167 protein-coding genes, 1 other RNA gene and 3 pseudogenes (1 of these 171 cut by a window edge) are annotated in these 198,896 nt (G+C 63.8%); 55 read left to right on the top strand and 116 right to left on the bottom strand.

The window, feature by feature from the left end:
- A partial coding sequence (locus AWB68_RS49205) for a hypothetical protein (protein WP_235028142.1) occupies positions 1–225 on the top strand: 225 nt, incomplete at its 5' end.
- 62 nt (positions 226–287) lie between these two features.
- Here the strand turns inward: AWB68_RS49205 and AWB68_RS01100 are convergent.
- Positions 288–1,034 carry a GntR family transcriptional regulator gene (locus AWB68_RS01100; RefSeq protein WP_087642502.1) on the bottom strand — a complete coding sequence of 249 codons (747 nt, stop codon included), beginning with the start codon at positions 1,032–1,034 and terminating at the stop codon, positions 288–290.
- A gap of 185 nt (positions 1,035–1,219) precedes the next feature.
- Between AWB68_RS01100 and AWB68_RS01095 the strand changes: the two genes are divergently transcribed.
- Complete coding sequence (locus tag AWB68_RS01095) at positions 1,220–2,245, top strand: NADP-dependent oxidoreductase (RefSeq protein ID WP_087642501.1); 1,026 nt, start codon at positions 1,220–1,222, stop codon at positions 2,243–2,245.
- Between the two features lie 81 nt (positions 2,246–2,326).
- On the top strand, positions 2,327–3,769 hold the full coding sequence (locus AWB68_RS01090) for an MATE family efflux transporter (RefSeq protein ID WP_087642500.1): 1,443 nt from the start codon (positions 2,327–2,329) through the stop codon (positions 3,767–3,769).
- Between the two features lie 23 nt (positions 3,770–3,792).
- Here the strand turns inward: AWB68_RS01090 and AWB68_RS01085 are convergent, their stop codons facing one another.
- Together AWB68_RS01085 and glgX are read right to left on the bottom strand one after the other, a co-directional pair.
- Complete coding sequence (locus tag AWB68_RS01085) at positions 3,793–4,206, bottom strand: hypothetical protein (protein ID WP_087642499.1); 414 nt, start codon at positions 4,204–4,206, stop codon at positions 3,793–3,795.
- An 819-nt stretch (positions 4,207–5,025) separates the two neighbouring features.
- A complete protein-coding gene (glgX, locus tag AWB68_RS01075; protein WP_087642497.1) occupies positions 5,026–7,221 on the bottom strand; it encodes a glycogen debranching protein GlgX in 2,196 nt (731 codons plus the stop codon).
- A gap of 383 nt (positions 7,222–7,604) precedes the next feature.
- On the opposite strand from glgX, the gene AWB68_RS01070 reads away from it, so the two are divergent.
- From AWB68_RS01070 to AWB68_RS01055, 4 genes are all read left to right on the top strand, one after another.
- The gene (locus tag AWB68_RS01070; RefSeq protein ID WP_235028141.1) at positions 7,605–9,011 is read left to right on the top strand and encodes a DUF2252 domain-containing protein; all 1,407 of its coding nucleotides are present in this window, start codon (positions 7,605–7,607) and stop codon (positions 9,009–9,011) included.
- A 187-nt stretch (positions 9,012–9,198) separates the two neighbouring features.
- Positions 9,199–9,639, top strand: a complete 441-nt coding sequence (gene mscL / locus AWB68_RS01065; protein ID WP_087642495.1) for a large conductance mechanosensitive channel protein MscL — start codon at positions 9,199–9,201, stop codon at positions 9,637–9,639.
- Positions 9,640–9,953: 314 nt separating this feature from the next.
- Positions 9,954–10,445: a hypothetical protein gene (locus AWB68_RS01060; protein ID WP_087642494.1), complete on the top strand. Its 492-nt coding sequence runs from the start codon at positions 9,954–9,956 to the stop codon at positions 10,443–10,445.
- Between the two features lie 268 nt (positions 10,446–10,713).
- Complete coding sequence (locus AWB68_RS01055; protein ID WP_087642493.1) at positions 10,714–10,923, top strand: dodecin; 210 nt, start codon at positions 10,714–10,716, stop codon at positions 10,921–10,923.
- Positions 10,924–11,023: 100 nt separating this feature from the next.
- Here the strand turns inward: AWB68_RS01055 and AWB68_RS01050 are convergent, their stop codons facing one another.
- From AWB68_RS01050 to AWB68_RS01035, 4 genes are all read right to left on the bottom strand, one after another.
- The gene (locus AWB68_RS01050; RefSeq protein WP_087642492.1) at positions 11,024–12,130 is read right to left on the bottom strand and encodes a BMP family ABC transporter substrate-binding protein; all 1,107 of its coding nucleotides are present in this window, start codon (positions 12,128–12,130) and stop codon (positions 11,024–11,026) included.
- 139 nt (positions 12,131–12,269) lie between these two features.
- A complete protein-coding gene (locus AWB68_RS01045) occupies positions 12,270–13,199 on the bottom strand; it encodes an ABC transporter permease (RefSeq protein ID WP_087642491.1) in 930 nt (309 codons plus the stop codon).
- 31 nt (positions 13,200–13,230) lie between these two features.
- Positions 13,231–14,343 carry an ABC transporter permease gene (locus AWB68_RS01040; protein ID WP_087642490.1) on the bottom strand — a complete coding sequence of 371 codons (1,113 nt, stop codon included), beginning with the start codon at positions 14,341–14,343 and terminating at the stop codon, positions 13,231–13,233.
- Positions 14,344–14,348: 5 nt separating this feature from the next.
- On the bottom strand, positions 14,349–15,920 hold the full coding sequence (locus AWB68_RS01035) for an ABC transporter ATP-binding protein (RefSeq protein ID WP_087642489.1): 1,572 nt from the start codon (positions 15,918–15,920) through the stop codon (positions 14,349–14,351).
- A 246-nt stretch (positions 15,921–16,166) separates the two neighbouring features.
- Between AWB68_RS01035 and AWB68_RS01030 the strand changes: the two genes are divergently transcribed.
- A complete protein-coding gene (locus AWB68_RS01030) occupies positions 16,167–17,099 on the top strand; it encodes a LysR substrate-binding domain-containing protein (RefSeq protein WP_087642488.1) in 933 nt (310 codons plus the stop codon).
- 44 nt (positions 17,100–17,143) lie between these two features.
- Here AWB68_RS01030 and AWB68_RS01025 read toward each other — a convergent pair whose 3' ends face one another.
- Entirely contained in the window at positions 17,144–18,520 is a 1,377-nt protein-coding gene (locus tag AWB68_RS01025; protein WP_087642487.1) for an 8-oxoguanine deaminase, read from the bottom strand.
- Between the two features lie 468 nt (positions 18,521–18,988).
- Between AWB68_RS01025 and uraH the strand changes: the two genes are divergently transcribed.
- Entirely contained in the window at positions 18,989–19,342 is a 354-nt protein-coding gene (gene uraH, locus AWB68_RS01020; protein ID WP_087642486.1) for a hydroxyisourate hydrolase, read from the top strand.
- 91 nt (positions 19,343–19,433) lie between these two features.
- Entirely contained in the window at positions 19,434–20,627 is a 1,194-nt protein-coding gene (locus tag AWB68_RS01015) for a urate hydroxylase PuuD (protein ID WP_087642485.1), read from the top strand.
- 81 nt (positions 20,628–20,708) lie between these two features.
- On the opposite strand, the gene AWB68_RS01010 is transcribed toward AWB68_RS01015, so the two are convergent.
- From AWB68_RS01010 to AWB68_RS00905, 22 genes are all read right to left on the bottom strand, one after another.
- Complete coding sequence (locus AWB68_RS01010) at positions 20,709–21,191, bottom strand: DUF1579 domain-containing protein (RefSeq protein WP_087642484.1); 483 nt, start codon at positions 21,189–21,191, stop codon at positions 20,709–20,711.
- 176 nt (positions 21,192–21,367) lie between these two features.
- Positions 21,368–21,868: an ureidoglycolate lyase gene (locus tag AWB68_RS01005; RefSeq protein WP_087642483.1), complete on the bottom strand. Its 501-nt coding sequence runs from the start codon at positions 21,866–21,868 to the stop codon at positions 21,368–21,370.
- A complete protein-coding gene (gene alc, locus AWB68_RS01000; RefSeq protein ID WP_087642482.1) occupies positions 21,865–22,878 on the bottom strand; it encodes an allantoicase in 1,014 nt (337 codons plus the stop codon). The genes AWB68_RS01005 and alc overlap by 4 nt, the downstream gene beginning before the upstream one ends.
- Positions 22,879–22,928: 50 nt before the next feature.
- Positions 22,929–23,450, bottom strand: a complete 522-nt coding sequence (gene uraD / locus AWB68_RS00995) for a 2-oxo-4-hydroxy-4-carboxy-5-ureidoimidazoline decarboxylase (protein ID WP_087642481.1) — start codon at positions 23,448–23,450, stop codon at positions 22,929–22,931.
- A complete protein-coding gene (gene puuE / locus AWB68_RS00990; RefSeq protein WP_087642480.1) occupies positions 23,447–24,403 on the bottom strand; it encodes an allantoinase PuuE in 957 nt (318 codons plus the stop codon). The genes uraD and puuE overlap by 4 nt, the downstream gene beginning before the upstream one ends.
- A 106-nt stretch (positions 24,404–24,509) precedes the next feature.
- The gene (locus AWB68_RS00985) at positions 24,510–25,265 is read right to left on the bottom strand and encodes an aspartate/glutamate racemase family protein (RefSeq protein ID WP_087642479.1); all 756 of its coding nucleotides are present in this window, start codon (positions 25,263–25,265) and stop codon (positions 24,510–24,512) included.
- 106 nt (positions 25,266–25,371) lie between these two features.
- Positions 25,372–26,868 (bottom strand): NCS1 family nucleobase:cation symporter-1, encoded by a 1,497-nt coding sequence (locus tag AWB68_RS00980; protein ID WP_087642478.1) that lies wholly within the window; start codon positions 26,866–26,868, stop codon positions 25,372–25,374.
- A 339-nt stretch (positions 26,869–27,207) separates the two neighbouring features.
- Positions 27,208–27,948: a GntR family transcriptional regulator gene (locus AWB68_RS00975; RefSeq protein ID WP_087642477.1), complete on the bottom strand. Its 741-nt coding sequence runs from the start codon at positions 27,946–27,948 to the stop codon at positions 27,208–27,210.
- Between the two features lie 297 nt (positions 27,949–28,245).
- A complete protein-coding gene (gene ldcA / locus AWB68_RS00970) occupies positions 28,246–29,175 on the bottom strand; it encodes a muramoyltetrapeptide carboxypeptidase (protein WP_087642476.1) in 930 nt (309 codons plus the stop codon).
- A complete protein-coding gene (tadA, locus tag AWB68_RS00965; protein WP_235028140.1) occupies positions 29,172–29,741 on the bottom strand; it encodes a tRNA adenosine(34) deaminase TadA in 570 nt (189 codons plus the stop codon). The genes ldcA and tadA overlap by 4 nt, the downstream gene beginning before the upstream one ends.
- The gene (locus AWB68_RS00960) at positions 29,738–30,130 is read right to left on the bottom strand and encodes a DnaJ family domain-containing protein (protein WP_087642474.1); all 393 of its coding nucleotides are present in this window, start codon (positions 30,128–30,130) and stop codon (positions 29,738–29,740) included. The genes tadA and AWB68_RS00960 overlap by 4 nt, the downstream gene beginning before the upstream one ends.
- 236 nt (positions 30,131–30,366) lie before the next feature.
- Positions 30,367–31,149, bottom strand: coding sequence for an ABC transporter ATP-binding protein (locus AWB68_RS00955; protein WP_087642473.1), 783 nt, complete (start codon positions 31,147–31,149; stop codon positions 30,367–30,369).
- Between the two features lie 37 nt (positions 31,150–31,186).
- The gene (locus AWB68_RS00950) at positions 31,187–32,062 is read right to left on the bottom strand and encodes an ABC transporter ATP-binding protein (protein ID WP_087642472.1); all 876 of its coding nucleotides are present in this window, start codon (positions 32,060–32,062) and stop codon (positions 31,187–31,189) included.
- 1 nt (position 32,063) lies between these two features.
- Positions 32,064–32,978, bottom strand: a complete 915-nt coding sequence (locus tag AWB68_RS00945; protein ID WP_087642471.1) for an ABC transporter permease — start codon at positions 32,976–32,978, stop codon at positions 32,064–32,066.
- A 70-nt stretch (positions 32,979–33,048) separates the two neighbouring features.
- On the bottom strand, positions 33,049–34,089 hold the full coding sequence (locus AWB68_RS00940; protein WP_374729542.1) for an ABC transporter permease: 1,041 nt from the start codon (positions 34,087–34,089) through the stop codon (positions 33,049–33,051).
- A gap of 30 nt (positions 34,090–34,119) precedes the next feature.
- Positions 34,120–35,721, bottom strand: coding sequence for an ABC transporter substrate-binding protein (locus AWB68_RS00935; protein WP_087642469.1), 1,602 nt, complete (start codon positions 35,719–35,721; stop codon positions 34,120–34,122).
- A gap of 59 nt (positions 35,722–35,780) precedes the next feature.
- Positions 35,781–36,344 carry a D-alanyl-D-alanine dipeptidase gene (ddpX, locus tag AWB68_RS00930; protein WP_087642468.1) on the bottom strand — a complete coding sequence of 188 codons (564 nt, stop codon included), beginning with the start codon at positions 36,342–36,344 and terminating at the stop codon, positions 35,781–35,783.
- Between the two features lie 356 nt (positions 36,345–36,700).
- Positions 36,701–38,983, bottom strand: coding sequence for a DUF2357 domain-containing protein (locus AWB68_RS00925; RefSeq protein WP_235028139.1), 2,283 nt, complete (start codon positions 38,981–38,983; stop codon positions 36,701–36,703).
- A 3-nt stretch (positions 38,984–38,986) separates the two neighbouring features.
- A complete protein-coding gene (locus tag AWB68_RS00920; RefSeq protein WP_087642467.1) occupies positions 38,987–41,734 on the bottom strand; it encodes an McrB family protein in 2,748 nt (915 codons plus the stop codon).
- A gap of 283 nt (positions 41,735–42,017) precedes the next feature.
- Complete coding sequence (thpR, locus tag AWB68_RS00915; protein ID WP_087642466.1) at positions 42,018–42,599, bottom strand: RNA 2',3'-cyclic phosphodiesterase; 582 nt, start codon at positions 42,597–42,599, stop codon at positions 42,018–42,020.
- Between the two features lie 134 nt (positions 42,600–42,733).
- Positions 42,734–44,014: a type II toxin-antitoxin system HipA family toxin gene (locus AWB68_RS00910; RefSeq protein WP_087642465.1), complete on the bottom strand. Its 1,281-nt coding sequence runs from the start codon at positions 44,012–44,014 to the stop codon at positions 42,734–42,736.
- Complete coding sequence (locus AWB68_RS00905; protein WP_087642464.1) at positions 44,011–44,487, bottom strand: helix-turn-helix domain-containing protein; 477 nt, start codon at positions 44,485–44,487, stop codon at positions 44,011–44,013. The genes AWB68_RS00910 and AWB68_RS00905 overlap by 4 nt, the downstream gene beginning before the upstream one ends.
- Before the next feature lie 590 nt (positions 44,488–45,077).
- Here AWB68_RS00905 and AWB68_RS00900 point away from each other — a divergent pair.
- The 6 genes and pseudogenes from AWB68_RS00900 (at position 45,078) to AWB68_RS00875 (ending at position 50,398) form a co-directional block, all read left to right on the top strand.
- On the top strand, positions 45,078–46,292 hold the full coding sequence (locus AWB68_RS00900) for a cyanate transporter (RefSeq protein WP_087642463.1): 1,215 nt from the start codon (positions 45,078–45,080) through the stop codon (positions 46,290–46,292).
- A gap of 194 nt (positions 46,293–46,486) precedes the next feature.
- Positions 46,487–46,924, top strand: a pseudogene (locus AWB68_RS00895) (transporter substrate-binding domain-containing protein); the annotation flags it as partial.
- 311 nt (positions 46,925–47,235) lie between these two features.
- Complete coding sequence (locus AWB68_RS00890; RefSeq protein ID WP_087642462.1) at positions 47,236–48,009, top strand: ABC transporter substrate-binding protein; 774 nt, start codon at positions 47,236–47,238, stop codon at positions 48,007–48,009.
- Positions 48,010–48,193: 184 nt separating this feature from the next.
- Complete coding sequence (locus AWB68_RS00885; protein WP_087642461.1) at positions 48,194–48,883, top strand: ABC transporter permease; 690 nt, start codon at positions 48,194–48,196, stop codon at positions 48,881–48,883.
- Complete coding sequence (locus tag AWB68_RS00880; protein ID WP_087642460.1) at positions 48,880–49,593, top strand: ABC transporter permease; 714 nt, start codon at positions 48,880–48,882, stop codon at positions 49,591–49,593. Before AWB68_RS00885 ends, AWB68_RS00880 begins: the two co-directional genes overlap by 4 nt.
- A 37-nt stretch (positions 49,594–49,630) precedes the next feature.
- Positions 49,631–50,398: an ABC transporter ATP-binding protein gene (locus AWB68_RS00875; RefSeq protein WP_087642459.1), complete on the top strand. Its 768-nt coding sequence runs from the start codon at positions 49,631–49,633 to the stop codon at positions 50,396–50,398.
- 93 nt (positions 50,399–50,491) lie between these two features.
- Here the strand turns inward: AWB68_RS00875 and AWB68_RS00870 are convergent, their stop codons facing one another.
- The 5 genes from AWB68_RS00870 to AWB68_RS00850 are packed head-to-tail and all read right to left on the bottom strand — an operon-like array spanning position 50,492 to position 55,997.
- A complete protein-coding gene (locus AWB68_RS00870) occupies positions 50,492–51,943 on the bottom strand; it encodes an amidohydrolase family protein (protein WP_087642458.1) in 1,452 nt (483 codons plus the stop codon).
- Between the two features lies 1 nt (position 51,944).
- Positions 51,945–53,162, bottom strand: a complete 1,218-nt coding sequence (locus AWB68_RS00865; protein ID WP_087642457.1) for an amidohydrolase family protein — start codon at positions 53,160–53,162, stop codon at positions 51,945–51,947.
- Positions 53,159–54,637, bottom strand: a complete 1,479-nt coding sequence (locus tag AWB68_RS00860; protein ID WP_087642456.1) for a sodium:solute symporter family protein — start codon at positions 54,635–54,637, stop codon at positions 53,159–53,161. Before AWB68_RS00860 ends, AWB68_RS00865 begins: the two co-directional genes overlap by 4 nt.
- Positions 54,634–54,852 (bottom strand): DUF3311 domain-containing protein, encoded by a 219-nt coding sequence (locus tag AWB68_RS00855; protein WP_087642455.1) that lies wholly within the window; start codon positions 54,850–54,852, stop codon positions 54,634–54,636. Before AWB68_RS00855 ends, AWB68_RS00860 begins: the two co-directional genes overlap by 4 nt.
- Positions 54,853–54,884: 32 nt before the next feature.
- Positions 54,885–55,997 carry a porin gene (locus AWB68_RS00850; RefSeq protein ID WP_087642454.1) on the bottom strand — a complete coding sequence of 371 codons (1,113 nt, stop codon included), beginning with the start codon at positions 55,995–55,997 and terminating at the stop codon, positions 54,885–54,887.
- Between the two features lie 361 nt (positions 55,998–56,358).
- Between AWB68_RS00850 and AWB68_RS00845 the strand changes: the two genes are divergently transcribed.
- Complete coding sequence (locus tag AWB68_RS00845; RefSeq protein WP_087642529.1) at positions 56,359–57,210, top strand: LysR family transcriptional regulator; 852 nt, start codon at positions 56,359–56,361, stop codon at positions 57,208–57,210.
- A 253-nt stretch (positions 57,211–57,463) separates the two neighbouring features.
- On the opposite strand, the gene AWB68_RS00840 is transcribed toward AWB68_RS00845, so the two are convergent.
- Complete coding sequence (locus tag AWB68_RS00840) at positions 57,464–57,859, bottom strand: avidin/streptavidin family protein (protein WP_087642453.1); 396 nt, start codon at positions 57,857–57,859, stop codon at positions 57,464–57,466.
- Between the two features lie 508 nt (positions 57,860–58,367).
- Here AWB68_RS00840 and AWB68_RS00835 point away from each other — a divergent pair.
- Positions 58,368–59,456, top strand: coding sequence for a Bd3614 family nucleic acid deaminase (locus AWB68_RS00835; protein WP_087642452.1), 1,089 nt, complete (start codon positions 58,368–58,370; stop codon positions 59,454–59,456).
- A 325-nt stretch (positions 59,457–59,781) separates the two neighbouring features.
- Here AWB68_RS00835 and AWB68_RS00830 read toward each other — a convergent pair whose 3' ends face one another.
- From AWB68_RS00830 to AWB68_RS46225, 5 genes and pseudogenes are all read right to left on the bottom strand, one after another.
- Positions 59,782–61,050: an RNA polymerase sigma factor gene (locus AWB68_RS00830; RefSeq protein WP_087642451.1), complete on the bottom strand. Its 1,269-nt coding sequence runs from the start codon at positions 61,048–61,050 to the stop codon at positions 59,782–59,784.
- A complete protein-coding gene (locus AWB68_RS00825; protein ID WP_087642450.1) occupies positions 61,047–61,418 on the bottom strand; it encodes a YciI family protein in 372 nt (123 codons plus the stop codon). The genes AWB68_RS00830 and AWB68_RS00825 overlap by 4 nt, the downstream gene beginning before the upstream one ends.
- Positions 61,419–61,747: 329 nt before the next feature.
- Positions 61,748–61,918 (bottom strand): annotated as a pseudogene (locus AWB68_RS00820) (DUF4148 domain-containing protein); the annotation flags it as partial.
- A gap of 101 nt (positions 61,919–62,019) precedes the next feature.
- Positions 62,020–62,682, bottom strand: a complete 663-nt coding sequence (locus AWB68_RS00815; protein ID WP_087642527.1) for a VIT1/CCC1 transporter family protein — start codon at positions 62,680–62,682, stop codon at positions 62,020–62,022.
- Between the two features lie 60 nt (positions 62,683–62,742).
- Positions 62,743–62,940: a hypothetical protein gene (locus tag AWB68_RS46225; RefSeq protein ID WP_125482840.1), complete on the bottom strand. Its 198-nt coding sequence runs from the start codon at positions 62,938–62,940 to the stop codon at positions 62,743–62,745.
- Positions 62,941–63,274: 334 nt separating this feature from the next.
- On the opposite strand from AWB68_RS46225, the gene AWB68_RS00810 reads away from it, so the two are divergent.
- On the top strand, positions 63,275–64,261 hold the full coding sequence (locus AWB68_RS00810; RefSeq protein WP_087642449.1) for a hypothetical protein: 987 nt from the start codon (positions 63,275–63,277) through the stop codon (positions 64,259–64,261).
- Between the two features lie 211 nt (positions 64,262–64,472).
- On the top strand, positions 64,473–65,573 hold the full coding sequence (locus AWB68_RS00805) for an AI-2E family transporter (RefSeq protein ID WP_087642448.1): 1,101 nt from the start codon (positions 64,473–64,475) through the stop codon (positions 65,571–65,573).
- A gap of 71 nt (positions 65,574–65,644) precedes the next feature.
- On the opposite strand, the gene AWB68_RS00800 is transcribed toward AWB68_RS00805, so the two are convergent.
- The 5 genes from AWB68_RS00800 to AWB68_RS00780 all read right to left on the bottom strand — a co-directional run bounded on the left by AWB68_RS00800 (position 65,645) and on the right by AWB68_RS00780 (position 73,466).
- Positions 65,645–67,390: a SulP family inorganic anion transporter gene (locus AWB68_RS00800; RefSeq protein ID WP_087642447.1), complete on the bottom strand. Its 1,746-nt coding sequence runs from the start codon at positions 67,388–67,390 to the stop codon at positions 65,645–65,647.
- Between the two features lie 38 nt (positions 67,391–67,428).
- On the bottom strand, positions 67,429–68,244 hold the full coding sequence (gene ppk2, locus AWB68_RS00795) for a polyphosphate kinase 2 (RefSeq protein WP_087642446.1): 816 nt from the start codon (positions 68,242–68,244) through the stop codon (positions 67,429–67,431).
- A gap of 226 nt (positions 68,245–68,470) precedes the next feature.
- Entirely contained in the window at positions 68,471–68,935 is a 465-nt protein-coding gene (locus tag AWB68_RS00790) for a MaoC family dehydratase (RefSeq protein WP_087642445.1), read from the bottom strand.
- A 23-nt stretch (positions 68,936–68,958) separates the two neighbouring features.
- Positions 68,959–70,608 (bottom strand): fatty acid--CoA ligase, encoded by a 1,650-nt coding sequence (locus AWB68_RS00785; protein ID WP_087642526.1) that lies wholly within the window; start codon positions 70,606–70,608, stop codon positions 68,959–68,961.
- Between the two features lie 164 nt (positions 70,609–70,772).
- Complete coding sequence (locus tag AWB68_RS00780; RefSeq protein WP_087642444.1) at positions 70,773–73,466, bottom strand: winged helix-turn-helix domain-containing protein; 2,694 nt, start codon at positions 73,464–73,466, stop codon at positions 70,773–70,775.
- Positions 73,467–73,655: 189 nt separating this feature from the next.
- On the opposite strand from AWB68_RS00780, the gene AWB68_RS00775 reads away from it, so the two are divergent.
- The 9 genes from AWB68_RS00775 (at position 73,656) to AWB68_RS00735 (ending at position 81,811) form a co-directional block, all read left to right on the top strand.
- Positions 73,656–74,633 carry a universal stress protein gene (locus tag AWB68_RS00775; RefSeq protein ID WP_087642443.1) on the top strand — a complete coding sequence of 326 codons (978 nt, stop codon included), beginning with the start codon at positions 73,656–73,658 and terminating at the stop codon, positions 74,631–74,633.
- Between the two features lie 12 nt (positions 74,634–74,645).
- Positions 74,646–75,626, top strand: coding sequence for a quinone oxidoreductase family protein (locus tag AWB68_RS00770; protein WP_087642442.1), 981 nt, complete (start codon positions 74,646–74,648; stop codon positions 75,624–75,626).
- 11 nt (positions 75,627–75,637) lie between these two features.
- Positions 75,638–76,486, top strand: a complete 849-nt coding sequence (locus tag AWB68_RS00765; protein ID WP_087642441.1) for a TauD/TfdA dioxygenase family protein — start codon at positions 75,638–75,640, stop codon at positions 76,484–76,486.
- A gap of 191 nt (positions 76,487–76,677) precedes the next feature.
- Entirely contained in the window at positions 76,678–78,003 is a 1,326-nt protein-coding gene (locus AWB68_RS00760; RefSeq protein ID WP_235028137.1) for an MFS transporter, read from the top strand.
- 150 nt (positions 78,004–78,153) lie between these two features.
- A complete protein-coding gene (locus tag AWB68_RS00755; RefSeq protein WP_087642439.1) occupies positions 78,154–78,363 on the top strand; it encodes a hypothetical protein in 210 nt (69 codons plus the stop codon).
- 45 nt (positions 78,364–78,408) lie between these two features.
- Entirely contained in the window at positions 78,409–78,720 is a 312-nt protein-coding gene (locus AWB68_RS00750; protein ID WP_087642438.1) for a Rieske (2Fe-2S) protein, read from the top strand.
- Positions 78,721–79,097: 377 nt separating this feature from the next.
- On the top strand, positions 79,098–80,546 hold the full coding sequence (locus AWB68_RS00745; protein WP_087642437.1) for a DUF3300 domain-containing protein: 1,449 nt from the start codon (positions 79,098–79,100) through the stop codon (positions 80,544–80,546).
- Positions 80,547–80,558: 12 nt separating this feature from the next.
- Complete coding sequence (locus AWB68_RS00740) at positions 80,559–81,476, top strand: DUF2950 domain-containing protein (RefSeq protein ID WP_087642524.1); 918 nt, start codon at positions 80,559–80,561, stop codon at positions 81,474–81,476.
- Complete coding sequence (locus AWB68_RS00735; protein WP_087642525.1) at positions 81,473–81,811, top strand: hypothetical protein; 339 nt, start codon at positions 81,473–81,475, stop codon at positions 81,809–81,811. The genes AWB68_RS00740 and AWB68_RS00735 overlap by 4 nt, the downstream gene beginning before the upstream one ends.
- Before the next feature lie 84 nt (positions 81,812–81,895).
- Here the strand turns inward: AWB68_RS00735 and AWB68_RS00730 are convergent, their stop codons facing one another.
- Positions 81,896–82,891: a 2-hydroxyacid dehydrogenase gene (locus AWB68_RS00730; protein ID WP_087642436.1), complete on the bottom strand. Its 996-nt coding sequence runs from the start codon at positions 82,889–82,891 to the stop codon at positions 81,896–81,898.
- A 46-nt stretch (positions 82,892–82,937) separates the two neighbouring features.
- Between AWB68_RS00730 and AWB68_RS46220 the strand changes: the two genes are divergently transcribed.
- Positions 82,938–83,192 carry a hypothetical protein gene (locus tag AWB68_RS46220; protein ID WP_125482839.1) on the top strand — a complete coding sequence of 85 codons (255 nt, stop codon included), beginning with the start codon at positions 82,938–82,940 and terminating at the stop codon, positions 83,190–83,192.
- A gap of 15 nt (positions 83,193–83,207) precedes the next feature.
- Here AWB68_RS46220 and fabI read toward each other — a convergent pair whose 3' ends face one another.
- From fabI to AWB68_RS00670, 12 genes are all read right to left on the bottom strand, one after another.
- Positions 83,208–84,002 carry an enoyl-ACP reductase FabI gene (gene fabI / locus AWB68_RS00725; protein WP_087642435.1) on the bottom strand — a complete coding sequence of 265 codons (795 nt, stop codon included), beginning with the start codon at positions 84,000–84,002 and terminating at the stop codon, positions 83,208–83,210.
- 22 nt (positions 84,003–84,024) lie between these two features.
- On the bottom strand, positions 84,025–85,212 hold the full coding sequence (locus AWB68_RS00720) for an acetate/propionate family kinase (RefSeq protein ID WP_087642434.1): 1,188 nt from the start codon (positions 85,210–85,212) through the stop codon (positions 84,025–84,027).
- A 4-nt stretch (positions 85,213–85,216) separates the two neighbouring features.
- Entirely contained in the window at positions 85,217–85,339 is a 123-nt protein-coding gene (locus AWB68_RS50730; RefSeq protein ID WP_268810903.1) for a hypothetical protein, read from the bottom strand.
- 180 nt (positions 85,340–85,519) lie between these two features.
- Complete coding sequence (locus tag AWB68_RS00710) at positions 85,520–87,889, bottom strand: DUF3141 domain-containing protein (protein ID WP_087642432.1); 2,370 nt, start codon at positions 87,887–87,889, stop codon at positions 85,520–85,522.
- 302 nt (positions 87,890–88,191) lie between these two features.
- The gene (locus AWB68_RS00705) at positions 88,192–88,545 is read right to left on the bottom strand and encodes an RNA-binding protein (protein WP_327381587.1); all 354 of its coding nucleotides are present in this window, start codon (positions 88,543–88,545) and stop codon (positions 88,192–88,194) included.
- The gene (locus AWB68_RS00700; RefSeq protein WP_087642431.1) at positions 88,524–88,922 is read right to left on the bottom strand and encodes an RT0821/Lpp0805 family surface protein; all 399 of its coding nucleotides are present in this window, start codon (positions 88,920–88,922) and stop codon (positions 88,524–88,526) included. Before AWB68_RS00700 ends, AWB68_RS00705 begins: the two co-directional genes overlap by 22 nt.
- A 194-nt stretch (positions 88,923–89,116) precedes the next feature.
- Positions 89,117–89,707, bottom strand: coding sequence for a PqiC family protein (locus AWB68_RS00695; protein WP_087642430.1), 591 nt, complete (start codon positions 89,705–89,707; stop codon positions 89,117–89,119).
- On the bottom strand, positions 89,707–91,335 hold the full coding sequence (locus AWB68_RS00690; RefSeq protein ID WP_087642429.1) for a PqiB family protein: 1,629 nt from the start codon (positions 91,333–91,335) through the stop codon (positions 89,707–89,709). The genes AWB68_RS00695 and AWB68_RS00690 overlap by 1 nt, the downstream gene beginning before the upstream one ends.
- Entirely contained in the window at positions 91,328–92,599 is a 1,272-nt protein-coding gene (locus AWB68_RS00685) for a paraquat-inducible protein A (protein WP_087642428.1), read from the bottom strand. Before AWB68_RS00685 ends, AWB68_RS00690 begins: the two co-directional genes overlap by 8 nt.
- Positions 92,596–94,131 carry an efflux transporter outer membrane subunit gene (locus tag AWB68_RS00680; protein WP_087642427.1) on the bottom strand — a complete coding sequence of 512 codons (1,536 nt, stop codon included), beginning with the start codon at positions 94,129–94,131 and terminating at the stop codon, positions 92,596–92,598. Before AWB68_RS00680 ends, AWB68_RS00685 begins: the two co-directional genes overlap by 4 nt.
- A gap of 1 nt (position 94,132) precedes the next feature.
- Positions 94,133–97,393, bottom strand: coding sequence for an efflux RND transporter permease subunit (locus tag AWB68_RS00675; RefSeq protein ID WP_087642426.1), 3,261 nt, complete (start codon positions 97,391–97,393; stop codon positions 94,133–94,135).
- A 13-nt stretch (positions 97,394–97,406) separates the two neighbouring features.
- Positions 97,407–98,600 (bottom strand): efflux RND transporter periplasmic adaptor subunit, encoded by a 1,194-nt coding sequence (locus AWB68_RS00670; RefSeq protein WP_235028145.1) that lies wholly within the window; start codon positions 98,598–98,600, stop codon positions 97,407–97,409.
- Between the two features lie 108 nt (positions 98,601–98,708).
- Here AWB68_RS00670 and AWB68_RS51285 point away from each other — a divergent pair, with 108 nt between their 5' ends.
- Positions 98,709–99,173, top strand: a complete 465-nt coding sequence (locus tag AWB68_RS51285) for a hypothetical protein (RefSeq protein WP_374729541.1) — start codon at positions 98,709–98,711, stop codon at positions 99,171–99,173.
- A gap of 67 nt (positions 99,174–99,240) precedes the next feature.
- On the opposite strand, the gene AWB68_RS00660 is transcribed toward AWB68_RS51285, so the two are convergent.
- The gene (locus tag AWB68_RS00660) at positions 99,241–99,714 is read right to left on the bottom strand and encodes a YMGG-like glycine zipper-containing protein (RefSeq protein ID WP_087642425.1); all 474 of its coding nucleotides are present in this window, start codon (positions 99,712–99,714) and stop codon (positions 99,241–99,243) included.
- Positions 99,715–100,002: 288 nt separating this feature from the next.
- Positions 100,003–100,389 carry a response regulator transcription factor gene (locus tag AWB68_RS00655; protein WP_087642424.1) on the bottom strand — a complete coding sequence of 129 codons (387 nt, stop codon included), beginning with the start codon at positions 100,387–100,389 and terminating at the stop codon, positions 100,003–100,005.
- Between the two features lie 581 nt (positions 100,390–100,970).
- On the opposite strand from AWB68_RS00655, the gene AWB68_RS00650 reads away from it, so the two are divergent.
- Positions 100,971–102,593 carry a DUF3300 domain-containing protein gene (locus AWB68_RS00650; protein ID WP_235028136.1) on the top strand — a complete coding sequence of 541 codons (1,623 nt, stop codon included), beginning with the start codon at positions 100,971–100,973 and terminating at the stop codon, positions 102,591–102,593.
- Positions 102,594–102,597: 4 nt separating this feature from the next.
- Here the strand turns inward: AWB68_RS00650 and AWB68_RS00645 are convergent, their stop codons facing one another.
- A complete protein-coding gene (locus AWB68_RS00645; protein WP_087642423.1) occupies positions 102,598–102,813 on the bottom strand; it encodes a hypothetical protein in 216 nt (71 codons plus the stop codon).
- A 514-nt stretch (positions 102,814–103,327) separates the two neighbouring features.
- Here AWB68_RS00645 and AWB68_RS00640 point away from each other — a divergent pair.
- Together AWB68_RS00640 and AWB68_RS00635 are read left to right on the top strand one after the other, a co-directional pair.
- Positions 103,328–105,100 carry a SulP family inorganic anion transporter gene (locus AWB68_RS00640; RefSeq protein ID WP_087642422.1) on the top strand — a complete coding sequence of 591 codons (1,773 nt, stop codon included), beginning with the start codon at positions 103,328–103,330 and terminating at the stop codon, positions 105,098–105,100.
- Between the two features lie 732 nt (positions 105,101–105,832).
- Positions 105,833–108,196, top strand: a complete 2,364-nt coding sequence (locus AWB68_RS00635; protein ID WP_445344356.1) for a mechanosensitive ion channel family protein — start codon at positions 105,833–105,835, stop codon at positions 108,194–108,196.
- 79 nt (positions 108,197–108,275) lie between these two features.
- Here the strand turns inward: AWB68_RS00635 and AWB68_RS00630 are convergent, their stop codons facing one another.
- From AWB68_RS00630 to AWB68_RS00620, 3 genes are all read right to left on the bottom strand, one after another.
- Positions 108,276–109,094 carry a hypothetical protein gene (locus AWB68_RS00630; RefSeq protein ID WP_087642421.1) on the bottom strand — a complete coding sequence of 273 codons (819 nt, stop codon included), beginning with the start codon at positions 109,092–109,094 and terminating at the stop codon, positions 108,276–108,278.
- 520 nt (positions 109,095–109,614) lie between these two features.
- Positions 109,615–110,793 carry a porin gene (locus tag AWB68_RS00625; RefSeq protein ID WP_087642420.1) on the bottom strand — a complete coding sequence of 393 codons (1,179 nt, stop codon included), beginning with the start codon at positions 110,791–110,793 and terminating at the stop codon, positions 109,615–109,617.
- Between the two features lie 294 nt (positions 110,794–111,087).
- Complete coding sequence (locus AWB68_RS00620) at positions 111,088–111,324, bottom strand: hypothetical protein (RefSeq protein WP_087642419.1); 237 nt, start codon at positions 111,322–111,324, stop codon at positions 111,088–111,090.
- A gap of 418 nt (positions 111,325–111,742) precedes the next feature.
- Here AWB68_RS00620 and ptsP point away from each other — a divergent pair, with 418 nt between their 5' ends.
- Positions 111,743–114,298, top strand: coding sequence for a phosphoenolpyruvate--protein phosphotransferase (gene ptsP / locus AWB68_RS00615; RefSeq protein WP_087642418.1), 2,556 nt, complete (start codon positions 111,743–111,745; stop codon positions 114,296–114,298).
- A gap of 26 nt (positions 114,299–114,324) precedes the next feature.
- The gene (gene ptsG, locus AWB68_RS00610) at positions 114,325–116,100 is read left to right on the top strand and encodes a PTS glucose transporter subunit IIBC (RefSeq protein WP_087642417.1); all 1,776 of its coding nucleotides are present in this window, start codon (positions 114,325–114,327) and stop codon (positions 116,098–116,100) included.
- Positions 116,101–116,275: 175 nt separating this feature from the next.
- Here the strand turns inward: ptsG and AWB68_RS00605 are convergent, their stop codons facing one another.
- Entirely contained in the window at positions 116,276–118,357 is a 2,082-nt protein-coding gene (locus AWB68_RS00605) for a glycogen debranching protein (RefSeq protein ID WP_087642416.1), read from the bottom strand.
- A 120-nt stretch (positions 118,358–118,477) separates the two neighbouring features.
- Positions 118,478–118,592: pseudogene (locus tag AWB68_RS51280) on the bottom strand (glycogen/starch/alpha-glucan phosphorylase); the annotation flags it as partial.
- A 273-nt stretch (positions 118,593–118,865) separates the two neighbouring features.
- Here AWB68_RS51280 and AWB68_RS00600 point away from each other — a divergent pair.
- The gene (locus AWB68_RS00600) at positions 118,866–119,372 is read left to right on the top strand and encodes a hypothetical protein (protein ID WP_087642415.1); all 507 of its coding nucleotides are present in this window, start codon (positions 118,866–118,868) and stop codon (positions 119,370–119,372) included.
- A 199-nt stretch (positions 119,373–119,571) separates the two neighbouring features.
- A complete protein-coding gene (locus tag AWB68_RS00595) occupies positions 119,572–120,276 on the top strand; it encodes a CBS domain-containing protein (RefSeq protein WP_087642414.1) in 705 nt (234 codons plus the stop codon).
- Between the two features lie 115 nt (positions 120,277–120,391).
- Here AWB68_RS00595 and AWB68_RS00590 read toward each other — a convergent pair whose 3' ends face one another.
- The 4 genes from AWB68_RS00590 to guaB form a co-directional block, all read right to left on the bottom strand.
- Positions 120,392–120,652, bottom strand: coding sequence for a hypothetical protein (locus AWB68_RS00590; RefSeq protein ID WP_087642518.1), 261 nt, complete (start codon positions 120,650–120,652; stop codon positions 120,392–120,394).
- Positions 120,653–121,467: 815 nt separating this feature from the next.
- Positions 121,468–123,051 carry a glutamine-hydrolyzing GMP synthase gene (gene guaA, locus AWB68_RS00585; RefSeq protein WP_087642413.1) on the bottom strand — a complete coding sequence of 528 codons (1,584 nt, stop codon included), beginning with the start codon at positions 123,049–123,051 and terminating at the stop codon, positions 121,468–121,470.
- Positions 123,052–123,227: 176 nt separating this feature from the next.
- A complete protein-coding gene (locus tag AWB68_RS00580; RefSeq protein ID WP_235028134.1) occupies positions 123,228–124,238 on the bottom strand; it encodes a hypothetical protein in 1,011 nt (336 codons plus the stop codon).
- 3 nt (positions 124,239–124,241) lie between these two features.
- Complete coding sequence (gene guaB / locus AWB68_RS00575; RefSeq protein WP_087642412.1) at positions 124,242–125,702, bottom strand: IMP dehydrogenase; 1,461 nt, start codon at positions 125,700–125,702, stop codon at positions 124,242–124,244.
- 285 nt (positions 125,703–125,987) lie between these two features.
- Here guaB and AWB68_RS00570 point away from each other — a divergent pair, with 285 nt between their 5' ends.
- A complete protein-coding gene (locus tag AWB68_RS00570) occupies positions 125,988–126,953 on the top strand; it encodes a DMT family transporter (protein ID WP_087642411.1) in 966 nt (321 codons plus the stop codon).
- A gap of 118 nt (positions 126,954–127,071) precedes the next feature.
- On the opposite strand, the gene AWB68_RS00565 is transcribed toward AWB68_RS00570, so the two are convergent.
- The 18 genes from AWB68_RS00565 to ndk all read right to left on the bottom strand — a co-directional run bounded on the left by AWB68_RS00565 (position 127,072) and on the right by ndk (position 146,454).
- Positions 127,072–128,967, bottom strand: coding sequence for a potassium transporter Kup (locus AWB68_RS00565; RefSeq protein ID WP_087642517.1), 1,896 nt, complete (start codon positions 128,965–128,967; stop codon positions 127,072–127,074).
- A 264-nt stretch (positions 128,968–129,231) separates the two neighbouring features.
- Complete coding sequence (locus AWB68_RS00560; protein WP_087642410.1) at positions 129,232–129,792, bottom strand: phosphoribosyltransferase; 561 nt, start codon at positions 129,790–129,792, stop codon at positions 129,232–129,234.
- 92 nt (positions 129,793–129,884) lie between these two features.
- Positions 129,885–131,231: an adenylosuccinate synthase gene (locus tag AWB68_RS00555; RefSeq protein WP_087642409.1), complete on the bottom strand. Its 1,347-nt coding sequence runs from the start codon at positions 131,229–131,231 to the stop codon at positions 129,885–129,887.
- Positions 131,232–131,370: 139 nt separating this feature from the next.
- Positions 131,371–132,522: an ATP phosphoribosyltransferase regulatory subunit gene (locus tag AWB68_RS00550; protein ID WP_087642408.1), complete on the bottom strand. Its 1,152-nt coding sequence runs from the start codon at positions 132,520–132,522 to the stop codon at positions 131,371–131,373.
- Between the two features lie 119 nt (positions 132,523–132,641).
- Positions 132,642–132,833 carry a DUF2065 domain-containing protein gene (locus AWB68_RS00545; protein ID WP_087642407.1) on the bottom strand — a complete coding sequence of 64 codons (192 nt, stop codon included), beginning with the start codon at positions 132,831–132,833 and terminating at the stop codon, positions 132,642–132,644.
- A gap of 39 nt (positions 132,834–132,872) precedes the next feature.
- Positions 132,873–133,766 (bottom strand): protease modulator HflC, encoded by an 894-nt coding sequence (gene hflC, locus AWB68_RS00540; protein WP_087642406.1) that lies wholly within the window; start codon positions 133,764–133,766, stop codon positions 132,873–132,875.
- An 11-nt stretch (positions 133,767–133,777) separates the two neighbouring features.
- Positions 133,778–135,154: an FtsH protease activity modulator HflK gene (gene hflK / locus AWB68_RS00535; RefSeq protein ID WP_087642516.1), complete on the bottom strand. Its 1,377-nt coding sequence runs from the start codon at positions 135,152–135,154 to the stop codon at positions 133,778–133,780.
- 47 nt (positions 135,155–135,201) lie between these two features.
- The gene (gene hflX, locus AWB68_RS00530; protein WP_087642405.1) at positions 135,202–136,446 is read right to left on the bottom strand and encodes a GTPase HflX; all 1,245 of its coding nucleotides are present in this window, start codon (positions 136,444–136,446) and stop codon (positions 135,202–135,204) included.
- A 72-nt stretch (positions 136,447–136,518) separates the two neighbouring features.
- Entirely contained in the window at positions 136,519–136,755 is a 237-nt protein-coding gene (gene hfq / locus AWB68_RS00525; protein ID WP_006999489.1) for an RNA chaperone Hfq, read from the bottom strand.
- A 141-nt stretch (positions 136,756–136,896) separates the two neighbouring features.
- On the bottom strand, positions 136,897–138,234 hold the full coding sequence (gene der, locus AWB68_RS00520; protein ID WP_087642403.1) for a ribosome biogenesis GTPase Der: 1,338 nt from the start codon (positions 138,232–138,234) through the stop codon (positions 136,897–136,899).
- Positions 138,234–138,482: a hypothetical protein gene (locus AWB68_RS46215; protein ID WP_125482838.1), complete on the bottom strand. Its 249-nt coding sequence runs from the start codon at positions 138,480–138,482 to the stop codon at positions 138,234–138,236. The genes der and AWB68_RS46215 overlap by 1 nt, the downstream gene beginning before the upstream one ends.
- Positions 138,483–138,648: 166 nt before the next feature.
- Positions 138,649–139,791, bottom strand: coding sequence for an outer membrane protein assembly factor BamB (bamB, locus tag AWB68_RS00510; RefSeq protein ID WP_087642401.1), 1,143 nt, complete (start codon positions 139,789–139,791; stop codon positions 138,649–138,651).
- 109 nt (positions 139,792–139,900) lie between these two features.
- Positions 139,901–140,530, bottom strand: a complete 630-nt coding sequence (locus tag AWB68_RS00505; RefSeq protein WP_087642400.1) for a tetratricopeptide repeat protein — start codon at positions 140,528–140,530, stop codon at positions 139,901–139,903.
- A 90-nt stretch (positions 140,531–140,620) separates the two neighbouring features.
- Positions 140,621–141,961, bottom strand: a complete 1,341-nt coding sequence (gene hisS, locus AWB68_RS00500) for a histidine--tRNA ligase (RefSeq protein ID WP_087642399.1) — start codon at positions 141,959–141,961, stop codon at positions 140,621–140,623.
- 6 nt (positions 141,962–141,967) lie between these two features.
- On the bottom strand, positions 141,968–143,284 hold the full coding sequence (gene ispG / locus AWB68_RS00495; RefSeq protein WP_087642398.1) for a flavodoxin-dependent (E)-4-hydroxy-3-methylbut-2-enyl-diphosphate synthase: 1,317 nt from the start codon (positions 143,282–143,284) through the stop codon (positions 141,968–141,970).
- 129 nt (positions 143,285–143,413) lie between these two features.
- The gene (locus tag AWB68_RS00490; RefSeq protein ID WP_087642397.1) at positions 143,414–144,517 is read right to left on the bottom strand and encodes a helix-turn-helix domain-containing protein; all 1,104 of its coding nucleotides are present in this window, start codon (positions 144,515–144,517) and stop codon (positions 143,414–143,416) included.
- A gap of 235 nt (positions 144,518–144,752) precedes the next feature.
- Positions 144,753–145,892, bottom strand: a complete 1,140-nt coding sequence (rlmN, locus tag AWB68_RS00485) for a dual-specificity RNA methyltransferase RlmN (protein WP_087642515.1) — start codon at positions 145,890–145,892, stop codon at positions 144,753–144,755.
- Positions 145,893–146,028: 136 nt separating this feature from the next.
- The gene (ndk, locus tag AWB68_RS00480) at positions 146,029–146,454 is read right to left on the bottom strand and encodes a nucleoside-diphosphate kinase (protein WP_087642396.1); all 426 of its coding nucleotides are present in this window, start codon (positions 146,452–146,454) and stop codon (positions 146,029–146,031) included.
- A gap of 276 nt (positions 146,455–146,730) precedes the next feature.
- Here ndk and AWB68_RS00475 point away from each other — a divergent pair, with 276 nt between their 5' ends.
- Positions 146,731–147,429 (top strand): Bax inhibitor-1/YccA family protein, encoded by a 699-nt coding sequence (locus AWB68_RS00475; protein ID WP_087642395.1) that lies wholly within the window; start codon positions 146,731–146,733, stop codon positions 147,427–147,429.
- A gap of 72 nt (positions 147,430–147,501) precedes the next feature.
- On the opposite strand, the gene rlmD is transcribed toward AWB68_RS00475, so the two are convergent.
- The 6 genes from rlmD to surE all read right to left on the bottom strand — a co-directional run bounded on the left by rlmD (position 147,502) and on the right by surE (position 153,648).
- Positions 147,502–148,806 carry a 23S rRNA (uracil(1939)-C(5))-methyltransferase RlmD gene (rlmD, locus tag AWB68_RS00470; RefSeq protein ID WP_235028143.1) on the bottom strand — a complete coding sequence of 435 codons (1,305 nt, stop codon included), beginning with the start codon at positions 148,804–148,806 and terminating at the stop codon, positions 147,502–147,504.
- A 167-nt stretch (positions 148,807–148,973) separates the two neighbouring features.
- Positions 148,974–149,750, bottom strand: a complete 777-nt coding sequence (locus AWB68_RS00465) for a 3'-5' exonuclease (RefSeq protein ID WP_087642393.1) — start codon at positions 149,748–149,750, stop codon at positions 148,974–148,976.
- A gap of 6 nt (positions 149,751–149,756) precedes the next feature.
- Positions 149,757–150,863 carry an RNA polymerase sigma factor RpoS gene (gene rpoS / locus AWB68_RS00460; protein WP_087642392.1) on the bottom strand — a complete coding sequence of 369 codons (1,107 nt, stop codon included), beginning with the start codon at positions 150,861–150,863 and terminating at the stop codon, positions 149,757–149,759.
- 15 nt (positions 150,864–150,878) lie between these two features.
- Positions 150,879–151,847, bottom strand: coding sequence for a peptidoglycan DD-metalloendopeptidase family protein (locus AWB68_RS00455; RefSeq protein ID WP_087642391.1), 969 nt, complete (start codon positions 151,845–151,847; stop codon positions 150,879–150,881).
- A 5-nt stretch (positions 151,848–151,852) separates the two neighbouring features.
- On the bottom strand, positions 151,853–152,893 hold the full coding sequence (locus AWB68_RS00450; protein ID WP_087642514.1) for a protein-L-isoaspartate(D-aspartate) O-methyltransferase: 1,041 nt from the start codon (positions 152,891–152,893) through the stop codon (positions 151,853–151,855).
- Positions 152,890–153,648 carry a 5'/3'-nucleotidase SurE gene (gene surE / locus AWB68_RS00445; RefSeq protein WP_087642513.1) on the bottom strand — a complete coding sequence of 253 codons (759 nt, stop codon included), beginning with the start codon at positions 153,646–153,648 and terminating at the stop codon, positions 152,890–152,892. Before surE ends, AWB68_RS00450 begins: the two co-directional genes overlap by 4 nt.
- A gap of 120 nt (positions 153,649–153,768) precedes the next feature.
- Here surE and AWB68_RS00440 point away from each other — a divergent pair, with 120 nt between their 5' ends.
- Positions 153,769–154,743: an NADPH:quinone oxidoreductase family protein gene (locus AWB68_RS00440; protein WP_087642390.1), complete on the top strand. Its 975-nt coding sequence runs from the start codon at positions 153,769–153,771 to the stop codon at positions 154,741–154,743.
- Between the two features lie 65 nt (positions 154,744–154,808).
- Here AWB68_RS00440 and AWB68_RS00435 read toward each other — a convergent pair whose 3' ends face one another.
- From AWB68_RS00435 to ffs, 9 genes are all read right to left on the bottom strand, one after another.
- The gene (locus tag AWB68_RS00435; protein WP_087642389.1) at positions 154,809–155,633 is read right to left on the bottom strand and encodes an ABC transporter permease; all 825 of its coding nucleotides are present in this window, start codon (positions 155,631–155,633) and stop codon (positions 154,809–154,811) included.
- 22 nt (positions 155,634–155,655) lie between these two features.
- Positions 155,656–156,480, bottom strand: coding sequence for an ABC transporter ATP-binding protein (locus AWB68_RS00430; RefSeq protein ID WP_087642388.1), 825 nt, complete (start codon positions 156,478–156,480; stop codon positions 155,656–155,658).
- 3 nt (positions 156,481–156,483) lie between these two features.
- Entirely contained in the window at positions 156,484–157,524 is a 1,041-nt protein-coding gene (locus tag AWB68_RS00425; protein WP_087642387.1) for an ABC transporter substrate-binding protein, read from the bottom strand.
- 53 nt (positions 157,525–157,577) lie between these two features.
- Positions 157,578–158,783, bottom strand: coding sequence for a CaiB/BaiF CoA transferase family protein (locus AWB68_RS00420; protein ID WP_087642386.1), 1,206 nt, complete (start codon positions 158,781–158,783; stop codon positions 157,578–157,580).
- A 32-nt stretch (positions 158,784–158,815) separates the two neighbouring features.
- Positions 158,816–159,040, bottom strand: coding sequence for a DUF1653 domain-containing protein (locus AWB68_RS00415; protein ID WP_087642512.1), 225 nt, complete (start codon positions 159,038–159,040; stop codon positions 158,816–158,818).
- A gap of 20 nt (positions 159,041–159,060) precedes the next feature.
- Positions 159,061–159,657, bottom strand: a complete 597-nt coding sequence (recR, locus tag AWB68_RS00410) for a recombination mediator RecR (protein WP_087642385.1) — start codon at positions 159,655–159,657, stop codon at positions 159,061–159,063.
- Positions 159,658–159,700: 43 nt separating this feature from the next.
- Positions 159,701–160,027, bottom strand: a complete 327-nt coding sequence (locus AWB68_RS00405) for a YbaB/EbfC family nucleoid-associated protein (protein ID WP_062636957.1) — start codon at positions 160,025–160,027, stop codon at positions 159,701–159,703.
- Positions 160,028–160,161: 134 nt separating this feature from the next.
- Positions 160,162–162,714 (bottom strand): DNA polymerase III subunit gamma/tau, encoded by a 2,553-nt coding sequence (locus AWB68_RS00400; protein ID WP_087642384.1) that lies wholly within the window; start codon positions 162,712–162,714, stop codon positions 160,162–160,164.
- A 161-nt stretch (positions 162,715–162,875) separates the two neighbouring features.
- Positions 162,876–162,974, bottom strand: an RNA gene (gene ffs / locus AWB68_RS00395) — signal recognition particle sRNA small type.
- A gap of 353 nt (positions 162,975–163,327) precedes the next feature.
- On the opposite strand from ffs, the gene trxA reads away from it, so the two are divergent.
- The 12 genes from trxA to AWB68_RS00335 all read left to right on the top strand — a co-directional run bounded on the left by trxA (position 163,328) and on the right by AWB68_RS00335 (position 181,955).
- A complete protein-coding gene (gene trxA / locus AWB68_RS00390) occupies positions 163,328–163,654 on the top strand; it encodes a thioredoxin TrxA (RefSeq protein WP_008349330.1) in 327 nt (108 codons plus the stop codon).
- Between the two features lie 270 nt (positions 163,655–163,924).
- The gene (rho, locus tag AWB68_RS00385; protein ID WP_087642383.1) at positions 163,925–165,190 is read left to right on the top strand and encodes a transcription termination factor Rho; all 1,266 of its coding nucleotides are present in this window, start codon (positions 163,925–163,927) and stop codon (positions 165,188–165,190) included.
- A gap of 146 nt (positions 165,191–165,336) precedes the next feature.
- Positions 165,337–165,861: a MerR family transcriptional regulator gene (locus tag AWB68_RS00380; RefSeq protein WP_374729540.1), complete on the top strand. Its 525-nt coding sequence runs from the start codon at positions 165,337–165,339 to the stop codon at positions 165,859–165,861.
- Positions 165,858–167,399, top strand: a complete 1,542-nt coding sequence (locus AWB68_RS00375) for an MFS transporter (RefSeq protein WP_087642381.1) — start codon at positions 165,858–165,860, stop codon at positions 167,397–167,399. The genes AWB68_RS00380 and AWB68_RS00375 overlap by 4 nt, the downstream gene beginning before the upstream one ends.
- A 3-nt stretch (positions 167,400–167,402) precedes the next feature.
- On the top strand, positions 167,403–168,230 hold the full coding sequence (locus tag AWB68_RS00370; protein ID WP_087642380.1) for a M90 family metallopeptidase: 828 nt from the start codon (positions 167,403–167,405) through the stop codon (positions 168,228–168,230).
- Between the two features lie 153 nt (positions 168,231–168,383).
- Positions 168,384–168,638, top strand: a complete 255-nt coding sequence (locus tag AWB68_RS00365; RefSeq protein ID WP_087642379.1) for a type B 50S ribosomal protein L31 — start codon at positions 168,384–168,386, stop codon at positions 168,636–168,638.
- Positions 168,639–168,937: 299 nt separating this feature from the next.
- Positions 168,938–170,695: an ArnT family glycosyltransferase gene (locus AWB68_RS00360; protein ID WP_087642378.1), complete on the top strand. Its 1,758-nt coding sequence runs from the start codon at positions 168,938–168,940 to the stop codon at positions 170,693–170,695.
- A 25-nt stretch (positions 170,696–170,720) separates the two neighbouring features.
- Complete coding sequence (locus tag AWB68_RS00355; RefSeq protein ID WP_087642511.1) at positions 170,721–172,097, top strand: MATE family efflux transporter; 1,377 nt, start codon at positions 170,721–170,723, stop codon at positions 172,095–172,097.
- Positions 172,098–172,209: 112 nt separating this feature from the next.
- Entirely contained in the window at positions 172,210–178,122 is a 5,913-nt protein-coding gene (locus tag AWB68_RS00350; RefSeq protein WP_087642377.1) for an alpha-2-macroglobulin family protein, read from the top strand.
- 4 nt (positions 178,123–178,126) lie between these two features.
- A complete protein-coding gene (pbpC, locus tag AWB68_RS00345; protein ID WP_087642376.1) occupies positions 178,127–180,376 on the top strand; it encodes a penicillin-binding protein 1C in 2,250 nt (749 codons plus the stop codon).
- Positions 180,377–180,616: 240 nt separating this feature from the next.
- A complete protein-coding gene (locus AWB68_RS00340; protein WP_087642375.1) occupies positions 180,617–181,279 on the top strand; it encodes a ComEA family DNA-binding protein in 663 nt (220 codons plus the stop codon).
- 229 nt (positions 181,280–181,508) lie between these two features.
- Positions 181,509–181,955 (top strand): YidB family protein, encoded by a 447-nt coding sequence (locus AWB68_RS00335; protein ID WP_087642374.1) that lies wholly within the window; start codon positions 181,509–181,511, stop codon positions 181,953–181,955.
- A 49-nt stretch (positions 181,956–182,004) separates the two neighbouring features.
- On the opposite strand, the gene AWB68_RS00330 is transcribed toward AWB68_RS00335, so the two are convergent.
- The 4 genes from AWB68_RS00330 to AWB68_RS00315 form a co-directional block, all read right to left on the bottom strand.
- Complete coding sequence (locus AWB68_RS00330) at positions 182,005–183,417, bottom strand: HipA domain-containing protein (RefSeq protein ID WP_087642373.1); 1,413 nt, start codon at positions 183,415–183,417, stop codon at positions 182,005–182,007.
- Entirely contained in the window at positions 183,410–183,724 is a 315-nt protein-coding gene (locus AWB68_RS00325) for a helix-turn-helix domain-containing protein (protein ID WP_087642372.1), read from the bottom strand. The genes AWB68_RS00330 and AWB68_RS00325 overlap by 8 nt, the downstream gene beginning before the upstream one ends.
- Positions 183,725–183,955: 231 nt before the next feature.
- Positions 183,956–186,553 carry an ATP-dependent chaperone ClpB gene (clpB, locus tag AWB68_RS00320; protein ID WP_087642371.1) on the bottom strand — a complete coding sequence of 866 codons (2,598 nt, stop codon included), beginning with the start codon at positions 186,551–186,553 and terminating at the stop codon, positions 183,956–183,958.
- Positions 186,554–186,672: 119 nt separating this feature from the next.
- A complete protein-coding gene (locus AWB68_RS00315; protein WP_087642510.1) occupies positions 186,673–187,179 on the bottom strand; it encodes an Rrf2 family transcriptional regulator in 507 nt (168 codons plus the stop codon).
- Positions 187,180–187,513: 334 nt separating this feature from the next.
- Between AWB68_RS00315 and AWB68_RS00310 the strand changes: the two genes are divergently transcribed.
- Complete coding sequence (locus AWB68_RS00310; protein WP_087642370.1) at positions 187,514–188,056, top strand: group III truncated hemoglobin; 543 nt, start codon at positions 187,514–187,516, stop codon at positions 188,054–188,056.
- 54 nt (positions 188,057–188,110) lie between these two features.
- Here the strand turns inward: AWB68_RS00310 and moaE are convergent, their stop codons facing one another.
- Genes moaE through AWB68_RS00295 form a run of 3 tightly spaced genes read right to left on the bottom strand, consistent with a single transcriptional unit; the run spans position 188,111 to position 190,116 of the window.
- The gene (gene moaE / locus AWB68_RS00305; RefSeq protein ID WP_087642369.1) at positions 188,111–188,572 is read right to left on the bottom strand and encodes a molybdopterin synthase catalytic subunit MoaE; all 462 of its coding nucleotides are present in this window, start codon (positions 188,570–188,572) and stop codon (positions 188,111–188,113) included.
- 1 nt (position 188,573) lies between these two features.
- A complete protein-coding gene (moaD, locus tag AWB68_RS00300; RefSeq protein ID WP_087642509.1) occupies positions 188,574–188,831 on the bottom strand; it encodes a molybdopterin converting factor subunit 1 in 258 nt (85 codons plus the stop codon).
- Between the two features lie 34 nt (positions 188,832–188,865).
- Entirely contained in the window at positions 188,866–190,116 is a 1,251-nt protein-coding gene (locus AWB68_RS00295; RefSeq protein WP_374729539.1) for a molybdopterin molybdotransferase MoeA, read from the bottom strand.
- A gap of 345 nt (positions 190,117–190,461) precedes the next feature.
- Here AWB68_RS00295 and AWB68_RS00290 point away from each other — a divergent pair, with 345 nt between their 5' ends.
- Positions 190,462–191,103, top strand: a complete 642-nt coding sequence (locus AWB68_RS00290; protein WP_087642367.1) for a M35 family metallo-endopeptidase — start codon at positions 190,462–190,464, stop codon at positions 191,101–191,103.
- Between the two features lie 250 nt (positions 191,104–191,353).
- Here the strand turns inward: AWB68_RS00290 and AWB68_RS00285 are convergent, their stop codons facing one another.
- The 5 genes from AWB68_RS00285 to AWB68_RS00265 form a co-directional block, all read right to left on the bottom strand.
- A complete protein-coding gene (locus AWB68_RS00285; protein ID WP_235028133.1) occupies positions 191,354–192,670 on the bottom strand; it encodes an HlyD family type I secretion periplasmic adaptor subunit in 1,317 nt (438 codons plus the stop codon).
- A gap of 49 nt (positions 192,671–192,719) precedes the next feature.
- Positions 192,720–194,507, bottom strand: coding sequence for a type I secretion system permease/ATPase (locus AWB68_RS00280; RefSeq protein ID WP_087642365.1), 1,788 nt, complete (start codon positions 194,505–194,507; stop codon positions 192,720–192,722).
- On the bottom strand, positions 194,507–195,811 hold the full coding sequence (locus tag AWB68_RS00275; protein ID WP_235028132.1) for a TolC family outer membrane protein: 1,305 nt from the start codon (positions 195,809–195,811) through the stop codon (positions 194,507–194,509). Before AWB68_RS00275 ends, AWB68_RS00280 begins: the two co-directional genes overlap by 1 nt.
- Positions 195,812–196,066: 255 nt before the next feature.
- Positions 196,067–198,763 (bottom strand): hypothetical protein, encoded by a 2,697-nt coding sequence (locus tag AWB68_RS00270; protein WP_125482837.1) that lies wholly within the window; start codon positions 198,761–198,763, stop codon positions 196,067–196,069.
- Between the two features lie 12 nt (positions 198,764–198,775).
- Positions 198,776–198,896: the 3' portion of a hypothetical protein gene (locus AWB68_RS00265; RefSeq protein WP_087642362.1), read on the bottom strand. It continues 557 nt past the right edge of the window; the window shows 121 of its 678 coding nt (coding positions 558–678); the start codon falls outside the window, past its right edge; it ends in the stop codon at positions 198,776–198,778.

Here is a 198,896-nt window from a genome sequence, read left to right as displayed (position 1 = left end):
AGCGGTGCGATGCCCGTGCCTCTTCTACATGCCAACAACGATGAAACCCCGCTAACGACACTCCCCCGGTTGGACCACTCAGACATAACGGTCTGGCGACAACTGGCAAGAATTGGCGTTGAGAAGCTGCTTTCTTTGCTTACTTTCTTTGCAGCAGCAAAGAAAGTGAGTCCCGCCCCGGACAGGGGCAGAGCAAATAAACCACAAAGAAAACAAGTTCCATAGAAGCCCAAGCGCATCAAACGGTGTACACCCCCGCCCCCACCCCCCCAAGCGCCAGCGCCGGTCTACTTCCGAAGCTCCGCGACAAAGTCGTAGTAATCGTTGCGGCAGTAGGTATCGGTGAGTTCGATCGCCCGCTGGTCCGCCGTGTAGCCCACCCGCGTGATCAGCAGCAGCGCGTCGTGCGGCGCAATGCCCATCTGCTGCGCGATTTCATCGCTCGCATTCACCGCGCGGAAATGCTGCAGCGCGCGCACGATCGACAGGCCGCGCTGGTCGAGAAAGCTGTAGAGCGAATCGCCGACCGCTTGCGGGTCGGGAATCAGCGACGCGGGGAAGGTCGAATTCTCGACCGCCATCACGATGTTGTCCGCGAGCCGCAGGCGCCGCAGACGCGTGACCGCCGCCGCCGGCGACAGTCCAAGCTGGATCACTTCATCGCGATTGGCAGGTTCGATCACGCGCGAGAGCCATTTGGAACTCGGCGTGAAGCCGCGCCGGCGCAACATCTCGCTGAAGCTCGACAGGCGCGAGAGCGGATCTTCATAGCGCGGCGTGATGAAGCTGCCCGCGCCTTGCGTGCGCCGGATCAGGCCCTGCTCGACGAGCAGCGCGATCGCTTTCCTCGACGTGATCCGCGACACGCCGAGCGCCTCCGACAACACGCGCTCGGACGGCAGCGCTTCACCCGCATTCCAGCGGTTGTCGTGGATCGCGTTGGCGAGCTTGCGGGCGAGCTGCAGGTAGAGCGGGGTATCGCTGTCCGGGTCCGGGCGCAAGTCGCGCCAGCGGTCTTCCGATGTCGAGTTCATAAAGCGGACGCAAGAGGGACCAAGCGGCGATTCTAAGACAAACAGATGACGCGGCGGGCTTTAACCGCGAAGGAAAAGCAAGGTCGCGGGTATTTGCGCAGTTATTTGAGCAGGCTCGCGCACGCTCGTTGGCGATCCACGCGACTGCTACACTGTCCGCCTCGAAAATTCGCCGGTGCTCCGTCATGCAAAACAGTTATCCCAATCGCCAGTGGTTCTACGTCAAGCGCCCTGAAGGCCGCGTCGGCGCCGAGCACTACGCGTTGCGCGAGCAGGCGCTCGACGGCACGCTGGCCGCCAACGAAGTGATCGTGCGCGCAAGCATCATCAGCGTGGACCCGTATATCCGCATCCAGCAGCACGAGCGCAATACGTACGACGTGCCGCATCCGCTCGGCATCGTGCAGCGCGCGGGGGTCGTGGGGCAGGTGGTCGCGTCGGCGAGTCCGCTCTTCAAGGAAGGCGACTGGGTTTCCACCTACAGCGGCTGGCAGCTCTATGCGCGCTGCCATCAGAGCGAAGTGACGAAGCTCGATCCGTCGATGGCGCCCGTCTCCACCGCGCTCGGCGTGCTCGGCATGCCGGGGCGCACCGCGTGGTTCGGGCTGATGGAGGCGGGGCGGCCGCGTCCGGGTGACACGCTCGTCGTGTCGGGTGCAGCGGGCGCGGTCGGCTCGCTCGTCGCGCAGTTCGGCAAGCGCGCGGGGTGCCGCGTGGTCGGCATCGCGGGCGGGCCGGACAAGTGCCGCTTCCTCACCGACACGCTCAAGCTCGATGGCGCCGTCGACTATCGCGCGCACGCCACGCTCGAATCGCTGTCCGAGGCGATCCAGGCGGCGACCGGCGGCGTCGACGTGTATTTCGACAACGTCGGCGGCCGCGTGACCGATGCGGTGATTCCGCTCATCAAGCGTCGCGCGCGCATCGTCATCTGCGGGGCGATCGCGCAGTATGACGGCGGCCTCGATACGCCCGACCTCGGCCCGCGTTTCCTGCAGCACATGCTGTTCCAGCGCGCAACGATCCAGGGCATTCTCGCGCGCGACTTCGTGCACCGGATGGACGAGATGATCGCCACCGTCGCGCCCTGGGTGAAGAGCGGCGAACTGGTCTATCAGGAGACTTACGTCGACGGCTTCGAGCAGTTGCCGGCGGCGCTCAACAGTCTCTTCGATGGACGCAATGTCGGCAAACTGCTGGTCCGCGTCTGAGCCGGGACGGCCGTGCGATGCGAACGCATCGCACGGCCGTTCGTGCCATGATGCGCGGATCGCTCATTCGATGGCAGCGCAATGAACTCACGCACACCGTCCACGGCGGCCCGCTTCGTCACGGGTTCGACGATGCGTCATGTGATCGTCATGGCCGGCACCGGCGCGATCGGCCTGATGGCCGTCTTCGCGGTCGATCTCGCGAACCTGTTCTATGTGTCGATGCTCGGCGATACGTCGGTCGCGGCGGCGATCGGCTTTGCCGGCACCATCAACTTCTTCCACGTCGCCGTTTCGATCGGCATGTCGATCGGCGTGAGCGCGACGGTCGCGCGCCTCGTCGGCGCCGGGCAGCGCGCGACGGCGCGGCAGGTCGCGACCGCGAGCCTCATCTTCATGGTGCTCGTGACCGCCGTGCTCACGGCCGCGACCCTGGCTTTCCTCGAACCGATCCTCGATGCGCTTGGCGCCGCCGGCGAGACGCGCGTACTCACGCGCCTCTTTCTCCGCATCACCGCGCCGACCCTGCCGCTGCTCGCGATCGGCATGTGCACCGCCGCGCTGATGCGCTCGATCGGCGATGCGCGGCGCGCGATGACGGTCACGCTGACCGCCGCGATCGTCACCGCGATCCTCGACCCGTTGCTGATCTTCGGCTTGCATCTCGGCCTGACGGGTGCCGCGATATCGAACGTGATCGCGCGGATCGCGCTCGCGTTCGTCGGGCTGTATGGCGTGAGCCGCGTGAATCACCTGCTCGGCCGCCTTCAGGTGCGGCGCACGTGGGATGACGTCAGGCCCGTGCTGAAGGTGGCGCTGCCCGCCGTGCTCACCAACCTCGCGACGCCGGTCGCCAGCGCCTACGTCACGCATGCGATGGCGCGCTTCGGGTCGGCGGCGATCGCGGGGCAGGCGACCATCGACCGCATCACGCCCGTCGCCTTCGCGCTGATCTATGCGCTGACCGGCGCGGTCGGGCCTATCGTGGCGCAGAACCTGGGCGCGGGCCGCGCGGACCGCATCCGCGAGACGATCCTCAACAGCCTCGGCTTCGTGCTGGCGACGGTCGCGCTCGCATGGCTCGTGCTCGCGTTCGCGCAGCACGGGCTGATCCGCGCGTTCTCGGCGCACGGCGTCACGGCCGAGATCATCTCGACATTCTGCTCGTGGCTCGTCGCGAGCTATGCGTTCGTCGGCTGCCTGTTCGTGGCGAACGCGACCTTCAACAACCTGGACCGGCCGCTCCTCTCGACCCTCTTCAACTGGGGACGCACGACGCTCGGCACGGTGCCGTTCGTCGCCGTCGGCATTCGTCACGGGCCGATCGGCGTGCTCGTCGGGCAGGCGGTGGGCAGCGCGATCTTCGGCCTGATCGCGATGATCGTCGCGTGGATTGTGGTGAAGCGCCTGCCGATGGGCGACTGCGCGCGCCTCGCGCAGCGGCATGTGGAGGAGCCGTCGTCCGCGGTGGTCAGCGTGCCGGGGGCGGCGGCCGGCAATACGGTGGCGCCGGAGATGCAGTGAAACGGGTCGTCTGGGCGTGGGCGTTACATGCACGCGTGATGCGAATGCACCGAGCCCAGCACCGCGACTTCGGCGGGCGTGCGCTTGAGGTCGTCGTCCTTGACCTGCTTCGCGTCGGAGAGGAATTCGTCGACGATCGTCGACACCCGGATGTCGTTCAGGCACAGCGACACGCGCTGCGTTTCGTTGGCGGGCAGCGCGGCGCGCTGGCCGAGAAACAGCACGCCGTATTGATAGCCGCGCACGATGCCGCGCACCGCGCCGACGCATTGGCCTTGCGCGGCGTTGTCGGATTTTTGGGCGCATTGCTGCGCGAGGGAGTATGCCGAGAAGCTTGGATCGACGGGGGGAGCGGGGTTCTGCTGCGCGTGTGCGGTCGTTGTCGCCATGCCGAGGAGCGCGGCCGATGCCAGCGCGATCGAGACGTGTCGATTCATGGTGTTGTCCCTCGTTGTCGGGAGTGTGTCGGGTGAGAGGGTTTGCGTTCGGAATGGTTCCATTGTGGTGTGGCGTGGCGTGGTTTACACCGTTTGATGCGCTTGGGCTTCTATGGAACTTGTTTTCTTTGCGGTTTATTAGCTCTGCCCCTGTCCGGGGCGGGACTCACTTTCTTTGCTGCTGCAAAGAAAGTAAGCAAAGAAAGCAGCTTCACAACGCCAATCCTTGCCATGCATCGCTAGCCCGTTATGTCGGAGTGGTCCAACCGGGGGAGTGTCGTCAGCGGGATTTTAGCGTTGTTGGCACCTAGGACCGGCACGGGCGTCGCACCGCAAGACGAAGTGGACCAGCAGTCATTCATCCGGCCTCGCGCTACGCGCTTACCCGTCAGGCAAAACTAAAACCCATCACTAATTCTACATTCTATGTTCATGCTTGCCGCATGCTTCCAATCACCATCGCTAGCAGACCTGTCGTCGGGCACGAAGTGCCAGGACGGATGTATGACTGCTGATCCACTCCGTATGGCGGTGCGACGCGCGCGCCTCTTCTACACGCCAACAACGATGAAACCCCGCTAACGACACTCCCCCGGTTGAACCACTCCGTTTCAAGCGCGAGTGAACACGGGTTAGGGCTGGCGGTGGGAAGCTGCTTTCTTTGCTTACTTTCTTTGCAGCAGCAAAGAAAGTGAGTCCCGCCCCGGACAGGGGCAGAGCTAATAAACCACAAAGAATACAAGTTCCATAGGAGCACAAGCGCATCAAACGGTGTACACCACACCCCACCCCACCCCCACCCCACCCCACCCCCAGCAATCACTCCCCTTCCCCTTGCACTTCATCCGTCAACGCTTCTTCGAGCCGCTTGAAGATCCGCCGCGTCGCGCCCCTCGCGTGCAACGCGAACAGCAACAGCGAGCGCCCCGTCACCTGATACACCGCGCCCGAATCGAAGTCCTCCAGTTCCTCGCGGATCGGCGCATTCGTGTCGATGAGACAACTCCACTGATCGCTGCCAGGAATATCCGGCAGCGTGAAATCGACCACATCGTGATGCGCATTCACGACCAGCAGCAACGTCGCATCCGATGCCGGGCGTCGAATGCCCGTCGCCTGCGCGCGACCGTCGATGACGAGGCCGAAGCAGCGCATCGAGGGATCGTCCCATTGCTCGGCCGTAAGTTCATCGCCTGAAGGGCTCAGCCACTTCACGTCGGCAACCTGCAAGTCCTCGTGGTATTCGCCCGTCAGGAAGCGTCCGCGACGCAGTACCGGCAACGTATGACGCAGCGTCGTCAGCTTGCGCACGAACTCGTTCAGCGCGCGGCCGTCGTCGTCGATGCCCTCCCAGTCGACCCAACTGATGTCGTCGTCCTGGCAATACGCGTTGTTGTTCCCTTGCTGCGTGCGGCCGAACTCGTCGCCCGCGAGAACCATCGGCGTACCCTGCGAAAACAACAGCGTCGCGAGCATGTTGCGCTTCTGGCGCTCGCGCAGCGTGCGGATCTCGGGGTCGTCGGTCGGGCCCTCGGCACCGCAGTTCCACGACTTGTTGTCCGAGTGGCCGTCGTTGTTGTCCTCGCCATTCGCCTCGTTGTGCTTGTCGTTGTACGAGACCAGGTCGTTTAGCGTGAAGCCGTCGTGCGCGGTGATGAAGTTCACGCTCGCCCACGGACGGCGGCCGCGATGGTTGAACTTGTCCCCCGAACCGGTGATGCGTGTCGCGAGTTCGGCGGCGACGCCATCGTCGCCTTTCCAAAACGAGCGCACGGTGTCGCGGTACTTGTCGTTCCACTCGGCCCAGCCGGGGGGAAAGCCGCCGACCTGATAGCCGCCCGGGCCGCAATCCCACGGCTCCGCGATCAGCTTCACGCTCGACAGGATCGGGTCCTGGCGGCAACTGTCGAGGAAGCCACCGCCTTCGTCGAAGCCGTACGGCTCGCGGCCGAGGATCGTCGCCAAGTCGAAGCGGAAGCCGTCGACGTTCATCTCCGTCACCCAGTAGCGCAGGCTGTCGGTGACCATCTGCAGCACGCGCGGATGTGAGAGGTTCAGCGTGTTGCCCGTGCCGGTATCGTTGATGTAGTAGCGGTTCTCGTCGGGCATCAGCCGGTAGTACGACGCATTGTCGATGCCGCGAAACGACAGCGTCGGCCCGCGCTCGTTGCCTTCGGCCGTGTGGTTGTAGACCACGTCGAGGATCACTTCGAGCCCGGCTTCGTGCATCCGGTCGATCATCTCCTTGAACTCGGCGACCACGCCCGGGCCCCGCGCGAAGAAGCGCGGATCGGCGGCGAAGAAGCCGATCGTGTTGTAGCCCCAGTAGTTGGTAAGGCCACGGTCGGTGAGATGGCTATCGTTGACGAACGCGTGGATCGGCATCAGTTCGACGGAGGTCACGCCAAGGCTCTTGATATGTTCGATGACTTCCTTCTGTCCGAGTCCCTCGAACGTGCCGCGCATGTGCTCCGGCACGGCCGGATGGCGCTTCGTGTAGCCGCGCACGTGGGTTTCGTAGAAGATTGTGTGGTCCCACGGCACGCGTGCGCGCGTCGCGTGCGTCCAGGTGAAGCTCTGGTCGACGACCTGGCACTTCTGCATGAAAGGCGCGCTGTCGCGTTCGTCGAAGGTGAGGTCGTCGCCGTCGGCGTCGAGCGTGTAGCCGAATACGGCCGGGTCCCACTTCAACTCGCCGACATGCGCCTTCGCGTAAGGATCGAGCAGCAGCTTGTTCGGATTGAAGCGGTGGCCCGCTTCCGGTTCGTACGGGCCATGCACGCGGTAGCCGTAGACCGTGCCCGGTTTCAGGCCAAACACGTAGACGTGCCAGACTTCGTCGGTGTATTCCGGCAGTTCGATGCGTTCCAGTTCCTTCTCGCCTGATTCATCGAACAGGCACAGTTCGACCTTCGTCCCGTTCGCGGAAAACAGCGCGAAGTTGACGCCTTCGCCGTCCCAGGTTGCGCCGAGGGGAAACGGCGAGCCTTCGGCAATGCGGATATCGTTCGGCATGGGGTGATGGTTCTCGGTGTCGGTGATGCGCCGCGCCTTTCACGAAGTGCGACGGCAGGAACGGGTGTATGGGTACGCGGTGGCGTGCACATCGCGGGCGTACCCTGAGCCGGTGCTGTCAAGCACGTTGTATGCCCGAGCATGGTTCGATGCGTGTGGCCGTGGTGCACGTAGCGCGCCGATACGCGCCGTGCTGGTGCGTCGGCAATGCGCGCCGGCACGCTCGCGCCGCGATTGTTCCGGCGTCGAGAGATATGACATCGCTTCACGAGCGCCTGGCTTCCTCGCCAGCCGCTGCCGGTGTAAAACCTACCTGTAGGCGCGCCGACGCACACGTCGTGCAGCGTTCACCGCAACGATCCGCCCCCACCAGGAGAATGCGCTTGTCCACGCAGCCTGTGTCGACGAAAGACTCGTCGCAAAGCACGATTTCAACCGGCGGCACTGCCGCAGCAAGCCACGCAACCGGCCGCGCCCTGCGCGACGCCGTCCCCTTCGACACCCACGCCGCCTGGCAGCCCGCGCCGGACCGGCCCGATCCTGTCGAGCAAGTGCTTGCCAGCAACGCCGGCCGCCAGGAGCGGCTGGTCCCGCTGCGCATGGCGCGCATGGCGGCGTCGCCGTTCGCGTTCCTGCGCGGCGCCGCGAACGTGATGGCCTCGGACCTCGCGAAGACGCCATCGATCGGCCACACCGTGATGATCGACGGCGACGCGCACGTGAGCAACTTCGGCCTCTTCCGCACGCCGCGCCAGGACGTCGTGTTCGATCTCAACGATTTCGACGAGACCCTCGTCGCGCCGTGGGAGTGGGACCTCAAGCGGCTCACGGCGAGCATCAACGTCGCGGCGCGCGAAAACGGCGTCGATGCGGACGGCCGCGACAGAGCGGTACGCTCGGCGTCGGCCGCATATCGCACGACGATGGCGGAACTCGCGCAAGTGAACGCCTACGACCTCTGGCAGATTCGCGCGTACGACGCGCTCCACATCGACACGTCCACGCATCTGAACGCGGCCGACAAGGCGACGATCGAAAAGACGGTCGAGAGCGCGATGAAACGCTCCCACGCGACGATGCTCGAGAAAGTCGCCGAGCGTGCAGGCAACAGTTGGCGCTTCAAGGAAGATCCGCCGATCCTGACGAAGATCGATGCCGCCGAGCGCAATGACGTGATCGACGGGTTCAAGGCTTATCTGCAAACCATCGAGGGCGAGTGGCGCATGATGCTCGATCGCTACGACATCGCCGATGTGGCGCATCGGGTGGTCGGCGTGGGAAGCGTCGGCACGCGTGCGTATCTCGTGCTGATGCTCGGCCGCGCGCTCGGCGACCCGCTTTTCATGCAGGTGAAGGAAGGCATCGTGCCGGCGGCGGCGCCCTTCGTGCCGCCGCTCGACGAGCCGTTTCGCCACCAGGGGCGCCGCGTCGTGCACGGACAGCGGCTGCTGCAGAGTTCGTCGGATGCGCTGCTTGGCTGGACGACGATCTCGGGCCGCGACTTCTACGTGCGCCAGATGAAGCAGATGCGCGGCTCGATCCCGGTCGACTGGCTGCACGGCGCGACCTTCGATTTCTACGCGTGGTGTCTCGGCCTCCTGCTCGCGCGCGCCCACGCGCGCACCGGCGACGCCGCGCTCATCGCCGGCTATTGCGGCAGTTCCGACAAGCTCGATGCGGCCTATGCCGGATGGGCGGAGCGCTACGGCACGCGGACGGTCGATGACCACGCCGCGTTCGTCGGCGCGATCGCGAAGGGGCGCATCGTGGTGGCGGCGCCGGAAAAGTAGTCTTGTCCGTCCGGCCAACGCGGAAAAACTCCGCGCGCCGGGCGGATCGATTGGCTATCATTGCCCTGCTCCAAGCATCCGACGAGCGGGCAAAGAGCGGGCGACAAGCGAGCAAGAACGGCGCCCGTTCCCGATTGGCACATCCCTTGCTGCCCTTTTCGCGAACTTTTACTGGAGGAAGCCGCGCATGAGCATGATTCAGGAATTCAAGAACTTCGCCCTGAAGGGCAACGTCATGGACCTCGCCATCGGTGTGATCATCGGGGGCGCGTTCTCGACCATCGTGAACTCCATCGTCAAGGATCTGATCATGCCGGTCGTCGGACTCGCGACGGGCGGGCTCGACTTCTCGAATCTCTTTATCCGCCTCGGGCACGTGCCAGCGACCTTCAAGGGCAATCCCGACTCCTACAAGGACCTGCAGACAGCAGGCATCGCCGTGTTCGGCTATGGCGCGTTCATCACGGTGCTGATCAACTTCATCATCCTCGCGTTCATCATTTTCCTGATGGTCAAGTTCATCAACAATCTGCACAAGCCATCCCAGACGGCGCCCGCCGCCACGCCCGAAGACGTGCTGTTGCTGCGCGAAATCCGCGACTCGCTGAAGAATTCGCCGCGCGTCTGACGCGCCCTTTCACGCCGCGAAGAGCGTCCGAACCCGCGCCCGGCGCGGGCTTTTTTCGTGATCGCTACACACATTGGTACGCGAAACATCTTTTTTCTTCGAGATTTTTCGTCGCGCGCGAAATTGCGGGACTATTATTGAGACTGGTGCCAAGCGAGCCGCCGCAGGTCTTCGGCATGATTCGTGCGCGTGGGTGCATCTCCGGCGATACGTGTCGCCGGCGACGTGCAGCGCCCTTCCCGAATCGCCGTGAACCGACCACTTCGATGTGCTATAAAAGATCGACGAGCGGCGCGCAAGACGGGAGTGGCCGCATGAGGACGCTGCGTTTCTTGCAATTCTTTTTCAGGCGAATTTTTATGTCCTTCCCGAAAAAGCGTAAGCGCGTGAAGGCCGACGGAGACGAGTCGTTTCTCGCCGTCCTTCGGCATTTCAAGCCGTTCGGTCAGCTCGACACGAAGATCGCACGTGCCCGCGCGCAGGACGAGCCGGTGCTGTACGCGCACGTGCTGCCCGGTCTCGACGTTCTTCTGTGCAGCGTGCGCGGCGCGCAGCCGCCCTATCCCGCCACCGAGGAACTGCACCGGCGCTGCATCGAGTCGATCACCAATGCGCTCGAACAGCCGCTCGACGGGCTGGAAAACGGCGGCTACTGGTACGAGGCGAACGGCTTCGGCTTTCTCGTGTTCGCAAGCCGCGCCCGTTCGCAGATACTGAGCGAGTTCGGCGCGACAGTGTCGGCACGCACGCGTCGCGGCACGCGCCGGCAGGATGCGGGCGACGCGGCCTCGCGGCCGCTGCGCTGATCCCGATTCTGAATCGCGCGCATGGCCTCCCGCGCCCGGACCTCACCGTCCGGGCGTTTTTCAATGCTCCCGATACTTCGATCACCGCCAACAAATCATCGTCGGCGAGACTTTGCTCGCATCCCGCGAGCAGGTCGCGCGTCGCCGCAGGGCTTCAATCGCGCCATTCTCAAAGCACAAGCAGCAAGGCCGTGGTGCACGCCTTGCTGCAACATCGTTGCACATCTTCACGATGCAACGCCAATCTGCCTCACCCAAGGAGAACACCATGTCGGAACACGTATACAAGCTGATCGAACTTACCGGCTCGTCGCCGCAATCGAGCGACGACGCCGTGCGTGTCGCGCTCACCAAGGCGGCGAAGACGCTGCGCAACATGCACTGGTTCGAAGTGACGGAGACGCGCGGGCATATCGAGGACGGCAAGGTCCTGCACTGGCAGGTCACGCTGAAGGTGGGCTTGCGGCTGGAAGAATGAGGTCCACGCGCCACTGAGCGATTGCAAAAAAGGCCGCGCTTCCTGCGAAGCGCGGCCTTTTCATCACGAGGCGTGCGGCGTTACTTCGACGCCTGCGCGCTTACTTCGGCAGCGAGCCGTCCACCCCTTCCACATACCAGTTGATGCGCTGCAGTTCCGGGTCGGTCAGCGTCTTGCCGGCCGGAATCTTCTCCACGCCCGCCTGATCCTTGATCGGGCCGGTGAACACGTCCCACTTGCCGCCGTGCAGTTCGTCACGCTTCGCCGCGACCGCCTGCATCGCCTTCGCCGGAATCGCGCCGGTGTTCAGGTCTTCCAGGTCGACCGCCTTCTGCGGCATGCCGAGCCACACCGGATCGTTCTTCCACTTGCCATCCAGCACTTGCTGGATCACCTGGTTGTAGTACACGCCCCAGTGCGCGACGACCGAGCCGAGATGCGCGCTCGGCCCGAACTTCTTCATGTTCGAATCCCAGCCGAATGCGAACACCTTCTTCTCCGCAGCCGTGGCGAGCGTCGCGTTCGAATCGGTGTTCTGCAGCAGCACGTCGGCGCCCTGGCCGATCAGCGTTTCCGCCGCCTGCTTTTCCTTGCCCGGATCGAACCAGCTGTTGATCCAGATGACCTTCGTGTGGATCTTCGGGTTCACCGAACGCGCGCCCAACGTGTACGCGTTGATGTTGCGGACCACCTCGGGAATCGGCACCGAGGCCACGAAGCCGAGCGTGTTGGTCTTCGTGACGTAGCCCGCCGCGACGCCCGCCAGGTACGCGCCCTGGTACATGCGCACGTCGTACGTGCCGAAGTTCTTCGCCTTCTTGAAGCCGGTCGCCGTCAGGAAGATGGTGTCGGGAAAGTCCTTCGCCACCTTCAACTGGAAGTCCTGGTAGCCGAAGCTCGTGCCGAAGATGACCTTGTTGCCCTTGTTCGCGAGATCGCGAAACACGCGTTCCGAATCCGCCGACTCCGGCACGTTCTCGACGCGCGTGATCTTGACCTTGTTGCCGTACTGCGCCTCGGCTTCCTTGCTGCCGGCGTCGTGTGCGAAGGTCCAGCCCGCATCGCCCGGATTGCCCAGATAGACGAACGCGATGCCCGGCGCGTCGGCCGCCTGAGCGCCCGCCGCCGCCAGCGTGGCGGACAGCGCGATTGCGGTGCCGAGTTTGCCACCGGCCGCCGTCAGCGCGTTCAGCCATGTTTTATTCATTGTGCTTCTCCTGGTCGATGTTGTTGGTGAAACGCGAAATCGTCTGTCAGTTTGTTGCGTCAAAAATGGCAGCGGAACCGGCGGCGGCGATGTGCGGCTGATGTGCAACACCGCTGGCGGTCGCCCCCCGACTCGTGCTTCAGCTCGCCGCGAAGAATGGCTTCCCGAGCGACGCCGGCGCGTTCAGCTTGATCGTGTTCGGATTGCGCGAGATCAGCACGAGCACGACGATCGTCGCGATATACGGAAGCATCGCGAGGAACTGCGTCGGCACCGGCACGCCGATCGCCTGCGCGTAGAACTGCAGCGCCATCACTGCGCCGAACAGCAACGCGCCGATCATCAGTCGCCCCGGGCGCCAGGTCGCGAACACGACGAGCGCGAGCGCGATCCAGCCGCGTCCCGAGGTCAGTTGCTCCTGCCAGATGTGCAGGTAGACGATCGAGTAATAACCGCCCGCGATGCCCGCCATCGCGCCACCGAAGAGCGTCGCGCCGTAGCGCACGCCAACCACCGGAAAGCCCACCGAATGCGCGACCGCCGGCGATTCGCCGACCGAGCGCAGCACGAGCCCGGCACGCGTGCGGTACAGGAACCAGCCGATCACGCCGAACATGATGAACGCGAGATAGCCGAGCGGCGTGAGCGAAAAGACCGCGGGCCCGAGCACAGGAATCGACGCGAGGCCGGGGATCGGCATGACGTCGATCGACGCGCGCACCGCCGCCGACGTGTACGGCTTGCCGACATACGCCGAGAAGCCGATGCCGAAGATCGTGAGCGAAAGGCCCGTCGCGACCTGGTTGGCGAGCATCGTGATGGTGAGAAAGCCGAACAGCAGCGACATCGCGAGTCCGGCGAGGATCGATGCGCCGATCCCGAGCCACGGACTGCCGGTGATCGCGGTGACGGCGTAGCCGGTGACGGCGCCCATCAGCATCATTCCTTCGACGCCGAGATTGAGCACGCCCGACTTCTCGGCGACGAGTTCGCCCGCGCCCGCGTACATCAGCGGGATGGCCGCGACGACGGCGCTCGACGCAAGGTTGCTGGCCTGATTGACATCCATCTTGTGAGCCTCGGGAAAGAATCAGGAAAAGTCAGGATGACGCCGCGTGATGCGCGGAAACCCGGCGTCGCACGCGATAGTTGACGAAGAGATCGCAACCGAGCAGGCAGAACAGCAGCAACCCCTGGAACACGCCCGCGAGCGCCTGCGGCAGTTGCAGCGAGGTCTGCACCGCTTCGCCGCCGAGATAGAGCAGCGCCATCAGCAAACTGGCCAGCACGATGCCGATCGGATGCAGGCGCCCCACGAACACGACGATGATTGCCGTGAAGCCGTATCCCGGCGACCAGCCGGCCTGCAACTGGCCGATCGGACCGGCGACTTCACCCATGCCGGCGAGGCCCGCGAGGCCGCCCGAGAGCAGGAGCGAGGTCCAGATGGTCTTCTTGTCGGAGAAGCCGGCGTAGCGCGCGGCGAGCGGCGCGAGGCCGCCGACGTTCATCCGGTAGCCCGCGAAGCTCTTCCTCATGAAGACCCACACGAGCGGAATCGCGATCGCCGTCAGGAACACCGACGCGTTGATCCGCGTGCCCTTCAGCCACGCCCAGTGCCAGTCGCCATAAAGGCGCGGGAACAGCGCCTGGTCGACGAACATCGCCGAGATCGGGAAATTCATGCCTTCCGGGTCGCGCCACGGGCCGCTCACGAGGTAGATCAGCAACTGCGTCGCGACGTACGTGAGCATCAGGCTCGTGAGGATTTCGTTGGTGTTGAAGCGGCTCTTGAGCAGCGCGGGAATCGCCGCCCACGCCATGCCGCCCGCGACGCCGCCCAGCATCATCAGCGGCAGCGTCCACCAGCCGGATGCATCGCCGGCGTAGATCGCGATGCCGCCCGCCACGATCCCGCCGAGCAGCATCTGGCCTTCCGCGCCGATGTTCCACACGTTCGCGCGATAGCCCACCGCCAGCCCGAGGCCAATCAGGCACAGCGGCGACGCCTTCAGCACGAGCTCCGACCAGCCGTTCACGTTCGAGAGTGGATCGATGAAGAACGCGTGCATCGCGCGCAGCGGGTCCTGTCCGACGAGGCTGAAAATCAGGAAGCCGATGACGAGCGTCGCGACCGCCGCGACGGCCGGAACGGCAAGCTGCATCGCGCGGGACGGCGTCGGGCGCGCTTCGAGTCGGTAGGGAAAGATCATCGCGGTTACTTGTTGATTGAATCGATGGCGGCGGGTTGCGAGCGCTTGCCGTCGAAAAGGCCCGCCATGAAGAGGCCGATCTCTTCGGCGTTGGTGTCGCCGGTCGCGCGCACCGGCGAGAGCTTGCCGCGCGCGAGCACGGCGAGGCGGTCGCAGATGTCGAAGAGTTCTTCCAGTTCCTCCGAGATCACCAGGATCGCGACGCCGCGCGCCGCGAGGTCGAGCAACTGCTGGCGGATGAACGCGGCCGCGCCCACGTCGACACCCCAGGTCGGCTGCGCGACGACCAGCACCTTCGGCTCCTGGAGAATCTCGCGTCCGACGATGAACTTCTGCAAGTTGCCGCCCGAGAGGCTTTGCGCGAGCGCGGCGTTGCCGCCGCAGCGCACGTCGAACGACTGGATGCAGCGGTCGGCGAAGGCGCGCACGGTCTTCGCGTTGATCCAGCCGCCCTTCACCATGTTCTCGCGATGCGCGGTCAGGAGGCCGTTGTCGGCGAGCGACATCGCCGGCACGGCGCCCCGTCCGAGCCGTTCTTCCGGCACGAAGGCGAAGCCGAGCTTGCGGCGCGCGCCCGCGTTCAGGCGCGCGGCGGGCTTGCCGCAGATCGTGACGGCATCGGCGGCGACGTGCCGGTCGCGGATTTCGCCCGACAGCGAAGCCAGCAACTCGGCCTGACCGTTGCCGGACACGCCCGCGATCCCGAAAATCTCGCCGGCCTTGACCGCGAACGAGACATCGTCGAGCGACGTGCCGAACGGGTCCGGGCTCGCCACCGACAGGTGCTTCACGACGAGCAGCGCATCGCCGGGCGTATGGACGCGGCGCGTGTAGTCCGGCAGCGAATGGCCGACCATCAGTTGCGCGAGCGACGCGTGCGTTTCCTTCCTCGGATCGACGCTGCCCGTCACGCGGCCGCCGCGCATCACGGTCGCGTTTTCGCAGAGCGCCTGGATTTCGTCGAGCTTGTGGCTGATATAGAGAATGCTGCAGCCTTCCGATGCCAGCCGCCGCAGCACCGTGAAGAGCTTCTTGACCGCCTGCGGTGTGAGCACCGAGGTCGGCTCGTCCATGATGAGCAAGCGCGGATTTTGCAGCAGGCACCGCACGATCTCGACGCGCTGTCGCTCGCCGACCGTCAGGCTGTGCACATGCCGCTGCGGATCGACGTCGAGCCCGTAATCCGCCGACACCTCGCGGATGCGCTTCGAAAGCGTCTTGAGATCGAATTTGTCGTCGAGCGCGAGCGCGATGTTCTCGCCGACCGTCAGCGTCTCGAACAGCGAGAAGTGCTGGAACACCATGCCGATGCCGAGCTTGCGCGCAGCCGCCGGACTGCCGATCTCGACGGCCTCGCCTTCCCAGCGGATCTCGCCCTCGTCCGGCCGCACCGCGCCGTAGATGATCTTCATCAGCGTCGACTTGCCCGCGCCGTTTTCGCCGAGCACCGCGTGGATTTCGCCGGGCGCGACGACGAGCGTGACGTTGTCGTTCGCCTTGACGGCCGGGTATTGCTTGCTGATGCCGTTGAGCGACAGGCGCGGCGGCGGATTGGAGGTGAAGGTAGCGTCGCCCATGAGGTCAGAGAGTGCGCAATGCCGAGCTTGACTGGTTACGGAAGGCCGCCTCGCCCAAGGGGCAAGCCGGACCGCGGGCAGAAGATACCGAATTCGACGCGTTCCGTCGATAACTCAAAATAATGCGGGACACGGCGCCAAGCCAGTGTTTGCGGGTAAGCCCACCTTGACGCGATCTTTGTGTCATATTAAAAATGATATGGTCCACACATAAGTCGATCAGCCAGAACATATACCGGAGATAACATGAGTCAGCAGCGCGAGGCGATCGACACTTACTTATTACGCGTCTTGCATACCTTGCTGATGGAGCGCAGCGTCACCCGCGCGGCCGTCAAGCTCAACCAGTCCCAACCCGCCATCAGCGCAGCGCTCAGGCGTCTGCGCGACATCACGGGCGACCCCCTGCTCGTGCGCGGCAAGTCCGGCATGGTGCCCACCGAATACGGCCTGCGCCTGCTCGAACCGACGCAGAACGCGCTGCGCGAAATCGAGCGCATCAAGGTCCAGCAACACAACTTCGAGCCGTCGACGTCCGTGCGGTGCTATCGCATCGGCTGTCCCGACTATCTGAACGTGCTCTTCGTCCCGACGGTCGTCGAGCGTTTTCGCATCGCCGCGCCCAACGCCACGCTCGAATTCCATTCGCTCGGTCCCGCCTTCGACTATGAACTCGCGCTGGAGGACGGCAAGCTCGATATCGTCGTCGGCAACTGGCCGGAACCGCCCGAGCAACTGCACCTGTCGAACCTCTTCGTCGACAAGATCGTGTGCCTCGTGTCCAGCGCGCACCCGTTCGCCAAGCGCGGCGTGCTCACGCTCGACCAGTACCTGAACGCGCCGCATCTCGCGCCGACGCCGTATTCGGTCGGCCAGCGCGGCGCGATCGACGTGCATCTGGCGCGCGAGCGGTTGAAGCGCCATGTGGTCGTCACGCTGCCGTACTTCAATCTTGCGCCTTACGTGCTGATCAAGTCGGACCTGGTCTTCACGACGACGCGCCTCTTCGCCGATCACTACGCGCGTTTCCTGCCGCTCACCGTGATTCCCGCGCCGCTCGACTTCCCGCCGATGCAGTATTACCAGTTGTGGCACGAGCGCTGCCATTACTCCGACGAAGTGCGCTGGCTGCGCGGGCTGGTGGCGGAGGCGACCCGGTCGCTGATCGATCAGCCCTGACGGTGTGGACCGCCGGCGCCCGCGCGCCGGTCAACCTGGTCAACTCACCGCTGGTTCGCCAGTTCCCCCGCCAGCCGGTTGTGCCGCTCGACGAGCGCGCCCAGTTCGAGCGTCGTCAGCCGTCCGTCCCGCACGACCACCTTTCCGTCGATCACGCTCGTCGACACCTGCGACGGCGCGCAAAACACCAGCGCCGCGACCGGATCGTGCAGCGCGCCCGCGAACGCGTGCTGCGACAGGTCGAACGAGACGAAATCCGCCGCCATGCCGGGCGCGAGCGCGCCGATATCGTCGCGGCCGAGCACCTTCGCGCCACCGAGCGTCGCGATTTCGAGCGCTTCGCGCGCGGTCATCGCATCGGGACCGAAGCCGACGCGCTGGAGCAACAGCGCCTGACGCACTTCCGCGACCATCTGCGCGCCATCGTTCGACGCGGAGCCATCGACGCCCAATCCGACCGGCACGCCTGCGTCGCGCATCGCCCGGATCGGCGCGATGCCGGAGGCAAGCCGCATGTTCGAGCACGGGCAATGCGCGACGCCCGTCCCCGTCCGCGCGAACAGCTCGATGCCGGCGCGGTCGAGCTGCACGCAGTGCGCATGCCACACGTCGTGCCCGACCCAGCCGAGATCCTCGGCGTACTCGGCGGGCGTCATGCCGAATTTCTCGCGGCTGTAAGCGACATCGTTCACGTTTTCCGCCAGATGCGTATGCATCGACACGCCATATTGCCGCGCGAGCAGCGCCGAATCGCGCATCAGCTCGCGGCTCACCGAGAACGGCGAACAGGGCGCGACGACCACGCGCAGCATCGCGTAACGGCCTTCGTCGTTGTATGTCTCGATCAGGCGTTGCGTGTCCTTCAGGATCGCGTCTTCCTTTTCGACGACCGAATCCGGCGGCAGTCCGCCGTCCTTCTGCCCGACGCTCATGCTGCCGCGCGCCGCATGAAAGCGCATGCCGATCTCGCGCGCGGCCGCGATGCTGTCGTCGAGGCGGCTGCCGTTGGGGTAGATGTAGAGATGATCGCTCGACGTCGTGCAGCCCGAGAGCAGCAGTTCGGCCATCGCGGTCTGCGTCGACACGGCGATCATCTCCGGCGTCAGGTTCGCCCAGATCTTGTACAGGTTCGTGAGCCAGCCGAACAACTCGGCGTTCTGCGCGGCGGGAATCGCGCGCGTAAGGCTCTGGTACATGTGGTGATGCGTGTTGACGAGGCCGGGGATCACCAGATGCCCGCGCATGTCGAGCACTTCGTCGGCGGTCTCGGGCAGTTCGCTCGTCGCGCCAACCGCGACGATGCGGTTTCCTTCGATGAACAGGCCGCCGTCGCGAATCTCGCGGCGCGTGCCGTCCATCGTGACGAGCACCTGCGCGTTCCTGACCAGCAGCGTTCGTGAGCGTTGTTCCCGTTGTTGCATAAAGTCGATCTCCGGTTTTCGGGTAAGAGAGGGGTTGAGAAAAGCCCCGGTTACCCAGCGTCGATCGCCGTCTTCGGGACGCACAGCCAATCTGCGCGAGGCCTCAATGTCGGTAGCCAAAATCCCGCTGGCAATCCGAACGCCGCCATAGTCGCCTTCACGCCCCCAATATATTCGTGAATTTTGGCGCAGGTAGCATCGCCGGGTAACCGTGGACGTTTGAAACGCTCCATGAATGGATATCCATGGCTCAAGTCGTTCAAGCCTTACGCGCCGCTGTCATGCGCTGGGGATTATCTTTCCTATCGCGAGCGCACAGCGGCCGCCAAGTTTCTAAAATGCTGTACACGGCGCGCATCTGATCACGCCGACGGGTATGTAGCCACTCACGTGGAGCCTCGATCCGCCGCCGACGCACTGGTTGGATCGATGCGCAGCCGTTCATCGCACAACACAAGGAACCTGCGAATGGGCAAGCTCACAACCCATGTGCTCGACACCGCGCACGGCCGTCCCGGCGCCGGCATCAAGGTCGAACTCTTCGCGCTCTCGGGCGACACCCGCCGCGCGCTCAAAACCATCACCACCAACGACGACGGCCGCACCGATTCGCCGATGCTGGAAGGCGAAGCACTCGCCATCGGCGAATACGAACTCGTGTTCCATGCGGGCGACTACTTCGCGGCAATCGGCGTGAAGGTGCCCGAGCCGCGTTTCGTCGATCGCGTGGCGCTGCGCTTCGGCATCGCCGATCCGGCGTCGCACTATCACGTACCGCTGCTCGTTTCGCCCTGGGCCTACAGCACTTATCGCGGAAGCTGAGCGGCAGCATCGACACAACAGACCAGCACATCGCGCCCGTCCCCGACAACCGTGACGATGTGCGCATAACGAATCGGTAGTGGAGGAGTACATGGAAGGTTTTGTCACCGACTGGCTCAATCTCGTATTGCGCTGTCTGCACGTCATCGTCGCGATCGCGTGGATCGGCGAGTCGTTCTACTTCGTCGCGCTCGACAACAGTCTCAAACCGCCGCAGGACCCGAACGCCAGGAAACGCGGCGTGTTCGGCGATTTCTGGCACGTGCATGGCGGCGGCTTCTATCACATGCAGAAGTACTCGGTCGCGCCGCAGGACATGCCGGAGAGCCTGCACTGGTCGTTCTGGCCGTCCTACACCACGTGGATGTCGGGATTCGGCCTCTTCTTCGTCCTGTACCTGCTTTCGCCGAGCACGTATCTGATCGACAAGAACGTGCTGGACATGGGACCGGTCGTTGCTGTATCCGCCGCGCTCGGCTTTCTGATGGCGGGCTGGATCGTGTATGACTCGCTGTGCCGTCTGCTTGGCACCAAGGACAAGCTGCTCGGCATCTGCGTCGGCATCTATGTGCTGATTGCGGCGTTCATCGCGTGCCACGTGTTCTCGGGACGCGCCGCGTATCTGATCACCGGTGCAATGATCGCGACGATCATGTCGGCCAACGTGTTCTTCGTCATCATTCCGGGCCAGCGCAAGATGGTCGCGGCGATGCTGAAGGGCGAAACGCCCGACGCGATCTACGGCAAGCGCGGCAAGCAGCGCTCGGTGCACAACACGTATTTCACGCTGCCCGTGGTGTTCGCGATGCTGTCGAACCACTACGCCATGACTTACACGCACAAGTACAACTGGCTGATTCTCGTGCTCATCATGCTGGCGGGCGCGCTGATCCGGCAGTTCTTTGTGATGCGTCACCGCGGCCAGGTGCTGTGGTACATGCCGGTGGCGGGTCTCGTGCTGGTGGCGGGCGCGTTCGCGTGGACGATGCCGGCTCCCACGGTGGCAGTCGCGCAGGCAGCGGGTGCGCCGGCGATCAAGGTTGCCGATATCGCGCCGATCATCCAGCAGCGCTGCGCCGCGTGCCACTCGGCGCATCCGACGATGATGGGCAGTGCGCCGGCCGGCGTCCTGCTCGACACGCCGGACGAAATCTCGCAGAACGCGCAGCGCGTGCATCAGCAGGCCGTGACGCTCAAGGCGATGCCGCTTGGCAACGTCACGGAGATGACGGATGCGGAACGCCAGAAGATCGCCGCGTGGTTCGATGGCGGTGCTGTGAGGTAAGCGGTCTGGGGTACGTGTATCGCTGTGTTTGAAGCGACGAGGCCATGAATGCAGATTCATGGCCTCGTTTGCATGGGCCTGTCACTTCTTGCGCCAGTAGTCCGCGCGCACGACCTGATGCCATTGACCGTCGTCATTCTGCATGTAGGACGTGAGCGTGCGATGGTCGTCGCTTTCGATCGCGATGACGTCCTTGTACCTGGCGTATTTGCCCGGCGCGGAGAAATCGGGTCCTTCGGTGTTCAGCGTGAGCACTTTCTCGTCGGCATCGAGCGCGCCTTCGTAGATCCACATATGCGTCATCATCGACGCGACGAAATTGCCGACGAACTCTTTCGTCTGCGTGTCGTAGCCGAGCGTCATGATGGTCGTCGCGACGCTGCCATCCTTCATTTCGCCCTTCCCCTCGCACTGCACCCAGATGTCGCCGAGCGAACGCACCTGTTCGTTCGTTTCCCAGGTCTCGCCAGGTTGCCCGGGCTGCATCGTCATCTCGCCTTTGGACGTCCAGTCGCCGCACAGTTTCAAAAGCCACGCGTGCTCTTTTTGCGGTTCCGTCTTCATTGCCATCGCTCCTCTGTATGACGAAAAGATGAGCCGTGTTGATCGCACGGCCATTTCGAAAGCTTAGTGTAAGCCAAGAGCGAGGCGCCGTGGTTGACAAGTATTCAGGAACCGCTGCACAAAACAAAAAAGGACCATCACTGGTCCTTTTCTTGCCCTGCCCGCCGCGCTACCGCTTACCGCATCGCATCCTCGGTAAGCCACAGCGACTCGCGCAAATCCTGCTCGTTGAGATTGAGCCCGTCGCCGCCACGATCGACGACGATGAAATCGCTCACCTCATCCAGTGCGATCAGCGGATGATGCCAGACGCCCTTCGCGTAGTTCACACCCTGCCAGCCGCGCGTGACGAACGCGCGAACCGCGCTTTCGTCGAGATCGCCGGCCGGCGCCACCACGACCAGGTAAGCCTTGTCGTTCAACGGCAAGAATGCCTGGCTGCCCAGCGGATGCCGTTCGAGCATCTTCACTTCGAACGGCAGCACGCGGGGCTGCCCGCGAAACAGGTTCACGAGCGGCCTGCCATTTTCAGCTTCGACGTCGATGTTCGCGAGATCGTGAAAGCGGATCGTCGTGCCGAGGTTGATGGGAATCTGCTTCGCGCCATCGAGTTCGATGACGTCGCCGAAAGGCTTGAACGCAGCACGCGTCAACGGTTCGATAGCGAGCTTTTTCATGCGAGCGTTCCAAAGAGACGCAGACGCGATACACCGCCGTCCGGAATGATGTTGAAGCGCACGTGCGTCACGGGGCCGAGCGCCGCCAGTTCCGACTCGAAGAAATGCTGCTTGTCCATTTGCAGCTTCTGTTCGCCGAGCAATACCGGCCAGAACATCGCCTGCGTGACGAGCGAGCTGTCGGTGCCGCCCTTCACGTAAGCCGCCTGCAGCGAGCAGCGATCCGGATAGTTGCCCTTGAAGTGCGCGGTGTCGACTTCGATCTTCTTGATGATGCCCGGCTGCGCGAGCGCGACGATGCACCAGTCGTTGCCCGGCTCGCGACGGCGGCGCGTTTCCCAGCCGTCGCCCATGTTCACGCCGCGTCCCGGCATCAGCAGCGAGGACGCGAGCCCGAAGTGCTGGTTGTTGGCGTTGACGAGATAAGCGCCGTTTTCCATCGCGGCGAGGTCGAACAGTTCGCTGCGGCTCGCGTTGCTCCAGTCGAGCTGCGGCTGGCCGTACACACGCAGACGCGCGATGCCGCCATCCGGGTAGACGTTCACGCGCAGATGGGTGACCGGCTGGTCCGTCGTGACGTCGAGGTAATGATGGCTGTTGCCTTGCAGCGTCGTGGACGGGACGATCTCGGTCCACTGGGTCGACTGGTTCGGCGCGCCGCCGTCGGCGACATGCGCACCTTCAATCGATGCGGCCGGCGGGAAGTTGCCGGTGAAGTGGCTCGTGTCGAGATCGATGCCCTTGATGACGCCCGGGCGCGCGAGCTTCACGACGCACCAGTCGTATCCGGTCGAGCGCTTGCGGCGCGTTTCCCAGCCGTCCATCCACTTGCCGTGGTCGTCGAACTTGCCGGGGATGAACACCGCCGGCTCCGGGTTCAGCATGCGCTCTTTCGGCGCGAAGAAGTCGTCGCTCGCCTCCAGCGCCTGCGCGCCGAGACGCGGGTCCGCGAGATTCACATATCGGCGCGTGAATTCGGGCGCGTTGGGATCGAGTGTCGGGATTGCCATTGTCTTCGTCCTGGTTCGTGCTGCGGTATTAAGCGGATATAAGCACGGATTCAAGCGCTGATCAGGTCATCGAGCCTGAAGCGCGCGATCCGGTAAATCTGATCGAGACTCTCGCGAAGCTCCTCGGCGCGGCTGTGATTCACGCGCTTTTCGAAGTTCGCGATGATGCCGTGGCGGTCGTAACCGCGCACGGCGAGGATGAACGGGAAGCCGAACTTCTCGCGATACGAGGCATTCAGCGCCTGGAGACGGTCGAATTCTTCCTGCGTGCAGAGGTTCAGGCCCGCGCCGCTCTGCTCGCGGGTCGACTCCTCGGTGAGTTCGCCGCGCACCGCCGCCTTGCCCGCGAGTTCCGGGTGGGCGTTGATGAGCGCGAGTTGCGGCCCTTCGCCTGCCGCCTCCACCGCGCCCGACATCGTCGCGTGCAGCGCAGCGACGCTGGCGAACGGCCGTTGCGAGACGGCCGCTTCGGCCACCCACGGCGAGTGCTCGAAGATGCCCGACAGCACGGTGACGAACGTTTCCGCGGGCAGTGCGTTGAGTTGATCGAGTGTGTAGTGCATCGCCTTCATGCCGTCGTCCCGTTGGATTGTTTGCCGCCTTCATAGGGGTGATGTTCGCGCCAGTGCCGCGCGATGTCGACGCGACGCGTCACCCACACGCGGTCATGTTGTTCGATGTGATCGAGAAAACGCTGCAGGCCGCGGAAACGTCCCGGACGGCCGAGCAGACGGCAATGCATGCCGATCGAAAGCATCTTCGGCGCTTCGTCGCCTTCTTCGTAGAGGACGTCGAATGCATCGCGCAGGTACGTGAAGAAGTGCTCGCCGGTGTTGAAGCCCTGCGGCGTGGCGAAGCGCATGTCGTTGGTGTCGAGCGTGTACGGCACGATCAGTTGCGGACTCTTCGCTCCCCCCGTCACTTCGACGTCCATCCAGAACGGCAGGTCGTCGCCGTAGTTGTCGGAGTCGTACAGGAAGCCGCCGTGTTCCGCCACCAGCCGATGCGTGTTGGGGCTGTCGCGGCCGGTGTACCAGCCGAGCGGACGCACGCCCGTCACGCGTTCGATCGCCTCCATGCCGAGGCGCATGTGCTCCGCCTCGCGCTCCGGCGACATGTCCTGGTAATGGATCCATCGATAGCCATGGCACGCGATCTCGTGCCCGAGTTCAACGAACGCTCGTGCCAATTCCGGATGCCGCTCGATCGCCATACCGACGCCGAAGATCGTGAGCGGCATCTTGCGCTTCTCGAACTCGCGCAGGATGCGCCAGACGCCCGCGCGCGAGCCGTACTCGTAGATCGATTCCATGCTCATGTGACGCGACGGATACGACGCCGCGCCGACGATCTCCGACAGGAACTGCTCCGAGCCCGGATCGCCGTGCAGCACGCAATTCTCGCCGCCCTCTTCGTAGTTCAGGACGAACTGCACGGCGACGCGCGCGCGCCCCGGCCAGTTGGCGTAGACCGGGTTGCGGCCGTAGCCGATCAGGTCGCGAGGATAGTTCGGATCGTTGGACATGGCGTTGACGTTGATGACGGTAGTGACGAATGAAAGCGGGTGAGTCGATGGTCCAGTGTAGCGAAAACGTCCTCGTGCGCCCATACAGCAGCGCAGATAGTGCGGGTCACTTGCGGTGTATGTGCTTGTCTTGCGGGCTGTAGTCGGCCAGCACGCCGTCGTAGCGTTTCGCCAGCGGGCGCGCGAAGTCGCCGCGTTTCGAAGTGTGCAATTTCAGGGCGATCAGCGCCTCGGCCCATTTGACGGCCGCCGTCACGCCTTCCACGACCGGCGCGCCGATCGCGTCCTCCACTTCGTGGCAGAACTCCGCCATGCCCGCGCAGCCCAGCACGATCGCATCCGACCCGTCTTCGTCGAGCGCCCTGCGGCATTCGTCGATGATGATGTTGCGGGCCGCCGAGCCGGGGACGTCGAGATCCAGCACCGCGACGTCGGTGGCGCGCACGTTCTTGCAGAAACGCGTCATGCCGTAGCGCTCCGCGAGATGCCATGCCATGCCGCAGGTCCGGGCCAGCGTCGTCACGACCGAGAAGCCCGGCGCGATCACGCTTGCCGCATGCATCGCGGCTTCCGCGATGCCGATCACCGGACCGTGCGCGAGTTCTCGCGCCGCGTACAGCGCCGGGTCGCCGAAGCACGCGATCACGTAGCCGTCGAAGCCCTCGCGCTCACCCGATTCGACCTCCGCGAGCATGCCGAGCGAGGCGATCGCTTCGTCGTAGTAGCCTTCTATCGACGCCGGGCCCATCGTCGGGCTGACCGCGACGATTTCCGTGCCGGGGGACACAACCTCTCTCGCGCAACGCCCCATCGATTCAGTCATTCGCTGCGTCGTGTTCGGGTTGATCAGCTTGATTCGCATCTTCCTGCTCCTTCGGTTGCTTCGGTTCCAATTGCGTTGCTACGTTGTGCCGCCGGTTTCGTCGCGCGGTGCGCTCCCGGCCGGCGGCTCTCGTGACTCTTTCAGCTTAGTTCGCAGCCTTCTTGTCCGCCAGGAACCAGTAGAACACCGCGGCCAGTCCCGCACCGATGAACCACGAGAAGTTCGCAGCGCCTTCGAGCGACGGAATCATCACGCAGAGCACCGCGATCACCGCCGCCGGCAACAGCGCCGCCACCGCACGGCGATTCACACCCTTCGTGTACCAGTAGCGGCCCGTCTCCGAAGTCGTGTACAGATCGTCCACCACGAGCTTGCCGCGCTTGACCAGGAAGAAGTCGATGACCAGCACGCCATACAGCGGTCCTATGAAGCTGCCGAGCACGTCGAGCGTGTAGTGAATCACGGCCGGGTTGTTGAACAGGTTCCACGGCGTGATGAAGATCGATGCCACCGCCGCCATCATCCCACCCATGCGCCAGCTGATGTGACGCGGTGCGACGTTCGAAAAGTCGAAAGCCGGCGACACGAAGTTCGCCACGATGTTGATGCCGATCGTCGCGATCGTGAAGGTCAGCGCGCCGAGGATCACGGCCGTCGGATGGTCGATGCGGCCGACGGTTTCCACCGGATCGGTGATCAACTGGCCGAACACCGGCAAGGTGGCTGCGGTCGTGACGACGGTGACCAGCGAGAACGCCAGGAAGTTGACCGGCAAGCCCCAGAAATTGCCGCGCTTCACGCTGCGATAGCTCTTGCAGTAACGCGAGAAGTCGCCGAAGTTGAGCATCGGGCCGGAGAAGTACGACACCACCAGCGAGATCGCCGTGATCATCACCGGCACGACTTCCATGCCGTGGTACTTCACGCCGCCAAGGTTCAGGCCGATGTTCTTCAGGCCCGCGCGCCACACCATGTAGCCCGCGAGGAGGAACATCACCACGTAGACGGCCGGGCCCGCGAAGTCGATGAACTTCTTGATCATCTCCATGCCGCGCCAGAACACCACCGCCTGCAACACCCACAGGATCATGAAGCCCGCCCAGCCGAGCGCGGACAAGCCCACGAAGCCGTACTTGTGCACGTCCGCATAAGGCATCAGTTGCGGCACGAACTTGAGCACGACGATCACGAGTGCGCTCGATGCCAGGAACGTCTGGATTCCGTACCATGCAACCGCGATCAGCCCGCGCAGCACGGCGGGAATATTCGCGCCGAGCACGCCGAACGTCGCGCGGCACGCAACCGGATACGGCACGCCCGCCTGCTGGCTGGGCTTGGCGATCAGGTTGCACAGCGCATTCACGAGCCCGATACCGATCAAGAGCGACACCAGTACTTGCCAGCTCGTCAGGCCGAGCGCGAAGAGACTGCCGGCGAACACATAGCCGCCGACGCTATGCACGTCCGACATCCAGAACGCGAAGATGTTGTACGCGCTCCAGGTCTGATGCTTGAGCGGCGCGAGGTCTTCGTTATAGAGGCGGTCGCTGTAACCGGCCGGCATATGCGGCTCGTTCCCGGACGACTGATCTTCGTAGGGTGGCAGCGCGGACTCGCTGGACGTTGCACTGAACTGGGCCATGACTTCTCCTTCATGAGAAAGGCGACTGGGGTAATGAAAATTCGACAAATGCGCGGCCCGACGCGGAAAGCGTCGATTCGGATACCTTGGCTTCTTCGCGCGGTACGCTTCGGACTTGCGAGACTCACCCAGCGGTGCTTCGACGGGCCTTGTTGCTGACCCGCCCTCGAAGCGACTCCGGGACGGTTTTCATTCGCGCTCTGGCGAGCGCCTTTTCACGGGTGCCGCACGCAGCCGTTCTGGCGCATGCGGTCATACGTCCTGCTAATTACGTGCCCTCTGATGGGGCACGGTCTCCATCTCTTCTATCGGTGCCGGTCCTGGCCGGCTTCCGAACCATCACGTGCCGAGCGCTTTGTCCCGCTCGACAGGCTTTGCAAACACTTCTCGCAGATCGACCGCGCCACGCGCCGGCCGCTCCAGCATCTTCAATTCGACATCCCGCAGATGGCCCGCCATCAGTTCGGTGGCCTTGGCTGCGTCGCCGCTGTCGAGCGCCTCGATGATCGCTTCGTGATCCTCGAACGAGCACGAACTCTTGCCGAGCGATTCGTACAGCGCCGAGATCAGCGTCGAACGCGCGACCAGCCCCGACAGACATTCGCACAGCACCGTATTGCCCGTGAGCGCCGCAAGCTCGGTATGAAACTCGCCCGAGAGACGGATCCACGATGAAAAATCATGGCTCTCGAAGGCGCGGCGTTCACGTCCGATCGTCGCGCTGATTGATTTCAGGCGCCGCGAGCCGTGTCCGCTGCAAATTCTCTCGACCACCGCCATTTCGATGATCCGGCGCATCTCGAACACTTCATGCACTTCCTGCAGCGACGGACTCGCGACGAATGCGCCGCGGTTCGGCTCCAGGTCGACGAGTCGCTCGCCCGCCAGTTGCGCGAGCGCCTGGCGCACCGTGCCGCGCTTCACCTCGAACACTTCGCACAGTTGCGCTTCGGTCAGCTTGGCGCCCGGCGCAAGACGATGCTCGAGGATCGCGGCGCGGATGTTCTCGGCGATCGACTCGGCATTCGCGTTGCCATTACCGTTGGCGTTCATTGAACCGGTCAGTTTCGGGTCGGACATGATGTGCTCGCTCGCATGTTGTACATCTTAGAACCGACATAAATATTGTCAACAATTCAATTTTGGAATTGTCGCCAATCGCGGTTGGAATGGAATTGTCACCGGTCAGAAACTCAATGCTGACAAGCCTTCCCGGCGATATGGCAACTTTTTGTCATCATTGAGCGCACTTTTTTGTCGACAATACGGCGGTCGCGAACAGCGTCCGGGTTAACTCGGAGAATGGATAAATTGACGGTTAGTTGCGTCGTGAGCATTCAAAAAAGCGCCCTCGGCGGGCGCTTCTGCCTGGCTGCTTCAGACGAGATGCGGATAGTCGCTCAACTTCATCGTGAAGCCCTGCGGCCGCGCGACGAGGTGCGCCGTTGCGCCGAACGGCAACGTCAGCAGGTTCTCGACGTGCCCGAACTGAAGCCCCGTCACGACCGGAACGCCGATCACCGCCCTCACCTGCTCCAGCATCGTGTCGAACGAATAGCCGTTGTCGTAGTCGGCGAGCCGTGCGCCGGAGAATTCGCCCATCACGAGCGCCTGCTGCCGCCCCAGAATGCCCGACTGATGCAGCTGATAAATCATCCGTTCGACGCGAAACGGGTGCTCGTTCACGTCCTCGATGAAGAGAATGCCGCCCTCCACCGGCGGCATGTACGGCGTGCCGACGAGCGACGCCAGAATCGCGAGATTGCCGCCCCACAGCATGCCGGTTGCATCGACGGATTGCTGTTGCGGCGTGTTGCCCGTCACCGTGAAGTGCGAGTGCGTGATCGCGCTCCAGAAATTCTGCATCGTGAACGTGCTCAACTGCTCCGCGCCGAAATCGCCCGCGAACATCGGGCCGCCGAAGCTCTTCAGGCCGGCGCGCGCATAGAGCGCGCACTGGATCGCGGTGAAATCGCTGTGGCCGACGATCGCGACCGGCTGGTCCGCGAGGCGCCGTTGCAGACCGTCGAAATCGAGTCCGTGCAGGATGCGCGCCGCACCGTAGCCGCCGCGCACCGCCAGCACGATATCGGGTAGGCGGCGCGACGGATCGGCGAGACGGTTCAGGTCGGCGGCGCGCTCGCCGTCGGTGCCGCCGAAACGCTGGTAGCGCCGTTTCGTCGCGTGCAGGTTTTCCAGCCGATGTCCCTGCGCACGCAAGCGCTCGAGCCCCCGCTCGACCGCCGCGGGATCGTGCGGATATCCGGAAGGCGCGACGAAATCGATGGTGCGGGGCTTGACGATCATGGGATATCGGTTCGAGTGAGGATGCCGTTTTGCGCGGCCTCGCGCGCCTTGCGCGCGTCGCGTTCCGCGCGCGCCAGTTGCCGGCGCTCGGCAAAGAAATTGCGCAGCGCCTGGCCGCATTCGTCGGCGAGCACGCCGCCGACGACCGTCGTGTGATGATTCAACCGCTCGTTCGCGAAAACGTCGACAACGCTGCCGCACGCGCCCGTCTTCGGGTCCGGCGCGCCGAACACGACCCGCGCGATGCGCGCGTGCATGATCGCGCCGGCGCACATGAGGCACGGTTCGAGCGTCACATAGAGTTCGCAGCCCGGCAGGCGGTAGTTCTGGAGCACGCGCGACGCCGCGCGCAACGCGACCATCTCCGCATGCGCCGACGGATCGTGCCCGCCGATCGGATGATTGAAGCCGGTCGCGATGACTTCGTCGCCGCGCACGAGCACCGCGCCCACCGGCACTTCGCCTGCGGCGCGCGCCGTGTCGGCCGCCTGCTGCGCCAGCGCCATGAAACGGCGATCGCGCTCGGCGGCGGCGCTCAACGAGGCTTCGGGCGCGGGGAGACTCACTCCGGCTGCTCCCCGGCGCGGTTTTGCGCACGCTCGGAGAGCCGCTCGGCGATCCGCCGCCGATATTCATGCGGCACGGTGGAACCGCCACGCAGCGATTCGAGCGCCATGTCGAGCGCCAGCATCTTCGCTTGCAGGCGGCAGCGAGCGGCGGGATCGGTGACCTTGTCGAACTCGTCCTGCAGGTCGCGCAGCGCCCGCAATTGTTCGACGGCCGGCGGCACGAAGCCGGCGTTCTTCAGAATCCGGTTCGCGACGCGGACTTCCTCGGGAACGAGGGCGTCGTCGTCGAACTGGAGGGGCGCGCCCGCGCCGGGCAAATCGTCGAACTCGCCGCGCGCGGCGGCCGCGCTGATCCGCTGTTCGACCAAAGCATCTAGCAGTTTCATCGGGGATGTCGACCGGCTTGTCGGGCGCGAAACCCGGCCGGTCTTTTGCGATTTCGTTAAAGTGGCCCTCTGGGCCGGAACGCCGTCCGTGACGCTTTTCGGGTCACATCGGGAGACATCGAAAGCCTGAGAACCCATTCTATCAGCCGACGCGCAACGCGATTCCACCAATGGCACGAACGTTCGGCACGGGTCTTGTTTGTGCAACATCCCCATGGCAGACGCCGTCTTGCCAATCAAAGCGCCGCATCCACGCCGATGACTTCCGCCACCTTCCGCTTGTAACCCTGGGTTGCCAGCAGCAGGCTGCGCGTGTACTCGTGCTGCACGTCGTTCGAGCGCACCGCGTCGATCGAAAGCTGCTCCAGCACCTCGCCGTTGCGCATCACCGCGATCCTCTGGCAGAGGAACCCGACGACCGCCAGATTATGGCTCACGAGAATCATCGTCAGCTTGCGTTCGCGATGCAGACGCCGCAGCAGATTCAGAATTTCCGCCTGCACGGAGACGTCGAGCGCGGAGGTCGGTTCGTCGAGCAAGAGGACGCGCGGCTCGACGATCAGCGCACGCGCGATCGACACGCGCTGCCGTTGTCCGCCCGACAACTGGTGCGCGTAGCGAAAGCGAAACGCCGGTCCGAGCCCGACTTCGCGCAATGCGTTCAGGATGCGCTCGTCCTCGTCGCCGATGCGGTTGATCGCGAGTGGCTCGCGCAAGGTCTGGTCGACGGTGAAGCGCGGATGCAGCGAGCCGTACGGGTCCTGAAACACCATCTGCACGTCGCGGCGAAATGCGCGGTCGATCTTCTTGCCGAGCGAATGCGCGCCGATCTGCATCGCGCCGTTTGCCAGCGGCACAAGACCGGTGAGCGCGCGCAGGATCGTCGACTTGCCGGAACCCGATTCGCCGACCAGACCGAACACCTCGCCTTCATCGACATGAAACGATGCGTCGCGGACGGCGTCGGCGTAGCCGGTCTTCGTTTTGAAGCGGATGTGGGCGTTCTGAACTTCGATCATCGTGCGGGGCTCAAGTTGGGGGAGGCAGAGCGGTTGCTTACGGCTCGGCAAACCACGCCGGATCCCGCCGCAAGGTCGGCAATTCATCCGGCGGATCGACAAGCGGCGGATTGGCCGCAAGCAGGCCACGCGTATACGGATGCTGCGCGTTCGCAAGGTCGCGCGCCGCGCAAGTCTCGACCACACGCCCGCCCACCATCACCACGACGCGGTCGCAAAACGACATCACGAGCGGCAAATCGTGGCTGATGAAGATGAGGCCGGTGTCGTGCTTTTCGATCATCTCGTCGAGGACGGCGAGCACCTGGATCGACACGAGCACATCGAGCGCGCTCGTCGGTTCGTCGGCGATCAGGAGACGCGGCCCCGCCGACACCATCATCGCGATCATCACGCGCTGCCCCATGCCGCCCGACAATTCATGCGGATACGCATCCGCGACGCGCTCCGGATTGCGGATGTGCACCGCCGCCAGCGCCGCGACGATCTTCTCGCGCATCGCACGCGCGCCGAGCTTCGGCTCATGGCGCCTGAACGCCTCGCGCATCTGCTGCGCGACCGTCATCACCGGATTGAGCGAGTACTTCGGGTCCTGCAGGATCATGCTCATCTGCGTGCCGCAGAGGCGCCGCCGCTCCCCGGGACGCATCGCCAGAAGATCGACGCCCTCGAAGCGCAACGCATCCGCCGACCATTGCGCCCCGGACGGCAAGAGGCCGAGCAATGCGCGCCCCGTGAGCGACTTGCCCGACCCGGATTCGCCGACGATACCCAGCCGCTCGCCCCTTTGCACGGTCAGCGAAATGCCGCGCACGGCATCGGTGAGCGTGCCGTCGTGCGCCGGGAAGCCGATCCGCAGGTTCTCGATCTCGCACAGCGGCGCGGGTTCTTCGACTTGAGACGCGGTCTGCATGTCAGCCTCCGTGGCGCGGATCGAAGACGTCGCGCAGACCGTCGCCGAGCAGGTTGAACGCCAGGCTCACGAACAGGATCGCGAGACCGGGGATCGTCGCGACCCACCACGCGTCGAGCAGCACGTTGCGCCCCGACGCGACCATGTAGCCCCATTCCGGACTCGGCGGCTGCGCGCCAAGCCCGAGAAACCCGAGGCCCGCGACCGCGAGAATGATGCCGGCCATGTCGAGCGTCGCGCGCACGAGCACCGACGATGAACAGAGCGGCACGATGTAGCGCAACAGGATGCGCAACGGCGACGCCCCCTGCAAGCGCGCCACGTGGATGAAGTCGGCCTGCACGAGCCGCAGTGTTTCCGCACGCGCGAGCCGGGCGTACGGCGGCCACGCGGTGATCGAGATCGCGATGACCGCGTTGAACACACCCGGCCCGAGCGCCGCCGCGAAAGCGAGCGCGAGCACGATCTTCGGGAACGCGAGCGCGACGTCGGTAAGCCGCATCAGCACCGTATCGACGAAACCGCCGCAGAAACCCGAGGTCGTGCCGATCAGCAAGCCGATCGGCACCACCAGCACCACGACGAGGATCGCGATCGATAGCGTGAGCCGTGCGCCATGCACGAGCCGCGAGAGGATGTCGCGGCCCAACTGGTCCGTGCCGAACCAGTGCGCGGCGCTGCCCGGGCGCATCAGGCGATCGGAGAGCACTTGCTGCAGCGGGTCCTGCGTGACGAGCATCGGCCCGAGCGCCGCCACGACGATCAGGATGAGCAGGATCGCGAGACCGAACATGCTCAGCGGATTGCTCGCGAAGCGCCGCCAGCGACGGTACGCGCGGCCGAGCGCCGCCTGTCTGCGCGATGCGGGCGTGTCGGTGAGAAGCCACGTTTTCCATTGCCCGCGCTTGGGGGCCATAGACCAGTCCTGGGTCGAATCGTCGGAGGGCGGAAGCATGGGCATGGGCGAGCGATATGAACCGACGATATCAGCGCGCACGCGGATCGAACACGCGATACAGCGCATCGGTCAACAGGTTCAGCGTGATGAAGGTGGCACCGATCACGAGCGTGCTGCCGAGCACCGCGTTCATGTCGGCGTTGAGCAGCGCGCCCGTCAGATACGACCCGATGCCCGGCCACGCGAACACGATCTCCGTCAGCACCGACCCTTCGAGCAGGTAACTGTACGCCAGCGCGATCACCGTCAGGAGCGGCACCGCGATATTGCCGAACGCATGGCGCCAGATCACGCGGCGCTCGGTCAGGCCCTTCGCGCGCGCGGTCGTCACGTATTCCTGGCTCAACTGGTCGAGCATGAACGAGCGCGTCATCCGGCTCAGGTACGCGATCGAATAGAACGCGAGGATGCCCGCCGGCAGCACGATATGCGAGAACGCGTTGACGAACACGTCCCACTCGCCCGCGAGCAGCGAATCGATCAGGAGACTGCCGGTTTTCGTGTCGACCATGCCATCGTAGAGCGGATCGATGCGGCCCGGGCCCGACACCCAATGCAGCCGCGCGTAGAACAGCAGGAGCCCCATCAGCGCGAGCCAGAACACCGGCACCGAACTCCCGATCAGGCCGATGAAGCGGGCCACGTGATCGATCCATCGATTGTGGCGCACGGCCGCGATCACGCCGAGCGGCACGCCGACCATCACGCCGACGATGGTCGACAGCGTCGCGAGTTCGAGCGTCGCCGGGAAGACGCGCTTGATGTCGTCGATGACAGGGTTCGCCGTCAGCAGCGACACGCCGAGATGGCCGTGCAACACGTCGCGGGCGTAGATGATGAACTGCTCGATGAGCGGCTTGTCGAGGCCGAGTTCGAGGCGCGCGGCCGCATACGCCGTCGCCGACGCGCGATCGCCGAGAATTGCGAGCACGGGATCGATCGGAATCTTGCGGCCGATGAAGAACGTGATCGCGAGCAGCCCCGTGAACGTGACGGCGAGCATCGCGACCCAGCGCGCGAAGCGCAGCGTCATGCGCACGCCGGAACGGCGCGCGGCGAGCGCGCGCATGCGGTCGAGACTCGAAAGCCCGGTCGTCACTTATTGCTTCTTCAGGTCGCGATACGAAACGAGATCGTTGATCGGCCCGACTTCGAGCCCCGTCACGCCCGGCCGCGCCGCCACCTGCGACACCTTCTGGAACATGATGACGAACGGCGACTTCGCGAGCATCTCCTTCTGCATCGCCTGGTACATCTGCGCGCGCTTTTGCGTCGACGATTCCGCGAGCGCCGCCTGCGTCTCCTTCGTCAGCTCGGGAATGTCCCACGAGTTGCGCCATGCGAGCATCTTGAATCTCGACTTGTCGGAGTTGTCCGGGTTCCAGGCGAAGCCCTGCGCGTTGCTGTGCGGATCGATGTAATCGGCAGACCATTCACCGATATAGATGTCATGCTGACGCGCGCGGTAGCGGCCGAGCGTCTGCTTGTTGTCGCTCGGCATCAACTGCACCTTGATGTTGCCGAGCGAGAGATTCGCCTGCACCGCCTGGGCGATTTCACTGTACGGATAGTCGTTGCGCACGTCCATCTTCACCGCGAAGCCGTCGGCGAGACCGGCCTTCGCGAGCAGCGCCTTCGCCTTCGCGACATCCTGGTGATACGGATTCGAATTCAGCGCGCCGAGGAAGCCTTCCGGCAAAAACGTCTGATGCACCTTGTAGGTCGTGCGGATCACATTCTTCTGGATGCCCTCGTAGTCGATCAGCCACTTCATCGCCTCCTGCACTTCCGGCTTCGCGAGATTCGGGTTCTTGTTGTTGAGTCCGAGATACATCAGCGTCGCCTGCGGGACCGAGGTCACCTTGATCTTGCCCGCCTTCGACAGCGTGTCGAGATCGTCGGGGCTCAGGTCGCGCGCCACGTCGATATCGGCGTTCTCGATCATCAGGCGCTGGCTCGCCGCCTCGGTCACGTGGCGCAGCACGATGCGCTTCATCGCGAGCGGCAGGCGGTAGCCGTCGAAACGCTGCAGCACGATGGAATCGTTGGCGGTCCACTTCACGAGCTTGTAGGCACCCGAGCCGGCCTCGTTCGTCTTCAGCCACTCGTTGCCGAAATCGTTGCCCTTCTGGTGCGACTCCGCGAGCTTGCGATCGATCACCGAAGCCGGCCATGCGCCGAGCACGTTCAGCACGAAGGTCGGCGCGTACTTTTGATCGGTGGTGATCGAGACGGTCGTGTCGTCGATCTTCTTCACGTTTTGCAACGCGTTGTCTTTCGTCAGGCCGATGCCGGCGAGCACGGCCGCCGCGCCCTTGTCGAGGAGCGCGGTGCGCTGGATCGACCACGCGACGTCGTCGGCCGTCAGCGCGTTGCCGGAGTGGAACTTGAGGCCCGGGCGGATCTTGAAGGTGAACGTGAGGCCATCGGGGCTCACCGTCCACGATTGCGCGACGTCGCCATTGAACTTCGACGGGTCCTTCAGATCGACGCGCACGAGCCGGTCGTAGGTGTTCGCGACGTATTCCTCGGGCACCAGTTCGTAGATTTCGCCTGGGTCGAGCGTGGTGAACTCGTCGAGCAAGGTTGCCATCACGAACATGTCCTTCGGGGTTGCCGCCTGGGACGTGGTGATCGTCGTGAATGCCAGCGCTGAAGCTACTCCGAGTGCCGCCAGTGCGTTGCGCAAAACCAGTTTCATAGTCGCGTTCCGTGTGTGGTGAGTTGTTGTTCCGGGGCGAATGGGCGAATGGGCGATGGTTACATCAGGCGCAGCGGGCCGCTTTCGCTGTTGTCGATCACGGGGAGGTCGTGCGAGCCCGGCAATTCGTAATGCCACCACTCGCTCGCGATATGCGTGAAACCCGCGCCGTGCATCACGCCGAGCAGCAGCGTGCGGTTGCGCTGGACGTGTTCCGGCAAGCCCGGGTGGAAGTGCTCCGAGGCCGCGACCATCGCGTCGAAGCCGGTGCCCATGTCGAGCTCGGCGTCGCTCGCGTCGACGAGCGTCAGGTCGATCGCCGTGCCGCGGCTGTGGTTCGAGCCGCGGCCGAGTTCGGCGATGTAGGTCGGGTCGGGCAGGAAGTTCCAGAGCACCTGCTGGGCTTGCGGCGGGCGGTAGGCGTCGAAGATCTTCAGTGTCGTACCGATGGTCGCGGCGATAGCGACCGCGCGGCGCAAGGCGGCTTCGGCAGGTTCGAGCAGCAAGCAATGGGCGGTTTTGTAGATCGGCTTGCCGGTGAAGTTGCGATCGGTCGCGTAGGCGAGGTCGATCTGGACGCGGTGGGTCTCGGGGGTGATTGGTAGGAGACGGGGTTGGGTCATGTCTTGTGGCAGGAAATGGAAGCTCGTGAGTCGCAATCACGAGGCGCAATATTTGAAGTCACGCTGGACAGCACCGCGAAAGCGACCTGGAACGCGCCGAATCGTGACGGCGTGTGCTTGCTCGGCAGAAGTGGATCGGCAAAACGGGCTTCGACTGTCTTCGCGAGGGAAGTCGGCATTGGCGCACTGCGTTGTAGTTTAGCTTTTTTGAGAAAGCTATTAGACAGGGCCAAAAACAGCGGCGGCAAAATGACAAATTCTATGGCTTACCCGATCTTGATAGGAACCAGTCAAATTCACGCTCGACGGTGTCAGACCGAATCTAGCTCCGGACGTCGCCACACAACCTATGCATGTCATTCCTCGAATTCGGCAAGACGCCGGAGCTCAGCCCATGAGAGCACCGTCGGCTCACCACGCAAGCGCCCCGAACGTCGGACGAACGCGTCGAGCGCGGACGAAGAAAAGCCGATGAGCCAATCTGCTCGGTCGATCCAGGTCAGTTGAACGCACCAATAGTCTCCGCGCGGTTCAGGATAGCCTGTGGCCTTCATGCCCGCACACGCCACGCATTCCGGGTCCGAAACGATACGAGCCAAGGCGAGACGCACCATCGAAGGACAATAGAGCAACAGAAGTTGGGCCTGTAGAAGTCGGGCATCGGACCGAACTCCGCCGGCCCTCCCCTCCACGCGGACGTTGTATGACTTGTTCCGCTCGATCCAGGCCCAATGTTCCGGACCTTTCACAAAACCGATCAGGACGTTCGTTTCCGGCATCGGCGCTTCGAGCAAAACGGGGTTTCGTGAACGATCACCGTAAATTTCCTCCTGCCAGTACCGCCCTCGCTCGTGCCGGGTTAGACGCGTAGCGACGTGATCGAGCACCTCATCAAGAAATCGTTTGACTGCGCTGGCGCCGCTAGTCGTCCCGTCGCTTCCCGGGCGTAGCACGAACGCGCCCAGACCCGGCAGGAGTTCATGAAACTCGGTGAAGGGAAGGCCTTTGACTTCATCGTCGCCTCCCGGGTACAAGACGTAGGCTCCAGCGGTCCTGCGTATGGCATCGCGATAGGCATGCATCTTCAAGAGGTCGGCGCGCAGCGCGCCGCCACGACGGAGATCATCGTTGGGAGCATCCGTTGGCATCGAATCGACCGGATCGTCGGCCGCGCCCAGGAGATCTTCGATGAAATCGACTCGATATTTGGCATCAAAGTGAATGACCACGGGCTCGAAACCGGCCTGCTCGCTCTCTGCGGCGTGGATCAACAGTGAATAATCGGGACGCATAGGCCTTGTCCACGATGCGATTTGCTTGCTACTCACGCCGAAGGTCCGATTGAAACACAGCTCCACCACCATGTGCCGACCCAGGCGCTCCACCTCGCCCCTCAACACCGTTTCGACACCCGACTGAAGCACCACGCTGAGTCCATCCTTGCGTGTCTTCACGAGCGGACCGAGGTCAAACGAATGACCGATCAACTCCGCCACCATCTGCGCCAACTCGATGAACGCCCAGTGTTCATAGAGCGTCGCGACGTCACGAATTCCCGCCTGATGACTCCCCTCAGCGTCTTGCCATGACAGTCGCGACGCCAGTTCGAATTCCACGTAGGCTTTGAAGACGTCGCGATACCCCTCACGTTTCTGCAATACCTGATCGTCGGCGGGAAAACGCATCATCGGCCCTAGATCGGCAAATAATTCGTGATGCAGCATGTCGTCCAGGCGAATCACCACCTCGGCAATTTCGCGGCGGCCGCGCAACGTGGCCGGCGTGCTCGTTTCGGCCAAGCGACGATCCATGTCACCCATGACCTGACGCCAATGCTCGAGCGCGAACTTGATGAACCGGTTGGGTGTCGTGTCGTGCGTCGCCTCGGATCGCCTTCGTTCCAGGCGTGAAGGGACCGATGAGATCGGACCGTCGGTCCACTTCAATCGAGAGCCCGCCCGCATCAACTGACGCGCGACTTGTGAGCCGGCACGCAAACCAACGCCGGGATGAACCCACTCGACGTTACTGTCCCAAGCCGTATGCGGTCGGCGAAGTATCTCGCGGATCGCATTCTGAAACCGTTCGCTATCGATAAGCGCCCGCAAGAATGCAAAGCGCTGATAAAGCGTGACGGCGTCGCGCGTCTCGTCTTGCTCAAAGCGCGTTCCGCTCACAGCGAAACGATCCATGACGAGCTCGGTCATCCGCTCGGCGATGTCGCGCAACATCCATTGATATTCAGACGCATAGTTTAGCTTGCGCGAACGAACTTCGATTTCCAGTCGACCGAGCACACCCGATTCGGACGCTAACTCGATCTGAACGGTGCCGGTCGCCAATCCCGGGCGCAGCCGCCCGGACCGTCCGTCCATCGTGTCGGGCTGGAAAATCTCCTCGGGGTCGGCACGCAATCGACTTACAGACGGGTCGATGCCGATCCATTCGTAACGGTATTCGTTTCCCTCGACAACTTCGATGGCGCTGATGCCGCAACTCGGTTCTGACTGGTCGTCCGAGCACCACAGTGTGTCCTGACGCGAACCTTGTCTGCGGGGTAGCACCGCGACACGGAGACGCGCTCCGATTGCGTTCGTCGAGTCGTACAACGAGGCGATGGCGGTGAAAACCGGGCGCACGACTTACTCGGTAAAACTGGCGAACTGATTCAGGCGCAGATTCTGAAGCATGCGCACGACCTTGGCATGTGCAGAGGGAAGCCGCGCGCCTGATTCGGACACCGCTTCTACTTCGAGCGTGGGTAACTTCTGGTCGGACACCAGCGATTCCGGAAGATCGCGACAATACAAGGCCAATGCCAGCAAGGGCAATTCGAGCCGGCGTCGCGAGCCGTGCAATCGTGGCAAGACCTTTTGCATGACGATCCGATCGAGGACTGTTTCCAATTCCTGCAATCCGGCCTGCTCCGCGAGCGAAGCGAATCGCAGCGCTTCATAAAACACCCGGTGTCCGAATTCGAGGTTGTAACGGCAGAGCAACTGATGTAGCTGCCGCAAGCGCGGAATGAGGTCGTCCGCGAAACTGGACGGCCGCGTGAGTTGCCAGTCGTCATCGCGGGCGATGCTCAGAAGTCCTCTCACCAGTTCGTCATCGCCCGCCGCGCAATTCATGGGCTTTCGCGCGTCAGCCGACAAATCGCCCGTCTCGACGCGAAATTCGAACGTGTTTGCGCGATCGAGGACTTTGGGTGAAAACATATACGTCGTCTCGTCGACGTTGACCGTCCCGACGATCCAGACATTGCGCGGGAATGGCACTCGCTCCTTTTCACTTCGCCCCCGCGTCCGCCAGCAACCATCGGCGCCACGAACGAGATCCGGCAGACAACGCTGCCCCGATTCCATACCCGATAGAACGTCCGACAAGTAACGCTCGACGTGCGCCAGGTTCATCTCGTCGAGCAGAAGAAGATAAGGATGATGCGGATCCGCTGCCGCCTTCAACATGAATTCCAGTGGGCCCGGCACGGACCATGCCGCCTTCCCGTCGACGTGTGGCTTCAGACCGTCCTCGTAACCGAAAAGGGCTTCGGCCCCTGTCCAGTCCGGCCGAACCGCCGCAACGTGCAGACGGCCCGCACCCAGCCATTCACCAAAGCGCATGGCAATTTGCGTCTTCCCCGATCCGGACAATCCGGTGAGGATCACGAGAGGTTTCGTGACAAGGCCGGCAATGAACGATGCGACCAGCATGTCGTGTCGTTCGCCAAATCGGACCGCTGAGTCGCTCAGCGCTTCAGCGAACGCGCGAACGGCTTCTCCGATGTCTGCCCTGAACGGTAACAAGACCTCGTTGGACTGCGACTCATGTTCGTCTTCCTGCACGCCGACATTGTTTGATGACAACACCGTCTCGTACGAGTCAATCATTTCGTCGAGTTCCCGATGTATATCGGCGATCGGCAAGGGCTCGTCGACATTGTAAGAAGCGCGGACGTAGGAATCGCCGTAACGATCGGGCTTGCGCCCATACTTCGCCTGAAACCAATCTGCAACTGTCTCGGAACCAGCAAGGCTTCCCCAGGAAATCCTGGCCGGATTTTCCTCGCTCTCACCATAGCAAAGCAAAAGTTGGCGCTCTCTCCTAAAGTAGAGCAATACTGGATTTATGCCGCGCGAGACGGACTGCCCTTCAGCAAGGAACGCAATCCAGGTAATCCGCGCGAAGTTACCTTTTCCAAAACTAACGTTGACTTTTAGGCCTCGATATTCCCGAACATATCCCTGCACGCCCAAATCCTTTCCTGCTTGCGACTGAGCCACGAACCGACCAAGCAGTTCTTCGATTTCGCTGTTGTCCCTGGGCTTCGGCTCGATCGTGAAGCCCAAGCGGCGCAATAGTCGGAACGACGACGACTCTTCGCCCCCGCTGAAGTTCGCTCGGTCGAGTGGTTCCCCGGTCGCGTACTTTACAGCGAGCGACAAAACAAGCTTCGGCGGATAGCGGTTACCGCCTGCCGTTAGATCGTAGCTCGTCGAGTGCGCACCATCCGGGATGCCTTCTTTGTCGATCTCCGCCAGGGCGCTACGTACGTGTGCCTCGGTGACGTCCTCGGTTGCAGCCGCGAACGTCTCCGTTTTCCACTCGGCGCGTAAGGGCGGAACATAGAAGTCGATCTCACTCGTGCCTTTTTCCTCTTCGAGCCGCTGGCGAATCGTCTGGATCTCCCGGTCCAACTGCAGCGGATCAAGACCGTTCAGTTCCCGCGGCGTGCGTTGCGAATAGTGATGCGCGATCGCCTTTCGGTCGGTTTGGCCGAAAATTCGCTCGAATGTATCTGGGAAAAGCATGAACAGAAGCATGTGACGAAACTGCCGCTCCTTCCAGCCCGGAACGAAGGTTAGCCACTCGTCGAATGACCAGGCATCGGCCACCAATCGCTGCTGGTCGGAACTATCCAGCGCACGGAAGGCACGGATAAAGTCGATTAGAAAGACGAGTTCACGCCACTGATTTTGATTGAACCCTGGGCCTGCGCTGCCGACGCCGCCAAGCACCTCATCCTGGAGCCAGGGAGAATCCGAGGGAAAGGGTTCGCCCGACCAGGCCCACATGGTTTCAATGGTTCGCCGTTTGTGGCCGGGACTGAGGCTGCTCGGACACAAGTACATCAACCACATCATCTCGGCCGCCAATTGCTTCGCGGAAGAGTCCACGGGTTCCAACTGCGTTTCCAGCTTGGAGAGGAAATTACCCTCGCCGACATCGAGTCTTTGAACGAAATATCGGTGGAGTGCATCGACCGCGTCGTTCGTCCAGAGCTTTGTCGTAGTCAGCACAGAGCCCTCGCCGAGCAATGCGACGTCGCGCCAGTGCGCGGCGGCATCCAGGATGGGCTTGGGGTCAACTTCTCCACAGTAACGGCTCATGCGCGTGTCAGATATCCGGAAAGAGGTCTGAAGAATACCGCGGTCCGCAATCGTCTGAAAGCATGAATGTTGTGAGTGTCCATTTGCATCCTCGCGCTTGGGAAAAGGCGGCGGCGATTTGCCAGCGCCGCAAGAGCCGTCTCACGACTTTGCCGAAGATTAAGACGCCACGGGAAACTGACTCCTGCGATCCCCATGCACGAGATACTTGCCTGACGCAGACCCGGCGATCTTTAATAGGTCGAATACCGATGGACTACGCAATCGTGTAGCCCGGATTGCGCTAGATTCTCGCGCTTTCTTTTTGTCCGGCGCCTCTTGCCAGTAGCAGCCAACGCGCCAACTGCACATATTGCGACCGGCCCAGCAGACTGCGCACGAGCACAAATTCTCGCACGGCCCAACCGATCGGATCGACGGATCGTTCGGCAGGACGGTGTTCGTCGTAGAGCAAAGTCACATGTGGCGTATAACGCGAGTTGGCTTTGACCGCGAGTCCAGCAGCTTGCAATGCAAGTCCGAGTGTCGCTTGCAGTTCGAGCAGGCCGTTGTTCTCCGAGCCCGCGCGCAGAACGAACGGCCGCTTGCTCCGTCGCCCCGGGAAACTCGACGTGCGGTCGAACGTGACATCGAACGGCGCAAGCGCGACTTGGGATGCCGCGTCGCAGGCCATTGCAACGACATCCTCCGGCACGCCCGCAAAGGCGCCTAGATGATGCAGCGTCACATGAAAGCGCTCCATCGCGACGGGCTTGCTTTTGAGGCCGTGCTCGGCTTGCACGCGTTGCGCAAGCCGAGCAATGCGGCCGGCGGCCGCGGCGTCGGGGTAGATTGCGAAGAAGAGCGAGTCGGTCAGCGCGGGCATTTCGCAAGTGGCAGCATGGAAGCACTGCCAGTTGTCTCCATCGGGAGCGTCATATGTGGCACTCGAGTTGTGGAAGCGTTAGAGGCATTGCAAATGCCGGCAAATGAATTGATCAAGGTTGATCTAATTGGTATTCATGCACGCACGGCGAGACGAAAGGCAGTTTCCATCTGCCGCTGTTCTCTTGCAGAGATTGTCAGGGATTCCGCGATCGTCCGCCACTGCGAGACGACCTGAATCTGATTCGAAATGATCTCTTCAGCCTCGTCAACGGACACTCGGAAATAATGAGCGACCGATCTCGCCAATTCCAGATCCATCGCGTTGTCCGCTTCAGTGATATTGAGCTTGAGTCCACTCGCGTGCGCTACCGGGTTCATGTCGAATGCCGGGGAAAGCGCCCACCCCCTCTCCGGTTCCAGCAAAAAACCGTGGTTACGCAGATGATCGTCGGTATTGGAAACGAGCAGATTGAAGACAATGCGTGACCATAGCTCCCGCAGATCTGCGTCGGTACTTGTGCCATCGGTCATCAACACCCGCGCGATTTCCAGGTAGCCGGCACCCGTCGAGGCATCGTCACCATCTTGATGGCCGGTCAGGTTCATCGCTGAAGCAAAGTGTCTGCGCCGCCCTTGTGCCGTACGATCGAATCGCTTGACCAGGAAAGTGTGGTGGGCACCGCCGAATCGCCGGACCAGCGCATTGGGCACGTCAAGCCCGCAGGCTTTGGCAAGGGTGTACACGACCATTTCCCAGGCTCCAACGTCGTAGTCGTCACGCACACTGGGAAACTTGGCGATCCAAAGGTGCCCTGTCGGATCGACCACGCTAGCCTTGGGACGCGCGCCCCCCAATGAACCGCCCGGCGCAATTAGCATGCGCAGCCATTCGTCGGCCTCGCTTGCCATATTGTCTTTATCGCCTTCCAGGGCGAGGCTCGCAGCCTCCAGCGCACGCAATTGCACAAAGGGTGGCGCTGCCGTGTCGTGATGATCGTCCAGGAAAGGCCCTTCGTCGTTGCGCCGAAAACGCAACGCACCGACGCGATATGCGTCATGCACGCCCATCAGGTAATCCGATTCACGGAGCCGCGCCTTGGGGTCCGCCCGACCAGCGCGCTGCGCCCGCTCCAGCCGCCGACGCATCAAGAGGCGTCCCCACCGATCCGGGCTTGCGTCGCTGAATGCACCAAATGCCTGCTGCCCCTGCGGCGGATACTGACGGCCCGCGTACCAACCGAGCCGCGGGTCGAGCTTGAGGCCTCTGATCTCTCGCCGATTCAGCACTTCGTCGTCAAACTCGTATTCGAAGATTTCGTGAACGCCAGAAGGACGCGTGTAAAGCCTGCCGAGTCTCACCGGCTCGGCAAGGCCGTCCCAATCACCATAGACGGCGATCAAACCATTGCTCATCTCGCGGGCCTCTTCTTGCCAGGCGCGGGAATGTCGATCAGAGCGGTCAGGGTGTCGGTACTGACGAACGTGTCATCTGCGGTCCAATTGCCCGCAACGGTCGAATCTGTTTTCTCGGCATGCGCAGAAGTAGAGGCATCACGCGTTGGCGCCGGCAATGCAACTTGCCTGGTAACGCGTGATCTCTTGGGCAGCGCTGCGTCTTGTAGGCTACGGCCGAGGGGATCGTCCTTCAGCAGCAGATCAAGATCATTTTCGGCCCCCAATACCTGCATGACAGCCAAATACGCGCCTATGGTGACCCCCGAACTCCCCTTCTCCAGACTCCGCAATGTGACTGGCGTCATCCCCGCTCGTTCCGCGACCTGCTTGCCCGTCAAGCGTCGACGCAGGCGGCCCAGGCGCAATCGCTCTCCGAACTGCTGGAGACGCAGTTCAGTCCTGGGTAGCAACGGAGCGGTTTTCTTGGCCATAACGGCAATATTACTATCCTAAAGATCGAAAAAGAAAAGAATATTATCCATCTAGTTGACTCCGCCGCGTCTTCTTCAGCGAAATGTCATTGAATTTGCAGGCCTTTCGGCATCCAGTGAATTTGATACCGATTATGCGAGGCCAAACGATTTCGCTCGCCGGCTGCCCCACGACCTCCTCGACGCCTCGTCGCGCCGTTTTCGTAAATCGCTGGTTTGCCTGCTGGTTCGCCGCGGTACGGGCCAGCCAAGTCGTCAAAGCGCTGCTCGACGCAATCCATGGAACGCCGAAACCATCGCATTCCCCACTGGAAGTCAGTCGAATATTTAATTTCCACATGATGGCGCAGGCCCTTACCCTCTCGACAGGGTTGATTATCCAGCCGTTTTCAGACTCTCAGAGAGCATCCAAATGACCGATTCAAAAACGCTGACGCATTTCGCGCCGGGTTTCGCTGCCTCCGCGGCCAAGGAAGGCCGAATGTGGGCCGTCACCCGTGATATTGACGGCCGCCGCGACACAGTACGCAATGCCCCTCGCGCGCTCGTCCCGCCGGACAGTTGCGGTCGACAGGAACGGAGCGCGCGTCATGCCTGATTCCGGCACAGCAGGCGCCGCCCGCCTGTCGCGCACGATCGCGGCGACGTCCGGCGCGCTCGTCCTCCTGGTGCTCGTGGGCTTCAACCTGCGCCCCTTCCTGACCTCCGTCGGCCCCGTGCTGGACCTCGTGCGCAACGACACCGGCCTCGGCTTCCGGGCCGCCGCCATGCTGACCACGCTGCCCTTCATCCTGATGGGCGTCGTCGCCGGCGTGGGCGTCGGGCTGGCACGGCGTTTCGGCGAGAAGCCCACCCTGGCCGCCGCGCTGCTGTTGCTCGCTGCCGGTTGCGCGTCGCGCATCTGGGCGAGCGACAGCGCAAGCCTGATCATCGGTGCCGGCATCGCGGGCGCCGGGGTGGCGGTGATCCAGGCGCTGATGCCGGGCCTCACCAAGCGCTGGTTTCCCGATCGGGTGCCACTCGCGATGGGACTCTACTCAGCGGCGCTGGTCGGCGGCGGAGCGTTCGGCGCGGTCGCAAGCCCCTGGCTCGCCACGCATGGCGGCTGGCATCTCGCACTCGCCGTGTGGGCTGTGCCGGCACTTGGCACGTTCGCGCTTTGGCTCGCAAGTGCGCCGCGCGGCACAGCGCCGGTTGGCTCGGCGCGGATCCCGGTCATACGCTTTTTCGGCAACCTGCGCGCCTGGCAACTCGCCGCATATTTCGGTCTCGCCAACAGCGGCTATTCGAGCCTGGTCGCGTGGCTGCCATCGTTTTACCGGCAAATGGGAATGAGCCCCCAGGCGTGCGGCAACCTGCTCGCGTGGATGGCTGTGTTCCAGGCGGCCGGAGCACTGGTGATGCCGATGCTCGCCCGCCGCGCCGCGGACCGCCGCGGTGTCCTGTGGCTGACCCTGGCCCTTCAGGCCGCGGGCTTCACCGGCTTTGCACTGGTCCCGGCGCTCGCGCCGTGGTTGCTGGTGGCGTGCGCGGGGCTGGGTCTGGGCGGCTTCTTCTCGTTGAGCCTGATCGTCACCCTCGACCATCTGCCCGACGCCCAGCGCGCCGGCGCGCTGGCCGCGTTCGTGCAGGGCGTGGGGTTTCTGATCGTCGCAACCGGCCCCTGGCTGATCGGCTGGCTGCGCGACGCCGGTGGCGGCTTTGCCACTGCCTGGTCGATGCACCTGGCCGTGGTCATAGCGATGTGCGCGCTGACCGCCGTGTTCTCGCCGGGCAGCTATCGGCGCAGCATGGATCGAGTCTGACGCGCATCCCGTGAAATAAATCTGGCAGGGCTCGGGCCGACACGAATCTTTGACCTCGTGTCTGCTTCGAGCTCGATAGCCACCCATGCAGCGGGCCGGCTGCTGGGCGTAACCGGAACAAGGCCGCTAGACCCTACATAAAATCAGTCATGCTTATCATTGATCTGGAGACTTCATGAAAAAGCTTGTAGTTGCAGTTGCTCGCAAAACGAGGCTCGGGCCTCCTCCCGACCCCCGAATCGCTGAAGGGCAAGTCTGTCGGCGTCGAGCAGGGTTCGACACAGGAGACCTATGCACGGGCCTACTGGGAACCGAAAGGCGTCACCATCCGGACATACCAGACTCAGGATCTGGTCTATCAGGATCTGCTATCCGGCCGTCTGGATGCGGCGCTGCAATCGTCGGTACAGGCCGACCTGGGCTTCCTGAAGACGTCGAACGGCCGCGACTACGCGTTCGCCGGCCCGGCGCTGCATGATCCGAAAACGCTGGGCGTCGGGGCCGCCATCGGCGTGCGCAAGGAAGACAACGATCTGCGCCAGCAAATCAACAAGGCGCTGGCCGACATGATTCAGGACGGCACATACCAGCAGATCTCCCGCAAGTACTTCTCGTTCGACGTCTATAACTAACGGGCACTGGTCCGACGCGCGTCTGTCTATACAACATAAATAAAATCGACGGTCAATTTTATGTATATACAAGACGCGCGTTTCATATTTTGCCTTGACTAACCGAACGCCTGCATTCGGGCATTACATGCGCATTTCGAGTGAAATCCCTAACTAGTCCTCGCATCCTTATCGAGCTATCTTGTATGTACAAGTTGATCGGACGGTAGAAAAGCATGCGATCAATTCAGCTTGTACATACAAGGTCGATCGATAAATCCATAAGGTGTCCCGCACCAACCGACCTCACCCAGTCAATTCTCGGAGATTTGATGAAGAAGCTTGCCCTGAGCATTGCGCTCGCCCTCGTCGCAACCGGCGCCTGCGCAAAAGACTGGTCCGCCATTCGGTTCGGCGTCGACGCCAGCTATCCCCCGTTTGAATCGAAGAGCGCCGACGGCAAACTCGTCGGCTTCGACATCGACCTCGGCAACGAAATCTGCGCGCGTCTGAAGGCAAAGTGCGTGTGGGTCGAAAGCGAGTTCGACGGCATGATTCCGGCACTGAAAGCGAAAAAGTTCGATGGCGTGCTGTCGTCGATGTCGATGACGCCGCAACGCGCGGAACAGGTCGCCTTCTCGGCAAAGCTGTTCAACACGCCCACGCGCCTCATCGCAAAGAAGGGCTCGACGCTGCTGCCGACGCCGGAATCGCTCGCGGGCAAGACGGTCGGAGTCGAACAGGGCACGATCCAGGAAACGTATGCGAAGGCCCACTGGGAACGGAAGGGCGCGCGCATCGTGCCGTACCAGAACCAGGACCAGGTTTATGCCGACCTGATCTCGGGCCGACTGGATGCGGCGTTGCAGGACGGGGTTCAGGCTGACCTCGGATTCCTGAAGACGCCGCGTGGCGCGGGCTTCCAGTTTGTCGGCAAGGATCTGGACGACAAGAAGACCCTGGGCAATGGCGCGGGCATCGGCATGCGCAAGGAAGACGCCGATCTGACGGCGAAGGTCGACAAGGCAATCGCCGACATCATCAAGGACGGCACCTACAAGAAGCTCGAGAAGAAGTACTTCGACTTCGACGTGTACGGCAGCTAATCGTCCCCTGTCGGCCAGAGTTGGCGCTCTAGCGCTTACTCCGGCTCCATGCAAGATCGTTGCCTTCACGACGAACGATCCACCCATCGGCCGCGACGGCGCAGCGCGATCCATCGACCACGCCACAACCGGCGGTCGACTGACGCGCTGCATGGTCCAGCCGTGCATCCAAGGATATACAGACATGTTCCTTCACGGGTATGGCCCGCTCCTCCTTGCCGGTACCTGGGTCACCATCAAGCTCGCGGTGCTGTCGCTCTCCGCTTCGTTTGTGCTGGGACTGGCAGGCGCGGCGGCCAAGCTCTCGCCGAATCCGGTCTTCTCGCGCCTGGGCACGCTCTACACCACACTGATTCGCGCGGTTCCCGATCTCGTGCTGATGCTGCTGCTCTTCTACGGCATCCAGATCCTGCTGAACGACGCGACCGACCTCATGAACGTCGATCAGATCGACATCGACCCCTTCGTGGCAGGCGTGATTACGCTCGGCTTCATCTACGGGGCCTACTTCGCCGAGACCTTTCGCGGCGCTTTCCTCGCCGTGCCGCGCGGCCAGCTCGAAGCCGGCTTCGCTTATGGCATGAGTTCATGGCGGGTGTTCATCCGCATCATGTTCCCGCAGATGATGCGCTTCGCCCTGCCCGGTATCGGCAACAACTGGCAGGTGATGGTCAAGGCGACGGCGCTGGTATCGATCATCGGTCTCGCCGACGTGGTCAAGGCTTCGCAAGACGCCGGCCGCAGCTCGCTGCAGTTCTTCTTTTTCACGCTGACCGCCGGCGCCGTCTACCTCGGGATCACCACTCTGTCGAACCTCGGTTTGCTGTGGCTGGAAAAACGCTATTCGACGGGTGTACGGAGGGCCGTGCTGTGATCGACATCATCCGCGAGTACTGGCAGAACTATCTATTCAGCGACGGCTATCGCCTGAGCGGTCTTGCGATCACGCTGTGGCTGCTCGTCGTCTCGATCGGGCTGGGCTTCCTGCTCGCCGTGCCGATGGCCATAGCACGCGCATCGAGCAACCGGTTCATCTCCGGGCCGGTCTGGCTCTATACGTACGTCTTTCGCGGCACGCCGCTCTACGTGCAACTGCTGCTCTGCTACACGGGCATCTACAGCCTCCATGCCGTGCATTCCTACGCGATGCTCGACGCCTTCTTCCGTAACGCGATGAACTGCACCTTGCTCGCGTTCACGCTGAACGAATGCGCGTACGCAACGGAGATCCTGGCTGGATCGATCAAGGCGACCGCCTACGGCGAGATCGAGGCCGCGCAGGCTTACGGGATGTCGAAGTTCAAGATCTACACGCGCGTCATCCTGCCGTCGGCGCTAAGGCGGGCACTGCCGATGTACAGCAACGAAGTCATCCTGATGCTGCACGCAACGACGCTCGCCTTCACCGCCACCATCCCCGACATCCTGAAGGTGGCACGCGACGTCAATGCCGCCACCTACGCCTCCTTTCAGGCCTTTACGATTGCCGCCGTCCTGTACGCCGCGATCGTGTTTGCGCTGCTATGGGGGTTCCGCCGGATGGAGCGGCGTCTGCTGGCCTTCCTGAAACCGCAAGGACATTGAACGAGGCTGCCTGCAGCCCGGATGGAGAGTATTGAACATGTACAAGCTGATTGTCGACGACGTGCACAAGAAGTTCGGTGACAACGAGGTGCTGAACGGCGTATCGCTCAAGGCGAAGGCCGGCGATGTGATCAGCATCATCGGGTCGAGCGGTTCCGGAAAGAGCACCTTCCTGCGCTGCATCAACTTTCTCGAGCAGCCCTGCTCGGGGCGCATCACGCTCAACGCCGAAGAAATCCAGACCGCACGCGACCGCAGCGGCGCATTGCGGGTCAGCGATCACAAGCAACTGCAGAAGATGCGCACGCGGCTATCGATGGTGTTCCAGCATTTCAATCTGTGGGCGCACATGACGGTGCTCGAGAACATCATCGAGGCGCCGCTCAGCGTCCTCGGGTTGAGCCGCGCCGAAGCCGAGGCGCGGGCACGCCGGTATCTGACCAAGGTCGGGCTTACCGCCGGCATGGAATCCAAGTATCCGTCGCACCTGTCCGGTGGTCAGCAGCAGCGGGTGGCGATCGCACGAGCACTGGCGATGGAGCCCGACGTCATGCTGTTCGACGAACCCACGTCCGCACTCGACCCGGAGCTGGTAGGGGAAGTTCTGAAAGTCATGCAGGCGCTCGCCGAAGAAGGACGCACGATGATCGTGGTTACTCACGAGATGGGCTTTGCCCGCAACGTGTCGAACCATGTGGTGTTCCTGCACAAGGGGAAGATCGAGGAAGAAGGCGATCCGCAGGACATTCTCGTTAATCCGAAGAGCGAACGCCTGCAGCAGTTTCTTTCCGGGCGGCTCAAATGAAGCGGTCCTGCGGCGCAGCGTCTTCGATGCTGTGCCGTAGGACCGGAACGATGTTGATACACGAAAGGAACAGAACGGCCTGCCGACGTAACCTTAGTAGTGGCTTCGCCCCCAAAGCGTCGACGGCTCGTCGAGCAAATGATGCAAGCCACTGCGATCGAGCATCTGTTGCGCAGCCACGGTAACGCGTTCCAGCACCTCGCCCTCGTCGACCGTCAGCACGCGGCGATCCTCCATCAGGACCTTGCCGCCGACCATCGTCATGCACACGTCGCCGGCATTGGCGAAGCACGTGACACGATAGACCGGCATGTTCATCGGCATCATGTGCGGCTTGAACAGGTCGACGAGAATGATGTCCGCCAGCTTGCCTACTTCGAGCGACCCCAGTTGATCATCGAGTGACAGCGCCTTCGCGGCATCGATGGTGACCATCTCCAGGACCTTGCCATGCGGCAGAACGTCCGGATCGCGAAAATGCCGGCGATGGTAATGCATGCATTGCGACATGTGGCGGAACATGTCGTAGCCCCGATCGGGCGCCGCACCGTCCGATGCGATCGCCACGTTGACGCCCGCATCGATCAGTTCCGGCACCGGGCACCGTCCGATGATCGACATGATCGCGCTCGGGTTGTGCACGACCGAGGCGCCCGTCTCGACGCATGCTGCGATGTCGTCGTCGGTCAGATCGATCGAATGCGACATGAACGAGGACTTGTTCAAGAGGCCCAGTTCGCGATGTGCGAAGGCCAGCGTGCCGGCCCGATGCCCGTCCTGCGTGAAGGCGAGCCCCTGTTCGCGTGCGAGCGCCATGTATTGCCCGGCCTGCGAGCGGAACGCGTGTTCGTATTCCGCCTGCTCCGGGTAGTGAGCCGGCGCAAAGACGGGCAGCGTCAGCGCGATGCGGATCCGGCCATCCGCGTCGCCATGACATGCGTCGATGATGTCTTTGCAGACCTCGTACATCGTGGCGAAATCGACATTGCGCGTCGTGCTGCCGTGCGGTCCGTGGCGCGTGTAGGCGCGCGGCTCCGGCGGACGCGACGGACCCACCGCGACAATCGAGCGGGTGCCCGTCCGCACCACCGCATCGCAATGACGCCGTGCAAACACGGGATCGTCGACGCGTATGATGGAGTTCCCTCCGCCAAGCAGCGACACACCGGTCGTCACGCCTGCCTTCAAACGTTCGAGCGCTGCGAGATGGGATTCCACCTCCCAGAACGTCTCGTCCGACGCTCGCGTGTAAATCGCCTCGCATGCATCCGTCCAGGCGTCGCCGTCCGCGCCGCCGATGGTCTTGAGCATCGCGTGTCCAGCATGCGCGTGCGCATCGATGAACCCCGGCAGCACCGCCTTGCGCCGCGCATCGATCACCCGATGTGCGCGGTATCGCGACGAAAGCGCGGCCGTCTCGCCGACCGCAACGATCCGCTCGCCCTTCACCGCAACCGCGCCGTTATCGATTACACGACGCTGCGGATCGATGGTGATCACGCAGCCGTTTTCGATCAGTATGTCGACCTGTTCCCGACTATCCATATCAAGCCCCCTCCAACGCCGCCGCGACCAGTTCGCCGTTGCGCGCGACGATGCGTCCGTTGGCAAGGACCAGCTTGCGCTTCGGCCGCGCGACCACCGCATGCGCGACCGTTTCCGCATCGACCAGCACGAGATCGGCGCGCGCGCCGACCTGCAGCCCGTAGTCGGCGAACCCGCAACCGCGCGCCGCTGCCGCGCTGACGCAATCGAAAGCGATCGCCAGTTCGTCGTCGCGGCGCATGTCGTAGCGCATGCCGATCAGCATCGCGCGTTCGAGCATATCGGGCGAGCCATACGGCGACCATGTATCCCGGATGCCGTCGTTTCCGCCAAAAATGGTGATGCCCTTTTCCCTGCAAATCTTCAGCGGCGGAACCGGACGCGACGGCGGCGCCGTCGTCAGGAGCGCCACGTTCAGACGCGCGATCCGCTCGAGCAGCGCATCGCGTTCACGCTCCGGCAGCGCGCCCAGACAGAACGCGTGGCTCACCACGACCTGCCCTTGCATGCCCAGCGCCTCGACGCGATCGAGCAGCAGTCTGAAGGTGAACGCACCGACCTCGCCGGGCTCGTGCAGGTGGATATCGATCGGCTTGCGATGGCGCTCGGCGAGCGCGAACGTCGTGTTCAGCGACGCGACCGGGTCGCCATCGATCAACGCCGGATCGAGCGCGCCAAGCACGTCCGCGCCTTCGGCAAGCGCGCGCCCGAGCAGTTCGTCCGTGCCCGGACGCCCCAGCAAGCCCGACTGCGGAAACGCAACGATCTGCAGGTCGAGCACGTCGCGCATCGTCTGCCGCGTCTCCAGCACGCCTTCGATGTAGCGCAAGCCCGCGTCGGTATCGACGTCGACGTGCGTACGCAGGCGCGTCGTGCCTGCCTGCACGAACGCGCGTGCGAGCGCGAGCGACTGCGCGCCGGCGTCATGCCCCGATTCCTTGCGCCAGCGGCGTTCATTGTTGATCCGGTCGAGCAGCGTCGCGCCGACTTCGTTGCGATACCACGGCCGGCCCCAGTTGCTCTTGTCGATATGCGTGTGCCCTTCGACAAAACCGGGCAGCAGCAGCGCGCCGCCGCCGTTTTCTATCGCGGCGCCCGGTTGCGCCACGACGTCCGGGCCGAGCGCGTCGATGCGCCCATCGGTAATCGACACGGCCACAGCCTGCCCATCGGGCAAGCGGACGTTGGAGATGACGAGAGAAGAACGAGAGGATGTCATGTTGACTTGACCGAAGTTGCCATGCGGGCCCGCAGAGCGCGCTGCACGGCGCTGATCGCGATGAAGACCACCGCGTTTGCGAACAGCGCGACGAGGCCCGGGTTGATGGAAGTGAGCGTGGCCGGCGCGCCGGGGAACATCGAAGCCAGCGTCATCCCTCGCGAGTTGACGAGCGCGAGCACGATCGCACCGGCGAAGATCCCGCCGAACGCAGCCTCGCGGGTGCCGAACGGGCGTTTCAGGAAACTCGAGGCGAGCATCGGCAGCAGTTGCGTCAAAAGGCTCGACGAGAAGATCGCGAGCGTGACGAACGTCGCTCCGCCAAGCAGCGTGAAGTAGACCACGACCAGCGTGAAGAGCGGCAGCGCGATGCGCGCGACGCGAGCGACCTGCTGCTCGGTTGCGTGCGGCGCGAAGCCTTCACGATAGACGTTTCGCGCGATCGTCGTCGAGGCGTTGAGCATGATCAGCGAACCCGGCACGAGCGCGGTCAGAAGCCCTGCGCCGCCAACGATGCCGACGAACCACGGCGCGAACGTCTGCTTGACGAGCCGCAGGAGCGCCAGATCGGTCTCCGTTCCTTCGAGCCCGTGAACGGTCAGCGTGGCCGCGAACCCGACGAGAAACAGGAACGCGATCAGCACCTGGTAGATCGGCATCATCACCACGTTGCGACGCAGCGCCTTCGCGTCGCGGGCGACGTAGACGGCGGTGAAGCCGTGCGGGTACAGGTAGTAGCCGAGCGAGGTCAGCAGGATCGTCGAGTTGTACCAGCTCAGGTTGAAGCCATGCTCGGGCATGCGCAGCAGTTCGGGATGCACTTCGTTGATGCGCGTGAACATCGCGCCGATGCCGCCGTAATAATGCAGCGGCAAGTAGATGCCGAGGAAGATCGCGAGCGCGAGGATCAGCACGTCCTTGACGACCGCGATGCTCGCCGAGCCGTGAATGCCCGACACGGTCATGTAGAGCGCCATCAGGATCGCGCTGATCCAGATCGCGACGGCCGGTTGGATCGTGCCGTATGACATCTCCGAAACGATGATGCCGAGCCCGCGCAACTGGATGATCAGGAGCGACACCATCGCGAAGACCGCGACGATGGACACGAGCACACCGATGCTGCGGCTGTCGTAGCGCGAAGCAAAGTAATCGGCGAACGAGACGAGGTTGCGCTCTTTCGCGTAGCGCCAGATCGCGGGCAGCATCCAGTAGCCGATCACGTACGCAAGACAGCCGTACGACAGGATATAGAACGCCGGCACGCCCTTACTGTAGGTCCAGCCACTCGCGCCGAGGAACGTGAACGTCGAGAACGCTTCACCGGCCATCAGGAGGAAAGTGAGGAGCGAGCCGAAGCCGCGGCCGCCGACTGCCCACTGCTCGAAGCTCAGCTTTTTGCCGCGCCGCGCAAAGAGGCCGATGCCGAGCGCGAACGCTGCGAACAGGATGATGATGACGAGGGCCGCGTTCATCGCTGGCCTCCCGCCTGGCTGTTGGCGTCGATCGCTTCGTCGCGGGTGTCGAGATACAGGATGAAGGCCAGAACGGCCGCTGTGGCGGCCATCCAGATCAGGTTCCACGACAGCAGGAACGGCATCCCGAACAGCATCGGCAGATGCTCCGCGAGCGCGCCGCCCGAGTACATGCCGACGAACGGCAGCGCAGCGAGGAGAAGTCGGAGTTTCATAAGAACCTTGCGCGAGTGACGTAAACGCTCAATCAGAACTTGTGGCGAATGCCGGCGACGACCGCAACCTGCGCCGTCGTCGACGACGGTGCGGAAATGCTTTCGATCCACGCCTGACCGACGCTCGACGACACCTTCTGGTAGAGCACGTTCACGTAGAGGTCGGTACGCTTGGACAGCAGATACTTCCCGCCCGTGGACGTCTGATTGAAGTGGCCCGAGAGCGACCCTTGCGTGACGTGGGTATAGACCTGGGCGGCCGCGAGAACCACGGCCGGCGTAACGTAGTAGACCACGCTGCCTTCATAGTTGTCGAAACGAAGCGACGATGCGGCCGGCACGTCGAAGCGCGAACCGGTGTAAAGCAGCCCGAGGATCGCGGAGCCCAGCGTGTAGGTGCCGCCGGCGCCCCAGATCTTCTGGCGCGTCGCGCTGCCGAGCGGCGTGCCGAACATCGACTCGCTGCCGTAGTAGTTGTCCGACGCCACCGCCCCCACCGCGCTGCTGGCGGGATGGTTCATCTGGGCATAGGCGGCGCCCAGGTTGAGCGGGCCGTTCGTATAGTTGAGGCCAGCACTCCAGCTGTTGTTCGACGAGAAGCCGGTTGAGTTCGAAAAGCCGTACAGCAGGTTGGCCTGCAGGCCGGCAAAGCTCGGCGAAACATACTTGGCGGAATTGTTCGTACGGAAGGTGTTGTTGATATCGTCGTTGTCGTGCGGGTGAGCGGCATAGCCGGTCAGCGTGCCGCTGATCTGCATATTGCCAAGGATATCCTGGACGGCGTTGTATTGACGGCCGAGCGTCACCGTGCCGAGCCTGTCGCTCACGAGGCCCACGAACGCCTGACGGCCGAACAGCCGGCCGCCTTGGCCGAGTTGGCCGTTGTCGATGTTGAAGCCGTTTTCCAGGCGGAAGGTCGTCTTCAGTCCGCCGCCCAGATCTTCCGTACCCATCAGGCCCCAGCGCGGCGCCGATTCGTTGCCGCTCGTCGCCTCCCACGCCGAATGGCCTTGCTGGTTGTTCGTGTAGGTCACGCCGGTATCGACGACGCCATACAGCGTGACACTGGATTGCGCATTGGCCGTGGACGCGAGCATGACGCCCACGCTCAGGCCCGCAAGCGTCTTTCCCCTTGTCCTGTTCATTTGTCTCCGCACTTGCCTCATCTCCTCTTGTCTCGGGTCATTGCGCCCGTCGTTGTGTCAATCGCTGGATGTTATCGAGACTGCCTCACATTCAAAAATGAAATGTTCAAATGAAGACCAGTTGAAATTCGAATAGTGGCGACATGCGCTTTCGCTCGCCGTGCATCGGGCTCGCATCTGCAGGTAAAGGGCAGGCTTGCAGTTCATCCGGGTGGCACGCGATTGCCTGCCGGCCGCACGCGTGGTACAAGTCGGCCTGCACATTCGACCACCCGATAGTTCAATGACTAACAGTGAAAAAGCGAGTGAAAAAGCGAGTGCAAAAGCGACTGCAAAAGCGCGTCCAAAAGCGCGCAGACCGCTGTTCGATCTGGATCTGCTGAGAGCGATTGTCATGGTCGCCGATTGCGGCACGTTCACTGCCGCTTCTGCGCGGCTCCATTCGACCCAGTCCACGGTGAGTCAGAAGGTGCGGCGACTGGAGGAGATGGCCGGACACAAGCTTCTCGATCGCGGAAGTCGTGACGTGCGTCCGACCGATGCCGGCGAAACGCTGCTTGGATATGCGCGGCGGATGCTCGCGCTCAACGACGAAATGATTGAAGCGCTGTCGGGCGCGACGGTGGGTTTGACGGTCCGGCTGGGCGTACCGGAAGATTTCGTCGGCGGACCCACCACCCATATTCTCGCGTCGTTCAATCGCAAGCATCCGCAGGTGAAGCTCGAAGTGACGAGCGGATTGAGCCGCGATTTGAGCAGTAGCTACGATCGCGGCGACCTCGATCTGATCCTCGTGAAGCAGCGGCGCAACAGTCGCGAAACCGTCGCGTGCTGGCCCGAGCAGTTGAGGTGGATCGACAGCGCGAAGAACCCGTCGATCCAGCTCGATCCCATTCCGCTCGTCGCATTCCCGCCGCGCGGGTTATATCGCGACGACATGATCAACACGATCGAAGGACTCGGACGCCGCTGGCGGATCAGTTTCACCAGTTCGAGCCTGAGCGGCATCCAGGCTGCCGTTGCCGATGGCCTCGGCATCAGTCTCCTTCCCGCGCGCGCCGTCACGGCGGAACACCTCGTATTGACACCGAAAAGCGGACTGCCTTCCATCGAGACGATGGACATCGCCCTCATGCATCGTCCGACCGCCGATCCGGTCGTCAAGGAACTGGCACGCGCGCTCGCCCGGATGTTCGGGCCGCAGCGTCGCTGACTGGCCGGCACGGCTACGCGCTGCGGTCGAACAGTTCCAGCAAGCGGCCTATTAATGCAGCGTTGCGGCCGTCGCTCATGAGGGTGTCGAGGTGCTCGCACGTCGGGGCGGGAAGGCAGGGACGCACTGCGCGGACATAGCGACGTGGCGCCGCACACGCACGTTCGCCAGAAGCTGGCGGAGACCGGACAGGCACGACTGAAGGTCCTCCGCCAGTTGCTTCATCATGCGGGACTCATGCTGCGCTGATGGATCACGGCGTCCAATACCAGACGGCAGAGTTGCTGAGGAAGGTCTCCCACATCGCATGCGGCTTGCCGGGATCATCGTCGTCGTAGAGGCGCGCAAGTTGCCATTGGGCCTCGATCCGTTCCCTCGATGCGTCGCCGAGACCATCCTGCTCGCCTTGAGCCAGGTAGCGACCGGCAAAGGTTGTCAGCGAGGCGTGCTGCTCCGACTGATTCTTCCAAAGCACGGTAAATCCGATGAGCGCGCCGTCGGTCATTCCTTGCGCGTCGAACCACGCATTGGGGTCGGGCTTTCCCACCTTGGTCTGGTAGCGACCGGTGAAGTGGGCACCCGGCCCGATCGAAACGATCTCAAGGCCGCCCCCGTTGCTGCTGAGCCATCGTCCAACACGGATTGTCATGGTGTCTCCTTGCGTTGCGTCAGTTGGAAGTCGATGCCAAAGAGAATATGTCACCGACGCTAAGATCGCACGTTGGCATTCCGAACGCGCAAGCTGTCACCTTGCCTCGCACCTGATTTAACCCCACGATTTCTAACGAATAGTCTCGCGCCGGTCAAGCTGGGGACTATCACGGTTTTTCAAGGCCGGCGTTACGCTGACGGGGGTCGACAACGCCACCCTAGCGTAGGTCTCGCTGCGCAAGGCGTCGCCGCGATACTCGCACCTGCCTGTCTTGCGCGGCTTGCAAGAACTTTGGCCTCGTGATGCGTCGAGCGAGCGCCAAGCCACCCGCGGATGGCTTGGCGGAGTTCCTCGCTGAGTGGCTGGTGCGCCGGGGCCGGGAAGCGCAAAAAGGACCGCTGCGATGTTTGAAAGTCTTCAACGATGAGCTAGGCTTAACCGGGCTTGATCGTACCTTTGGTTGGCCCGCTGACCCTTCAGCCGGTTTGTTTCCAGGAGGTGTGCAATGCCTAAGGTCAGTGCGTTTTTTGCAACCAAAACCAAGAAAAAAGTCGCAGCGCGGATCAGCAATAAAGATAGCAGCCTTTACTACTACGAAGTCGACACATTGGGACCGGTGCCGCCGTCGGTTTTTCTGCACGCATCCATGGCGGCGTCCAAGACCCAGCCCAAGGGCAAGATAATGGTCAATTATCCGACGGATAGTTGGGTCAATCAAAATAATCAGCTGGAATTCGCCTACGATTCGCCCGACTACATCAACACCGAATACCGGGGTGAACCCAAGCGATGTATGCCTCCAGATATGAAGCATTGGGACCAGTTCGGTCTGACCAAGCTGGGGACGCCGCCCAATCTGCCTTCGATCTACGACGAAGAAGTTCCCGCTGCCCATAGCAAGGCCCGACGGATCTACATGCTGGCGACGTTCTGCTTGCTAAAGAAACTGGGGTTCGTGTACACCGACCGCACGCTCGGTCATAACATCGGGACGATGCTGGTTTCCAAGACCGGAAAAGTGCTTTCGTGGGGCGTGAACACCGGCGAATATCGACATGCGGAAGTCAACACCCTGATCGGCTACTTTCTCAGGAATCCCACCGAGACCAATTTGCCGGTGGAGTCGGTTCTGTTCTCCACCTTGAAACCGTGTCGCATGTGCTCGACCTTTATCAATCAGGCATGGAACGGCGGAAAGACGCGGGTCTTTTACGGCATGATGGACGAGGGGGAAAGCGGCGGGACACCGTTGCTTGGAACGCAGTCCACGAAGTTCACCGGCGGGGAACTGGAACTGGATGTGTGGGAACTGCTGAGCGAGTCCGGCACGCTGGATAGTGCCATCAAGGCCAAGGGCACCAAGCCCGTCCAGGTCACGCATAAAGGGGGCAAGGTCGATCTGTACGACAAGCTCAGCAAAAGCGGCGGTTCCACCCGGAAGATGAGCGCGGCGGATTGGGTAGACAAGAGCCCGGAGGTGGTTGAGCTGCTGAATGCCGCCGTCAACAAGTTTCAGGGCAAGGCCGGCAAAGCGCGTGACGATGGGCCGATCAAGAGTGTGCTGTCGTACCTGAAGGAGTTTGTGAAGGGATGAGTCGCATGAAATTCGCGTGGCGCCGCCATGCGAATTTCACGTCGTGTCCAGCACCTTTGCACCGTGACGAACGTGACGAAGGCATGGCGCGGCACGATGCCGGAGGTTGCCGGGTCCCATAAGTCTTCGAACGCCGGGCGCTCATGGCCGTTCATCGCTCGCCACCCTGTCGGGCCCAGGTGCTTTCGCTCGATATGTCCATGCGGCGGAGCCATCCGCGGCGGCGCGGTGCGCCCGGCGTCGCTTGCCCGCTCTACGAGTTCATGTCCCGGTGCGTCCCTTCTCGATGCCTTGCAACCTCGCATGGCGAACACAACGCGCCAATCTAACTTCTAACCGATACCAACTCGATGCGCTTGCGCTGCAGGAACCGGCGCACGGCCGGATCGCGCTCGAGTCCGATCGCGAGATCGTATGCGCCGAGCGCTTCGGCCGTGGCGCCGGCGCGCGCGAGCAGATCGGCACGCGCGGCCCAGTACGGCTGGTAGTCGGCCAGCCGCGGATCGTCCGCATACGGCACGAGCGCGTCGAGCGCCGCCTGCGGGCCGTCCCGCTCCGCCAGCGCGAGCGCGCGGTTCACCGCGACCACCGGCGACGCCGCAATCGCGAGCAGCGCATCGTAGAGTTGCACGACCTCGTCCCAGTTCGGGCGTCGCGTGCGGCAACGGTGCACGTGCGCCGACTGCAGCGCGGCCTCAAGCTGAAAGCGCCCGATTGCGTTCAACGTGTTCGCGCGCCGCAGCAGTGCGTCGGCTGCGTCGATCATCGGGGCGTTCCATGTCGCCGGGTCCTGGGCCGACAACGGCACGTAGTCGCCGGCTGCATCGCGTCGCGCGTCGCAACGCGCCTGCGCATACAGCATCAGCGCGAGCAGACCCAGCGTCTCCGGCTCCTCGGGCAGCAGTTCGACGAGCAGTTGTGCAAGAAACAGCGCCTCGCCGGTGAGATCGCGCCGCTCGGCATCGCCGCCGACCGGGTCCGTCCACCCTTCCGCATACACCGCATAGACCGCCTCCAGCACCGCAGCGAGCCGGCCGGGCAACTCCTCGCGCTCGGGCACGCTGAACGGAATGCCCGCTGCGCGGATCTTGTTCTTCGCCCGCACGAGGCGCTTGCTGATCGCGGCGGGCGACATCAGGAACGCGGAGGCAATCGTCTTCGCTTCGAGCCCCAGCACCACCTGCAGCATCAGCGGTGTGCGAATCGCGGCCTCGAGAGCAGGGTGTGTACACGCGAATAGCAGCGCAAGCCGCCGGTCGGGCAACGCGCCTGCTTCATGCTCGTCGATCTCGTCGGCGAGAATCGTGAGCTGGTTTGTCACTTCGTCGCCGACGTGGCGATGGCGCGCGCCGTCGATCGCCCGACGGCGCGCAACCGTCATCAGCCACGCTTCGGGATTCGCGGGGCAGCCACGCTCCGGCCAGTCGGCGAGCGCGGCCGCAAACGCGTCGGCCAGCGCGTCCTCGGCTGCGGCGACGTCGCGCGTGCGCATCGCCAGCAGCGCGACGAGCTTGCCGTAACTGCGGCGAGCGACCGCCTCGGCAATCGAACGCGCGGCGCCGTCAGCATCACGGTCGCCGCCGGACGGACTCATGCAGCAGATGGCGCGTCGTAGGGGGCAGTCCAGACCGGGCGCACTTCCATGATGCCGTGCGCCGCGCCGGGACAACGCGACGCCCACGCGATCGCCGCGTCCAGGTTGGGCACGTCGATCAGGTAGTAGCCGGCGAGTTGTTCCTTCGAATCGGAATACGGTCCGTCGAGCACCTGTGGCTTGCCGTCGACGAGCCGCACCGTGGTCGACGTATTCGTGTTCTGTAGCCGGTTGGCGCCCACCAGAGCCTCCGCTTTTTTCAACGATTCGGTGTACGCCTGATACGCCGCGACGCCTTGCTGCCGCTCGCTGTCGGTCATCTGGTTCCACCTGTTTTCTTGTGAATAGATCATCAGCAGGTATTGCATATGAGCCTCCGTCATGGGGTTGAGGCGGGTGATTGCATCGGGCCGCCATCACAATGACGCGCGGGCCGCATGCTGATGGACAGGCGGCCTCGAAAAATCGCGGACGGCGCACCCGCCTTGTTCAATCGCCGCCGTCGAAGACCCTGCGCCCGGTCATTTCGGGCAAGCGCCATCCCCTCCAGGCGACGATCGATTCACCGCACCATTGCAGCCATGTTATCCAGGTTCGTCTGTAGGCGCCGTGCTTCATCGCACCACCGCTTGGTGTGAAAACACCCTGTCAGCGCAAGCGGCAGATTCAATGCAATGCCGATGAACCAAGCGAACCCTCAACGCCTGCACTGCGATCGCGCGCCTACTGACGCAGCGCCGCTCACCCGTTGCGCGGCCGCCTGAATGTTCGCTGGACAGTCCGACCAGTCATTCGGATCGTAGCCCGTGCATCTCAGCTCGGCCAGTTCCGCGCGAACTTGTGCCGGCGAAGGAGCGCGGTCCGCCTGCTGTCCAGGCGCGACGGTCGTCGCTCACAGATTGGGATAGTTCGGGGGTAACGAACGGGAACCGCTTATGTCCGTTGCGACGGATCGGGTCGACCCGGGGTTCAACCACCCAGACTGATGATTGCCATCGTCAACAGCACGCCCAGTGTGACCATCGAAATCCCGGCTTTCCAACTGCCCCAGCCGGCATGGCGGCCGAGCGCCATGCCGCCGGCGAACAACATGGCGAGCGTGAGAATACGTGAAACCAGCAGGGCTGCCGAAACGTTATCCAGGATAACGAAAGGAATCGCAACCGGGAACGTGGACAATACGATGATGATGAAGATCCCTGCAGCACCGAAAAAATCGTCGCGGACGAACCTGGGTCGATCAGGGAGGTTGGCTTTGGCGGCAAGACGCGCCCGGATGGACTCGAGTTCCGAATCGGAAACCAGCGTCCTCATGGTCGGCGGCAACGCATCGCGGAGCGTGCGAACGCCGGCAACAGGATCCGGTTCGTTCCGGACGGCCAGCGCAAGCGTGAGCCGCCGGCCCCGGTTCGTCAACGTGCGTACGAGGTACATCACGGCGTCGGCAAGTCCCCATGCAAGATTGCAGCCCAGTGCGGTGTACAGCATTTTGCGGCCCGCATCTTCCCCGGCTGTCGCCGAAACGGTGCCGACGAAAGTCAATGCCATGAACAGCCCGAAACACAACTCCGAGACTCGATCAACCGTATCGAGGATCGGTTCGCGCGCTTCGGTATCGTCCTGTTGCGTCAAGCTGCTCACGGGGATATCTCCTTTGTCGTAGACGGTCGCTCCGTGCTCAATGCAGGCCGGCTACGCTGACTTGTCCAGCGGTGAACCCACATGGCGCCCGGAACAATATTCCTTCAAGGCCATGGCAGAGAGATGCCAGTGACGATGCCCCTGCGGCAGTGATCGATCGACCTGCACGACGCTTCCGTGACTACCGTTTCCGATCGGATTAAGCGCTACCACAAAAGTCGCCATGCCGACGGCGACCAGGTGACTCATGACTTTCTCCCTGCGTCGGGCAGCGCATCGAGCGAACCTCGACGCATTCGTGGTGCGCGTTCGCACTCGAATCATTCCGTCATGAACGAAACGCGTGCAGAGCGCCCTGAGCGATCGCACTGGCCCCGGAGAGCCCCTCCGCTCGATCTTGACCTTTTAATCTTCTTCGATTAACAAGAAGAATGCAACATTCCCGACCTGGCATCCTGGCTGTCGACGGCCGGGCTTGCCGCGACCCAAGGTATTTGCGACTTATGGTATAGATTGCTCATGCTCGCTTCGGCAGTCCTCGGAAATCGAAGGAACGATCAACCGATAACGACAGTCACTGGACATGCAAAAATCCAAACGTTCCCTGTCTTGTCGCAGTTCCTCATCCGCATGGGCCCTTCTTCCGTTCGTCATCTGTGGCGCAGCCCATGCGCAGGCGACGCCCAATCAATTGCCCAATCAAGCGCTGCTGGGGGCGAACGTCAAGAGCCACGCCGATGCCGTTCTGGCCATCATGACTTACACGACCGTCCCCGATGTGACGACGAGTTCCCTCTCGATCAATAGCGGCACCACCGGCAATCCCGGATTTGGCCAGACCCAACTGGGTGGCGGCTTTACGGTCAGCCGCTCCTTTCCGCTGTACCTCGAGGGTACGCTGGCATACAGCCGTTACGATCCTACCTTTGTCGCAAGCGACGGCTCCCAGCAGCGGCCGATTCCGGCCAAGTGGAATACCGCCAGTACGACAGTGGGAATTGGCTGGGACTTCCCGATTACCGATGAGTTGAAGTTCAGGCCGATACTCAACGGCACCATCGGCCGGGTGGCAAGCGACCTGAGGTTGGCGCAGACTTTCATCAATCGCATCAAGGACACGAACCTGCAATTCCTCGAAGATGGCGCGCTCAACGCATACGGCTATGGAGGTTCGCTCATGCTCGATTACGAGCATTACCGGGAAAACTACGAGATCGATGTCGAACTGCGTGCCACCGACATCTACCTGCGCAGTTTCGGCAGTACGTCTGACGCCGTGCAAGGATCGGCGACGTCACAGCAATTCAGCATGTGGGCGCGCTGGCGCGCCCCGACAGGCCTTCATGCCCTGGACAAGCCCGTACGCTACGTATTGGAAACGGCCTATTCCCATTATTTCGGCGACAGTGCCGGCGTGCTTGGCTTCAATGATCTCACCTCGCTGGGGGTTGGCCTCGAACTCGATAGCAGCAAGTATCCCGTCTTCGTCACGCGGACGCGCGCGATGGTTCGCTACGTCTTCGGACATAACGTACACGGTGTATCGTTTGGCTTCGCCATGAGTTTTTAGGCGCGTCCCGCCTTCGTCGAATCCGCGGACGGCGACAACCCAGTCGGGAAGGACCCGCCTCTCGCGAAACGGTCGATGTGGTTCGGGAACTGTACGGCAGAGCGCCCGGAAGCGCGGCCGGGCCTGCTTGCCTCCTGCAGCAAAGACGCCTCCGGAGCCAGGAGATTCGCTTACCGACCCAGTACGCGCTGTGCCCACCAGGAGGCAATCGATGCTGCCCACGCCTACATCCGACAAGGCACTGTCCCGCGGCCTGCTCGACGTCTATATTCGCGCCGGGCTGATCGCGGCCCTCGTGATCTTCTGCTTCGAGATCTTCAAGCCGTTCTTTGACCTCGTACTGTGGTCCCTGATTCTGGCGACGACGATCTATCCCCTGCAGGTCCGGCTCAGGCGAAGGCTGGGCAAGGACGGTCGCGCCGCCACGCTGATCGTCCTGATCGCGTTCGGCGTCATCCTGCTACCCACCTACCTGCTGGGTGCTGCAATCGTCGACTCGGTGGACAAGGCCATGGACATCTTCAGGAGCGGGAACTTCCACGCTCCGCCGCCGCCCGCGTCGGTGGCAAGCTGGCCGCTGGTGGGTCATCGCCTGTATGACTTGTGGAACCAGGCGGCCACCGACATGAGCGGTCTGGCGATGAGACTCGCCCCACAGATCAAGGTGGTCAGCCTGGCTTTGCTTGGCAAGCTCGCCGGCCTCGGCATGGCCCTGCTGATATTCGTTTTCGCGCTGATCGTCGCGGGATTCATCATGGCCCACGGCGAAGCGGGCCAAGGCAGCGCGGTCAGAATCGCCTCGCGCATCTTCGGCCCGGACAGGGGCCTGCAGATCACCGAGCTGTGCACCGCTACCATCCGTGCGGTGGCTCAGGGAGTGGTGGGCATCGCCTTCATACAGATGCTGCTGATTGGTGGCGGCTTCGTTGCCATGGACGTCCCGGGCGCCGGCCTGCTGGCCCTTGGGGTGCTGCTGCTCGGGATCATGCAGCTGCCGGCCACCCTGATCACCCTTCCCGTGATTATCTTTGTCTTTTCCGCCGGCGGCGTCAGCGCGGCTACGATTGCCTTTGCCGTCTATGTCTTCATCGCAGGACTCGTCGACAACGTCCTGAAGCCCCTGCTGCTGGGTCGCGGTGTCGACGTGCCGATGCCGGTCGTGCTGATCGGCGCGCTGGGCGGCATGGTCACCGGGGGCGTCATCGGCCTGTTCATTGGTCCGGTCGCGCTCGCGGTCGGCTATCGCCTGTTCTGGCTATGGGTCGAGGACCCGCCGGGCAGTGGCGGGTCAAATGACCGCAAGCCGACATGACACAGTGAAGGCCGGACGCATTTCCGCTCCTTATTTCACACTGACTTTCACACTGACACGCGCTTGCCGCGTCACTCGCGGGCCTGGTCCGCCAGATACCGGGCAACCGCCATGTCCATGTTGAAGAACATCCTGTCGTTTCCGAGCGTCGCTCCCAGCGGCGAGCGCCGCACCATCGCGAGAACGGCGGGGTTCAGCCCGACGAGCCAGAGCACGACGCCGTGCTCCTCGCGAAACTTCCTCTCCGCTTCCGTCAGCATCTTCAGCGCGGTGTATTCGAAATCGAATACACCTGCGAGATCGAGCGCCACGATTTTCGGCTCCGTCGACGCGATCAGCGGCCTCATCCTCTCGGCGACGCGCTTTGCATTCGCGAAGAAAATCCGTCCCTGCGGACTCAGCATCAGCAGACCGGGGAAGGTTTCGTCGTCCGGGTGCTCGGCCGATTGCGGACGGAACACATTCGTCCCCGGCTTTCTGCCGAGAACATAGACCGGCGGGTCCGACGACTGATGAGCGAGCGCGACCAGCGACACGATGATCGCGACGACGATCCCCTCAAGCGTGCCGACCACGGCCACGCCCACCAGCGCAATCAGGGCCCAGATGAATTCCGTCAAGCGTATCCGGAGGATGTCGCGGAACTCCGACGGCTGGATCAACCCGATCGAATAGACGATGACCACCGCCGCCAGCGTCGCTTCCGGCATCAGCTCGATGAGCGGCGCGAGAAAGAGCATCGTGCCGAGCGAGGCCAGCGCCGTGACCACGCCGGCGAGTTGCGTCCGGGCACCCGACAGCCGGTTCACGGCGGTCTGCGTCGTGCCTCCGCCGCCGGCCATCGCGCCGAACAACGCGCCCCCGAGGTTTGCCAACCCCGTCGCCAGCAGCTCGCGGTTCGGCTGCGGCGCCGGCTCGCCGCTTTGGCTGAACGCGCGGCCCGCCGCGATGGTTTCGGTGAAGCTCATCAGCGCGATGCCGAGCGCGGGCGGCAAGAGTGCCGTCAACATGGCGGGGTCCGGCCTTGTCAGGGGCGGCAGCCCCGTCGGCACATGGCCGACGGTCGCCACGCCGTAATCCGGCAGGCCGAGCAGCTTGACAGCGGCAATCCCGGCGGCCACTGCGATCAGGGGCGCGGGCGCACGCGGGAACCCATGCTCCAGGGCGACCAGGAGGCCGATCATGACCGCTCCGACGGCCACGGTCGCGAGCGAGGTCTGCGGCAGCCCCTGGACAATGGCAAGCAGGTTGTGAAACAGCGAGCCTTTGTGGAAATGAATGCCGAGCAGCTTCGGCAATTGATCCACGACGATCACGATGCCGACGCCAGCCTTGAAGCCGATCAACACCGGCTCCGAAATGAAATTTGCGACGAAGCCGAGCCGCAGCAGCCTCGCCAGGACGAGGATGGCACCTACCAGAAACGTCAGCGTCGCCGACGCCGTCACCAGGGCGGCCGGATCGTTCGCGCCCGCCTGTTGAAGTGCCGCCGCGACCAGGATCGCAAGCGTGGTCGTCGTGCTGACGCTGAGCGGACGCGACGTGCCCAGCAGGGCATAGATCAGCATCGGCAGAAAGGACGTATAGAGCCCGACCTGAACCGGCAGGCCGGCGATGGTCGCATAGGCGAGCGCCTTCGGAATGACGACCGCCGCCACGGTCAGCCCCGCGATGGCGTCGGGCCTCAGCCACTCCTTTCTGTAATCGGCAAGCCACTCCGGCAAGGGCACACGCACGCTGCCCGCCGAACGCCGACGGGGCCCGATATGAGATTGCCCGCGGCGCTTCTGCTGACGGGACAAATGTAATCGCTTCATGGCGACGCTTGAGCCTCGTCTGCGGCGGACCGTCGAGCTCAGAATCTCTCGGCTATGTATCTGAACGGATAGTGTGGATCCTCGTAACCCTCCGGTTTTTGCCGTTTGGGCAAGGTCACCTTCTGGCGCGGCATGGCTTCATAGGGAATCCTCGCGAGCAAGTCGCTGATGATGTTGAGCCGCGCCCGTCGCTTGTCATTGGAATTCGCGACGTACCAGGGAGCGAGATCCGTGTCGGACGCTTTGAACATCGCGTCGCGCGCACGCGAGTAGTCATACCATCGGCTGTACGATTTCAGGTCCATGCCGGACAGTTTCCATACCTTGCGCCCGTCGTGGATGCGCGACTCGAGGCGGCGGGTCTGCTCCTCCTCGCTGACTTCCAGCCAGTACTTCAGCAAAATGATGCCGGACCCGACGATCGCCTGTTCGACGAGCGGCACGGCTCGGTAGAAGGCCTCCACCTCCTCGCTGGAGCAGAAGCCCATCACCCGCTCGACGCCCGCGCGGTTGTACCAGCTGCGGTCGAAGATCACGACCTCCCCCGCGGCCGGCAAATGCGGCAGGTAGCGTTGCACGTACATCTGGCTCTTCTCGCGGTCGGTCGGCGCCGGAAGCGCGACGACGCGAAACACGCGCGGACTGACCCGCTCGGTGATCGCCTTGATGGTGCCGCCCTTGCCGGCGCCGTCGCGTCCTTCGAAGACGATGCAGACCTTCCTGCCGGTCTGCACCACCCACTCCTGGAGCTTGACGAGCTCGACGTGCAACTGGAACAAGGCCTTGCGGTACGCCTTGTTCGACAAGGTCGCGTCTTGTGCGGGCCGCTCTTTTTTCCCCTGTGTCTTCGCCATTCCCGTGCCTCCGTGCGTGCGCCGAGCCGAGCGGTTTCATTGGAAATACATTTCACAATGTAGGCGCCAGCACTGAGCAAGGCAATACGACGTTGGTCCAATAGACAGACGGAGCCGCGCCGCCGGGATGAAATCCCGAGCGTTCCCGGGGTATCAGCGGTTGCCGTGGACAAGCACTTCGCTATCGAACCCTACACCGCCTCTCGCCGCCCGTTCACCACGGTCGTCATACCATCAGCATCACGAGCGTCTGCGCAATCAGCGCCGGCTTTTCCTCGCCCTCGATCTGCAATTCGTTTTCGGTCTTGACGAGGATCCGGTCGTTGCCCTTCTTTGCCACCGAAGCGAGCACCACGCGGCACCGCACCCGGGAGCCCGCCTTGACGGGCGTGATGAAGCGCACCTTGTCGAGCCCGTAGTTGAGGCCCGCTTTTGCATCGGCGGGGATGAGGCCGATCTCGATCGAAAGCGACGCCAGCAAGGAGAGCGAGAGATAGCCGTGCGCGATCGTGCCGCCGTAGGGGCTCTCGCGCCTTGCGCGCTCGACGTTCACATGGATCCATTGCGTGTCGCCGGTGCACTCTGCAAACGCGTCGATGCGCGCCTGATCGACTACGACCCAATCCGATACACCCAGTTCACGGCCGACAAACTCACTGATCGTGGTCGTGGCGTATCCAGTCATGCTCATGTTGTTGTCTCTTGTTTGAATGATCAGGCGAATTGTTCGCGCAACCGCTTCTTGTTCAATTTACCGACGCTCGTCTTTTCAAGTTGATCGACGATCCTCACGATTTGCGGCACGGCGTACTTCGAAATCTGCCCGGTCTCGCTAAAAGCACGCACGTGATTTCTGATCTCATCTTCCGACACCAGCGGCACGAACTGCGGCTTCAGGACCACGAGCGCCACGGGCCGTTCGCCCCACTTTTCGTCCTTGATGCCGATCACCGCGACCTCGGAGACGCCCGGATGCTGCGAGATCAGACTCTCGATCTCGAGCGACGAAACCCACTCGCCACCCGACTTGATCACGTCCTTGATGCGGTCGGTGATTTGCAGATAGCCGTTCGGAGCGATGCTCGCGATATCCTGCGTGTGCAGATAGCCACCGTCCCACAGTTCGGCCGAAGCGCCGGGATTTTTCAGGTAGCCCTGCGTGAGCCACGGCGCACGCACGACGATCTCGCCGCTCGCCTTGCCGTCGTGAGGAACGTCTGCGCCCTCCTCGTTCACGATGCGCAGATCGACGAGAGGCACCGGAAGACCCGTCTTGCATCGCAGGTTCACCTGTTCGTCGATGTCGAGCGTCTCACTGCCCGGTTTCAGTTGCGCAAGACTCAAGAGCGGGCAGGTCTCCGACATGCCATAGCCAGCGAAGATATCGATACCGCGATCGAGCGCGGCACGCGCGAGACCCTGAGGCAGCGCGCCCCCGCCGATGACCACTTTCCACCGGCTCAGGTCGACGGTTTTCGCTTCACCGCAGTTGAGCAGCATGTGCAGGATGGTGCCGACGCAATGCGAGAACGTGACGCCTTCATCCCGCACGAGCTTGACGAGCTGATCCGGCACGTAGCGGCCCGGATAGACCTGCTTCACGCCCAGCACGGTGGCGATGTAAGGCATGCCCCACGCGTGGACATGGAACATCGGCGTGATTGGCATGTACACGTCGCCACGGTGAAAGCGCTGCCCCGATACGGGGCTCGCCAGCGCCGCCATGCCGGTGATCGTGTGCAGCACGAGCTGACGGTGCGAGAAATAAACGCCCTTGGGCAAGCCCGTCGTGCCCGTCGTATAGAACGTGGTGGCGCGCGTGTTCTCGTCGAAATCCGGGAAGTCGTAGCTGGGCTCGCTCGCGGCGAGCATGTGCTCGTACTCGCTTGCGAACGGGATCGAATGCGCGCTGGCTTCGCTGCCCTCGTCGTCGATCCAGATGAAGGTGTGCACCGTTTCGAGCTGGTCCTTCATCGCGTCGACCACAGGCAGGAAGTCCGTGTGGAGCATGAGGATCTGCGCGCCCGCATGGTTGATCGTGTAGGCGATCTCCGCAGGCGAAAGCCGCACATTGACCGTCTGAAGCACTGCGCCCATCATCGGAATCGCGAAATAGCATTCGAGATAGCGGTGGCTGTCCCAGTCCATCACCGCGACAGTGGTACCCTTTTCCGCACCGAGCCTTGTCAGGCCATTCGCGAGGCGCGCGATGCGCTCGCGCATCGTGCGGTAGGTGAGGCGCGTCTCGCCGCGATACACGATCTCCTGATCGGGCGCATGCGCGAGCGGTGTATGCAGAAGATGCTTGACGAGCAACGGGTAGGCATAAGCCGATTCATTTGAGTCAATGTCAACGTATTCCATCTGATTCTCCTTGATCGGGCTACCGATTGCCGGCTTGCCGGCGCCTTCAAGGGGCGCCATCAGGTCACGTCGCAATGGGTCGATGCACGCAGAATACGGAAAGACGTCGATTCGAACACCTCTCGCGGCGGGAGGGGAATCGAAAACGAAGGGGTGGTGTCGCGCTACTGCGTGCCTTCCAGGAGGCCGAGCACCAGCGCACGGCGCACCGCGTGCTTGCGTGAGCTCGCGTCGAGCTTGCCGAAGAGGTTCTTGAGATGCCACTTGACGGTTCCCTCGCCGATCATCGCCGCAAGCGCAATCTCCTTGTTCGAGAGGTTGCGTGCCAGCAATTCGAGGATTTCACGCTCTTTGGGTGTGAGCACCAGACTCGGCACTGCGCGAGGTCCGTTGGTTTCGCGTGCGGGTGGCCGCACGATCTGGAAGGCGGCAAGGGGCCGGCCGCCGTGCTCCGTGCCGGCTTCATCCTTGACGCGCCGCGCCCAGTCGGCGAGCGCGGGATGCGCATCGACCAGCGTGCGTGTCAGGTTGAAGGTTTGCGCGAGATTCTTCGCTTCGAGCAGCAAGGCTGTTCCGTCAGCGCCCATCTCGTGTTGTGCGAATGCGCGCAAGGCCAGGATTTCGATCCGGTAGCGGCCCATCTTCATCGCGTCGGCCTGGCCGTCCGCGAGCGCAAGTGCGTCGAGCGCCAGTTGCCAGTTCCGTGAGGCAATCGCCGCATCCGCCTTTGCGAGCGCCTGCAGCAGCGCCACTGACTGCCGCCACAGCGGCCCGTGACGGGCGTCGCGAGCGACGATCTCGTCGATGCGGCGCATCAGGGCCTCGCACGTGTGGGCGCGATACCGGCCAGCGTGCATGCGGACCTGATCTGCGAGGCTGGCGACACACAGGCGCGGCTGGCCACGGCTCAAGCCGAGCGCGTACATGGCCTCCAGCAGATCGAGCGCCCGGTTCTCGTTGCCGTTCACCGCCGCGATCCGCGCCGCCGTGCGATAACCGAGCATCACGGTTTCCGGCGTGGCAGAGCGCTCCAGGATGTCCAGCCGGTTGGCGAGCAGCGCCGTCGACTCGGCCACGCGATCGTCCTCATAGGCGATCGCCGCGCACGCCGCCGCGAACATGCAGCTAAGCGGGTGACGCCGGCCCAGGCCGGCCTCCGCGCTCGCCAGCGCGGGCTTCAGGACTTCCTCGGCGAGGCGCATCTGGCCTTCCCACAGATAGCTCAAGCCAATGATGTGATCGCCCCAGCGCTCCAGGTGGCCGAGCCCCTCGCCGACGTCACCGCGTGCCACGCGTCGCTGGCAACGCCGCGCCTGTGCCGGTTCGCCGAGCAGCATCGCGCGTGCTGCCAGCCGGTTCGCGTGGACCTGCGTGAGCCATGAGTCGCCGGCAGGCGCCGACTCGACCCACGGCTCGAACAAGGCGACGAAGCGGTCGGGTTCGTCCGCGAAGTAGGCCGCCGCGCTGAGGATCAGGGCGCACTCGTAGCGCAATTCGGTGCGCACGTTCTCGCTGGCGAGGATGCGTTCGACCTGGGATCGGGCCTCTTCATGTCGCTGCCCGAGGGCAAGCGCCCATGCAGCGGCGAGCCGCAGGCGGGGGCGCTGCTCCAGTTCGGACTCCGGGAGCAGGTCGAGCCAGTCGAGCACGACGCTCAGTTGTCCCTGTATCACGGCATCGTGCAGGCTGCGTTCGGCCAGTTCGTAGGCGGTCTGCCGCTGACCGGCCGCATGCGCATGGCGTGCGGCTTCCTCGATCATCCCTTGCCCGGCAAGCCAGACCGAGGCGCGCCCATGCAACGCTTCCTGCTCCGCGACAGGCAAGCGCGCGAAGCGCGCCCGCAGAACGTCGCGCACCAGTGTGTGCAGGCGGCACCATGCGCTGTCCTCCGCGGTGATGAATACGGGCGTCTCACGCACCAGACGGTCCAGTTGCCGGGGAGCATCGGCGTCGCCCGTCAGCGTGTGGCACAACGCCGGATGCAGCATGTCCACGGCGCTGATGCGGATGAGAAAAGCTTCGTCTTGCTTCGAGAGATTCGCAATCAACGCGCCGACCAGATGGTCGCGCAAACTGCCCGGACCCGAAACCATCGTCTCGACTGCCTTGCGCGGGTCCGCCGCATGCGCCATCGCGGCGAGCGCAAGCTGCAATCCGAGCGGCCAGCCGTCGGTGACCTCGAAGAGCCGTGCGCACGCATCGGCGTCCACGCGGGCCCCGAATCGGTTGCCCACCAATGCAATGGTCTCGTCGAGGCGAAAGCGCAACGTCTCCGGTCCGAACAGCGTGCCCTGCCCATACGCGAGCAGGCCGGCGATCGACGCTTCGAGTCCGCGCCGCGCCGCCACCACGACCCGAAGATTCTGCGGCGCATTGTGCAGCACATAGGCGAGCACCTCCGCGCCGGCGGCCGGCAGGCGCTCGGCTTCATCGACGATCAGCAGGACATCCAGCGAGAGTTGTGCGATTTCCGCCAGCCATCCCGTCGCGCCGTCCAGTTCACTCACCGACGCGAACGCGCTGTCGAGCAGCAGGTGGCCGAACGTGGGCCGTGCGCAGCCCGTGCGCACCGCCTGCACGAGGCCACGCAGGAACCGTTGCGCATCGTCGCGCTCGTCCGCCAGCAGCCAGGCTACGGCAATGCCGCGCGCCAGATGCTCGCGCCTCCATTGCGCCAGCAACGACGTCTTCCCATAGCCAGCCGGTGCCTGCACGAGCGCGATCTGCCGGTCGCGGAAGTCGGGGTCGTCCGCACTCAGGCGCGGCCGCGCGAGAAGGTTCAGCGGCATGCGCGGCGCAATCGTTTTCAGGACCAGCTCGGTGGTTGAACGTTCGGCGCCGGGAGACGTGGAGGCCATCGGGAGAGGTCGGTCGGAATCGCGCGGCGACTCCGGCGGAGTCGCTTCTGAAGCGGATCACACTCGCAGCATGGTTCTAATCACCTGCGTGCGTCAAGCCCCTCCCTCCGCGAGAGGGTTAAACGAAGCGCCGCTGCACTACGATGCAAGCATGTTCACTCAAACACCAAAGCCGGCGTAAAGGATGCCATGTACCGCCATCTACTCGTTCCTGTCGAGAGCACCGACGCCTGCATCGAAGCACTCGGTCACGCGACGGAGTTCGCTCAGGCAATCGGCGCGCGCATCACGTATTTGCACGTGCTGCCCGCCAGCGCGTCGCGAGTGACCTCCGGGCAGCCAGCCGCACTCGCCCGTCCGGTTCCGCGACGTGTGCACGAACTGCTGGCGAGAGCCGAAGCGGCCGCACGCGCTCAGGGCGTGCCCTGCTCGTCTGCGGTCGCCTTCGCCGTCGCCGGGTCCGTCGAAGAGGGATCGTTCGAGACGATCGCCAAGGCTGCGCGTCAGCACGATTGCGATCTGATTTGCATGGCAACAGGCGCACCCGGGGCGCAAGCGCTCGCATTCGGTACTCCGGACGCGGCCGGGCTTCCCGTGCTGATGTGCGCAGTCGACCGGCGGCCGGCCGTCGAAGCCGCGATCGGCTTTTTGCTCGGGGCGCATCGGGCGCTCGCCGACGAACTGCACGAGTGGCTGGACCTGTTCCAGGCCGCTGGCAGCCAGGGCAGCGTGCCCGGGGCAACGACGCTGCGCGAGATCGCCGCGTGGCTGCGCGGACGTCAGGCGCGACGGCTTCGTCCAGAGGCGGAGGCCTCGCTGTTTTCGAGGCTGCGCGAACGCACGTCGGTGGTCAGCGCGGAACTCGACGAACTCGAGCGCCTGCACCGCCGCGACGAAGAGCTCCTCGACGAGCTGGCTCAAATGGCTGGACAGAACACACAGTCCGGGACCACGGCGAAGCAACTCGAACGAGCGTTGAGCGCCTACGCGCAGTTCGCCTGGGAGTGGATGGGACGCGAACAAGGCGTGATCCTCCCAGCGGCACGACGTTATCTGAACGACGCGGACTGGATGGGGATCCACCTGGAATTCGACTGCGCGGCGACGCTGGGTCGCGCCGCGAAGCACACCGACACAATCAGCGAGCCGGACGGCTCGCGAGCATGACTGGAGAGACAAATGGCACATGCAATCCGCTTTCACGAAACGGGCGGTCCCGAAGTGTTGCGATGGGAAGAAGTCGAAGTCGGCATGCCCGGCCCCGAACAGGTCCGGCTGCGTCATGAAGCCGTGGGCCTGAACTTCGCCGATACGTATTTCCGCTCCGGCCTCTACCCGGTTCCGCTGCCCGCCGGCATGGGCGTTGAAGCGGCGGGCGTGGTCGAGGCCGTCGGCGCTGACGTCACCCATGTGAACGTGGGCGACCGGGTCACCTACACGGGCTTCATCAACACCCTTGGCGCGTACAGCACCGAGCGTCTCATCCCCGCCGCACCGCTCATCCGGCTGCCCGCCGGCATCAGTTGCGCGACGGCCGCCGCGATGACCATGCGCGGCCTGACCTCGTCCTATCTGATGCGCCGCATTCATGCGTTCAAGGCCGGCGATACGATTCTCCTGCATGCCGCCGCTGGCGGCGTCGGACTGATCGTGTCGCAATGGGCGCGCCTTCTGGGCGTGACGGTGATCGGCACCGTATCGAGCGACGCCAAGGCCGAGGTTGCGCGCGCCCACGGCTGCGAGCACATCATCAACTACAGCCATGAGGACGTCGCGAAGCGCGTACGCGAACTCACCGACGGCGCGGGCGTGAACGTCGTGTTCGACAGCGTGGGCAAGGACACCTTCGAATCCTCGCTCGATTCGCTGAAGCGCCGCGGCCTGATGGTCTGCGTCGGAACCGCGTCCGGTCCCATTCCGCCGTTCAATCCGCAGTTGCTGGCGATGAAGGGCTCGCTCTATCTGACGCGCCCGGCGCTGGCCGACTACATCGCCGATCCGGCCGAGAAGAACGCGCTCGCGAACGAACTGTTCGAGCACGTCGCGGCTGGCCGCATCCGCATCGAAATAAACCAGCGCTATGCGCTGCGGGACGCCGCCAAGGCCCATCGCGATCTCGAATCGCGCAAGACCACCGGCTCGTCCGTGTTCATCGTCTAAGGAGACCCGCAATGCGTGTCGAACAAATCACCTGCGCGATTGGCGCGGAACTCGTCGGGGTCAACCTCGCGGACGCAGTGCACGACGACGGCCTGTTCGCAGAGATCCGCGCCAGCCTGCTCCAGCATCGCGTGCTGTTCCTGCGCGATCAGGACATCACGCGCGCCGAGCATGTCGCCTTCGCGCGCCGCTTCGGCGAGCTGGAGGACCATCCGGTCGCCGGCAGCGATCCCGAGCATCCGGGGCTCGTGCGAATCTACAAGAATCCCGACCAGCCCAACGACCGCTACGAAAACTCATGGCATACGGATGCCACCTGGCGTCAGGCCCCGCCCTTCGGCTGCGTGCTGCGCTGCGTCGAGTCGCCTCCCGTCGGCGGCGACACCGTATGGGCCAATATGGTCCTGGCCTATGAAAACCTGCCCGCCCATGTCAAGGAACAGATTGCGGACCTGCGCGCGCGCCACAGCATCGAGGCAAGCTTCGGGGCCGCCATGCCGATCGACAAGCGTCTCGCGCTGAAGGCCCAGTTTCCGGATGCAGAACATCCGGTCGTGCGCACGCATCCCGAGACTGAGGAGCTCGTGCTTTTCGTGAACGCCTTCACTACCCACTTCTCGAACTATCACACGCCCGCGCGCGTGCGCTTCGGCCAGGACGCCAATCCGGGCGCGAGCCACCTGCTCAACTACCTGATCAGCCAGGCGTACATCCCCGAGCACCAGGTGCGCTGGCGCTGGAAGGCAAACAGCATCGCGATCTGGGACAACCGCAGCACCCAGCACTACGCGGTGATGGACTACCCGCCCTGCCATCGCAAGATGGAGCGCGCCGGAATTGTTGGCGACGTCCCGTACTGAGATCGGCGATCCACTCGCCTGACAGCGGGGGTGCTGGCGCGGCGTGAAAGCCGCCGCGCCAGCACGTAAATTCAATTCAAAGCTCCATGGCGCGGGCGGCAGACCGGTTCTGCCGCCCGGAAACTAAAAGCGGCACGCTGCGCGTTAGAGCGCAGGACAGACCCGCACGCCGATCATCGGAGGAGACAATTTTGGAACTTCATTGTGCAAAGCCGGCCGAGGGCGATTTCGCGGGCGCTCCCACCTTTTCGCGCACCTATGCGTGGATCATTTTCGCGCTGACCTTCGGTTTGCTGCTGTCGGACTATATGTCGCGGCAGGTACTGAATGCGGTCTTTCCCCTGCTGAAGAGCGCATGGGGTCTCTCCGACACCCAACTGGGTTCGCTCAGCAGCGTGGTAGCGCTGATGGTCGGCCTGCTGACCTTTCCGCTCTCGGTACTTGCCGACCGATGGGGCCGCGTGCGAAGCCTCATTCTGATGGCGGCGCTCTGGAGCCTCGCCACGCTCGGCTGCGCGTTCGCGACCAACTACGGTGAAATGCTCGTCGCGCGTGCGTTCGTGGGTCTCGGCGAGGCAGCCTATGGAAGCGTGGGCATCGCCCTCATCCTCAGCATTTTCCCGCCGCACCTGCGCTCCACGCTGACCGGCGCCTTCATGGCCGGTGGCGCGTTCGGCTCGGTGCTCGGCATGGCGCTCGGCGGATTCGTCGCCGTGCACTTCGGGTGGCGTTCGTCGTTTGGCGCGATGGCGTGCTTCGGCATCGTGCTGGTCGTCACGTATCGGATCGTCGTTTCGGAGAAGCGCATCGCATCGCGGCAACCGAATCGCGCCGGACAGGAAGCAAGCCGAAGCGACGTGGTCACGAGCCTGCGCACGCTCGTCGCGGGACTCTTCTCGACGGTCTCGGTCGTGTGCGCCTACGTCGGCAGCGGACTGCAACTCTTCATCATGGGCGCCGTGCTCGCCTGGATGCCCAGTTTCCTGAACCGCTCCTACGGACTGGCGCCGGACAAGGCAGCCGCAGGCGCGGCGGTGTTCGTGCTGTTGGGCGCGCTCGGCATGGTCGCCTGCGGCATCGTCACGGATCGAATCTGCAGGGCGAGCCCTCCACGCAAGTGGACGACGGCGGTCTTCTATTGCCTGACTTCATTCGCGCTGCTGGCGACCGGTTTTCATCTGGAGCCGGGTGCGCTGCAACTCGCCCTGCTGGGCGCGGGCATTTTCCTCGTTGCCGGCACTTCCGGACCCGCAGGGGCGATGGTCGCCAATCTCACCCCTTCGTCGATCCATGCGTCGGCGTTCGCCACCCTGACGCTCGCGAACAATCTGCTCGGCCTGGCCCCTGGCCCGCTCGTCACCGGGTTGATCGCAGACCGCATCGGTCTGGTGGGGGCGTTGCAGGTGATCCCTCTGGTGAGCCTCGCGGCTGCGCTTGCCTTCGCGATCGGCAGATCGAGATACACGCGCGATCTGCGCCAGATCGACGCACTGCGAGGCAAGGCAGTCAATCAATGAATTCGCATTCGGAGACACGACCATCATCTCCGCCCGCTCGCCGAGGCATTGCTGGCTGAATCGAGCGTCGAACGCAGGAACGATGGCAGCCTTGGACGCATTCCGAGGATGCCCGCAGCGCCCCCCTTCTTCTTTACAGGAACACGATAAATGTCTGACTATGTACAAAACGGCTCGCCGGTCAAAGGCGCCAATACCATTGAAGCGAAAGCGGATCTGAAGGCTGAATCGGTGTCGCGCAAGCGTGCCACGGAATCGACGGCATCGGGCGTGCGGACCTGGGCGTGGGGCAGAGTCCACGGACCCTACGACTGGATGGACGCGCATACCCCCAGCGGCGATCTCACTTCGTGGCGTTGACCGATTCACGCCGTGCATCCAGTCGATCGCACCGGGGGTAACGAAATGACGCGATACATACCGATTGCCCGCGCTGACGCTCTGGAGGTCGGCGCGCGATCGCTCGCGTTTATCGACGGACGCAGCGTGGTGTTGTTCAACATTGATGGTGTCGTCCACGCGATCGACAATTCATGCCCGCACAACGGTGCATCGCTCGCGAGTGGCCGCCTTGACGGCCATGTCTTGCAATGCCCGGCGCATGGCCTGCGCTTTGACCTGAGGTCAGGGTGTATGGTCGGCGCGCGGGGTATGTGCCTGACGAAGCTTGCCGTCGAGACTATCGACGGCGATCTGGTGGTCCGGGTCGACGAATGACGGATTGCACGACTGTCGGCGCGCGGGCCAGGGTCGCGTTGGAGTTGGCATCCGTTCGAGCGAATTCCTGAAGCCAGCACGACGCGTCGCGCGCGCCGACCCTCGACTGAAACCAGAACGAGGAGACGCCAGGTTGCAATGAATCTGAGACCTGGCGTTATCCGACGTTCCTCGGGAAGTAACGGTGCTGTGAATAGCCACAATTTCTGCGCACCATGGAAACCTCACCTCCCCATGACGCCAGCGATGCACTAACATCTGTTCAAGGCAACATCGCGCTCGGACAAACACATGCGCAGCCGTTTCATGGAACTCGCAACCGGCAACAAGAAAAACCGCGTGCCGTCAGGCATCGTAATCAGTTCGGAGGAGCAGCCATGACCCGGTGGATCGACCGACTCGCTCACGCGCTCTGCATGGGGTTCCTCGTTGCGCTGATGATCGAGTCGAGCGGTGCGCACGCCCAGAATCAACCGCCACAGCCGACCTTCAAGCCAGAGGAGATCGAGGCGCTGGTGGCGCCAATCGCGCTCTATCCGGACTCTGTCTTATCCCAGGTACTGATGGCCTCGACCTATCCGCTGGAGATCGTGCATGCCGCACGCTGGGTCAAGGCCAATCCGTCCATCAAGGGCGACGCAGCGGTCAAGGCGGTACAAGGGGAGCCCTGGGATGTCAGCGTGAAATCGCTGGTCGCGTTTCCGCAGGTGCTCGAGCCGATGAACGACAAGCTCGACTGGACCCAGAAGCTTGGCGACGCCTTCCTCGCGCAGGAAAAGGACGTGCTCGCCGCGGTGCAGCGACTGCGCGCACGGGCTCAGGAATCGGGCAATCTGAAATCCAGCGAACAACAGAATGTCATCACGGAACCGGCGCCGGCTGGCCAGCCAGCCACACAGACCATCGTGCGCATCGAACCGGCGAACCCCGAGGTGATCTACGTGCCGGCCTATAACCCGACCGTCGTGTACGGTGCGTGGAGCTATCCGGCGTATCCCCCGTACTACTGGCCGCCGTCCCCCGCGTATTATCCGGGCGCCGCGCTCGCCACCGGATTTGCGTGGGGCATCGGGCTTGCGGCGGCGGGAGCCATCTTCGGCAACTGCAACTGGGGCGGCGGGGACGTCAACATCAACGTCAACAAGGCCGCCAATATCGATCGCAACTTCGATCGCACCAAGGTCCAGGGCGGCAAGTGGCAGCATGACGCGGGCCATCGGCAGGGTGTCGCCTACCGGGACAACGCGTCCCGCGAGAAGTATTCGAAGAACGTCCCCGGCGCCGACGCGCGCGGCGACTTCCGTGGCCGGAACGGCGGCACGACGGACCGCGCTGCGGCCGACAGAGCCGGCGCGGGCAACCGCGCGGGCGGTGCGAACAACGCGGGTGTATCCGATCGGGCAGGTGCAGCGAACCGTGCCGACGCCGGCAACCGCGCGGGGGGTGCGAACAATGCCGGTGTATCCGATCGGGCAGGTACGGCGAACCGTGCCGACGCGGGCAACCGCGCGGGCGGTGCAAACAACGCGGGTGTATCCGACCGGGCGGGTGCAGCAAACCGTGCCGACGCGGGCAACCGCGGCGGCGGCGCCAATACCGCCGGTGTCGGCAATCGCGAGTCGGTGTCCGACCGGTCCGGTGCAGGCGGCAACCGCGGTGGCTACGGAGCCGGCGGCCGTGACAATGCCTTCCAGGGCGTGGGCGGCGGCGGTGCCTCTCAGCAGGACTTCAATCGGGGTCGATCCAGCGCGCAGGCTTCGAGCTTCAACAGATCGGGCGGCGGCGCGCGGGCGGGCGGCGGCGGCGGTGGCGGACGCAGGCGCTAGGGAGACATGAGCATGAAGGCACGACTACGATTTCTTGCGGCCCGCTGCAGCGCGATCTGCGGTTCAGCGGCCGTTACGCTGGCTATCTGCGTGGGATCACCCTCCGCGGCCTACGCGCAGAAGGATTTCAAATCGCCGGAGGAGGCCATGACTTCGTTCGGCAATGCTGTTGCCCACAACGACGAGGCAACGCTAAAAGCCTTGCTGGGCGATGATTTTCGGGAACTCATCCCGCCCGTGGGCGCCGAGGTCCGAAGCCGCTTCCTGACGGCCTGGGACACATCGCATGCACTTCAGACGAAGGACAGCGAACATGCCGACATCGCCGTAGGCAACGACGGCTGGACGCTGCCCATACCGCTCGTGAAGTCGGCCAAAGGCTGGCATTTCGACACGCGCGCCGGCGCCGAGGAGATGCGCTTGCGTCGCATCGGACGCAACGAGCTTGCCGTCATCCAGACGATGCTGGCGGTCTACGATGCGCAGCGCGAGTACGCCGAGACGGACCACGACGGCAGTGGCGTGCTCGCCTACGCGGCAAAGCTATCGAGTTCGCCTGGCAAGCAGGACGGCCTGTACTGGCCGACCGGCCCGGATGGCAAGCCAAGCCCGCTCGGGTCCGCCTTCATGACGGCCGGCGCGCGTAACGTCGGGCAGGCAGGCTATCACGGGTACCACTACAAGCTGCTCACCTCGCAAGGCCCTCATGCGCCGGGCGGCGCGTACGACTATGTCGCGCACGGCAAGCTATTCGGCGGCTTCGGCGTCATTGCCTGGCCCGTTCACTACGGAGACAGCGGCATCAAGAGCTTCATGGTCAGCCATGACGGGCAGGTCTACGAACGCGACCTGGGCCCCGAAGGCGCAACGAAGGCGGCAGCGATGACGTCGTTCGATCCCGGACCCGGGTGGGCGAAGGTGTCGCCATGAGGCGCCTCGTGCTCGCCGCTGCCTGCGGCGCCCTCTTCGGGTTGTCGTCCTGCTACTACCCCGTACCCGCCGGCACCGTGGTGATGACGCCCGCCAGCTACGACCGCTCGTTCGCCGCTGCGGCCGGCGCCATGCGCGACGAAGGGCTGGCCCTCATCGTCCAGGACCCGGCGAGCGGGAACGTCGTTGGAAGATCCGACAGCGGCACTGTGACCGCCAGCGTGCGCCAACAGGCCGATGGCAGCGTGGAGGTGAGATTCAACTCCAGTGACGCACGCGACCCGAGCTTGATTCAACGTGTCTCGCGCAGCTACGACCGTCGCATGGGACGATGAGCGAGGCCAGGCCCGGCTATCGACTCACGCAATGGGCAAGCGCGCGATTTTGCCGTGGCCGGGCAACTCGTCCTTGACCTCTATTCACGAAGCCTTGACTTCATTCGTGAGAGGCACGCCGCCCTCGAATTCAGAAAGGTTGCGCAAGGTGGTCTGGCATATCGTCGTGATCGCTTCCTGCGTGAAAAATGCCTGATGACCCGTCACGATGACGTTCGGGAACGAGACCAGGCGCTGAAGCACGTCGTCCGCGATGATGGTGCCGGAGAGATCGCGAAAGAAAACATCCGCCTCCTGCTCATAGACGTCGAGCGCCAGCCCGCCCAGTTGACCGCTCTTGAGCGCTTCGATGACCGCCTCCGTGTCGACCAGGCCGCCACGGCTGGTATTGACCAGCAACGCCCCGCGCTTTGCGCGAGCGAGGCTCGTCTCGTTGACGATGTGATACGTCTCCGGCGTGAGCGGGCAATGCAGCGAAATGATGTCCGCGCTTGATCCGATTTCGTTGGGCTTGGCGTAGCGGGCGCCCAGGGCTTCGAATTCGGGCGACGGGAACTTGTCGTAGCCGAGGACGGTGCACCCGAAACCGAGCATGATCTTCGCGAAGACCCGCCCGATCTTGCCGGTGCCGACCACGGCGACCGTCTTGCCGTAGAGGTCGAACCCCATCAGCCCGTCGAGGGCGAAATTGGAATCCCGGGTGCGGTTGTAGGCCCGATGGATCCGGCGATTGATCGCCAGCAGCATCGCAACGGCATGTTCGGCGACGGAATTGGGAGAGTAGTCGACGACTCGAACCACCTTGACGCCGAGACGTTCGGCGGCCGCCAGATCCACGTTGTTGAACCCGGTGCAGCGCAGCGCGACCAGCCGCGTTCCGCCGCGCGTGAGCGCCTCGAGAACGTCCGCATTCGCACAATCGTTGACGAAGATGCAGACGGCATCGTGCCCCGCGGCGAGTGCGACGGTCTCCGCGTCCAGCGGGTCATCGAAATATTTGAGCTGATGACCCTCGGCCGCATTGGCGGCATTGAGATACTCGCGGTCGTAAGGCTTGGCGCTGAATACGGCAACTTTCATGGCGTGTCTCCCGTCGTGTGGAGATGGGTTCATTCGACCGGAAACCGTGGCGGGCTATTCACCCCTCAATGCGACGGCAACCTGCACAAACAGTATTTTCACGATCGTCATCGAAGGGAAATCATGGCATACCCGAGGTTCGGCTCGTCCGGGAAAACCTGCTGCCGGCGAACCCCGTGTCGCTCAACGCGATTTCAGCGGCATCGATGAATCCATGACGGTCCCCGCGAACAGGTTACTCCCCATTACGCATTCCAGTGCCGGCGCCGTTGCAAAACACGGCCTGAACGTCAGGGTTTGATGTTGTCTGCAATGGCTACGCCATGATGTGCACGCCGCCGTCGACGTAGACGGTCTCGCCCGACAGCCGCCTCGCATACGGAGTCGCGAGGTAAGCGCAGGTGAACCCTACGTCCATGATGTCGACCAGTTCCCCGAGTGGCGCGCGCTCCGCCGCTGCGGAAAGGAGCAGATCGAAATCCTTCAGTCCCGACGCCGCGCGAGTCTTGAGCGGCCCCGGCGAGATCGGATGCACGCGAATGCCTCGTGGTCCGAGTTCATATGCAAGATACCGCGCCGATGCTTCGAGCGCCGCCTTCACGGGTCCCATCACGTTGTAGTTGGGAACGACCTTGTTGGCGCCGTAGTAGCTCATCGTGAACATCGTGCCGCCGTCTTTCATCAGCGGGGCTGCCAGGCGGGCCATTCGAATGAACGAGTGACAGGAGACATCGATTGCCTTGGCAAAGCCATCGGCCGAACAGTTCAGCAAGCCGCCCTGCAAATCCTCCAGGGGCGCCCACGCAATGGAGTGCACGAGCATGTCGAGCGTGCCCCACGTCTTTTCGATTCCCTCGAAGACGGCTTCGAGATCGCCCGGCCGCGATACGTCGAGCGGCATCAACAGCGGCGCCTCCAACTGGCGCGCGAGCGGTTCGACATAGGCCTTCGCCTTTTCGGTGGCGTAGGTTATGGCGACATCGGCGCCCAGTTCGCGAAACGCCTTCGCGCACCCGTACGCGATCGAGTACTCGTTGGCGATGCCGCACACCAGTGCTTTCCTGCCCTTCAAGACCTGGCTCGCAACCTGGCTCGAAATCGGCTCCGTCATGACGATGCTCCCTGGAATTCGGTTAGCGGTGCGCGCCACTCGCTGCGTCGATCGTGTGGCGCGCAATCATCAGTTCTTCATTGGTGGGAACCGCCCACACCGATACCTTGCTGGTCGCGGTGCTGATGCGCGGCCCGCCCGCCTCGTTCGCCGCCGGGTCGAGTTCGATACCTAGCCAGGCGGCATCGCGGCAGACCCGCTCACGGATCGCCGACGCGTGCTCGCCGATCCCAGCGGTGAAGACGAGCGCGTCGATGCCCTTCGCCGCGGCCGCAAGCGATCCCAGCTCACGCCCGAGCCGGTACGTGAAGAGATCGACGGCCCGATGCGCGCCCGGATCGTCGCTGGCAAGCAGCGCGCGCATGTCGCTCGATATGCCGGACACGCCGAGCAGGCCCGAACGCTTGTAGATCAGATCCTCGATCGCGCGCGCATCCATGCCGAGTTCGTCCATCAGATACAGGATCACGCCGGGATCGAGACTGCCGCAGCGCGTGCCCATCGGCAGGCCGTCGACCGCGGTGAAGCCCATCGTGCTCGCCACGCTCCGGCCAGCCACCATTGCGCACATGCTGCTGCCGTTGCCGAGGTGCGCCACGATCGTGCGCCCTGCCGCGGCTTTCGGATCGAACTGATCGAGCACGCTTGCGATGTATTCGTAGGAAAGGCCGTGAAACCCGTAGCGCCGTACGCCAAGTGCAGTGATGGAAGCAGGCAGCGCGAACGCCTGCGCCACCTCCGGCTGGACGCGGTGAAACGCCGTGTCGAAGCAGGCCACCTGAACCAGGTCCGGCCGCAACTGCGCCAGGATCTCGATCGGCTTGAGGTTGTGCGGCTGGTGCAGCGGCGCAAGCGGATTCAGCGTGGCAAGTGCGGTGACGACCTCGGGCGTGACCACCACCGCCTGGGTGAAATTCACGCCGCCATGCACCACGCGATGGCCGACCGCCACCAGCCGGTGATCCCCGCGATGACTGCGCAGGAAATCGATCAGAAAGGAGATCGCGCCGTCATGACCCAGTTCGACGCCCCGGTCCCAGACTTTGTCTTCGGCGCTCACGCCCTGCGCGTCTTCGGCGGTGAAGTGCGGCGCCGTATAGAGGCCCTCGATCTGGCCGCGCAGTTGCAACGCGTGGTCGTTCGCCGCGTCGAACACGCTGAACTTGATGCTGGACGAGCCGGCATTGAGCACGAGAATCACATCGGCCATGGTGTCACCCCATTATCTTCGCGCTCACGCGGCGGGCTTCGGCGGCCAGCGCCGCGACCGCACGCGACGCAAGCCGGGTCAGGACGATCGATGCCGCGAGAAGCCGCCACGGCCTGGATTCGCTCATGCGGCCCGACCAGGATCGGCACGATCGACGCACCTTCGAGAGACATCGGGTCGCATGGACGAACGACCGCGGTCGGCGTCGGCGCGATCGTCTTGCAGAGGTCGATCAGGCGCTGATATCTCGCGTGCCTGGCTTCCATCACACCTCCGTTGGCGTGGACGACGTCGCGTCGTGACGAGCTCAGGCGCGGCCAGCCGTTGCAGGGCGGCGCGCTTTTTTTGCCGGCTCCGCAGGCTCGGCTCCGACGGCGGTTCCGGACTTCGCCGCGCTGTCACCCAGCACCTCGCGGATACGCGCGAGCATTGCAAGCTGGTCCGTCGTCGGCGACGTATCCTGCACGCGCTTGTCGGCCATCAGCTTGTCGAGCAGCGTCAACAGGCGTTCGCGGTCCGCTTGTTCACGCAGCAGCACCGTAAGCGATTGCAAGGCGAGATCCGGCTCATATCGCGCGACGAGTTCCTGCTCACCGCGTAACCGGCGCCACTCATGCGGAGGCAGCGCGGGCAGGTACGCCGCATACTCCGACACGAGTTCCTGCCGCAATTCCAGCCGCGACAGCGGCAATGGCTCTCCCGCTCGCTTGAGCAGGAACGCAACGCGGGCGAGCGCCTCCACGTAACCGCCTTTCTCGATGTTGGCGAGGGCCTCGCGAACGACCGGCAACTCGCGCGGGTCGCTTTTGCTCCCGGCAGCGCTGGCCTCCTCGACTGCATCGTCGGCATGGGAGCGCGCATACAGGTTGCCATAGATCGTGAAGAAGGCCGCTTCCGTCAGCGCATCGCGCATGCCGCGATAGTAGTCGAGCGACGCGCTGATCAAGTCGGCGCCCAGATGCTCGGCCCGGCGCGCCGGATCGTTCTCGCCGACCGGCTGCCGGTTGGCCTTGACCACTTGCGCGGCGGGTTCGAGCCACGCAAGCCACGGATTGAAGCGCGACACCGACCAGTTCTGGAACCGCAGCGGATGAAACGCCCGCAACCATTGCGCCGAGGAGTCGTTCGACATCGCCTGCACGAACGGCCGCGCGAACAGTTCATAACCTCGCTGATTGAACTCCGACACCTCGGCCACCGCCTCGAATGCCTTTTCGTCGGCGCGCTGAAACCGGTTCAGGCGTGCCGCAATGTCTTCGAGGCGATGTTCGCGAAACTCGACTTCATATTCAGTCTCGCCGCCGGGTCCCGGCGCTTCCGTTATCTTCATTCCGTACAGGCCGGGCGCCAGACCTTCGATGGTCTTCAGCACCGAGACGATCTGCGAATGCTCCTTCTTCGCCACCTTGCCTGAGACGAATATGCCCAGGTGCCCGACGTTCTCATGCAGCAGGCCGACGATGACCTGCCCGCGCGCCTTGATTTCCTCGGTGCTGCCGTAGACATCGGCAACCCAGTTGAACGCCTGCTGCGGCGGCGTGATGTTGTCGCCCATCGAGGCGAACAGGACGATCGGCGAGCGAATCTCACGCAGATCGAAGCCTGTGCCGTCGGGCGACTTGACACCGCCGCCCCAGAGCTGGTTGCCGACGAAAAGATTGTGCGTGATCCATTCGATCTCTTCGCGGTTCATCAAGTAATAGCCGCCCCACCAGCGCTCGAATTCCAGAAAGCGCGGCGGCTCGGTGTCGGCCTTGTCGAACACGTGATAGAACTTGTCCCACAGGCTGTTCGCCGGATTCAGGTTCTCGAAGTTCTGCACGAGATGCGCGCCGTCGAACTTGCCATTGCCCATGTCCGCCGTGAGCGACGCAAGCCACGACCCGCCGAGCATGCCGCCCGCATAGCGCATCGGGTTGTCACCTTCGCCTTCGGTCCATGCCCCGCCCCAGTAGGACATCGGCGCGCCGTTGATCACGATCGGCCCGGTGTCGTCGGGGTCGGATGCCGCCAGCATCATGGCGGCCCATCCCCCCTGGCAGTTGCCGACGATGGCGGGCTTGGCACTATCGGGATGCAGTTCCCGCACCTTCCTGACGAAACGCTGCTCGGCGCGGCAAACGTCGAGAAGCGTCTGGCCGGGCTCGGGGTCGCGAAAGAAGATGACGAAATACACCGGGTGTCCGGCACGCAGCGCGACGCCTACCTGCGAGTCGTCCTTGAAGCCGCCGATGCCGGGCCCATGCCCCGCGCGAGGATCGATGATGAGGTAAGGACGCAGCAAGGGATCAACGACGACTCCCGCAGGCGGCGTGATGCGCAACAGCGTGTAATTCACGGGACGATCGAATGAACGCCCGTCGAGAATGGTCTCGTATTCGAAGTGAAGAACGGGCTTGAGCCCCTGCGCCGTGTTGTCGATGAAGTTGTTGCCGCGCTCCCAGAGGGTGTGCCAGAAGAGCACCGAGCGCTGTGTCGCATCGACGGCGTAACCGTACCAGCTTGCCGGATTCGCCAGCGCCGCCGTCGCGGAAAACGGATCGGTCGCGGGGTCCGACCTCGCTTCGTTCAGGCGCCGCACGAACTTCTCGTTCGTGGTCTGCATGCGCTTTTGCAGGACCTTGGCAACCTTGGATGCTGAGCGTTGGCTACGCGAAATTCGTTCCGCTGAGTCCATGGCGAAGACCTCTCAGATTCGTTGATTTGTCTGCCCCCGCCAGGATGGTGCGAATGCCGCGACGCCTCAATAGCCGGCATGCGTTGCGAGGTTCGACCACTCATACTATGCGAACACTTCCGGTGTCGCAATTGAAAGTGCTTCCGGCGCGTAACCCACGACGGCTATCGGCGACACGCATTTTTCACCATTCGGTCACGAAGAAATCATGTGTCGTCTGGAAGGTTTGGGTCGTCAGGCTCGAGTTTCGCGAATGCTGTCCGCCCTGCCCGAGCCTTGGCAGCGTCGCGCCGCCCGGCGCTTCATTCCGAGCGGTCCTTCATGACCTGCACGTTGATCTTGTGGTTCTTCCAGAACATGTCGTGCACCCTCGGCTGAAGGTGCCGAAGTGCTTCGGGACCCACCCCGGCAAAGGTCAGCAGGACGGCAGGACGTGATCCATCGCCTTCGATATGTTCAATGGCATCAAACGGGGGGAACCCGTACTTGATCAGGAACTCCTTGATCTCCTCATCCGTCGTACCGGGCTCGACGTTACCCATCCATAGATCCGCCATCATCGTTCTCCATATCATTGCCATTAAATCATTGCTTAATGCCACCCTGGACACTTCCGCGTCGAACGGTACGTCGATCAGCGCTTCTGCACCTGCCACTCACTCTTGCCGGTCTTGCAGGCAGTCGGTATCCATATTTCCTTCTGTCCTTTGGCGACCGCGGTGATCGTCAACGTCCGGCAGACGTGCTCCCCGTTCTTCACCGTGTCGCGCGGTGTAATGGTCCCCTTGATGGCGACGGGGTTCCCCGTACCTTCGTTGCTCCAGTTGACTGACTCGCCATCCTTCCTGGTATCGAGCGCCGCGCGTGCCGCGCTGTTGAGCGCCTGCCGGTCAGGCGGCTTCATATAGGCGATAGGCGTGTCGTTGAGAAAGCTGAGGTTCCCGGCGCACGCGGCCGATCCCCAGGCAAGGAGCGCGAAGCCAGAAATGAGTCCGACGAAGCCTCGCGTGGGTGTGAGAGATATCGTCGCCATGAGACGCCTCATGCTCAAGGTTGGATTCCTAAACGTACCGCGGCGCGCGCCGGTTTCAATCCGCCGCGCGGGTACACATCCTGAATCACAATAGTACGGCAAAACTGCCTGTCACAGGCTGTCCTGGCTTGCCACCCGGGCGCTCGCGCATCGGTCGCACGTGCACGCGAAAAGCGCATCCGATCCGGCCCTCGTCACGGCCTCAACGTCGAGCGAATTACCCCGGCAATATCATTGCTCACGGTCGCAAGAGCCCGGCCATGCGCATCGACCAGTGCGTCGTAACCCGGCGCGCGAGCCGGCTCATGGGCAATCGTGCGCCCCGTCACCGTTGCACCCTGCTTCGGTGGCCGCACCGACCACAGCACGACGATGCTCGCCCTCTCCCCCGGCACCGATTCGAAACTCTGCACGTCGACCCATACATGGTATGCCTGTGCATCACCCGGATTCCGCGCATAGCCCGACACCAGCGCGCCCGGCACCGCCTGTGCAAGGTCCGCCGCGAGCACGCGCGCAATCTGCCCTTTGAGCGGATCGGCCCAGCGGGCAAACTCGTCGATCGAGACTTGCGTCGCACCGGTCCTCAGCACGATCTGCGGACGATCGACCAGATCCGGAATCGTGACCGCGTCGACCGCGATGTAGATCGGCGGCGCCGTACTCGGCACGCTTTCCGGCGGCGCTGTCGGGCTCAGCGTGTAGAACGCCGCGCGCGGCGAAGTCGAACAGCCGTCGATGAACGGGGCCACGAGCAGCACGGCCGCCAACAGAAGGGAGCGCATCACTTTTGATCCTCCGGCTTGCCACGGATAAGCGCCTCGGGATGGCGTTCGAGATAGTCGGCGAGCGCGCGGAACGACGCCGCCGTGCGTGACAGCTCGCGCATGGTGTCAACCGTGCTCTGACTAATCTCGGAATCAGGCTGGAGGGTCTGGTTGGCCGCATCCAGTGCCTTGTGCGCGGCTACCAGGGTCGCACGCGCCTCGGGCGCCACGCCCGTGTCGAGCGTCCTGAGCAGCGTCTGCGCGGTTTGCAGCGTCTGGCGCAGGTCATTGCCGATGCCTTCGAACGGTATCTTGTTCAGCTTCGCGACGAGCGCCGTGATCGAGTCCTGCAGCGACTGCAGGCCACCCGGCACGGTCGGCATTTCAGGCGGGTTCTTGTCCCAGTCCATCTTCGCCTTCGGTGCAGTCGGGAAGAAGTCCACCGCGATGTAGAGCTGGCCCGTCAGCAGGCTCGCGGTTCGCAACTGCGCGCGCAGACCACGGTCGACCAGCACCTCCGCGAGCGAGCGGCGATCGTTGGCGACCCTTCCGCTCTTGTCGCCGTTCTCGTAGCGCGACGTGAAGCGCTCTGGATAGAACTGCACCTCGACCGGGATGCTGAACTCCTTCTTGACCGGATCGTAGCGGGTGTAGATCGCCGTCACTTCGCCCACCACGATGCCCCGGAAATCGACCGTCGCGCCCACCGTCAGCCCGCGCACCGACTCCTTGAAGTTGAACACGTAGGTATCGACGATGCGGTCATGACGCTTCATCGCCTCCGTGCGGTCGGCGAAGAGCTGGAACCGCGTGAGCGCATCGGCCTCGGCGATTTCGACCGAATCGGGCGCGCCCTGGAACGCAAGGCCGCCGATCAGGATCGACACCAGCGACTCGGTGTTGACCTTCACGCCGCTCGGGTCGAGCGAGACGTCGACGCCGCTCGCCTGCCAGAAGCGCGTGTCGCTCTTCACATACCTGTCGTAGGGTGCGTTGACGAATACGTGCATGGTCACGCCTGAGCCGTCCGCATCGAGTTCGTAGGAAGTCACCTGCCCCACCTGCAGGCGCCGGTAATACACCGGCGAGCCGACATCGAGCGACCCCATGCTGTCGCTCTTGAGCATGAACTCGCGTCCGGGCACGCCGCTCGCGAACACCGGCGGCGCCTCCAGGCCCACGAAGTCGCGCCGTATCTTCGTCTTCGTCCCGATGTCCATGCCGATGAACGAGCCGGACAGCAGCGTGCCGATACCCGACACGGTGCCGCCGGAAATACGCGGGCGCACGACCCAGAAGCGGGTGTCGTCGACCAGCATGCTCGACGCGTCCTTGGAGAGTTCCGCGGTCGCGACGACGCGCTTGTGATCCGACGACAACACGACGCTCTTGACCACGCCGATGTCGACGTCCTTGAACTTGATCTTGGTCTTGCCGGCCTCCAGCCCTTCGCCAGTGGCGAAGCTAATGGTGATGGTCGGCCCTTTCTCGAGGATCGCCTGCACCGCAAGCCAGCCGCCGATCAGGAGCGCGACGAGCGGCACCAGCCACACGAGCTGCACGCGAAAGCGCGAGCGCGGCTTGCCGACCGCGTCGGGGAAATCGGGTGAACCGGGCTCGTCGTGCTGGCCGGGCGGCTTAACCATGGTCTTTCTCCGCGGCATCCCAGATAAGGCGTGGGTCGAACGACATGGCGGCGAACATGGTCAGCACGACCACCGCTCCGAATGCGATCGCGGCCGGTCCGGCGTGGATCGTGGCGAGCGCGTTGAACTGGACCAGCGCGACCAGTACCGTGACGACGTAGATATCGAGCATCGACCAGCGCCCGACGAATTCCACCACCCGGTAGATGCGCGTGCGCTGCCTGGGTTGCCAGTCCGAACGGCGCTGTGCCGACACGACGAGAAAAATCAGCGCGATGATCTTGAGCATCGGCACGGCGATGCTGGCGATGAACACGACGACTGCGAGCGGCCACGCGCCCGAGGTCCACAGATACACGACGCCGGAAAGGATCGTGTCGCGCTGCGCGCCGAACAGGGAACTGGTGTCCATCATCGGCAGCATGTTGGCCGGGATGTAGAGGATCATGGCGGCGACGAGGAAGGCCCAGGTGCGGGCGATGCTGTCGGGTTTGCGAAAGTGCAGGTGCGAGCCGCAGCGCGGGCAGCGCGCTTCGTGGGCGTGCGCCGCCGCTTTCGACAGGAGACCGCATTCGTGGCAGGTGAACAGGCCGGCGCGGGCGGCGGTCAGCGCCGCGGCCGACGTGGGCGACGCCTCGGCCGGCGCTTCGCCACCGGCGCGGGCGGCGCTGATCCGCGCCCAGAATTCGCGAGGGTCGAAGGCCGCGGAGATCGCCGCGAGCAGGACCATCAGCACGCCGAACGCCCACAACGCGATGCCGGGCACCACGGCCGCGATGTGCGCGAGCTTGACGAGCGCGACCAGCAACCCGAGGATCAGGACTTCGGTCATGCCCCACGAGCCCGCCCACTGCACCAGCCGGAACGCGAGGTCGGGCCGCCCGGGCAGGCGTCCCAGCCGCAATGGCAACAGCAGGTACGCGATGCTCACCATTTGCAGCAGCGGCATCAGGATCGTGGTGAAGAACACGAGCCCGGCGATCGGCCACATGCCATCGCGATACAGGATGCGGGCCGCGCCGATCAACGTCGTCTGCACGAGGTCGCCATTCACCGACAAGCCCACGATCGGGTAGGCATTCGCTATCGCGAACAGGACCATCGCGGCGAGCGTGGAAGCGAGCGCGCGGTTCAGGCTGTCGGGCCGGTCGCGATACAGTTCGCCGCCGCAGCGCAGGCAACGCGCGGTGCCGCCGCCCGGCAGGACCGTCTCGCGCTGCAAGAGGTCGCATTCATGGCAGGCGATGAGCGGCGCGTGGTTCATGGTGGCGGCCCCTTGCCATCGGCGGGTGCGGATGCGGGTGCCGCTGCCGCCGCCGGCATCGCGCTGTCCGGCGCCATGGGCCCGCCATTCGCGCCATACATCGTGGCGGTCTTGCGTTCGGCGTCCGTGACCCAGCCGCCGCCCATCGCCTTGTAGAGATTGACCATCGACGTGAATACCGCGCTTTGCGCCTGCGTGTAGCTCAACTGCGCGTTGAAGAGACTGCGTTCGGCATCGAGCACTTCGATATAGCTCGTATAGCCGCCTTCATAGCGCAGCCGCGCGAGCCGCGAATAGGTGCGCAATGCGTCCACCTCGCGCCCCTGCACGGTGAGCGCCTCCTGCGTCTTTTGCAATCCAAGGAGCGAATCGTCGACTTCCTGGAATGCCACCTGAATCGCCTTCTGATACTCGAAGAGCGCCTGCTGCTGCTGCGCCTCGGCCTGCTTCACCTGGCCCGCGATATTGCCCGCCGTGAAGATCGGCATCGTGACCGCGCCGGCGTACGACCACACCCGCGCCGGCCCGGTGAAGAGATTGGAAACCTGTCCGCTCGCGGTGCCGAACAGGCCCGTCAGCGAGATCGACGGGAAATAGAGCGCGCGCGCCGCACCGATCAGCGCGTTGGCGGCGATCAGGTTCTGCTCGGCCTGCCGCAAGTCGGGCCGGCGCGTGAGCAGTTCCGACGGCAGACCGGCGGGCACCACGGGCAATGCGAGATCGTCGATTTCACGATCGCGGAGGATCGCCTGCGGGTTGCGCCCGAGCAGGACCGACAGCGCATCTTCCTGTTGCCCGATCTGCAGTTCGAGCTGCGGAATCGTCGCGAGCGAGGCTTCGTATTCGGACTGGCTTTGCGAAAGCTCCATCTGCGAGACCTGGCCGTACTTGAAGCGCAAGCCGAACACCTTCACCGAATCGGCGCGGCTCTCGGTGGTGGCCTTCGCAATCTCCAGTTGCCGGTCGAGCGACACGAGGTTGATATACGAGGTCGCCACCGATGCCACCAGCGTGAGGATCGTCGCACGCCGGCCCTCTTCGCTTGCCAGCAGGTTCGCGCGCGCGGATTCGGTCTGGCGCCGCACCTTGCCGAACACGTCGATTTCCCACGACGCCGAGAGCGTCCCCGAGAACTGGTTGAACACGGGACCGACGCCCGCCGGCAGCACGGTCGAGCCAAACGGCACGCGCTGGCGCTGGGCATCGAAACCGGCCGACGCCTGCGGGAACAACTGCGAGCGCGTCGTCTGGAACTGCCCGAGGAACTGGTCGACGCGCGCCGCCGCAATCTTGACGTCCTTGTTCTCCGCGAGCGCGATGCCGATCAGCTCATTCAACGCCGGGTCGTTGAACTGCTCCCACCAGACCGTATCGACGATCTCCTTCGCTTCGGGACCGGCGAAGCGGTACGAAGGAGGTGTTTCGACCGCGGGGTGCTCGTAGTTCGGACCGAGCAGGCATCCGCCGAGCGCGAGCAAGCCGGCGAGCGAAGCGGCGAACGATGCGATGGAAGAAGCAGCCGAGGCGCGCATGTCAGTCGTCCTCGCGTCTGGCGGACGGCGTGACCTTCGGGCCGCCCGAACCGGTACCGACCGGACCTGCCGGATCCGCGGGTCCCGCGGGTTTCTTATCGGGCGGCGTGCCGGTTGGACCCGCACCCGGTGTCTTCTTGCCGCCGCCCGATTTCTCCGACATCGTTTCGAGCACGTAGAAGAACATCGGGATGAAGAACACCGCGATCACCGTCGCGCCGAGCATCCCGCCAATCACGCCGGTGCCGATCGAATGCCGGCTGTTCGCCGAAGCCCCGGTCGCGATCGCGAGCGGCACGCAGCCGAGGATGAACGCGAGCGACGTCATCACGATCGGGCGCAGGCGCTCGCTCGCCGCCGTGACGGCGGAATCGTAGACCGATGCCCCCGTCTCGCGGTTGAGCACCGCGAACTCGAAGATCAGGATCGCGTTCTTGGCGGCGAGCGCCACCAGCATCGTCAGGCCGATCTGGAAGTACACGTCGTTCTCCAACCCGCGCAACAACACGGCGAGGAGTGCGCCGAAGAGCGCGAACGGCACGGCCATCAGCACGCCGAATGGCAGGCTCCACTTCTCATACTGGGCGGCAAGAATCAGGAACACCATGATCAGGCCGAACACGAACACCAGGCTCGACTTGCCGCCCGACTCTCTCGCTTCGTAGGCCTCGCCGCTCCAGCCGATGCCGTAGTCACTCGGCATCACTTCGTTGGCGACTTCCTCCAGCGTGGACAACACCTGCCCCGAGCTATAACCGGGTGCTGCATTGGCCGTGATCTTGACTGCCGGGAAATTGTTGAAACGCGTGACCAGGTCCGGGCCGGTAACGTACTTGGTGGTCACCACCGATTTGAGCGGGATCATGTCTCCGCCCTTGCCGCGCACAAAAATCTGATCGAGGTCGTCCGGCTTCATCCGGTATGACGGCTCCGCCTGCAGGATGACCTGCCACAGTCGGCTCGACCGGTTGAACTGCGAGACGTACAGCGAGCCGAACATGGTCTGCATCGCGCTGTACACCTCTTCGATCGGAACGCCCTGCGTTTCCGCCTTGTCGCGGTCCACGTTGACGAGCAACTGCTGGGACGACGCATTGAACGTGGAGGTGACCTGCGCGAGCTCGGGCCGCTGCTTCGCCTTGGCGAGGAAGTCATTTACCACGCCCGCGAGCTGGGGAATCGTCGCGTCGCCTTTACTCTGGATCCACATCTCCGTGCCGCCCGTCGTGCCGAGCCCCGGTATCGATGGTGGATTGACCGGCAGGATGATGCCCTCCTTGACCTGGGAAAGATGTTTGTACGCATCCACCAGTACCGCTCTGGCGTTCTGCGTCCTGATGTTGGCAGAGGAATATCGCTCGTCGAAACTCTTGAAGCCGACGAAGAACGTCGAAGCGTTGTTCTTGTTCTGGCTGTCGAGCAGGCTGAACCCGTCGACCACGGTGATGCTGCCGACGGCCGGCTGCTTCATGAAATAGTCGGTGACGTGCTGCGACACGTCGCCGGTGCGGTCGAGGCTCGCCGCATCCGGCATGATGACCGCGCCGAGCAGGTAGCCCTGGTCTTCAGGCGGGAGGAACGCCCCCGGGACCGACTTGAACAGGACGACCGAGAGCGCGATCATGCCCGCGAACAGCAGCAGCGCCACCACAAAGCGCTTGATGGCGAGCTTCACCAGCCGGGTGTAGCCGTGGGTCATCCGCTCGAACGAATTGTCGAACCACTTGAAGAAACCCTTCTTCTCATGGTGTCCGGGCTTGAGCAGCAAGGCGGCGAGCGCCGGTGACAGCGTCAGGGCGACGAGGCCCGAGATGACCACCGAGATCGCGATGGTGATGGCGAACTGCTTGTACAGTTGCCCGGTGATGCCGCTCAGGAAGGCCACCGGCACGAACACCGCGCACAGCACGAGGACGATCGCCACGACCGGGCCGGCGACCTCGTCCATCGCCCGTTTCGCTGCATCCTTTGGATTGAGCTTGTGGACCGTCATGTTGCGCTCGACGTTCTCGATCACGACGATCGCGTCGTCCACCACGATGCCGATGGCAAGCACCATCCCGAACAGCGTCAGCATGTTGATCGAGAAACCGAGCGCGAGCATGCCCATGAACGTGCCGACGATCGATACCGGCACCGCGAGCACCGGAATCAGCGTCGCGCGCAGGCTTTGCAGGAACACGAACACCACGATGACAACCAGGACGACTGCTTCGAAGAATGTGTGGACCACATCCGAGATCGACGCGCGCGTGAATTCGGTCGTATCCATCGCGATGCTGTAGTCGAGGCCCTCGGGAAAGGTCTTCTTCATCTCCGCCAGCGCCTTGCGTACCTGGTTGGATACGTCGAGCGCGTTGGCGCCCGGCTGCTGGTAGACCGCGAGGACCGTCGCCGGCTTGCCCTGGAATTTGCTGCGGATCGAATAGTCCTTGCGGCCCAGTTCGGCCCGGCCGATATCCTTCAGACGAACGATCGCCGCACTGCCGTTCGAGGCGCGGATGATGATGTTGTCGAATTCAGTCGGGTCAGCTAGGCGACCGGTGGTGGTCACGGCGAAGGACTGCTCGACCGGCGAGGACGTCGGCGACTGGCCGATGCTCCCGACCGCGAACTGCTGGTTCTGGTTGGCGACGGCTTTCTGCACGTCGCTGGCGGTGACCCCGAGTTGCGCCATGCGGTCGGGCTTGAGCCAGATGCGCATTGCATAGTCCGGGTTGCCGAAGATGCTCGACTGGTTCGCGCCGGGGATGCGCTTCAACGCATCCAGCACGTAGATGTTCGTGTAGTTGGCGATATAGGTCGAGTCGTAGCGGTCGGTGGGCGAATAGACCGCGATCACCATCATGAACGCCGATGACTTCTTTTGCACCTGAATGCCCTGGGCCTGTACCGATTGCGGCAGTTGGGGCAGCGCCAGGTTGACGCGGTTCTGCACGTCGACTTGCGCAAGTTCAGGGTTCGTGCCGATGTTGAAGTACGCGTTGAGCGTGTAGTTGCCCGTCGAGGAACTCGACGAGCTCATGTAGATCATGTTGTCCGCGCCGTTGACCTGCTGCTCGATCGGCGCACCGACGTTGTTCGCCACGACGTCGCCGGTGGCGCCGGGGTAAGTGGCGGAGATCGTGATCTGCGGCGGCGTGATGTCGGGGTACTGCGCAACCGGCAGCGCAAGCATCGCGAGCCCACCGCCAAGCGTAATGACGATGGATATGACCGACGCGAAGATGGGCCGGTCGATGCAGAAGTGCGAAATGTTCATGTTCGCTGCCGGGTCAGTTCAGTTCGCCCGACCCGGACTGGGTGCGGGCAAGGCTTTGTGTCTGGTCGGACCGCGCGCCTTGGGCCGCCGAAGCCGGCGCGGCCGGCGCGGCCGGGGAACCCGGTTTGGCGGGCGCCTGCACGATCTTGAGCTCTGCGTCACTGGAGACGCGGATCGCACCGTCCACCACGATGCGCTCGCCCGGCTTCAGACCGTCGTTCACGAACCAGTTGTCGCCGTGCCACGCGCCCACTTCGATCACGCGTTGATGCGCCTTCGAATCCTTGTCGACGACCCACACGAAATGGCTCTTCGATCCCTGCAGCACTGCGCGCTGGGGCACCAGGATCGCATTCGGGCGCACCGCGCCTGAAACGCGCGCACGAACGAACTGGCCGGGCCGCAGTACGCCTTTGGGATTGGGAAACGACGCACGCACGAGGAACGTGCCGGTTTGCGTGTTGAAGGCAGGATTCAGGAAATCGATGTGGCCGCGGGCAGGGAATTCCGATCCGTCTGCGAGGACCACCGTAACTTCGAAGTCCCTGTTCGGCGGGAACTTGATCAGGCCTTTGGTTTCCTGGTCGCGATAGGACAGGATTTCGTTCTCGGAGATGCTGAAGTTCACCCACATCGGATCGAGCTGGTACACGTAGGTGAGCAGGCCCGTCGAGGTCGCCGTCACATAGCTGCCGTCCTGCTGTCTCGCGAAGCTCGACAAGCCCGTGAGCGGCGATTTGATCGTGGTGTAGCTCAGGTTGAGCTCAGCCGTGCGGACCTGTCCGCGCGCCGCGATCACGGCGGCCTCGGCTTCCTTTTCGTTGCCGGTCGCGTCGTCGAGGTCCTTCTGGCTCAAGGCATTCTGGGCGACGAGCGGCACCACGCGAGCCAGGTTCGCCTTGGCGACGGCGAGCCTCGCCTGCTGCTGCGCCAGCTCACCCCGCGCCGACTGGAGCGTGGCTTCGAACGGCTTGGTGTCCATCAGAAAGAGGGTTTGCCCGGTATGCACCAGCGAACCCTCGGTATAGACGCGCTTTTCCAGAAAGCCATCGACGCGTGCGCGAATCTCGACCTCGCGGGAACTTTGCGTCTGCGCGGTGAACTCGACGTCGACCGGCGTGTCGCGCTGCTCGACCGTCATGGTCGTCACTTCGATCGCTTGCTTCGGAGGCTCGGGCTTCTCTTTGTGACACGCGGCGAGCAGCATCGCCACTGCGGCCACTGCGCCCGCAAGCGCGAACCGGGACCACGTGCCGGAACGGGCACGGCCCCCCGTTGGACCGGCGATCTCGATCCGCGAAGGTGACATCAGCATGTGACACTCCCATTGGGAAGTCGGACTTCCTGGAACCCGACGTGGGCACAACCGCATGGCCGGCGGCGACGCTGGCCGCTATGGCGGTGTGCAGTTGCCGAACACGACGAACACGTCATCACGATTGACCAGTGTCAAAGCCATCTCGCCGCTGGTCTTGTCGAGCGCAATGGACCACGCGTAGCCGAGTTCGGTCCCCTGCAACAGCAACTGGTCCGCGCCCTTGTCGATCTCGCGGATCGCGGTCGTGCGCTTCGGCCCCGCGATCGTCTTGTTCGCGAAGTCGATGCGCATGAACTGCGGCACGCCGAAGCTGTCCGGCAGGTCGCGCACGCACACCTCGCCGACGCCGCAGGCGTGCGCCTCCACCGTGGCGCAGATCAATGCCTTGCTGCCGTCGAAGTCCGCGGCGGATGCCCACGTCGTCAACGCAAGCAACGCCGTCGCCAACGCGATTCGCCATAGTCTCGTCACCATCGCTGCCCCTCGGTTCGTTGCGTTTTTCTTCGCGTTTTTCGTTGCGTTTGCGCCGCTATTGAACGGTGTATCCCCGGCCTGTCATGCACGCCCCTACCGCACGGTTGAACGTGGCCATCTGCTGGGAGGCCTGCTGCGCCCCTGCTTGCTGCTGCTCCGACTCGGCCCGGTTGGCACGGCGCTGGCGCGAGCCGCCCACCACCGTGCCCGTGACCGCGCCGACCGCCGCGCCCTTGCCGGCATCCCCCGCGACCGCGCCGATCACGGCGCCGCCCGCCGCTCCCCCCGCCGCGCCCCTGACTCGCCCGCCCTGCTGGGGCGGAGGCGCCGGTTGCCCGGCCTGCTGCGCAAGCACGACCGGGTCGACGCCCGTGTTCTGCTTGGCCCAGAGCTGACATTCGGACATATCGGAGTTTTGCTTCTGCGGACTCTGCCCCTTGGCGGGATAGATGATGGGCTGTTGCGCGGAGGCACCGAACGCCACTGCCCACACCATCAGTCCGATCATGATCTGCTGCATTCGTCGCATGGCTTCAAGCTCCCAATGTTGCGTATCGTCGCGTCACGTCACGTCTCGTCACCCGGCGCCATCTTCGCGATGCACGCGAAGCGTGGCGCGCGGCCAGGCCCCCACCGGCACCGGCATCCGGCTGCAACGTCATGATGGTCAGAGAGTCTTGACCCCCACTCGTGATCCATTCAGAAAGTGCGCAAGGGATCGTTGCCGAGCCGGCTTCAATGCGGAAGCTGAACGGGCGCAGCGCCATTGGACCTGCGTCCAACAGCCGCGCGGGGATGCGGAGGTCTGTCAGCTTCTTCATGGTCCAGGGTCCAGGTTGAGAGCCGTTCGCACCGCCTTGATCAGGACCTCGTCGTTGAAGGGCTTGCGCAAATAAGCCGCAGCGCCCGCCGACAGCGCGTGTTGTCGAACGCTGATCTCGTCGTGCGCCGTGATGAAAATGATCGGGATGCCGCTGCTTGCGAGCCGCTGCTGAACCTCAAGGCCGTTGAGGCCCGGCATCTGCACGTCAAGGACAATGCAAGCCGGCCGATAGGATGGAATGGAATCGAACATCTCCAGGAACTCGTCGCCCGATTTGAACGTCTCTGCCTTCAGTCCTGCGGAACTCAACAGTCGCTTGATGGCACGGCGCACCGATTCGTCGTCATCGACTACAGCAACGGACGGTGTGTCATTGCTCATAGCGAATAGTCTCCCTGCAGGCAACGCGGTACGCGACCAGGCTCGACGCTTGGGTCCAAGATAGGGCAGCGCGCGGCTATCGTATATTGGACTTTGGTCCTATATCCGCTGCGCCAAGCTTGCTTTTTGAGCCGCGGCCGTCTAAGAAACGCGCGTGGAATTCGGTGCGGAAGGCGAATTCGTTACCTGAATTGTTTCAGTAAGGATGATCGCGTGAACTTATGTGAGGCGGGAGACGCTGCGTCATACGCGCGATCTGTCGACTCGCTGCATTGCTCCTCTGCATCGCGACGACTCTGATTGAACGCCGCTCGCACCAGCACCCTGGGGATGCTTCATGCGTCCGGTCTTTTCTGGCCTGGCGGTATTCGATCACATAAGATCGAACTCTAGCGATCGGTTGGCGAGTACTGATCTAATATGGGTTCCATCATCTGCTCACCGTGCAGGGTGTCGCCGCGATCTACTCGTCACCGGAATCATCTGCACGATCATCCGGCCCTGTAAGTTTGAAGCCCAGGAAAATTTCGCTGCCTGAGTGAAGGAACGCGGATGGAACGCGGAACGAACGCGGAGCGACCATGGCGATAAGGATTGCACGACTCTTGAGCACCAGCCTCGTCGTCCTGTTGGCGGGCTGCCCATCGAAGCAGCAGGATCAGCAGGCTCAGACTCAGCCCGCTTCAGCACCGGCCCCGGCCTCTGCCGCGGCTTCTGCTGCGGCTGCGGCTTCCGTTGCGGCCGCGGCGTCCGCGCCAGCTCCGGCCTCAGCCCCCGGACCTCAGGCCCAGCAATTTCCACCGGAGGAAATCGAAGCGCTGGTCGCGCCGATCGCGCTCTATCCCGACTCGCTGTTATCGCAAATCCTGATGGCGTCGACCTATCCGCTCGAAATCGTGCATGCGGCCCGCTGGGTGAAAACGCATAAGGACCTGAAGGGCGAAGCTGCCGTTAAGGCCGTGCAGGACCAGCCGTGGGACGTCAGCGTGAAGTCACTGGTGGCATTTCCACAGGTGCTGGAACCCATGAACGACAAGCTCGACTGGACCCAGAGGCTCGGCGATGCTTTCCTTGCCAATGAAAAGGACGTGCTCGATGCCGTGCAGCGCTTGCGGGTGCGTGCGCAACAAGCCGGACATCTGAACTCCAACGCGCAACAGAAGGTGATCGTCGAAGCGCCGATCCCGAGCCAGGCGGGCCAGGGCGCGCAAGGTGGCCAGGCGGTCCAGGCGCCGCAAACCATCGTGCGTATCGAGCCATCCGATCCCCAGGTCGTCTACGTGCCCTCGTACAATCCGACCGTCGTCTACGGCGGCTGGAGCGCTCCAGCCTACCCGCCGACCTATTGGCCGCCGTATCCGGCCTACTACCCAGGAGCCGCCCTCGCGAGCGGCTTCGCCTGGGGGGTCGGTATCGCGGCAGCAGGCGCAATCTTCGGCAATTGCAACTGGAACAACAATGATGTCAACATCAACGTGAACAAGGCCGCCAACATCGACCGCAATTTCGACCGTACCAAGGTAGTGGGCGGCAAGTGGCAGCACGACGCGGGACATCGTCAGGGCGTCGCCTATCGCGACAACGCAACGCGCGACAGGTATTCCAAGGGCGTGCAGGGCGCAGACTCGCGACGCGACTATCGCGGTCGCACCGACGGCGGCGCCGAGCGCGCGAACGTCGCCAATCGCGCGGAAGCTGGAACCCGCACGGGCCGCCAGAACAACGCGACTGCGGCCAACCGCGCCGGCCAAACGAAAACAGCGGGTGTCAGCGACCGGTCCACCAAGTCCGCCCGAGATACTACAGCGAACAATCGGGCATCAACGTCCAACCGCACTGCCTCCGCCAACAATCGCGCGGAGACGTCCAACCGCAATACCGCAGCCAGTAATCGCGCACAGACATCCAATCGAAGCCCGGCAGCGGGTAATCGCGCGCAAACGCCCACTCGTGCCGGTGCGTCAAATGCGCAAACCGGCAACAGAAGCAGCGGCGGTTACTCGGGTGCCAGCGGGGACTCGGCGTTCCAGGGCGTCGGCGGAGGCGCCGCGACGCAGCGCAACTACAATCGCGGGCAAGCGAGCGCGCAATCTTCGAACGTTAGCCGTGGTAGCGGCGCAGCCCGTGGTGGTGGCGGCGGCGGTGGTGGCGGCGGTGGTGGCGGTGGTGGCGGCGGCGCAGGCGCACGCGGCGGCCGGCGCTAGGTCGTCATATGAAGGGAAGCGATCCCAGATGAATCAACATTCTTCGAAATGACCATTCCGCGCCCACCGCATGAGCGGCGTTCATGCGCATGACCTTCGGAGAATCGCCTTCCGCCAGCGAAGCGGGAACTGAAGCGCTGCGTGGCTCGAGAATGCTCGACGAATGGTAAAGACAGATCCACTCGTGGTTGCCCGCCTTCGACATGTCGGTTTCGAGCATCCAGTTCACTCCGCACTGAAGACAGCAATATTTGCAGACTTCGAGCGGGCGGCGACCCAGCGGACGCAGCCTCGTCGACCAGTGTGCGTTCCGTAGTTGTGGATGAGGCGCAGGGGTAGCGCTCTGCAGCATTCTCTCGCACGCGTCGCAAACCATGGGAGTCAGGATCGTAGAAGAATGACGGAACGACTATATCACCGGGCATTGCGGGGTTGAACAGGGTAGCGCGGCACTCGCCGCGCTTCGGATGACGAGCGGACCGTGGCGGACGACAGTGCATTGCATCGCAATGAGCACAATCAGGGTTTGTCAGCATGACGTTCCGCCGCGTACCGCAGACATGTGCCAGCATGCGCCACCAAAGCGGGCCGATGACCCGCCAGACGAAGCCGTCGCACCGGCTATTCGGTGAATCTGCGGCGGTATGATCGACAGCAGGCACGTCGCATTCTCCGGGAGTGTCAAGAGCATGCTTTCGTCACCTGTGCCTCTCAATTGCCTGAAGGTGCTAACCATGCGGACCGATGATCCCGTTCATTCGGAGCACACGAGAAGCGCACAGCGATGGCTTCGTTCATTGCCCGTCGTCCAGGTCGTCAAAGGCTATCAGACGAGCTGGCTGCCGAAGGATCTGGCTGCGGGCCTGGTGTTGACCACGATGCTGGTGCCGGTCGGCATCGCTTATGCGGAGGCGTCAGGCGTTCCGGGAGTATGCGGCCTGTATGCGACGATCGTTCCGCTGCTCGCCTATGCGATATTCGGACCCAGCCGAATCCTGGTGCTCGGACCGGACTCCGCGCTCGCCGCACCCATCCTGGCGGTGGTCGCGCCGCTCGCCGCCGGCGATCCCGCTCGTGCAATCGCGTTGGCCGGCATGATGGCGATCGTCTCCGGTGTGGTCTGCATCGTGATGGGCGTCTTGCGGCTGGGCTTTATCACTGAACTGCTATCCAAGCCGATCCGCTACGGTTACATGAACGGGATTGCGCTCGCGGTGCTGATCAGCCAGTTGCCCAAGCTCTTCGCCATCTCCATCGAGGATCAAGGACCGCTGCGCGATCTCGCCGCCCTTGCGCAGGCCATCGCCGCGGGCAAGGCCAATTGGACCAGCTTCGCAGTGGGCGCAGCAAGCCTCGTGCTCATCCTTTTCCTGAAGCGTTTTGAAAGGCTTCCGGGCATTCTCATCGCGGTCGTGCTGGCGACGCTGTGTGTCAGCCTGTTCGGCCTCGACAGCCTTGGCGTCAAGGTGCTCGGCAAGATTCCGCAGGGACTGCCGGCGTTCGCGCTGCCGTGGGCAAGCGGCGCTGACCTCGCGAAGATCGTCCTCGGTGGCAGTGCGGTCGCGCTCATCGCTTTCGCCGATACCAGCGTGCTGTCGCGGACCTTCGCTGCGCGCGCCAACAGCCGGGTCGATCCGAATCAGGAGATGATCGGCCTGGGTGCCGCCAACCTTGCGGCGGGGCTGTTCCACGGCTTCCCGATCAGCAGCAGTTCCTCCCGCACTCCCGTCGCGGAGGCCGCAGGCGCGAAGACCCAGTTGACAGGCGTCGTAGGCGCCGTGGCGGTCGCGGCGCTGCTGCTGGCGGCACCTAACCTGCTGCGTTATCTGCCCACCAGCACGCTCGCCGCGGTCGTCATTGCCGCAGCCATCGGGCTCTTCGAGATCAAGGATCTCCAGCGCATTTTCCGCATCCAGCAATGGGAATTCTGGCTCTCCATCGCGTGCCTCGCAGGCGTCGCTGTCTTCGGGGCCATCCCCGGCATCTGCCTTGCGGTGGGGATAGCGATCATCGAATTTCTGTGGGATGGCTGGCGACCGCATTCCGCGATTCTCGGGCGCGTCCCCGCCCTGCGCGGCTACCACGACATGGAGCGCTATCCGCACGCTGAGCGGATGTCCGGTCTCGTGCTGTTCCGCTGGGACGCACCGCTCTTCTTCGCCAACGCCGAGCTGTTCCAGGAGCGTCTGTTACAGGCCATCGCGGAATCGCCGACACGCGTGCGCAGAGTGGTCGTGGCGGCAGAGCCGGTGACGAGCGTGGACGTGACATCGGCCGATATGCTTCGCGAGTTGATCCGCAAGCTGAGCGTGCAAGGCATCGAGTTGCACTTCGCCGAGCTCAAGGATCCCGTGCGCGACAAGCTCAGGCGCTTTGAAATGATGGACCTTCTCGGGGATGCGCAATTCCATCCCACGATAGGCAGTGCGGTCGATGACCATCTCGGCAATCGTGGGGTCAAGGAGCCTGGTGGCTATCCTGGTCCTGGAACGTCGGGCGGGACGTGATTGGTTGTGGGTTCCATATCGGGATCATGGCCCGCGGGTAATGGACGCTCGTTCCGCATGGACGGGATGCGTCCTTCACATCCTGTGCATCGAAAGCCTGGTCGCGCGAAAAGCGTACTTACGCCTGAATGGCGAAAGCGTCAGCGCGTTGACAATAAAGTCGTCCGCGCATTCGGCTTACCGGCACATGCGTGATCCGGCTTGCAGTCATCAAATTTAATTCGGTATGCAAATATTCCGGCAATCAACTCGCAACACGTTCTCCTTCATGAGATCACCTTGCGCCCATCACATACGTCATCTCTTACTTGCCTTGCGAATCGCGTCGAATTCCCATCAATGACATGATCGGCCCAATGGCGCAAATCGGCCTGCCCGAGCATGGGTCTTTTCGATGCAGGTTGCAGATCGGTATTTGATGATGCAATCTTTGGCGAGAGCCGAATGGGCGTCGCATCCGCCGCGGGCGAGCCTCGTTCGAGCTTCCGGATATCGGATCGCCGCGCAAATGACGCGCACCAGCCCTCGTCATGCCTGAGCCACAGGCGACTGGCCCGTAATCCCGGTCAGGCAGGGCGACCTCATCTGCAAAGGATCGCCATGAACGCATCCACCGGACGTGAACCCGGCAACGCCCTGATGGGCGCTGGCCCACCGGCTTGCACCGCTTTTCGCGGTCGTTTCCGACCCGCGCGCCCCTTCAAGGGTCGTCGTGCGTGGCGCGCCATGTGGATGGCGTGCGTGTGGCTTGCCGTGTCGGGCTTGCTTCTGTCGACGCCGCGACTCGCGGCCGCAACGCCTCTGTCCGCAGGGCTGCAGCGCCTCGTCGAGGGCACCACAGGCGCGTCAGCACCGCATGCTTCGCCGGCGCAGGCGGCATCGGCGCCCGCCCCGGCCAGCAACGCCGACCTGGCGCGGACGCTGGACAATCTCATTGGCACGCTCGACAACGACACGCAGCGCACAGCGCTCGTGACGAAATTGAAGAAGTTGCGCGACGCCGCGCAGAGCCCCGAGCCCGAAGCACCGGCGGAGCCGAACCGCGATTTGCTTGGCACGATTGCCTCAGGCATCTCGTCGGTCGAGGCGAGTCTGAACGAGGGTCAAACGCCCTTGCATTACTGGTCGGGCCGTTCGAGCGCAGCCGCAAACGAGCTGAAGGCTATCGTCACCGGAGCGCGGGGCGAGTCGTTCGGCCAGGTGGTCCTCGGAATGTTCGTGACGCTCGCTGCCTGGAGCGTCTGCACAGCCACATTGTTCTACGGACAGCGGCGCATCCGTGCACGGAAAGGCTGGGATGCCTCGCTCGTGCCGAACCCGACCTCGCTCGAACTGTTGAGCTTCGGACTGCGGCAGACCGGGCCATGGATCGTCGCATTCCTCGCCGCCCTTCTCCTCGTGGGGACCAGGTCCGATAGGCTCGGCTACACGCTGGGGCTCGTGATCGCGTATTCGATCGTCGCGGGCGTGGTCTTCTCCGCCCTCTGCACGATTGTGTTCTCGGTATTCGGCACGGCACACCGGCGCGTCGCGGTACAACTGCTGCTCCCGCGCGCCCGTTCGCTCCTGTTCGTGATCGGCGCATGTGGCGCACTCGGAGACGCTGCTTCAAATCCCGACGTCACTCAACTGCTCGGCTCGAACCTCGCCGGACTCGTGTCGACTTTCGCCAACATGGGGGCTGCGATTTTGAGCGCGTACTTCGCACTCGCCTATCGCCGGCCGGTCGCACATCTGATCCGCAACCGGACGCAAAGCCAAAGGCGCTATCACAAACTGGCGACCGAGGCGCTCGACATCTTCGCATCGCTCTGGCACATTCCGATCCTGCTGATTGCAATCGCGTCGATCGTCGCGATGATCGACGGACGCGGCACGGAGCGAGGGGTGTTGCAACCCTCGCTGGTCAGCGCGCTGCTGCTCGTGCTCACGCTCTTCCTGTCGGCCCTCCTGCTTCATCTGACGCGTGGACGGAACAGCCGGGCACAACGCCGCAAGCCGCACGTGACGAGGCTGCTGCGCTTCGGCGGCATGCTTCTGATTTTCATGATATGGCTCGTCTATATCCGGTTCGAACTGGAACTGTGGAGCGGCCCGGTCGCGCGGCTCCTCAAGCACAGTGCGATGACGCCAGGTGTCAAGCACACGTTGATTGCGCTCACGACGACTGTTTTCGGCGCGTGGTTCGCATGGATTCTGATCGATACCATCATCCTCGAAGCGCTGAGCCCAAGCACCGCGCGCGCCCGAGCACTCGATCCGGGCGTGCGCGGGCGCACCATATTGCCGCTCGTGCGTAATGCACTGTTCGTGATGGTTGTCACGATCGCGGCCATCAGCGTTGCCGCGAGCCTTGGCATCAACCTGACGCCGCTGCTCGCGGGCGCGGGCATCATCGGTCTTGCCGCCGGCTTTGGTGCGAAATCGCTGGTGACAGATTTGATTACCGGCCTCTTCATCATTATCGAAGAGACGATCTCGGTCGGCGACTGGATCGACATCGACGGCGGCCATGCCGGCACTGTCATAGACCTGACGATCCGCACGGTCCGCCTGCGAGACGGGCAAGGCGCGATCCATACCATTCCCTTTTCGCAGATCAAGATCGTGAAGAATCTGTCGCGCGACTTCGCCTACGCGGTGTTCGAAGTGCGGGTATCGTTTTCCGTCGAGATGGATCTGGTCAGGCGTCTCATTGTCGAAGTGGGCGCCGAAATGATGGCCGATTCGCGCTTCCGCAACGAGATACTTGGGCCCGTCGAAGTGTGGGGGCTCGACCGGTTTGATGCCAACTGGATGCTGGTCAAAGGACAGTTCAAGACGCGGCCATTGCAGCAGTGGAGCGTGGCGCGCGCGTTCAATGAGCGGCTCAAGCGCAAGATGGACGACGCGGGCATCGAGATTCCCGTGCCGCAGATGGAAGTTCATACGCTGGAGAAGTCGAAGGGCCTCAAGCCAGACGCTGAGAACGGCGCAGATGACGAGCGTCGCGACGTCATCGACGCGGATGTCGCCGTCGGAGACCAGGCCGGTACCAGGATGCCTTCAGCACCGAACCTGCAAAAGCCGCCCCGCACACAGCCCGCTGCCGGTTGAACGTCTCGACTTGCGCGCCGTGTCGTGGGCCGCAGCGTGTTGAATCGCTCACCGATCCCTTGCGACGGGGAATCGGAAATCAGAACTTGAAGGTCACATTCACGCTTGGGCCGCTGAAGCGTAGCGTTTGTACGAGTTGATCACCCGAGCCGTAAAACGCGAGATATCGATAGAGCACGCCGAAGTCGACCCGCTTTGTCGCATAGGCCACACCTGTCAGCGCCTGCCAGGTGAACTTCGAGGTGCCGGTCCCCACGTCGAGATAGAACGGGATGTACCAGGCGCCGTCCGTCGTGAGGGTTGCACGCCCGCGCACGCCCGCAAAACCGTCGAAGATGTTCTGCATCTGCCCGACATGAAAGTTCGTGGTGGCTCCAGGTCTTGAGCCGGCTGTCGCACCGAGGGCGGCGTCGAGTGTTGCCTTCACACCCAGGTAGCGCAGCCCCGCGATCGCATCGATGTATCCCCATCCCTGCCGCACGACGGTGCGACCGCCGCCCAACTGGACCAGCGTTCCGGCGAAACTCGTCTGAACGTCCTTCTGGGTTTCGCGCGTGCCGAGGACGCCGCTCGTCGAATTGACAGAGCTATCGTGCCGGCCGAAGTTGAGGTAGATGGCGTCGGCGAAAACACTCCAGTCTCCCTTGCGGGCATCTCCTTGCAGCATCAAGGCAAATCTGAGGTTCTGCAGATAGTTGTACGGCCCGGAAGACGCGTCGGCGCCGCCGCCGGGCAATGAGAACCGGAGCGTCCCGCTCACGGTCGGCAACCACAGGTAGGGCCCCGCTGCGAACTGCCATTGCGCGCCGGCGTCGCCCGGAGGAGCGTCGGTCGCGAACGCCAAGCCGCTTATGGCAGCCGTCGTCAACGCGGCGATGCATTTCGACCGTCGAGTCATGATGTCTCCTTCTGCCGCTCCACGCGTTTCAGATGCGCGCGGCATCGCTTGCGTGGTCAAGCCGCAGTACGACGCGGGCCGGTTGCCGTCAGCACAGAGATTGCGCACAGCAGACACTGTGAAGGCTTATTGGATCAGAAGCAAGGATCGCGGGACGCTCGTCAATTCGGTTTCAGCCAGCGCATCCTGTCGCCCGAGGGGGTGTACAGGACAAAGAGAAGGAGAGCATGTGTCATACGGCGGTGAGCAGAAGCGGCAAGAGGATGGCATCGCGTCTTGCCTTGACGGCCCATGCGGCAGCGCAAGCGCGGCTTTCAACCATACACCGCTCTTGCGCAAGCAGGTGAGATTGCCGTCTCACGGCAATCTCGCGCACCAGTTGTCTTGTGCACGCGAATGCGCACGCGTGATTCCTGTGCCCCGGCAGATCCACGGCGAAGCGATTTCGATTTCTTCGTTGTCGAATCTCGCCCGAGCGAGCTCACAACCTCAAAATCCCATCTCCGATCCGACAGCGCATTCAGAATCGATGACGCACGCCGACCGTTGCTTCGACCTGGTTATTCGTCGACGACGGCGCGCTCACGCCGTTGATCCACGCCACGCCCAACGGCGAATTGCCGCCCGCACTCAAGCCCTGCCAGGTGCTTTGCAGATAAAGATCGGTGCGTTTTGAGAAGCTATAGTCAGCCATCGCGCTCACCTGGTTCCAGTGCGGACTGCCGCTCCCCCCGCTGCCACCCGCGCGCGAATACGTATAGGCGCCGGAGAGCTGGACAGCCGGTGTCAGCGCATAACGCACGTTGCCTTCGAAGTTCTGGAAGTGTGTGCTCAAACCGGTCTGGAACAGTTGCGTCAGGTTGGTCTGCGAGTACACAAAACCGGCAACCGCCGGGCCGATCGCATAACTCACGCCGCCACCCCACGTCTGTTGCCGGCTGGCCAGGGCGCCCAGCGGAACTGAGGTTGGCGACAGCAGCGCCTGAATCGAAGAGCCGGTCGTATCGGTCACCGCGCCACCCGTGTTGACCTGTCCCGGCGTCCCGGCGGCGCTATTCAGATGCAGATACCCAGCGCCGAAATTCAGTGGCCCCCATGCGTACGACATGCCCACACTGTAGGCGCGATTGTCCGCAAAGCCACCGGCCTCGTTCGAAAAGCCATACAGCGCACCGAACTTGAACCCGGCGTACACCGGACTTTCATATTTCACCGAATTGTTGATTTGGAACGAGTCGTTCAGGTTGTCAATGTCAAAGGGGTGGGCAAAGTGAGTGCCGCCATATTGCGTGCCGGTCATCGAGAGCGGCGCGACGAAGTCGACCATGTCATCGGTCTGGCGACCAAGCGTCAGCGTGCCAAAGTCGCGGCTGGACAATCCCACGTACGCCTCGCGATTGAATATCCGGTTGCTGGACGAAAACTGCCCGTTGTTCACGTTGAAACCATTTTCCAACGTGAAAATGGCCTTTATCCCGCCACCAAGGTCTTCCGCGCCACGCAGCCCCCAACGGCTGTACTGGACGGATCCGCTGGTCATCTGCCAGTTGCTGTGCCCGCCCGACCCGGTTCCGGTGATCTGGCTGTTCGTATACGTCAGGCCCGCGTCGATCAGGCCATACAGCGTCACACTGCTCTGCGCGTGCACCGATCCCGCCAGGACGATCAGTGATGCGCCAGCGATAAGGGATTTGTTCATTAGCTTGCTCCAGATGATCCGCTCGGCGGGATTGTTCTGAATTGCTTCACTCAGACACGTTCAGGTTGGCGTTGCCACAAGCGCGCTGAAAGGCCGGTGCATTGCTGAAAAGCGATGCACCGGCCGGTACCGTATGAAAGGATTCGACACCGGCGACTTCGGGATCGACGAAGCAGTCGTGCCAAACGTGCGTCACTGCCGAGTGCTCAAAGCCAGCCCGTTACCGCTTGGGAAGGTCGACATCGTCCCTGGTCTGAAACGCGACCTCCGCACCATTCCTAGGATAGTTGAGCGCTAAGAAAAGACAACCGCTGCGCCGCGACAAAAGGTGCTCATGTTCTGGCGCATCGCATCGCGGAGGAATCCGCCGAGCGGCCGCGCATTCTCGTAAAGCACCCTGCCCGCTTGAGCGACATCGACCGCACAGGAGCGGAAGTTCGTCAGCCGCATTGCTCTGCGCCATGCGCCACCATCGGCATGCGGTCGGATTCGTCGCACGGAAACGTTCTTCGCTGCGAGCCAATCGACCATCGCGCTCCAGATGACAATCCGGCGATCACCCTCGCGAACGCGGCGGGCGCATGCTCGAACTTCCAGATACCGACCTCTCCCAACGTGTCCGACCGATTCGCGATTCTTCGCAATCGCTGCGTTTGTTGCATGCAGTGATCAACTGGAGAATATTCGCCAGCGAGTTGGTATTGGCGGTTCTGAAATCGAAACACACCTGCAAGGCAACGCGCCTGACTTAATTCGTGCAGCGAATAACAAAGTCGTTGCCTATGATTGTCCTAGGCCGGTTCAGGTCCTTTGCTTCGCGGCGTCCGCCTCGCATCGGGTTTAACCTCATATCGGCAGTTCTTGAGCTTATTCCCGTCCGCGCCTGCGAAGACCGCGCCGCTCAAGTCAAATCGTTTCAGCCAGGCATCAAACAAAAGGAGTCGTGCAAATGAAAGCTCCTCCGCGACCAGTACGCTTCGAGTTGACGGCGCCGCTCTCGGGCGTGCTGGTGCCGCTCGAAGACGTGCCAGATCCGGTCTTCGCGCAGAAGATGGTCGGCGACGGCATTTCGATCGACCCGACCTCGGACGAATTGCTCGCCCCGCTTTCCGGCAAGGTCACGCAACTGCATCGCGCGAACCACGCCGTGACGATCACGGGCGATAACGGGCTCCAGGTACTGCTGCACATCGGGCTCGACACGGTGATGCTGCGCGGCGAGGGTTTCACCCCGCTGGTCAAGGAAGGCGACACCGTCACGACGGGCCAGCCGCTGATTCGGTTCGATCCGCTCGTGGTCGGCGCGAGGGCGGTGAGCCTGCTCACGCAGATGGTGATCGCCAACGGCGATCTCGTGACGCGCTACGTGCCAGCGAAGGGACTCGTCACCGCGGGCAAGGACGCGGCGCTGTCCGTCGACCTCGTCGGCGGTGCGCCGGAAGCCGAGGCGAGCGGCGCGGCGGGCGCGATCTCATCCGACGAAGTCACCCTGCCGAATCCCGCGGGCCTGCATGCGCGGCCCGCCGCCGTCTTCGCAGCCGAAGCCAAGAAATACAAGTCCGAAATCCGCCTGCTGCGCGGCAGCGACAGCGCGAACGCCAAGTCGGTCGTGTCGCTCATGGGGCTCGCGACGAATTTCGGCGACAAGGTACGCGTTCAGGCGACCGGTCCCGACGCGGGCGAAGCCGCGGGCGCGCTGGCGCGTCTGCTCGCAGAAGGTTCGGGCGAGAAGCCCGGCGACGCGCCCGCACCCGCACCCGCATCATCGCCCGCTGCCGCTGCCGCTGCCGCACCGTCCGCCGGCGCCGTGCGCGCAGCGGCCGCCTACGCCAACGAACTGACCGGCGTATCGGCCTCGCCCGGACTCGCAGTCGGCAAGATCGTGCAGTTCCGCCAGGAAGTCATCGACGTCAAGGAAGCGGGCGAATCGCCACAGCGCGAACGGGCGCGGCTCGAATCGGCCCGCCATGAAGCGCATCAGCAGATCGAAGGGCTCAAGGCCAGGCTTACGGATCCGTCGAAGGCGCAGATCCTCGACGCACACCTCGAACTGCTCGAAGACCCCGACCTCAACGACATGGCGATCGGTCGCATCAGCGAAGGCAAGAGCGCGGGCTTTGCATGGCGCGATGCTTTCCAGAAGCAGGCGAGCATACTGGAGAAGCTCGACAACCCGTTGCTGCGAGAGCGCGCAGGCGATGTCCGGGACGTCGGCCGCCGTGTGCTGGCGCTCCTCGCCGGCGTGGAGCAGGCGCAGATCGACGTGCCCGCCGACTCGATCCTGATCGCCGAGGAACTCTCGCCGTCCGACACCGCCGCGCTGGACCGCAGCAAGGTGCTCGGCTTCTGCACCACGACCGGCGGCGCCACGAGTCACGTCGCGATCCTCGCGCGCTCGCTCGGCATCCCGGCCATCTGCGGCATCGACGAGGGCGCGCTGCAGCTCGCCAACGGCACGCTCGTCGTGCTCGACGGCTCGCACGGCAGCTTGCGGCGCAATCCGAGCGACGAAGAACTCCAGAAGGCGCACGAGCGCATCAAGCGCCAGACGGCCAAGCGCGAAGAAGAGAAATTCATCGCGAGCAAGGTCGCGATGACGGCCGACGGTCACCGGGTCGAAGTCGTCGCGAACATCCGCAACGCGCAGGAAGCGCGCGAGGCGGTAGCGGCCGGCGCCGAAGGCGTGGGCCTCCTGCGTTCCGAGTTCCTGTTCGATGACCGCGACACCGCGCCGTCCGAGGACGAACAGGCCGCCGAATATTGCGCCGTGGCCGAAGCGCTCGGCCGCGAGCGTCCGCTCGTCGTCCGCACGCTCGACGTCGGCGGCGACAAGCCGCTCTCCTACATGCCGCTGCCCAAGGAAGACAACCCCTTCCTCGGCCTGCGTGGCGTGCGTGTAAGCCTCGACCGGCCGGACATGTTCCGCACGCAGCTGCGCGCGATCCTGCGCGCAGCTTCCATCGGCAACCTGCACGTGATGTTCCCGATGGTCGCCACGATCGAGGAAGTGCGCGCGGCGAAGAAGATGTTGCTCGAGGAGGCCGGCGATCGCGCGAACAGCGTCAAGATCGGCGTGATGATCGAAGTGCCGGCTGCCGCGCTGATTGCCGAGCCGCTCGCACGCGAAGTCGACTTCTTCTCGATCGGCACGAATGATCTGACGCAATACACGCTTGCGATGGACCGCGGCCATCCGAAGCTCGCCAAGCAGGCCGATGCGCTTCACCCGGCAGTGCTGCGTTTGATCGGCATGACGGTCGAAGGCGCGCACAAGCACGGCAAATGGGTCGGCGTCTGCGGCGGCATCGCCTCGGACGCGATGGCAGTTCCCGTGCTCGTGGGCCTCGGTGTCGACGAGCTTTCGGTCAGCATCCCCGCGGTCGGTTCGATCAAGGCCCAGCTTGCGCGGCTGACCATGGACGAAGCGCGCCAGCTCGCCGCCCGCGTGCTGCAGGTCGGTACCGCCGCTGAAGTCCGCGCCCTTCTCACCCCTTACGCCGAATAAGCCGGCCAGCCGGCGGGAGACCATCCATGTTCAAGAACGCGTTTGGCGTCGTGCAGAAGGTCGGCAAATCGTTGATGCTGCCCGTCGCCGTGCTGCCCGTGGCCGGACTGTTGCTCGGCCTCGGCGCGACCGACTTCCACGGCTACGTGCCGGCCATCGTGCTCGCGCTGATGAAGAACGCGGGCGACGTGATCTTCGGCAACCTGCCGCTGATCTTCGCGATCGGCGTCGCGCTCGGCTTCACCGAGAACGATGGCGTATCGGGCATCGCTGCCACGATCGGGTATCTCGTCATGACGGCGACGCTCGGCGTGATTGCCAAGGCGGAAGGCATCGTGCCCGACACGATCATGGGCATTCCGTCGATCCAGACCGGCGTGTTTGGCGGCATTCTGGCTGGCGGTCTGGCGGCCTGGATGTTCAATCGCTACTACAGGATCACGCTGCCGCCCTATCTCGGCTTTTTCGGCGGCAAGCGCTTCGTGCCGATCGTGACCGCGATCGGCGCGATCGTGCTTGGCGGCATCCTGTCCGTCGTGTGGCCGCCGATCGGCGGCGTGATCAAGGCGTTTTCGCAGTGGGCGGCAGTTTCGGATCCGCGCACCGCGGCGACGCTCTACGGCTTCGTCGAGCGTCTATTGATCCCGTTCGGCCTGCATCACATCTGGAACGTGCCGTTTTTCTTCGAGGCGGGCAGCTTCCTCGACCCGACGACCGGCAAGGTGGTCCACGGCGACATCGGCCGCTTCTTCGCGGGAGACCCCACCGCTGGCATCCTGTCGGGCGCGTTCCTGTTCAAGATGTTCGGCCTGCCGGCCGCGGCGATCGCAATCTGGCACTGCGCCAAGCCGGAGAAGAAGGTCGCTGTCGGCGGCATCATGGTCTCGGCCGCGCTGACTTCGTTCCTCACCGGGATCACCGAGCCGATCGAGTTCGCCTTTCTCTTCGTCGCCCCGATCCTTTACTTCATCCACGCGTGCCTCGCGGCGTCGGCGCAGTTCGTTGCCAACACCTTGAACATGCACATGGGCTTCACGTTCTCGCAGGGCGCCATCGACTTCCTGATGTTCAACCTGATCGGCAACAAGGCGACCCATGCCTGGTACGTCTTCATCCTCGGGCCGATCTACGCGGTGATCTACTACAGCGTGTTCCGCTTCGTGATTACCCGGTTCAACCTCAAGACGCCGGGTCGCGAGGACGACACCGTCGAAGCCGCCACGGTCAGCACGGCCGGCACCGGGGGGCGCTCGCGCGAACTCGTGCTCGCCTTCGGCGGCCGTTCCAACATCCAGAGCCTGGATGCCTGCATCACGCGCCTGCGCGTCTCGGTGAAGAACCCGGCGCTCGTCGACGACGGCAAGCTCAAGGCGCTCGGCGCCGCGGGTGTCTTGCGTGTCGGCAATGGCGTGCAGGCGATCTTCGGGACGTCGTCGGAGAACATGAAGACCGACCTGCAGGAATACCTGAAGACGGCAGGCAGCGAAGCCGACCTCGCAGCGGGCGGAACGCAAGTCGCCGAGGCCGCTGCTCCGATCGCGGCTCCCGCCGCCGCCGCGCCCGGCTCGACGCAGAAGGCGCGGGCGGACAAGATCCGCGCAGCGCTCGGTGGCACTGCCAACATCAAGAAGCTCGAAGCGCTTGCGGCCACGCGCCTGCGCGTCTTGCTGTCCGACGCCTCCCGGCTCGACGCCGCCGCGCTGAAGGAGGCCGGCGTCCCCGCGACGCAATCGCTCAGCAACGGCGAGCTGGATCTGATCGTCGGCCTCGAGGCGGAACACCTCGCGAGCGAGATGCGATAAGCGCCGACAAGACCCCCACCCCTCATATCGGCCCTTCGGGCGCCCTTGTTTTTGGGGCGGCGCACGCGCGCATCATCCGCGCGGACCAGGCAATCGCCCGTCGTGCGGGCGAGCGGCAAGCGCTCTGGACGCGACGGTGCGGAGCCAGAAGCAAAAGACCGGCACTGCGGCAAATTCACCCCTCTTCGAGAACGACAACACTTCGCCCTTGCACGGAACATGTTTCGCTTTCGACGCTCGCGTCCTTGGCTTGCGGCTCGATATCGTGAGGCGGAACGGCGGCCGTATCGACAATGCGCCGCCAGCGCCGCTCTTCTTCCAGAGCGGGAAGCGCCACCACGCGCGTGGCATCGCCCATGTTGAACACCACATGCAGCAGCGGCTCGTCGGGCGATCTCCCGGCGAGCGTGAAAGCGAGGAGACGCCCCCCGGGGTCGTTCCACTCGGGAGCGTGCAAGCGCTCACCGTGCCACGCGACATCGGGATGCGACTGCCCACTCGGCCGACGCCCGGTCAAGAAACGGCGGTGACGCAGGCTCGCATGGCGCTTGCGCAAGGCGATGAACTCGCGGGTAAAGCGCAGCATCCCGGAAGCGCGATCCGAGAGCCGCCAGTCGATCCACGCCAGCGCATTGTCCTGGCAAAAGGCGTTATTGTTCCCGTGCTGGGTTCGGAGGAACTCGTCGCCCGCAAGAATCATCGGCACACCCTGGCTCAGCAGCAGGATCGCCATGAAATTGCGCGCCTGACGATGACGCAGCCCAATGATCTGAGCATCATCCGTTTCGCCTTCCGTGCCGCAATTCCATGACAGGTTGTCGTTACTGCCATCCCGGTTGTCCTCTCCATTGGCCTCATTGTGCTTCGCGTCAAAGCTGACGAGATCGCTCAGCGTGAAGCCATCGTGGCACGTAACGAAGTTGATGCTGTTGGCCGGCAGCCTCCCGTCGTCCTGATAGAGATCGGCGCTTCCGGCCACACATGTGGCGACCTGTGCGACAAGACCTGGATCGCCTCGCACAAAACGGCGGATCACATCGCGATAGCGTCCGTTCCATTCTTTCCATGCCATGCCGGGAAAGGCACCCAGATGATAGAGGCCCGCCGCATCCCACGCCTCCGCGATCAGCGCCGCGCGAGCCAGCACGGGCGACGACTCGATCGCCCACGGCAGTGGAGGCACGCTCATCGATTCGCCATGCTGGCCGCGTGCGAAGACACTCGCCAGGTCGAACCGGAAGCCGTCGACACCGAATTCGCGTACCCAGTATTCAAGACACCGCACCACGAACGCAGTCACCAGAGGATGGTTGCAGTTGACGGTATTTCCGCAACCCGTGTAGTCGCGGTAGCCGTGGCTGCCGGTGCTGCTGTTGGTATCGACGTGGTAGAAGATGTCGTTCGCCAGAACCTTGAAGTTGATCACCGGACCATTCGCGCCCGCTTCCGCTGTGTGGTTGAACACCACGTCGAGCAGTACGCCGATATCCGCCGCGTGCAAGGCATCGACGAGCGCGCGGAACTCGTGCGGTGCGCGGACAGGGTCCACACAATAGCGTGGGTGGGCGCTGTAGAAGCTATGGGTGCTGTAGCCCCAGTAGTTGTGCAGGCTTCTCGCAGCCACGGCGGCGGGGACGTCCTGCTCGTCGAAAGCCATCACCGGCATCAGTTCAACATGGGTCACGCCGAGCTGCTGCAGATAGGGGATTTTTTCGATCACGCCCGCGAACGTGCCGGGATGAAGCACGCCACTCGAAGGATGACGGGTATAGCCGCCGACGTGCAGTTCGTAGATGATCGCGTCGTCCAGCGTGCGAATGGCCGCCCTGTCGCGCGTGCGGAACGGTTCGGTGACGATGGCCCTCATTGACGCGTGACCGGTATCGGTCGATTGGGCGGATTGCTGCCGGTTCCAGAGGTGATCGCTGACTGCGCGCGCGTGAGGATCGAGAAGCTCCCTGCGTCCAGCGGCTTCGTCGCTGATCTGCAGCAAGCCATGCGGGCCATGCGCGCACCACGTGTAATGACAGTGCAACGGCAGATCTTCGACCAGCACATGCCAGTAGAAGAACGTGCGATTGGACTCGGGCTCGAGCGAGATGACCTGGAACGGCTCCGGACTGGCCGGACCGGCGTAAAGAAGAAGCTCGACTTCCGTTGCGTGCCGGCAGAACACGCAGAAATTGATGCCACCGGACACGACCGTCGCCCCGGACGGGAATCTCGAACCCGGCTGCACCGCATAGCTGCGTTCCATCGCGGCGCTATGGCTGAACAAGGTTTGCGTTCACCGCGCGCACGGCCCGGATACGCTCGCAGACCTTGCGAATCTCAAGGTCGGAAGAGATATGCAGCGAGCGCGCCGTATTCATGACCGATGTCTCACGTTGAAATCCGGATAGAAGACGACCTCCAGCCACGCTTCAATAGCCGGATCGTTGTTCACGACTTTCCGCTACACCTGTGATGCGTCGAACGATGAGTTTCGCCAGGTCATCCGGCTTCGTCATTGTCTCGACGTAGCCCTGCGAGCATGCAATTTTTTTGGTTTCTGTTGGGCGTCTCGTGCACTGTGCAATGATATGCTGAGCGATGTAGATTGCAAGGAAAGGCCTCCTGGCGCCTTTGTCAGTTCACCGGTCGATATCGTTATCGAATTTTTTATTGTTGCAGCGCATCCGCAGCACGCGTTCACCGAGCCGCGGTGCAATGCTCCATGACAACGAAGACAGGCCGAGCCGATTCCCCCGTAGCGGAGCACTTCCATGCTCAACCGACTTGCATTCCTGATCGTGTGCGCCGCAGTGTCGATGCTTGCGGGTTGCGCTGGGCCGCCGCATCAGCAAGTCGAGCCTGGCGCCGACCAGTCCGCCCTGATTGCCCGTCTGGGTCCGCCCAAGGAAACATACGATCTGCCCAACGGCGGCAAGCGGCTGATGTGGCCGACCCAGCCCATGGGTTCGACGACAACCGCAGCCGACATCGACGCTTCCGGCAAAGTGCTGGCCGTTCGACAAGTCCTTCAGGACAATGAGTTTTATCGCGCGGAGGTGGGAAAGTGGACCCGCAACGACGTGCTCGTCAACTTCGGCCGTCCGTTCGAAACCTCCTACTTCAAGCGAGTACAAAGGGAGGTATGGTCGTACCGGTACATGGAGAACAACATCGACCATCTGATTTACAACTTTTATTTCGATGATCAGGGAGTCCTCCGACAGACGCAGAGACAACCCGATCCAAAGTACGATCCAAGCCAGCGCAACCGGTTCTAGCGGCAAAAAGCAGGCGATGCCTTCGCTTGCCGCCCTCGTTCGATATCCGGCTCACGCTCCGCTCTCCAACGGGCAGAGAACGGAGCGTTTGCGCCGCATCCCCCGTGATCCGCAGCTTGCTCGTTACGCGATTCCAATAGCACAATGGTTCAATAGCCGTCATGCGAGACGGTTCGGCCAACTATTTGGAGGTGCGCACATGCGAGCTGTCGACATCATGACGAAATCGGTGATCACCGCCAATCCGGAGATGACGGTGCGCATCGCGGCGGGAACGATGGTTTTCGCCGGCATCAGCGGAATGCCGGTGATCGATCCGGACGGCAAACTCGTCGGCATGGTCACGGAGGGTGACTTGATGCGCCGGGAGGAAATCGGAACGGGCAAACGTCAATCCTGGTGGCTGGAATCGCTGGCATCGACAAGCGATCTTGCGAACATGTATGTCAAGGAGAATGCCACCACGGTCAAGGATGTAATGAGCACCGATGTCGTCACCATTACCGAGGAGTGCACGGTCGCCGAGATCGCCGAGTTGCTGGAGGCGCGGCGGATCAAGCGCGTGCCGGTCGTCCGCGACGGGAAACTGGTGGGTGTCGTCAGCCGTGCAAACCTGATCCGCGCACTCGTGACGGTGGTGCCGAAGCGGCCAGCCTCGACCGAGGGCGACGACGCCGGGCTGCGAGAAGCGATTCTTCTTGCGATGACGGGTCACCGCTGGGCGCTTCCGCCGGAGAACGTCATCGTCAAGGACGCAACCGCGCATCTCTGGGCAACGGCCAGGAGCGACGAAGAACAGAGGGCCATTCGGGTCGCTGCCGAGTGCGTGCCGGGCGTGAAGGAGGTCGTGATGCACGCCGGGCCTCTCGGTGGGGCTCTCGGCGATGTGGGGCGCTCCAGCTAGTCAGCAGAATGGCAAGGGTCAACGCAAGGAGGCGCAACGTCAACGCGGGTGTCCGGCGGCGGCAGGTGCAACTTCAGGCTGCGTGCAACTGTGGCAGGGTCGAGAGTCCGCGCGACTAGTCGACCTCATCGTCGTCGATCGCCTTGCGGTCCCGGCGTTCTTCATTGCCACGGCGGGCGCGCAGGCGCTGTTGCATAAGCACTGTAATCGTCTCGCCGGTGGTCGCGTTAGCTGGAAGCTTGTTGCGGATTATCCTGGGCACCATCGGCAAACCTGCCCTCTGCCGTCGGAGCGCTTTGGCTATGGCTCGTCGGCATTCGTCGCCGTGACAATCCCATTCGTCACGGATTCTTTCGCAGTATTGGCACTTCTCCATAGTGAGCAACTTATGTGCTGTCATAGGTTGTCGAACGCAACGTCTTCTGGCATCCGGCCCAACTGCGCCGTTAATCGTCGTCAGTGAAAAGCGAGGCTTGCAAGCTCGCCTCTGCCCGAGCATCAGTTCGCGCTGGAGCGAGTCAACCCGCGACAGGCGATCCGTCGCCGACAGGCCGATCCAGGCGCTGGCACGTGCGACGCGAGTCTGGTCCAGCGGGAAAGCCATCTCGTCACACGTTCGACATCGCCTCTTGAATAGAAACGGTGGCAAGCGGATAGCATCCAATTTTACGCGAGAGTGCGTTTCCTTTCCGGACGCAGATTCTCCTTTCGATGATCAGGGCCGCGACGCAGTGGTCGCCCAAGCCTTTCGCCAGCACTGGAGCATCCCGCACGCCTGGCGATGCTCGTTGCGTTGGCAAAAGGCGTTGCTGCGGGTGGGCGGGGAAAGCGCAGCGGTATCCACAGGAACTCGAAGAAGGCAGTCCCACGGCGATCGTGGCCGTCCGCCGCCTGCAGGTCAAAAAGCTGCTTCCAGATTTTTCTTGTAGTGGTCGAAAGCAATGGTCCGGTTCTGCAGCGCAGACATGGCGTCAGGCTTGGGCGGACGTTCTCAGCAATAAAATACCGTCAAGGCACGCTCGCGCACCTGACGGTATTGGCGTTTCTTCACGAATCGGCTATTCGCGATACCGTGAAAAATTAGCGTCCGCCACAGATAGATGGCGAATCCAAAAACGAGTAAATGCCGCGCAACGCTCCGTGCTTACCGGGTTTTCCGATAGTCGCCGAAAGCACGCGATTAACGCCCGATCATTCCCACTCAATCGTCGCCGGCGGCTTCCCCGAGATGTCATAAACCACCCGATTGATCCCGCGCACTTCATTGATGATGCGATTCGAAACATGCCCGAGCAATTCATGCGGAAGATGCGCCCAATGCGCCGTCATGAAATCGAGCGTCTGCACTGCACGCAGCGCGACGACATACTCGTAAGTCCGCCCGTCGCCCATCACCCCGACGCTCTTCACCGGCAAAAACACCGCGAACGCCTGGCTCGTCAGGTCGTACCACGACTTGCCGGTCTCCTTGTCGATGGTCGTGCGCAATGTTTCGATGAAAATCGCGTCCGCGCGACGCAGCAGGTCCGCGAACTCGCGTTTAACCTCGCCAAGAATCCGCACGCCAAGCCCCGGCCCCGGGAAAGGATGGCGATACACCATCGCCGGCGGCAACCCGAGCTGCACGCCCAGCTCGCGCACTTCGTCCTTGAACAGTTCGCGCAGCGGCTCGAGCAGCTTCAGGTTCAGCGTCTCCGGCAAGCCGCCGACGTTGTGATGGCTCTTGATCGTATGCGCGCCCTTCTTGCCCTTGCCCGCCGACTCGATCACATCCGGGTAGATCGTGCCCTGCGCGAGCCACTGGGCATCCGTGAGCTTGTTGGCCTCGGCCTGGAACACTTCGACGAACTCCGCTCCGATGATCTTGCGCTTCGCCTCGGGATCGGTCACGCCCGCGAGTTTCGACAGGAACGCGGTGCTCGCATCGACATGGATCACCTTCACGCCGAGGTGATCGGCGAAGGTCGACATGACCTGCTCGGCTTCGTTCTGGCGCAGCAAACCATGATCGACGAAGACGCACGTCAACTGGTCGCCAATCGCGCGATGCAGCAGCGCCGCCGCCACCGACGAATCCACGCCGCCCGACAAGCCCAGGATCACGTGCTCGTCGCCGACTTGCGCGCGAATCTTCTCGACGGCCTCTTCGACGTAATGCCCCATCTCCCAGTCGGCCCGCGCGTTGCACAGTACCAGCACGAAGCGATCGATCATGGCGCGGCCCTGCGCCGTGTGCGTCACCTCCGGGTGCCATTGCAGGCCGTAGAAGCGGCGCTCGTCGTCGGCCATCGCGGCGATCGGGCACGACGGCGTCGACGCCATCAGCTTGAAGCCGGCCGGCATGTCGGCGACCTTGTCGCCGTGGCTCATCCACACCTTGAGCATGCCGTGGCCTTCGGCCGTCTGGAAATCCTCGATGCCCGTCAGGAAGCTCGTGTGGTTGTGCGCGCGCACTTCGGCATAGCCAAATTCGCGCAGCTTGCCGAGTTCGACCTTGCCGCCGAGCTGGTCGGCCATCGTCTGCATGCCGTAGCAAATGCCAAGCACGGGGACGCCCAGGTCGAACACGATCTGCGGCGCGCGCGGCGAGCCCGGTTCGGTCACCGAGTTCGGGCCGCCCGACAGGATGATGCCCTTTGGCGCGAACTCGCGAATGAAGGCCTCATCGACGTCGTACGGATGGATTTCCGAGTAGACATGCGATTCGCGGATGCGTCGCGCGATCAACTGGGTGACTTGGGAACCGAAATCGAGGATCAGGATTTTGTCGTGCATGGCAGCGGCCAAAGGCGAAGTGAGCGGTTACGGTGATGGATGCGCGGGCGTTCGGGCGTCGTCGCGACGTCCGGCTCGCGCCAAAAAAATCGACGGCCGGCGCAAGGGCCGACCGCAGGGGTACTTGTCATGGCGAAACGCCCGGTCGGAAGAAGCGCGTCTCGCTCATTCGATATTCATCGCGTATCGGGACGAAGCGGATCGGCGCCAAGCCGGGGTTCGACGCGCTCGCCCGTGACGGGGTCGACGGTGTGGCCGGTTGCGGGGTCGATCACGGGGTCGATCCTTCTGCCGGTTGCGGGATCGATGTTTCGGGCGATCGAGGGCTCGACTACGCGGCCGGTCACCGGGTCGATCGTCCTGCCGGTAGCGGGATCAATGCTTCTGGCGATCGCGGGCTCGACCACGCGACCGGTCGCCGGGTCAATCGTTCTGCCGGTTGCCGGGTCGAACGTCGCGCCCGTTGCGCGATCTCGCGCCAGCGGATCGAGCGTACGGCCCGTGGCGGGATCGATCGCGCGGCCCGTGACCGGATCGATCGCGGTGGCGTTCGGTGCGCGCGCCGCCGGGCGGCTCGCCACATCGAGTGCTTCGCCCGCGACGGGCTCGCCCGCCAGCGGATCGACACGGCGCTCCGCCGCGACAGGCACAACCGCAGGTTGGACGCGATCGTCACGATAAGCGGTGGAAGCCGGCGGGACCGGCGTCGCCGCGCGAATCTCGTCACGCTTTTGCGCCGCACGCTTCTCGGCGCGTCCCGCCGACGCCGCGCCGGCCAGCACCGCGCGCTCGCGCCGGCGAACCGCGCCGGCAAGCCGCACGCTGCCCAGCCCGAGAATCAGCAGCACCACGCCCGCCAACGCCGACACGATCTGCCCGAAGCTTTCGAGTTGCGGCGTCCGAAGGCCAAGCAGCCACACGAGCAGCACGACGCCCGAAAGCCACTCGACATGCCCCGACACCTTCGCGGCCGTAGCCGTCAGCGCGCCATCGACAGCCGCATGAAACGCCAGCCACGACAACCCGATCAGCGCGATGCCGAACAACTGCCCCGCGAACGCAGGCTGCATCTGAACTAGTTGCAACGCGCTGTACAACGCAGCCCATGGCGTCAGCAGGAACAGCACGCCGAACGCGAGAAAGATCAGGGCATTGATGACGAGTACGGCCCGCAGCAACGGTTTCATGGTTTAGTCCACGTGGTAGTTGGGCGCTTCCTTGGTGATCTGCACGTCGTGCACGTGCGATTCGCGCATGCCGGCCGCCGTGATCTGCACGAACTCGGCCTTGTCGTGCATTTCGAGGATCGTGCGGCAACCGCAATAGCCCATGCTCGCGCGCACGCCGCCGACGACCTGGAACAGGATCGCGTTGACCGAGCCCTTGTAGGCAACCCGGCCTTCGATCCCTTCCGGCACCAGCTTGTCGATATTCGCCGAGTTGTCCTGGAAGTAGCGGTCCGCGGCGCCGTCCTTCATCGCGCCGACCGAGCCCATGCCGCGATACGCCTTGTACTGGCGGCCCTGGAACAGGAACACGTCGCCCGGCGATTCTTCGGTGCCGGCAAGCATGCTGCCCATCATCACCGCGTTCGCGCCCGCTGCGAGCGCTTTCGCGACGTCGCCGGAAAAACGCACGCCGCCGTCCGAGATCACGGGCACGCCGCTGCCCTTCAACGCCTCCGACACATTCGACACCGCCGTGATCTGCGGCACGCCGACGCCCGCGACGACGCGCGTCGTGCAGATCGAGCCCGGGCCGATGCCCACCTTCACGCCGTCCGCGCCGTACTCGACGAGCGCCTTCGCCGCCGAAGCCGTCGCGATATTGCCGCCGATCACTTCGATATGCGGATAGTTCTGCTTGACCCAGCGCACGCGCTCGAGCACGCCCTGGCTATGGCCGTGCGCGGTATCGACGACGATCACGTCGACGCCTGCCGCCGCCAGCAGCGCCGCGCGCTCCTCGTTCTCGGGGCCGACGCCGATCGCCGCGCCGACGCGCAGCTTGCCGTGTTCGTCCTTGCAGGCGTCCGGGTGTTCGGTCTGCTTGGTGATGTCCTTGACGGTCATGAGGCCGCGCAGTTCGAACGCGTCGTTCACGACCAGCACGCGCTCCAGCCGGTGGCTGTGCATCAGCGCCTTCGCCTGGGCGAGCGGCGTGCCTTCCTTGACCGTCACGAGGCGCTCGCGCGGCGTCATGATGTTGCGCACCGGCTCGTCCATGCGCTCTTCGAAGCGCAGATCGCGGTTCGTCACGATGCCGATCAGTTGCGGGCCTTCGACGACGGGAAATCCGGAAATGCCATGCTGTTGCGTGAGGGCGATGACGTCGCGCACGCGCATTTGCGGCGGAACGGTGATCGGATCGCGCACGACGCCCGATTCGAAACGCTTCACCTTCGCGACTTCGCGCGCCTGGTCGGCGGAGGTGAGATTCTTGTGGACGATGCCGACGCCGCCCATCTGGGCCATCGCGATGGCGAGGCGACCTTCGGTGACGGTGTCCATGGCGGCGGACACGAGGGGCATGTTCAGGGAGATCTTGCGGGTCAGCTGGGACTTCAGGCTGGTGTCGCGCGGGAGAACGTTGGAAAACGCGGGCACGAGGAGCACGTCATCGAACGTGAGTGCTTTCTGGATCAGACGCATGGCAAATCCTATGGGCGCAAAAGCAGATTATACCGATAGTTCCCCGGTTTTTCACTGACCGAACATTGGCTTACGTGATTCGCGGGCAATTTTCGGGCCTCCTTTCAAGGGTCGATTTCGCTTTTCTTTTCGCCGCGCTTTCGGGTCATTTTCGGTTTTGCGCCTGGCATCGCCGAGCCGCTGCGACGGCGAAACCCGCATCGCATTGCAGCTTTCGACAAGACGACCCTCCCCCGCCGCGTGCTAACCTGCGCGCCTTTCCTCAAGTCAATGCGGGAGCAGGCAATGCAGCGCGGTGTGGCATATGGAGTGATGGCGGGCGCCATTTGGGGTTTCATTTTTCTCGCGCCGCGCCTGCTGCCCGATTTTTCGCCGCTTCTATTGAGCAGCGGCCGTTACGTGATGTACGGGCTGGTCTCCGTGGCGGTCGCATTGCCGTTCGCGCGACGGCTCGCAAGCAAGCTCACGCGCGCCGATGTCGTCGCGCTCGTCAAGCTCGCGCTCGTCGGCAACCTGCTCTACTACATGCTGCTCGCCACCGCCGTGCAGATGGTGGGCGTCGCGCCGTCATCGCTGATCGTGGGGATCTTGCCCGTCACCGTGACGCTCGCCGGCCGGCGCGATCACGGCGCGATCGACCTGCGGCGCCTCTTCTGGCCGCTCATGATGGTGATGGCCGGCATCGTGTGCATCAACATCGACGTCTTCAGCGACGCCGGCGGCAATGCCATCAGCATCGTGACCAAGCTCGTCGGCCTCGCGTGCGCGGTGGGCGCGCTCCTGTCGTGGACGTGGTACGCAGTCGTCAACGCGCGCTACCTGCAGGCGAACACGCACTTCGACGGCAACGAGTGGTCCGTGCTGTGGGGCATCGTCACGGGCGTGCTCGGCGGGATTGCGTGGATCGTCGTCCTGCTGTTGCCGCCGGGATTCGTGCAGACGGGCGTTTCGCCCGCGCGCTGGCAGATGTTCTGGATCGTCGGCTTCGCGCTGGCGGCCGGCGGTTCGTGGCTCGGCAACACGCTGTGGAACGCCGCGTCGAAGCGCCTGCCGCTGACGCTGTCGGGGCAGATGATCGCGTTCGAAACGCTCTTCGCGCTGCTTTACGCGTTCGTCTACGACCAGCGTATGCCGCGCTTGCCCGAGGTCCTGGCGATCGTGTTGCTGCTGGGAGGCGTGTGCTGGTCGGTGCGCCAGCATGCGGTGGCGAGAGCGCCCTCGGGTGCGGAGAGAGAGGCGCCGGCGCACTGAAGGCGCCGGGCGGACCTGCACTCAAGCCGCCGTGGCCCGAAGATGGACGCGGCGGGGGCGGCCTTTAAGGCTCGGCCAGCGTGCAAGCCGCAGTGGCTTGCACGCCGGAGCACGCAACTCAAATTTCTATCTTGGTCCCGAGTTCCACCACGCGATTGGCCGGAATGCTGAAGAAATCGGTTGGCTTGGCGGCGTTCTGGTGCATCCAGGCGAACACCCGCTCGCGCCACACCGACATCCCCGGCAACTCCGTCGGCACGACCGTTTCGCGCGCCATGAAGAACGACGTGTCCATCAGCTCGAAGGTCATCGCGTGGGTGCGGCTGATCTGCTCCAGCACCGCCTTTACATCCGGCGTCTCGTTGAACCCGTAGGCCGCCTTCACGAGGAAGAGTCCACCGCTGATGTCCTTCACGTCGACGCGCTGCGCATCGTCCACATACGGAATATCGCGCGTCAGAAAGTTCAGGAAGATCGTGCGTTCGTGCAGCACCTTGTTGTGCTTCAGGTTGTGCAACAGGCTCACCGGCACGAGCGTGTCGCTGCCCGTCAGGTAGATCGCCGTACCCGACACGCGATGCGGCGGGTGCGCCAGCAGCCCCTGCAGGAACGGCATCAGCGGAATGCCGTCGGCGGCCGTGCGCTCCTTCACGATCAGGCGGCCCTTGTACCAGGTCATCAGCAGGAAGAAGAGCGCCCCGCCGATGCACAGCGGCAGCCAGCCGCCCTGCTCGATCTTCAACAGGCTCGCGCCGAAAAAGCCAAGGTCGACCAGGAAGAATACGCTGATGATCGCAGTCACGAGCGCCTTGTTCCAGCCCCAGAGCTTCGTCATCACGACCGACGCGAGCATCGTCGTGACGATCATGGTTGCGGTGACGGCCAGACCGTAAGCCGCCGCGAGATTCTCCGAGCTCTTGAAGCCAATCACGATGCACAGGATGATGAAGAGCAGCATCCAGTTCACGAGCGGAATATAGATCTGCCCGATCGCGAGATCGGACGTATGCAGGATCTTCATGCGCGGGACGTAGCCGAGCTGGATCGCCTGGCTCGTCAGCGAATACGCGCCCGAAATGACCGCCTGCGATGCGATCACGGTCGCGATCGTCGAGAGGATCACGAGCGGCAAGAGCGCCCAGTCGGGTGCGAGCAGGAAGAACGGGCTCTGGATCGCGTCGGGCGAATGCATCAGCAAGGCGCCCTGCCCAAAATAATTCAGCAGCAGCGACGGCATCACGAGGCAATACCAGCCGAGCCGGATCGGCCTCGCACCGAAGTGGCCCATGTCTGCATAGAGCGCTTCGGCGCCGGTCAGCACCAGCACGACCGAGCCGAGCACGATGTACGCCTGCAACACGTGCTGGGCCATGAACGACGCCGCGTAGTAAGGGTTCAACGCGATGATCACGCGCGGTTCGCGCATGATGTGGTACACGCCGAGCACGGCGAGCGTCACGAACCACACCAGCATGATCGGACCGAAGAGCCGGCCGACGACCGCCGTGCCGCGTCGCTGGATCCAGAACAGCATGATCAGGATGACCATCGTGATCGGCAGCACGTAGGGCGCGAGCTGGGGCGTCGCGATCTCGAGACCCTCCACCGCCGATATCACCGACATCGCGGGCGTAATCACCGCGTCGCCGTAGAACATGCAGGCGCCGAAGATGCCGAGCATCATCAGGACGCCGGACGTGCGCCCGGTCTTGTTGCTGAAGGTGCGCAGCGCGAGCGTCATCAGCGCGAGCACGCCGCCTTCGCCGTTGTTGTCGGCGCGCATGACGAAAAGGACGTACTTGATGGCGACCACGATGACGATCGCCCAGAAGAGCAAGGAGATGACGCCGAGAATCGAGGCGTCCGAGAGCGCGATGCCATGCGATGGACTGAACGCCTCTTTCAGCGCATACAAGGGACTCGTGCCGATGTCGCCGAACACTATGCCGATGGCAGCGAGCGCCAGCGTCGGGAGAGGCTGCTTGCGCTCTTGCGCGTGAGTCAGGTTGGTCATAAACGCGAGGTATCCGTTTGAGGCGGAAAAAACGAACGCCATTCTAACGTCGCACGCAAACCGGCGGCTCCGTGTTGTCGGGGCGCCACGGGAGCCGGGAACCGGCAGTTTAGCATTGCGTCAGTAGGGCGGAAGTGCTGGAAGTGCGTGGTCCAGCGCGTCGGCGAGGCGCGCCGCGTCGTTCGACATCCCAATGAAAACGCCGTTCGGCCATGCCCGAGGCATGAGCGAACGGCGTCGAGCCGGGCTTGTTCGATGATGAGATCAGCCGCGACCGTTCTGCATGCCGCGCTTGATCCATGCGCCGAGATTGTGCGGACGCACCGTGTCCCACTCCTCGAACGGCTGGTGGATCCACGGATTCGTTTCGAGGAACTGGACGTGGTAATCGGGCTTCACCTTCGAGCAACCCTTGTACCACAGCACCGCCGAGCGCACCGACGTGATCGCGGGATAGCGGTCCTTCAGGTGCTCCTGCACGCGCGCGAGCGTCACGCCCGAGTCGACCAGGTCGTCCACGAGCAGCACGTTGCCCGCCAGGTGGCCGCGCGTCATCGTGATGTACTGGGCGATGTCCAGGTCGCCCTGTTCCGTGCCGGCGGCTTCCCGGTACGAACTGGTGGCGAGGATCGCGAGCGGCAGATCGTAGATGCGCGAGAGCTGGTCGCCGACGCGCAGCCCGCCACGCGCGAGACACAGGATCTGGTCGAACTTCCAGCCGGACTCATGCACCTTAAGCGCGAGGAGTTCGATCAGCCGGTGGTATTCATCCCAGCCGACCCAGAGGTTCTTGTCGTCGTTGCGCGGGTCCGTCATCGCGATCATGGTAAGGCTCTTTCAAATGCTTACAGCGGTGGATACGAAATGTGGCCGCTCGGCGCGGCCACATTTTTTTCAAGCGATCGGTTCAGGCTGCTTCAGACCTTGAACGGATGGCGCAGCAGGATGGTTTCGTCGCGATCGGGACCGGTCGAGACCATGTCGATCGGCACGCCGGCCACTTCCTGCACGCGCGAGAGATAAGCGCGGGCGTTTTCCGGCAGGCCGTCCCATTGCGTGATGCCGATCGTGCTTTCCTTCCAGCCGCCGAAGGTTTCGTAGACCGGCTCGCAGCGCGCTACTTCCGAAGCGCCGCGCGGCAGGATGTCGACCCGCTTGCCGTCGAGCTGATAGCCGACGCACAACTTCACTTCCTCGAGACCGTCGAGCACGTCGAGCTTCGTCATGCAGAGGCCCGAGATGCCGTTGATCTGGATCGAGCGGCGCAGCGCCGCGGCGTCGAGCCAGCCGGTGCGGCGCGGGCGCCCCGTGACCGAACCGAACTCCTTGCCGACGGTGGCGAGCGTGAGGCCGACCTGCTCCTGGCGCTCGGCGTTGTCGGCGTCGTACAGCTCGCTCGGGAACGGACCCGCGCCGACCCGCGTGCAATACGCCTTCGTGATGCCGAGAATGTAGTTCAGCTTTTGCGGGCCGACGCCGGCGCCGGCGCTCGCGGCACCCGCGACGCAATTGCTCGATGTGACATACGGATACGTGCCGTGGTCGATATCGAGCAGCGTGCCTTGCGCACCTTCGAACAGCAGGTTGCGGCCGGCGTGATTCTCGTCGTAGAGACGGCGGGAGACGTCGGTGACCATCGGCGCGAGACGGTCGGCATAGCCGAGCATCGTGTCGAGCGTTTCCTGATAGTCGACCGCTGCCGCGCCCAGATACTGCGTCAGCACGAAGTTGTGGAAGTCGAGCGTTTCGCGCAGGCGTTCGGCGAAGAGCGGCGCGTCGAACAGGTCCTGCACGCGCAAGCCACGACGGCCGACCTTGTCTTCATACGCCGGTCCGATGCCGCGCCCGGTGGTGCCGATCTTGCCCGCACCGCGACGCGCTTCGCGCGCCTGGTCGATGGCGACGTGATACGGCAGGATCAGCGTGGCGGCTTCGGAAATGAACAGGCGCTTCTGGACGTCGACGCCCGCCGCTTCCAGCTCGCCGATTTCCTTGAAGAGCGCTTCCGGCGACAACACGACGCCATTGCCGATGTAGCAGGCCGTTCCCGCGCGCATGATGCCCGAGGGAATCAGGCGCAAGATGGTTTTCTTGCCGCCGATGATGAGCGTATGGCCCGCGTTGTGACCGCCCTGGAAGCGCACGACGCCCTGGGCGTGGTCCGTCAGCCAGTCGACGATCTTGCCCTTGCCTTCATCACCCCACTGGGTGCCGACCACGACGACGTTGCGCCCCGGGTTCACATTCACTGCGCTGGCAGACATGTTGATTCGTTAGCTGGTTAAAAACGCATTTTACCTATGTTCACGAAAGGTTCCGAGTTTTTCGGGACCTTCGTGAACCCGTGTCGATCAGCGGATGCTGAAAAAAACGTTGCCGATCAAGGGTGTGGCATGTTGCTGCCTACTGACGAGCCTCGACGGTCCACTTGCCGTCGCGCTCGACGAGCACGCGATCGAACGCAAATTCATCGAGATCGTGGTCGTGGCCCGGCAACGCCTGGATCACGACTTCGCCGGCGTCGCGCAACGCCGCGACCGCCGCGCTCAACGGCTCGTCGTGCCGCCACGGCGCGAGAATCGCGCTGCCGCGTGCGTCGACCGGCGAGATGCGCGCCACTTCGCGCAGGTCGAGCGAGAAGCCCGTCGCTGGCCGGGCACGGCCATACGCCAGGCCGACATCGTCGTAACGGCCGCCGCGCGCAACCGCGTTCGGCACGCCGTCGACATAGGCCGAGAACATCACGCCGCTGTGATAGGCATAGCCGCGCAGGTCGGCGAGATCGATCATCAGTTCGGCGCCGTTTGCCTGGCGCGCGAGAAACGCGAGGTCGTCGAGCGCGCGCGCGATGACCGGCAAGTTCGGCAGACGGCCGCGTGCGGCGTCGAGTACGGACGCATCGCCATACAGCGACGGCAGCGCGCGCAACGCGTCGCGCGGCACCTGGCCGAGATGCGCGGTGAGTTCGTGAAGGCGCGGCACGTCCTTGCTCGCGAGCGCGTCGTACAGTGCCTCGCCGAGCGTGGCCGCCGCCGGCTCCAGTTCGAGCAGCGCCGCGAGCACGCCCGCGTGGCACAGGTCGAGACGCACTTTGGTCAAACCCGCGAGACGCAGCGAATCGAGCATCAGCGTCTGGATTTCGAGATCGGCTTCGAGGCCGGCGTGGCCGTAGATCTCGGCGCCGATCTGGATCTGCTCGCGGGTCGCGTGCAGTCCGCGCGGACGCGTGTGCAGCACGTTGCCCGCGTAACACAGGCGCGTCACGCCCTGCCGGTTCAGCAGATGCGCGTCGATGCGCGAGACCTGCGGCGTAATGTCGGCGCGCAGGCCGAGCGTGCGGCCCGACAACTGGTCGACGAGCTTGAAGGTGCGCAGGTTGAGATCGGTGCCGCCGCTCGTCAGCAGCGATTCGAGATACTCGAGCATCGGCGGCATCACGAGTTCGTAGCCGTACGAACGGAAACGGTCGAGCAACCGCCGGCGCAGCTCCTCGATCTTGCGGGCTTCCGACGGCAACACGTCGGCGATATTCTCGGGAAGTAACCAGGTCGACATCTGTTGATACCTTTCCTACGGGGTGTTGAGCGGCGCGGGCGCCGTTGTAAGAGAACAGGCGAACCAGCCCGGCGCGAGGAACGGCCTGCCGGCGAACGTTCAAGAGAACGGACAGTTCCTCAGGTCGCGATCAAGAGCAGGATCAGCCCGAGCGCCATCGCGACCAGGCCGCCGATGCGGATATGGTGCGTCGGCCGTTCGGCGATCCGGCGGAACGTGTCGCGCCACGCCGTGGGGAACACGAACGGGAACATCCCTTCGATGATCAGCATGAGCGCAAGCGCAAGCAGTAACGTCGCAGCCATATCCATTCGCATGAAAAGTGCCGGGCGGACCCGGCACGCGGACAATCAGCGCTTCTGCGGAGGAACCGTGTCCGCCCCGCTGTTCGGGCTGCGCATGAAGCGGAAGAAATCGCTGCCCGAGTCGACCACCATCACGTCGCCGGGCTTGAATGTCTTCTTATACGCTTCCAGGCTCTGATAAAACTGGTAGAACTGCGGATCGCGCCCATAGGCCTCGGCGGCAATGGCGGCTGCCTTGCCGTCGCCTTCGCCCTTGATGGTCTGCGCCTGGCTGTAGGCATCGGCGAGAATCGCCTGCTGCTGGCGATCCGCATCGGCCTTGATCTTGTCAGCATCGGCCGTGCCTCGGGCGCGCTCGTCGGCGGCTGCCTGCTGGCGAGCCGCGATCATGCGCTTGTAGACCGAATCGGCGACGGCCGGCGGAAAGTCGATGCGCGTCAGTTGCAAATCGACCAGTTCGACGCCAAACGACGAAGCCGGTTGCTCGATCGTCTTCTGCGCTTCGCTTGCAAGCGCCTGCTGCCCAGCGAGCGCGTCGTTCAGCGTGCGCTTCGTGAAAGCGCTCGCGAGCGCCGTGCGGGCAAGCGCCGTCAGGCGTTCCTGCGCGGTCTGCGTGTTCTTCTCGTTGCTTTCGAAGAGCTTGAGCGGATCGGCCACGCGATACTTGATGACCGTGTTGACGAGCACTTCGTTCTTGTCGGAGGTCGTGAAGCGGTCCGAGCCGGTTTCGTCGATCGTGAGGGTGCGGGTGTCGATCAGCGTCGCCGTCTGGAAAGGCGGCGGCAGCTTGAAGTGCAGGCCCGGGCCGTCGAGTTTCGGATTGCCTTCGCCATGCGCGGAAACGACGGCGGCATGCCGCTCATCCACGACGAAGATCATCGACGAACCGACGAACAACACGATGACGACAGCCACGACGAGCGCAATGATTCGATTCATGGTCGCGCTCCTTATTGCAAGTCGTCTTGACGGCCGCGCGAGCGGAACGAATCGCGCGAACGCAGCGGATCGTTCGCCGTGCCCTGGCTTGCGCCACTCGCGGCGCTCGCCGGCGCTGCGGTGGCAGCCGCTGCGGACGCGGCGGGCGCAACACCCGACGCCGGCGCCGCAGCCGCGGCACCGCTCGCAGCCGGCTCGGCTGTATCGCCGGCGCGCTGCCGGGCCGCCTCCGCGAGCTTGTCGAGCGGCAGATACAGCACGTTGTTGCCCGCCTTGCTGTCGACGAACACCTTCGTCGTGCGCGAGTAGATCTGCTGCATCGTGTCCAGGTACATGCGTTGACGAATCACTGCCGGAGCCTTCGAATATTCTGCGTAGACCTGCTTGAAGCGCTCGGCATCGCCTTGCGCCTGCGTGACGACGCGATTGCTATACGCAGTCGCCTCGTCGATCGTGCGTGCCGCATCCGACTTCGCGCGCGGCAGGAGCTGAGCGGCATAGGCGCGGGCGGTATCGCGGGCGCGCTCGTTGTCCTGGCGCACCTTCGCCGCTTCCTCGAATGCGGGCTGAACTTGCGACGGCACCTGCACGCTCTGCAGCGTGACGCCCGTCACCTGGAGACCGGTCTTGTAGGCGTCGAGCGAACGCTGGATCGTGTCGACGAGTCGCGCGCGCAAGGCCTCGCGATCGTTGTAGAGCAGGTCGTCGGTCGGTTGCGCGCCGGCGATCTCGCGGATCGCGGCCTGCCCCGCCTGCATCACGCTCTGCTCGGGATCGAGATTACGGAAGAGATAATCGGTCGGCGACTTGATCTGATATTGCACGGCAAAGCGCACATCGACGATATCGGCGTCGTGGGTGAGCAGCGATGCGTCGCGCACGTTCGCCTGCGTGAGCGCATTATTGCGGCCGACTTCGACGGAGCGGATCTGCGCGGTATTGACGATCTCGTGCGACTGGAACGGATAAGGCAAGCGCCAGTGGATGCCCTCGCCGGCAGTCGACCTGAACTTGCCGAACTGCGACACGACGCCGACATGCCCGTCCTGTACAACGAACACACCGCTGCCGAGATAAATCGCGATCAGAACGCCGACGACGATGCCGAAACCGATCCTGGCGCCACGGCCGTTGTCGGCGCGCGGCGCGCCGTTTCCGGGCTTGCGGCCGAAGAAGCCCGCGAGGCGCCGGTTGAACTCGCGCCACATTTCATCGAGATCGGGCGGGCCTTCGCCGTCCTTGCCGTTGCCCGGGCGCTTCGGATCCTGCGGTCGCTTCTGATCGTTCTTCGTGCCGCCATTGCCCTCGCCCCGCCCCCAGCGCGGATCGTCAATCGAAAAGACGGCATGCGAATGCTGCCGGTTACTCCGCTCGTTGTAGTCGTTCACTCGGTGATTCACCATTAGACAGCCGGGTCAATGCAGATCGGAACAGCTCAGTGCCCGTGCTCGGGGACTTCGCGGGCGTCGCTTTCGTCGGCTGACCGGTGGTCCTCCGGCAGCGCGGTTCCGTCGTACGACGAGGATTGCGTTGATTCGATCGATTCTGTGGATTCGACAGGTTCAGTGAATTCGGGAACCGCGGTGAATTCACTGGAATCCGATGCAGCGATTTCGGCGATGGCAGCGCGCAGCGCGTCGAGCCCCTGACCCGTGCGTGCGCTCAAAAAGACGCGCGAAATATTACCATACTCGTCCCTTTCGACCGCGTCGCCACGGGCCGCCAGCTCAGGCACCGCGTCGATCTTGTTGAAGACGAGGATCTGCGGAACCGTGTCCGCGCCGATGCCGCGCAGCACTTCGTTCACCTGCTCGATCTGGTCGAGCCGAACGGCGCTCGATGCATCGACCACATGCAGCAGCAAGTCGGCGTGAATCGTTTCCTCGAGCGTCGCGCGAAACGCCGCGACCAGTTGGTGCGGCAGCTCGCGAATGAAACCGACCGTATCCGACACCACGACATGCCCTGCTGCCTCACCCAGGAAAACGCGGCGCGAAGTGGTATCGAGCGTGGCGAAAAGCTGGTCGGCCGCGTACGCCTGCGCCTTGGTCAACGCGTTGAAGAGCGTCGACTTGCCCGCGTTCGTATAGCCGACGAGCGACACCGACATCGTCTGGTTGCGCACGCGCTGGCGACGCTGCGTACCATGCTGGCGGCGCAGTTTCTCGAGCTTCGCCTTGAGCGCCTTGATGCGTTCGCCGATCAGCCGGCGGTCGGTTTCGAGCTGCGTTTCGCCTGGGCCGCGCAGGCCGATACCGCCCTTTTGCCGCTCGAGGTGAGTCCACGCGCGGATGAGCCGCGTCGACAGATACTGGAGCTGCGCGAGTTCGACCTGCAGCTTGCCTTCGTGGCTGCGGGCGCGTTGCGCGAAAATATCGAGGATGAGGCTCGTGCGGTCGACGACACGCCGGTTCAGCGCAGTTTCGAGATTGCGCTGCTGCGCGGGTGCGAGCGCGTGATTGAAAATGACGAGTTCGACGTCGTTCGCTTCGCAGGCGAGGCGCAGTTCTTCGACCTTGCCGCTGCCGACAAACATCTTGGCATCGGGGCTCGAACGGCGGCCGGTAAGCGTGACGGCGGGATTGGCGCCCGCACTTTGGGCGAGCAGACTGAGTTCTTCAAGACTGGCTTCGAAATCGATTTTTCCGAAGTCGATGCCGACAAGCGCTGCGTTGATCAAATTGAGTTTTTGGTTTTGAAGCGACCGGCGAGTAACTTTTTATGGGTGCTGGACCACCGGCCGCGACGAGGTTTAGGACGATTCAGCGTCCGGGTGGAAATTCACCGGACGGGCCGGCACGACCGTGGAAATGGCGTGCTTGTAGACCATCTGGGTAACCGTATTGCGGAGCAACACGACGTACTGGTCGAACGATTCGATGTTCCCTTGAAGCTTGATGCCGTTGACCAAATAGATCGACACCGGCACGTGCTCTTTACGCAGTGCGTTCAAAAACGGGTCTTGTAACAATTGCCCTTTGTTGCTCATAGCAAACTCCGTGTTTTTTTGCAGGTTGAACATGATTGTGGAGGAAGAAAAAGAGATCCGCCAACAATCGCTACACTATAGCCGATTTTCTTTTCCGCACCAGCGCTGCCACAGCGGCGAAACGCTTGGTGCGCGCGGGACTCAGCCTTTGTCCGCGTAAGGGTTCGTGCTCGAACGGAACTCTATGCGCAATGGAGTCCCGGCCAGCCCAAAAGTTTCTCTGAAGCGTCCTTCGAGGTAACGTTTATAGGTATCGGTGATCGCGTCGAGCGCGTTGCCATGCACGACGATGATCGGCGGATTTTGCCCGCCCTGGTGCGCATAGCGCAGCTTCGGGCGCACCGGGCCGCGCCGGCGCGGCTGCTGGAATTCCACTGCGTCGATGAGCGCGCGCGTGAGCTTCGGCGTCGGCAACTTGGCCATCGCCGCGGCGTAGGCGTCGTCGACTGACTTCATCAACTGGCCGATACCCGTTTTCTCCAGCGCCGAGACGTAGTGGAATTTGGCAAAGTCCAGGAACTTGAGCTTGCGGGTGAGATCGGCCTTGGTTCGCTCGCGCACGTGCGAGTCGAGCCCATCCCACTTGTTGACGCCCACCACCAGCGCCCGCCCTTGCTCGACCACGAAACCCGCGATGTGCGCGTCCTGCTCGGAGATGTCCTGTTGCGCGTCGAGCAACAGGATCACGACGTTCGCGTCCGAGATCGACTGCAGCGTCTTCACCACCGAAAACTTCTCGATCGCCTCGAACACCTTGCCGCGCCGGCGCAGGCCCGCCGTATCGATCAGGGTGTATTTGCGGCCCTGACGCTCGAAATCAACATAGATCGAATCGCGGGTCGTGCCGGGCATGTCGAACGCGATCACGCGCTCCTCGCCGATCAGCGTGTTCACAAGCGTCGACTTGCCGACATTCGGCCGCCCGACGATCGCGATCTTCACGCCGTGCTTCGCCTTCTCTTCGTCGTCCTCTTCGGGCTGACCGGCGTAGGCGATTTCAAGCGCGTCGCCGATCATTTCGTTGACGCCATCGCCATGCGCGGCCGAAATCGCGCGCGGGTCGCCGAGGCCGAGTTCGTAGAAGTCGGCGGCGACCGCGCTGTACTTCATCCCTTCGGCCTTGTTGACGACGAGAAAGAGCGGGCGGCCGGTCTTGCGCAGATAGTCGGCGATCGCCTTGTCTTGCGGAGCGAGGCCGTTGCGCCCGTCGACGATGAACACGACCACGTCCGCTTCCTCCACCGCCTGGCGCGTCTGGCGCGCCATTTCGTGCAGGATGCCGTCCTTCGCGACGGGCTCGAAGCCGCCCGTATCGACGACCAGATACGGTCGATCGCCCACGCGGCCCTCACCGTAGTGACGGTCGCGCGTGAGTCCGGGCAGGTCGGCGACGAGCGCATCGCGCGAGCGCGTCAGCCGGTTGAAAAGGGTCGATTTCCCCACATTGGGGCGCCCAACGAGGGCAATTACGGGTTTCATCAGATTTTGTTCACAGTTGAACGCAAGGCGGCCGACACCGGCGCATGAAACGCCAAGGCCACGGAAACGCCGCGAGAAGCCTGCGTTTGTCGAAAATTAGCATGGATTTGGCATACGGCACGGTTCTCGTGCGTCGCATGCAAGAGGCTTGCCTCAGCGGTTGCGCCGATTCGCGGCTCGGCGACGTCATCGATTCGATGCGCGTCTTGTGCGGCCACATGGCGTTGCTTTCGCGAGTGTGCGCTCATGCTCGGCGCCTCGCTTTTACTTCTGTTCGTTGCTGCTTTCAGGCTGGCGGGCAGGCGCCGGTGCTCGGGGCGCCGCGCCATTCCATTTTGCCGATGGCGCGAATGACGCGCCGATAAAGCACGCGAGCCGGCAGCGCCGGCTCGCAGGTTACACCACCGCGACAACTCAGCGCGGACGGAATCCGTAGAGACCGCCGTCGTGAGTCTGCACGACGAGCGTATCGCCAGCGAGGACCGGCGCTGCCGTGATCGCGCTGCCATCGGTTTTCGTGCGGCCAATGAACTCGCCGTTTTCGGTCGAGAGGAAATGAACGTAGCCTTCGAAGTCGCCGACGACCACGGCGCGGCCCAGGATATACGGAACGCTGACCTGGCGGCTCTTCAGCTTGTCGTTCTTCCAGATCGGCGTGCCGTCCGCCGCACGGAACGCATTGACCACCGACCAGTCGTCGCCGGCCGCGACAGTCTGATCGTCCTGCGCGAGACCGCTGTCGCTCGAAAACGCCTTTTCCCAAACCGGCCGGCCCGAGTTCGCATCGAAGCAACCGAGGCGGCCCTGGAACGTCACCGCGCAAGTCTGTGCGCCGACGAGCGACGGAGCGCCCGTCACGTCGTTGATCCGCTCAACTTCCGTAACGCCTTTCGGGAACGATACCGGCGTCTGCCAGAAAGCGTCGCCGGTTTGCAGGTTGATCGCCGCGAACGTGCCGCCAGGGAAGCCGGCGAGCACCGCCTGATTGCCCGCGAACGTCATGCCCGCCGCGACGCGCAAGTTGAGCGGAACGGCGCGAACCTGGAAGATCCACTTCTGCTCGCCGGTCTGCGCGTTGAACGCGATGACCTTGCCGTCGATCGTGCGCACGACCACGAGATCGTTGCCGACGAGCGGCGGCGAGACGATTTCGCCCGGCGCGACCGCGGTCCAGATCTGTTTTCCGTCCGGCCCGAGCACATAGACCGAACCCTTCAGGCCGCCGACCGCCGTCAGGGTGCCGTCGCTGCCGACGCCCGCGGAGAGATCGTCGTCCAGTTTCGTGCGCCACACGTCCTGACCCGTCTTCGCATCGATCTTCACGACCGAGCCGTTGGCGCCGGCGGCATACACGGCGTCGCCGACGGCGATCGGCGTGAACAGATAGCGGCCGGCCTTGCCGACGCTCGCCTTCCACGCCTGCTCGACGTTCAGGACCGGCTTGATTTCCACGAGCGGCGTCGGTACGCGGCGTTCGTCCTTGGTGGCTGAGCACGCCGCGAGCAGGGCAGTCATCGCACAGGCAAGCGGGAGAGCGTAGCGTTTCAGAAAAGTCATCGGTGGACGCAGTATTGGGATTGGAAATTCGATTGATCGGCGTGGGCCGTGGGTCCGCTTGTCAGCGCGGGTCCCGCCGGCTTACAGAACGGCGATGTTTCGGCGAAGTTCAGCCGCCGATCGCGTCGAGCTTGAACTGGACGAGTTGACGCGCGGAGGTGTCGTTCTGCGGCAGCGTGTCGAGCGCCACCTTGTAGGCGGCACGGGCGTCGTCGCGTTTGCCCTGTGCCGCGAGCAGGTCACCCCGACGATCCGCCACCACGCCCTTGAACGCATCCAGCGGGGCATCGGCCAGCACTTTCAGGCCGGCATCGTAGGCTTTTTCGTCGAGCAGCACGAGCGACAAACGCAGTTTCGCGATCTGCTTGTACTCGTCGTCCTTCGCGTGATCGATGGCCCATTGCAACTGGGTCTTCGCGCCGGCGCTGTCGCCGGCCATGTAGAGCGCCTTCGCCGCGGCAAGCGCCGTCATCTGCGCGTACGCGGTGCCGCCGAACTTGTCCTCCATGTCGGAGGCAACGCGCGCGATCTTCGCCTTGTCGTTCGTGTTGACCGCCTGCTGAACCTGGTCGTAGAGCACGGCGGCTTCCGCCGCCTGGCGACGCTGCCAGTAATTCCAGCCATTGAAGCCCGCCGCGACCACGAGCACCGCGAGGACGATCCACGTCGTCGCGTTGCCCCATTTGGCCCACCAGTGCTTCAGGTTTTCCAGTGATTCTTGTTCGTCGTGATAGCTCATTGCCCAGCCGTTCCTTCCATGTCTTATCTGTTGCGTGCGCCGTGCCGGGTTGCTTGACCGGGCACCGCACACACGGCCGCTGCCTAAAAATTAATCAGCGCCGTCGTCGGCGGATGCAACCATCGCATTGATTAGAAATTCGGTCAAGTTTTCCAGCGGAACGTTCGACTGTTCATTCTTCTGCCCTTCTCGCTCCACCTTCCGCAACGGCTTGACGCCCGCCGTGCCTTGCGCGAGCTCGTCCTCGCCGAGAATCACGGCGAACGCGGCGCCGCTGGCGTCGGCTCTCTTCATCTGCGACTTGAAGCTGGCCGATGCGCCATCCGCGCTGCAGTGCAGGATCACGTCGAGGCCGGTGTCGCGCAAGCGTTCCGCGATGATGAACGCCTGTTCGGCTGCCGCTTCCCCCTGATGCACGACGTAGACGTCGGTACCTTCGGCTTCCGGAACGAGCTTTTCTTCCTTCAGCAATTCGAGAATCCGTTCGACGCCCATCGCCCAGCCGCACGCTTTCGTCGGCTTGCCGCCGAGTTGCTCGATCAGCGGGTCGTAACGTCCGCCGCCCGCAACCGTGCCCTGCGCGCCGAGCTTGTCGGTGACCCATTCGAACACGGTCAGGTTGTAGTAATCGAGCCCGCGCACCAGACGCGGATTGATCTTGAACGGAATGTTGTTCGCCTTCAGCAGACGCTGAACGCCTTCGAAGTGCGCACGCGATTCGTCGCCGAGGAAATCGACGAGCTTGGGCGCGTTCTGGGCGATCTCCTGCAGCGCCGGGTTCTTCGTGTCGAGCACACGCAGCGGATTCGTGTAGAGACGCCGCTTCGCTTCCTCGTCGAGCAGGTCGACGTGTTTTTCGAGGTACGCGATCAGCTCCTGGCGATGCGCCGCGCGCTCGTCGGCCTGCCCCAGCGAGTTCAGTTCGAGGCGAATCCCGGTCAGTCCCAGGTCGTCCCACAAACGCTGGCACATCATGATGATTTCTGCGTCGGCATCCGGTCCCGCGAAGCCGAGCGCTTCCACGCCGACCTGATGGAACTGCCGATACCGGCCACGCTGCGGCCGTTCGTGGCGGAACATCGGGCCGACGTACCACAGCCGCTTCGGGCCATCGTAGAGCAGGTTGTGTTCAATCGTCGCCCGCACGACGGCCGCCGTGTTCTCCGGGCGCATCGTCAGATGCTCGCCGTTGAGGGCGTCGGTGAAGCTGTACATTTCCTTCTCGACGATATCGGTCACTTCGCCGATGCCGCGCGTGAAAAGCTGCGTGTGCTCGACGATCGGCGTGCGGATGTTCTGATAGCCGTACGCACGCAGCATCGACTTGACCGTCGATTCGAAGAAGTCCCACAACGCGGCATCCTGCGGGAGGATGTCGTTCATGCCCTTCACGCCGCTCAGTTTCTCGAGCCGTTTCTTCTGTTCTGTCATCTTTGTTTAGAGTGATGCCGCGGCCGTTTCTTCGCGCTTGCCGTAGGTACGCGCGACGTAGTCGCTCACGATTTGCTGGAATTCCTGGGCGATATGCTCGCCGCGCAGCGTCTTGACCTTCACGCCGTCGACGAAAACGGGCGCCGCCGGATTCTCTCCCGAACCCGGCAGGCTGATGCCGATGTTCGCCTGTTTCGATTCGCCCGGACCGTTCACGATGCAGCCCATCACCGCGACGTGCATCTTCTCGACGCCGGGGTATTGATCACGCCAGACGGGCATTTCGTTGCGCAAATAAATCTGGATCTGCGATGCGAGTTCCTGGAACAGCGTGCTCGTCGTGCGTCCGCAGCCGGGGCACGCGATCACCATCGGCGTGAACGAGCGCAGGCCCATCGTCTGCAGGATCTCCTGGCCGACGACCACTTCACCGGTACGCGCGCCGCCCGGTTCCGGCGTGAGCGAGATGCGGATCGTGTCGCCGATGCCTTCCTGCAGCAGCACGGAAAGCGCCGCCGTCGACGCCACGATGCCCTTCGACCCCATGCCGGCTTCCGTGAGCCCGAGATGCAGCGCGAAGCTGCAGCGCTTCGCCAGTTCGCGATACACCGCGATCAGGTCCTGTACGCCGCTCACCTTGCACGACAGGATGATCTTGTCGCGCCCGAGGCCCAGTTCGACCGCCCGTTCCGCCGAGCCGATCGCCGATTGGATCAACGCCTCGTACATCACGCTTTGCGCGTCCCACGGTGCCGTGCGCGCGGCGTTTTCGTCCATCATGCGCGCGAGCAGGTCCTGGTCGAGACTGCCCCAGTTCACGCCGATCCGCACTGGTTTGTCGTAGCGCGCGGCGGCTTCGATCATCTGCGCGAACTGCGTGTCGCGCTTGGCGCCTTGCCCGACGTTGCCCGGGTTGATCCGGTACTTCGACAGCGCCTCGGCGCACGCCGGGTAATCGCGCAACAGCAGATGGCCGTTGTAATGGAAATCGCCGACGAGCGGCACCGTCACGCCCATGCGGTCGAGTTGCTCACGCACGTGCGGCACGGCGGCGGCGGCTTCCGGCGTGTTGACCGTGATGCGTACCAGTTCGGAACCGGCTTGTGCCAGATCCTTGACCTGAATCGCGGTGCCGATGGCGTCGGCCGTGTCGGTGTTCGTCATCGACTGGATGCGCACCGGCGCATCGCCGCCGATGGTCACGAGCTGGCCGCCCCAGCGGACGTCGACCGCGTGTGACGCGCGCCGCGTAATCGGACCGCCGAAAACCGGATCGGTCGAACAAATCTTGCTGCTGATCAGGGATTGAGCTTCAGATTGCATCGAAAAACCCTCGAGCGCCGCCGGCTACCCTGCGGTGACGCGTATGTGGAACAATCAAACCGACGCCGCCGGGATGACCGGCGGCGCTCTTGATTCGGCGCTTGCGCGCTTCGCTATGCGGCCCGCGGATCAGGGCACCGAAAAGCGTGCGACGTTACCTTTTGCCACCGCGTACTTGGCGGGGTCGACGGGTTCGTCGTCGAGCGTGAGCGATTCCATGCCTGCCCGATTGCCGATCGTCACTTTGAAAGGCGTCTCGCCTTCCACGCGCTGGGTGTTCCCGCCGCGAACGAGACCAGAGAATACTTCCTTGCCGTCTTTCTGGCGCACGCTGAGCCAGCTGTCCTGCTTCACCTTCAGTTCGAGCGCGTTCGAACCCGTGCCGGCGACGGCCGGCGCGGAAGCCGAAGCGTCCGCCGCGGCCGGAGGCGGCACGACCACGGGCGCCACGGCTGCGGCGCTCGCGCCCTGCACGCTCGCGATCGCCGACGACGATGCCGGCAAAGCATTGGTGCCAAGCGGGTGCGGCATCGGTTGCGTGCCGGCGGCGGGCGTGTCCGTCGGGGACGCTTCGCCCGTTTCGCCCGTGTTGCCCGCAGCCACTTCGTCGGGCGTCGCGACGGCCGACGCCGCGCTCGGTTCGTTGGCGCTCGACACCGCCGTGCCATTCGCGCTCGCCTTCAAGCGCGCGAGCCAGGCGGCCGAATCGCCGCCCGTGTGCCACATCGCGAGCGCGATCACCGCGACGATCACCGCGGCCACGCCCCACAGCCACGAACGCCGGCGACCGGCACTGTTCAGCGGAACCGACACGCGCGCGCGCGGCAATCCGCCGCCCGCCGATGCCGGCAGGGAGAGATTCTGTTCCAGCGGGCCGCTTGCGCGGCGCATCGCCTGCGTGAAAGGCGCCGGGTCCGCGCCGAGCATCTTCGCGTAGCTGCGCACGATACCCGCCGCGAACGTGCGGTCGGGCAAATGGCTCAGGTCGCCGGCTTCCAGCCCGCGCACTTTTTGCGGCGAAACCTTGAGTCGCGCCGATACGTCGTCGATCGACCAGCCCTTGGCCGTGCGCAACTGCGCGAGGCGCGCGCCGACGGCCACGATCGATTCCAAGCTCCCCGCCAGATTACCGCTCGAAGCCGTCGCGCCGGCCAAAGCCTCGCCGTCCGGCTGGTTGCCGGAATGACTGCCGGTTTGACTGCCGAAAGGCGTCGGGTGCTGCGGCTCACTCATGCCAAATTCCTCGCATCGATTCTTGTATTTGACGCTTCACAGCGCCGGGTTGCATACGCGATGTGCACGATACAACCCAGCCGCGTGTTGCAGACCGCTTTATAACAAAATGTGCGGCTTTCCGTGCCGCATCCGATCGCTTGCTTCGTTTTTCTTGCTTTTTTGCGCCGAAAACGCGGCTGACAGAGGCAAGCGCTTCACCATGCAAGCGCCCCCGCCGAAGAACGCGCGACCCTCAAACCGGCCGCACCTCGATCACTTTCGACTGCCGGCCCATGCGCTCGGCGAGCCGCGTGCGATCCTGCACGGCACCGGCGAGTTGTCCGCAGGCGGCGTCGATGTCGTCGCCGCGGGTCTTGCGCACCGTGGTCACGATGCCCGCGTCCATCAGGACCTGGGCGAAGCGCTTGATCTGGTCATTGCGCGAACGCGTGAGTCCGGATTCCGGGAACGGGTTGAACGGGATCAGGTTGAACTTGCACGGCACGTCGCGCGTGACGGCGAGCAGTTCGCGCGCGTGCGCTTCAGTGTCGTTCACACCGTCGAGCATGCAGTACTCGAACGTGATGAAATCGCGCGGCGCGACCAACAGGTAACGCTGACAAGCCGCCATCAGCTCGCGCAACGGATACTTCTTGTTGAGCGGCACGAGCATGTCGCGCAGCGGATCGTTCGGCGCGTGCAGCGACACCGCCAGCGCCACCGGCAAATCGGCTGCGAGGCGGTCCATCATCGGCACGACGCCCGACGTGGACAGCGTCACGCGGCGGCGCGAGAGGCCGTAGGCGTTGTCGTCGAGCATCAGGCGCATCGCGGGGACGACTGCGTCGTAATTGAGCAGCGGCTCGCCCATGCCCATCATCACGACGTTCGTCACGACGCGCTCGCCCTTGCCCGGCCCGCCGACGTCGCGTCCGAGCGACTTGCGCAGCGCGAATTCGGCCATCCGCAACTGGCCGATGATCTCGCCCGTCGTGAGATTGCGCGAAAAGCCCTGCTTGCCGGTCGAACAGAAGCGGCAATTGACGGCGCAGCCCGCCTGCGACGAGACGCACAGCGTGCCGCGATGTTCCTCGGGGATGAAAACGGTCTCGACCGCGTTGCTGTTGCCCACGTCGATCAGCCACTTGCGCGTGCCGTCGGTGGAAACGTGGTCGCGGACGATGTCAGGCATCGCCATGTTGGCGCGGCCCTTCAATTTTTCGCGCAGGGATTTTGCCAGGTCGGTCATGCCGTCGAAGTCGTCGGCGCCGTACTGGTGGATCCAGCGCTGCAACTGCTTGGCGCGAAACGGCTTTTCTCCCAGGCTGTCGCAGTACGCCACGAGCCCGGCGGCGTCGAGATCGAGAAGGTTGACGGTAGCGCTGCTCGTCATGTCGAATTCTGCCATTTCTGTCTTGAGCGAAGCCCGGGCAGACGCCCGGGGCCATTCGCGCCAATTCCTGCTGTCAATCTACTCCAAGGCCTCTTTCCGCGCATGCGGAGAATCGGCCGCGCAAATCGACCAGCGATTAGCGCGAGTAGACGTTCACTTCCGGGAAAAAGAACGCGATTTCCTGACGCGCGGTTTCCGCTGCGTCCGAGCCGTGCACGGCGTTCGCGTCGATGCTGTCGGCGAAGTCTGCGCGGATCGTGCCTTTGTCGGCCTTCTTCGGGTCCGTCGCGCCCATCAGGTCGCGGTTCTTGATGATTGCGTTCTCACCTTCCAGCGCCTGGATCATCACCGGGCCGGAGATCATGAATTCGACCAGATCCTTGAAGAACGGGCGCGCAGCGTGCACCGCGTAGAACTTTTCCGCGTCAGCGCGCGAGAGATGAACCATGCGAGCCGCAACAACCTTGAGGCCAGCGTTTTCGAAACGGCTGTAGATTTGGCCGATAACGTTCTTTGCCACTGCGTCCGGCTTGATAATCGACAGGGTGCGCTCGATCGCCATGAAAAACTCCCAAAAAATGAACGGGTTACGAATTTAAATGAATCGACAATTATAGCACGAAGACATGTATGATTGCGACTGGAACCTTACGGTATTGTAAGAATCAAACGATGCGTTACAGATGATGACGCCGCGGTGCAGCACCATTGAATTCGGTGCAAGATAGACCCATATTCGAACCGCATGCGACCGGCGGCCAGAAGCGCCGGCGCATCATACCCACCGCGTTTTACGGATGTCTTGTTTCGATACTCAAGGCAAAGGCAAGGAGAAACCATGAACGAATCACCCTACAGTTTTGGCCGAAACGGCACCGTCACGTCGGTCGAGACGCGCAACCGCGTGCTGCGCAACACCTACTGGCTGCTCGCGCTGTCGATGGTGCCGACGGTTCTCGGCGCGTGGGTCGGCGTCGCGACCGGCTTTTCGCTGTTCGCGGCCACCAGCCCGACGATGAGTTTCATCGCGTTCCTCGCGATCGCGTTCGGCTTCATGTTCGCCATCGAGAAGACGAAGGAAAGCAGCATCGGCGTGCTCGTGCTGCTCGGTTTCACGTTCTTCATGGGCCTGATGCTCTCGCGCCTGCTGAGCTTCATTCTCGGGTTCTCGAACGGGCCGCAACTCATCATGATGGCGTTCGGCGGGACCGGCGTCATTTTTGCCGCCATGGCAACCATCGCCACGGTCAGCAAGCGCGACTTCTCGGGCCTCGGCAAGTGGCTCTTCATGGGCGTGATGGTGATCCTGCTCGCGGCTTTCGCGAATATCTTCCTGCAACTGCCGGCCCTGATGCTGACGATCTCCGTGCTCGCGATCGTGATTTTCTCGGCCTACATGCTGTTCGACGTGCAGCGCGTCGTGAACGGCGGCGAGACGAACTACATCAGCGCCACGCTTGCGATCTACCTGGACCTCTACAACGTGTTCACGAACCTGCTGGCCCTGCTCGGCATTTTCGGCGGCAATCGCAACTGATCTGCGAGCCTCAAATGAAAACCGGCCCTTTTCAGGGCCGGTTTTTTTACGCCCGCGCACAAGGCGCCGCGCTCAATCCCGCTCGAACAGCGCGATCGATTCCACGTGCGACGTGTGCGGAAACATGTTCACCACGCCCGCGCCCTTCATCCGGTAGCCGGCTTCATGCACCAGCAGTCCGGCGTCGCGGGCGAGCGTCGCCGGGCTGCACGACACATAGACGATCCGCTTCGGCAACGGGCCGTCGCCGCTCTGCGCGATCTCCGCGAGCGCCTTGGACACCGCCAGCGCACCCTCGCGCGGCGGATCGATCAGGAATTTGTCGAACGCGCCGAGCGCGCGCAGGTCGTCGGCGGTGACTTCGAACAGATTGCGGCACGCAAACGACGTATGCGCATCGACGCCGTTCGCCTTCGCGTTTTCCAGCGCGCGCGCCGTCAGCGCTTCGCTGCCTTCGATCCCGACCACCTCGCGCGATACCCGCGCGAGCGGCAGCGTGAAATTACCGATGCCGCAAAACAAATCGAGCACGCGCTCCGTCTTCGACGGCGCCAGGAGACTCAACGCCCGGCTCACCAGCACCCGGTTGATCTGGTGGTTCACCTGCGTGAAGTCGGTCGGCTTGAACGGCATGCGGATATTGAATTCCGGCAGCGTGTAGGCCAGTTCCCGGTCGAGCGGATAGAACGGGTAGACGGTATCCGGCCCCTTCGGCTGCAGCCAGAACTGGACCCCGTGCTCATCGGCGAAGGTGCGCAGAAGCGCCTCGTCGGCTTCGGTGAGCGGCTCGAGAATGCGCAGGACGAGCGCCGTCACGTCCGATCCCACCGCGAGTTCGATCTGCGGCATGCGATCGCGGATCGACAAACCCGCCACCAGATGCCGCAGCGGCACGAGCATCGCGGAAACGTGCGGCGGCAGCACTTCGCAACTCGTCATGTCGGCGACAAAACTGCTCTTCCTTTCGTGAAAGCCGACCAGCACGCCGCCCTTCTTTTCCACGTGGCGAACGGTCAGGCGCGCGCGATACCGATAGCCCCACGACGGCCCGTGAATCGGCCGGAACATGGTTTCCGCGCGCAGCTTGCTCAGATGCTGCAGATTGTCTTCGAGCACGCGCTGCTTGACGGCGATTTGCGCGCGCATGTCGAGATGCTGCATCGAACAACCGCCGCAGATGCCGAAGTACTTGCACTTCGGTTTGGTGCGGATCACGCTTTCGCGCAGCACGGCGACGACCTGCGCCTGCTCGAAGCTCGGCTTCTTGCGATAGCTGGAATACGTCACGCGCTCACCCGGCAGCGCGCCTTCGACAAAAATCACCTTGCCCGGCTCGCCGTCTTCGTTGACCGTACGGCCGACGCCGCGCGCGTCCATGTCGAGCGAATCGATCTCGATGGCGGGCGCGACGAACGACGGATCGGTGACGACGGATTTGGCCGGCGCGGCGCGACGGCGATGCGAGGGTTTTCGAGCGGTTTCAGACACCTGCGGACTTCCTGGCTAACGTGGCAAAGGCGAGATTGTAGACGAACGTCGCAGCGTCACTTGCCGAACGCGGCCAGATACTCGGCCCAGTGCGGCGCCGGTTCGAGTGCGAGCGCGTTCTTCACGAGGTTGATTTCGTCGGCGTATTCGCCGGCCGAAAAACCGCCGCGCATCAGCTGGAAGCGACAGTACATCAGGTACGTGTTGACGACGTCCGTCTCGCAATAGGCGCGGATTTCGTCGATGCGGCCCGCGCAGTAGGCTTCCCACACCTTGCCGCCGTCCATCCCGAGCTTGCCGGGAAAGCCGCAGAGCTTCGCGAGCGCGTCGAGCGGCGCGTTCGCGCGCGCCTGATACATCGCGAGGACGTCCATCAGGTCGGTGTGGCGCGTGTGATAGCGGCTCAGGTAATTGTTGAACTTGAACTCGCGATCGTCCTGGCCGTTGTCCCAGTACCGCGACGCCGCGATGCCATGCACGAGCGCGCGGTAGTGCAGGACGGGCAGATCGAAACCGCCGCCGTTCCACGAGACGAGTTGCGGCGTGTATTTCTCGATCACGCGAAAAAACGACTGGATCAGCGCGGCTTCGGGGTCTTGCGGCGTGCCGAGCGAACGCACGCGGAAGCCGTTGTCGTCGCGAAACACGCACGAAATGGCGGCAACGCGCTGCAGATGGTGCGGCAGGAAATCGTTGCCGACCCGCTCGCGCCGCGCGGCGAAAGCGAATTCGGCAACTTCCGCGTCGGACAGGTCGGCGGGCAGATCTTCGAGACGGCGAATACCGTCGACATCGGGAATCGTCTCGATGTCGAAAACGAGGATGGGAGTCATCAAGTCTTAGAGCACGGCGTCCTTGCGAACGCCGTTGGAGGCAAAAAAGCGCTTGAGCCGCACGAGCGCCTCTTGCTGGATCTGGCGCACACGCTCCCGCGTGAGGCCCATTTCGTCGGCGAGTTCTTCGAGCGTGGCGGGCTCGATATGGTTCAGCCCGAAACGACGCTCGATCACGTGCCGGTGCTTGTCCGACAAGCGCGACAGCCACAGGCGCGTAAGCGTCTCGAGTTCACGATGCTGCACTTCCGCGTCGGGCGACTGGCTCTGGTCATCCGAAAGCAGGTCGAGCAGGCTCGAACCCGGATCGAGATCGAGTGGCGCGTCGAGCGACGCCGTGTGTTCGTTGAGCGCGAGAATGTCGGTGACTTCCTCGGGCGTCTTGCCGGTCAGATACGCGATGTCGTCGATGCTCGCGTCGCGGCGGTCGGGCGCGATCGCCGTGTTCGAGTTAGCGGAATTTTTTTCCAGATGGCGTTTCGCGCGCAGCACCTGGTTCAGTTCGCGAATCACATGCACCGGCAGGCGCACGGTGCGCGCCTGATTCATGATCGCCCGTTCGATGCTCTGCCGGATCCACCAGGTGGCGTAAGTCGAAAAGCGGAACCCGCGCGTCGGGTCGAATTTTTCGATCGCATGCATCAGGCCGAGATTGCCTTCCTCGATTAAATCGAGGAGCGGAACCCCGCGATTCAAATAACCCTTCGCGATACTCACGACGAGCCGCAAATTGCGCTCGATCATTACCTGGCGCGCTTCGAATTCCCCCGCTTTGGCGAGCCGCGAATAGCGCTGCTCTTCCTCGACGGTCAAAAGCGGCTTGACGCTGATTCGATTCAGATAATGCTGGATGGTATCGGCCGTGAGTTCGGCCTGAAGAATCGAGCGGAAATCGTCAGCGTCGGGCACGGAATCGTTTGCGGCGCCATTCGCGTCGTCTCCCGTGCCCTTCGAGCGTATCCCGCCTTCGTCGTCGGCTGGATCGATTTCGACGTCGACCGTCTCGATGTCGTCGTCATCACGGCTCGAAGCGCCTTCCTCCACCGACACTGGCATCGGTCGGCTGATCGTCTCAGTCTCGGCTTGCGGCGGGCGACGCTTCGGTTTAGGCATGATGGTTTCGCTTTTTTATTGCGGCGGCAAATACTTCAGTGGGTCGACAGGTTTGCCCTGCCGGCGAACTTCGAAGTGCAACATCACGCGGTCCGAATCGCTATTCCCCATCTCAGCGATTTTCTGCCCTTTTGTCACCGCGTCACCCTCTTTTACCATCAAAGCGCGGTTATGTGCATATGCCGTGAGAAAAGTCGCATCGTGTTTGATGATAATAAGGTTGCCGTACCCGCGCAGACCGTTACCCGAGTACACGACACGGCCGTCCGCCGATGCATTCACCGGATCTCCCGCCGCACCGCCGATGTTCAAACCCTTGTTCTTCGCGTCGTCGAACGTGCCGAGAATCGGGCCGCGCACCGGCCAGATGAACGCCGGCTGCGCCGCCGGCGCCGTCGCGCCGCTGGTGTCCGCGCCCGCTGCAAGCCCGGCTCCCGCCGCGGCTCCGACACCCGCCGCCGCGCCCGGCGCCGCACCCATTCCCGATGCGGAACCATACACCGGCGGTGCCGCGGTCGTGCCAGTCGTCACGCCGGGCTGTGGCGTGCCGTACGTCGAGCCGCTCAGCGGCTGCGCCTGCACGCCACCGGGCGTGATCGGCGCGGTCGACACACCCGGCGTCGTCGCGGCGAGGTTCGCGCCCGGCGGCGCCACCCGCACCAGTTGACCGACTTCGATCTGGTTCGGGTTGGTCAAGTTGTTCCATGCCGCGATGTCATGATAATTCTGACCGTTTTCCAAGGCGATCCGATATAGGGTGTCGCCCGGTTTCACGCGGTAATAGCCGGGCGGCGGCGGACCGTTCTGCGCGGCCTGCGCGGCTTCGGTACTCAACGGCGCACCCGTGCGGTCGACGACGGGCGCCTGGTCCATCCTCGTCGAACAGGCTGCCAGCACGGACAGCGCGATCACGCACAAACCACGCTCGAGCGCCGTCGGGCGGGCGTTCGCGCTCCTTTCTCGCATAGCACGCAACATACTCATCGGTGTCAAATCACTCCGGATTTCAAGGGTACAAAGAAAACACGATCGAGCTGCGATTCCCGCCACTGTGTGGCCGATACGCGCTCGACGAGCGTCAGCACCTGCGACTGCGCGCTCTGCGAGCCGACCGGCGCGACCAGCCTGCCGCCGATCGCCAGTTGATCGAGCAGCGCCTGCGGCACGTCGAGCCCGGCGCACGCGATGACGATCGCATCGAACGGCGCCGCGGCCGGCAGCCCGAGCCGGCCATCGCCGTAGTGCAGGCGAATGTTCGGCACGCGCAGCGGCCGCAGGTTGAGCTTCGCGCGCTCGGAGAGCGGACGCACGCGCTCGATCGAATATACGTCGGTCGCCACCAGCGACAGCACCGCCGCCTGATAACCGCATCCAGTCCCGATTTCCAGCACCTTCGTGAGCGTGCGGCCCGCCGCGACGAGTTCGATCATGCGCGCGACCACCGACGGCTTCGAGATGGTCTGATGATGGCCGATCGGCAGCGCGGCGTCTTCATAGGCCTGCGCGGCAAGTCCGGGATCGACGAACATATGGCGCGGGACGACTGACATCGCGTTCAGCACGCGCGCATCGGTGATGCCGTTCGCGCGCAGCCTTTCGACCATGCGTTCGCGAACGCGTTCCGAGGTAAGCGCATGCGCCGTGTTCAACGCGACGTTCGGCGCGCCTCGTTTGACACCGGAAGGCGCTTCGCGATGGTCGTTCTGGCGAGGCGCTGCGCGCAGCGCGCCGGGCAGTTGATGCGCGACGGCGGCCGCTGGCTTCGGGCTGGCTTTCTTGACGACGGGCTGCAGGGGCGCTCGGGCGACTGTGGCGGACGAACTCGCGATGACTGGCTTGGCCGGTTTGACCACGGTGGCGACGGAATCCGGCTTGCCAGCCGTGCCCTTCGCACCCGTGCCCGGGACCGAACGCAACGCGCCGCTTGCCGCCTTCGGGCGCGCGTCGTTCACGCGCGTGCCCGGCTTGCGCGGCTCGCGCACGAGATCGGCAAGAGCCAGCGGAAAGCGCTTCGCGCGCTCGTCGGTCATGTGCGATGGCTCCCGGCGCGCGCCCATTCGCGCGTTTCGGCGAGAAGCCGGGTATGCGTCAAGTCGAGTTGCAGCGGCGTGATCGACACGTGACCGTTCGCGACCGCATGGAAATCGGTGCCTTCGCTCGCGTCGAGCGCCTCGCCCGACGGCCCGATCCAGTAGATTGGATTGCCGCGCGGGTCGGTCTGGCGGATCACCGGCTGCGAAGGATGGCGCTTGCCGAGCCGCGTCACTTGCCACGCGCCCAACTGATCGTAAGGCAGGCTCGGGATATTGACGTTCAGGAGCGGATGCCCGGGCATCGGATGCTCGAGATAATGCGCGACGATTTCGGCTGCCACGCGCGCCGCGTCTTCGAGATGCAGCCAGTCCCGGCCGACGAGCGAAAACGCGATCGCGGGGATGCCGAACATGAAGCCTTCGGTGGCGGCCGCGACGGTGCCGGAATACAGCGTGTCCTCGCCGACGTTCTGGCCGTTGTTAATGCCCGAGACGACCAGGTCCGGCTTCTCGTCCAGCATGCCGGTGAGCGCGATGTGGACCGAGTCGGTAGGCGTGCCGTTCACGTAGTTGAAGCCGTTCACCGCCTGGTGAATGCTGAGCGGGCGCGACAGCGTGAGCGAGTTCGACGCGCCGCTGCAGTTCTGCTCCGGCGCCATCACCGTGACTTCGCCGAGCGGCTGCATGGCCTCGTACAGCACGTTGATGCCGCGCGCCAGATAACCGTCGTCGTTGCTGAGTAGGATTCGCATCCGGCGATTGTAACCGAGGAAACATGGCAGGCGAACGACTCCGCCAGCAGCCGGGAACGCCGTGCGCACGGCGACGGGACGCCTGCTCTACACTGGCGAAAGACCCATTCAGGAGACGATATGCGCGCTGTTCGATGCCTTCAGTACGGACCACCGGAAACGCTTTCCATCGAGACACTGCCCGACCCGCATCCGGGAGCCGGCGAAGTCGTGATCGACGTGAAAGCGGCAAGCGTGAACTTCCCCGACGTCCTCATCATCCAGAACAAATACCAGTTCAAACCACCGTTGCCGTTCACGCCCGGTGCGGAACTCGCGGGCATCGTGCGCGAAGTCGGCGCGGGCGTGACGCAGCTCAAGCCGGGGATGCGTGTCGCGGCTTACACCGCGCACGGCGCATTCGCCGAGCAGGCGGTCGCGAGCGCGTCGTCGTGCGTGCCGCTGCCCGATTACGTCGATCTCGCGGATGCCGCCGCCTTCACGCTCGCCTACGGCACGTCGTATCACGCGCTCGCCGACCGCGCGGCGCTCAAGGCGGGCGAGACGCTGCTCGTGCTCGGCGCGGCAGGCGGCGTCGGGCTCGCCGCGGTGCAGATCGGGCGGGCGCTCGGCGCGCGCGTGATCGCGGCGGCGTCGAGCGCGGAGAAGCTCGCGCTATGCGTCGAACATGGCGCGGACGCGACCATCGACTATTCACGCGAGGACCTGCGCGAACGCCTCAAGGCGCTCACCGGCGGCCACGGACCGGACGTGATCTTCGATCCCGTCGGCGGCGAGTATGCCGAGCCGGCGTTTCGCAGCATTGCGTGGCGCGGCCGTTATCTCGTGGTCGGGTTCGCCAACGGCGAGATTCCGAAGCTGCCGTTCAACCTGGCGCTTCTGAAAGGCGCGAGCATCGTCGGCGTGTTCTGGGGCGAGCACATGAAGCGCGAGGCGGAACTGGGCAGCGCCGGGTTTCAGCGCATGATCGACTGGATCAGGGAAGGCAAGCTGCGCCCGCACGTATCGAAGCGCTATACGCTCGATGAGACGCCGCAGGCGCTCGATGACATGGCGCATCGCCGGGTGACGGGCAAGATCGTGATCGTGCCCTGAGCGTACCCTGAGCGACCACTCGGGCAAAAAGCGGCGCACGCCGCTTTTTGCAACCGGATGCGGCGTTACAGCTTCTCCGTCTCGCCGGTCTTTGGCTGCCACTTCATCAAGCGCCGTTCGACCAGCGCGACGATGCCGTCCAGCACCAGCGCGAACGCGGTCAGGACGAGGATGCCGGCGAACACGGTGTTGATGTCGAAGGTGCCTTCGGCCTGAAGAATGAGATAGCCGACGCCCCGCGCCGAGCCGAGATACTCGCCGACCACCGAGCCGACGAACGCCAGCCCGACCGACGTGTGCAGGCTCGAAAACACCCAGCTCGTCGCACTCGGCAAATAAACGTGACGCAACAATTGTTTGCGGTTCGCGCCGAGCATGCGCGCGTTCGCGAGCACGACGGGGCTCACTTCCTTCACGCCCTGATAGACGTTGAAGAACACGATGAAGAAGACCAGCGTCACGCCGAGCGCCACCTTCGACCAGATTCCGAGCCCGAACCAGACGGCGAAGATCGGCGCGAGAATCACGCGCGGCATCGAGTTGGCGGCCTTGATGTACGGATCGAGCAATGCGCTCGTCATTGGCGCGAGTGCAAGCCACAAGCCGACGCCGAGCCCCAGCACCGTGCCGATCACGAACGCCAGCACGGTTTCGATCAACGTCACCCACAGGTGCACGTAGATTTCGCCGGTCGTGAACCACTCCCAGATGCGCAGCAGCACCTTCTGCGGTTCGCCGAAGAAGAACGCGGCCTTGCTGTTGTCGTCGAAATAGAACGGGGGGAGCAGCGTCGGGCTCGTCAGCGCGTACCAGAGCACGAAGCACATCACGAGCAGCAGCCACTGCCACAGCACCAGGTTTGCGCGGTTCGGGCGCAATTTGTTCCACATGATCGTTCGTTCGGCGTTGGGGTTAGACGGCGGTGAGCTGCTGCTGATAGCCCTTGAGCACTTCCTCGCGCAGCACGCCCCAGATTTGCGCGTGCAGTTCGACGAAGCGTGGATGCGAGCGAATCTCGGCGACGTCGCGCGGACGCGGCAGATCGATCGCGAATTCGCCGATCGGATGCGTCCCCGGCCCCGCCGACAGCACGACCACGCGGTCCGACATCGAAATTGCTTCGTCCAGATCGTGCGTGATGAAGAGCACGGCCTTGCGCTTTGCCGCCCACAGGTCGAGCAATTCGTTTTCCATCAACTGGCGCGTCTGGATGTCGAGCGCGGAAAACGGTTCGTCCATCAGGATGATGTCGGGATCGAGGATCAGCGTCTGCGCCATTGCGACGCGTTTTCGCATGCCGCCCGAAAGCTGGTGCGGATAGCGGTCGCCGAAACCGCCGAGGCCCACGCGCTTCAGCCATTCCTCGCCGCGCTCGCGGGCCTCGCCTTTCGGCACGCCGCGAAACGCGAGGCCCGCCGTGACGTTGTCGAGCGCCGAGCGCCACGGCATCAGCGCTTCGGCCTGGAACATATAGCCGGCGCGACTGTTGATGCCGGTGAGCTTCTGGCCGAACACGGTCACCTCGCCCGACGACGGCTGCAGCAATCCCGCGCCGACGTTCAGCAGCGTGGACTTGCCGCAGCCCGTCGGGCCGACGACCGACACGAACTCGCCCGGCGCGATGAAGAGGCTCGTTTCCTTCACCGCCGTGTAGCGCGCGCCGCGGCTCTCGCGCGAGGCGAACGTACAGGTGATGTGATCGAGCGCGAGCGCGTAAGAGGAAGACGCTTGTTGCATCGGTCAGGCCTTGACCGTCGCGAGCGCCTTCTTGACGAAGTCGTTGGTCCACGTCTTCGACAGGTCGATCGGCTTGCCCTTCACCGTCTGGTCGAACGCCTGCAGCGTCTTGAGCGACGTCGCGGGACCGTCGGCGGGCATCAGGCCATCGGGCGAGAGCGCTTCCTTCACGTGCTGCCACGCGTCGAGATAGAGCGCACGATCGCCGAGCAGATAGCCTTCCGGCACAGTCGCGATCAATTCCGAGCCCGACGCCGTCTGCAGCCATTTCAGCGCCCGGACCATCGCGTTCGTGAGCGCCTGAGTCGTGTTCGGGTTCTTGTTGATGAAGCTCTGCGATGCGTACAGGCATCCCGCCGGCATGTTGCCGCCAAAGACGCTCCTGGTATCTGCAAGCGTGCGGGTATCGGAGACGATGCGGATATCGCCCGAACGTTCGAGCTTGGTCATCACCGGATCGAGGTTCGCAATCGCGTCGATCTGTCCCGACTGAAGCGCCGCGATCGCGCCCGCGCCGGCGCCCACGCCGATGAACGCGACATCGCTCGCGGACAGCCCCGCCTTCGCGAGCACGTAGCTCGCCATGATCGACGTGGACGACCCGGGCGCCGTCACGCCGATTTTCTTGCCCTTGAGATCGGCGATCGACTTGTAATTCGGCATCGCTTTCTTCGACACCGCCAGCACGATCTGCGGCGCGCGCCCTTGCAGCACGAACTCGCGGAACATCTGGCCTTTCGCCTGCAGAAGCAGCGTGTGCTCGAACGCGCCCGAGACGACATCGGCACTGCCGCCGACCGCAGCCTGCAACGCCTTCGCGCCGCCGGCGAAATCGGAGATTTCGATCTCGAGCCCTTCGTCCTTGAAGTAGTTGCGGCGTTCGGCGATGGTGAGCGGCAAGTAGTAGAAAAGGTTCTTGCCGCCAACCGCGATCGACACCTTCGATTGCTCAGGCTTACCGCTCTGCGCGAACGCGAACGGCGCGCCCGTCAATGCACCACCCGCGAGCACGGCGCCGCTCGCAACAAACGTTCTGCGTTTCATCGACTACTGTCTCCTGGTCTTGTGTTTTTTATCGGCCAAGCGTGGCGCGTAGGTCAGATTACGTTCGCCGCCCGCAGCCTTGCGATATCGTCGGGATCATACCCGAGCGATTGAAGTACTTCATCCGTGTGTTCACCGAGTTCCGGCCCGAGCCAGCGCGTCTCGCCGGGCGTCTCGGAGAGCTTCGGCGTCACGTTCGGCAGCGTGATCTCGCGGCCGTCCTGCCAGGGAAAACGCTGCAACATCTGGCGCGCGAGGTACTGCGGATCGGTGAACATGTCCGCGACGCTGTAGATGCGGCCCGCCGGCACGTCGGCGGCGTTGAGCACCGCGAGCGCTTCGTCGATGCTGCGCGTGGAGAGCCATGCGGCGATGGCGGCGTCGATTTCCTGCGTGCGCGGCACGCGGCCATCGTTCGACGCGAGCGCGGGATCGTTCGCCAGGTCGGCGCGGTCGATGGCGTTCATGAGGCGCTTGAAGATCGGATCGCTGTTGCCGCCGATCACGATGCTGCCGTCGCGGCATGGATACGTATTCGACGGCACGATGCCCGGCAGCGACGCCCCGGTGCGCTCGCGCACGAGGCCGTACACGCCGTACTCCGGCACGACGCTTTCCATCATGTTGAAGACGGCTTCGTACAAGGCGACGTCGACGACCTGGCCACGGCCGCCGTTGACCTGCCTGTGATGCAGCGCCATCAGCGCGCCGATCACGCCGTGCAGCGCCGCGATCGAATCGCCGATGGAGATGCCGATGCGCGGCGGCGGCAGGTCGGGATAACCCGTGATGTGCCGCAGGCCGCCCATCGATTCCGCGATCGCGCCGAAGCCCGGCCGGTCGCGGTACGGCCCGGTCTGTCCGTAGCCGGAGAGCCGCACCATGACGAGCCCCGGATTGTCCGCCGACAGCACGTCGTACCCGAGCCCGAGCTTTTCCAGCAACCCCGGCCGGAAGTTCTCGACGACGATATCCGCTTCCTTCGCGAGCCGCCGGACAATCTCCTTGCCCTCCTCGGCCTTGAGATTCACCGTCACCGATTTCTTGTTGCGCGCCTGCACGGCCCACCAGAGCGACGTGCCGCCGACTTCCGGATACAGCTTTCGCCACTTGCGCAGCGGATCGCCGCCGTTAGGGTCTTCGATCTTGATGACGTCGGCGCCGAACTCGCCCATGAAGCGCGCGGCGAAGGGCCCCGCGATCAGCGTGCCGAGTTCCAGCACCTTGACGCCGGCGAGCGGTCCGGTCGATGCGGTCATGGTGTCTCCCTTTGTTTTTTCAGCGCCCGCCTCTAAAGCGGAATGTCCAGCGCCTCGAAGCGCGGCGTGCCATCCGCGAGCGAGCCGTTGAACATCTCGGCCGGACGCACCCATAGTCCGCGTTCATGCGGCCACAGGTGTTCGTAGACGATCATCGCCTCCTCGGTCTCCGAATGCCGCGCCACGCCGACCACGCGATACAGGCCGCCCTTGTAGTGCCGATGCGTGGCGAGCGCCAGTGCTTGTTGTTCCGTCATCGCTTGGCTCCGCTTCATTGCTATACCGATCGCCGGTCCAGCATCGCACGCGCGATCGTTCCGGCATCGACGTATTCGAGTTCCCCGCCCACCGGCACGCCGCGAGCGAGCCGCGTCACCTTCAGGCCCTTCGACTTGAGCGTCTGCGCGAGATAGTGGGCGGTCGCTTCGCCCTCGTTTGTGAAGTTCGTCGCGAGGACGACTTCCTGCACGATGCCATCGTTCGCGCGGCCGATCAGCCGGTCGAAGTGGATCTCCTTCGGACCGATGCCGTCTAGCGGACTCAGATGGCCCATCAACACGAAGTAGAGTCCGCGATAGGTGAGCGTCTGTTCGAGCATGATCTGGTCGGCGGGTGTCTCGACGACGCACAGGAGCGCCGGATCGCGGTCGGGATCGCTGCACACTTCGCAGATCGTCGCCTCGGTGAACGTGTTGCACTTCTCGCAGTGCTTCAGGTGCTCGGTCGCGAACATCAGCGAGCGCCCGAGCTTTTCCGCGCCCGCGCGATCGTGCTGCATCAGGTGATAGGCCATGCGCTGCGCCGACTTCGGACCGACGCCCGGCAGCGCGCGCAGCGCTTCGACGAGCGCCGACAACGCGGAAGGTTGTTTCATGTTTTCCTGGTGTGGAGGAACGCGCCGCCGTTCATGCGAGCGATCAGAACGGCATCTTGAAGCCCGGCGGCATCGGCATGCCGGCCGTCATGCCGCTCATCTTTTCCTGCGTGGTCGCTTCGGCCTTGCGCACGGCGTCGTTGAAAGCAGCGGCGACGAGGTCTTCCAGCATGTCCTTGTCGTCGGCCAGCAGGCTCGGGTCGATCTGGACGCGCCGCACGTCGTTCTTGCAGGTCATCGTGACCTTCACGAGCCCCGCGCCCGACTGCCCTTCCACTTCGATCAGCGCAAGCTGGTCCTGCATCTTCTTCATGTTTTCCTGCATCTGCTGGGCTTGCTTCATCAACCCGGCGAGTTGGTTCTTCATCATGATGTGCTCCTTGTCTGGATCGGGATTGCGGATGATTGACCAACGCGCTCTGTAGCGGAATGCACGTCCGAGCGCGTCTTTCGAAAAGTAGTGCGCGCGACGCTTGGGCCCTCTGGCGAGCGTCGTTCGAATAATCAGTTGCCCGCCGCCGGACCGGCTGCGAGCGGCTTGATCGAACCCTGGACGATGCTCGCGCCGAAGTCGCGGATCAGCGACTGCACGAACGGGTCCCGCGTGATTTCCTGCTCGGCCTCCTGCTGACGCTTCGCGCGCGCGGCGGCGTCGAGCGCCGCGGCCGTGCGGCGCGCCGGACCGACCGTGACGTTGACTTCGAGCGGGCGTCCGAGCTTGTCGGCCAGCACCGCTTTCAGCTTGGCGACTTGCGACGCTTCCGCGTATTGCGGCACGGGCACGCTGAGCGTGATCGAAGCCGCGTCGCAAGCGGTCAACTCGCTATTGAAGGCGAGCTGGTAGGCGATGCCCTTCAGCGGCAGGTCGACGGCAAGCGCCGGCCAGTCGCCGTCGACGCCGATCGCATCGAGCGGCACGGCGAGTGGCAGCGGCCGGGTGTCGGCCTTCGGAGCGGCCGCAGCCGGGGACGGGGACTGTGTGTCGCCGAAACGCAGGTCGTCCGGGCCGCTTTCGAACGCGGGGACGAAGCCGTCGTCGGGCGGCATGAAATAGGCGTCTTCCGCCGAGGCCGGCAGGTAGTCGTCCGGCGGCATGTCTTCCCACGGCGGCACCGGTGCGTTGGCGCTTCGCTTTGGCTCGGAAGCAGGGTCGACTGCGGAGGCGGCTGGGGCTTGCGGGGCAACGCGGCGCGGCACCGGCACCTGAACCGCTGGCGGCGGCGCCTTCGGCGCGACGGGCTTCGGTGCGGCCGGCGCTGCACGCGCACCCCGATCCGACGTCACGCGCATGCCGGCGCTGCGAAGGACGTCGAGCGCGGCGCTTGCGCCGCTCACGGCGCGCGGCTTGTCGGCTACGGTCGCGGCTTCGGTGGCGGCTTGCTGGACAGCGGCGGCAATTGGTGCGGCAGGTTGCGCGGCTGAGTCGCTTGCGACAGCCTCCGGGGCGGCTGCGTCCCTAGCCGGCGAGCGCGAAGCTTCTGCATCGGATGGGAAAGCGCCGGTGGCAGCCTGCTCGCGCGCGGATTCAACGGACTCGACATCCTCATCCCACGCCGACCGATCGGACGCTGCTGCTTCGCCAGAGGTGGCCAGCTTCGTATCGTCCGAGTTACCGGATTCGTCCGAGGCCGCCGGGTTCCGGGTCGCCTGTGCTTGCAGAGGTTCATCGGGTTTCGCGCGATTCTGCGAGCGCGGCGCGGCGGCATGATCGTCGGATGGAGGTGCCTCGGGCCGCGTCGATGAGACGGCTTTGGAGTCCGGTTCAGTCGCGGCGAACGCAACAACCGCCCGTTCGACAGTCACCGGTTCGTTCATGCCGGAAGCTTGCGCCGCCTGAGCCACGAGCTTCCCGGATGATGCCGCACGAGCAACACCCGCGCTCGACGCCGTTGCAACCGGAGCCGCCGTTTTGCGCGCCGCACCAGCGCCCGATGGCGCATTCACCACGACGCCACCGCCGCCACCCGGCCCGCCGGCAGGCTCGAACGCGAGCATGCGCAACAGCGTCATCGTGAAGCCAGCGTATTCGTCAGGTGCGAGGCCCAACTCGCTCCGACCCACCGTCGCGATCTGATAGAACAACTGGACCTGCTCGGCGGAGAGCGTGTCGGCGAACCGCCGGACGTCCTCCGCTTCGGGCCACTCGTCGAGCACCGAAGCCGGCGCGAACTGCGCCCATGCGATCCGGTGCAACAACCCCGCGAGATCCTGCAACGCGGTCGAGAACGACAGGCTGCGCAACGCCATTTCATCGGCGACGGAGAGCACGCCTTCGCCATCGCCCGCCGCCAGCGCTTCGAGCAGGCGAATCAAATAGCTCTGATCGAGCGCGCCGAGCATGCCGCGCACGGCTTCCTCGGTGACCTGGTTGGCCGAATAGGCGATCGCCTGATCGGTGAGCGAGAGCGCGTCGCGCATGCTGCCATCCGCGGCACGCGATAGGAGCCGCAGCGCCTGCGACTCGAACGGAATCTTCTCCTCGCCGAGAATGTTCTCCAGATGCGAGACGATGTGCCCCGCCGGCATCTGCTTCAGATTGAACTGCAGACAGCGCGACAGCACGGTGACCGGAATCTTCTGCGGATCGGTGGTGGCGAGGATGAACTTGACGTGCGACGGCGGCTCTTCGAGCGTCTTGAGCATCGCGTTGAACGCGTGGTTCGTGAGCATGTGCACTTCGTCGATCATATAGACCTTGAAGCGCGCATCGACCGGCGCGTACACCGCGCGTTCCAGCAGCGCCGCCATCTCGTCGACGCCGCGATTGCTCGCCGCATCCATCTCGACATAATCGACGAAGCGCCCTTCATCGATCTCCCGGCACGCGCGGCACACGCCGCACGGCGTGGAGGTCACGCCCGTTTCGCAGTTGAGCGCCTTCGCGAAGATGCGCGAGAGCGTCGTCTTGCCGACGCCGCGCGTGCCCGTGAACAGGTAGGCGTGATGCAGGCGGCCGCCGTCGAGTGCGTGCGTGAGCGCACGAACGACGTGCTCCTGGCCGATGAGCGTCGCGAAGGATTTCGGCCGCCATTTGCGTGCGAGAACTTGATAGGTCATGCCGAAATTGTATCAGCAACCTCATCGGGCAAAGGCAGCGGGAAAGGCGTTTCGGACGGGTAGCGCGGACGTGCGGACGGAGGCGCGCAAAGCGCTCGCGGCATGAACAAAACGAAGGGGAGACAACAGAAAAAAGCAGAAACAAACAGAAAAAAGCGGAAGGTGACGAGCCCGACCCTCGGCACTGGCGGAAAACGGCTGTGGCTGCTTCGTTCCCGACCTGACCAGGTTGACCGCGCCGCCATGCGAGGAGGCCCGTCACGGCGGATTGTATCATCGGGCTCGGCTTAACGCACCTGCTGCTTCGAACGCGCGCCCGCAAGGTCGTGACAGGCACGCTCGATAGCCACTGCAACCGCCTCTTGCGCTTTGCGTTTCCGCCCGCAAATGCGGCCTATCGGCTCCGGGCAACGGATAGCAAAGTAGGCTAAGATGACATTTGAATCACCCGTAACCGACGTGCTCCGGCACGTTCGCGGCCCGGCCGGCAATGGCTGTGCGCGTACGGTACGCGAGCGGTTTCACCCGCAGCGCAACGAAGAACTTTTCTTGTTTTGATGTATCGTGGCGAGCATTCAAACGCGGGCCTCGAATCGATAGAGGTATTCAGACAATGAGCGAATCAATCAAGCATATCAGCGACGCATCGTTCGAACAGGACGTCGTCAAGTCGGATAAACCAGTGCTGCTCGACTTCTGGGCAGAGTGGTGCGGCCCGTGCAAGATGATTGCCCCGATCCTCGATGAAGTCGCGAAGGATTATGGCGATCGCCTGCAGATCGCGAAGATCAACGTCGACGAGCATCAATCGACGCCGGTCAAGTTCGGCGTGCGCGGCATCCCCACGCTGATCCTGTTCAAGAACGGTGCAGTGGCCGCGCAGAAGGTCGGCGCACTGTCGAAGTCGCAACTCACCGCATTCCTCGACAGCAACCTGTAACACCCCACGCTGTACCCGATGCCGGACACAAGGGAAGCGTGCCGCAAAGGCACTCTTCCCTTCGCAACGAACATGACCCGCAGCGCGTGGCCCATGTTGTGAAGCGACAACATGCGCGCCCGGCCCGCAACGCCGCGCCACCCGGGGCTCGTCCGGCGTGTGCTATGCTAGAATCACAAGACTTCAAAGACGTATAAGTCCTAGAGCGGTTCCGCTCACCTCTTCTCCCAAATCTTTCTGTCGCACCTCTCTCCCTGGCGGGAAATCCGTATGCATTTATCCGAGCTCAAGTCTCAGCACGTGTCAGCACTGATCGAAATGGCCAATGGCCTCGAGATCGAAAACGCAAATCGCCTGCGCAAGCAGGAATTGATGTTTGCGATTCTCAAGAGGCGCGCCAAGACGGGCGACACGATCTTCGGCGACGGCACGCTGGAAGTCCTTCCCGACGGCTTCGGCTTCCTGCGCTCGCCCGAGACCTCGTATCTCGCGAGTACGGACGATATTTATATCAGCCCGTCGCAGATTCGCCGTTTCAATCTGCATACCGGCGACACGATCGAAGGTGAAGTGCGCACGCCGAAAGACGGCGAGCGCTATTTCGCGCTGGTCAAGGTGGACAAGGTCAACGGGCAGCCGCCCGAGGCCTCGAAACACAAGATCATGTTCGAGAACCTCACGCCGTTGCATCCGAACAAGCCGTTGCCGCTCGAGCGCGAAATGCGCGGCGAGGAAAACGTGACAGGCCGGATCATCGACATGATCTCGCCGATCGGCAAGGGCCAGCGCGGCCTGCTCGTCGCTTCGCCGAAATCGGGCAAGACGGTGATGCTGCAGCACATCGCGCATGCCATCAAGTCGAACCATCCGGATGTCGTGCTGTTCGTGCTGCTGATCGACGAACGTCCTGAAGAAGTGACCGAGATGCAGCGTTCGGTGGTCGGCGAAGTGATCGCCTCCACCTTCGACGAACCCGCCGCGCGCCACGTTCAGGTCGCGGAAATGGTGATCGAGAAGGCGAAGCGCCTGGTCGAAATGAAGCACGACGTCGTGATCCTGCTCGACTCCATCACGCGTCTCGCGCGCGCCTACAACACGGTCGTGCCGGCGTCGGGCAAGGTGCTGACGGGCGGTGTCGATGCAAACGCGCTGCAGCGTCCGAAGCGTTTCTTCGGCGCGGCTCGCAATATCGAGGAAGGCGGCTCGCTCACCATCATCGGCACGGCGCTGATCGAAACCGGCAGCCGCATGGACGACGTCATCTACGAAGAGTTCAAGGGCACCGGCAACATGGAAGTGCACCTGGAGCGCCGTCTTGCCGAGAAGCGCGTCTATCCGTCGATCAACCTGAACAAGTCGGGCACGCGCCGCGAGGAACTGCTGATCAAGCCGGACCTGCTGCAAAAAGTCTGGGTGCTGCGCAAGTTCATCCACGACATGGACGAAGTCGAAGCGATGGAATTCCTGCTCGACAAGATCCGTCAGACGAAGAGCAATTCCGAGTTCTTCGACCTGATGCGCCGCGGCGGAAGCTGATTCACGCCGCGCCTGTGCCATTCGTGCCATTTCGTGCCGCACAAGAAACCGCCCGCTTCGCCGGGCGGTTTTTTTTCGCCTGCCCTGGCTGTCATCGACAGGCTGAACATATACGTTCACGTTCATGTTGATTTATAATGCCGGGCATGTCCGATGAATCCACTCCGCTCCTGACCGTACGTGACGCCGCCGAGCGCCTCGGCGTCACGCCGCGCACGCTGAAGTATTACGAAGAACGCGGCCTCGTCACGCCGAGCCGGAGCGAGGGCCGCTACCGCTTGTACGACGAAAGCGATCTCGAGCGATTCGGTCGCATCCTGCGCCTGCGATCGCTCGGTTTTTCGCTGCACGGCATCGTCGAGATGCTGAAGCGCCCGCTCGAATCGACCGACGCCGGCGGCAAACGCTACTCCAGCGAATCGCTCGACGAAATCCGCAGCGGGCTGCAACAGCAACTCGACGCGCTCGAGGCCCGCATCGAAAGCGTACGTCGCGAATTGAAGGAAGCGCAGACCGTTCGCGCCGAACTGCGGCACGACCTCGATTATGTCGAGGCGCGGCTCGCCGGAACGCCCGCCGACGAACTCCTCGCGCAGCGCAAACATGCCCGCGTGGCGTCCACAGCGTCCGCGGCGTCGAAAACCAAGCGCACGCGAAGCGGCGGCGCATGAGTTCGCCGGCAGTGTCCGCCGTCCGGCTGCGCGGCGATTTGTTCCCCTGGGTGCTCGCGCTCGCGACCGGCCTCGACTACTTCGACAACGCCATCTTCTCCTTCTTCGCGAGCTATATCGCGGGCGGCGTCAATGCGTCGCCGGATGAGCTCGTCTGGTCGTCGAGCGCCTATGCGGTCGCGGCCGTCCTCGGCATCCTCCAGCAACAATGGTGGGTCGAACGGCTCGGCCATCGGCGCTATATCGCCGGGTGCCTGTTGCTCTACGCGGCGGGCGCCGCGATGTCGGCGCTTAGCGACTCGTCGTGGCAGCTGATGTTCACGCGCGGTTTCCAGGGCTATTTCATCGGGCCGATGATGGGCGCCTGCCGCATCCTGATTCAGAGCAGCTTCGCGCCGCAGCAGCGCGCGAGCGCGCTGCGCTCGTTTCTCGCGATGATCATCCTGAGCAGCGCATTGGCGCCGCTCGCCGGCGGCTTCCTCATCGCCCACTTCGACTGGCGCGCGATCTTCTTCTGCACCGCGCCGGCCGGTGTCGCCTTCGCCGTGTTTGCGTTCTTCGTGCTGCCCGACTCCGGCAACGTGGTGCGCGAAACGCGCGGAGAATCGAATTTCTGGCCGTATCTGCTGTTCGCGTTCGCGCAGGGCGCGCTGCAAATCGTGATGCAGCAGGTCCGCTTCCAGCTTTTCACGACATCCCCGCTGCTAATCCTGCTGACCGTTGCCGGCATCGGGGCGCTGGCCTGGTTCGTCTGGCACCAGTGGCATCATCCCGCGCCGCTCGTTCGCCTGCACGCGCTGCGCGAGCGCACGTTCCAGGTCGGACTGCTGCTCTACATGTTCTATTACTATGAGTCGACTGGTTTCAGCTATCTGATCTCGCGCTTCCTCGAACAGGGCTTGAGCTATCCCGTCGAGAATGCCGGACGGCTTGTCGGCGTGTGCTCGCTGATCTCGGGCACCGCGCTTTTCGCCTATTTCCGCTACGCGAAGCTCCTGCCGCGCAAGAAGTGGATCATCGTGCCGGGGTTCGCCATCGCGGCGCTCGTCGCGTGGATGATGACGCGCATGTCGCCGGCCGTCGGACAGTCGGCGCTGATCCTGCCGATGCTCCTGCGCGGCCTCCTGCTGCTTTTCATCGTGCTGCCGGTCGCCAACCTGACGTTCCGCATCTTCGCCATCGAGGAATTCACGCACGGTTATCGCCTGAAGAACATCGTGCGGCAAGTGACGATATCGTTCGCCACGGCGTCGGTGATCATCGTCGAGCAGCATCGGCAGGCGCTGCATCAGTTGCGACTCGCCGAGTGGGCAAATCCGTACAATCCTGTGTTCCAGCGCACGATCGAAGCGCTCGCGAATGGTTTTGCCGCAGCCGGCCGCAGCGCCGCCGAGGCGCATTCGCTCGCGATCGTCGGCGTCAGCCGGATGGTCGCGCAGCAGGCGGACTTCCTGGCGTCGCTGGACGGCTTCTACTTCCTGATGGGCGTGGCGCTCGTCGGGGGCATTTTCGCGTGCTGGCAAAAACAGATCGACTGAACGATGCCCAATCCTTTCTCCCGATGGTTCGGCGCCCAGCGCCGCGAGCGGGCGCTGCGCAAATATGCGATCGACGACGCCCTCTGGCAAAGCACGCTCGACGCGCTGCCGTTCTTCGGCCATCTCGCGCCGGCCGATCTCACCCGTCTGCGCGAAGACGCGAGCCTCTTCATCGCGCAGAAAGAATTTTCGACCGCGCACGATCTGCAGCTCACCGACACGATGATCGTCTCGATCGCCGCGCAGGCGTGCCTGCCGGTGCTGAACCTGAGCCTCGACCTGTATCGCGGCTGGGTCGGCGTGATCGTCTATCCGGGCGAGTTCGTGATCCGCAAAACGGTGGAGGATGAAACGGGCGTCGTCCACGAGGTCGAGCACGACGCGAGCGGCGAGGCGTGGGAAGGCGGGCCGGTCGTGCTGTCGTGGGAAGACGCGCAGATGACGGACGAAACGGACGCCTACAACGTGGTGATCCACGAGTTCGCGCACAAGATCGACATGGTGAACGGCGAGGCGGACGGCCATCCGCCGCTCTTTCGCCGCTGGCACGCGCCGCTCGATGCAAACGCATGGTCCGACGTCTTCGACCACGCCTACGACCATTTCTGCGCGCAGGTGGACGCGGTGCCGGCACGCCGCTGGAGCCGCTTCGAGCGCGATTCGTTGATCGACCCGTACGCGGCCGACCATCCGTCGGAGTTTTTCGCCGTGTGCAGCGAGGCGCTTTTCGTCACGCCGCACGCGTTCGAGGCGGCATACCCCGAACTGTACCGGCTGCTCGCGCGCTATTACCGGCAGGACCCGGCTGGCGTCGGCGCGCTGGACGCCTGAGCGCATAATGAACCGCCCGAAAACATGCCAAACGACTGATTTTCTGGCATAATCGCCGTTTTTCGACCCTAGGCAAGTGACTCGCTCAAGACCGCGTCTGAATCGTCCGGACGCAACGAGCAGGTTGGCTACCGCCAGATACCAGGAAAGACCATGAAAGAAGGCATTCACCCGAATTACCGCGAAGTCCTGTTCGTCGACATGTCGAACGACTTCAAGTTCGTGACGCGTTCCACCATCAACACGCGCGAAACCGCCGAGTTCGAAGGCAAGACCTACCCGCTCGCGAAGATCGAAGTGTCGTCGGAATCGCATCCGTTCTACACCGGCCAGCAAAAGATCATGGACACGGCCGGCCGCGTCGAGAAGTTCAACAAGAAGTTCGCAGCGTTCTCGTCGAAGAAGTAAGACGGCAGCGTTTCACGGTTGGCGCGAGACGCCGATCCGGCAAAAAAGGGCAGCGAAAGCTGCCCTTTTTTGTCGCCGCTCACTTTGGGCGCCACCTGCTGCTTTCGTCGCAACCGTGAAGCGATGTTGCGGCTGGTTACATCGGTTGCGCCTCGCCTGTGACGTGCGCTGCGGCTCGCGTCTACAATGCCGCATGTTCACGCGCGGCCCTTGGCTTCCCGCAATAGCGGCAATACCCGCGCCGCGCGCGCTGCCTCGAAGTCGATCGATCCGCCTCTCCACCCTCAGCTCCTTTTCGCATGCGATCTGTCGTCCGCCTGACCGCTTCCGCCACCAGCGCCCTGCCGCGCTGGCTCCTGCTCGCCATCTGTATCGTCTATGCGTCGTTCGGGCTGTTCGGCCGCGACCCGTGGAAGAACGAAGACGCGGCGGGCTTCGGCGTGATGTGGACGATGGCCAACGGCGACGCGAAGGACTGGCTGCTGCCGAATCTCGTCGGCAAGGCGCTCACCGGCGACGGCCCGCTGATGTACTGGCTCGGCGCGACCTCGATTCGCCTGCTGAGTCCGTGGGTCGATGCGAGCAATGCGTCGCGCGTCGTGACCGGCCTGCTCTTTTGCCTCGCGTGCGCCTTCGTCTGGTACACCGCCTACCTGCTCGGCCGGCGCGACGAAGCGCAGCCGTTCAAATACGCATTCGGCGGCGAGCCGGAACCGCGCGACTACGGCCGCACGCTCGCCGACGGCGCGCTCTTGATTCTCCTCGCTTGCTTCGGGCTCGCCGAGCGCGGCCACGAAACTACGCCGCAACTCGCGCAGTTCGCGGGCAGCGCGATGCTCGTGTACGGCCTCGTGCGCAGCATCGACAAGCCGGTCCAGGGCGCGCTGACCTGGGGCGCGGCAATCGGCGTGGTCGGCTTGTCGAGCAGTCCGGTGCTGGTCTTCGCGCTCCTCCTCTCCACGCTGGCGATGACGATCATCGTGCGACAGGTGCGGCCGTTGCCGCTCGTGATCATGGGGCTGCCGGTCGCTGTCGCGCTGATTGCCGCGTGGGTGCTGCCGACGCTGCACTTCTATCCCGACGACGGCGAATGGTGGCTGCGCCAGTGGTGGCGCAACAGTTTCCACACGTTCACCGGGCCGCCCACCGAAGTGCTCGGCTACGCGATGAAGAACCTGCCGCTCTTCACGTGGCCTGCCTGGCCGCTCGCGATCTGGACGTTCGTGAGCTGGGGCGGACAGCGCCGTTCGCCGCACGTCGCGGTGCCGCTGTCGGTCATCGGGCCGCTGCTCGTGCTCGTCGTCCTGCAAAGCCACGAGACGAACCGCCTCTTCATGCTGCTGTTGCCGCCGCTGTCGGTGCTCGCGACCTTCGCGCTGCCGACCCTGAAGCGCGGCGCGATCAACGCGATCGACTGGTTCGCGATGCTGAGCTTCACGATCCTCGGCACCTTCGTGTGGCTCGTCTGGACGGCCGGCATGATCGGCTTTCCCGCGCCGCTCGCGCGCAATCTCGCACGGCTCGCGCCGGGCTTTCACCCCGAGTTCAAGGTCCTGTCGTTCGTCTGCGCGGTGGCGGTCACGCTCTGCTGGTTCCTGCTTGCGCGCTGGCGCCTCGCTCGTCATCCGAAGGTGCTGTGGCGCAGCGTCGTGCTGTCGAGCGCCGGCACCACGCTGATGTGGGTGCTGCTCATGACGCTGTGGCTGCCGGTCGTGAACTACAGCCGGACCTATCGCGACGTCGCCGAGCAGATCGCCGACCATCTGCCGCCCGACTACAGCTGCATCTCGCCGGTGCGCCTCGGCGACGCGCAGATCGCGACGTTCGCTTACTTCGGCGGCATGCACTTCTCCTTCGACGAAGACTGCGACGTGTTGTTGCGCCAGGATCGCTCGGATTACGGCGAGCCGTCGACGCTGTCGGCGTTCGTGTGGAAGCTCGTCTGGGAAGGCCGGCGCGTCGCCGACCGCGACGAGCGCTTCCGGCTCTATGTGCGTCTCGAGCGCCCGGTTCCGCCCGTGAAGAAGCCGCGCCCGAAGACGCTGCGCCAGCCTTGACGCGATGCAGCCGGCGTTTCATGTAATTCTCGCCGACGTTCGCAAGATCGCGTCGCTTGCGTGGCCGGTGCTGATCGGCCAACTGGCGATCATTGCCTTCGGCGTGATCGACACCGCGATGGTCGGCCGCTTCTCGGCCACCGATCTCGCGGCGCTCGGGCTCGGGTCGTCGGTATATATCTCGATCTATATCGGACTGACCGGCATCCTGGTCGCGCTGCAGCCGATCGCCGGCCAGTTGTTCGGCGCGGCGCGCGAGAAGGAGATCGGCGAGGAAGTGCGCCAGGCGCTCTGGCTCGCGGCGGTGCTCGCCGTCATCGGCTTCGTGCTGCTCTATTTCCCCGAGCCGCTGCTCGGTCTCGCCGACGCCCCGCCCGCGTTGCACGAGCGCACGGTCCAGTATCTGCGGATCGTGTCGTTCGGGCTGCCGGCGAGCCTCGTCTTTCGCGTCTACGGTTCGCTTGCGAACGCGGTCGGCAAGCCGCGGCTCGTGATGTTCCTGCAAGTGGGCGCTTTGATCGTCAAGGTGCCCCTCAATACCTGGTTCATCTTCGGCGGCCTCGGCGTACCGGCGCTCGGCGGCCCGGGCTGCGCTCTCGCGAGCACGCTCATCAACGGGATGCTCGCCGTGGTCGGCATGACGGTGCTCGTCAAGTTCGAGTTCTTCCGTCCGTTCGCGATCTTTTCGCATTTCTGCTGGCCGGTGTGGAAGCGTCAGGCGGCTCTCCTCAAGCTCGGCATTCCGATGGGGCTGTCCTACCTGATCGAAGTGACGTCATACACGTTCATGGCGCTCTTCATCTCGCGCTTCGGCACGACGACGCTCGCCGGTCACCAGATCGCCGGCAATCTCGGGGCCGTGCTCTACATGACGCCGCTCTCGATCGGCATCGCTTCGTCGACGCTCGTTTCGCAGGCGCTCGGGGCGCAACGGTTCGATGCGGCCGCCTCGCTCTCGCGGCACGGCATCGCGCTCGCGACGCTGATCGCGTGCGTCTACGGGACGCTCGTGCTCGTGCTCAGGCCGCACATCATCGCGGCCTACACGCCGAACGATGCCGTGATCGCGGCGGCGATGCCGCTCGTGCTGATCATCGTGTTCTATCACCTCTTCGACGCGCTCCAGATCTCGACCGCCTTCATCCTGCGCGCCTACAAGGTGACGCTGGTGCCGACCGTGATCTACGCGCTGGCGCTCTGGGGCATCGGGCTCGGCGGCGGCTATCTGCTCGGCTTCAACGTGGGCGGCGCCGTGCCGCTTTGGCTGCGGGGCGCGCGCGGCTTCTGGTTCGCGAATACGGCGAGCCTCGGCGTCGCGGGCGTTGGGCTCTTTCTTTACTGGCGGCGTGTCAGCACACGCCATATCCCGGTGACGAGGAAACCGGCTGGCGTGCGGAGTTAGCATCGAACGCAATATGTGCTCGTCAACCTGTCGTCCGATGCACGCCGACTGAAAGGATTGTGTAGCGCTCCGGTAGAATCGGCCGAATCTGCCGATCCGGGAGCGAGCGCGAATGAGCCGCGTCAAAGCAAAACAACAATGGATTCTGGTCGCGACGGCCGTTCTTGCCGCCGTCGTCTTCGGCAGCGCGATGCATCGCGCCGACGCCGCGCGCGCCGTGAGCGTATCGCCGCAGGGCAAGGTCGCGCAGGTGCGGCAGGTGGTCGTCAAGTTCGACGAGGCGATGATCGCGTTCGGCAGTCCGGGCGCGCAGGCGCCCGCGAAGGTCAGTTGCAGCGGCCCGACGCAAGCTGCCGGCACGGCGCGCTGGATCGATGCGAAAACCTGGGCCTACGATTTCGCGAACGATCTTCCGCCCGGCGTGAAATGCGCCGTCGACTTGAACGACGGCCTCAAGTCCGTCGCGGGTGTCGCGCTCAACGGCAAACGCAGTTTCGCCTTCGAGACGGGCGGCCCGTTCGTCACCCGCGTGATCCCGGATGGCGGCGAGATCGAGGAAGACCAGGCGTTCGTGCTGCGCCTGAACGGCCCGGCCACCGATGCGTCGGTACTCGCGAATGTCTGGTGCGAATCGAGCGGGCTCGGCAACCGCATTCCGGTGCGCCTGACCGACGCCGCCACGCGCGCCGCCCTCCTCAAGCATTTCCGGCTCGACAAGCAAAGCGATCGCGTACTCACGCTCGCGTGCCAGCAGACGCTCCCTTCCGCGACGAAGATGCAGCTCGTGTACGGCGCGGGCGTCGCGGGGCCGGGCGGCGTCGCGAACGACGTCGAAAAGCGCTTCGACTTCACCGTGCGCGCGCCCTTCACCGCGAGCTTTTCGTGCGAGCGCGAGAACGCGAAAGCGCCCTGCACGCCGCTACGTCCGCTGCGGCTGCGCTTTTCCGCGCCGATCGATCGCGCGGAGGCCGCGAAGATCGTGCTGCGCGGTCCCGCGGGCCAAGTCGCGCCTCATTTCGACAGCAACGACAAGAGCGCCGAAGTCGACGCCATCGAGTTCGCGGCGCCGCTGCCCGAACACGCGGCGTTATCGATCGAATTGCCCGCGAACCTGAAGGACTCGAGCGGCCGCAAGCTCGCGAACGCCGACCTCTTCCCGCTCAAGACCCCGACCGCGCCGATGCCGCCGCTCGCGAAGTTTTCGTCGTCGACGTTCGGCATCATCGAGCGCTTCGCCGAGCCGAACATGCCCGCGATGCTGCCCGTCACGCTGCGCCACGTCGAGGCCGACCTGCATGTGCAGGGGCTCAACTCGGGCACGTCGCGCGTGACGAAGCTGAAGGTCGATGCCGACGAGGACATCCGCCGCTGGATGCGCACCGTCGATCGTTTCGACGGCACGTCGATGGCGCGCTCCGACATCGAAAAGCAAATGCCGCAGGCGCTCGCAAACGGCACCGCGCCGGTGTATGCGCCGAACAGCAGCGCCGACGACCCGCAGATCGACGTGCGCTCGCTGTCCTTGCTCGCGGGGCAAGCCGGCGTCGAGGCGCTGAGCCTGCCGGCCGCCGACCCGAAGTCACTGAGGCCGTTCGAAGTCGTCGGCATTCCGCTCGCCAAGCCGGGCTTCTATGTCGTCGAACTGGCGTCGCCGGCGCTCGGAAGTTCGCTGCTCGGCAAGCCGCAGTCCATGTATGTGCGCACGTCGGTGCTGGTCACGAACCTTGGCGTGCACTTCAAGCAGGGCCGCGAGAACAGCGTCGTGTGGGTGACCGCGCTCGACAGCGGCAAGCCCGTGCCCAGCGCGCAAGTGCGCGTGACCGACTGCAACGGCGATCAACTGGCGGTCGGCAAGACCGACGCGAGCGGGCTCGTCACGATCAGCAAGCCGCTCGCGCCCTTGCGTCCCTGCGATGAAAACAGCTTCAGCTACGACGGCTTCTTCGTATCGGCGCGCGTGAACGATCCCGCCACCGGCCCCGACATGGCATTCGTGCGCTCGGACTGGAATCGCGGCATCGAGTCGTGGCGCTTCAACGTGCCGACCGACATGAGCCTCGACCAGACGACGCGCGCGCATACCGTCTTCGACCGGACGCTCGTGCGCGCGGGCGAGACGGTGTCGATGAAGCACCTGATGCGGGTCGAGACGCTCGATGGCTTCAGGTTTCCCGAGCGCTATCCGTCGCGGGTGACGATCCGGCACGAGGGCAGCGGGCAGACCTATCACTTGCCGCTGACCTGGGCCGCCGATCATAGCGCCGATTCCACGTTCCCGGTGCCGGCCGCGGCGAAGCTCGGTGAATACAGCGTGTCGCTCGATGACGGCTCCGCGTCCGGCGACGACGAAGGCTCGGCCGGTTCGACGACCTACACCGGCAGCTTCCGCGTCGAGGAGTTTCGCCTGCCGGTCTTCAAGGGCTCCATCGCCGTGCGCGACCAGAAGACCGGCGCGCTCGTCGCGGCAAAGGAAGCGCCGCTCGCGGTGCAGATCGAATATGTGGCGGGCGGGCCGGCGTCGAACCTGCCGGTGCAGGTATCGGCGCTGCTCAAGGACACGTCGCCCGCGTTCGCGTCGCAGTACGAGGGATTCAGCTTCGCGCCGTACCGCAAGCCCGCCGACAACGGCGCGAGCGCTTCCACCGACGATGAAGAGAACGCGCAGGAAGAGACCTCGACGGCGAAACTCGTCGCCGACAAGCTGCCCGTCACGCTCGATCGCAACGGCGCGGGCACGCTCGCGCTGAAGTCGCTGCCGGCCGTCGACGCACCGAAGCGCCTCGCGCTCGAAGCGACCTTCGCCGACCCCAACGGCGAGATCCAGACGATTCGCGGCGATGCCACGCTCTGGCCCGCCGCGGTCGCGGCCGGCATCAAGGCGGGGCAATGGGTATCGGTCGGCAACGCTGTGCCGGTGCAGGCGCTCGCCGTCGATCTGCAGGGCAAGCCGCGCGCGGGCGTGGCGCTCGAGCTTCGCGGCGTCGCACGGCTGATGTCGAGTTCGAGAAAGCGCATGGTCGGCGGCTTCTACGCCTACGACAACCACACCGAAACCCGCGACCTCGGCACGCTGTGCAGTGGCAAGAGCGACGACCACGGCCTCTTCTCGTGCGAAGCGAACCTCAAGGACGCGGGCAACATCGACCTGATCGCCGTCGCGAAAGACGGCGACGGCCGCGAAGCCAACGCAACCACGTCGGTGTGGGTCACGCGCGAGGACGAACTGTGGTTCGGCGGAGAAAACACCGACCGCATCGACGTGCTGCCCGAAAAAACCCACTACGAAGCGGGAGAAACGGCGCGCTTCCAGGTGCGCATGCCGTTCCGCTTCGCGACCGCGCTCGTGGCGGTCGAGCGTGAGGGCGTCGTGGAAACGCGGGTCGTCGAACTGAACGGCAAGGACCCGACCGTCGAACTGCGCGTGAAGGATTCGTGGGGGCCGAATGTCTACGTGTCCGTGCTTGCGCTGCGCGGGCGGATTCACGAAGTGCCGTGGTACTCGTTCTTCACGTGGGGCTGGAAGGCGCCGCTCGAATGGGCCCATGCGTTCTGGTACGAAGGCCGCCAGTACGAGGCGCCGACGCCGCTCGTCGATTTGTCAAAGCCCGCGTTTCGCTACGGGCTCGCCGAGATCAAGGTCGGCACGGCGGCGCACAAGCTCGCCGTCACGGTGACGCCCGATGCGAAATCGTACGCCGTGCGCGCGAAGGCGCATGTGAAGGTGCGCGTGGTGCTGCCCGGCGGCAAGCCCGCGCCGGCGGGCACGCAGATCGCGCTCGCGGCCGTCGATGAAGCGCTGCTCGAACTGATGCCGAACCGAAGCTGGGACGTGCTCGACGCCATGCTGCAACGGCGCGCCTATGGCGTCGAGACGTCGACGGCGCAAATGGAGATCATCGGGCGCCGGCATTTCGGTCGCAAGGCGGTGCCGGCGGGCGGCGGCGGCGGACACAGCGCGACGCGCGAACTGTTCGACACGCTGCTCTTGTGGAACCCGCGCGTCGCGCTCGACGCGAACGGCGAGGCATCCGTCGAGGTGCCGCTGAACGACGCGCTGACGAGCTTTCGCATCGTCGCAATCGCGACGGTCGGCGCGGGGAAGTTCGGCAGCGGCAGCACGTCGATCCGCAGCACGCAGGATTTGCAGTTGATTTCCGGGCTGCCGCCGCTCGTGCGGGTCGGCGATGCGTTCCGCGCGCAGTTTACGCTGCGCAATACGACCTCGCGCAAGATGCAGGTCGTCGTGACGCCGCATGTGGCGACGCTCGACCTGCCCGCGCAGACGATTGAACTTGGCGCCGATTCGTCGCAGGAAGTCGCGTGGAATGTCACCACGCCCGATGCGCTCGGCGCGGCTTCATCGGCGGCGTTGATATGGAATGTGAGCGCGGTCGAGCAAGGCGGCGCGAAGGCCAGCGACAACGTCAAGCTGACCCAGCGCGTGACGGCCGCGATTCCCGTGACGGTTCAGCAGTCGACGCTCGCCCAGGTCGACGGCACGCTCACGCTGCCGGTCGCGCCGCCCGCCGATGCCACGTCGTCGAGCGATGGCGTCGTGCGCGGCGGCATCGCGGTGTCGTTGCAGCCGAAGCTGGCCGACGGCCTGCCCGGCGTGCGCCGCTGGTTCGAGCGCTATCCGTATAGCTGTCTCGAACAGCAGAGCTCGCGCGCGCTCGGTCTCGCCGATGCCGCGCAATGGCAGACGGTGATCGCGCGCATGCCGTCGTACCTGGACCGCGACGGGCTGGCGAACTATTTCCCGCCCGCCGACGACGACAAGCCCACCGGCAGCCCGACGCTTTCGGCGTATCTGCTCGCGGCGTCGGACGAGGCGTCGAAGGCGGATCGCCGCTTCGCGCTCCCCGACGACATCCGCGGCAAGCTGGCGGCGGGACTCGTCAATTTCGTCGAAGGGAAGATCCAGCGCAATGTCTGGGCGCCGCGCCAGGATCTCGACCTGCGCAAGCTCGCGGCGATCGAGGCGTTGTCGCGTTTCGGCCTCGCGGCGCCGCGCATGGTCGGGTCGATCACCATCGCGCCGGATCAGTGGCCGACCTCCGCGCTCCTCGACTACTACGCGATCCTCTCGCGCGTCGATGGCATCGCGGGCCGCGACGACAAGCGCGCGCAAGTCGAGCAGATCCTGCGCGCGCGGCTCACGTATCAGGGCACGCGTCTCACCTTTTCCACCGAACGCGACGACGATCTCTACTGGCTCATGACCGGCACGGAATCGAACGCCGCGCGCACCGCGCTGCTGTTCGCCGATGCGCCGGGCTGGAAGGACGAGATGCCGCGTCTCGTCGGCGGGTTGCTGGCGTTGCAGAAGAACGGCGCATGGCAGACGACCACCGCGAACCTCTGGGGCACGCTCGCCGTCGAGCGCTTCTCGCGCGTGTTCGAAAGCACGCCGGTAAGCGGGCAGACGAAGGTTCAACTGGGGTCCGACGTGAAGACGCTGACGCCGCCCGCCAGCACGACGCTGCCGTGGTCGTCCGGCGCGCTCACCGTGACGCAGGAAGGCAGCGGCAAGCCGTGGGCGACGGTCGAAAGTCTGGCGGCGGTCGCCCTGAAGGCACCGTTTGCGGCGGGCTATCGGATCACGAAGACCGTGACGCCCGTCGATCCGGCCGTCAAGGGCGCGCTCTCGCGTGGCGACCTCGTGCGCGTGCGGCTCGACATCGATGCGCAAAGCGACATGACGTGGGTGGTCGTCAACGATCCTATTCCGGCGGGCGCGACGATTCTCGGCTCGGGACTCGGCCGCGATTCGGAGAGCGCCACCGCAGGCGAGCAACGTCCACAAGGCGCGTGGCCGGCGTTCGTCGAGCGCGGCTTCGATGGCTATCGCGCGTATTACGACTATCTGCCGAAGGGCAAGCTGCAGGTCGAATACACGGTGCGGCTGAACAACGCCGGCACGTTCGGCCTGCCGCCGACGCGCGTCGAAGCGCTCTATGCGCCCTCCGCGTTCGGCGCTGTCCCGAATGCGCCCGTCGTCGTGAAACCGCTCGCCGCGAAGTGACATCATGAAACGCGCTGCGTGCCTCGTCATCGGATGCCTGCTGGTGCAGGCGGCGCACGCATGGCCCACGTTCGACGAAGTGCGCGGCAACTGGCGCGGTTCCGACTGGGTGCTGCTCGATCGCGAAGGCGAACCACTGCAGCGCGTGCGCATCGACAAAACCGCGCGGCGCGGCGACTGGGTCGCGCTCGCCAACATCTCGCCGGCGTTGCGCGAGGCGATCGTCGTGTCGGAGGACAAGCGCTTTTACGAGCATGGCGGCGTCGACTGGAGAGGCGCGGCCGCCGCCGCGTGGGCCAACCTGTGGAACACGCGCACGCGCGGCGCATCGACGGTGACGATGCAACTCACCACGCTCATCGACGACGAAGGTAAGCGGCCGGGCCGCCGCTCCGTCGGAGAAAAGGCGCAGCAGACGGTCGGCGCGCTGTGGCTCGACCACGCGTGGCGCAAGGACCAGATTCTCGAGGCGTATCTCAATCTCGTGCCGTTTCGCGGGGAAATCGTCGGGTTGTCGGCGCTGTCGCAGACCTTGTTCGGCAAGGCGCCTTCGGGGCTGAACGAACGCGAGGCCGCGCTCACCGCCGCGCTCGTGCGCGCGCCGAATGCGCCGTATGCGAAGGTCGCCGCGCGCGCGTGCGTGATCCTGCGCGAGATGCGCGACCCGCGCGTCGCCGACCCTTGCGCGAACCTCGACAGCTACGTGCAGTTGACGTTGACGCGCACCGCATCGGCGTCCGTGGTGTCGTCGGACTATGACGCGCTCGCGCCGCATTTCGCGCGCCGTGTCGCGGGTGAAGTGCATCCGGCAGCGGGCGAGCACGTTCGATCCACGCTCGATGCAAAGCTCCAGCGCTATGCCCGCGACACGCTCGCGCGCACGCTCACCGAACTCAATTCGCGCGCCACGCCGCGCAACGTGCACGATGGCGCGGCGATCGTCATCGACAACCACACCGGAGACGTGCTGGCGTGGGTCGGCTCGGCGGGCGGCTTCTCGAACGCGCCGGACGTCGATGCGGTGCTCGCCGCGCGGCAGGCCGGTTCGACGCTCAAGCCCTTCCTCTATGCACAGGCCATCGACGAGAAACGGCTCACCGCCGCCACGCTGCTCGACGATGCCCCGCTCGACCTCGCGGCCGGTGGCGGCCTCTATATTCCGCAGAACTACGATCACGATTTCAAGGGCTGGGTGAGCGTGCGCACGGCGTTGGGCTCGTCGCTGAACGTGCCGGCCGTGCGCGCGCTCGTGATGGTCACGCCGCATCGCTTCGCGAAGACGCTCGTCGCGCTCGGCCTGCCGCTCACGCAAGCCGGCGATTACTACGGCTTCAGCCTCGCGCTCGGCAGCGCCGACGTCACGCTGCTTTCGTTGACCAACGCCTATCGCGCGCTGGCGAACGGCGGCATCGCACAATCGACTCGCGACGTCGCGCGACAGGCCGCGCCGCCGCAGGGCGCGCGGGTGTTCAGCCCCGAAGCGAGCTTCATCGTCACCGACATCCTCGCCGACAACAACGCGCGCACCCGCACGTTCGGCTTCGACAGCGTGCTCGCGACACGCTTTTTCAGCGCCGTGAAGACGGGCACCAGCAAGGACATGCGCGACAACTGGGCGGTCGGCTATTCGTCGCGCTATACGGTCGGCGTGTGGGTCGGCAACGCGGACGGCGCGCCGATGTGGGACGTCTCCGGCGTCACCGGCGCGGCGCCCGTGTGGGCCGCGCTCGTCAACTACCTGCATCGTCGCGTCGCGAGCCGTGAACCCGCGGCGCCCGCTGGCGTCGTCAGGACGCACATTGCTTATCAGGATCGCATCGAGCCATCGCGCGACGACTGGTTCCTGCGCGGCACGCAAATGACGAACATCGGATTGTCGGCGGCGGCATCAGCGGCAGCGTTCGATGCGTCCGGCAGCCAGGGCGCCGCGAAAATCGGCTCGCCCACCGACGGCACCATTTTCGCGCTCGACCCGGACATTCCGGCGTCGGCGCAACGCGTGTGGTTCGAAAGCGCGGGCGGCGCTGCGGGAGCCAACGCCTGGCAGCTCGACGGCAAGCCGCTTTCGCGCGCCGCGCGCGTCGCGTGGCTGCCGTGGCCGGGTCGTCACACGCTTGAGCTCGTCGATGCGAAGGGTGTCGTGATCGACAAGGTCGGCTTCGAAGTGCGCGGGGCGTTCGCCCGTGCATCGGCACCGAAGCCGCTGCGCAATGCGTCACGATCCGCCAGTTCGCTGTCGAATCCGGCTCAATGACGCCTGTGTGATGTCGCGAGAAACATCCGGACCACGAAGTTTTTTTGTCATCGTCGCAAACGAAGTCATCGCCCGGCGCGCGGCAACGTTAAATATTGTGCGGCCGCGCGATGCCATCGGCAGGGTCGGGCAAAATGCGGCCCTTTATCGTCCGGCGCGATTTTTGTCCTATGCTTAACGGCGCCGATCGAGTTCGCCCGTCCGACTTTTCAATCTAGCTCTCTTTCTGGAGTGCCTGTCATGCTGAAAAAGCTGCTGATGCTGTGCGTTGCGCTTATGCTGTCCGTGGGCGCGGCGTTCGCGGCCGTCGATGTCAACACCGCCGATCAGGCCGCGCTCGAGTCCGTCAAGGGCCTGGGACCGGTGAAGTCGCAAGCGATCATCGAAGAACGCACGAAAAACGGCCCGTACAAGGACGCCGACGATCTCGCCAACCGCGTCAAGGGTCTCGGCACGAAGTCGGTGGCGAATCTGGAGAGCGCTGGCCTGACCATCGGCGGCTCGTCCGCGCCGCCGACCGGCAAGCCCGCCGCGACCCAAGGCGCCACGACACAAGGTGCCGCGCCGGCGAAATCCACGGTCAAGTCGTCGGCCGCCGCGACAGCCGCGACATCGCCTGCCGCCACGACCGCGACCACGCCGGCGGTCACGCCCGCATCGGCGACCAAGCCGACCAAGGCATCGAAGAAGGCGAGCGCCTCGGCGGTTGCGGCCTCCGGGACGGCAACGACAACGACAACGGCAGCGGCGACGACGCCGGCCGCGGCATCGGGCACGAAGGCGACCAAGGCATCGAAGAAAGCCGCCGCCGCGGAAGCCGCGTCCGGCGCCAGCGACACGAAGCCGGCCAAGTCGAAGAAGAAAAAGGACAAGGCCGCGAGCAGCGCCGCAGCGAGCCAGTGACACGGCTTTCGATGAACCCGTGATGAACCAATGAGCGAACCGGCACTCGATATCCCGGTGCTCGGTTCGTGAAGCCGGATCGTCCAATCGGCGTGCAGCGCCCGCGCAGCAGTATCATTCTCGATCGCCCACCTGGGCGGTCGGCGCATCCCGTCGGGGCGCAACGTGAGGAACAGGCACGCAGCGCCACGTCGGCATCCAACTCGCATCATCTCGCAGTGAGACAGCCATGAGCCTACTTGATACCCTCGCATCCTCCCTCGGCAAATCGTCGCCTGAAGGCGGCGGCGGCTCCTCCGCCCTGATCGCCATGGCGATGGAGTTCGTCAACAACCAGCCAGGCGGACTGAATGGCCTGATCCAGCGCTTTCACGAGCAAGGCGCCGGTGACATCGTTTCATCGTGGATCGGCACCGGCGAGAACAAGCCGGTCAGCCCGGACACCGTCACCAACGTGCTCGGCGCCGACAAGGTCGACGAACTGGCGCAAAAGGCCGGCGTGCCGGGCGACCAGTTGTCGGGCATGCTGGCGTCGGTGCTGCCGCATCTCGTCGACCGCGCGACGCCCAACGGCGAAGTGCCCGCCGAAGGCAAGCTCGACCTGACCAGCGTGCTGGGTTCGCTCGGCGGCCTGGCAGGTCTGTTCGGCAAGAGCGAAGGCGACAAGAACGCCTGAGCCTCGTGACGGGCTCGACGCCGCCGGCGCGAAAGCGCCGGCGGCGTTTTCATTTGGAGAGCTTCTGCACCATCTCGGCGATGATCGTATGGCGGATCACGCGCAGGCAGGTCAGTTCGCCGCCGAGCGTCGCGGCGAGCGCGGGATTCGCCGCGAGCAAGGCGGCGTTTTCCGCTTCGACTTGCGCATACAGGTCGGCCGCCGCCTTCGCGATGGTGCCGGCGAACGTATCGAGCAGGCGCTCGGCCGTTTTTCTCGCGATGCCGAGCACGTCGGCGGCGCGCAACATCAGCGCGCGGTCGAAGTCGGCGTAATGGCGCGCGTCGAGCACGTCCCATGCAAACGCGGCCCTGCCCGGCCAGTCGCCCTTCTGATACGACGGCGTGCCATACGCGGCGACGCTCAGCAGATCGTAGAACGGCGCGAGCTGGATGCCGTCGTGAGAGACGAGAAAGCTCAGGTTCTTGAGATGCGCGTCCGAATTGCCGACAAGCACATTGAACACGAGCCACGAAAAGAGCCGCGTTCTCGCCGACGCCTGATTGCGGCAACGCGCCGCAATCGACGCAAGCTGCTCGACGCTGCCCTGCTCGTATTTGAACGTGCGGGCGAGATCGAGCAACTGGCAGGCGTCGATCGAATGCAGGCGGCGCCACGAACCCAAGCGCTCTTCGCGATCGAAGCGGTCGACGAGATACACCGGCGACGGCACATAGCGCCGATGCACCGCCGGCACGTCGAGCCGCACCTTTGCCGCGAGTTTCATCACGAACCATTCGTTGATGACGGAATGCGGATAGTCGTCGGTGTCCTGGTGATTCGGCTTCAGGATATGCGTCGACGGCGCCGGACCGGCCGGTTCGTACAACGCGTCGCCGCGCAACACGACGGCGAGCTTGTGCTGCGCGCCCGCGAGCGACATGCGCTTCGGCGCATCGTGCGTAAGCGGCACGCGCGGCAAGGCGTCGATGCGCGCCTGCAAGGCTTCGTCGGTGAGACGGCGTTCGGTGAGCGTATTCGGCTGCGCCGCGCCCGGCGGGACCAGCGTCACCGATCCCGCCGATTCCGCGCCGTAATGCGCGAGCAGCGCGAAGGCATCGGCTTCGTTGCGGATCGCGGCATCGCGGGCGAGCAGCGTGCGCTGACCTTCCTCGGGCAGCAGATTGTCGAAATACCATTGGACCGAGCGGCGCGTACTGCCGTCGCGGCAGGTTTCATCGATGAGTGGCAACGCCGGACTCAGCCCATAGCTGTCGGCGCGCTGGCGCCACGCCGGGAGATAGGTGAACGCCCAGATGTCGTTGTCCGCGTCGAGCGTGCCGACTTCAGCGTCGTTGATGCTCGCGATCAGGCTGCGCTTTGCGGGCGGCGTGGTTTGGGGCGCGGCCGGACGCGCCGTTGCTGCGCTTTCCGGGATCAACGAGCCATGCTCCGGCACGCCGGTGTTCGTTTGGTCAGCCATCCGTCTTCCCCTGCGCGGTCTTGCGCTTTTCCGCCCGCTCGACGCGCGCATAGCGCTTCAATTCCTCGCTCGCGAAGAGTTCGCCGGCGGCCTCCGGAATGTCGACGCTGACCCGCACGCCCAGCCCTTCGAGCACCTGGAACAATTTGCCCCAGTGCACGCTTTCCGCGCCTTTTTCGACCTTTCCCAGGAAACTCTCGCTCACGCCGATGCTGCCGGCGGCATCGTCCTGCCGAAGGCGCTGGGCCTTGCGCGCGGCGCGCACCGCGACGCCGATGTCATGCGAATCAACGATCTCGATTTTCATCCGAAAAATCCTTTTGACCGCAGAGATAATAGCATCGTCGCGCAGAGTACATCGCGTATCCATTCGATTGCATGGATTTTAGCAGGTGACGTGCCTTGCGCGCTAAAATCGGTGCGATTGCAAGGATAAATTGCCTACGCCTTCGGCGCCAGCGACTTATCCTTGCAATCGCAAATAAAAAAGGCAGCGAATCCCTCCGCTGCCCTTCGACCTGCCAACCGCCTTCGCGCTTTAATGAACGACGCGGTCGAACACAAACTTCCCTTCCCTCACATCGACCGGGATCACGTCCTTCGGACCGAATTTTCCGGCCAGAATCAGCTTGGCCACCGGATTCTCGATCTCCTGCTGGATCGCGCGCTTCAACGGCCGCGCACCGAAATGCGGGTCGTAGCCGACCTTGCCGATCTGCTCGAGCGCCGCATCCGACACATCGAGTTGCATGTCGAGCTTCGCCAGCCGGTCGTGCAGACGCTGAAGCTGGATCTTCGCGATCGACTGGATATTGTTGCGGTCGAGCGAATGGAACACGACCACGTCGTCGATCCGGTTCAGGAACTCAGGCCGGAAATGCAGTTTGACCTCTTCCCACACCGCGTCCTTCACGGTCTCGTGCGGCTCGCCGACCATCGACTGGATCGTGTGCGACCCGAGATTCGACGTCATCACGATCACCGTGTTCTTGAAGTCGACCGTGCGCCCCTGGCCATCGGTCATGCGGCCATCGTCGAGCACCTGCAGCAGCACGTTGAACACGTCCGGATGCGCCTTCTCGATTTCGTCGAGCAGGATCACGCTGTACGGCTTGCGACGCACCGCTTCGGTCAGATACCCGCCTTCCTCATAGCCGACGTAGCCCGGCGGCGCGCCGATCAGCCGCGCGACGCTGTGCTTCTCCATGAACTCGCTCATGTCGATGCGGATCAGGTGATCCTCCGAATCGAACAGGAACGCGGCGAGCGCCTTGCACAACTCGGTCTTGCCGACGCCCGTCGGCCCGAGGAACAGGAACGACCCATACGGCCGGTTCGGGTCCGAAAGCCCGGCGCGCGAACGGCGGATCGCATCGGCGACGGCGCCGATCGCTTCGTCCTGGCCGACCACGCGCTCATGCAGCTTGCCTTCGATCTGCAAGAGCTTTTCGCGCTCGCCTTGCATCATCCGCGACACGGGAATGCCGGTGGAACGCGACACCACTTCCGCGATTTCCTCCGCGCCAACCTGCGTGCGCAACAGCCGCGGACGCGTCGGATTGCTCTGCTCGGTGGCTTCCGCCTGCGTGACCTGCTTCAGGCGCGATTCGAGTTCGGGCAGCTTGCCGTACTGCAACTCGGCGACTTTTTCGAGCTTGCCTTCGCGCTGCAAACGGACGATGTCCGCCCGCACCTTCTCGATCTCTTCCTTCAACTGCGCGCTGCCCTGCACCGCGGCTTTCTCGGCGGTCCAGATTTCCTCGAGATCGGAATACTCGCGATTCAGCCGCTCGATTTCCTCCTCGATCAGTTGCAGGCGCTTCTGGGATGCTTCGTCCTTTTCCTTCTTGACGGCTTCGCGCTCGATCTTCAACTGGATCAACCGGCGATCGAGCCGGTCCATTTCTTCCGGCTTCGAATCGATTTCCATCTTGATCTTCGAGGCCGCCTCGTCGATCAGGTCGATCGCCTTGTCGGGCAGGAAACGGTCGGTGATATAGCGATGCGACAGTTCCGCCGCCGCGACGATCGCCGGATCGGTGATATCGACGCCGTGGTGCAGTTCATACTTTTCCTGCAAGCCGCGCAGGATCGCGATGGTCGCCTCGACCGACGGCTCATCGACCAGCACCTTCTGGAAACGCCGTTCGAGTGCCGCGTCCTTCTCGATGTACTTGCGGTATTCGTCGAGCGTGGTTGCGCCGACGCAATGCAGTTCGCCGCGCGAGAGCGCCGGTTTCAGCATGTTGCCCGCGTCCATCGCGCCCTCGGCCTTGCCCGCGCCGACCATCGTATGGATCTCGTCGATGAAGACGATGGTTTGCCCTTCGTCCTTCGCGATGTCCTTCAGGACGGCCTTGAGCCGTTCCTCGAACTCGCCGCGATACTTCGCGCCGGCGAGCAGCGCGGCCATGTCGAGCGACAGCACGCGCTTGCCCTTGAGCGTCTCCGGCACCTCGCCGTTGACGATGCGCTGCGCGAGCCCTTCGACGATCGCCGTCTTGCCGACGCCCGGCTCGCCGATCAGCACCGGATTGTTCTTCGTGCGGCGCTGGAGAATCTGGATCGAGCGGCGGATTTCGTCGTCGCGGCCGATCACCGGGTCGAGCTTGCCTGCGCGGGCGCGCTCGGTCAGGTCGACGGTGTACTTCTTGAGCGCCTCGCGCTGGCTTTCGGCGTCCTGGTTGTCCACCTGCGCGCCGCCGCGCACCGCGTTGATCGCGGCTTCGAGCGCCTTGCGCGTCAGGCCGTGCTGCTTGGCGATGCGGCCGGTTTCGCCCTTGTCGTCGGCGACGGCGAGCAGGAACATCTCGCTCGCGATGTAGGTGTCGTTCAGCTTTTGCGCTTCCTTGTCGGCGCTGTTCAGCAGCCCGGCGAGGTCGCGGCTCACCTGCACGTTGCCGTCCGTGCCGCGTACTTGCGGGAGACGCGTCATCGCGTCGTTGAGCGCGGTTTGCAGCGCCTGCACCTGCACACCCGCGTGCGACAGGAGCGAGCGCGCCGAACCGTCCTGCTGCGCGATCAGCGCGGACAGCAGGTGGGCCGGTTCGATGTATTGGTTGTCATGTCCGACGGCGAGACTTTGCGCGTCGGACAGCGCTTCCTGGAACTTCGTAGTTAGCTTGTCGATTCTCATTATTGAGACCTCCAGATCGGAATGTGTTCAAAATGAGGTGTTTTTCTGCGCTTTCAAGCGCTTATTTGCGCGCGATGCGCATTTTTTCGGGCTTTCGAAAAAGTCTGCGCGTGCCCGTTTCAGGTGGCCTCGACGCCCCGCGCGGCCGTTACGCCACCCGCGGCCGTGGTCGGCGGCATGAAGCGCACGATGCCCAGAAGTCCCGCGAGTTCGTTCGCCGGATGCGCCAGCTCGGCGACGGTGTGCTTGTCCAGTTCGGCGAGAAACGCGTCGCGCGCGGCGGCGAACAGGCCCCTCAAACGGCAGTGGGATTGAATCACGCAGTGACGGTGCGCCTCGTCGTCGCCGGCAAAGCAGCCAACGATCGAAAAATCGCTCTCGGTCTTGCGCACCACTTCGCCGATGGTAAGCGCACCCGAACGCTCGTTCAGTTTCAGCCCGCCATTGCGCCCGCGCACGGTCTCGATCCATCCGAGTTCGCCGAGTCGCTGGACGATCTTCATCAGGTGATTCTTCGAGATGCCGTAGGCGTCCGAGATTTCCTGGATCGTCGACAGCCCGTCCGGCCGAACCGCCAGATAAAGCATGACGCGGAGTGAGTAATCGGTGTAGTCGGTGAGTCGCATGATTCTGTGCACGCGCGAGAGCGCATCAGGGACGAAAATGGACGCAGGCAACGGCGCAAACCGCTTGCCCGACAGCGCGGACGCCCGAAATCCGCTTCGCGCGCAAGGGATAATCGGCGCCTCCGGTGCGGCGGCGGCTAAGATTCGCTGCCGAAGCGACGATTCCGGCACTACAGTGCCGGGATTCGGCCCGCCACGGATGGTTGAACAGGCCACATTGTCCGTCAGAACGCGCCCGGGCGTCAGCCATTGCGATGCGTCGTCGGGGCGTGCCGCTTCGTGTGCTGCTCCATGTGCCACTTGTGGCTCGAATCTCTCCAGGACCGCTCACATCATGAATCAGCCCACTCCACCTCTGGACGGTACGCCACGCCACACCGAAGCCGACGAAACCAATGTGCGCGCGCTCGTCGAGGCGTTTTATCGACGCGTCGACGACGACCCGCTGCTCGGTCCTGTTTTTGCGCGTGAACTGACGGGCCGCTGGGACGAGCATCTCGCGAAGATGACGACGTTCTGGTCCAGCCTCGTGCTCGGCTCGAAGCAGTATCGCGGGAATGTGCAGGAGGCGCATCGGCCGCTCGGCGACATCGAGCCGCAGCATTTCGCGCGTTGGCTGGCGCTGTTTCTGAATACCGTCGAGGCGCGGTACGAGCCTGCGGCGGCCGTGCTGTTCATGGAACCCGCACTGCGCATCGCGCAGAGTTTGCAGCTCAGCAAGTTCGGCTGGGACTATCGGATTCCGGAGGAGCAGGTGGCGTTGCTGGCGGCTTTGAAGCGCATGCGTACGGGGAAAGAGGCGACCGATCCGCCGGCGCGAGGCGGCGGGGAGCCGTTTCCGGCGAGGTTTGTCGGGCGCGGGGCGGGAGAGGATTGAGCGGTTTTCAACCCCGCGCTTACGTGCTTACGACTTGGTTAGCGCTTCTTCGCACTATTCGTCCTGGCTCCAGCGCTTCAACGCCGACTCGTCCGATTCGCGCGCATCGACCCAGCGCTCGCCGGCTTCGGTCTTCTCCTTCTTCCAGAACGGCGCCTGGGTTTTCAGATAGTCCATCACGAACGCGCAGGATTCGAACGCTTCAGCGCGATGCATCGCCGTGGTCGCGACCAGCACGATCTGGTCGAGCGGCTTGAGCTGCCCCACGCGATGCACGATCAGCACGTCCGATCCCGGCCAGCGCTCGCGGGCTTGCCGTGCGATGGCTTCGAGCGATTTCTCGGTCATGCCGGGGTAATGCTCCAGTTCCATCGTCTGAACCGCGCTGCCTTCGTTCAGATCGCGCACCGTCCCGACAAAGCACGCCACCGCCCCAACCTTCGGGTTCTGCGCGCGCAACGCGGCCACCTCGGTGCTGATGTCGAAATCGGCTTCCTGGACCCGGACCGTCGTCATGTCAGCCCCCCGTGACCGGTGGAAAAAACGCGACTTCGCAGCCGTCGGTGATGCGCTGCGACGCGTCCGTCATCACGTGATTGCAGGCCATGCGCAACGCGCGGCCTTCGGCGAGCGCCTCGGCCCACGCGCCGCCGCGCGTGCGCAGCCACGCGCGCACGTCGCCGACATTCACGATGCCTTCGGGCACCTCGACGCTCTCGTTCGCGACGCCGAGCGCTTCACGCACGCTGGCGAAAAACCTCAATTCCACTTTCATGATTGCCTTGCCTTGCCCGATGCTCATTACAGCTTCAGCGCATCAGTTCCGAAAACGGGATGAAGCGCACGATTTCGCCGGCGCTGATCGCGTGATTCGGCGGATTGTCGATGAGGCCGTCGCCCCAGACCGTCGAGGTCAGCACCGCCGAGCTCTGGTTGTCGAAAACGTCGAGGCCGCCCGCATCGTTCACGCGCGCCCGCAGGAATTCGTTGCGGCGATCGCCCTTTTTCTGCGTGAAGTCGGCGCGCATCGAATAGACGCGCGGCGCCACGTTGCCGACGCCCGCCAGGCGCAGGATGAACGGCCGCACGAACAGCAGGAATGTGCAGAAGCTCGACACCGGATTGCCCGGCAGTCCGATGAAGAACGCTTCTCCGCCTTCGCCTTCGCTTTCACGTTCACCGCCGCCGCCGCGCCGCACCGCGCCGAACGCGAGCGGCTTGCCAGGTTTCATCGCGATCTGCCACATCGCGATGCGACCTTCCGCCTCGACCGCTGGTTTCACGTGATCCTCCTCGCCGACCGAAACGCCGCCGCACGTCAGGATCAGGTCGTGGCCGCGGGCGGCCTCGCGCAACGTTTCGCGGGTGGCGTCGAGCCGGTCCGGCACGATGCCGAGATCGGTGACTTCGCAGCCGAGCTTCGCGAGCAGCGCGCACAGCGTGAAGCGGTTCGAGTTGTAGATCGCGCCTTCCTTCAGCGGCTCGCCGGGCATCGTGAGTTCGTCGCCGGTGAAGAAGACGGCGACCCGCGTCTTCCTGACGACGTCGAGCGCCGCGCATCCCACCGACGCCGCGAGGCCGAGCGCCTGCGGCGTGAGCCGCGTGTCGGCGGGCAGGATCACCGAACCCTTCCTGATGTCCGCGCCTTGCCGCGTGATCCATTCGCCCGCGGCGGGGGCCGCTTCGAACGCGACGCGTCCGTCGTCAGTCGCGCTCGCCATTTCCTGCATCACGATGGCATCGGCGCCGGGCGGGACCGTCGCGCCGGTGAACACGCGCGCCGCCGTGCCCGCCGCGAGCGGCCCGGCGACGTGTCCGGCCGGTACGCGCTGCGACACCGTCAGCGTGACCGGCTGCTGTGCCGATGCGCCCGCCAGATCGGCCGCGCGCACGCCGTAGCCATCCATCGAACTGATGTGCATGGGCGGGACGTCGAGCGGCGAAACGACATCGGCAGCAAGCACGCGGCCGAGCGCATCGAGGGTGTCGATGGATTCGACACCCTCGACGCGGCGCGCGGCGGCGAGCAGGATGCCGAGCGCTTCGGCCGTGGCGAGCATGGGTGGACGTGAAGGGGCAGCGGGCGTGGATGACATTGGGGTCGAGATGAGCGCCGGTGAACGCGTTCGTCAGGGTCGGTGAAAGCGTAAGCACCATTGTAGCGACAAGCGCGCGAATCGATCGCAGCGGGCGGGCGGGCTTTGCGAGACCTGCAGGCCTCGTCCACACGCTCCGCCCGATCGTCATGCCGACCGCACCGCGCATCGCATGTAGAACCCGTGCATTGCATCTCAAGACAGCGTTGATGCTTCAATCGAATCGCGCATCCCGCACTGCGCCGTACGGGTGAACCACGGATTCGACTCGGATCGCGGATCGCCTCAATCCTTCAAAACAGGAAAGTCATGAACGTCAATCAACAACTCCGCTCGCCACAGCAATTGCAGCACAGCTCCGGCGACGGGCCGCGGGAAGTACCGCCGCCGGTGCAGCAAGAAGCCGGCTCCGGGCCGCGGCAAAACCCGCAACAGCCCGCGCCGCCAAACCAGCCTCGGATTTATTCTCCGAGCAACCGAACCGCGAACGGAAGCGCCGGCAACGACGCGCCCGAGGAACCGGCGGGAACACCGATCTTCGAGGGTTTCACCCCGCAGCAGGAAAATACTCTGAGCAAGGCTTTTTCACACGCGAAGAGGATGGTCCATTCGGCGCTGGAGAAGCTGAAAACATCCCCCCCGGATGTCAACTACGAGATGAACTTCCGCGAACCGACCCCGGAGAACGTCAAGGAAGTCGAGCGAGTGTTGACCAATATGGATAAATCGATGGCGCACGACCAATACACGTTCAAGGCCGCCGAGCCCTCCTCCGAAGTGCCAGAGAGTTTTGGGGCCTATGTCAATACCCATGATTCCGACCATCCTCACGAGATCTACGTGATGCCGAACTTCTGGAACCATGCACCCGAGACGAACCGTACCGAAGGGATGATCGCGCACGAAATAAGCCATTTCAAGGACATCGGTGGGACGGAAGATCTGGCGTAAGGCCCCATGCAGTCCTGGCTGCTTCCCCCGTCCGACGCTCTGCGCAACGCCGATAGTTACGGCATGTTCGTTCAACACCAGCCGACCGCCTGACGCCCGCTCCGCTGAGCGATGCAGTCTCGCTCAGCACTGACGCCGCCCCGTGCCGCCTGGTGCGCTGGAAACAAAATCACGAGAAGCACGGGGCGGCATCTGATCGACCTTAATTGGCACGCAAGCCGTCACAAAGCTAATACCAACCACTGATCCCTCAATCCCGCATCGACTTCCGAATCCCATCCCGAATTGGCTCCAGCAAATAATCGAACGCCGAGCGCGCGTGCTTGCGGATATAGACCTCCGTCCTCAGGCCCGGCCCCAGAAAAACCGGCTCTTTGGCAAGCCGGTTTGCTTTTTCCAGCGCCTGAGCCGGCACCTCGATCCTCACGACATAGAAATGCGCGCGCTTGTCGCTATCGGCCAACGCATCCGCCGAAACATAAGTCACCCTGCCGTCGAGCATCGGCGTGGTGCGCGAGTTATAAGCGGTCAGCCGGACGTCGGCGTGACTGCCGGGCGCGATCTCCCGCACGTCATCCGGCCTGATATTGGCTTCGACGATGAGCGGCGCGCCGTCGGGCACGACATCGACAATCGGTTCACGCGGCGCGACCACTGCGCCGATCGTGTGCACCTTCAGTCCGACGATCAGTCCCGCCACGGGCGCTGCCACGCGGGTACGCGCGGAAAGATCGTGGGCCGGGCGAAGTCGTTCGCTCAATTGAACCGCACGGTTGTTGGCTTCCTTGAGTTCGTCGTCCGCAGCCTTCACGTAATCGTTGCGCAAGCTCGTGATCCTCAGTTCGAGATCGGTTTGCCGTTGTCCGGCGCGGCTCAGCTCGGCACTTCCGGACTGCACGTGCGACAGGGCTTCAGCTTCCGTCCGCTGCAGATCGAGCACCTTCGTTGCAGCCACGAACCCTTCCCGCTGCAACGCTTCGTTCGTCTCCCTCTGCTGGGCCGCCATCGCGTGGCTGCGGCTCATGGTCTGGACCATCTGTGCGCTGATTGCGATTTCCTGCCGGGTCTGGGCGAGTTCGGCGTGCAGCATCGCGCTCTGCTCGACGAACCCACGACGGCGCGCCGTGAATAGCGCCGACTCGTGCTCGAGCATTTCAGCGACGCGCGGATCGTCGCGTTGCTTCGCCAAGCCCACCGGAAACACCAGGACATCCTTCAAATCGCGCTCGGCCGAGAGCCGCGCGATCTTCGCCCGCTCCGCGTCGGATTGCGCCTGCAGCGCGGACAGTTCAGCCGCCGGCCCGACGTTCTCCAGCACGATCAGCACCTGGCCAGCTTTCACCCGATCGCCATCGCGAACCAGAATCTCCTTCACGATGCCGCCTTCCTGATGCTGCACTGTCTTGCGCTCACCTTCCGTGCGCACCAAACCTTCGGCAACCACGGCGCCGAACAGCGGCGCAAGTGCAGCCCAGCCCGCCATCAGACCCAGTCCGACTGCGACGCCCGCGCTGCTGACTGCGATCAGGCGGCGCGGCAACGGCAGCACGTCTCCGGTGGTGGTCACTGCACTGGACGATGATCGCCGCACGGAATCTCGCAGTCGGCGAAGTGAATCAAACCAGGTCATCGGTCGCCTCCGTCGGCAGTTCGGCAATGGGTCGCCGAACCGGCTGAAGCGAGGTCCGGCCGACCGGAAGTGCCGCCAGATCGATTCCGGGTACTTCGTCTACAGGGGACATCGGCGCGCCGGCGCCCGCCCGAAGCAGGTCCGGCGGGGGTCCGAAATGCTCCATCTGCCCGTCCCGCAGACGCAACACCCTGTCGGCCAGTTCGATCAGCGATGGCCGGTGCGTAATGGCGATGATGGTGACGTTCTCGGCTTTCAGTTGCCTCAGCACCTTGTCCAGGGCCGCTTCGCCTTCCGCATCGAGACTGGCGTTCGGTTCGTCCAGCAACAGCACAGCCGGCTCGCCATACAGGGCACGCGCCAGCGCGATCCGCTGGCGCTGACCGCCGGAGAGCAGGTCGCCCGCATCCCCGATCATTGTTTCGTAGCCTTGGGGCAGGCCGAGGACCATCTCGTGGACGGCCGCGCGCCGTGCCGCGCGCACGATCGCGGCCGAGTCGAGCGGCAGCGGCTTCGCAGTACGCGCGATGTTTTCGGCGACTGTGCCCGCCAGCAGTTCGATGTCCTGCGGCACGTAACCGAGGTAGGGACCGAGCGCATGCCTCGGCCATTGCGCTACATCTGCGCCGTCGAGCCGGACAGTGCCGGCCTGCGGCCGCCACAGCCCCGCAATGACCCGCAGCAGCGTCGACTTTCCGGAAGCGCTCGGACCGGTGATGACGAGTGTTTGCCCGGCCGCCAGCTTGAAATCGATACCTCGCAGCAGCACCCGGCCGAGCCCCGGCGTGCCCGATGGCACGCTGAACGCAACCTGCTCTACCCGGATCTCGCCGGTCGGCCTTGGCAGCGCCACCGTCTCGGCATCGGCCGAAACGGCCAGCAGGCTGTTCAAGCGGGGCCATGCCTCGCGCAGCTCGCCTGCCTGCTTCCAGTTACCGATCAGCTGCTCGATGGGAGCGAGCGCCTTGCCGAGCAGGATCGTCGTGGCGAGCATCACGCCGGGCGTTGCGTAGCCGGCGATCACAAGCCCGGCGCCAGCGGCCATCATGACGACCTGGATCGCCTGGCGGAGAGTCTTGGTCACATCGCGGTAAAGCGCGCTCCTGTCGGACACGTCGCGCTGAGCGGCGATGTATTCGCGCTTGCGCTTGTCCCAGGCGTCGGTCAGGTTGCCGACCATCCCGAGCACGGTCATGACCTCGGCGTTACGCATGATCTGCTGGTAGAACACATCGCCTTCACGCTGCCGTGCAAGGTAGGACTGGATGGCTTTGCGCGTGACCCGGTCGTTGAATAACGCGACGCAGACCAAAACGAGCGCGCTGATCGCCGCGATCAGCGACAGGGTCCAGTGAAAGAGACCAATGACGGTCAGATAGACCAGCAGCCATGGCGTGTCGAAGAAGGCGATCACGCCCGGCCCCGCCAGAAAGGCCCGCAGTGTGTTGATATCGCCCTGGCTCGCGATCGGCCGGGGCGGCAGGCGATGCGCGTGCGCCGAAATCTGTGTTTGCATCGCCAGGCGGTCGAGCCGATTGCCGATCTGCAGGCCAAGGTCGGAGAGGATTCGGCTGCGCGCGATGTCGACCATCAGCATCATGCCGAGCGCGATCACCATGAAGACCATCAGCATGAGCAGCGTTTCGATGCTCCGGCTCGGCAGCACGCGGTCGTAGACCTGGAGCAGATAGATCGTAGGTGCAAGCACGAGGAGGTTCGAAGCGATGCCGAACATTGCGGCGATGAGCAGGTGACGTCTGACGAGCCTGTACATCAGTGCACCGCCTGCGTGGCGGGTGGACTTTCGATCAGCAACGCATCCAGTGCTGCCAGGTCGGCCTCGCCGAGATCGGCGGTGCTCGCCTTCAGCTTCAGGCCTTGCACCAGCGTTTCCGCCCGTGCGCGGGCCAGATCACGCCGCGCACGATACAGCTTGTCGGTCGCGTCCAGCACGTCCGAGTTCACCCGGACGCCGACGCGGTAGCCGGTCTGGTTCGACTTCAGTGCGATCGCCGCGGATTTCACGGCGGTGGCGAGCGCGTCCGTCTGCGCCAGACCTCGTGTGACGCCGAGGTATGCATCGCGCGCCGCGAGTTCGGCGCTGCGTTGCGCATCGTCCAGATCGTGCCGAGCCTTGTCCTCCAGCGCGAGCGCTTCGCGAATCCGGCTCTGCGTCATGAATCCGTCGGTCAGTGGCAGCGAAATCTGAATGCCGATGGCGCTCGCGGTGCCACGATTGCCCCCCGTGTAGAAGTTCGCCTGACCGTTGATGAACGCCGCGTTGCCGTTATCGACGTTGCCAACCAGGGAAACCGTGGGGTAATGCCCCGCCCGCGCCTTGCTGCGTTCTCGCCTCGCAACCTGCGTCGCGATTATTTTTCGGCGCACGTCGTAACTCGATGCGTTGGCCGCGCTGACCCACGGGTCCACATCGGGTGGATCGACGGGAGGCAGCCGGACATCGGAGCGCCATCCGCTTATTTTGCCGACAGGTCGGCCGACGATCTTCTGCAACACCGCGTAGCTCGTGTCGAGCCGGGTCTGCGCGGCGATCTCGTCTGCCCGTGCCGCGTCGAATCCGGCTCTGGCTTCGTTCGTGTCGACGATGGTCGCGTCGCCCATCGCGAAGCGGCGCTGTGCGAGTGCCAGTTGCTCCGCTATTGCCACCCTATGATTGACGGCAAGCGCGAGGTCGTCCTGCGCGTCGAGCGCGTCGAAGTAGGCCTGCGATACGCGCAACAGCAATTCCTGCTTCGCCTGAGCCAGCGCCAGGTCGGCGTCCATCGCGAGAAGCTTGCCTTGCTGATAGGTTTCCCACGCGTCCCATTTGAAGAGCGGCTGGTTCAGCGTCAACGTGAAACCGATCGTTGAATAGCCCGGGATGGTCTGCCCCGGAATGCGGACGCCGTTGCGATAGATGGACTGCTGGATGCCCACTTGCGGCAGGATTCCCGCCCGGCCTTGAGGGGCTTTTTCGATGCCGGCCCGCCACGCAGCTTCCGCGCTTTGAAAGGCTGCATCGGCCGCGAGGGCTTCATTCGCCAGATCGGCCAGACTGGACGCCTCGGAAGTGTTCACCGATACAGCCAAAAGAATGCCGGTGATGGCCCGCACTGCGCCGGCCATCCTTACGATGAAATTAGCTGAACTCGTCTGCGTTAAATGGAGTTTATGGTTGCTTTGGCTACCGGGCACCTCGGCGGTTTGATGCGTAACGCGGAGCGGCACTTCTGAATGCTCGACAGTCGAACTCACGGGTGGGTTTCTCTGATTATTTTTGAGTAATAGGCGGGATTTAATCCCCGCCGATTGCGGGGATGCGCTTCATTCAAATCACAGCATGCCGCTCCAGAGCGGCTGCCCCGCAGGGAAGCTACCCCCGCCGCCATAAATGCTGCTGTTTTGCAGCAGGTGTCCATCGCCGGAAAATTTTGACTGTGCCGTCAAATGGCCGGTCGCATCGTAGTTCTTGGACCAGTAGGTGCCGTCGTTGTTGTACGAAAACTGTGAGAACCCGGTCAGGTTGCCCGACGTGAAGCTGTAATGATCGGCCTCGATTTGACGGCCACCGCCATCGAAGAAATCCCGCTCGCTCAGCTTGCCCGACATGAACTGGTAATAATCGGTGATGACGTGGTTTGAGCCAAAAAATCCGACTAATTCCTGTGATCCGCTGAACGCATGCGAGACGTAGCTTTTGTCGATTGAAAAGTCGTATTGCTGTTTCGCTTGCCCATTCGCGTAGAAGATGTCCTGCGTCTTGAAGCCGCTGGCGCTGAATTTTGCATATTCTGTTATCTGACCGGATACGCCGAACAAGGCGGCGATCTGCGAACCGTCGGTGTTAAAGACGTGCGAGCCGTAGCTACCGTCCAAGTTGAAGTCGATTTGCTTCGTCGCCTTCTTGTCCGCGCCGTAAAAGATGTCCTGCGTTTTGGAACCGCTCGCGTTGAATTTCGCATACTCGGTGACCTGGCCCGTTACGCCGAACAGTGTTGCGGTCTGCGTGCCATCGGAGTTGAAGTCGTGCTTCGTGTAACTTTTGTCTAAATTGAAGTCGTATTGCTGTGTCGCTTTGCCGTTCGTGTAGAAGATGTCCTGCGTTTTGACGCCGCTTGCGTTGAACTTCGCGTATTCGGTCATTTGGCCGCTCACGCCGTATAGCGTCGCGGTTTGCGAGCCATCAGCGCCGAAATCGTGCTTGGTGTAGCTCTTGTCCAAATTGAAGTCATACTGCTGCGTCGGCTTTCCGTTGGTGTAAAATATATCCTGTGTCTTGACGTTGTTTGCGTTGAATTTCGCGAGCTCGGTTATCTGCCCGGTTGCGCCGTACAGGGTCGCGGTTTGCGAACCGTCTCCATTGAAGTCGTGTTTTGTGAAGCTCTTGTCTAGATTGAAGTCGTATTGCTGTGTCGCTTTGCCGTTCGTGTAGAAAATGTCTTGTGTCTTGACGCCGCTCGCGTTGAACTTTGTGTACTCGGTCATCTGGCCGGTTACGCCGTACAGTGTCGCGATTTGAGAGCCGTCTGTGTTGAAATCGTGTTTCGTGTAGCTCTTGTCAAGGTTGAAGTCGTATTGCTGCGTCGCTTTGCCGTTCGTATAGAAAATGTCTTGTGTCTTGACGCCACTCGCGTTGAACTTCGTGTATTCGGTCATCTGGCCGGTTATGCCGTACAGTGTCGCGATTTGTGAGCCGTCCGCGTTGAAATCGTGCTTTGCGTAGCTCTTGTCGAGATTGAAGTCGTACTGCTGCGTCGGTTTGCCATTCGAGTAAAAGACGTCTTGCGTTTTGAAGCCGCTCGCGTTGAACTTCGCGTATTCGGTCATCTGGCCGGTTATGCCGTACAGCGTCGCGGTTTGTGAGCCATCCGTATTGAAATCGTGTTTCGTGTAGCTCTTGTCGAGATTGAAGTCGTACTGCTGCGTGGGTTTGCCATTCGTGTAAAAGATGTCCTGCGTCTTGAACCCGGCTGCGTTGAACTTCCCATACTCGGTCATCTGACCGGTTACGCCATATACTGTCGCGGTTTGCGAACCGTCGGTGTTGAAATCGTGCTTGGTGTAGCTCTTGTCCAGATTGAAGTCGAATTGTTGAGTTGGTTTTCCATTCAGGTAGAACATGTCCTGAACCTTGAATCCCGTGTAGTCGAATTTTCCCTGCTCCCTTACCTGCCCGTTCAGGCCAAACAGGGTTGCGGTGATGTATCCCTTCAGCGACACATCACCCGACATTGTCATCCACGTGCCGTCCTTCAGAGGAACAGGCTGCGTCCCTATCGAGCACACCTTCTCGCCATTGACGATGGTGTTCGTATAGGTGATTGTCGGCCCCTGGATTTTCTGCCAATCCACGGTCGTCGCGACCTCACCGCAATGACTGACGATCCACCAATCCGCATAGAATTCCTTATAGGTGAGATTCGTCGCGATGGATGGAGAAAGCGTGCCATAGAATTTGCCCGCCACATCGACAAAGGTCGAACTCGGCTTGGTAAGCGTTTGTGCGGCAGTGGAACCATACAGTACGCTAGTAACATCAATTCCAAGTGACTGAGCAAGTTGTGTCAACTGCGGCGTCAGCACGCTTTTGTCGTCGGAATGCATATGCCCGGCTTTGCCGCCAGTCAGGCCAAGTTGCATAGCGACTATGTATTCCGAAAGGAGCGCCACGCCTTCGTTAGCCAACCCGTTTGCGACGGCCTCGTCCGGATTAGTCGGGTTTTTACCGCCCGTACCGCCTGGTAAGAGCGCGTGCCCCAGTTCATGCGCGAGCGTGGTGGCGAAAAGGGTTGGAGACTCGATCCAGGAGGGGTCGAAGTTGATTGCCTTGTCCGTAGAATTGGTGGAAACGCCACTCCCTGCAGAGCCCAGACTGAATTTCCATTCACGATCATTTCCAAACGAATTCAGCTCGCCAGCAAGGAAGGGAGATTTTTCCGCAGCCGCAATAATTGCATTATATGGAGCTGAATTCAAAACCAAACCTTCGGCCAGCTTTTTCAGAATATTCTGCGTGAGCGCTATGGTCATTGTTTAATCCTCTTACTTATTTTCGTTAACTTCTATTAAGATATTTTTCAACTGACCGCCAGGGTTGAAACTTAACGTAATCTTCTTTTCAGTTTTATCGTCGAACACTTGGTATCTCCAGCTTTCGTTCCCG

It is taken from the genome of Caballeronia choica (genome assembly GCF_001544535.1).
Taxonomy (GTDB): domain Bacteria; phylum Pseudomonadota; class Gammaproteobacteria; order Burkholderiales; family Burkholderiaceae; genus Caballeronia; species Caballeronia choica.
The sequence above is the reverse complement of the archived record's forward strand: the minus strand, read 5'-3'. Positions and strand labels throughout refer to the sequence as shown.

Excerpts from the sequence above, each read along its gene's own strand:
- AWB68_RS00780 (WP_087642444.1), bottom strand. The coding sequence starts at position 73,466 with ATGGCCTCCACGTCTCCCGGCGCCGAACGTTCAACCACCGAGCTGGTC.
- AWB68_RS00720 (WP_087642434.1), bottom strand. The coding sequence starts at position 85,212 with ATGGCCGATGTGATTCTCGTGCTCAATGCCGGCTCGTCCAGCATCAAG.
- puuE (WP_087642480.1), bottom strand. The coding sequence starts at position 24,403 with ATGTCCAACGATCCGAACTATCCTCGCGACCTGATCGGCTACGGCCGC.
- mscL (WP_087642495.1), top strand. The coding sequence starts at position 9,199 with ATGAGCATGATTCAGGAATTCAAGAACTTCGCCCTGAAGGGCAACGTC.
- AWB68_RS01095 (WP_087642501.1), top strand. The coding sequence starts at position 1,220 with ATGCAAAACAGTTATCCCAATCGCCAGTGGTTCTACGTCAAGCGCCCT.
- AWB68_RS00380 (WP_374729540.1), top strand. The coding sequence starts at position 165,337 with ATGTCCGATGAATCCACTCCGCTCCTGACCGTACGTGACGCCGCCGAG.
- AWB68_RS00560 (WP_087642410.1), bottom strand. The coding sequence starts at position 129,792 with ATGATCGCGATGACGGACCCGCGCAACGACGACAAGAACCTCTGGGTC.
- AWB68_RS01025 (WP_087642487.1), bottom strand. The coding sequence starts at position 18,520 with ATGCAACAACGGGAACAACGCTCACGAACGCTGCTGGTCAGGAACGCG.
- surE (WP_087642513.1), bottom strand. The coding sequence starts at position 153,648 with ATGCGAATCCTACTCAGCAACGACGACGGTTATCTGGCGCGCGGCATC.
- AWB68_RS00910 (WP_087642465.1), bottom strand. The coding sequence starts at position 44,014 with ATGAGCAATGGTTTGATCGCCGTCTATGGTGATTGGGACGGCCTTGCC.
- AWB68_RS00570 (WP_087642411.1), top strand. The coding sequence starts at position 125,988 with ATGCAGCGCGGTGTGGCATATGGAGTGATGGCGGGCGCCATTTGGGGT.
- guaB (WP_087642412.1), bottom strand. The coding sequence starts at position 125,702 with ATGCGTCTGATCCAGAAAGCACTCACGTTCGATGACGTGCTCCTCGTG.
- AWB68_RS00490 (WP_087642397.1), bottom strand. The coding sequence starts at position 144,517 with ATGAGTGAGCCGCAGCACCCGACGCCTTTCGGCAGTCAAACCGGCAGT.
- AWB68_RS00600 (WP_087642415.1), top strand. The coding sequence starts at position 118,866 with ATGCTCAACCGACTTGCATTCCTGATCGTGTGCGCCGCAGTGTCGATG.
- AWB68_RS01045 (WP_087642491.1), bottom strand. The coding sequence starts at position 13,199 with ATGGATGTCAATCAGGCCAGCAACCTTGCGTCGAGCGCCGTCGTCGCG.
- AWB68_RS00645 (WP_087642423.1), bottom strand. The coding sequence starts at position 102,813 with ATGCTCGAAACCGACATGTCGAAGGCGGGCAACCACGAGTGGATCTGT.
- AWB68_RS01005 (WP_087642483.1), bottom strand. The coding sequence starts at position 21,868 with ATGAAAAAGCTCGCTATCGAACCGTTGACGCGTGCTGCGTTCAAGCCT.
- AWB68_RS46225 (WP_125482840.1), bottom strand. The coding sequence starts at position 62,940 with ATGAGTCACCTGGTCGCCGTCGGCATGGCGACTTTTGTGGTAGCGCTT.
- AWB68_RS00430 (WP_087642388.1), bottom strand. The coding sequence starts at position 156,480 with ATGCAACAAGCGTCTTCCTCTTACGCGCTCGCGCTCGATCACATCACC.
- AWB68_RS00985 (WP_087642479.1), bottom strand. The coding sequence starts at position 25,265 with ATGCGAATCAAGCTGATCAACCCGAACACGACGCAGCGAATGACTGAA.
- AWB68_RS00950 (WP_087642472.1), bottom strand. The coding sequence starts at position 32,062 with ATGCAGACCGCGTCTCAAGTCGAAGAACCCGCGCCGCTGTGCGAGATC.
- recR (WP_087642385.1), bottom strand. The coding sequence starts at position 159,657 with ATGAAACAACCTTCCGCGTTGTCGGCGCTCGTCGAAGCGCTGCGCGCG.
- AWB68_RS00900 (WP_087642463.1), top strand. The coding sequence starts at position 45,078 with ATGCCTGATTCCGGCACAGCAGGCGCCGCCCGCCTGTCGCGCACGATC.
- AWB68_RS00555 (WP_087642409.1), bottom strand. The coding sequence starts at position 131,231 with ATGTCTGCCAGCGCAGTGAATGTGAACCCGGGGCGCAACGTCGTCGTG.
- AWB68_RS00840 (WP_087642453.1), bottom strand. The coding sequence starts at position 57,859 with ATGACAATCCGTGTTGGACGATGGCTCAGCAGCAACGGGGGCGGCCTT.
- hflC (WP_087642406.1), bottom strand. The coding sequence starts at position 133,766 with ATGAATCGAATCATTGCGCTCGTCGTGGCTGTCGTCATCGTGTTGTTC.
- AWB68_RS46215 (WP_125482838.1), bottom strand. The coding sequence starts at position 138,482 with ATGAGCGCACACTCGCGAAAGCAACGCCATGTGGCCGCACAAGACGCG.
- hisS (WP_087642399.1), bottom strand. The coding sequence starts at position 141,961 with ATGACAGAACAGAAGAAACGGCTCGAGAAACTGAGCGGCGTGAAGGGC.
- AWB68_RS01030 (WP_087642488.1), top strand. The coding sequence starts at position 16,167 with ATGAGTCAGCAGCGCGAGGCGATCGACACTTACTTATTACGCGTCTTG.
- AWB68_RS00335 (WP_087642374.1), top strand. The coding sequence starts at position 181,509 with ATGAGCCTACTTGATACCCTCGCATCCTCCCTCGGCAAATCGTCGCCT.
- AWB68_RS00775 (WP_087642443.1), top strand. The coding sequence starts at position 73,656 with ATGTACCGCCATCTACTCGTTCCTGTCGAGAGCACCGACGCCTGCATC.
- AWB68_RS00415 (WP_087642512.1), bottom strand. The coding sequence starts at position 159,040 with ATGACGGAACAACAAGCACTGGCGCTCGCCACGCATCGGCACTACAAG.
- AWB68_RS00830 (WP_087642451.1), bottom strand. The coding sequence starts at position 61,050 with ATGAGTCCGTCCGGCGGCGACCGTGATGCTGACGGCGCCGCGCGTTCG.
- AWB68_RS00750 (WP_087642438.1), top strand. The coding sequence starts at position 78,409 with ATGACGCGATACATACCGATTGCCCGCGCTGACGCTCTGGAGGTCGGC.
- AWB68_RS00920 (WP_087642467.1), bottom strand. The coding sequence starts at position 41,734 with ATGAGCCGTTACTGTGGAGAAGTTGACCCCAAGCCCATCCTGGATGCC.
- AWB68_RS00670 (WP_235028145.1), bottom strand. The coding sequence starts at position 98,600 with ATGCTGCTCGCCGCGTGTCACAAAGAGAAGCCCGAGCCTCCGAAGCAA.
- uraD (WP_087642481.1), bottom strand. The coding sequence starts at position 23,450 with ATGAAGGCGATGCACTACACACTCGATCAACTCAACGCACTGCCCGCG.
- guaA (WP_087642413.1), bottom strand. The coding sequence starts at position 123,051 with ATGCACGACAAAATCCTGATCCTCGATTTCGGTTCCCAAGTCACCCAG.
- AWB68_RS00855 (WP_087642455.1), bottom strand. The coding sequence starts at position 54,852 with ATGAAACTCCGACTTCTCCTCGCTGCGCTGCCGTTCGTCGGCATGTAC.
- AWB68_RS00330 (WP_087642373.1), bottom strand. The coding sequence starts at position 183,417 with ATGGCTGACCAAACGAACACCGGCGTGCCGGAGCATGGCTCGTTGATC.
- AWB68_RS00360 (WP_087642378.1), top strand. The coding sequence starts at position 168,938 with ATGCGATCTGTCGTCCGCCTGACCGCTTCCGCCACCAGCGCCCTGCCG.
- clpB (WP_087642371.1), bottom strand. The coding sequence starts at position 186,553 with ATGAGAATCGACAAGCTAACTACGAAGTTCCAGGAAGCGCTGTCCGAC.
- AWB68_RS00770 (WP_087642442.1), top strand. The coding sequence starts at position 74,646 with ATGGCACATGCAATCCGCTTTCACGAAACGGGCGGTCCCGAAGTGTTG.
- AWB68_RS01040 (WP_087642490.1), bottom strand. The coding sequence starts at position 14,343 with ATGATCTTTCCCTACCGACTCGAAGCGCGCCCGACGCCGTCCCGCGCG.
- ptsG (WP_087642417.1), top strand. The coding sequence starts at position 114,325 with ATGTTCAAGAACGCGTTTGGCGTCGTGCAGAAGGTCGGCAAATCGTTG.
- AWB68_RS00940 (WP_374729542.1), bottom strand. The coding sequence starts at position 34,089 with ATGCGCGCGCTCGCCGCGCGCCGTTCCGGCGTGCGCATGACGCTGCGC.
- AWB68_RS00620 (WP_087642419.1), bottom strand. The coding sequence starts at position 111,324 with ATGGTCGATTGGCTCGCAGCGAAGAACGTTTCCGTGCGACGAATCCGA.
- AWB68_RS00295 (WP_374729539.1), bottom strand. The coding sequence starts at position 190,116 with ATGCTCGCCACGGCCGAAGCGCTCGGCATCCTGCTCGCCGCCGCGCGC.
- AWB68_RS00630 (WP_087642421.1), bottom strand. The coding sequence starts at position 109,094 with ATGACTCGACGGTCGAAATGCATCGCCGCGTTGACGACGGCTGCCATA.
- thpR (WP_087642466.1), bottom strand. The coding sequence starts at position 42,599 with ATGCCCGCGCTGACCGACTCGCTCTTCTTCGCAATCTACCCCGACGCC.
- AWB68_RS00975 (WP_087642477.1), bottom strand. The coding sequence starts at position 27,948 with ATGTCCGACCCGAAACTGACCGGTTCAATGAACGCCAACGGTAATGGC.
- ppk2 (WP_087642446.1), bottom strand. The coding sequence starts at position 68,244 with ATGGCGAAGACACAGGGGAAAAAAGAGCGGCCCGCACAAGACGCGACC.
- AWB68_RS00605 (WP_087642416.1), bottom strand. The coding sequence starts at position 118,357 with ATGGAACGCAGCTATGCGGTGCAGCCGGGTTCGAGATTCCCGTCCGGG.
- AWB68_RS00405 (WP_062636957.1), bottom strand. The coding sequence starts at position 160,027 with ATGATGAAGAACCAACTCGCCGGGTTGATGAAGCAAGCCCAGCAGATG.
- AWB68_RS00580 (WP_235028134.1), bottom strand. The coding sequence starts at position 124,238 with ATGAAACCGTTGCTGCGGGCCGTACTCGTCATCAATGCCCTGATCTTT.
- AWB68_RS00465 (WP_087642393.1), bottom strand. The coding sequence starts at position 149,750 with ATGACTCCCATCCTCGTTTTCGACATCGAGACGATTCCCGATGTCGAC.
- hfq (WP_006999489.1), bottom strand. The coding sequence starts at position 136,755 with ATGAGCAACAAAGGGCAATTGTTACAAGACCCGTTTTTGAACGCACTG.
- AWB68_RS01055 (WP_087642493.1), top strand. The coding sequence starts at position 10,714 with ATGTCGGAACACGTATACAAGCTGATCGAACTTACCGGCTCGTCGCCG.
- der (WP_087642403.1), bottom strand. The coding sequence starts at position 138,234 with ATGAAACCCGTAATTGCCCTCGTTGGGCGCCCCAATGTGGGGAAATCG.
- AWB68_RS00980 (WP_087642478.1), bottom strand. The coding sequence starts at position 26,868 with ATGGCCCAGTTCAGTGCAACGTCCAGCGAGTCCGCGCTGCCACCCTAC.
- AWB68_RS00280 (WP_087642365.1), bottom strand. The coding sequence starts at position 194,507 with ATGTACAGGCTCGTCAGACGTCACCTGCTCATCGCCGCAATGTTCGGC.
- AWB68_RS00290 (WP_087642367.1), top strand. The coding sequence starts at position 190,462 with ATGAACGTCAATCAACAACTCCGCTCGCCACAGCAATTGCAGCACAGC.
- AWB68_RS01090 (WP_087642500.1), top strand. The coding sequence starts at position 2,327 with ATGAACTCACGCACACCGTCCACGGCGGCCCGCTTCGTCACGGGTTCG.
- AWB68_RS00365 (WP_087642379.1), top strand. The coding sequence starts at position 168,384 with ATGAAAGAAGGCATTCACCCGAATTACCGCGAAGTCCTGTTCGTCGAC.
- uraH (WP_087642486.1), top strand. The coding sequence starts at position 18,989 with ATGGGCAAGCTCACAACCCATGTGCTCGACACCGCGCACGGCCGTCCC.
- AWB68_RS00730 (WP_087642436.1), bottom strand. The coding sequence starts at position 82,891 with ATGAAAGTTGCCGTATTCAGCGCCAAGCCTTACGACCGCGAGTATCTC.
- AWB68_RS00550 (WP_087642408.1), bottom strand. The coding sequence starts at position 132,522 with ATGTCGACCTGGTTACTTCCCGAGAATATCGCCGACGTGTTGCCGTCG.
- AWB68_RS00435 (WP_087642389.1), bottom strand. The coding sequence starts at position 155,633 with ATGTGGAACAAATTGCGCCCGAACCGCGCAAACCTGGTGCTGTGGCAG.
- rho (WP_087642383.1), top strand. The coding sequence starts at position 163,925 with ATGCATTTATCCGAGCTCAAGTCTCAGCACGTGTCAGCACTGATCGAA.
- AWB68_RS00680 (WP_087642427.1), bottom strand. The coding sequence starts at position 94,131 with ATGCGCGCCTCGGCTGCTTCTTCCATCGCATCGTTCGCCGCTTCGCTC.
- AWB68_RS00955 (WP_087642473.1), bottom strand. The coding sequence starts at position 31,149 with ATGATCGAAGTTCAGAACGCCCACATCCGCTTCAAAACGAAGACCGGC.
- AWB68_RS01050 (WP_087642492.1), bottom strand. The coding sequence starts at position 12,130 with ATGAATAAAACATGGCTGAACGCGCTGACGGCGGCCGGTGGCAAACTC.
- AWB68_RS00825 (WP_087642450.1), bottom strand. The coding sequence starts at position 61,418 with ATGCAATACCTGCTGATGATCTATTCACAAGAAAACAGGTGGAACCAG.
- AWB68_RS01100 (WP_087642502.1), bottom strand. The coding sequence starts at position 1,034 with ATGAACTCGACATCGGAAGACCGCTGGCGCGACTTGCGCCCGGACCCG.
- ndk (WP_087642396.1), bottom strand. The coding sequence starts at position 146,454 with ATGGCGATCGAGCGCACCCTGTCGATTATCAAGCCGGACGCAGTGGCA.
- AWB68_RS00805 (WP_087642448.1), top strand. The coding sequence starts at position 64,473 with ATGCTGCCCACGCCTACATCCGACAAGGCACTGTCCCGCGGCCTGCTC.
- AWB68_RS01085 (WP_087642499.1), bottom strand. The coding sequence starts at position 4,206 with ATGAATCGACACGTCTCGATCGCGCTGGCATCGGCCGCGCTCCTCGGC.
- AWB68_RS00755 (WP_087642439.1), top strand. The coding sequence starts at position 78,154 with ATGTCTGACTATGTACAAAACGGCTCGCCGGTCAAAGGCGCCAATACC.
- AWB68_RS00400 (WP_087642384.1), bottom strand. The coding sequence starts at position 162,714 with ATGACCTATCAAGTTCTCGCACGCAAATGGCGGCCGAAATCCTTCGCG.
- AWB68_RS00625 (WP_087642420.1), bottom strand. The coding sequence starts at position 110,793 with ATGAACAAATCCCTTATCGCTGGCGCATCACTGATCGTCCTGGCGGGA.
- AWB68_RS00545 (WP_087642407.1), bottom strand. The coding sequence starts at position 132,833 with ATGGATATGGCTGCGACGTTACTGCTTGCGCTTGCGCTCATGCTGATC.
- AWB68_RS00710 (WP_087642432.1), bottom strand. The coding sequence starts at position 87,889 with ATGGACTCAGCGGAACGAATTTCGCGTAGCCAACGCTCAGCATCCAAG.
- AWB68_RS00675 (WP_087642426.1), bottom strand. The coding sequence starts at position 97,393 with ATGAACATTTCGCACTTCTGCATCGACCGGCCCATCTTCGCGTCGGTC.
- AWB68_RS00945 (WP_087642471.1), bottom strand. The coding sequence starts at position 32,978 with ATGGCCCCCAAGCGCGGGCAATGGAAAACGTGGCTTCTCACCGACACG.
- AWB68_RS00475 (WP_087642395.1), top strand. The coding sequence starts at position 146,731 with ATGAACGAATCACCCTACAGTTTTGGCCGAAACGGCACCGTCACGTCG.
- AWB68_RS00745 (WP_087642437.1), top strand. The coding sequence starts at position 79,098 with ATGACCCGGTGGATCGACCGACTCGCTCACGCGCTCTGCATGGGGTTC.
- pbpC (WP_087642376.1), top strand. The coding sequence starts at position 178,127 with ATGAAACGCGCTGCGTGCCTCGTCATCGGATGCCTGCTGGTGCAGGCG.
- AWB68_RS00655 (WP_087642424.1), bottom strand. The coding sequence starts at position 100,389 with ATGAGCAATGACACACCGTCCGTTGCTGTAGTCGATGACGACGAATCG.
- AWB68_RS00785 (WP_087642526.1), bottom strand. The coding sequence starts at position 70,608 with ATGGAATACGTTGACATTGACTCAAATGAATCGGCTTATGCCTACCCG.
- fabI (WP_087642435.1), bottom strand. The coding sequence starts at position 84,002 with ATGACGGAGCCGATTTCGAGCCAGGTTGCGAGCCAGGTCTTGAAGGGC.
- AWB68_RS00635 (WP_445344356.1), top strand. The coding sequence starts at position 105,833 with ATGGCGTGCGTGTGGCTTGCCGTGTCGGGCTTGCTTCTGTCGACGCCG.
- AWB68_RS00695 (WP_087642430.1), bottom strand. The coding sequence starts at position 89,707 with ATGCGCTCCCTTCTGTTGGCGGCCGTGCTGCTCGTGGCCCCGTTCATC.
- moaE (WP_087642369.1), bottom strand. The coding sequence starts at position 188,572 with ATGACGACGGTCCGGGTCCAGGAAGCCGATTTCGACATCAGCACCGAG.
- rpoS (WP_087642392.1), bottom strand. The coding sequence starts at position 150,863 with ATGCCTAAACCGAAGCGTCGCCCGCCGCAAGCCGAGACTGAGACGATC.
- AWB68_RS00960 (WP_087642474.1), bottom strand. The coding sequence starts at position 30,130 with ATGAAACTGCTAGATGCTTTGGTCGAACAGCGGATCAGCGCGGCCGCC.
- AWB68_RS00375 (WP_087642381.1), top strand. The coding sequence starts at position 165,858 with ATGAGTTCGCCGGCAGTGTCCGCCGTCCGGCTGCGCGGCGATTTGTTC.
- AWB68_RS01015 (WP_087642485.1), top strand. The coding sequence starts at position 19,434 with ATGGAAGGTTTTGTCACCGACTGGCTCAATCTCGTATTGCGCTGTCTG.
- AWB68_RS00935 (WP_087642469.1), bottom strand. The coding sequence starts at position 35,721 with ATGAAACTGGTTTTGCGCAACGCACTGGCGGCACTCGGAGTAGCTTCA.
- AWB68_RS00595 (WP_087642414.1), top strand. The coding sequence starts at position 119,572 with ATGCGAGCTGTCGACATCATGACGAAATCGGTGATCACCGCCAATCCG.
- AWB68_RS00740 (WP_087642524.1), top strand. The coding sequence starts at position 80,559 with ATGAAGGCACGACTACGATTTCTTGCGGCCCGCTGCAGCGCGATCTGC.
- AWB68_RS01010 (WP_087642484.1), bottom strand. The coding sequence starts at position 21,191 with ATGAAGACGGAACCGCAAAAAGAGCACGCGTGGCTTTTGAAACTGTGC.
- AWB68_RS00870 (WP_087642458.1), bottom strand. The coding sequence starts at position 51,943 with ATGGATAGTCGGGAACAGGTCGACATACTGATCGAAAACGGCTGCGTG.
- ldcA (WP_087642476.1), bottom strand. The coding sequence starts at position 29,175 with ATGATCGTCAAGCCCCGCACCATCGATTTCGTCGCGCCTTCCGGATAT.
- AWB68_RS00650 (WP_235028136.1), top strand. The coding sequence starts at position 100,971 with ATGGCGATAAGGATTGCACGACTCTTGAGCACCAGCCTCGTCGTCCTG.
- alc (WP_087642482.1), bottom strand. The coding sequence starts at position 22,878 with ATGGCAATCCCGACACTCGATCCCAACGCGCCCGAATTCACGCGCCGA.
- AWB68_RS00735 (WP_087642525.1), top strand. The coding sequence starts at position 81,473 with ATGAGGCGCCTCGTGCTCGCCGCTGCCTGCGGCGCCCTCTTCGGGTTG.
- moaD (WP_087642509.1), bottom strand. The coding sequence starts at position 188,831 with ATGAAAGTGGAATTGAGGTTTTTCGCCAGCGTGCGTGAAGCGCTCGGC.
- AWB68_RS00800 (WP_087642447.1), bottom strand. The coding sequence starts at position 67,390 with ATGAAGCGATTACATTTGTCCCGTCAGCAGAAGCGCCGCGGGCAATCT.
- AWB68_RS00590 (WP_087642518.1), bottom strand. The coding sequence starts at position 120,652 with ATGGAGAAGTGCCAATACTGCGAAAGAATCCGTGACGAATGGGATTGT.
- AWB68_RS00885 (WP_087642461.1), top strand. The coding sequence starts at position 48,194 with ATGTTCCTTCACGGGTATGGCCCGCTCCTCCTTGCCGGTACCTGGGTC.
- AWB68_RS00640 (WP_087642422.1), top strand. The coding sequence starts at position 103,328 with ATGCGGACCGATGATCCCGTTCATTCGGAGCACACGAGAAGCGCACAG.
- AWB68_RS00325 (WP_087642372.1), bottom strand. The coding sequence starts at position 183,724 with ATGAAAATCGAGATCGTTGATTCGCATGACATCGGCGTCGCGGTGCGC.
- AWB68_RS00315 (WP_087642510.1), bottom strand. The coding sequence starts at position 187,179 with ATGCGACTCACCGACTACACCGATTACTCACTCCGCGTCATGCTTTAT.
- ispG (WP_087642398.1), bottom strand. The coding sequence starts at position 143,284 with ATGCAATCTGAAGCTCAATCCCTGATCAGCAGCAAGATTTGTTCGACC.
- AWB68_RS00310 (WP_087642370.1), top strand. The coding sequence starts at position 187,514 with ATGAATCAGCCCACTCCACCTCTGGACGGTACGCCACGCCACACCGAA.
- AWB68_RS00440 (WP_087642390.1), top strand. The coding sequence starts at position 153,769 with ATGCGCGCTGTTCGATGCCTTCAGTACGGACCACCGGAAACGCTTTCC.
- AWB68_RS00890 (WP_087642462.1), top strand. The coding sequence starts at position 47,236 with ATGAAGAAGCTTGCCCTGAGCATTGCGCTCGCCCTCGTCGCAACCGGC.
- AWB68_RS00790 (WP_087642445.1), bottom strand. The coding sequence starts at position 68,935 with ATGAGCATGACTGGATACGCCACGACCACGATCAGTGAGTTTGTCGGC.
- rlmD (WP_235028143.1), bottom strand. The coding sequence starts at position 148,806 with ATGGACGCGCGCGGCGTCGGCCGTACGGTCAACGAAGACGGCGAGCCG.
- ptsP (WP_087642418.1), top strand. The coding sequence starts at position 111,743 with ATGAAAGCTCCTCCGCGACCAGTACGCTTCGAGTTGACGGCGCCGCTC.
- AWB68_RS00565 (WP_087642517.1), bottom strand. The coding sequence starts at position 128,967 with ATGACCAACCTGACTCACGCGCAAGAGCGCAAGCAGCCTCTCCCGACG.
- AWB68_RS00420 (WP_087642386.1), bottom strand. The coding sequence starts at position 158,783 with ATGACCGCATCGACCGGACCGCTCGCCGGCGTCAAGGTGCTGGAACTC.
- AWB68_RS00905 (WP_087642464.1), bottom strand. The coding sequence starts at position 44,487 with ATGGCCAAGAAAACCGCTCCGTTGCTACCCAGGACTGAACTGCGTCTC.
- AWB68_RS00450 (WP_087642514.1), bottom strand. The coding sequence starts at position 152,893 with ATGACCGACGAGCGCGCGAAGCGCTTTCCGCTGGCTCTTGCCGATCTC.
- AWB68_RS00425 (WP_087642387.1), bottom strand. The coding sequence starts at position 157,524 with ATGAAACGCAGAACGTTTGTTGCGAGCGGCGCCGTGCTCGCGGGTGGT.
- AWB68_RS00505 (WP_087642400.1), bottom strand. The coding sequence starts at position 140,530 with ATGAGCTATCACGACGAACAAGAATCACTGGAAAACCTGAAGCACTGG.
- AWB68_RS00270 (WP_125482837.1), bottom strand. The coding sequence starts at position 198,763 with ATGACCATAGCGCTCACGCAGAATATTCTGAAAAAGCTGGCCGAAGGT.
- AWB68_RS00660 (WP_087642425.1), bottom strand. The coding sequence starts at position 99,714 with ATGCGACGAATGCAGCAGATCATGATCGGACTGATGGTGTGGGCAGTG.
- glgX (WP_087642497.1), bottom strand. The coding sequence starts at position 7,221 with ATGCCGAACGATATCCGCATTGCCGAAGGCTCGCCGTTTCCCCTCGGC.
- AWB68_RS00350 (WP_087642377.1), top strand. The coding sequence starts at position 172,210 with ATGAGCCGCGTCAAAGCAAAACAACAATGGATTCTGGTCGCGACGGCC.
- AWB68_RS00700 (WP_087642431.1), bottom strand. The coding sequence starts at position 88,922 with ATGGCGACGATATCTCTCACACCCACGCGAGGCTTCGTCGGACTCATT.
- AWB68_RS00690 (WP_087642429.1), bottom strand. The coding sequence starts at position 91,335 with ATGGTTAAGCCGCCCGGCCAGCACGACGAGCCCGGTTCACCCGATTTC.
- AWB68_RS00340 (WP_087642375.1), top strand. The coding sequence starts at position 180,617 with ATGCTGAAAAAGCTGCTGATGCTGTGCGTTGCGCTTATGCTGTCCGTG.
- AWB68_RS01060 (WP_087642494.1), top strand. The coding sequence starts at position 9,954 with ATGAGGACGCTGCGTTTCTTGCAATTCTTTTTCAGGCGAATTTTTATG.
- rlmN (WP_087642515.1), bottom strand. The coding sequence starts at position 145,892 with ATGACGAGCAGCGCTACCGTCAACCTTCTCGATCTCGACGCCGCCGGG.
- AWB68_RS00765 (WP_087642441.1), top strand. The coding sequence starts at position 75,638 with ATGCGTGTCGAACAAATCACCTGCGCGATTGGCGCGGAACTCGTCGGG.
- AWB68_RS00875 (WP_087642459.1), top strand. The coding sequence starts at position 49,631 with ATGTACAAGCTGATTGTCGACGACGTGCACAAGAAGTTCGGTGACAAC.
- bamB (WP_087642401.1), bottom strand. The coding sequence starts at position 139,791 with ATGACTTTTCTGAAACGCTACGCTCTCCCGCTTGCCTGTGCGATGACT.
- AWB68_RS00850 (WP_087642454.1), bottom strand. The coding sequence starts at position 55,997 with ATGAACAGGACAAGGGGAAAGACGCTTGCGGGCCTGAGCGTGGGCGTC.
- AWB68_RS50730 (WP_268810903.1), bottom strand. The coding sequence starts at position 85,339 with ATGAGCGAATCCAGGCCGTGGCGGCTTCTCGCGGCATCGATCGTCCTG.
- trxA (WP_008349330.1), top strand. The coding sequence starts at position 163,328 with ATGAGCGAATCAATCAAGCATATCAGCGACGCATCGTTCGAACAGGAC.
- AWB68_RS00865 (WP_087642457.1), bottom strand. The coding sequence starts at position 53,162 with ATGACATCCTCTCGTTCTTCTCTCGTCATCTCCAACGTCCGCTTGCCC.
- AWB68_RS00835 (WP_087642452.1), top strand. The coding sequence starts at position 58,368 with ATGCCTAAGGTCAGTGCGTTTTTTGCAACCAAAACCAAGAAAAAAGTC.
- ddpX (WP_087642468.1), bottom strand. The coding sequence starts at position 36,344 with ATGACCCAACCCCGTCTCCTACCAATCACCCCCGAGACCCACCGCGTC.
- AWB68_RS00810 (WP_087642449.1), top strand. The coding sequence starts at position 63,275 with ATGCAAAAATCCAAACGTTCCCTGTCTTGTCGCAGTTCCTCATCCGCA.
- AWB68_RS01035 (WP_087642489.1), bottom strand. The coding sequence starts at position 15,920 with ATGGGCGACGCTACCTTCACCTCCAATCCGCCGCCGCGCCTGTCGCTC.
- AWB68_RS00860 (WP_087642456.1), bottom strand. The coding sequence starts at position 54,637 with ATGAACGCGGCCCTCGTCATCATCATCCTGTTCGCAGCGTTCGCGCTC.
- AWB68_RS00370 (WP_087642380.1), top strand. The coding sequence starts at position 167,403 with ATGCCCAATCCTTTCTCCCGATGGTTCGGCGCCCAGCGCCGCGAGCGG.
- AWB68_RS00685 (WP_087642428.1), bottom strand. The coding sequence starts at position 92,599 with ATGAACCACGCGCCGCTCATCGCCTGCCATGAATGCGACCTCTTGCAG.
- AWB68_RS00455 (WP_087642391.1), bottom strand. The coding sequence starts at position 151,847 with ATGAGTATGTTGCGTGCTATGCGAGAAAGGAGCGCGAACGCCCGCCCG.